The organism is Psychrobacter sp. bablab_jr014 (assembly GCF_016464015.1).
Lineage (GTDB): Bacteria > Pseudomonadota > Gammaproteobacteria > Pseudomonadales > Moraxellaceae > Psychrobacter.
In genome coordinates this window covers 1-190,407 of the sequence record NZ_JACDXT010000009.1, presented here as the reverse complement: position 1 = coordinate 190,407, position 190,407 = coordinate 1, and the positions used below count along the sequence as shown (strand labels likewise).

Annotated in this window: 152 protein-coding genes, 2 tRNA genes and 2 pseudogenes; 96 read left to right on the top strand and 60 right to left on the bottom strand. The window is 46.2% G+C overall.

From position 1 onward, the window contains the following. Positions 1-475 precede the first annotated feature (475 nt). A complete protein-coding gene (locus tag JIE71_RS02805) occupies positions 476-1,120 on the top strand; it encodes a MarC family protein (RefSeq protein WP_199507200.1) in 645 nt (214 codons plus the stop codon). A 48-nt stretch (positions 1,121-1,168) separates the two neighbouring features. Here the strand turns inward: JIE71_RS02805 and JIE71_RS02800 are convergent, their stop codons facing one another. After that, positions 1,169-1,774, bottom strand: a complete 606-nt coding sequence (locus tag JIE71_RS02800) for a LysE/ArgO family amino acid transporter (RefSeq protein WP_199507199.1) — start codon at positions 1,772-1,774, stop codon at positions 1,169-1,171. A 198-nt stretch (positions 1,775-1,972) separates the two neighbouring features. Between JIE71_RS02800 and JIE71_RS02795 the strand changes: the two genes are divergently transcribed. From JIE71_RS02795 to JIE71_RS02785, 3 genes are all read left to right on the top strand, one after another. Beyond that, the gene (locus tag JIE71_RS02795; protein ID WP_228284502.1) at positions 1,973-2,707 is read left to right on the top strand and encodes a hypothetical protein; all 735 of its coding nucleotides are present in this window, start codon (positions 1,973-1,975) and stop codon (positions 2,705-2,707) included. Between the two features lie 129 nt (positions 2,708-2,836). Next, the gene (locus JIE71_RS02790) at positions 2,837-3,379 is read left to right on the top strand and encodes a hypothetical protein (RefSeq protein WP_199507198.1); all 543 of its coding nucleotides are present in this window, start codon (positions 2,837-2,839) and stop codon (positions 3,377-3,379) included. Positions 3,380-3,478: 99 nt separating this feature from the next. Next, the gene (locus tag JIE71_RS02785; RefSeq protein WP_199507197.1) at positions 3,479-4,033 is read left to right on the top strand and encodes a hypothetical protein; all 555 of its coding nucleotides are present in this window, start codon (positions 3,479-3,481) and stop codon (positions 4,031-4,033) included. Positions 4,034-4,124: 91 nt separating this feature from the next. On the opposite strand, the gene rluB is transcribed toward JIE71_RS02785, so the two are convergent. Next, on the bottom strand, positions 4,125-5,042 hold the full coding sequence (rluB, locus tag JIE71_RS02780) for a 23S rRNA pseudouridine(2605) synthase RluB (protein ID WP_199507196.1): 918 nt from the start codon (positions 5,040-5,042) through the stop codon (positions 4,125-4,127). 377 nt (positions 5,043-5,419) lie between these two features. Between rluB and JIE71_RS02775 the strand changes: the two genes are divergently transcribed. The 18 genes from JIE71_RS02775 (at position 5,420) to JIE71_RS02690 (ending at position 26,814) form a co-directional block, all read left to right on the top strand. Next, positions 5,420-6,523, top strand: coding sequence for a polysaccharide biosynthesis/export family protein (locus JIE71_RS02775; RefSeq protein ID WP_199507195.1), 1,104 nt, complete (start codon positions 5,420-5,422; stop codon positions 6,521-6,523). A gap of 21 nt (positions 6,524-6,544) precedes the next feature. After that, positions 6,545-6,976 carry a low molecular weight protein-tyrosine-phosphatase gene (locus JIE71_RS02770; protein WP_199507194.1) on the top strand — a complete coding sequence of 144 codons (432 nt, stop codon included), beginning with the start codon at positions 6,545-6,547 and terminating at the stop codon, positions 6,974-6,976. Positions 6,977-6,989: 13 nt separating this feature from the next. Beyond that, a complete protein-coding gene (locus JIE71_RS02765; protein ID WP_199507193.1) occupies positions 6,990-9,209 on the top strand; it encodes a polysaccharide biosynthesis tyrosine autokinase in 2,220 nt (739 codons plus the stop codon). Between the two features lie 97 nt (positions 9,210-9,306). Beyond that, a complete protein-coding gene (locus JIE71_RS02760; RefSeq protein ID WP_199507192.1) occupies positions 9,307-11,199 on the top strand; it encodes a polysaccharide biosynthesis protein in 1,893 nt (630 codons plus the stop codon). Between the two features lie 57 nt (positions 11,200-11,256). Beyond that, on the top strand, positions 11,257-12,534 hold the full coding sequence (gene tviB / locus JIE71_RS02755; RefSeq protein ID WP_199507191.1) for a Vi polysaccharide biosynthesis UDP-N-acetylglucosamine C-6 dehydrogenase TviB: 1,278 nt from the start codon (positions 11,257-11,259) through the stop codon (positions 12,532-12,534). A 30-nt stretch (positions 12,535-12,564) separates the two neighbouring features. Next, on the top strand, positions 12,565-13,587 hold the full coding sequence (locus tag JIE71_RS02750; protein ID WP_199507190.1) for an NAD-dependent epimerase/dehydratase family protein: 1,023 nt from the start codon (positions 12,565-12,567) through the stop codon (positions 13,585-13,587). A 42-nt stretch (positions 13,588-13,629) separates the two neighbouring features. Next, positions 13,630-15,063 carry a lipopolysaccharide biosynthesis protein gene (locus JIE71_RS02745; protein ID WP_199507189.1) on the top strand — a complete coding sequence of 478 codons (1,434 nt, stop codon included), beginning with the start codon at positions 13,630-13,632 and terminating at the stop codon, positions 15,061-15,063. Between the two features lie 90 nt (positions 15,064-15,153). Next, complete coding sequence (locus JIE71_RS02740; RefSeq protein WP_199507188.1) at positions 15,154-15,906, top strand: IS5 family transposase; 753 nt, start codon at positions 15,154-15,156, stop codon at positions 15,904-15,906. A gap of 51 nt (positions 15,907-15,957) precedes the next feature. Beyond that, positions 15,958-17,088 carry a polysaccharide pyruvyl transferase family protein gene (locus tag JIE71_RS02735; RefSeq protein ID WP_199507187.1) on the top strand — a complete coding sequence of 377 codons (1,131 nt, stop codon included), beginning with the start codon at positions 15,958-15,960 and terminating at the stop codon, positions 17,086-17,088. Position 17,089: 1 nt separating this feature from the next. Beyond that, positions 17,090-17,971: a glycosyltransferase family 2 protein gene (locus tag JIE71_RS02730; protein ID WP_199507186.1), complete on the top strand. Its 882-nt coding sequence runs from the start codon at positions 17,090-17,092 to the stop codon at positions 17,969-17,971. A gap of 113 nt (positions 17,972-18,084) precedes the next feature. After that, positions 18,085-19,224, top strand: coding sequence for a glycosyltransferase (locus JIE71_RS02725; RefSeq protein WP_199507185.1), 1,140 nt, complete (start codon positions 18,085-18,087; stop codon positions 19,222-19,224). After that, a complete protein-coding gene (locus tag JIE71_RS02720; RefSeq protein WP_199507184.1) occupies positions 19,221-20,402 on the top strand; it encodes an O-antigen ligase family protein in 1,182 nt (393 codons plus the stop codon). Before JIE71_RS02725 ends, JIE71_RS02720 begins: the two co-directional genes overlap by 4 nt. A 29-nt stretch (positions 20,403-20,431) precedes the next feature. Further along, the gene (locus JIE71_RS02715; RefSeq protein WP_199507183.1) at positions 20,432-21,625 is read left to right on the top strand and encodes a glycosyltransferase family 4 protein; all 1,194 of its coding nucleotides are present in this window, start codon (positions 20,432-20,434) and stop codon (positions 21,623-21,625) included. Then, the gene (locus JIE71_RS02710; RefSeq protein ID WP_199507182.1) at positions 21,622-22,767 is read left to right on the top strand and encodes a glycosyltransferase family 4 protein; all 1,146 of its coding nucleotides are present in this window, start codon (positions 21,622-21,624) and stop codon (positions 22,765-22,767) included. The genes JIE71_RS02715 and JIE71_RS02710 overlap by 4 nt, the downstream gene beginning before the upstream one ends. Continuing rightward, on the top strand, positions 22,764-23,378 hold the full coding sequence (locus tag JIE71_RS02705) for a sugar transferase (protein ID WP_199507181.1): 615 nt from the start codon (positions 22,764-22,766) through the stop codon (positions 23,376-23,378). The genes JIE71_RS02710 and JIE71_RS02705 overlap by 4 nt, the downstream gene beginning before the upstream one ends. Further along, positions 23,371-24,021 carry a NeuD/PglB/VioB family sugar acetyltransferase gene (locus JIE71_RS02700; RefSeq protein ID WP_199507180.1) on the top strand — a complete coding sequence of 217 codons (651 nt, stop codon included), beginning with the start codon at positions 23,371-23,373 and terminating at the stop codon, positions 24,019-24,021. The genes JIE71_RS02705 and JIE71_RS02700 overlap by 8 nt, the downstream gene beginning before the upstream one ends. Before the next feature lie 40 nt (positions 24,022-24,061). After that, positions 24,062-25,264, top strand: coding sequence for a DegT/DnrJ/EryC1/StrS family aminotransferase (locus tag JIE71_RS02695; protein ID WP_199507179.1), 1,203 nt, complete (start codon positions 24,062-24,064; stop codon positions 25,262-25,264). A 92-nt stretch (positions 25,265-25,356) separates the two neighbouring features. Further along, on the top strand, positions 25,357-26,814 hold the full coding sequence (locus JIE71_RS02690) for a capsule assembly Wzi family protein (protein ID WP_199507178.1): 1,458 nt from the start codon (positions 25,357-25,359) through the stop codon (positions 26,812-26,814). Positions 26,815-26,891: 77 nt separating this feature from the next. Here the strand turns inward: JIE71_RS02690 and scpB are convergent, their stop codons facing one another. From scpB to mrdA, 8 genes are all read right to left on the bottom strand, one after another. Beyond that, complete coding sequence (scpB, locus tag JIE71_RS02685; protein ID WP_199507177.1) at positions 26,892-27,473, bottom strand: SMC-Scp complex subunit ScpB; 582 nt, start codon at positions 27,471-27,473, stop codon at positions 26,892-26,894. A 42-nt stretch (positions 27,474-27,515) separates the two neighbouring features. After that, positions 27,516-28,391: a segregation and condensation protein A gene (locus tag JIE71_RS02680; protein WP_199507214.1), complete on the bottom strand. Its 876-nt coding sequence runs from the start codon at positions 28,389-28,391 to the stop codon at positions 27,516-27,518. Positions 28,392-28,419: 28 nt separating this feature from the next. After that, positions 28,420-29,472 carry a tryptophan--tRNA ligase gene (locus JIE71_RS02675; RefSeq protein ID WP_199507176.1) on the bottom strand — a complete coding sequence of 351 codons (1,053 nt, stop codon included), beginning with the start codon at positions 29,470-29,472 and terminating at the stop codon, positions 28,420-28,422. A gap of 105 nt (positions 29,473-29,577) precedes the next feature. Beyond that, on the bottom strand, positions 29,578-30,651 hold the full coding sequence (locus JIE71_RS02670) for a lipid A biosynthesis acyltransferase (RefSeq protein ID WP_199507175.1): 1,074 nt from the start codon (positions 30,649-30,651) through the stop codon (positions 29,578-29,580). A gap of 218 nt (positions 30,652-30,869) precedes the next feature. Next, positions 30,870-31,256, bottom strand: a complete 387-nt coding sequence (gene rpsI / locus JIE71_RS02665) for a 30S ribosomal protein S9 (protein WP_199507174.1) — start codon at positions 31,254-31,256, stop codon at positions 30,870-30,872. Between the two features lie 10 nt (positions 31,257-31,266). Continuing rightward, positions 31,267-31,695 carry a 50S ribosomal protein L13 gene (gene rplM, locus JIE71_RS02660; RefSeq protein ID WP_199507173.1) on the bottom strand — a complete coding sequence of 143 codons (429 nt, stop codon included), beginning with the start codon at positions 31,693-31,695 and terminating at the stop codon, positions 31,267-31,269. A gap of 168 nt (positions 31,696-31,863) precedes the next feature. Beyond that, positions 31,864-32,532 carry a 16S rRNA (guanine(966)-N(2))-methyltransferase RsmD gene (gene rsmD, locus JIE71_RS02655; RefSeq protein WP_199507172.1) on the bottom strand — a complete coding sequence of 223 codons (669 nt, stop codon included), beginning with the start codon at positions 32,530-32,532 and terminating at the stop codon, positions 31,864-31,866. Positions 32,533-32,551: 19 nt separating this feature from the next. Then, entirely contained in the window at positions 32,552-34,441 is a 1,890-nt protein-coding gene (gene mrdA, locus JIE71_RS02650) for a penicillin-binding protein 2 (protein ID WP_199507171.1), read from the bottom strand. A 380-nt stretch (positions 34,442-34,821) separates the two neighbouring features. Between mrdA and JIE71_RS02645 the strand changes: the two genes are divergently transcribed. The 6 genes from JIE71_RS02645 (at position 34,822) to adk (ending at position 41,779) form a co-directional block, all read left to right on the top strand. Continuing rightward, the gene (locus JIE71_RS02645; RefSeq protein ID WP_199507170.1) at positions 34,822-36,159 is read left to right on the top strand and encodes a hypothetical protein; all 1,338 of its coding nucleotides are present in this window, start codon (positions 34,822-34,824) and stop codon (positions 36,157-36,159) included. Between the two features lie 250 nt (positions 36,160-36,409). Continuing rightward, on the top strand, positions 36,410-38,389 hold the full coding sequence (locus JIE71_RS02640) for a heme lyase CcmF/NrfE family subunit (protein WP_199507169.1): 1,980 nt from the start codon (positions 36,410-36,412) through the stop codon (positions 38,387-38,389). A 53-nt stretch (positions 38,390-38,442) separates the two neighbouring features. Beyond that, a complete protein-coding gene (locus JIE71_RS02635) occupies positions 38,443-39,036 on the top strand; it encodes a DsbE family thiol:disulfide interchange protein (protein WP_199507168.1) in 594 nt (197 codons plus the stop codon). 68 nt (positions 39,037-39,104) lie between these two features. Beyond that, positions 39,105-39,596, top strand: coding sequence for a cytochrome c-type biogenesis protein (locus JIE71_RS02630; protein WP_228284506.1), 492 nt, complete (start codon positions 39,105-39,107; stop codon positions 39,594-39,596). Continuing rightward, entirely contained in the window at positions 39,593-40,873 is a 1,281-nt protein-coding gene (ccmI, locus tag JIE71_RS02625; protein WP_199507166.1) for a c-type cytochrome biogenesis protein CcmI, read from the top strand. Before JIE71_RS02630 ends, ccmI begins: the two co-directional genes overlap by 4 nt. Positions 40,874-41,122: 249 nt before the next feature. Continuing rightward, positions 41,123-41,779, top strand: a complete 657-nt coding sequence (gene adk, locus JIE71_RS02620; protein WP_199507213.1) for an adenylate kinase — start codon at positions 41,123-41,125, stop codon at positions 41,777-41,779. 350 nt (positions 41,780-42,129) lie between these two features. Here adk and secB read toward each other — a convergent pair whose 3' ends face one another. From secB to rsgA, 4 genes are all read right to left on the bottom strand, one after another. Beyond that, the gene (gene secB / locus JIE71_RS02615; RefSeq protein WP_199507212.1) at positions 42,130-42,579 is read right to left on the bottom strand and encodes a protein-export chaperone SecB; all 450 of its coding nucleotides are present in this window, start codon (positions 42,577-42,579) and stop codon (positions 42,130-42,132) included. Positions 42,580-42,662: 83 nt separating this feature from the next. Then, on the bottom strand, positions 42,663-42,926 hold the full coding sequence (gene grxC / locus JIE71_RS02610; protein WP_199507165.1) for a glutaredoxin 3: 264 nt from the start codon (positions 42,924-42,926) through the stop codon (positions 42,663-42,665). A 314-nt stretch (positions 42,927-43,240) separates the two neighbouring features. Continuing rightward, complete coding sequence (locus JIE71_RS02605) at positions 43,241-43,666, bottom strand: rhodanese-like domain-containing protein (RefSeq protein WP_199507211.1); 426 nt, start codon at positions 43,664-43,666, stop codon at positions 43,241-43,243. Positions 43,667-43,859: 193 nt separating this feature from the next. Then, positions 43,860-44,963, bottom strand: coding sequence for a ribosome small subunit-dependent GTPase A (rsgA, locus tag JIE71_RS02600; protein WP_199507164.1), 1,104 nt, complete (start codon positions 44,961-44,963; stop codon positions 43,860-43,862). A 139-nt stretch (positions 44,964-45,102) separates the two neighbouring features. Between rsgA and orn the strand changes: the two genes are divergently transcribed. After that, positions 45,103-45,690, top strand: a complete 588-nt coding sequence (gene orn / locus JIE71_RS02595) for an oligoribonuclease (RefSeq protein WP_199507163.1) — start codon at positions 45,103-45,105, stop codon at positions 45,688-45,690. An 82-nt stretch (positions 45,691-45,772) separates the two neighbouring features. On the opposite strand, the gene JIE71_RS02590 is transcribed toward orn, so the two are convergent. Together JIE71_RS02590 and JIE71_RS02585 are read right to left on the bottom strand one after the other, a co-directional pair. After that, positions 45,773-46,636: a UDP-2,3-diacylglucosamine diphosphatase gene (locus JIE71_RS02590; protein ID WP_199507162.1), complete on the bottom strand. Its 864-nt coding sequence runs from the start codon at positions 46,634-46,636 to the stop codon at positions 45,773-45,775. 19 nt (positions 46,637-46,655) lie between these two features. Beyond that, positions 46,656-47,168, bottom strand: coding sequence for a peptidylprolyl isomerase (locus JIE71_RS02585; protein ID WP_199507161.1), 513 nt, complete (start codon positions 47,166-47,168; stop codon positions 46,656-46,658). A gap of 247 nt (positions 47,169-47,415) precedes the next feature. Between JIE71_RS02585 and JIE71_RS02580 the strand changes: the two genes are divergently transcribed. The 3 genes from JIE71_RS02580 (at position 47,416) to JIE71_RS02570 (ending at position 51,032) form a co-directional block, all read left to right on the top strand. Next, a complete protein-coding gene (locus JIE71_RS02580) occupies positions 47,416-49,140 on the top strand; it encodes a glutamine--tRNA ligase/YqeY domain fusion protein (RefSeq protein WP_199507160.1) in 1,725 nt (574 codons plus the stop codon). A gap of 318 nt (positions 49,141-49,458) precedes the next feature. Beyond that, positions 49,459-50,097, top strand: coding sequence for a peroxiredoxin (locus JIE71_RS02575; RefSeq protein ID WP_199507159.1), 639 nt, complete (start codon positions 49,459-49,461; stop codon positions 50,095-50,097). A 257-nt stretch (positions 50,098-50,354) separates the two neighbouring features. Further along, positions 50,355-51,032 (top strand): glutathione S-transferase family protein, encoded by a 678-nt coding sequence (locus JIE71_RS02570; protein WP_199507158.1) that lies wholly within the window; start codon positions 50,355-50,357, stop codon positions 51,030-51,032. A gap of 78 nt (positions 51,033-51,110) precedes the next feature. Here the strand turns inward: JIE71_RS02570 and ruvC are convergent, their stop codons facing one another. Continuing rightward, on the bottom strand, positions 51,111-51,695 hold the full coding sequence (gene ruvC / locus JIE71_RS02565; protein WP_199507157.1) for a crossover junction endodeoxyribonuclease RuvC: 585 nt from the start codon (positions 51,693-51,695) through the stop codon (positions 51,111-51,113). Positions 51,696-51,856: 161 nt separating this feature from the next. Between ruvC and JIE71_RS02560 the strand changes: the two genes are divergently transcribed. The 6 genes from JIE71_RS02560 (at position 51,857) to JIE71_RS02535 (ending at position 59,413) form a co-directional block, all read left to right on the top strand. After that, positions 51,857-52,468 (top strand): FxsA family protein, encoded by a 612-nt coding sequence (locus JIE71_RS02560; RefSeq protein WP_199507156.1) that lies wholly within the window; start codon positions 51,857-51,859, stop codon positions 52,466-52,468. A gap of 184 nt (positions 52,469-52,652) precedes the next feature. Further along, on the top strand, positions 52,653-54,140 hold the full coding sequence (locus JIE71_RS02555) for a 3-deoxy-D-manno-octulosonic acid transferase (protein WP_199507155.1): 1,488 nt from the start codon (positions 52,653-52,655) through the stop codon (positions 54,138-54,140). Further along, positions 54,137-54,892 carry a 16S rRNA (uracil(1498)-N(3))-methyltransferase gene (locus JIE71_RS02550; RefSeq protein WP_199507154.1) on the top strand — a complete coding sequence of 252 codons (756 nt, stop codon included), beginning with the start codon at positions 54,137-54,139 and terminating at the stop codon, positions 54,890-54,892. Before JIE71_RS02555 ends, JIE71_RS02550 begins: the two co-directional genes overlap by 4 nt. A 261-nt stretch (positions 54,893-55,153) precedes the next feature. Beyond that, positions 55,154-56,299, top strand: a complete 1,146-nt coding sequence (locus JIE71_RS02545; RefSeq protein ID WP_199507153.1) for a Fe(3+) ABC transporter substrate-binding protein — start codon at positions 55,154-55,156, stop codon at positions 56,297-56,299. Between the two features lie 75 nt (positions 56,300-56,374). Further along, positions 56,375-58,042, top strand: a complete 1,668-nt coding sequence (locus tag JIE71_RS02540) for an ABC transporter permease (protein ID WP_199507152.1) — start codon at positions 56,375-56,377, stop codon at positions 58,040-58,042. A 78-nt stretch (positions 58,043-58,120) separates the two neighbouring features. Then, positions 58,121-59,413, top strand: coding sequence for an ABC transporter ATP-binding protein (locus tag JIE71_RS02535; RefSeq protein WP_416232001.1), 1,293 nt, complete (start codon positions 58,121-58,123; stop codon positions 59,411-59,413). On the opposite strand, the gene JIE71_RS02530 is transcribed toward JIE71_RS02535, so the two are convergent. Together JIE71_RS02530 and JIE71_RS02525 are read right to left on the bottom strand one after the other, a co-directional pair. Continuing rightward, positions 59,393-60,247 carry a methyltransferase domain-containing protein gene (locus JIE71_RS02530; RefSeq protein WP_199507151.1) on the bottom strand — a complete coding sequence of 285 codons (855 nt, stop codon included), beginning with the start codon at positions 60,245-60,247 and terminating at the stop codon, positions 59,393-59,395. The two genes, JIE71_RS02535 and JIE71_RS02530, sit on opposite strands and share 21 nt — an antisense overlap. 70 nt (positions 60,248-60,317) lie before the next feature. Continuing rightward, entirely contained in the window at positions 60,318-60,599 is a 282-nt protein-coding gene (locus JIE71_RS02525; RefSeq protein ID WP_199507150.1) for a hypothetical protein, read from the bottom strand. 485 nt (positions 60,600-61,084) lie between these two features. Here JIE71_RS02525 and JIE71_RS02520 point away from each other — a divergent pair, with 485 nt between their 5' ends. From JIE71_RS02520 to JIE71_RS02500, 5 genes are all read left to right on the top strand, one after another. Then, positions 61,085-62,674 (top strand): alpha/beta hydrolase family protein, encoded by a 1,590-nt coding sequence (locus tag JIE71_RS02520; RefSeq protein WP_199507149.1) that lies wholly within the window; start codon positions 61,085-61,087, stop codon positions 62,672-62,674. A gap of 595 nt (positions 62,675-63,269) precedes the next feature. Then, positions 63,270-65,972, top strand: a complete 2,703-nt coding sequence (gene gyrA, locus JIE71_RS02515) for a DNA gyrase subunit A (RefSeq protein WP_199507148.1) — start codon at positions 63,270-63,272, stop codon at positions 65,970-65,972. 438 nt (positions 65,973-66,410) lie between these two features. After that, positions 66,411-67,079, top strand: a complete 669-nt coding sequence (locus JIE71_RS02510) for a glutathione S-transferase (RefSeq protein ID WP_199507147.1) — start codon at positions 66,411-66,413, stop codon at positions 67,077-67,079. Positions 67,080-67,195: 116 nt separating this feature from the next. Further along, complete coding sequence (locus JIE71_RS02505) at positions 67,196-67,432, top strand: hypothetical protein (RefSeq protein WP_199507146.1); 237 nt, start codon at positions 67,196-67,198, stop codon at positions 67,430-67,432. Positions 67,433-67,476: 44 nt separating this feature from the next. Then, on the top strand, positions 67,477-68,595 hold the full coding sequence (locus tag JIE71_RS02500; protein WP_199507145.1) for an MBL fold metallo-hydrolase: 1,119 nt from the start codon (positions 67,477-67,479) through the stop codon (positions 68,593-68,595). 48 nt (positions 68,596-68,643) lie between these two features. Here the strand turns inward: JIE71_RS02500 and JIE71_RS02495 are convergent, their stop codons facing one another. Continuing rightward, positions 68,644-69,582 (bottom strand): ATP-binding protein, encoded by a 939-nt coding sequence (locus JIE71_RS02495; protein ID WP_199507144.1) that lies wholly within the window; start codon positions 69,580-69,582, stop codon positions 68,644-68,646. Between the two features lie 46 nt (positions 69,583-69,628). Here JIE71_RS02495 and JIE71_RS02490 point away from each other — a divergent pair, with 46 nt between their 5' ends. Next, the gene (locus JIE71_RS02490) at positions 69,629-70,525 is read left to right on the top strand and encodes a protein kinase domain-containing protein (RefSeq protein WP_199507143.1); all 897 of its coding nucleotides are present in this window, start codon (positions 69,629-69,631) and stop codon (positions 70,523-70,525) included. Positions 70,526-70,729: 204 nt separating this feature from the next. On the opposite strand, the gene JIE71_RS02485 is transcribed toward JIE71_RS02490, so the two are convergent. From JIE71_RS02485 to JIE71_RS02470, 4 genes are all read right to left on the bottom strand, one after another. Next, positions 70,730-70,814, bottom strand: a tRNA-Leu gene (locus tag JIE71_RS02485). 114 nt (positions 70,815-70,928) lie between these two features. After that, positions 70,929-71,013: transfer RNA gene (locus JIE71_RS02480), tRNA-Leu, on the bottom strand. 203 nt (positions 71,014-71,216) lie between these two features. Next, positions 71,217-72,965, bottom strand: coding sequence for a sigma 54-interacting transcriptional regulator (locus tag JIE71_RS02475; protein ID WP_199507142.1), 1,749 nt, complete (start codon positions 72,963-72,965; stop codon positions 71,217-71,219). A gap of 97 nt (positions 72,966-73,062) precedes the next feature. Next, a complete protein-coding gene (locus JIE71_RS02470) occupies positions 73,063-74,304 on the bottom strand; it encodes a two-component system sensor histidine kinase NtrB (protein WP_199507141.1) in 1,242 nt (413 codons plus the stop codon). Positions 74,305-74,468: 164 nt separating this feature from the next. Between JIE71_RS02470 and rimO the strand changes: the two genes are divergently transcribed. From rimO to JIE71_RS02405, 13 genes are all read left to right on the top strand, one after another. Beyond that, a complete protein-coding gene (gene rimO / locus JIE71_RS02465) occupies positions 74,469-76,022 on the top strand; it encodes a 30S ribosomal protein S12 methylthiotransferase RimO (protein ID WP_206767380.1) in 1,554 nt (517 codons plus the stop codon). A 124-nt stretch (positions 76,023-76,146) separates the two neighbouring features. Beyond that, entirely contained in the window at positions 76,147-76,872 is a 726-nt protein-coding gene (gene pyrH, locus JIE71_RS02460; protein WP_199507140.1) for a UMP kinase, read from the top strand. 78 nt (positions 76,873-76,950) lie between these two features. Next, positions 76,951-77,505 carry a ribosome recycling factor gene (frr, locus tag JIE71_RS02455; RefSeq protein WP_199507139.1) on the top strand — a complete coding sequence of 185 codons (555 nt, stop codon included), beginning with the start codon at positions 76,951-76,953 and terminating at the stop codon, positions 77,503-77,505. A gap of 200 nt (positions 77,506-77,705) precedes the next feature. After that, positions 77,706-78,470, top strand: a complete 765-nt coding sequence (gene uppS / locus JIE71_RS02450) for a polyprenyl diphosphate synthase (RefSeq protein WP_199507138.1) — start codon at positions 77,706-77,708, stop codon at positions 78,468-78,470. An 84-nt stretch (positions 78,471-78,554) separates the two neighbouring features. Next, positions 78,555-79,367 carry a phosphatidate cytidylyltransferase gene (locus JIE71_RS02445; RefSeq protein WP_199507137.1) on the top strand — a complete coding sequence of 271 codons (813 nt, stop codon included), beginning with the start codon at positions 78,555-78,557 and terminating at the stop codon, positions 79,365-79,367. A gap of 110 nt (positions 79,368-79,477) precedes the next feature. Then, a complete protein-coding gene (ispC, locus tag JIE71_RS02440) occupies positions 79,478-80,695 on the top strand; it encodes a 1-deoxy-D-xylulose-5-phosphate reductoisomerase (RefSeq protein ID WP_199507136.1) in 1,218 nt (405 codons plus the stop codon). 9 nt (positions 80,696-80,704) lie between these two features. After that, positions 80,705-82,072, top strand: a complete 1,368-nt coding sequence (gene rseP / locus JIE71_RS02435) for an RIP metalloprotease RseP (protein ID WP_199507135.1) — start codon at positions 80,705-80,707, stop codon at positions 82,070-82,072. A gap of 249 nt (positions 82,073-82,321) precedes the next feature. Further along, positions 82,322-84,745, top strand: coding sequence for an outer membrane protein assembly factor BamA (gene bamA, locus JIE71_RS02430; protein WP_199507134.1), 2,424 nt, complete (start codon positions 82,322-82,324; stop codon positions 84,743-84,745). A 101-nt stretch (positions 84,746-84,846) separates the two neighbouring features. After that, positions 84,847-85,863, top strand: coding sequence for a UDP-3-O-(3-hydroxymyristoyl)glucosamine N-acyltransferase (gene lpxD / locus JIE71_RS02425; protein WP_199507133.1), 1,017 nt, complete (start codon positions 84,847-84,849; stop codon positions 85,861-85,863). A gap of 77 nt (positions 85,864-85,940) precedes the next feature. Then, on the top strand, positions 85,941-86,459 hold the full coding sequence (gene fabZ / locus JIE71_RS02420; protein WP_199507132.1) for a 3-hydroxyacyl-ACP dehydratase FabZ: 519 nt from the start codon (positions 85,941-85,943) through the stop codon (positions 86,457-86,459). 197 nt (positions 86,460-86,656) lie between these two features. Then, on the top strand, positions 86,657-87,436 hold the full coding sequence (gene lpxA, locus JIE71_RS02415; RefSeq protein WP_199507131.1) for an acyl-ACP--UDP-N-acetylglucosamine O-acyltransferase: 780 nt from the start codon (positions 86,657-86,659) through the stop codon (positions 87,434-87,436). A 281-nt stretch (positions 87,437-87,717) separates the two neighbouring features. Further along, entirely contained in the window at positions 87,718-89,235 is a 1,518-nt protein-coding gene (locus JIE71_RS02410) for a sodium-dependent transporter (RefSeq protein ID WP_199507130.1), read from the top strand. Between the two features lie 29 nt (positions 89,236-89,264). Continuing rightward, the gene (locus JIE71_RS02405; RefSeq protein WP_199507129.1) at positions 89,265-89,396 is read left to right on the top strand and encodes a methionine/alanine import family NSS transporter small subunit; all 132 of its coding nucleotides are present in this window, start codon (positions 89,265-89,267) and stop codon (positions 89,394-89,396) included. Between the two features lie 108 nt (positions 89,397-89,504). Here the strand turns inward: JIE71_RS02405 and tgt are convergent, their stop codons facing one another. Both tgt and asd read right to left on the bottom strand, forming a co-directional pair. Then, positions 89,505-90,656, bottom strand: coding sequence for a tRNA guanosine(34) transglycosylase Tgt (tgt, locus tag JIE71_RS02400; RefSeq protein ID WP_199507128.1), 1,152 nt, complete (start codon positions 90,654-90,656; stop codon positions 89,505-89,507). 287 nt (positions 90,657-90,943) lie between these two features. Next, positions 90,944-92,074 carry an aspartate-semialdehyde dehydrogenase gene (gene asd, locus JIE71_RS02395; RefSeq protein ID WP_199507127.1) on the bottom strand — a complete coding sequence of 377 codons (1,131 nt, stop codon included), beginning with the start codon at positions 92,072-92,074 and terminating at the stop codon, positions 90,944-90,946. A 390-nt stretch (positions 92,075-92,464) separates the two neighbouring features. Between asd and JIE71_RS02390 the strand changes: the two genes are divergently transcribed. Further along, positions 92,465-93,664: an endonuclease/exonuclease/phosphatase family protein gene (locus JIE71_RS02390; protein WP_199507126.1), complete on the top strand. Its 1,200-nt coding sequence runs from the start codon at positions 92,465-92,467 to the stop codon at positions 93,662-93,664. A 355-nt stretch (positions 93,665-94,019) separates the two neighbouring features. On the opposite strand, the gene JIE71_RS02385 is transcribed toward JIE71_RS02390, so the two are convergent. Then, entirely contained in the window at positions 94,020-95,405 is a 1,386-nt protein-coding gene (locus JIE71_RS02385; RefSeq protein ID WP_199507125.1) for a peptidylprolyl isomerase, read from the bottom strand. A 128-nt stretch (positions 95,406-95,533) separates the two neighbouring features. Continuing rightward, positions 95,534-98,605 (bottom strand): LPS-assembly protein LptD, encoded by a 3,072-nt coding sequence (locus JIE71_RS02380; RefSeq protein ID WP_228284501.1) that lies wholly within the window; start codon positions 98,603-98,605, stop codon positions 95,534-95,536. Positions 98,606-98,953: 348 nt separating this feature from the next. On the opposite strand from JIE71_RS02380, the gene JIE71_RS02375 reads away from it, so the two are divergent. Both JIE71_RS02375 and murU read left to right on the top strand, forming a co-directional pair. Beyond that, entirely contained in the window at positions 98,954-100,045 is a 1,092-nt protein-coding gene (locus tag JIE71_RS02375; protein WP_199507123.1) for an aminoglycoside phosphotransferase family protein, read from the top strand. 96 nt (positions 100,046-100,141) lie between these two features. Further along, positions 100,142-100,867, top strand: coding sequence for an N-acetylmuramate alpha-1-phosphate uridylyltransferase MurU (murU, locus tag JIE71_RS02370; RefSeq protein WP_199507122.1), 726 nt, complete (start codon positions 100,142-100,144; stop codon positions 100,865-100,867). Positions 100,868-100,953: 86 nt separating this feature from the next. Here the strand turns inward: murU and JIE71_RS02365 are convergent, their stop codons facing one another. The 7 genes from JIE71_RS02365 to JIE71_RS02335 all read right to left on the bottom strand — a co-directional run bounded on the left by JIE71_RS02365 (position 100,954) and on the right by JIE71_RS02335 (position 110,519). Beyond that, positions 100,954-101,070 (bottom strand): DUF2474 domain-containing protein, encoded by a 117-nt coding sequence (locus JIE71_RS02365; RefSeq protein WP_199507121.1) that lies wholly within the window; start codon positions 101,068-101,070, stop codon positions 100,954-100,956. 95 nt (positions 101,071-101,165) lie between these two features. Then, positions 101,166-102,182, bottom strand: a complete 1,017-nt coding sequence (gene cydB / locus JIE71_RS02360) for a cytochrome d ubiquinol oxidase subunit II (RefSeq protein WP_199507120.1) — start codon at positions 102,180-102,182, stop codon at positions 101,166-101,168. Beyond that, positions 102,182-103,675, bottom strand: coding sequence for a cytochrome ubiquinol oxidase subunit I (locus JIE71_RS02355; RefSeq protein WP_416232000.1), 1,494 nt, complete (start codon positions 103,673-103,675; stop codon positions 102,182-102,184). Before JIE71_RS02355 ends, cydB begins: the two co-directional genes overlap by 1 nt. A 486-nt stretch (positions 103,676-104,161) precedes the next feature. Then, positions 104,162-106,648: an esterase/lipase family protein gene (locus tag JIE71_RS02350; protein ID WP_228284500.1), complete on the bottom strand. Its 2,487-nt coding sequence runs from the start codon at positions 106,646-106,648 to the stop codon at positions 104,162-104,164. Positions 106,649-106,978: 330 nt separating this feature from the next. Further along, positions 106,979-108,073: a tetratricopeptide repeat protein gene (locus JIE71_RS02345; protein WP_199507119.1), complete on the bottom strand. Its 1,095-nt coding sequence runs from the start codon at positions 108,071-108,073 to the stop codon at positions 106,979-106,981. A 258-nt stretch (positions 108,074-108,331) separates the two neighbouring features. After that, complete coding sequence (coq7, locus tag JIE71_RS02340; protein WP_416232002.1) at positions 108,332-108,970, bottom strand: 2-polyprenyl-3-methyl-6-methoxy-1,4-benzoquinone monooxygenase; 639 nt, start codon at positions 108,968-108,970, stop codon at positions 108,332-108,334. Between the two features lie 214 nt (positions 108,971-109,184). Continuing rightward, positions 109,185-110,519 carry an MFS transporter gene (locus JIE71_RS02335; RefSeq protein WP_199507117.1) on the bottom strand — a complete coding sequence of 445 codons (1,335 nt, stop codon included), beginning with the start codon at positions 110,517-110,519 and terminating at the stop codon, positions 109,185-109,187. A 348-nt stretch (positions 110,520-110,867) separates the two neighbouring features. Here JIE71_RS02335 and JIE71_RS02330 point away from each other — a divergent pair, with 348 nt between their 5' ends. Together JIE71_RS02330 and JIE71_RS02325 are read left to right on the top strand one after the other, a co-directional pair. Continuing rightward, positions 110,868-113,990, top strand: a complete 3,123-nt coding sequence (locus JIE71_RS02330) for an autotransporter assembly complex protein TamA (RefSeq protein WP_199507116.1) — start codon at positions 110,868-110,870, stop codon at positions 113,988-113,990. Positions 113,991-114,171: 181 nt separating this feature from the next. Then, positions 114,172-119,160 (top strand): translocation/assembly module TamB domain-containing protein, encoded by a 4,989-nt coding sequence (locus JIE71_RS02325; protein WP_199507115.1) that lies wholly within the window; start codon positions 114,172-114,174, stop codon positions 119,158-119,160. 122 nt (positions 119,161-119,282) lie between these two features. Here the strand turns inward: JIE71_RS02325 and hemP are convergent, their stop codons facing one another. Further along, positions 119,283-119,441, bottom strand: coding sequence for a hemin uptake protein HemP (hemP, locus tag JIE71_RS02320; protein WP_228284504.1), 159 nt, complete (start codon positions 119,439-119,441; stop codon positions 119,283-119,285). A 518-nt stretch (positions 119,442-119,959) separates the two neighbouring features. Here hemP and JIE71_RS02315 point away from each other — a divergent pair. From JIE71_RS02315 to JIE71_RS02225, 19 genes and pseudogenes are all read left to right on the top strand, one after another. Then, complete coding sequence (locus JIE71_RS02315) at positions 119,960-121,000, top strand: NUDIX domain-containing protein (RefSeq protein WP_228284499.1); 1,041 nt, start codon at positions 119,960-119,962, stop codon at positions 120,998-121,000. A 714-nt stretch (positions 121,001-121,714) separates the two neighbouring features. Further along, entirely contained in the window at positions 121,715-122,782 is a 1,068-nt protein-coding gene (locus tag JIE71_RS02310) for a lipocalin family protein (protein ID WP_228284498.1), read from the top strand. A 338-nt stretch (positions 122,783-123,120) separates the two neighbouring features. Then, a complete protein-coding gene (locus JIE71_RS02305) occupies positions 123,121-124,551 on the top strand; it encodes a glyceraldehyde-3-phosphate dehydrogenase (protein ID WP_199507111.1) in 1,431 nt (476 codons plus the stop codon). Positions 124,552-124,700: 149 nt separating this feature from the next. Then, positions 124,701-125,909 (top strand): Obg family GTPase CgtA, encoded by a 1,209-nt coding sequence (gene cgtA, locus JIE71_RS02300; RefSeq protein WP_199507110.1) that lies wholly within the window; start codon positions 124,701-124,703, stop codon positions 125,907-125,909. Positions 125,910-126,135: 226 nt separating this feature from the next. Continuing rightward, positions 126,136-127,320 carry a glutamate 5-kinase gene (gene proB / locus JIE71_RS02295; RefSeq protein WP_199507109.1) on the top strand — a complete coding sequence of 395 codons (1,185 nt, stop codon included), beginning with the start codon at positions 126,136-126,138 and terminating at the stop codon, positions 127,318-127,320. Between the two features lie 89 nt (positions 127,321-127,409). Beyond that, positions 127,410-128,546: a uroporphyrinogen decarboxylase gene (gene hemE, locus JIE71_RS02290; protein WP_199507108.1), complete on the top strand. Its 1,137-nt coding sequence runs from the start codon at positions 127,410-127,412 to the stop codon at positions 128,544-128,546. A gap of 53 nt (positions 128,547-128,599) precedes the next feature. Continuing rightward, the gene (gene argC, locus JIE71_RS02285; RefSeq protein ID WP_199507107.1) at positions 128,600-129,667 is read left to right on the top strand and encodes an N-acetyl-gamma-glutamyl-phosphate reductase; all 1,068 of its coding nucleotides are present in this window, start codon (positions 128,600-128,602) and stop codon (positions 129,665-129,667) included. 150 nt (positions 129,668-129,817) lie between these two features. Beyond that, the gene (locus JIE71_RS02280; protein ID WP_199507106.1) at positions 129,818-130,684 is read left to right on the top strand and encodes a hypothetical protein; all 867 of its coding nucleotides are present in this window, start codon (positions 129,818-129,820) and stop codon (positions 130,682-130,684) included. A 105-nt stretch (positions 130,685-130,789) separates the two neighbouring features. Further along, positions 130,790-131,197 (top strand): ATP-dependent Clp protease adaptor ClpS, encoded by a 408-nt coding sequence (locus tag JIE71_RS02275; protein WP_199507105.1) that lies wholly within the window; start codon positions 130,790-130,792, stop codon positions 131,195-131,197. A gap of 396 nt (positions 131,198-131,593) precedes the next feature. Beyond that, a complete protein-coding gene (gene clpA / locus JIE71_RS02270; protein ID WP_199507104.1) occupies positions 131,594-134,071 on the top strand; it encodes an ATP-dependent Clp protease ATP-binding subunit ClpA in 2,478 nt (825 codons plus the stop codon). 225 nt (positions 134,072-134,296) lie between these two features. After that, complete coding sequence (ung, locus tag JIE71_RS02265) at positions 134,297-135,037, top strand: uracil-DNA glycosylase (protein WP_199507103.1); 741 nt, start codon at positions 134,297-134,299, stop codon at positions 135,035-135,037. A 9-nt stretch (positions 135,038-135,046) separates the two neighbouring features. Further along, positions 135,047-135,631, top strand: coding sequence for a tRNA adenosine(34) deaminase TadA (tadA, locus tag JIE71_RS02260; protein WP_416231999.1), 585 nt, complete (start codon positions 135,047-135,049; stop codon positions 135,629-135,631). A 192-nt stretch (positions 135,632-135,823) separates the two neighbouring features. After that, on the top strand, positions 135,824-136,534 hold the full coding sequence (gene cmk / locus JIE71_RS02255; RefSeq protein WP_199507205.1) for a (d)CMP kinase: 711 nt from the start codon (positions 135,824-135,826) through the stop codon (positions 136,532-136,534). A gap of 180 nt (positions 136,535-136,714) precedes the next feature. Beyond that, on the top strand, positions 136,715-138,397 hold the full coding sequence (rpsA, locus tag JIE71_RS02250; RefSeq protein ID WP_199507204.1) for a 30S ribosomal protein S1: 1,683 nt from the start codon (positions 136,715-136,717) through the stop codon (positions 138,395-138,397). A gap of 371 nt (positions 138,398-138,768) precedes the next feature. Beyond that, positions 138,769-139,077, top strand: a complete 309-nt coding sequence (locus tag JIE71_RS02245) for an integration host factor subunit beta (protein WP_199507102.1) — start codon at positions 138,769-138,771, stop codon at positions 139,075-139,077. A 56-nt stretch (positions 139,078-139,133) separates the two neighbouring features. After that, positions 139,134-139,505, top strand: a complete 372-nt coding sequence (locus JIE71_RS02240) for a lipopolysaccharide assembly protein LapA domain-containing protein (RefSeq protein ID WP_199507101.1) — start codon at positions 139,134-139,136, stop codon at positions 139,503-139,505. Positions 139,506-139,565: 60 nt separating this feature from the next. Then, positions 139,566-140,273: an orotidine-5'-phosphate decarboxylase gene (gene pyrF / locus JIE71_RS02235; protein ID WP_199507100.1), complete on the top strand. Its 708-nt coding sequence runs from the start codon at positions 139,566-139,568 to the stop codon at positions 140,271-140,273. 190 nt (positions 140,274-140,463) lie between these two features. Then, positions 140,464-141,258: a metallophosphoesterase gene (locus JIE71_RS02230; protein ID WP_199507099.1), complete on the top strand. Its 795-nt coding sequence runs from the start codon at positions 140,464-140,466 to the stop codon at positions 141,256-141,258. Between the two features lie 166 nt (positions 141,259-141,424). Beyond that, a pseudogene (locus tag JIE71_RS02225) lies at positions 141,425-142,204 on the top strand (histidine phosphatase family protein); the annotation flags it as partial. Between the two features lie 209 nt (positions 142,205-142,413). Here the strand turns inward: JIE71_RS02225 and rpsT are convergent. Beyond that, positions 142,414-142,680: a 30S ribosomal protein S20 gene (gene rpsT, locus JIE71_RS02220; protein ID WP_199507097.1), complete on the bottom strand. Its 267-nt coding sequence runs from the start codon at positions 142,678-142,680 to the stop codon at positions 142,414-142,416. Positions 142,681-143,080: 400 nt separating this feature from the next. Here rpsT and JIE71_RS02215 point away from each other — a divergent pair, with 400 nt between their 5' ends. The 5 genes from JIE71_RS02215 (at position 143,081) to JIE71_RS02195 (ending at position 150,402) form a co-directional block, all read left to right on the top strand. Continuing rightward, positions 143,081-143,782: an NAD-dependent epimerase/dehydratase family protein gene (locus JIE71_RS02215; protein ID WP_199507096.1), complete on the top strand. Its 702-nt coding sequence runs from the start codon at positions 143,081-143,083 to the stop codon at positions 143,780-143,782. A gap of 92 nt (positions 143,783-143,874) precedes the next feature. Beyond that, positions 143,875-144,408, top strand: a complete 534-nt coding sequence (rraA, locus tag JIE71_RS02210; RefSeq protein ID WP_199507095.1) for a ribonuclease E activity regulator RraA — start codon at positions 143,875-143,877, stop codon at positions 144,406-144,408. 171 nt (positions 144,409-144,579) lie between these two features. Next, complete coding sequence (mfd, locus tag JIE71_RS02205; protein WP_199507094.1) at positions 144,580-148,227, top strand: transcription-repair coupling factor; 3,648 nt, start codon at positions 144,580-144,582, stop codon at positions 148,225-148,227. A 132-nt stretch (positions 148,228-148,359) separates the two neighbouring features. After that, positions 148,360-148,791, top strand: a complete 432-nt coding sequence (locus tag JIE71_RS02200; protein WP_199507203.1) for an HIT domain-containing protein — start codon at positions 148,360-148,362, stop codon at positions 148,789-148,791. Positions 148,792-149,004: 213 nt separating this feature from the next. Further along, a complete protein-coding gene (locus JIE71_RS02195; RefSeq protein ID WP_199507093.1) occupies positions 149,005-150,402 on the top strand; it encodes an adenylate/guanylate cyclase domain-containing protein in 1,398 nt (465 codons plus the stop codon). Between the two features lie 150 nt (positions 150,403-150,552). Here JIE71_RS02195 and fdx read toward each other — a convergent pair whose 3' ends face one another. From fdx to JIE71_RS02155, 8 genes are all read right to left on the bottom strand, one after another. Further along, positions 150,553-150,891 carry an ISC system 2Fe-2S type ferredoxin gene (gene fdx / locus JIE71_RS02190; RefSeq protein ID WP_199507092.1) on the bottom strand — a complete coding sequence of 113 codons (339 nt, stop codon included), beginning with the start codon at positions 150,889-150,891 and terminating at the stop codon, positions 150,553-150,555. Positions 150,892-150,949: 58 nt separating this feature from the next. Further along, positions 150,950-152,824 (bottom strand): Fe-S protein assembly chaperone HscA, encoded by a 1,875-nt coding sequence (hscA, locus tag JIE71_RS02185; protein WP_199507091.1) that lies wholly within the window; start codon positions 152,822-152,824, stop codon positions 150,950-150,952. Positions 152,825-152,966: 142 nt separating this feature from the next. Continuing rightward, positions 152,967-153,536, bottom strand: coding sequence for a Fe-S protein assembly co-chaperone HscB (gene hscB / locus JIE71_RS02180; RefSeq protein ID WP_199507090.1), 570 nt, complete (start codon positions 153,534-153,536; stop codon positions 152,967-152,969). Between the two features lie 113 nt (positions 153,537-153,649). After that, entirely contained in the window at positions 153,650-153,970 is a 321-nt protein-coding gene (gene iscA / locus JIE71_RS02175; RefSeq protein WP_199507089.1) for an iron-sulfur cluster assembly protein IscA, read from the bottom strand. Between the two features lie 262 nt (positions 153,971-154,232). After that, entirely contained in the window at positions 154,233-154,628 is a 396-nt protein-coding gene (gene iscU / locus JIE71_RS02170) for a Fe-S cluster assembly scaffold IscU (RefSeq protein WP_199507088.1), read from the bottom strand. Between the two features lie 127 nt (positions 154,629-154,755). Further along, positions 154,756-155,982, bottom strand: a complete 1,227-nt coding sequence (locus JIE71_RS02165) for an IscS subfamily cysteine desulfurase (RefSeq protein WP_199507087.1) — start codon at positions 155,980-155,982, stop codon at positions 154,756-154,758. After that, the gene (locus JIE71_RS02160) at positions 155,979-156,476 is read right to left on the bottom strand and encodes an Rrf2 family transcriptional regulator (protein WP_199507086.1); all 498 of its coding nucleotides are present in this window, start codon (positions 156,474-156,476) and stop codon (positions 155,979-155,981) included. Before JIE71_RS02160 ends, JIE71_RS02165 begins: the two co-directional genes overlap by 4 nt. A gap of 409 nt (positions 156,477-156,885) precedes the next feature. Continuing rightward, on the bottom strand, positions 156,886-157,530 hold the full coding sequence (locus tag JIE71_RS02155) for a hypothetical protein (RefSeq protein WP_199507085.1): 645 nt from the start codon (positions 157,528-157,530) through the stop codon (positions 156,886-156,888). A gap of 560 nt (positions 157,531-158,090) precedes the next feature. Here JIE71_RS02155 and JIE71_RS02150 point away from each other — a divergent pair. Then, on the top strand, positions 158,091-158,363 hold the full coding sequence (locus JIE71_RS02150; RefSeq protein ID WP_199507084.1) for an HU family DNA-binding protein: 273 nt from the start codon (positions 158,091-158,093) through the stop codon (positions 158,361-158,363). Positions 158,364-158,758: 395 nt separating this feature from the next. After that, positions 158,759-160,633 (top strand): SurA N-terminal domain-containing protein, encoded by a 1,875-nt coding sequence (locus tag JIE71_RS02145; protein ID WP_199507083.1) that lies wholly within the window; start codon positions 158,759-158,761, stop codon positions 160,631-160,633. A 137-nt stretch (positions 160,634-160,770) separates the two neighbouring features. Here JIE71_RS02145 and purH read toward each other — a convergent pair whose 3' ends face one another. From purH to mrcB, 7 genes and pseudogenes are all read right to left on the bottom strand, one after another. Beyond that, entirely contained in the window at positions 160,771-162,351 is a 1,581-nt protein-coding gene (gene purH / locus JIE71_RS02140) for a bifunctional phosphoribosylaminoimidazolecarboxamide formyltransferase/IMP cyclohydrolase (protein ID WP_199507082.1), read from the bottom strand. A gap of 178 nt (positions 162,352-162,529) precedes the next feature. Next, positions 162,530-162,856: a DNA-binding transcriptional regulator Fis gene (fis, locus tag JIE71_RS02135; RefSeq protein ID WP_199507202.1), complete on the bottom strand. Its 327-nt coding sequence runs from the start codon at positions 162,854-162,856 to the stop codon at positions 162,530-162,532. A gap of 395 nt (positions 162,857-163,251) precedes the next feature. Beyond that, positions 163,252-164,217, bottom strand: coding sequence for a DUF3426 domain-containing protein (locus tag JIE71_RS12525; protein ID WP_323126906.1), 966 nt, complete (start codon positions 164,215-164,217; stop codon positions 163,252-163,254). A gap of 153 nt (positions 164,218-164,370) precedes the next feature. Then, a pseudogene (locus tag JIE71_RS12550) lies at positions 164,371-164,472 on the bottom strand (zinc-ribbon domain-containing protein); the annotation flags it as partial. Between the two features lie 427 nt (positions 164,473-164,899). Next, positions 164,900-165,820: a 50S ribosomal protein L11 methyltransferase gene (gene prmA / locus JIE71_RS02125; protein ID WP_199507080.1), complete on the bottom strand. Its 921-nt coding sequence runs from the start codon at positions 165,818-165,820 to the stop codon at positions 164,900-164,902. An 81-nt stretch (positions 165,821-165,901) separates the two neighbouring features. After that, the gene (locus JIE71_RS02120) at positions 165,902-166,723 is read right to left on the bottom strand and encodes a tetratricopeptide repeat protein (protein ID WP_199507079.1); all 822 of its coding nucleotides are present in this window, start codon (positions 166,721-166,723) and stop codon (positions 165,902-165,904) included. A 48-nt stretch (positions 166,724-166,771) separates the two neighbouring features. Further along, complete coding sequence (mrcB, locus tag JIE71_RS02115; protein ID WP_199507078.1) at positions 166,772-169,222, bottom strand: penicillin-binding protein 1B; 2,451 nt, start codon at positions 169,220-169,222, stop codon at positions 166,772-166,774. Positions 169,223-169,415: 193 nt separating this feature from the next. On the opposite strand from mrcB, the gene JIE71_RS02110 reads away from it, so the two are divergent. Next, positions 169,416-172,112: a heavy metal translocating P-type ATPase gene (locus JIE71_RS02110; RefSeq protein ID WP_199507077.1), complete on the top strand. Its 2,697-nt coding sequence runs from the start codon at positions 169,416-169,418 to the stop codon at positions 172,110-172,112. Positions 172,113-172,252: 140 nt separating this feature from the next. On the opposite strand, the gene JIE71_RS02105 is transcribed toward JIE71_RS02110, so the two are convergent. Further along, complete coding sequence (locus JIE71_RS02105; protein WP_199507076.1) at positions 172,253-172,972, bottom strand: Bax inhibitor-1/YccA family membrane protein; 720 nt, start codon at positions 172,970-172,972, stop codon at positions 172,253-172,255. A 329-nt stretch (positions 172,973-173,301) separates the two neighbouring features. Here JIE71_RS02105 and JIE71_RS02100 point away from each other — a divergent pair, with 329 nt between their 5' ends. Continuing rightward, a complete protein-coding gene (locus JIE71_RS02100; RefSeq protein WP_199507075.1) occupies positions 173,302-174,291 on the top strand; it encodes an NAD(+) kinase in 990 nt (329 codons plus the stop codon). Positions 174,292-174,362: 71 nt separating this feature from the next. Next, entirely contained in the window at positions 174,363-174,674 is a 312-nt protein-coding gene (locus tag JIE71_RS02095) for a YeaC family protein (protein WP_199507074.1), read from the top strand. A gap of 196 nt (positions 174,675-174,870) precedes the next feature. On the opposite strand, the gene putP is transcribed toward JIE71_RS02095, so the two are convergent. Both putP and JIE71_RS02085 read right to left on the bottom strand, forming a co-directional pair. Next, positions 174,871-176,373 (bottom strand): sodium/proline symporter PutP, encoded by a 1,503-nt coding sequence (gene putP, locus JIE71_RS02090; RefSeq protein ID WP_199507073.1) that lies wholly within the window; start codon positions 176,371-176,373, stop codon positions 174,871-174,873. A 556-nt stretch (positions 176,374-176,929) separates the two neighbouring features. Next, the gene (locus JIE71_RS02085) at positions 176,930-177,823 is read right to left on the bottom strand and encodes a LysR family transcriptional regulator (RefSeq protein WP_199507072.1); all 894 of its coding nucleotides are present in this window, start codon (positions 177,821-177,823) and stop codon (positions 176,930-176,932) included. Between the two features lie 503 nt (positions 177,824-178,326). Here JIE71_RS02085 and leuC point away from each other — a divergent pair. The 5 genes from leuC (at position 178,327) to JIE71_RS02060 (ending at position 184,211) form a co-directional block, all read left to right on the top strand. After that, positions 178,327-179,745 (top strand): 3-isopropylmalate dehydratase large subunit, encoded by a 1,419-nt coding sequence (gene leuC / locus JIE71_RS02080; protein WP_199507071.1) that lies wholly within the window; start codon positions 178,327-178,329, stop codon positions 179,743-179,745. An 83-nt stretch (positions 179,746-179,828) separates the two neighbouring features. Continuing rightward, positions 179,829-180,479 (top strand): 3-isopropylmalate dehydratase small subunit, encoded by a 651-nt coding sequence (gene leuD, locus JIE71_RS02075; RefSeq protein ID WP_199507070.1) that lies wholly within the window; start codon positions 179,829-179,831, stop codon positions 180,477-180,479. Positions 180,480-180,782: 303 nt separating this feature from the next. After that, positions 180,783-181,439: a hypothetical protein gene (locus tag JIE71_RS02070; RefSeq protein ID WP_199507069.1), complete on the top strand. Its 657-nt coding sequence runs from the start codon at positions 180,783-180,785 to the stop codon at positions 181,437-181,439. A 93-nt stretch (positions 181,440-181,532) separates the two neighbouring features. Next, complete coding sequence (gene leuB, locus JIE71_RS02065; protein WP_199507068.1) at positions 181,533-182,633, top strand: 3-isopropylmalate dehydrogenase; 1,101 nt, start codon at positions 181,533-181,535, stop codon at positions 182,631-182,633. Between the two features lie 288 nt (positions 182,634-182,921). Continuing rightward, positions 182,922-184,211, top strand: coding sequence for a L,D-transpeptidase family protein (locus JIE71_RS02060; RefSeq protein WP_199507067.1), 1,290 nt, complete (start codon positions 182,922-182,924; stop codon positions 184,209-184,211). A gap of 204 nt (positions 184,212-184,415) precedes the next feature. Here the strand turns inward: JIE71_RS02060 and infA are convergent, their stop codons facing one another. The 5 genes from infA to JIE71_RS02035 form a co-directional block, all read right to left on the bottom strand. Continuing rightward, positions 184,416-184,640 carry a translation initiation factor IF-1 gene (gene infA, locus JIE71_RS02055; RefSeq protein WP_169391838.1) on the bottom strand — a complete coding sequence of 75 codons (225 nt, stop codon included), beginning with the start codon at positions 184,638-184,640 and terminating at the stop codon, positions 184,416-184,418. A 106-nt stretch (positions 184,641-184,746) separates the two neighbouring features. Next, positions 184,747-185,583 carry a tRNA pseudouridine(38-40) synthase TruA gene (gene truA, locus JIE71_RS02050; protein ID WP_206767377.1) on the bottom strand — a complete coding sequence of 279 codons (837 nt, stop codon included), beginning with the start codon at positions 185,581-185,583 and terminating at the stop codon, positions 184,747-184,749. 37 nt (positions 185,584-185,620) lie between these two features. Then, positions 185,621-186,700, bottom strand: coding sequence for an asparaginase domain-containing protein (locus tag JIE71_RS02045; RefSeq protein WP_199507066.1), 1,080 nt, complete (start codon positions 186,698-186,700; stop codon positions 185,621-185,623). Between the two features lie 120 nt (positions 186,701-186,820). Beyond that, positions 186,821-188,551: a FimV/HubP family polar landmark protein gene (locus JIE71_RS02040; protein ID WP_199507065.1), complete on the bottom strand. Its 1,731-nt coding sequence runs from the start codon at positions 188,549-188,551 to the stop codon at positions 186,821-186,823. A 58-nt stretch (positions 188,552-188,609) separates the two neighbouring features. Then, the gene (locus tag JIE71_RS02035) at positions 188,610-190,046 is read right to left on the bottom strand and encodes a FimV family protein (protein ID WP_199507064.1); all 1,437 of its coding nucleotides are present in this window, start codon (positions 190,044-190,046) and stop codon (positions 188,610-188,612) included. Positions 190,047-190,407: the final 361 nt, after the last annotated feature.

The following is a 190,407-nucleotide window of genomic DNA, read 5'->3' as shown; positions in this document are numbered from 1 at the left end:
GTCCCTGCGGGCTGATGCTAAAATTGCCCCATACTGCGTTACAAATCTCGCTAAGGCATCTGCATTATCGTCGCTTTGTGCCTTGTCTGGAACAATTTTAGCGATCAGCAGTGCCTATTTGCGAATGTTCAACACGCCCTATAGTAGAACCTAAATAAAACTGATATAACATCAAAAACATGCTCGATTAAAGGCTATTTTTCTTGCTTGCTGTGACTTCGTCTCCAGAGGCTACGAAAAATAGCCTTTAATCTTGCTATACCATTTTTAAATTAATTTGATTATACAAACTGACATAGTATCTTGATACACTGAATGTTATCACCATGCGCTGTATGATTATGCAGCGCTTTTTTTGTGTGTTAAAGTGCATATAGTGTTCTTATAGCCCTTGCGCTGTCATGTTTGCCTACGACATGATGGTCACTGTCATCGGCTATAAATTTGATTTTATTGACTCAAAAGAGAGCCGTCAGTGAATACGGAAATCATCAAAATTATCTTAGCCTTTATAGTGTTGATTAACCCATTTAGTGCATTGACGCTGTTTATCGACTTAACGCGCGGCTATTCTATGCCGCATCGGCGTAAGATTGCCCAAGTTGCCAGTTTGACCATTTTCGTGACCATCAGTTTTTTTACCATTGCTGGTGAGAGTTTGCTGCGTATTTTAGGTATTTCTATCGGCTCGTTTCAGCTTGCAGGCGGGATTTTGGTTTTCTTGATTTCTATCAACATGATGAATGGTGATGGTAACCCTGTAAAACCTGACCAAGAAAACTTTGAAGTGGATCATACTGTCGGGGTGACGCCAAGTGTGGCCTCGGCGGTCGTGCCACTGGCCATTCCAATGATGATTGGGCCAGGTGGTATCTCGACGGTCATCATTTATTCAGCGCAGATTACAGGTATTGCTCGCGTTTCGGCGGTTTTGATTGCAGGCTTATTTATCAGTGTATTTTGTTATTTGGCATTGATGGCCGCAGGGCGCATCAGTCGCTTTTTGGGCGATGCGGGTTTGAACATTATGAGTCGTATCATGGGTATGCTGCTTGCCGCAGTTGCGGTAGAGATTATCGTTAATGGTCTGCGCACCTTGTTTCCCGATTTGGTAGGCTAAGCCATGCTTTACATGATAGGCGCGCTTATGGTGCAAAATGGATCTCCCTTAACTGCCAAAATATAAGTGCCCTGCTAAATACAGCATCAATACACCCACTAATGCATCCAGCACGTTCCAAGCCTTTGGTGCGGCAAACAGCGGTCTGAGTAAGCGCGCGCCATAGCCGAGCGCAAAAAAGAACAAAAACGATGCCGAGACCGCGCCGCTGGCAAACACCAGCTTGCTGCTCGCACCAGTCGAGACCATACCGACCAGCACCAGCGTGTCTAGATACACGTGCGGATTGAGCCACGTAAAGCCAAAACATAACAATAATGCCTTTTTTAGACTGCCGACCGCTTGACCCTCTGTGCTCATCGCATGCGACTTGCGCCAACTGGCATACAAGCTTTGTAAGCCGTAGACCAATAAGAACAGCGCCCCTGCAATTTTTGCAATTTCTACCACGTGCGGATAACGTGCAGTCACCGCACCAAAACCTGCCACCCCCGCCGATATGAGTATCGCGTCACTAAGTGCACAAAACAGACAGATAAAAAACACATGCTCGCGCTTTAGACCTTGCTTGAGAACGAAAGCATTTTGTGAGCCAATCGCCAAAATCAGCGACAGCCCAAGCAATAAGCCTGACAGATAATCGGTATTTATCATAAAAAAATCATTATTAAAGGAGCTGAATGTAAACAATAGACACTTAGCAAAGCCTGCAAAAATAAAAAACAGCAATAGCAACAAACGCGCACAGTAAACAATGACGTTTGCTTACTGGCAGAAACGACAAAAGCTGGTAGTATAGCTTATTGGCACAGCGCGTGCGATATTACCCATAGACTAGGAACATAGACTACCATGGTCGTCAGTCTGGCAAGAATGCTCAAATCTTTTTCTCAATCGCAAGATGATGCACCCACACAAGTGGCAACCGCCTTGCGTGAAGCGGCGCAGAATGGACAAATAGATACCGTACAGGAAGACACTCATCCACAGACGATTACGCCACTACATGAGCCAGCGCGCACCGAGCGCATCTGTAGCGCCCTTGACCAAGTACAAGACAGTCGTGCGCCCACGCCATTGACCGACAGATACTTGCAAAATCGCGCAAATATGCGCCCGAAGAACCGCCCACCATTTGACCCAAATACCTTATGGTCGCTTAGATATGGACGTTGCCCCATTATGACCGAACTGATCGACGTCGTGAACGAAGACACCCTAAATGCCATGCCAATTGAAGCGGTAGCTATCCTTGATCGCATTAATAATAAATTAAAGCGCTATCGCGACTGGAGTAGTGAACTCGATGCCAAACCGACGCAAAACGAAAAGCAATTTGTGATTGATAAACTGGTTAATGAGAGTATTCCTGAAGCGCTGTATCACTATGAACAGCTGCTACGCTTTAGCCCGCACCGCACCAAAAACAGTACCACGCACGATAAGATGAGCGCACGCGATATCTTGATTGATTTATTTTTAGAAATAGATTATGAGCTGGACGAGCTGCTGGATGAATTACATCAGACCGTGCTCAATCGACTTGCCTCCACCCATCGCTATGTCAAAAGCCGTACCAAAAACTGAAGGGTAATAAAAAAGCAGTAACATACTTAGTTAGCGAGCCGCTTTGTGTAACAATAGCCAACTGTTCATTTCCCTATCGCTTTAGGTATCATAAATCTCTGAATTTTTGATTGATGCAAGGATACTGTTGTGACCCAAGCGACTGCGATGTTCGTGATGTTTATTTTATATGGCGTATTGCCTGTTGCAGGCTTATATTTTGGCTATCGCACTGTAAAAAAAATCACTGCGCCCAAAATGCTCAGTTATAAGGCTATTCCAAGGCTTGGCTATGTGCCCGAAAAAAGTCTGCCTGCGGACATCAAGATGTTGTTAGACGACATCAACCAAAAAGGGGAAAAGCTGCGTTTGCTGTATGGCGATACCAACAATGATGGCAAGATTGATGACCAAGATATGGTTACCGAAACGTATATTATGATACAAAACCTAATGGATGAACATATTCCGCAAGCGATTGCAGATTATCGCCGTCTGCATGACATGAGTGGCAAGCGTACTAAGTACACCAAAATCAATAATTCTAATGTCACAGGTCAAGAGGCACTAATCGAAGTGTTGACCACCATTAACCATCAGTTTGATAACTTACTGGACGCCGCTTATCATCAAGATGGGCAAAAGCTGCTGGTTGCCAACCGTTATTTAAGTAAGCGCTTTGAGGACATGTGATCTTAAGTAAGGCACAATATAGCCTGCTTGCATCTAACAGACAAGACCACCATCTATAAGTCACAGCAGGCAGCGATATCAACACTAAGGTGAATGGTTATGAGCATAGTGGTAGGAGCAGGCGTGGTCATTGTCGTAGCGACGTGGTATGTCGGTAAAAAAAGCTGGCATGCGCTGCATCGCATGGTGGGAATTACGCCAGGCACCATGGTGTACAGCAATCCAAATGCCTTATTGATGCTAAAAGACGTGCGCTTACAGCAGCTCAATATCCCCAAAGCCCATTTGCAAAGTCTATCAAAAACGCACCTGACGCAGCTACAACGTATCGACGATAAGATAAACCTATATCAGCAGTATCATAACAGTAATGCAGACATTGCCGCGCACACCGTTAGCGAGCAGCACATCGTTTTACATAAGCTGATTGAGACACGGCTACCAGAGATGCTGCGCAGTTATCATTTGCAGCATACGTTAACGCAGAAAAATGAGCCACACACCATGCAGGACGATACCGCAGTACAGCTATTAACGAATAGTTTACAAGGTGTTGAAGCGCAGTTAGATACAGTATTACAAACGTTGCAGCAAAAACATCTAAATGACTTACATATTATGAACCGCTACATTGACCAACACAAACGTTTATAAGCCCTAGTAGAAAATTAATAAAGGCAAAAAAAAGCCGCTAACAATAGAATGTTAGCGGCTTTTCGTGTTTTACATCAGACGCATAGCGCCATTATTGCGGTTTACGATTGCGTGCTTGATTGGGCTTGCGGTTGTTTGGCTTACTGTCTGAGCTACGATTGTCATCACGGTCACGCCCCGATTGACGGCTACGGCGCGCTTTTAGTGGCTTGTCTTTGATACGTTCTTGCTTACGTTTGGCTGCACCATGCAAGCCTGTACCATGACGTGGACGCAGATTTACCAAATCGGTTAAGGTATGAATCTCTTTTTTGTCCAGTTCCAAAAAACGACCTGTACGCAGCTCTTTTGGTAGAGCAATCGAACCATAGCGCGTTCTTAGTAGACGGCTGACCTTAAGACCTTGTGATTCAAACAGACGGCGTACTTCGCGATTGCGGCCTTCTTTGAGCTTCACGTGATACCATTTATTGATTCCTTCACCGCCGCCTTCTTTGATGTCGTCAAACTGCGCCAAACCATCTTCGAGCATCACACCAGAGGTCAAGGTACGCGCAATCTCAGGCGTCACTTCGCCCAGTACGCGTACTGCATATTCACGTACGATTTCATTTGATGGGTGCATCAAACGGTGCGCCATCTCACCATCATTGGTAAACAGTAGCAGACCTGTTGAGTTGATGTCCAAACGACCAACCATTACCCAGCGGTCATGGGTCAGTTTTGGCAAACGGTCAAACACCGTAGGGCGACCTTCAGGGTCTTGCGCTGAGCAAATCTCGCCTTCAGGCTTGTAGTATGCCAGCACGCGGCGGCGCTTTTCATTCTCAGCCGTATATTTAATCAAACGGCCATCGACGCGTATTTCATCACCTTGGCTGACGCGGTCGCCAATGGTAGCAGGCGTGCTATTGATAGAGATACGTCCTGCTTTGATGACTTCTTCCATTTGGCGGCGCGAACCAAGACCCATACGGGCAAGTGCTTTTTGCAATTTTTCGTCTTTCATTTCAATATCCTTGATTCGGTAGATTGACATTTCGCAATGTAGAGTAGGTAAATATGATGTCGAATATACCCCTATTATTTTTGGTAACTATCTGTCAATAATGAGGTATAAACGATGGCTATTATGCCATAATCTGTCATTATGTTCTTACTTTGATAGGTATTTTTGTATAGAGATACATTTTTAAGGACAAACGGTAATAAAATATATTTTTATGTTAATTAAAAGTGGTTATTATTTAATCATGAATGACTTATGTTATGATGCTGCCTACTTATGTTAAGAGCGTAAAAAAGTCAATAACGATGCTAAAACCTATCTTATTGACACGCTGAGATTTTTCGACAGTTACGTACAATGATTAAGGGTGATGTTCTATGCACCAGACAACAAAGTTGCTGTGTACAGCATGTATTTTAGTGAGCAGCACGCTTTATGGTTGTGCCACAACAACGATTAATCCTGGACTAAATACAGGAAAACTACCACCTACGGGTACATTTGTCGCTGAAAATGGCCTACAGTTTAATGTACGCCCACTTAGTCTTGCTACCCTACCGCCTAAAAAGGTTGCTCGTATTGACAATAGCGTGGCGCAGCTACTAAAGACCTCAAACCCAGTTAATTACAGTATTGCAGAAGGTGATATCCTAAGTATTATATTGACCAGCTATCCAGACATAGCGCCTATCAACAACGCCAATAATACCAATCCCTATGCTTCAGGCTTTCCTGTTGATCAACAAGGCTATATCCAGTTTCCATTGATTGGACGTATTAAAGCCAGCGGCCTAAGCGTACCTCAATTTACAGCCAACTTACGCAGTCGACTACAGCGCTATCTTAAGTATCCTGATCCACAAGTTAAGGTGGTTAACTATCGTGGGAATAAGTTCTTTATTGATGGTGAGGTGAAACAACCTGGTGAATTTGTGATTGCAGATACACCTGTATCACTCTATGGTGCTATCTCTATGGCAGGAGGTGCCACAGACATAGGAGACTCTAATAGCATCGTTCTTAACCGTAATGGACGTAGCTATAATATCGGATTGCAGGATTTACGCGAAGCAGGTGTTTCTGCTAATCAACTCTATGTTCAAGATGGCGATGCTATCCATATCAATAGTCAAAGTCGCAATCAAGTATATGTTTTGGGCGAATTGGGTCAAGTAGAACCCGTACCTATTTTGGAGCAAGGACTTAGCTTGGCACAAGTGCTAGGACAGTCAAAAGGGTTGGACGCCAGTACCGCAGATGCTACTAAAGTTTATGTAGTCCGTGATAATCCAAGTACGCATTTGACAGACATTTATTATGTAGACATGCAAACGATTACCAATTTTTCTTTAGCCAATCGTTTTCAAATGCAATCCAACGATATTGTTTATGTTGATCCGACAGGTCTTGCGCGTTGGAACCGTGTCATCAGTGCACTGTTACCCTCTACTTCGGCTATTAGAAGTATTTCTGGATTATAAGTTTATAGATAGGCACGTACTATGAGTTTTAATAATATTTTAGTTGTTTGTGTGGGTAATATTTGTCGCAGTCCGATAGGTGAGGCGCTGCTCAAACAGCATTACCCAAGCAAACACATTGATTCAGCAGGTCTGTCCGCGGTCGTCGGTAGCGGCGCTGATGCAAAAGCGCTAGCCGTCATGGCTGAAGATGGCGTAGATATGAGCAACCACATTGCTAAGCAGATTAACGAAGACTTAGTCAAGCGAGCGGATCTGATTTTGACCATGTCGATCAGCCAAACCAAATGGATTGAAGATCAGTGGCCGCACTGTCGTGGTAAGACATTTCGTATTGGGCATTGGATTGATAAAGATGTGGCCGACCCGTATGGACATGATGAATTTGCTTTTGATACTGCCAAGCAAGACATTATTAGTAGCCTAAATCAATGGTTTAACAAAATCAGTTGAGTAGTGAAGAGTTATGATTACAAAGTCACAAAATTTACCAAAGTCAAGCAGCCAAGAGTCTGATCAGGACGATATCGATCTCATGGCGTTGGCCATGGTGTTATTACGTGGTTGGAAGGTTATTATTGCTTGTGCATTATTGGGTCTAGTCTTGGCCTTATTATATAGTCGTTATGTCAATCCAACTTTTAAGTCCGACGCTCTCATTCAGATTGATGACAAGTCTCAAGGTATTGCTGCATTAGGTCAAAACATCTCAGACCTTGTCTCTCCCGATGTGAGCCCAGCCCAAACAGAAGCTGAGCTAATCAAGTCGCGTATGGTGTTAGAGCCTGTCGTAAACTTGCTACATCTAGATATCGTATTATCAGACCCTGCAGTCGGCGTATTAAATAAAATAAAACAAAACCGTACAGCTACCCAAATCAATATTCCTGAAGGCGTCAGTCTTAATACTGATGATGGACAGGCACGTATCAGCCAGTTTAAAGTGGCTACAGCCTATTTAAACCAAAAATTTCAACTGACTAAAACAGATACTGGGTTTGTACTCAGTAATGGTTTTGATGAGTTTAAAGGGCAGTTAAATCAGTCTTATCGTTTTCGTGGCACGGATGGTGACATTCTCATTACAGTCAATGATTTGCCTGATAGTGCCCATACCATTAATATTACTAAACAGTCATTACAAGTTACGACAGATGGTATTAACGGTCGATTATCGGTGGTTGAAAAGGGCAAACAAACGGGTATTATTCAGATGTCTCTGACAGGCAATGATCAAAAGCAGGTCAGTCGCATACTAGAGCAAATTGTATTGTCTTATGTCGACCAAAACCAGTCTAGAGGCTCTGAAGAGACTACCAAAACAATCAGTTTCATGGAAACGCAGATTCCGACGCTCAAGCAAAAGCTAGAAGATGCAGAATCTAAGTTCAATCAGTTCCGTACTAAATATGGCACGATAGATGTTAGTAAAGAGGCAGAGCTGCTATTAACAGAAAACTCTCAGATTGACAGTCAGCTGAATGAGCTGCGTCTAAAAAAAGCAGATCTGACGACCTACTATACTGAAGAGCATCCTATGGTTGTACAGATTAACGAACAACTTGCAGTGCTGAACGATAGAAAGCAAGAGATTGACAATACTGTTGCTGGATTGCCTGAAATTCAACGCGAATTTCTGCAGTTATCAGAAGATGTGGCTATTAACCGCGAAATCTATCTGACCATGCTCAAAAACTATGAGCAATTAAAAATTGTACGAGCAGGGCAGATTGGTTATGCACGTATTGTTGATTTGCCTATCAGTACTTTTAAAGCCATTGCGCCAAAGAAGCTACAGATTATTGTCTTAGGCTTGTTGCTAGGTGCTATTTTGGGCACTATTTTTGTCTTAGTTAAAAGCCTATTGCGTAAAGTCGTCAAAGATCCTGAGCACGTGGAAGAGACGACAGGCGTACCTGTTATTGCGACGATTCCACGTTCGTCCTCGTTATCGCGCTTGGCAAAGAAGAAGAACGCCTCCAATCGATTGCTGGCTTATGTCGATAACAATAGTTTGAGCTATGAAGCCATTAAGAGCCTACGTACCTATTTAATGTTTGGTATGCCTGAAGTGGGCAAGCTTGGTCATCGTGCCAAAGTCATTCTGATTTCTGGCGAGAGTCCTGGTGTTGGTAAGTCATTTATCGCTGCTAACTTAGCTGAAGTCTTCGGTCAATTAAATAAGAAAGTTTTGGTTATTGATGCAGATATGCGTTTGGGTGAGATGCATCGCTTATTTAATATGGAGCCTGACAATGGTTTGGCTGAGCTATTGAGTGCAGAGCATATCGCAGAAGACAGTACTGTTAATGCCATTCATCCGACGGCTATGGATCACATTGACTTTATGCCACGTGGTAAGCAGCCGCACAATCCAGTATCTTTATTAACAGGTGAGCGTTTTGATGATGTGATGCAGCAGTTGAGTACACATTATGATTACATCATTATTGATTCGCCCCCTGTATTGGCGGCTTCGGATCCAATGATTTTGTCACAATATGCTGATAAAGTACTGATGGTAACACGCTATGACAAATCTATTGAAGGTCAGTTAAACTACGCTATCAAACAAATGAATAAAGCCAATATTCAAATTGACGGCATTGTACTCAATGATGTACAGCAGACTAAGATGAGCAAATACAGTTATCATTACAACTATGCTTATGGTAATAACAAATAATCACCAGTATCGCTGCTGAGTATTATCTGTATAAACACGGCTCTAACATCTTTGTTGGGGTCGAATCAATAAAAACTTTATAGGCCGAACACAGCATATGGTTAATAAGCTTTTAGGGCTGCCTCGTTTTGTCAAAAAAAGTATCTTAGCGACTGCCGATTTCTTTATGGCCGTGTTGTGCCTATTTTTTGCCTTGTCGCTACGCTTTGGTTATATGGACACTCATGTGCCTTTTTGGGCGTTGTGTTTTTACGCATTAATACCGCTGATTGGTCTACACCTCATCAAATTTTATAAAGGCGTGGCGCGCGGTTTTTTTGATGCATTAATGGGGCGCGTTTTACAGCTATTTCTTGTCTTGATTGTATTGTACGAAGCGATTTTGTATCTTGACATACTACCGACGATGCCTCGTTCAGTACCCATTATATTTTTGTTTTTGTTTTTTATTTGGTTATGGAACAGTCGGCTCACGATAAAAGAGCTACTAACCCGTTTGCGTAGCGGTCCTCAGTCTTACCAAAACGCCTTAGAGCTTGATAATGTAGTTATCTATGGCGCAGGCCTTGCAGGACAAAAGCTATTAGAAAGTCTGAAATATTCACATAAATATAATGTCGTTGGCTTCGTCGACGATGATCCACAACTGACCGATGCTTACATTCTAGGTAAGCAAATTTATGCGGCACAAGATTTAATGACGTTAGTGGATAAATTAAATATTGCGCAAGTTTTCTTGGCAGTGCCATCTATCAGTCGGGCGCGCAAACGTCAGATCATTAACAAGCTGGCTGATATTTCTATAAAAATCAAAGAACTACCAAGTCTAGAAGAGATTGCGGATGAAAAGGTAACCGTCAGCCATATGCGTCGTATTGACATTCTCGACGTACTTGACAGACAAACTGTAGAGCCTGATGAAAAGCTGCTTGCCAGAAATATCACAGGTAAGAACGTCTTGGTAACGGGTGCAGGCGGCTCTATCGGTAGCGAGCTGTGCCGACAAATCATTAAAAATAAGCCGAAGTGCTTGATATTATACGAATTGTCTGAATTTGCGCTCTATAGTATCCATCAAGAGCTGCTCGCTAAACAACGAAATACACCTGATTACCAAGAGATTCAAATTATCGCACTTATTGGTAATGTTACTAATGAAGATAAGCTGTACCGCGTGTGCGGTGAGCATGGCATACAAACTGTCTATCACGCTGCCGCTTACAAGCATGTACCCATCGTAGAGTTCAACCCTTTCGAAGGCTTAATTAATAATACCAAAGGTACTTATCACTGTGCGCGGGCAGCCATTCGTGCAGAGGTTGAGACTTTTGTCCTTATTTCAACCGATAAGGCAGTGCGCCCCACCAATGTCATGGGGGCGACCAAGCGCTTAGCAGAGCTGACCTGCCAAGGACTTAGCCAAGACAATACCAAGACCTGTATCAGCATGGTGCGCTTTGGTAATGTGCTTGGGTCTTCTGGCTCTGTGGTTCCTGTTTTTACCAAACAAATCGAGCAAGGTTTGCCGATTACGGTCACTCATCCTGATGTCACACGCTACTTTATGACCATTCCTGAAGCAGCCAACTTGGTGATTCAAGCGGGCGCAATGGCAAAAGGTGGCGAAGTCTTTGTACTTGATATGGGTGATCCTGTCAAAATCGTCGATTTAGCGCGGCGTATGATTCACTTAAGTGGCTGTGAGGTCAAAGATGAGCGTCACCCTAATGGCGATATTGAAATTATCTTTACAGGATTGCGCCCTGGCGAAAAGCTATACGAAGAGCTGATCATTGGTGATGACAATATTGAAGCAACTGAGCACCCACTGATTATGCAGGCCATGGAGCACAGCTTTCCGCTACAAGATATTGAGCAGGTTTTAGCGCAAACGCCTGACAAGGCGCGATCACATGATGTGACTTGGTTAAAATCACAACTAACCACTTTTGTTGAAGGATACCGTCAAGACGACTCTCAGACAACGTAACAGTTTATTGATAATACAGTTTTGAATAATGAGTAATAACCACTTTGAGGAACCACTATGTTAACGGTTAATGATATTAAAATCGCAGTCATTGGTTTAGGCTATGTCGGACTACCATTGGCGGCTGAATTTGGCAAGCATCGCCCTGTGATTGGTTTTGATATCAATCAACAACGCATTAATGAGCTGGCAGCAGGTGTCGATCACACCCTAGAGGTTAGCGAAGAAGAGCTGGCAGAGGCGACTCAGCTGAGCTATAGCGCTGATATGAATGAATTAACAGACTGCAACTTCTTTATCGTTACTGTGCCAACACCAATTGATGACTACAAACAGCCAGATCTGAAACCGCTTATCAAAGCTTCAGAGGCCATCGGCGGCGTGTTAAAGCAAGGGGATATCGTCGTCTATGAGTCGACCGTCTATCCTGGCGCAACTGAGGAAGTATGTATCCCTGTGCTAGAGAAAGTGTCAGGCTTGAGCTTTAACCAAGACTTTTATGCAGGCTACAGCCCAGAGCGTATTAACCCAGGTGATAAAGAGCACCGTGTAACCAATATTTTAAAGGTTACTGCTGGCTCAACGCCAGAAGTGGCAGACTTGGTAGACGAGGTCTATAACCTTGTGATCACTGCGGGTACACATAAAGCGGCGTCTATTAAAGTGGCTGAAGCAGCAAAGGTGATTGAAAATACCCAGCGCGATGTGAATATTGCCCTTATCAATGAGCTTGCCGTTATCTTTAATAAAATGGGTATCGATACGCAGGCAGTACTAGAAGCTGCAGGCACCAAATGGAACTTTTTGCCATTCCGTCCAGGTCTGGTCGGTGGTCACTGTATCGGTGTCGACCCATACTACCTTACGCATAAGGCGCAAGCGATTGGCTACAATCCTGAGGTTATCTTGGCAGGTCGTCGCCTCAATGATGGTATGGGCGAATACGTGACTACGCAACTGGTTAAGAACATGATTAAAAAGCGCATTCAGGTAGAGGGTGCTAAGGTACTGATTTTGGGATTGAGCTTTAAAGAGAACTGCCCAGACGTGCGTAATACCAAAGTCATCGATATCGTACACGAGCTGCAAGAATATAATATCGATGTCGATGTGTACGACCCATGGGTAGATGCCAGCGAGGCTGAGCATGAATATGGCATCGCGCCTATCTCTGAACCGAGTAAGGGTAAGTACGATGGTATTATTCTAGCCGTTGCGCACAAAGAGTTTGCGCAAATGGGTGTATCTGCTATCCGAGATCTGGGTCGTGACAATCACGTATTATATGACTTAAAATACTTGTTCACCAAAGATGATACTGATATCCGTCTATAAACCATCAATAGCTTAAAAATGGAAAGCACTATGTCAAAGTATGAGCAAGTCAAACAAGAATTGCTAAACAATAAAAAAACGTGGCTGATTACAGGTGTTGCGGGATTTATCGGTTCAAATTTACTTGAGACGTTACTTAAACTTAATCAGACTGTAGTGGGACTGGACAATTTTGCCACAGGCTTTCAGCACAACTTAGACGAAGTACAGTCGCAAGTCAGTGATGAGCAGTGGCAAAACTTTCGTTTTATTGAAGGGGATATCCGTAGCTTTGAAGACTGCCAGACGGCTTGTGCAGGTGTCGACCATGTACTGCATCAAGCGGCTTTAGGCTCTGTACCGCGCTCTATTAAAGACCCGATTACAACCAATAGCGCTAATATCACTGGTTTTTTAAACATGTTGACTGCGGCGCGTGATGCAGAGGTATCCAGCTTTACTTATGCTGCGAGCAGCTCAACTTATGGTGATCATCCAGCACTCCCTAAAGTAGAAGACAATATCGGTAAGCCGCTATCGCCCTACGCGGTGACTAAGTATGTTAATGAGTTGTATGCAGAAGTGTTTGCGCGTACTTATGGGTTTAAGACGATTGGTCTGCGTTACTTCAATATCTTTGGTAAGCGTCAAACGCCAGATGGTGCGTATGCGGCAGTCATTCCTAAATGGACCGCGGCAATGATTAAGGGTGAAGAAGTATTTATCAACGGCGATGGTGAGACCAGTCGCGACTTTAATTTTATCGAAAATGCAGTACAGGCCAATATACTGGCTGCGACCGCAGATGATGACGCTAAAGATCAGGTATATAACGTAGCGGTAGGTGGTCGTACGACATTGAATACGTTATTTACAGCACTACAAGATAGTTTAATGCTCCATGGCGTAAACTATACTCAAAACGCCATCTATAGAGACTTCCGCGAAGGTGATGTGCGCCATAGCCAAGCTGATATTACTAAAATACAGAATGCGTTAGGCTATGATCCACAATTCGATATTATTCAAGGCATTGAGAAAGTAATGCCCTGGTATGTTGAGTTTTTAGGATAATTATAATTTAGATCTGATATTTTAAATAAATAGTGAATTATAATGAGTCTTAAAAAGCAAGCTATATCTGGAGTTAAATGGAACTTTGTACAACAATTTAGTGTGCAAATTATCAACTTCGTAGTTCAAATAATATTAGCAAGACTGTTGATGCCTGAAATGTTTGGGCTTATAGCGATGGTTGTTATATTCATATCTATAGGCCAAACCCTTATGGATGGAGGGATGACAAGTTCATTAATCCGTACTAAAAATCCTGATCAAACAGATTACTCTACAGTATTCGTAACTAATATTATAGTAAGTTTTTTAATATACGGGGTAGTGTATGTTTCTGCACCTTATATTGCTTATTTTTACGATCAGAATATACTTACAGATATAGTACGTCTCTTCGCTTTAACATTTGTAATTCAAGCTTTAGTAGCAGTTCATGCTGCCAAACTTACTAAAGAAATGAACTTTAAGCTGCAAATGAAGTTGGAAATTCCTGCTACTATAATCTCAGCTGTAGTAGGGGTGACAATGGCATATAAAGGTTATGGTGTATGGAGTCTAGTTTGGTTAAATTTAATACGAGCTATTGCATTTACAGTTCAATATTGGTTATTCGTTGATTGGCGCCCTTCTTTGATATTTGACAAAAATCGTTTTAAGTACCATTTTGACTTTGGTTATAAGCTTACTATATCAGGTCTAATTAATACGATTTATAACGATGCTTACAGAATAGTTATAGGTAAATTTTTCTCTCCTGCAGCGGTTGGTTTTTTTAATCAGGCAGAAACAATGCGTCTCTTCCCTGTAAATCAAATTACTTCTGTAGTTGGAAAAGTAACTTACCCATTGTTTTCAAAAATTAATGATGACTTAAGATTAAAATCAGTTTATCGTATAACAATGAAGCTCTTACTTCTTTGCGTTGTACCAGTAATGCTTTCATTAATCTTAGTTGCAGAAGAAGGTTTTAGATTTGTATTTGGCGATAAATGGCTACCAGCCGTACCATATTTTCAAATATTAGCACTAGCATCTATAGTAAGACCAGTTAGTGTCTATAATTTGAATATACTAAAAGTTAAGGGGCGTAGCGATTTATTTTTAAAATCCGAGATTATAAAGAAAATCTTAGGTGTAATTATACTTTTAATAGGGTTGCAGTTCCAAGTTACTGGTTTAGCTATATCACTTACTGTGTTTTCATACTTTTCATTTATGATTAATATGCATTATAGCGGAGTTCTTATTTCATATTCAATGCTTGAACAAATGAAAGATACTATTCATTTATATGGAATAGGTATAGTTATATATTTAATTCTCTATGTAGTTAAAATATATTCTCAACCCTATTTTCATAATGATTTTATTACTATTATTTTTTTTGGGGTTGTGTTTATTTTATTATACTTATTTACTGCTCTTTTTTTTGACAAAAATTTATTAAGTATTATAAAAGCTATTAAGAAAGAGTAGGGCATGTTGAACATTGGATATAAATTAATGGCAAAAAAAATAGCGAACGGTTAATCTTTAAGTTCTCACACAAAAAAGATATCGTTCGCTATGCCTCGCACCATGCTCAAAGATGAACACTGGACAAGACTGAAACCTATATTACTAGAACTTAATATCTATGACAAAGGAAATCTTAGACAAACGGTTGAAGGCGTGCTTTATCGCATGCGTGTTGGCTGTCCTTGGCGCGACTTACCCGAGTATTTTGGCAAGCCTAATACCATCTATAAAGATTACCAGCGCTGGTTTCGCAGTAATAAGCTGATGGCATTATTTACGTTACTGATCAAAGACGCAGACCTTGAGTGGGTCTTCATTGATGGTACTCATATTAAAGCGCATCAGTACAGCAATGGAGGCAACGAGAATCTACAATCCATTAGTAAAAGTGTGGCAGGCCGCGCGACCAAGATTCATTTGGCAGTTGATGCTCATGGCAATCCGATTACCTTTATTTTATCAGATGGCACAACCCACGATGTTAAAGTCGCACCTGATTTAATAGACAAGGTTGACTTGAGCGATACAGAGGTTTTATGTGCCGATAAAGGCTATGATTCTGATGCACTACGAGCGCATATTGAACAATCAGGGACGCATGATAACATCCCTCGAAAACGAAACACCAAGTCTTCTAACGACCATATGGACTGGGACTTATATAAAGCCAGGCATCTAGTGGAAAACGCTTTCGCCAAGTTAAAGCAGTATAGGGCGGTTGCCACCAGATTTGATAAGCTCAAGCAGAGTTATGAAAATACGGTCGCTCTTGCTTGTGCTTATATCTGGCTCAAATTATGAATGTTCAACACGCACTAATATATTTTAATCGGTTTCATTAAGGTTTTAATTATGACATATAAAAAAATCTTTAGCTCTGAAATATTGTTTACAGGATATTATGGGCATTGTAATACCGGAGATGACGCTTTTTTAGAAGTAACTTCTTGGGGAGCTGAAAAGTACTGGCATAAAAGTAATAATATATTTTTAGCTAAAAAATCCAACCTTCCGATTGTAGGTAAAGAAATAAAAGGTTATCCTTTTGATATTCCTAGGTCTTATAGTTTACAGAACAAATTTTTACTTTCAGCAACTGACTATTTAATATCAGCGGGTGGATCAACTATACATAGTCAACTAAAAGCTAGCAATATTAAGCAGCTTGCTATCAAAAGTAAGAAAAAAGGATCGAAAATTAAGATTGGAGGTATTGGAGTTTCAATAGGTCCATTCAAAACAATAGAAGATGAGAAAGCAACAATTAACTATCTGAAAAATATAGATTTTCTATCTGTTAGAGATCAGAGGTCTTTTGATTACTTAGCAGCTTTTAACTTACCATATGAGCCTGTAAATGCATTTGATTTAGCTGCCCTGCTTCCAGAAATTTATGAAGTTCCGAAAAATGATTTTTTATTTAATGATAAAAAAGTAATAGGCATTAGTGTTTGTCCTGTAGAAAGTATCAATGATATTAATAACATAAAAAATGAATACAACAGAAATGCTAAGCTCGTTGAGCTGATAAAGAATTTAGATAAAGAAGAGAATGTTCATTTTAAGTTTTTTATTATAAATGGAAATCCAATGACAGGTGATCTACAGTTAACAAAAGAAACTATAAGCAAAGCTTTACCTAGAAGTTATGAGATCGTAGGTTACAATAAACAAACACGTATAATGTGGAACGAAATAGCGTCTTGCGATTTTGTTATATCCACACGTTTGCATGCAGCAATTTTTGCTTGTTTCTCAAATACACCATTTATGTTAAATGAATATCATAGGAAGTGCGAAGATTTCCTTAATAGTGTTTCTTATAATAGAGAACAGAGATTATGGAATAGTAATTATGATCCATTAAAGAAAGCTCATAAAGTGATTAATATTTTAAATAATAAAGATACATATATTTACCCAATCAAAGTAGAACAAATGAAAAAACAGGCTGCGCTTAACTTTACGGGGATAAATATCTAAAATGTTTACTGTAGTGATACCTTTATTTAATAAAGAGCTTAGTATAAAAGATACGATAGATTCTGTACTTAAACAGACATATCAAAAATTTGAAATAATTGTTATAAATGATGGTTCTACCGATAGTAGTACTAAAATTGTTGAAAGTATAGATGATGATAGAGTTAGAGTAATACATCAAAAAAACCAAGGAGTTTCCGCAGCTAGAAATAGAGGTATTAAAGAAGCTAGTTATGAGTGGATTGCTTTTTTAGATGGTGATGATTTATGGGAGATAAATCACCTTAAGGAAATTTATAAAATGATGGTTACATTTCCAAATGAAAAGGTTTATGTAACTTCCTTTAAGTTTTCCAATAACAAGAAGCTATTTAAACATCCACGATTAGCAAACATCTTTAAAATTGAAAATTACTTCAAAGAGGCGATAAAGGAGCATTTGATATGGACGAGTGTTGTTGTAGTTCATAGAAGCTGTTTTGATAAAATAGGTGGTTTTGATATCTCCTTAACAAATGGAGAGGATTTAGCATTATGGGCAAAGCTAGCTAGTAGCTTTATAATTGTCAAGAGTTGTAAAATTACTGCTATTTATAGAGTTGAAGCGGAAAATAGAACTAACTTGAATAGACAAGTTGAAAAAACTCATGTTTTTCATTTTAAGTTAAACACAGTTTTAAATGACGATGAAAGAAAATATTATGAGTATTTAATACTAAGTAGGTTATATAGTTATAGTCGGGTTATGGATTTAAAAAACGTTTTCAAATTAAAAAATAGACATCCAGAGATTAGTTGGAGTGATTTTTTGTTATTTTCGATAAAAACTATGGAAAAAAGTTTTAGAAGAAGGTTTCATAATATTAAAGTGAAATTATCTTAAGTACATCGTTCTGATAATTTTCTTTTAAAAATAATTTGAAAATATATTAATAACTATAGTTTGATAGTTAATTCTTAGTGTTTACTGGCTATTTAATAATGAGGGTTTTATTTATGACTACTTTATATTATTTCGATTTTGTAGGTACTTATGGAGGAGCTCAACAATCAACAGTTGCACTACTAAATAAAATTCATAAAGAACATAGCCATGTGTTGAATGTAAATGTTTTAGCAGTTGAAGGAACTGACAAGAATTTTATTAAAAATATTGAAGCTCCCATTCATACTGTAAAAATAAAAAATAATTTAAATGTGTTTAAGGTTGGTAAAAAGTATCTATCTGCTAGTATGTATTTTGTTGATTGTTTTTACAAAATAAATAAGATGATAAAGATAAATTCAAAAAATAATGATAATATTATTCTATGTAATTCTCCTAAAGCTTTATATGTCCTTTCATTATTGAAGATATTTAATTTAAATTATAGAATATATTTCTACAGTAGGGGCAATGGAAGTGCTAATAGTTTTAACGTTATTACCAAGTTTTTCTTAAATTTTTTTGTTACGGATATCTTTTGCGTATCTAGCCAGACTAAAAAAAATATGACTAAATTCATTATTAAGAAAAGAAAACTACATGTTACTCATACTTCTGTAGATTTTGAAAAACTTAAGGATTTTCACTCTCAGAAAATTATTGATTTTAATAATGTTAAGATTTTATTCGCTGGAGCGTTGATTCCAATGAAAGGTTTGAAGTTGTTACTTGAAGGAATAAGTCATTTACCGAGTAACTATCAGGAAAAGATAGAAATATTTATTGCGGGCGGCCTTGAACCCTCTGAGGTTCAGGACTATATACGCGAGTGCAAGTTAATATGTACTAATATCAAAAGTAATATTCATTGGTTGGGCTGGGTAGATAACATTCCTCAACTGTTATCTGAAGTAGATATAGTGTGTTTGCCATCTTATAGTGAAGGTCTACCAAGGATAGTACAAGAAGGTATGTATATGGAAAAGTTAATTATAGCTACGCCTGTAGGAGGAGTACCAAGTTTAATTAAAGATGAATATAATGGTTACTTGATAGATATAGGGTCTAGTGAAAGTATAAAAAAATGTTTAATTTCCATTTTTAATAATCCAAAAATAGAGTCTATGAAAAAGAATGCACATTTATATGTAAAAGAAAAATTCAATATGAATGATCAAACTAATTTAATAGTGAGCTTAATTACAGAATGAAAATAAAAAAGAAGGGCGTACTTGCTTTTTTGGTTAGTTTGAATGCATTCTTATTAACTTCAACATTATATTCTAATATCGATTTTATAGTATATATTACTTTTGCTATTTTGTTCTTTACCTTAATTCTTTTAGGTAGATTTAGAAGTATTAATAAAGCTCAATTGATTTTTCTGTCATTATTAGTTAGTTTTGTCTTATCTTTATTAGCTTCAATCGATATTAGTTCCAGTATTATACCCACTATTTTCTTCATATTTCTAATTTTTTATTCAATATCTCTTAGTAGGTCTATTGAGACCTTAGATGATATTGAAAGATTTATGTTCTATGCTTTAATGGGGTTTATACTGTTTAATATACGAAATCTTACTGCGCCATCTTCAACTTTGAGGTTTGTAGGTGTAGTTGGTCAGCCTAATGCTCTTGGTTTAGTAAGTGCTACAAGTTTAGTATTAGGTATATCATACTTGTATTTGTTTTCAAATTATAGAAACATCTCAAAATTTGTTGCTTTATCTGTCATATTGTCCTCTTCAATACTAGTTGTCCTTGCTGGATCACGAGGAGCTATTGTTGCAGTATTGACAGCATTTTCTTATTTAATTCTTAAAAATATTAAATATAATATAAAAATAACTTTGGGCTTAATTATAAGTTTTATACTTTTAATTAATATTTTTCAACAACAGATAGTTGAATCACCATTGTATTCGAGAGTTTTGGCTATACCAGCAGCGATTGGGTTAGAAGCACCCAATACTGATATTGATATTAAGTATAGAAGTGCTTCAGATGATATACGTATTGATATAGCAAATACTGCTATTAAAGGCTTCTTGGATAAGCCTATACTAGGGAATGGCTTGAATACATTTCAGTACTATTCTGATTTTGTTTATACGCACAGTACTGTTCTTGAAGTTTTGTTTACCTTAGGTTTATTTGGTGGTTTTATATTTCTTTTTATTATATTCCTATCTTTAAAAGTAAAATCAAAAGGGGAAGATGTCTTACTAGATAGATTTTTTGTAATAAAGAACTTTATATTGATTTATTATATTGTAACTGCACTATCTATTCCTAATTTTCAAAATAAATCACAAATAATTATATATGTTTTTATCATTTATGTAGTTGAGATTCTTTATAAAAATAAATCATTAAATAAATTTTAATATATTTATTAATTAGGTGGTTGTTTCTTATGGAAAAATTCATTTTTAAATGCTTATATGTACATGATCATAAATTTAAAGTTAACGATAATATGTTCTACTCAGAAGGAAAGATGACAGATGAAGTCTTATCACGCTATATTGCTTTCCAAGATTCTCTTTCAGTAATCAGTCGTATAGAAGAAATTGACGACCCTAAAGGTCTTTCAAAAATACAAGGGATTAATGTTAGTTTTTTCCCAGTAAAAGGTTTAAGTTTTTCTAAGATATTTTCTTACTATTTTTTAGCGAATACCAAATTAATATTTTCTAATATAATATATAATGATTTTGTTGTTATACGGTTACCAAGTTTTCTGGGGGTTTATACACTGCTTTTGAATATGCTTATAAGAAAAAAATTTTTTATTGAGATGGTGGGCGATCCAAAAGAAGCCCTCATAACTTCTAGAGAAAATATAAACTTACCTTTCAAATTATTTGCTTGTATATTCTCAGGCTTAAATAGTTTTTTTATAAAAAGAGCTGATGGTGTAATTTATGTAACTCAGTTTGCTCTTCAAAAAGCTTACCCGACTAACGGTTTAGCAGACTACGCTTCAAATGTTGAGGTGTTAATACAAGAAAGATTTATTGATATTAAAGATTATGAAGTCAATGAAAAAAATTTCAAAATCGGACTAATTGGTTCCTTTAATAATCATTATAAAGGCATAGCCGAAGCGATTAAAGCTATTGGTTTCCTAAAAAATAGTATGGAAAATGTTGAGCTACATATATTAGGATCTGGTTCTTTAGAAAGCCATTACAGATCTGTAGCGAAAGAACTAGGTATAAATGACTTGGTTTTCTTTGATGGTATCCTCAAAGGTGGAGATGAAGTTGCTAAGTGGTTGAGTTCATTAGACTTATATATTCAGCCAAGCTATACCGAAGGTTTGCCCAGAGCATTGATTGAAGCAATGAGTGTTGGCTTACCTGCTGTAGCTTCTAATGTAGGTGGCATTCCTGAGCTACTATCTAAGGATACTTTGATAAAACCTTACGATTCAGAAGCTCTGGCAAAAAAGATAAAAGATTTCGTCGATTCTCAGCAATTAAGATTTGAGCAAGGTAAATTAAATTATCAAAAAGCTAAAGAATACGATCAAAATGTTTTAAAAAAACGTCGTTCAGAGTTTTGGCAATCAGCTAGAGATATTGTAAAAAGGAGTCTGGTTTGAACAAGTTCCTAATAATAGCTAGCTATCCTGTTTCACTCCTAAAATTTCGTGGTGCTTTAATTAAAGCGTTACAGGATAAAGGCTTTGAGATTCACGTTGCTGCCCCTGAATTTGAGGTTTATCCAGAAGAGTGTGATAGTTTGATAGCATTAGGTTATACAGTGCATGACATACCTATGCAGCGTACAGGGACCAATCCGTTAAAAGACGCTAAAACCTTGTCTGCTTTATACTTATTAATGAAGAAAATTAAGCCTGATTATGTGCTTGGCTATACCATCAAGCCAGTTATTTATGGTTCGCTCGCTGCTAAGCTTGCCCGTGTACCGCATATTTTTGCGCTGATAACAGGTCTCGGCTATGCCTTTAGTGGGGCAGAAGAGGTAGGGTATAAAAAGTCCAATCTGCAAAAGGTCATGCATCAGTTGTATGCCGCAGCATTACTGACCACAGATAAGGTGTTTTTTCAAAATCCTGATGATCAAGCCCTATTTAAAAAAATGGGTATTTTAAAACCATCGACGCCAAGTACCGTGGTTAATGGCTCAGGCGTTAATGTATCAGAATATAGCGTTGCGCCATTGCCGACAGAAAATGGTGAGTCTGTGCCGCGCTTTTTGCTCATTGCGCGTTTGCTTGGCGCAAAAGGGGTACGTGAGTATGCTCAGGCAGCAGCTATCATTAAATCTCGTCATCCTAATGTGCGGTTTGACCTAGTAGGCTGGGTCGATGACAACCCTGATGCGATTGAGCAGCGTGAGCTGGATACGTGGATTGAGGATGGACTGGTTAATTTCTTAGGTAAGCTCAACGATGTAAAGCCTGCCATTGCAGACAGCTCTGTCTATGTGTTGCCCTCTTATCGTGAGGGGACGCCGCGTACAGTGCTTGAGGCTATGGCCATGGGTCGCGCAGTCATCACAACCGATGCGCCAGGTTGCCGTGAGACAGTCGTAGACGGTCATAATGGTTATCTGGTACCCATCAAGGATGCGGACGCCTTGGCTGAAGCCATGCAAAAATTCATCGATGAGCCTGAGTTAATTGCTAAGATGGGTCGTGCAGCACGTCAGGTGGCTATGGATAAATTTGATGTCAATACAGTTAATCAAATGATGCTAACGGAGATGGGAATACAATGATAAAACGACTGTTTGATATTGCAGCGGCGTCCAGCGCGCTCGTGGTGTTAGCCCCTGTCTATGCGGTGACTGCGTATAAAGTAAAGAAAAACTTAGGCTCGCCTGTGTTGTTTCGTCAAGTACGTCCAGGTTTGGATGGTAAGCCGTTTGAGATGCTTAAGTTTCGCTCTATGAAAGATGCTGTTGATGCTGAGGGCAATGTGCTGCCTGACAGTGAGCGCCTAACAGATTTTGGCAAGCGTCTGCGTGACAGTAGCTTGGATGAGCTGCCAGAGCTGTGGAACGTGATTAAAGGCGATATGAGCTTGGTTGGCCCGCGTCCCTTACTGATGGAGTATCTGCCGCTATATAATGAGGAGCAAAAACGCCGCCATCAAATGCGTCCAGGCATTACAGGCTACGCACAGGTCAATGGGCGCAATGCGATTGGTTGGGATGAAAAGTTTGCGCTTGATACTTGGTATGTAGACAATCAATCGCTGTGGCTGGATATCAAAATCTTGGTTAAAACGGTCAAAAAAGTCGTTATCAAGGACGGTATCAGCGCTGAAGGTGCAGCCACGATGCCGAAATTTACTGGCAGCAGTATAGTCGAGCCGAGCCATGCATAAGGTATATGCGGTCTATGGCGCATCGGGATGTGGTCGTAGCTTAATGCCTATTGCCAAAATGACGGTGATGCGTACCGATAGTACCGCAGATTTGGTATTTATTGATGATGGTTTGGATCAGCCTGCCACGGTTAATGGCTATCTGGCGATGAACTATCAAGACTTTATCGCGTTAAGTGGCGAAAAAGCGGTTTTAATCGCTATCGCCAACAGTAAAGTGCGTGAGACAGTCACCAATAAGCTGACGGCTGATGGTATAGCGCTTTGGTCTGTACAGGCGGACACGACACTGATTATGGACGCCGTGACAGTGGGTAATGGGGCGGCGCTCAGTCCTTTTGTGACGATTGGCGCCAATGTACAGGTTGGTAAGTGCTTTCATGCCAATTTATACAGCTATGTCGAGCACGATTGCGTCATCGGCGACTATGTCACTTTTGCCCCGCGTGTCAGCTGCAATGGCAATATTCATATTCACGACCATGCTTATATCGGCGCAGGCGCTGTTATTAAACAAGGCACCCCTGACCAGCCTTTGGTTATCGGTAAGGGCGCTGTCGTTGGGATGGGGGCTGTGGTTACCAAAAGCGTGCCCGCAGGTGCAGTGGTGGTGGGCAATCCTGCCAGACCAATGATGCGTTAACCCTAATCATTATTAAAATTATCTCTTCATCGAGGATGCTATGCTAAATTCATTTTTTTCACCGTGGCCGAGCTTTACGCAAGAAGAAGCTGATAAAGTCAGTGCTGTTTTGTTATCCAACAAAGTAAACTACTGGACAGGTCAAGAAGGGCGCGAATTTGAAAAAGAGTTTGCGGCATGGGCTGACAGTAAATATGCGGTCGCAGTCGGGAATGGGACGCTCGCCTTAGATGTGGCATTAAAGGCGCTAGACATTGGTGCTGGTGATGAAGTGATTGTCACACCGCGCACCTTTATCGCCAGTATCTCTTGTGTGGTGAATGCAGGGGCGACCCCTGTGTTTGCCGATGTCGAGGCGGACACGGGCAATATCTCACCTGAGACCATTAAAGCGGTATTGACCGATAAGACCAAAGCTATTATTTGCGTACATTTGGCTGGCTGGCCGTGCGATATGGACGGCATCATGGCCTTAGCAGACGCGCATAATTTATACGTCATCGAAGATTGCGCGCAGGCACATGGCGCAACCTACAAAGGACGCAGTGTCGGCAGCCTCGGTCACGTAGGCGCATGGAGTTTTTGCCAAGATAAAATCATAACCACAGGCGGCGAAGGCGGCATGGTCACCACCAATGACGAGCAGCTATGGCGCACCATGTGGGCGTACAAAGACCACGGCAAGAGCTACGCCGCTGTCTATGAAAAAGAGCACCCACCAGGTTACCGCTGGCTGCATGAAAGCTTTGGTACCAACTGGCGCATGCCTGAGATGCAATCGGCAATCGGACGTATTCAGCTAGCGCGCATGAGTGATTGGACTGAGAAACGTACACAAAATGCCCAAGCGATCTTGGATGCCTGTACGCGCTGGGAAGATAAAGGCTATATGTCTGTGCCGCGTCTAGAAAACAGCGCCGATTTTGCAGATGCCAAACACGCTTACTATAAGCTGTATGTGTACGTGAAGCCTGATAATCTCCCTGAAGGCTGGACCCGTGATCGCATCATTGCTGCTATTAATGAGCAAGGCGTACCTTGTTTTTCAGGTTCAGCGTCTGAAGTGTATTTAGAAAAAGCCTTTGATGATACTGACTTGCGTCCAAAAGTGCGCTTACCTGTCGCAAAAGAGCTGGGCGAGACCAGCCTGATGTTTTTGGTGCATCCAACATTGACGCCAGCAGAAATTGACAAAACCGTACAGGCACTCGATACGGTACTTGCACAGATAGCGCAAGCATAACGCCTTATTATAGTGCATATTGATATATGCTTTGGTCAAAAGCGGCTAGGGCTATATCTCTTGTCTCTCAATCTCATTTAGGTAGAAATTTTATGAACACATCGCGCCAATATAAACGCCTTAGTCTCCTTGTCGGACTGGGCGTGATATCTGCTGTTGCCTCAGCACAAAACCTGCATATGAATGATGCTGAACTAAAATCTCAGCTCGATTGGCTAAATACGCAAGGCGTGATTGATATCAGTACCAGCACGTGGCCTTTAACCACCAATGAGATTAACCGTGCCTTAAGTTCGGCACAAGTCGCTACGTCCACACAAGCGCAAATGCTGCAAAAAGTGCAAAACGTTTTAGATAAAGAGCGAGATGGATTGGTAAAAGCCAATGTGAACGCTTATGTGCAAACTGACCGTCAGCAGTTGCCACAAACCTTTGGCGATGACCACTTGGCAGGGCAGCAGCTGTCTGGTGGTATTGGTTTGAGTGAGCAAGATTGGGAGTTTAACCTGCAAGCCAATATCAAAAATGATGATTTGGCTGAGGACAACAGTGACGTTAGTTTTGAAGGCTCGTATATCGCGGGCAAAGCGGCCAACCAGTGGTTGATCGCAGGTAAAATCCCTGCATGGTGGGGAACTGGACACGCTGGCAGCTTAATCCGTGGTGACGCAAGCTTACCCGTCACTGGCGTGACCATGCAGCGTGATACGCAAGAAGCACCCGAAACAAAATACTTATCATGGGTCGGCCCTTGGCAGTACCAGCTGTTTGCGGGACAGCTTGATGATTATGATGCGGTTCCGAATGCCAAACTGTTTGGTATGCGTCTGACTGCCAGTCCGCAGCCTTGGCTAGAGCTTGGTGCATCACGTACCTTTATGTGGGGTGGCGATGGTCGTCCAGAGAGCGCCAGCTCATTTTTTGACGCACTGACAGGTACTCGCGATAATGGCGATACAGGCAAAGAAGATCCCGCTAACCAGCTGGGCGGCTTTGATGCGCGTGTCGATCTTGCGCCTTTGGTAAATGTCCCAGCAGGTGTCTATGCGCAATATATCGGTGAAGATGAAGCAGGTGGCCTGCCTGCCAAAAACATGTACTTAGCAGGTGTTGATTACGCCAGCGAAGTATATGGCAAGCCATATCAGGTCTATGCAGAATATACCGATACTCGAACCAGTGGTGAGGCGCGCGGCGTTTCTTATGACCATGCTACTTATGAAGACGGCTACTACCAGCAGGGTCTGCCATTGGGTTACGCGCTAGGTGGCGATGCCCAAAGTGTCACATTGGGTAGTCGAGTATGGTTAGATAGTAATAACTCCGTACGTGCCAAACTGCAGCATGCTAAGGTTAATCAGTCACCTAGAGCGGATAAAGGTATAAATAACCTATTCCCTGAAGAAGACAAGCTGACCGTGCTGGATGTTGAATGGACACATCAACTACAACCAAAGACCCAGCTATCTACGCGCGTATGGGCAGTTGATTCTGACATCGACTCAACCGATATCGGTGCAGGTGTTGGCTTAGAATGGCAGAGCTACTAAAAGCTGCTAAACAAGCAAAAAGTAATAAAAAGGGCGCTAAACATGAAGTTTAGCGCCCTTTTTGTGTCGCTGTATTTCTAAGTTAACCCTGCCATATCAGGCATTGGCGGTAGCTCATCCAAACTACTTAAGCCAAACGCATCCAAAAACTGCGGTGTGGTATGTAATAGCGCAGGCTGTCCAAGTGTGTCTTTATAACCCTCTTCCTTAATCCAGCCTTTATCAAACAACTGGCGCAAGATATTGCTTGAGAGCGTCACCCCGCGCACTTGCTCAATATCGCTACGAGTGACGGGCTGCTTATAGGCAATGATGCTGATTGTTTCTAATAAGGCTTGGCTTAAGCGTTCTTGACGCTGAGGAAAGACGTGCTGAATGAGCGGGCTGTAAGTATCGCGAATCTGCAAGCGGTAACCGCTGGCAGTGACTTTTAGCTCTAATACGCCTTCGCTTAGGCGGGCTTGTAGTAATACCAGGGCCGCATTCAGCTGTTTTTGCGAAATGTCCAAGGATTTTTTTAGACTGGCAGCCGTGAGCGGCGCTTCGGTTGCGTGTAATAAGACCTCAATATGACGGCTTATGGTCAATAGTTGCGGCGCGTCATCATTATTGATTGACGATAAGGCATGGGTATCGTCATTAGGCAGGGTAGAAGGCATGACGTGGGTACTCGTACGAATGGGGTAAAAAATAAATCAAAGCTACGCCAGCCATGCCAGCGTTAAGGTTTGCGCGTCTAGCGTTTCGGGCGCAGAAATATCGTCATCGGCAGACATGCTCTCAGGTACGATACCGACCAATTGCCGTTTCATCAGCTCCAGCACCGCAACAAAACTAACGACTACACCCATTTTACCTTGCGACTTATCAAGTAACGTATAAAAGCGCTGCGTACCTTCAGTGCTCAGTTGACGACTGATACTAGCGATACGGTCAGCAAGTGGCACGCTGTCTTTATTAATCGTATGCATGTGATGCTGCGGGTTCATCTGCATTTTAAACAAGCTTTCAATCAGTAGGTTGGGCGAGTAGTTGGGCAATTCTGCCGCCATGGCTTCAGCGGAAGGCATACTGACCCATGCCAAAAACACATCGCGCTCAAGGCGCAATAGATTATCCAAGCGTGCGCTGGCTTCTTTGATTTGCGCATATGTCTCTAGACGTGCAATCAGCTCGGCTTTTGGGTCGCGCTCATCGTGCGGCGTTTCAGGCTTGGGCAGTAGCAGTTCGGTTTTAATAGCGATTAAGGTCGATGCCATCAGCAGATAATCACCCGCCAATTCAAAATGCTCGGTATCGAGACCATTAATATAGGTCAAATACTGCTCGGTAATGGGAAAAATAGGCATTTGCGTCAAATCGACATTGTTCTTTTTGACCAAATACAGTAAAAAGTCCAACGGCCCTGCAAACTGCTCCAGCCAAATGGCAAATGCTTGTGGCGGGACGTACAAATCATCAGGCAGCTGAGTGACAGGCGTTTGATAGATATGCACAAACGATGCCACAGACGTATCTGCGGCATCGGTACGGTCATCATCAATAGGTGACAATGCTAGCGCATCAGGTGAGGACATCACATCAAAACTGCCTATTGCTTGCTACTTATTTCAGCTTCGCTAGCGGACGAATGCCAATGGCACGGCGTGCTTTATCAAGTTGCTTACGGCTATGACGACGGGCTTTATCCGCGCCCATTTGCAGGATTTCTTCCAGCTCTTTTGGGTTTGCCATCAGCTCTTGATAACGGGCGCGGAAAGGGGCGATCTCGTTATTAATCTGCTGGAACAGCTTTTCTTTAGCGTCGCCCCAGCCGATACCCGCCGCATACTGCGCGCGCAATTCGCTGATTTCTTCGGGCGTGGCAAAGGCTTTATAAATCTCAAAAATCGCTGAGGTGTCAGGGTCTTTGGGTTCTTCAGGCAGCTGTGAATTGGTGACGATTTTCATGATGGCTTTACGCATCATTTTTTCAGGGTCGGCTTGGCTATTAAACTCTCCAAAGAGTGGAATCACATTGTTATAGCTTTTGCTCATTTTACGCCCGTCAAGCCCTGTCAACAGTGGCGTATTGTCATCAACGACCGCTTCAGGCTCAGTAAAGAGAGGCTTATAACGATGGTTAAAGGTGCCCGCGATATCACGCGCCATCTCGATATGCTGGATTTGGTCACGACCGACGGGCACGTGAGTCGCGTTAAACATCAAAATATCTGCCGCCATCAGCACAGGGTAGCCAAACAAACCCATGTTAATGCCTTGATCAGCATCAACGTCTTCTTTTTCCATATTGGCATCGACCGCCGCCTTATAGGCGTGCGCACGGTTCATAAGCCCCTTGGCACATGAGCAGCTCAAAATCCACGACAGCTCTGGAATCTCAGGCACGTCCGACTGACGATAAAAGGTCACACGCTCAGGGTCAAGACCACAGGCAATCCAAGTTGCGGCGATGGCTTTGGTCGATTCGTGAATAATCGCAGGATCGTGACAGCCAATGATACCATGATAATCGGCAAGAAAGAAAAAGGCATCGTCATCGCTGTTTTGAATCGACTGAATGGCAGGGCGAATCGCGCCGACATAGTTGCCAAGATGAGGAATGCCCGTTGGTTTGATACCCGTAAGAATGCGTTTGGTCGTAGAGTTATCGCTCATGAAAAGTCCGTCGTATTTTATTTTTAAGCAAAAAAAGTAAAGTAAAAATCAGCAGTGGGCAGTATAACAAATTTCTAATATCGCTTATACGCTTTTGGCATGCGCTTATTTATAGATGTCACTGCGCCCTTCGGGGGTATTCTTATAGCGGCGGTGAAACCACATCCACTGCGTTGGGTCGATACGAATTAAGGACTCTAATATTTCATTCACCCGCGCCGCGTCATGCACTTCGTCATTGCTCGGATAATCGGTCATCGTCTCAGTGATGGTGATATGATAATGCGGACGTTTGCCCTTGGGTATATTGTCTGGTGTTTGACGATATGTGTGTAGCGCCATGACCGCAGGCGGGTTGGTTTTACTACCCAATTTTGCCAAACGTCGTGAAGCGGTGATGGTCGCCGCAGGCACGCCAAAGAAGGGCGCCATGACCCCTTGTTTTAGCCCATAATCTTGGTCAGGCGAGTACCAAATCACATGCCCTGCCTTAATCGCGCCAACAAGGCTACGCATATCACGGCTGGATATCTGTTGCCCAAACACATTAGTGCGCCCGTTATATACAAACCACTCGAGTAGCGGATTGTTTTGCGGGCGATACATACAGTCAGCAGGGAAAAACTGGGTACACAGACGCCCGCCCAAATCGAGTAGCGTATAATGCGCACCCAATAAAATCACCGCGCGCCCTTCTTTTTGTGCAGTAATCAGATGTTGTAAGCCTGAGATAGAAAACGTGCGCTTAAACACATTGGGGCGAAACCAAGCGCAAAGCGTTTCAAACACACCGATGCCTTGATTGACAAAGACTTGCTTTGCCATCAGCTCGCGCTCGGCGGCGGGCTTTTCAGGGAAGGCGAGTCCAAGATTAATCAGCGTATCGCGGCGGCGAGATTTCGCCACGCGGTAAATCAATATGCCAAGCTTGCGACCCAGCCAAAACTGCACACGCAGCGGCAAATACATTAGCGGCAAAATCAGCGCGAACGTCAGCCAAATGCCCCAGTATTTAGGCAGCAAAAACTGCCACTCAAACGGCTTTTTTTCGGCACTTGAGGTTTGCTTGTGCGTTTCGGTCAAGGACGGACTGTCACTGACAGGAATGGACGCATTTGCATTGCTCGGCGTTTTGGGCGTGCTGTCGCGTTTTGGGTCGAATTGTTCTGGCACTGTCATAATAAAATGCTGGTCAAAAAGATAAACTAAGATGATGGGGCAGTTTTATGCGCTTTGCAAGTCGTGAGCATGCGCTTCTGTGACTGCAACGCTTATATCACAGTATCAGATAACACAAGCGCATAAAAAAACCCCAAACACTGCAAGCAGTATATGGGGCTTTTGATGCTCTGGCAAAACAGGCGGAGAAATAAACCACCTGTAAAGCCGCGTGCAAATTAACGCTTTGAGAATTGAGGACGTTTACGTGCTTTACGTAGACCCAATTTCTTACGTTCAACTTGACGAGAGTCACGAGTAACGAAGCCAGCTGCTTTTAGGGCAGGCTTTAGGCTTTCGTCTGACTCGATCAATGCGCGAGTGATACCGTGACGGATAGCACCTGCTTGACCATTGATACCACCACCAGCAACGGTGATGTATAGGTCATAAGCGGTCGCTGAGTCTAGTAGCTCTAGTGGCTGACGAACAACCATGCGTGAAGTTTCACGGCTGAAGTATTCGTCTAGTGGCTTGCCGTTTACGACGATGTTACCAGTACCTTTTGACAAAAAGACACGAGCAGTAGACGTCTTGCGGCGACCAGTTCCGTAATTGCGTTCCATAAGTGACTCCTTAGATGTCTAGTTCTTTAGGTTGCTGAGCGGCGTGTGGATGCTCTGTGCCAGCATACAGCTTCAGCTTCTTGATCATCGCATAGCCAAGAGGACCTTTTGGAAGCATACCCTTAACAGCTTTGTGTAGAACATCTTCAGGCTTATGTGCAATCAGCTTGGTGAAGTTGGTTTCTTTGATACCGCCTGGGTAGCCGCTGTGACGATAGTATTTCTTGTCTTGCGCTTTTTTACCCGTTACTGCAATTTTGTCAGCATTGATGACGACAATGAAGTCACCAGTGTCAACGTGGGGGGTAAAAGATGCCTTATGCTTACCGCGTAGGCGATGAGCGATTTGGCTCGCTAGGCGACCAAGGGTTTTGCCGTCAGCATCAACGACATACCAGTCATGGGTCACTTCAGCTGGTTTTGCACTAAGTGTTTTCATGATAAAACCTTAAATTAAAATTCGTTGAGAGTTTGGGAACGGGGCTCTCAAAAAACAGACTGCACATTATAAGCAGTAGTGTATACGGTTGCAAGCGGCATCGCGCTTTTATTTCGCCCGCTGAATATATTTACTGTGATTTGGCAGTGATGTGTCGGAAAAGAGATATTATGACGAGCCAAGCTGATAAAGTCCAGCCATAACTTGACCGACTTTCGTCTGTTTTAGACAAATGGGCGTTTGCATCTGCTTTTTGCTCAACGTATCGGCGTTTTTGGCGCACCACTCATTCATAATCACCTCAATATCACGGTCGGCTTCGACATACAGGAGCGTATGCGGGGCTAGGCGATGGGTTGCAAGGAGCGCATCTAATATCGGCTGCCATAAGTTGGCGGCATACGGTGGATCAAGAAAAACCACATCGAAGACCGAGTCACTGTCCGCTAGGGCTTGATTGGCTAAATACTGCTCGGCGGGCGCGTGGGCAATGTGATACGCTGCGCTGTCCAAATGCAGGCTTTGTGCGTTTTTTTGTAGCATGGTGTATTGTGCGGTATTGGCTTCGATAAAGGTGCAGTGCGCCGCGCCGCGTGATAAGGCTTCAAAACCGAGCACCCCACTACCTGCGCAAGCGTCCAACACGCGCGCGTCATACAAGTCGCCCATCAGCCAATTAAACAGCGTTTCGCGCAAGCGATCAGGGGTCGGGCGCAGACCATCAGCGGCGATAAAGGAGACGTTACGCCGTTTGAGCTGTCCGCCGATGATGCGTACTTCGCTGGCAGCTTTGGGCTCAGTCGATTTTGGGCGGCGAGTTTTGGCAGATTTTTTCATAAGCGCTTATCTTGTCGGGTTATTCTGTGTCAGGTTGGCTGATTGTGCTTGTATTGGGCTGCGGTTTTTTTGGCGGCGTTAGCGGTGCTTCGGGGCGCTGCAACAGCCAATAATCAAAAAGCGCACGTCCAATAGGGGCGGCGACACTACTGCCACCACCGCCATTTTCGACCAGTACGGCAAGGGCAATTTGTGGATTATCAACGGGGGCAAAGCCATTAAACCACGCGTGATCCCAGTAGCGCTCATCAATCTTGGACTTATCATAGCTTGCGCCTTGGGCGATGGATTTTACCTGCGCTGTGCCTGTTTTGCCAGCGATGCGGTATAGCGGGGTGTAGATGCGCCGTGCCGTGCCGTTTTTGACCGTATCTTCCATCGCGTCTTGCATTTTTTGCCAGTCTTCCTCCTCGCCATTATATTCAATGCGCGGGGCTTGCGACACCAATGCTTGCGCGGCGGCGTCATCGACTTTGATGACATGCGGGGTGATGCGTTTGCCTTTATTCGCCATGATGGCAGTCGCATTGGCAATCTGTAAGGGCGTGGCTAAGAAATACCCTTGTCCAATACTGACTGAAATGGTCTCACCTGGTAGCCAGCGCTGATTGTAGGTTTGCGCTTTCCATAACGGGCTTGGCATGATGCCTACCTTTTCATTAGGTAAATCAATGCCTGTCTTACTGCCAAAGCCAAAACGCACCATCCAATCATGCAAGCGCTCAATCCCCATTTCATAAGACAACTTATAATAGTAGGTGTCCACCGACATCATAATAGATTTTTTGAGATTGACCGTGCCATGACCGCCGCGTTTCCAATCCCGAAAGCGATGCGAGTCGCCAGGTAAGCTGAAATAACCTGGGTCAAAAATGGTCGTTTTCCATGTACGCAGGCCGTAATGAATCCCGCCCAAGCCTTCAAAGGGCTTGATGGTCGAGCCAGGCGGGTACATGCCTTGCAAAGCGCGGTTATACAGCGGCTGGTCTTCGTCATCGCGCAGCGCGCCATAATCGTCAAAAGAAATGCCTGAAATAAAGGGATTGGGGTCGTAGCTTGGGTTGCTCACAAACGCCAGCACCCCGCCATCACGCGGGTCAATTGCCACAATCGCGCCGCGTCGTCCTGCCAGCTGCTGGGCGGCGACTTTTTGTAAGCCATAATCAAGGCTCACGTGCAAATCTTTGCCAGCGGTTGCGGGTAGAGTATTTAGCTCGCGCAAAATGTCGCCATGCGCGTTGGTTTCTACTTCTTGGTAGCCTGGCTGCCCAAGGAGCTGGTCTTCGTACTCACGCTCGATACCAATCTTACCAATCAAGTCCGTGCCTGCGTAACGCGCCTTATCAATCTGCTGGCTGTCTTTATCATTAATACGCCCGACATAGCCGAGCACATGGGCAAACAGCTCATTGTACGGATAAGTGCGTATCAAGGTGTTTTGAATGCGCACGCCTGAAAAGAACGGCTGGCGCTCACTAAAACGCGCCATCTCTGCGCTACTGATATCGACTTTTAGGGTAATGGGGTCGTGCGGGTCGTCTTGCAGGCGCTTTAATAGCTCCCCAACCGCCTCAGGGGATAAATCAAAAATCGGCGCAAGCTGTGCGAGCATTTGCGCTGGCTTGGGCGTCTCATCAGGATACAGCACCGCAGTAAATACAGGATGGTTGCCCGCGATAATAATGCCATTACGGTCATAAATATCCCCACGCGTGGGCGGCAAGGGCAGCTGCTTGGTGCGGTTGTCTTCAGCGCGTTTGACATACGTTTCGTGCGCGACCGTTTGTAAATAGCCATAGCGCAATAAAAGCACAGCAAACCCAAGCAGCATCAGTGCAGCAAAGACCCACAAGCGGCGCATAAACTGCTGCTGTACACGCTGTTTTTGAGATGAAAACAAAGAAGACATGATAAAGCGCGGACTCAAATAAAGGCAAAAAAGGTGCAACAAGCAGGCGAAACGCGGCGCAAACGGCGGCTGTATTTTAGTATAACAAAAGATAGCTTACCGTTTTGCAGATAAGTATCTTGATGTGTGTTGGGTGTGCTTATAAAGGCTAAGTATGTTAAAATCATGCGATTTTATTTGTCGTGGGTTGTCGTGGGTTGTCGTGGACACGTGCGCTACAAATAAAATCCATGCAACATCGAGCGTCTGTTTGGTCACGGTTGGCTGGTGGCTTTGATATGGGCTTGGTGTTTTGTTTGCATGACCGCAGCTGGGGTCGTCTGCATCGCTCGGGCGACAGATTACATTCGGTGATAATGGGTTCATAGAGGCACACCGTCATGGTCATCTCATCTATATGGCAAGCGCTGGTCGAGCACCCTGAGTTTGTCGCCATGCTGACCATCCCGCCTGTGACGGCATTCGTCACATGGGCGCATGTCTGGATGGCACTTAAGATGCTGTTTTATCCCATTAAGTTTTGGGGCATTCGTGTCGCACATTTTCCTTTTTTTGGTCTGCCAGGGATTGGCTGGCAAGGCATCGTTCCGCGTAAGGCGGGCAAGATATCAGGCGTCATTGTCGATCAGACGCTCTCAAAGCTCGGCTCATTGGATGAATTTTTTAAGGCGATGGAGCCTGAGCAAATGGCGGCATTCATCACCGATACTGTCGATGAAAACCTTGAGTCGCTGATTGATGAGATTATGCTTGAGCGCTCCGAGTCTTTGTGGCGCAACATTCCTTTCGCTGTAAAGCGGCGCATTTATAATCAAGCGCATGAAGCGCTGCCCAATATTATGCAGTCTTTAGTCATGGACTTGACGCACAATGTCGAAGATTTGGTCGATATGCGTCAGATGATTGTCAATAAAATGGAAGGCGACCGCCGCTTGATGGTCAATATGTTCCTAAAAGTGGGACAAAAAGAGATTGATTTTATCTGGCACATCAGTGCGCTGATTGGCTTGGTGTTTGGCATTATCCAGATGTTTATTTTCTTGGTGGTGCCGCAGCATTGGACGGTGCCGTTTTTTGCTGCCGTGTGGGGTCTTTTGACCAATTGGATTGCCATTTGGATGGTATTTAATCCTGTTCAGCCGCGCTTTATTCCTTATATTAAGTGGTTTTCGCTGACTAAGCGTGCGCCATTTATTCGCTTGCACGTGCCGCATGTGGCGAGATATCGCTGGCAGGGCGGCTTTATGAAGCGCCAAGAAGAAGTGTCTGAAGTGTTTGCCGATATTGTGGTGCGTGAGCTGGTGACGCTTGAGAACATCATGAACGAGATGATGTATGGCGAGCGCGCCGCGCAGACCCGCGAGCTGATGAAGTCGCACTTATATGATGTGTTAGATACGCCTGTGATACGTACCACACTACGGGTGAGCCTCGGTCGTCGCGAGTTTGGGCATTTAAAGAACACTATTATTGATAAGTCCATCACCGCGACCATGACCCCGCTGCGCGACCCTGAACTAAACGAGAGTCGCGCCAGTAAGATTTTTGGACTGTTTCGTGACCGCATCCGCGCTTTGTCACCCGATGAGTTTCAAAATCTGCTGCGTCCTGCCTTTCGTGAAGATGAGATGACGCTGATTATTTTGGGCGGACTCACAGGCTTCTTAGCAGGCTGGCTGCATTTGGTATTGGTGTTTTTTCCTGCGATGGGCTCATAACAGCGCATGGCAGTCCGTTTTTTGCAATACCACTTTAGAGGCGCGCTCCGAAGTGGCTGGGCGAGATGCTAAGTAGGCGAGATGTTGTTCCCTTTGGGTTTGTCGGTTATCCGCGATGATGGCGTGCTGTCGTCAGCAATAACAAAGCAGACGTGAATGAACAATATGGGCCAGCTATACTCAGCATTGATAATACGCGTCATCATTGCGCTTTGTGTTGATGGTCGTTCGGTAAATAAGGTTTGATGGTATGTTAATCACAGAACTGGGCTATTTTGCCTTGCTGTCCGCTTTTTTCTTGGCGATTTTGCAAGTGGTGTTACCGACGGTAGGCATCATGCGCGAGCAGGTGGCGTGGCAGCGCTTGGCGCCGAGCCTTGCATGGGCGCAACTGGCGGCAATGCTGGTATCGTTTGGCGCGCTGATGGCGGGCTTTTATTACAATGACTTTAGCTTGATCTATGTGGTACAGCACTCTAATACGCTGCTGCCTTGGTATTACAAGCTGTCGGCAACATGGGGTGGGCACGAAGGCTCGCTGCTTTTGTGGATGACCATCATGGCCATTTGGTGCGCGCTGGTATCGTACTTTAGCCGTGGTTTGCCGCTAGCGATGCGCGCCCGCGTATTGGTAATTTTGGCAGGCGTGCAGATGATGATGCTGGCGATGCTGATTTTTACCTCCTCTCCTTTTGACCGCACCTTACCCAACCTGCCTGTTGATGGCGCAGACTTAAACCCTGTACTCCAAGACCCTGGTCTGATTATTCACCCGCCGATGCTGTATATGGGCTATGTGGGTATGGTTGTGCCGTTTGCTTTTTGTATGGCGGCATTGTGGGCAGGGCGCTTGGATGCGGTGTGGACACGCTGGTCACGCCCATGGACGCAGGCGGCTTGGGGTTTTTTAACGCTCGGTATTGCGCTTGGATCATGGTGGGCGTATTACGAGCTTGGTTGGGGCGGATGGTGGTTCTGGGATCCTGTCGAAAACGCCTCACTCTTGCCTTGGCTGGCGGGAACCGCGCTATTGCATTCGTTAGCAGTGACCGAAAAACGCGGAGTGTTTAAGGCATGGACGATTATGCTGGCGATTTTCTCGTTTGCCTTGAGTCTGCTCGGCACCTTCTTGGTACGTTCAGGCGTGATTACCTCGGTGCATTCGTTCGCCGCTGACCCGACACGCGGGATGGTGATTTTGGCGATTTTGGGTGTGGTCGTTGGTGGCGGCTTATTGATGTTTGCCATTCGTGGCTGGCGCTTGACGGTTGAGAGTCATTATAAGCTCATCTCGCGCGAGTCCTTTTTGGTCATCAACAATGTGGTGATTTTGATTGCTACCTTGGTTGTATTACTAGGCACACTGTATCCGATTATCGCCGATGCCTTTAACCTTGGTCAGGTGTCTGTCGGCCCTCCTTACTTTAACGCGCTGTTCGTTCCTTTAACGTGGCTATTGCTACTGGCGCTGGGCATGGGCGCAAATATTCGCTGGAAAAAAGACAAGCGTCCGTTGCTCGGTGTGGCGATGACCATTGCGGTCAGCTCGGCGGTCTTGGGTGCGCTTGTCGCTTACTTTACCCATCCGACCGCGATGCTAAACATTGCAGTGACCGTTGCGCTCAGCGCGTGGGTACTGATGTGGATGGTTGTCGATATCAAAGACAAAAGCAAAAACGCCAGCGGTCTATGGGCGGGCATGCGTCAGCTGCGTCAGAGCTACTGGGGTATGCAGGTCGCGCACGTGGGCGTATTGGTTGCGGCGATTGGTGTTGCCGTGACCACCAGCCTCAGCATTGAGCGTGATGTGGCGCTCGGTATCGGCGATACGATCCAAGTCCAAGGCTATGACTTTGATGTTAAGGATTTCCATGATGTCAAAGGCAGTAACTTTGATGGTATCCAAGCGGAAGTGTTGGTCAGTAAAGACGGACGGGAAGTGACCACCTTATATCCAGAAAAGCGCACTTACGTGGTCAGCATGATGCCGATGAATGAGGCGGCGATTGACGCAAGCCTACTGCGCGATGTGTACGTGGCGCTCGGTGAGCCGATTGCTGAGGGCAGTAACCAGTGGGCGGTGCGTATTTATGTCAAGCCGTTGGTGCGCTGGATTTGGCTCGGCGCAATTATCATGGCATTGGGCGCGGCGCTCAGTATGCTTGATAAACGCTATCGTCTTAAAAAGGTCGATACCAAAGCGTCGCTGGCGATGATGCAGGACAAGTGATATGAACCGCAAAAGAGTTGTACAACAGCAATTGAGTAAAGGGCGTATAAACAATGCGTAAAAAACAGATGAAAATATGGTTTTTGATACCGCTTGTGGTCTTTGCGGGGCTGTGCATCATGCTGTATATGCGCCTTGGCAAGCCGACAGAGATTGTCACCAACACCGCGCTTGAGCGTCCTGTGCCTGCTTTCAAGCTGCCATTATTGTCCGACACCTCGCGTATGGTGACCAATGACAATTTGCCCAAGCAGCCCTATCTGATGAACATTTGGGGCTCATGGTGCCCGACCTGTATCGTTGAGCATCCGTTTTTGCTTGAGCTGGAAGAGCGCGGCGTGAACATCGTGGGTGTCAATTATAAAGACGAGATTGGCAATGCGCTCAGCTATCTTAACGAGCGCGGCGACCCATTCTCCATGTCTATCCAAGACAGCAAAGGGCAGTTCGCGCTTGATTTGGGTTTGACGGGCGCGCCTGAGACGTTCGTGGTCGATGCAGAGGGCGTGATACGTCAGCACATCATTGGCGAGTTGAACGAACAAAACTGGCAAGAGCGCGTTGCGCCGTGTTTGATGGTATTAAGCAGTGCCAGCACTAAGGGTGCAGCGCCGAGTGAGAGTGAGCTTGCGGAGGTGTGCCAATGATAACGGGGTCTTCATTACGTGCGCTGATCGTCCGTTTGCGTTTGCTGGGTGCCAGTTTACTAGCGGCGATGGTGCTTAGTGTTGCTGCTCATGCCGCGATTGATGTCTATGAGTTTGATTCGCCGCAGCAAGAAGCACAGTACCGCGGGCTGATTGAGGAGCTGCGTTGCCCAAAATGCCAAAACCAAAATTTGGCAGGCTCAGATGCACCCATTGCCCAAGATTTGAAACAAAAAACCTATGATTTGGTTCAAGAAGGGCGCAGCGATACTGAGATTCGCAGCTATATGCAGGATCGTTATGGCGACTTTATCAGTTACCGTCCGCCTGTACGTCCTTCAACGTGGATACTGTGGTTTTTCCCGCCACTTTTGCTGATCTTATTGTTGACTGGTTGGTTTTGGCGTACTAAGCGTCGTCAGCTTGAAACCAGTGGTGCTCGTAAAATCGAGCAAGATGACGCGCCTCAGCCATTGAGTGCAAGTGAACAAGCTGAGCTGGACAAGTTATTAGCACGCAGCCAGCCAGACGCCACCCGTAGCCAAAAGGATTCCTTATGACCGTATTTCCGACCCTTGGCCTATTCTTTTCGCTCAGTCTATTGGTAGCACTGCTGTTAGCAGTTATCGTCCTTGTGCCTTGGCTACGTGCTTCGCGTCAAAAAAATGTGGCGGTAGACAACCAACTGCTTGATCTAAACGTTGCCGTGTTTCGTGAGCGCCTAGCAGAATTGGCCACGGACAAAGACAATGGTACGATTGATACGGCGCATTATGAGCAGCAAAAATTAGAGCTGGAGCGTCAGCTGTTAGATGCGCAAAAACAAGTTGCGCCTATGGTCGCCCCCAGCGTCAAAAGCCGCTTAATCATCATCGTTTGGGTGCCTGTACTAGCATTTATGGCGTACTTTTTAATCAGCGACCGCACGCCTGTGTTTGAGCTGTGGCAAGCTGAAGACAAAGTCGGTCAAGTGGCAGATGACCTATTGACAGGTAAGATTGATCAGCCGCCAGCATGGGCGATTGAGAATGGACAACAACTGATTAGCGCCATGCAGACCAATGTCTATCGTCATGCTGATGATCCTGATCGCTGGATGCGCCTCTCCGAGCTGTTCTTATCACTTGAAGCGACCGATTCTGCCATTGAGTCCTTGTCACGTGCATATCGTTTGTCGCCTGACAATGAAGAGATTGCGACCACGTACGCGCAGATCAGCTTTTTTGCCAATCAAGGACAAATCGATGCCAACAGTCGTCGCGTATTAGAAGGCGTACTGGCGAAAAATCCGCAACATGAAGGCGCACAGATGCTCATGGCAATGGGTGAAGCGCGTGCCAACAACTTCGCGCAAGCGCGTGGCTGGATTGCGCGTTTACGTGAAAGTATCGCTGCCAAGCCAGGTGACCACAGTCAAGCGCTGGACAGTCTCGACACACTCAGCGCCAATATTGACACCCAAGAGCAGCAAGCCTCACAAGGCATTGATGTTACGGTGCATATTAATAGTAGCTTGTTACCTTTGGTCAAGGCAGACGACGTACTGTTCGTCGCGATTCGTGACGTGGCAGGTGGCCCACCATACGCCGCCAAGCGCTTACCAATCAGCAGCATCAAACAAGGCAAAGCCGAAGTACGGCTAAGTGACCTTGACGCCATGATGCCAGGACGTACCATTCATAGGGCGCGTGCGGACAAGGTACAGCTCGCCGTCGTTGCCCGCATCAGCCATAGTGGTAATGCCGTTGCCGAATCTGGCGACTTGTCAGGCAATCCTGTGGTTATCGGCGCTGATGTGAATGCAGTTAATGTTGAGATTAATCAGCAAGTGCCTTGATTTGGAGTAACTTACTTTTAAGTCAATGTGACAATAAATATGCCATTATTTTTGTTAATGATGGCAAGCATAAATGGTTGCCATAAATACCGATAAATCAGCGATAAACGGTGATTTATCGGTTGCTTTTTTCAACGTCTTGGCAATAACGATGAAAAAAACTTGAGCTTTATACCTGCACAGGGTAAGGTAGCCAAGACAATTTAAAACACCCGAAAATCTTGCCTATTAAAGGAGTCACGTATCATGATGCGTATTATTTTGCTTGGACCACCAGGCGCTGGCAAAGGCACACAAGCACAGTTCATCTCTCAAGAATTTGATATCCCGCAAATCTCAACAGGCGATATGCTACGTGCGGCAATCAAAGAGGGCAGCGAACTGGGTCGCCAAGCCGAAAGCATCATGAATGCAGGTGGCTTGGTTTCTGATGATTTAATCATCAACTTGGTAAAAGAGCGTATTGCCAAGCCTGATTGTGCCAATGGCTGCATCTTCGATGGCTTCCCGCGCACCATCCCACAAGCGCAAGCATTGGCGGATGCGGACGTCGCTATCAATCACGTGGTCGAAATCAGCGTGCCTGATGACGAAATCGTGAGCCGTCTGTCAGGTCGCCGTCAGCACCCAGGTTCAGGCCGTGTGTACCACATCGCGCACAACCCACCAAAAGAAGAGGGCATTGACGACGTCACTGGCGAGCCATTGATTCAGCGTGATGATGACAAAGAAGACACCATCCGTGAGCGTCTGTCTACATATCATCAGCAAACCGCTGCTTTGGTTGGTTTTTATCAAGAAAAAGCGCAAGAAGGTGCAGACGCGCCAGCATATACCAAGTTTGACGGCACACAAGCCATCGATGAGGTAAAAGAGCAAGTACTCAGCACGCTAAAAGGCGAATAATCGCTTATGGTAGGTCAACGACTAAACGGTTGACCTAGACCTATCAGCGTAAAACCCCAATGCCGCTTATGGCCTTGGGGTTTTTTAACCTACCCTTTAAAATAGCCTAAGTAAATTATACTGCTCAACGATGTCAATTTCTATAAAGTTGTATGGCTGTCTTAGCCTTGACCCAAACACGCCTTGTAGTAGTAACAATAAAAACTTAAATGGCTAGTGCTGAAACTAAACGCCTTAATACCTAAAATCAAAGCCAGTAACCATAAAAAAACCGTCTGCAAATACAGACGGTTTTTTATACCACACTGAATCATACTGACAAACGGTGCCAGTGAGACAAGGCAGGTAAATTAAGCATTACCTTGAGCTGCCGCTTGTTGCTGGCTTTGCGCGTAGGCTTGGTCAAAATTAACAGGCGCAAGCAATAGCTGTGGGAAGCTACCACGAGTTACGATGTCGCTAATGACTTCGCGCGCATATGGGAATAAGACGTTCGGGCAGTATGCACCTAGAATCTGACCAATTTGCTCATCTGGGATGCTCTTTAGCAAAAAGATACCTGCTTGATGCACTTCAGCGATAAAGGCAGGCGCGTCCGCATTTTTTGCATTTACAGTTACGGTCAATACCACTTGATAGTGGTCGTCGTCGAGCTTTTCAGCGTTGCTTGATAGATTGATGTCCAGCTCAGGGTTCCACTCTTTGGTGAATACTTCTGCGCCTGGGACTTCTAGTGACATGTCTTTAACGTAAATGCGTTCTAGTGCCAATTGTGGTTGTGCTTGTTCTTCAGCCATGATACTTCCTCAAATCCTAAATGTTAACTTATTATCGTATATAAAAACGCGCCGCAAAATTGTGGCGCGCTGTGGTGATACATCGCTTAGCCAGCGAGCAGCTCGTCAAGCTTACCTTGTTGGTTCATCTGATTCAACTCACTAAAGCCACCAACAAAAGTTTCGCCCACAAAAATCTGCGGTACGGTGCGGTAGTTATTGGTTTTTTTCATCAGCTCCATACGGTCTTCGCGGCTCATGTCGTGCATGCTGATTTCTTCGTAGTCCACACCTTTTGATTGTAGTAGCTGTTTGGCGTTGGTGCAGTAAGGGCAAATCGGTGTGGTGTATACTTTTACAGGGACGCTCATGGTCATTCCTTATTATCAGTGTTTCTAAAAAATAAAAAAGCAGCACAAAGCCGTGCGCTTCGTATGTATATCAATGTTGGGGATGGCACAAATGAATTCAAGCACGCTGTATCGCAGTTTTGTAAGTGCCGAAAAAAATATAAACATATCAATTTATTAGCGCGTCATACTTACAGCATCAATGATGCTTATGGGCTGTGACGCCTTATTTTAGACCATAAAAAACACCGCATGGGGCGGTGTCTTTCACAGTATTTATGAGCAAAGTAGTAAAGGGGAACGATACCAGCTCATCGCCAGCCGTTTTATCGCCCTTATTTTTTGCGCATATTGGGCTTGCCTTTGGCTTGCTCTTTATTCAAGCCAACAAGTGGCATACCGCTAGATTTCCAGCCATTGACGCCGCCTTCTAGCCGATAGACATTGTCTTTACCAATCATCTGCACTGCTGCACCTGCTTGCGCCCCGATGTCACAAATAATGATGACAGGCTGCTCAATCGCACGGATTTCTTCCATGCGGTCTTTTAGCTCAGTAAAAGGAATGTTGCGGCTGCCTTGGATGTAGCCTGTGGTAAATTTTTTCTTGGGGCGAATGTCAATCATCTGAGCATTTTGCGAGTTGACCATCATGCCAAGGGTGTTGGCGGAGATTTTTTTGCCGCTGCGTTTGTTTTCGATGGTAAAAAACAAAATCATCAAAACGACTAAGATGCCAAATAAAAATGGGTGATTGCCCATAAACTCAAGCGCACGTTCAAAGTTCAAACCAAACCTCCGAAAAATAAGCGTTCTATCACGCCTATAGGCAGCGCAATACCGACGAACAAGGCGTCATTATACCGATAAGGGCATCGTGAGTAAACGCATGATGCCGCCCGTATGCCCAAAGGCACATAGGGCGGATAAGTTTGTTAAAAAGAAAGAGGTATTATCAATAGGGTTTGGTGTCTGCTTCCTCTTGCAACGTCACCAAGTTCTCAACGCGGCGCTGCAATACTTGTCCGTCCTCGACCGCTTGCCAAAGGGCGCAGCCTTTGCTGTTGTGCGTGTGTTTGCAATCGCGAAAGCGGCAATCGCCCGATAAGGGCGCAAGCTCGATAAAGCCTGAAATGATGTCGTCAGGCGTCAAATGCCAGATGCCGTACTCGCGGATACCAGGGGTGTCTACGATGCCGCCTTGGGTCAGGTCATGGTTGTTAAAAGGCAGTAGGCGGCTGGTGGTGGTGGTGTGCTGTCCAAGCTGCGAGTTTTCAGAGATGACGTTGACGCTTTGCGCAGAGTCGGGCAGCAGCGCGTTAGTCAGGCTGCTTTTGCCCACACCCGATTGTCCCGCAAAGATGACCAGCTTGTTATCAATCGCTGTCTTTAAATCGTCTAAGCCTTGCTGTTCTTGACTCGTGGCGATATTTTCAGGGCAGTCCACTGAGGTTAATACGGTCTCGTAACCCAAGTCGCGGTAGTCATCAAGCAGGGTTTGCGTGGCGGCGTGTTCGCTTTGGCTTAGCAAATCGGCTTTGTTTAATACCAAGAGCGGCGTGACGCCTGCATGATGACAAACCACCAAATAACGGTCAATCAAAGACGGCGCAGCGGCGGGCAGGGGTGCAAACACAATCGCCAAAATATCCACGTTTGCCGCCACAGGCTTTAGCTTATGATAGCGGTCGGGACGCGAGACTAGGGACGTGCGCGGCTGTACCGACTCAATACGTCCAAGCCCTGTATTGGGATCAGCAGTCCAGCGCACATAGTCGCCCGTCGCGAGCATCGGCAAATTGGTACGCGCGTGACAGCGCCAAATGTCATCCATCTCGATCGCTTGCCAAAACGGCTCAGGGTCATCAGGGGCGACTTCGGGCTGGATGGGCAACACCGCAGGCAGGCTGGTCACTTGCACCTCGAGCTGCTTGCCATAATGTGCCATGACCACGCCATCCATCAAGCTGTCATCGAGACTGTCTTGATTGGATTTTTGCTGTTGATTGATGCGACGAATCTGCTGTTTGCTCAGTTTGCGTTGCCGAATAAGTGCCATAAGTGCCGACCTGTCAAAAAAATATCTCTAAGTGTAGCGTGAAAATTTGCTAACATACAGCCTAAAGCGTGGGCGTATCTTAGGGTTTTGTAATCCTATCGCCCATGCGTCGTCACCCGATTGAGTAATAGGAACGCGTATGAGCAGCACCGAACACCCGAATAAAATCAAAATCAAGCACCAAGGCAAAAAAGGGCTGGTTTGGATTGACCTAGAGATGACGGGGCTGAACACCTTGAGTGATGAGATTATCGAGATCGCCACCATCGTGACCGACGATGATTTAAACGTCTTAGCCGAAGGGCCTGTGTTTGCCATCAAGGTCTCTGATCGTGTATTAAACGGTATGGATGACTGGAACACCAAGCAGCACGGTCAATCGGGGCTTATTGACCGCGTACGCCGTAGTACGGTGACTTTGGCAGAAGCGGAAGCCGAAACCATCAAGTTTTTAAGCAAATGGGTTGATAGCGGCAAGTCGCCAATGTGCGGTAATTCTATTTGCCAAGACCGCCGCTTTTTGGCGCGCCAGATGCCTGAGCTTGAGCGCTTTTTTCATTATCGCAACCTCGATGTGTCCTCTATCAAAGAGCTGTGTTTCCGTTGGCGTCCTGACGTGCTAAGTAGCTTTGAAAAAAATGGCAGCCATTTGGCACTGGATGACATCCGTGACTCAATCCGTGAGCTAAAGCACTACCGCCAGCACTTTTTTAAATTGCTTGTGTAAGTTTAAAGGTAATAAAAAAGCGCTTCGAACTGAATCCAAGCGCTTTTTTTATCTGTACAAGCTTTTAGTTTTAATCAATTCTTTAACGCACCCGATGGCAAAATTGATACAAGTCCAGCGCCGTGCTGTCCGCGCTTTCTGTCACTGCCGCAATCACCGCTTGCACTTGGGCACGTTTGCTGCCTGAGTCTATTATGCGCCAATCGCCCAGTACATAGCGCCATTTGTGCTCGCTTAGCACAGGCTCAGCGCTCGCGGTTGTCTTCACCTCATGCTTGGCAGGGCGGTGCGTGTGTCCGTGCAGCAGTATCGCCGCGTTTTGTAGTGCTTGCTGTACTGCATCGTTGTTGACATTCATAATGGCGGCAGATTTTTGCGCGTTTTGCTGTTTGCTTTTGGCGCGCATTTTATCCGCGATGCCGTGGCGCTTGGCGATGGGTTTTTTTAAAAAATACCATTGCACTAAGGGCTTACGCGTCACTTTACGAAACCATTGATACTTAACATCGTCGGTACACAGCGCATCGCCATGCTCAAGGCGCACGGTTATGCCGCCAATATCGGTATAAAACGGCTCGGCAATCAAGCGTGCGCCAAATAAATGACAAAACGGACGCCCAAGTAAGAAGTCGCGATTGCCGTGCATCACTAAAATGTCACAGCCTGCCACGCGCAGCGCTTTTAGCCGCTTAACAATCGGCGTTAACCAATGCGCGGCTTTGGCATCATCATCCAGCTCGGTATACATGTCATCGCCGAGCCACACCTCAAACCAGTCGCCGAGGATATACAACTGCGAGAGGGCGGGCAGGGCAAGACAGTCATCGAGCAGCGCCAAAAAAGCCTGCACTAAGGCAGGCTCATCGGCAGATAAATGCAAATCGCTAATCAAAATCTGCTGGACACTGTTTGGGCGTGTGGTCAGCAGGTGATTAAAATCAAGCATAACCAACCTATAGCATCACTTACTGAGACACGATGGTCGCAGAGTTGATGACGACCGCTTCTTTTGGTACATCAGCGTGCATGCCGTAACGACCTGTTGCCACGCCTTTGATTTTTTCGACCACGTCCATACCTTGGGTCACTTTACCGAACACGGTGTAGCCCCAGCCTTGTAGGCTCTTGTTTGAGTGGTTCAAAAAGTCGTTGTCTTTAACGTTGATAAAGAACTGACCAGTCGCTGAATGTGGGTCTTGGGTACGCGCCATGGCGATAGTGCCTGCGTCATTTTTTAGACCGTTGTCCGCTTCGTTTTCGATAGGACGGTTGGTGGCTTTTTCGTTCATGTCAGCGTCCATACCGCCGCCTTGAATCATAAAGCCGTCAATCACACGGTGAAAAATCGTGCCGTCATAATGACCTGATTTAACATAGTTCAAAAAGTTTTCGACAGTTTTAGGCGCTTTTTCTTCGTTAAGTTCGATAACGATAGCACCCATATTGGTGTCTAGTTCAACTACTGGCATATCTACCATGTGTATATCCTCGTATTGGGTAGGTGTTACGTCCTTTGTAGCGGGCAGGCGTTCACTATGCCGCCTTTTACAAAAGCTGGGGGTAGTCTAACGGCTTTTTTGCCGTCTGTCATGTATCAGGCTGTTAATGCCTTTGATAAACCTGATAGAATATCGCGATATTGATTTTTTAGACCGTTTGTTTTTGCCACGCCCAAGGTTTTTATCCAGCGTCAGGCATTCCCCTTTTGTGTTAGGAGCAGTATCCATGAGCGTAGACTCAAGCAATAACGAAAAGAATGATTTTATTCGCCATATCGTGCGTGATGATATCAAAGCGCAAAAATACCCAAAAATCGTCACCCGTTTTCCCCCTGAGCCAAACGGCTATCTGCATTTGGGACACGTGAAGTCGATTTGTTTAAACTTTGGCATCGCTGAAGAATTCGGTGGTGATTGTCACTTGCGCTATGATGACACCAACCCTGTCGCCGAAAAACAAGACTACATCGACAGCATCAAAAAAGATGTGCAGTGGCTAGGCTTTGAGTGGACAGGCGATGCGCTACATGCGTCGCATTATTTTGACCAACTGTATGCGTGGGCGGTGCAACTGATTGAGCAAGGGGATGCTTATGTTGATTTGCAAACGCCTGAAGAGATTAAACTTAATCGCGGCTCATTTAACGAAGCAGGCACGCCATCACCACAGCGTGATAACAGCGTGGAAGTCAACTTGCAGCACTTCAATGATATGAAAGACGGCAAGTACGCAGATGGCAAAGCCGTATTGCGTGCCAAGATTGACATGGCTGACCCTAACATGAACATGCGCGACCCTGTCATCTATCGCGTGATGCATCAATCACACCACCAGACGGGCGACAAATGGTGCATCTATCCGATGTATGATTTTGCGCATCCGCTATCAGACGCGCTAGAGGGTATCACCCATTCGCTATGTACGCTAGAGTTTGAAGACCATCGTCCATTGTACGACTGGCTGATTGAAAAAGTGGGCTTTGAGCTGCCACCGCATCAGTATGAGTTTTCACGCCTGAATGTTGACCACACCTTGACCAGTAAGCGTAAGCTGAAACAATTGGTCGATGAAAACATCGTGGCTGGCTGGGACGACCCACGTATGCCGACCATCGCAGGCATGCGCCGCCGTGGCTATACGCCTGAAGGTTTGCGCGACTTTTGTGACCGTGTGGGCGTGACCAAGGCAGACGGCGTGGTAGACATGCGCTTGCTTGAATTTAGTATCCGCCAGTCATTAGAAAACACCACCGCACGCGGTATGGCCGTACTAAAACCGCTAAAAGTCACCATCACCAACTTTAAAGAGGCGGTGAGTGAGTGGGAAAGTCTCAAGGCGGACAGCGTCGAGGCGCGCTGGGAAGAAGACGCACAAACGCTATGGCTGAGCCAACCAAAGCACCCGAATGTCGATATGGGCGTACGTGAGATTCCCTTTACCGAAACGCTATACATCGACCAAGGCGACTACGAAATCACCCCACCAGCGGGCTACAAGCGCCTATCGCCAGAAAAGCCAGAGATTCGTTTGCGCAATACCTATGTATTGGCAGTGACCGAGCATGTTACCGATGAGGCGGGTAATGTGGTTGAGCTAAAAGCAACCATCGACCCAAGCACGCTGGGCAACAACCCTGAAGGGCGCAAGGTCAAAGGCGTGATTCATTGGGTATCGGCAAGCCGCGGCGTACCTGCAACTGTGCGCCTGTATGAGCAACTGTTTAGCGATGCTGACCCAAGCAGCGTGAGCGATGTACACCAAGCGCTCAATCCAAACTCATTGACCGAGCTTAACGCTGTGGTTGAGCCGTCACTGGCGGAAGCGCCTGCGGGCACGCGTTTCCAGTTTGAGCGTGAAGGCTACTTTATCAGTGACAGCGAGCTGCACAGTACGGACAAGCCTGTGTTTAACCAAATCGTTAGCCTACGTGACAGCTACAAGCCTGCTTAAAGGTTAATGATAAACAATAGTTGTTGATACTGCTTTATAACCCGCCCCGTTTCTAGTACGCTAGAGGTGGGGTTTTTTGTGCCTGTTTATAATATCGCTGATATTGTTCACAACAAATATTTTCACATTTTTCTTCATCCAAAAATGGAATAACGGCATTACAATCGCTCACAAGACATTCATAACCAGTTTGTTAAGATAAAACGGCATTTTAAGAATAACGCGGCGAATGTTGGTTTGCATAACCTGCAAGGCAAACAAGCCGCGCTTTGATAGATCAATAAAACCAACACAACAGCAGATAATAAGGAATGGATTATGGCACATCTACGTTTGGGTGACAGCGCACCGAATTTTGACGCAAGTACCACACAAGGTGATATTAACTTTTATGATTGGGCAGGCGACAGCTGGGTCGTGCTGTTTTCGCACCCTGCCGACTACACGCCTGTGTGCACCACAGAGCTTGGACGTACCGCAGCCCTTGGCGGCGAGTTTCAAAAGCGCAACGTCAAGCCTATCGCGCTATCGGTAGACGGTATTGATGACCATCACAGCTGGTCAAAAGACATCGAAGAAACCCAAGGGACAGCCGTTAATTTCCCTATCATCGCTGATGAAAACCGCACTGTCGCTGACCTATACGACATGATTCACCCGAACGCCGACAATACCGCCACCGTGCGTAGTGTGTTTATCATCGACCCAAACAAAAAGGTGCGCCTCACGCTAACTTATCCTGCGAGCTGTGGTCGTAACTTTAATGAAATCATTCGTGTGATTGACGCTTTGCAATTGTCGGATGAGTACAACATCGCGACTCCAGTCAACTGGGAAGATGGTGACGATGTGATTATCCCGCCAAGTGTCAAAAACGAAGACATCGCGGCGAACTATCCAAAAGGCCATACCGAAATCAAGCCCTATTTGCGTACTACGCCAGCGCCAAACAAATAAGCTGCCGATGACAGCGTATATGAATCGCTTGTATTAAATGAGAAAAAAGTCGCCTAGTTATGCTGGGCGGCTTTTTTGTACTAAGCATAACTAAATGCACTATGCGGTGCTCTTGTTATGAAAGACAAGTAATGCTTGAGTCGGTCATATAAAGCGGTTATAACTAAAATGACGTACTAAAAAAACGACTAAGCGTCATGATTTTAAAAGTAATTATTAAACAATGTATGATTTAAACCATTTCAAAGGAGTTGTTTATGAAAACCCTATACTTAACACGACCTGCCCCAAATCCTAGAAAGGCCATTTTATTATTGGCTGCCAAAGGCATCGACATTGATGATATCGATGATTTAAACGTGGTCGATATTGACCTGAGTAAAAAAGAGCATTACACCGAAGAATTTAACGCCATCAACCCAATGAACACTGTGCCGACCATGACGTTGAGTGATGGTACGGCGCTGAATGATTCGCAGGCGATTTGTGAATATCTTGATCGCGTCTACGGTGAACGCTCCGTGATGGGTAACGATGTGGTACAGCGTGCCAAAGTCTGCGCCATGCGCCGTATCGCCGAGTTTGAAGTGTTGTATAACTTTATGCTGGCGTTTCAGCACAGCAGCCCAAGTAAAGCCGAGCGCATTGATCAAGTGCCTGAATTTGCCGAAAAGTCTATTGAACGGGCAATTAAGGCGTTGCCTTACTTTGAGTCGGCGCTTGAGGGGCATGAGTATTTGGTCAATGACCAATTAAGCTTTGCAGATATTGTGCTGTATATCGGTTTGGACTTTGGTAGAATCGTAAAATTTAAACCCACCGAGCATGGCGATAACTTAGCACGGTTTTATAAGGCGATGGATGCCAAATTTGGTGAGGAAGGTATTAAAAGCACCATCAAAAAAGCCAAAGCAGAAAATAACAGTGATGACTAACAGCGCATCTGTCTAAAATATCCCATAAAAAAAAGACAGCCAAACAGCGCTGTCTTTTTTTGTACCAAATGGTTAAAACTAACGCAAGCCGTTGATGTCTTCTTCGGTCAAGCGCCAGCGCCCTTTTTTCTTTGATGCGCCGCGACCGCGTACGGCGCTATTGAGCAGGATTTTATTCATTGAATGGCTGGAGTGGGCGTGACAGATGGCGCAGGCAAGTCCGTCGGCAGCATCGGCTTGCGGAGTGATATCGAGCTTTAAAATGCGGCAGACCATTTCTTGTACTTGTTCTTTTTCTGCTGCGCCGTAGCCGCACACCGACTGCTTAATCTGGCGCGCGGTGTATTCTGACACTTCCAAATCAAGTGCTACCATCGCCGCAATCGCTGCGCCACGTGCTTGTCCGAGCTTTAGCGCTGAGTCGGGGTTTTCTGCCATAAATACTTGCTCAATCGCGGTGTGTATCGGCTCGTTGGCGTATTTTAAATGGTGTGTGGTGATGCGCGTCAAGCCATTAAAGATACGCTTTAATCGTTCAGGCATCTCTTTGGTATCGGTGCGAATCGTGCCCGCGTCTAAAAAAGTCAGCTTATCGCCTACTTGCTGGATGATGCCGTAACCCGTCATGCGCGAGCCAGGGTCTATCCCAATAATAATTGCCATAGTATTCCGTATTGCTTAAAAATGAGCCCTAAATTTGATAGTATAGCAAGCCGTCCCCATATACTGGCTATGTTAATTATTTTATTCACTTTTTAAGACGTTTTAATCGTTACTTTGCCTGATTTTTTATTTTTCGTTTTTATTATATAGGATGACATGTTATGGGTCAGATCGTCGGTATTGCCATTGTTTGGTTTATCATTGAGATGCTGCTTTGGTATTTACTTGCCCAATTTATGAGCGGTTGGTTGGTGTTCTTTTGGTTTATCGTGGCGGCCGTAATCGGTGTGTCACTGATCCGTAAAGGCATGGCAACCCTAAGCCCAATGGCGCAGCAGATGAAAGCAGGCGGCATGATGAACCCTGGCGCGCGTCCGCCTGAGACCACGATGATGAAGAGCATCGCCATAGCAGTCGCAGGCTTGTTGTTATTGATTCCGGGCGTGTTGAGTGACATCTTGGCATTGCTGGTTATTTTGCCACCTGTGCAAAAGAAGCTCAAAGAAATGGCCAACAACTACGTCATGAACAACCAGCAAAAAATGATGGAAATGATGGCAAAACAAATGGGTGGTCAAAGCCCGTTTGGCGGTATGGGCGGCGGTGCAGGTCAAAACCCATTTGGTGGCGCGGGCGGCAATCCGTTTGGCGGTCAAAATCCATTCGGTGGTCAGCAAAACAATCCGTTTAAGCAGCACACCACCGTAGATGGTACGGCAAAGTCTGTCCCTAAAGATGTGAAAAAAATCAGTAAGCCTGCTAATGATGAATAAGACAAAGTGACTATGTAGTTATAAAGTAACTATGAAGTAACTATAAACTAAGTATGCGGCGCGTCATCTGCGCGCCCTAGGATGTGATAAGCCTGTCGTGTGGATACAGCGACAGTGCTAAAAAATTACCTCGCCATGTCTGGTTATTGACCCGCATGGCGTTTTGTTTATGTGCTGAGGGTCTATGCCGTCTTCAAAAACACCGCGTTTGTGGTCTCCAATCGCCAATGCTGTTGCGCCGCCATGGTATTATCGTGCCGCTATCGGCACCTTAAAACCGCTGTACCGCTTGCAGGTACATAAGCGCTCCTCGCAGCGGGACAACTATCGGGACGAGGTTGCCGAGCGTTTTGGCAGTGCATACCGTCAGCCGTCTGCATCGGTAGCAAACGAAGCGGAACAGGCTGATACGCAAAAGTCTTTTGCCAATGCGCCGATACTTTGGTGTCATGCCGTGTCGTTGGGGGAGACCAATACCGTCGCGCCTGTGTTGGACGCGTTGCTACAAGCAGGCTATCGCATTTGGCTCACCAATACCACGCAGACAGGGCATGCACGCACGCAAAAGCGCTTTGCTGAGGCGCTGGCATCAGGGCAGATGCAGCACAGCTACGTGCCTGTGGACGCGCCTGCGGTGATTAAACGCTTTTTGAAATATGTCAAACCTGCCGCCGCGCTGTTTGTGGAAACGGAGCTGTGGGCAAATACCTTGTATCTGTTAAATAAACAGCAAATTCCCAGCATTTTGGTTAATGGGCGTTTGTCCGAAGCGTCCTTTACCCGCTATCAAAAAATTGCCAAAGTCAGTGCCAGTATGATGCACAACTTGACCTGCATCATTGCTCAAGATGAGTCCTCTGCCGCGCGCTTTATTGATTTAGGAGCAGATAAAGACAAAGTGACGATTGGTCGCTCGCTAAAATGGGTAATTAACGGTCATACCAAGCCAAGCCTGCCTGAGTCGATTCAGACACAGTTTGCCACTATTGACCGTCCGATATGGGTCGCTGCCAGCACGCATGAGGGCGAGGAGCAAATCGCCCTCGATTGGCATCAGCAGCTGTTACAGCAAGCCGAGTCCGCCGATGCCTTGCTGATTTTGGTGCCGCGTCATCCTGAGCGTTTTGATGCCGCCGCGCAGATGGTACAGGCATCAGGCTTGAGCGTGGCGCGCCGCAGTTTGCAGGAGCCTATCCAGCCCAGTACGCAGGTGTATTTAGCTGACACGATGGGCGAGCTGATGGCGTGGTATCAGCTTGCCGATGTGGCATTGGTCGGTGGCTCGCTGGTCAATATTGGCGGACACAATCCTGTCGAGCCTGCCAGCGTAGGCACGCCTATTTTGATGGGCAGCTATACCTATTCGTGCCAAGAAGTGGTCGATGAGCTTGCCGATGTAGGTGCATTGCAGCAAGCCGACGCCGCAACCCATGCACGCGCCGACTATGCCACCGCCGCCGAGCAGCTGTATCCGCAACTATTCACATGGCTCACCATTCCAGAACAAGCCAAAGCAGCGGGCGCAGCGGGTACTACGTTGACTGATAAACGCCAATCGGTATTGACCGACCAGCTCGCGGTGATTGATTCGGTATTGGCAACGCACAGTGCCATCACGCCGCTTAATATTCCTGCATTATTGGCAATCCAAAATGAGCAGGGCGCGTTATGAATTGTCTCTTATTGCCCGCATCAGCGATTGAGGGTAGCCGCGCCCATATGAGCGATAGCGCCCAAATCAGCCACATCCGTCAGGTGCTTAAAGCCAATATAGGCGACACTCTAAAAATCGGTATGCTGGGTGGTAAGTTGGGCACTGGGGTGATTGAGACGATGAGTGAACGCGCTGTACAGTTATCAGACGTGATGCTAACCCATGCGCCACCGCCAAAGCTGGATGTCACTGTCGTGCTGGCGCTGCCGCGTCCCAAGGTGCTGCGTCGTCTTATCATGGATATGAGCGCGCTTGGCGTGCGCGATATTGTGTTGGTCAACAGCTACCGCACCGAAAAAAGCTATTGGCAAAGCCCGCAGCTGGCACGTATTGACGAGTTTGTGCTAGAAGGGCTGCAACAAGGCGTGGATACGATTCTGCCGCGTATTCAGATGCACAAGCGCTTTAAGCCGTTTGTCGAAGATGTGCTGCCCACGCTGTTAAAGCGTCAAGGCATCGTCGCGCATCCTAAGACTGAGGCGAGCTTTGCAAGCTTTATGCAGGAGGCAGCGGGTAGCGCACAGGCATTGCCCGATGTGTTGTGTATCGGCGCAGAAGGCGGCTGGATTGATTATGAGATAGATTTGTTTGCTGCGCATCAGTGTCAGGCACTGCATTTGGGCGCACGTATTTTGCGTACTGAGGCGGCGGTCAATGCGCTGCTTGGTCAATGGCTGCTGCATCCGCAAGCGAGCGAAAAATGCTTTTGATATTGCGCTTATCGTCTTCTGCTTACCCTCTTCTTATTCATAACATAAATCGAGTGTAAACCTTTAACCGCACTAGGATAGCGCGGTTTATAATTGAGCGCGACTATCCTTTAAAATGTATTGATAACCACTCTCAGTTGTATTAGCATGATAGTTTTGATGTTTCTATATTGTATCTAAAATAGCTGAACTTTGGTTGTCCCAATACGATACTGATTTTGATTTTATCTGTTGATACTGCACTATCTTATGGAGAAGAACATGTCATCACTTACCCTCAATACTCTGTTTGCCCGTCCTGCATTGAAGACAGGTTTGTCTGTTGCTGTCTTTGGCGCGATGCTCGGCTTGGCAGGCTGTAACAATGCCAGTAATACCAGCGAAGAGGCGGCAGCCGAGAGTGAGACCACAGAAACCGCGATGACTGAAAGTACGGATGCTGCGGCAACCGCTACTCCTGCCGCAAGTGGTGAGCAAACTGTGACCATTTATTCTTCACGCAATGAGCAGTTAATTCAGCCGTTGTTGGATAAATACATGGAACAAACAGGCGTCAAGGTTGAGCTGATGACCGATAAAGAAGGCCCGCTGATGGCGCGTCTAAAAGCGGAAGGAAAAAACACGCCAGCAGATATGCTATTGACCGTGGATGCAGGCAACCTATGGCAAGCGTCACAAGAAGGTCTGCTCCAGCCTTTCGCTTCGACTGTATTAGAAAGCAACGTGCCTGCCAAATACCGTGACCCCAAAGGCATGTGGACAGGTCTGTCACTACGCGCGCGTACCATCTTTTATGACCCAAGCAAAGTTGAAGCAAGCGACCTATCCACGTACGCTGACTTAGCCGATCCAAAGTGGAAAGGCAAACTGTGCTTGCGTACCTCGAAAAAGGTCTATAATCAGTCACTGGTTGCCAGCATGATGGAGCATTTGGGCGCTGAGAAAACTGAAGAAATCATCCGTGGTTGGGTCGCGAACCTAGCGACTGACGTGTTCAGCGATGACATCAGCATGCTAGAAGCCATCGCTTCAGGTCAGTGTGAGGTCGGTATCGCCAACAGCTACTACTACGGTCGTATCTTGGATGAAAAACCAGATTTCCCAGTCAAAATCTTTTGGGCAAACCAAGACACCACAGGCACGCACGTCAACGTCTCTGGCGCGGGTGTGGTTGCCAATGCGGACAACGCAGATGGCGCGGTGAAACTGATGGAATGGCTATCATCGGATGAAGCGCAAGGCATCTATGCCAGCTCGGATAAAGAATACCCTGTAAAAGAGGGCGTTGATGAGTCAGAAATGCTCAAATCTTGGGGTACGTTCAAGCAAGACGACATCAATGTACAAAAATTCGGCGAGCTACAGACCCAAGCCATCCAATTGATGGACAAAGCGGGCTATAAGTAAATACAATACACCGCGCAAGGTTTGATTGACGTTGCGCGGTTTTTTGGTTTACATGTCGGATAGGATGGTTGAGTTATGGCTTTATGGTCTAAGGCGTCAATAGATAAAGACACTGTATTTACTGAACATGACCCACATACGGTCAGCCGTGACCATACCGCACGTACGCGTTTACTTTCAAAATCAGTCCTCGGACTGATTTCGTTGTTTATGCTGATACCGATTGTGATTGTGCTGCTCTCATGGACGCAGCCTGTCGCCGACATCTGGGCGCACATGCGTGAATACGTGCTGCCGCAAGTATTAAAAAACACCGCCATTTTACTGCTGATGGTCATGACCATTGCTGGCAGTATCGGCACAGCGCTGGCGTGGGTCACGAGTATGTATCGTTTCCCAGGTCAGCGTTTTTTTTCGTGGGCGCTGATGCTGCCGCTTGCCATGCCTGCGTATGTGCTTGCCTTTGTGACTGTGGGCATTGTTGATTATAGTGGTCCATTACAGACCACGCTGCGGGCAATGGGCATGACCTCGGGCATTCCGTCGTTGCGTAACGTGTGGGGCGCGGGCGCGATACTGTCCTTGGCGTTTTATCCTTATGTCTACTTGCTTGCGCGCCAAGCGTTTTTGTCGCAAGGACGGCGCGCCATTGAAGCGGGGCAAATGCTTGGGCTGGGGCGCGGCAAGGTGTTCTTTCGCTTGGCATTTCCGCAGGCGCTGCCGTGGATATTGGGCGGGCTGCTGCTGGCGAGCATGGAGACACTTGCTGACTTTGGCGCGGTATCGGTGTTTAATGTCGATACCTTTACCACCGCGATTTATAAGGCGTGGTTTGGCTTTTTTAGCTTGACCACAGCCGCGCAGCTTGCCGCGTTGCTTATTGGTGTGGTGTTTGTCGTGGTGATGCTCGAGCAATACTGGCAGGCGCGCCGCGGTGTGGCGACCACCCAAGGGGACAATCGCCGCTTTGAAGTCAGTCTTCCTGCCAAGATTGGGCTGATGCTGTTTTGTGGCGCGGTGTTTTTTATTGCCTTTTTGGTGCCGTTTTTACAGCTGATATATTGGACAGCCATTCATTTTCGCGAAGACTTGGACGCCCGCTACGTTGATTTTGTCATCAACAGTATTTTAATCGCCAGTATGACCACGCTGTTTATTGCGGTGTTAGCGATTGTCATTGCGTGGATTAAGCGCCAGTATCCTGACAAATCCACCAAGATTTTATCGGCGCTGGCGAACCTGGGCTACGTCGTTCCTGGTACGGTGCTGGCGGTAGGGGTGTTTATTCCGATTGCGTGGCTGGACAATCAGCTGATTGCACTCGGTATCAGCGAGCATCAACTCTTATCGGGCAGTGTGGTCATTATGCTGCTTGCGCTTGCCACGCGTTTTATGACCGTCAGTTTTCAGCCGATTGACCGCCAATTACAGCGCTTGACTATCAACCAAGAGTCGGCGGCGCGCTTGTTATCAAACAGCGCGTGGCAGCGCTGGCTGCAAGTGGTATTGCCTGTTTTAAGTCCTGGGGTACTGACTGCACTGCTTATGGGCTTTGTTGAGGTCATGAAAGAGATGCCCATCACCCTGATGACGCGGCGTCAAGGCTGGGATACACTGGCGGTACGCGTGTTTGAGATGACCAGCGAAGGCATGTGGGGACGTGCGGCGCTGCCCAGCTTGCTGATTGTCTTGGTGGGCTTGATTCCTGTGTGGGTGCTGCTGCGTCAAAGCGACAAGACTTAAAGAAGTAAAAGCATTCCGCTACACAAGCGTGCCGATTGCGGTAAAATAAATTTTTAGGTGAATAAGTGGGTATCGTCTATGTACACTGAGCGTTTTGATGACATCACCAAGCAAAAAAGTGTCAGCAATCAGCCTGCCGCGACGTCAAAGGCGCAGGCAGAAAAAGAGGCGCGTCTCAGCATGCCCTCCGAGCGTGCAGACTCGGCTACGGCAAGTGATGCGGCGTACTTTAGTGTACAAGATTTGGTGGTCGGCTATGATGATACCATCGTGGTGGATGGCTTGAGCCTCAGCTTGCAGCAAGGAGAAATCGGCTGCTTTTTGGGCTATAGTGGCTGCGGAAAGACCACGGCATTACGGGCGATTGCGGGTCTTGAGCCGACGCGCCAAGGCGTGATTACGCTACGCAATACATGCCTGACCGAGCAAAAAGGCAAGCGTAATTTTAGCCTTGCCCCTGCCAAGCGCGGTATGGGTATGGTGTTTCAGGATTACGCGCTGTTTGGACATTTAAGCGTCGCCAAAAACATCGCCTTTGGGCTTGGGCGCTGGTCAGCAGCGGACAAAAAAGCACGGGTAAAAGAAATGCTCGAGCTGGTTGAGCTGACCGAGCACGCGGACAAACGCCCCGCCGAGCTGTCAGGCGGACAGCAGCAGCGGGTGGCACTCGCGCGCGCCCTTGCACCCAAACCGAAGTTGCTATTGCTTGATGAGCCATTTTCCAACCTTGATGTGGTGCTGCGTGAGTCGCTCGCCATGAGTGTACGCGATATTCTAAAGCGTACGGAGACCACGGCAATTTTGGTCACGCACGACCAAAACGAAGCCTTTGCCATTGCTGATAAAGTGGGCGTGATGCACGAGGGCAAATTGGTGCAGTGGGCGAGTCCCAGCACCTTGTATCATGAGCCTGTCAGTGCTTTTGTCGCTGAGTTTGTGGGCGAGGGCGCGTTGATTGATGGCGTGATTCATGAGGGACGCGTGGCGACGGCGCTCGGCGATATTTATCGGCGTATGGAGGTGCTGGATGACGACAACCAGCCGCAATACTGTCGTTATGATTACCCAAATGGAACGCGCATCAAGGTCTTGGTGCGTCCTGACGACATCATTCACGATGACGACAGTACTCAGACGGCACTGGTGGTTGGGCGCGTGTTTCGCGGCGCAAACTATCTGTACCGCTTACAGCTCGATGATGGTCAGATTGTGTTTGCGCTGGTTGCCAGTCATCACAATCATCCAATTGGCTCGCGCATCGGTATTGTTCCGATGCTTGAGCACGTGGTGGTGTTTGACGAAGCCAATATCAATGCCACAACATGGTCAGAGCAGGAAAAGTCCTCAGCCCTAGCCGCGCAAGAGCAATAGGTGCAAATAGCGCCCCATCCATTTATAAGGTTCTTGTTCTGAGTAGCGCAGCTCCATACGGATGACTTCCTTAGGATGCTCGTTGCCGCCGCGTTTTTGGGTCACATAGTCAGAAAACACGCGCAAGCCGCTGCTTTTCTTCACCTGATAATGATGCTTGGCTATCCATGTTTGCACTTCGCTGTAGGCAACAGGATGATTGGGTGTCAGACTTTTCTTATTGTCCGCGGCGAAGTTTTTATTATCGAGCACATTAAAATTGCCCATCATCAGATTACGATAATCAAAGCTGGCAGGATTATAAAAACACAAGGACAGCGCGCCATCTGCTCTAAGCTGGCGGTCAAAAAAATCCATCACCGCTTGCGGCTCAGCAAGCCACTCCAGCAGCGCGTGACACAATATCAAATCAAACGTCCCCGCCACTGCGCCCAGCTTTTCAGTCAATGCTTGATACGGGCACACGTGCCAAGTGATGTTATCCGGCGCATTGGGTATGGCGGCAGCATTGTTCTGTGCCTTTGCCAGCATATTGGCGGAGATGTCATTGACCACCACGCGATGCCCTTTTGCCGCCAATTCAATAGCGATCTGCGCTAAGCCTGCGCCCACATCGAGGATGCGTAGCGGGCGCCCGAGCGTGTTTTGCTGGGCATCAACATAATCAAAAATATCACGGCGCAAGACGGCAAGGCGGATAGCGCCCTTTAAGCCGCCATAGACTTTGTTTTCGAAGTGGTCGGCAATGGCGTCAAAGTTGCGGTCAGCGCGTTCATTGTCTGAGTGGGCGGTATGCGCCGCGCGCGTCTGGTGGTCTTGGGAATGAATTGGCATAAAAGAGCATCTGTTATTAAGTTAAGACGTTCAGTCAAAAATAAGAGGGCATCAGCGTATGTGACGTGCCCTAAGCTTTTAAACGTCGGTTAATGACCCATTTAAAAATAAGCTTTGATAAGGCAATAATCACAAAGACGACGATGACAAACACCCACAAGCCATTGCCTTGCAAGTTTTCCTGATAAGCTTGAGCCAAGTAGGCAGACAGCGCCATCGCAACCAGCAATGAGCCCCAACGAACATAAGGTACCGCTCGATTATTGTGGTTGGGGAAACTGCCAACATAATCACTAGAAAAGCTGTACAGCACCATTGCCAAAATCCAAACAATCGCAAGAATAATATCCATACTAAAAGTCGCCTGTAGAGTGGTGGTTTAAGAATTGGCAAAGACAGTGTAGCGGCTAGAATTTTTTTGTCTAGCGTAGGTAAAGAAATGGTCTTATTAAGGTGAGTCTGTCTGCGTCAATCCGTGTCTAATAACGTATTTTAGAGGGGTTTGTGGTTTTTATTTTCACAGCGCAAGCTAACAATTAAGGGCTTTGACAGCGATAAAGGTAGAATATGGCTAGAAAAGTGATAACTGAGGTTTGTACATTTTACAGTAGCTTTTGCTAACACTTTACTATATAAAAATAAGGTAACAGAAACTATTTTGTCTTTAACCAATCTGTAATCGAATGATTACTAAGGCATATTATTCCACTTTGCTTAGGGCGTGTTGAACATTTGCAAATAGCTGCTGTCAGTGCCATGGTCGAATAGTCAACACGCCCTATATCTATCATCGTCTCTGACGTACAGTGAACATTATTATTGCTAAGGAAAGCACTTATGAAACCGATTATCTCTACCAGTCGTTGTTTGTTGTCCGTCTCCATTGCCAGTGCGCTTGCGCTGACAGGGTGCGGCGATGATGACACGCAAATCGTCCGCGATGCCTTTACCAAAAATGAAGCGATTACCAGCCTAACAACAACTGAAATAAATAGTTTTAGTCTAGCGACATCTGCGGCAAAATGCGGCGTGGCGGTTGAGAAGATTGACTATCCCACACGCGGAGCAGCCAATGAGCGTACCAACGCGACTGCCGCTGTGATGCTACCTATAGGTAATAGCGCAGATTGTACAGGCGACCGTCCAATATTGCTCTACGCGCACGGCACTACTACTGATAAAGATTATGACTTGACACAAGTCAGTGCAAACAATGCTGCTACGCTCGAAGGTAGAGCGATTGCGGCAAACTTTGCGGCGCAAGGCTATATCGTCATTGCACCGAATTATGCTGGCTACGATGATTCCAAGCTCAGTTACCATCCGTATTTGGTCGCCGAGCAACAGTCCAAAGACATGACGGATGCGCTTGATAATGCCCGCGTAGTCATTGCGCGTCAAAAGCTCGTCAATGACAACAATTATCGTAATGTTGATGTTGGTGACCAGCTGTTCGTCAGTGGCTACTCACAAGGTGGTCATGTGGCAATGGCGACCGCGCGTCGTTTGGAAAGCAACGATGAAACGGTGACCGCGCTTGCGCCATCTTCAGGCCCTTACGCATTGGCAGCGTTTGCCGATGTTATCTTTGCAGGCAATGTCAATATCGGCGCGACTCGCTTTGCGCCACTATTGGCGTATGGTATGCAGCCAAAATATAATATTTATAATCAAAAAAGCGATATTTTCTTAGACAAATATGCATCCACTGAGATGCCCAATATGCTGACATTCTCACAGCTAGTTACTGCTGGTAAACTGCCTGAGAATGCTTTATTTCAAGCTGCGCCTACAGGCAATGCAGTCATTGATAATTTGCCAAAAAGTACACTGCCTTTTGCGCCGATTGGCTTTGATGACAGCAATTATTTGGTTAAAACCGATTATCGCGCCGCGTATGTGGCAGATGCCGTGCAAAACCCTGATGGCCTTTTGACTGGTACGGGTATTAGCCCTGCTGCTGATCCTAAACATCCGCTACGCATGGCGCTAAAAGACAATGATTTGCGCGGCTATATTCCTAAAATGCCGACCATGCTGTGTGGTGGTAATCAAGATCCCACTGTGTTTTATGATTTAAATACAGGCAGCATGGCGCAAATTCTAGCCAGCGCCAGTATCAGCAATCCTGCGCTAAACGTCACCGTACTTGATGTAGATACCACCAATGCTGAAGAGCGTACCACACCACCTCTTAGCCTAATTGGTCAAGCCTCAATGAACCCTTGGAACGTGAATGCGGTAGCCACCCAGGCACAAACGCAGTTTAGTACCAGCTATGAGTTTACTATCAATAATGCCATACAAAATGGCGTCTCACCTGACGCGGCGATTTTGGCGAACTATCATGGTGCATTGGTCAGCAGTGCTTGTATGAACGCTACGCGTCAATTCTTTGACCAAAACTTTGTGAATTCACCACTATAGTCAAGTCAATTTAAAAATGATACAGCGAGATTAAAGGCTATTTTTCGCAGCCTCTGGAGACGAAGTCACAGCAAGCAAGGAAAATAGCCTTTAATCGAGTGTGTTTTTAACGCTATATCATTTTTATTTTAGTTTTACTATACAGCCTTATTTTTATATCAGGCGGTGATACTTAGGGCGTGTCACCGATTAGAACATGAAGTCATTTAGCGGTCTTAAACTGACTAAATCTTGCCAAACAGCGTCAAAAATCTTGTGAATATACCCATATTCTCTGCAATTTTTTCCTTGTTTGACTGTGATTTATCTCATTTTAAGCCTCGCCATCTACATGATGACACGCCCCAGAAAATAAACGTATTAACCGCCTGATTTGCTTTGGTTTAACCCCCGCTAAATGCCCCTAAATCCACAAATTTGTGTTAAAATAACCTCTTTTATTTACTACTAAAAATGATTGCCATCTGCCCAGCCGAGCGCCAATATTGTGGGGCTTTTTTGTGTGATGGCACACCAAAATGGCTGCATGTATTGTTGCGGTCAGGTGTGTCTGTTTGCATGAGAGCATGGGTACGATGTCAGTAAAGGAGTGTATATGAGCGATTCGGTCAGTCCTATTGCCATCGTCGATGAATTAAAGCAATCCTACTTGGATTATGCGATGAGCGTGATCGTCTCGCGCGCGCTACCTGATGTCCGTGATGGACTGAAACCTGTGCATCGCCGCGTGATGTATGCCATGCATGTGTTGTCAAACGACTACAACAAACCTTATAAAAAGTCAGCGCGTGTGGTCGGCGATGTGATTGGTAAATATCACCCGCATGGCGATACTGCTGTCTATGATGCTATCGTGCGTATGGCGCAGGATTTTAGCTTGCGTTATCCGATGGTCGATGGTCAAGGTAACTTTGGCTCGATTGATGATGATCCACCTGCAGCAATGCGTTATACCGAAGTACGTATGACCAAGCTGACGCATCAGATGCTGGCCGATATCGACAAAGACACCGTCGATTGGGAAGACAACTATGACGGCTCGGAGCGTATGCCGAGTGTCTTGCCTGCCCGTATTCCCAATCTATTGGTCAATGGCGCGACAGGTATTGCGGTGGGTATGGCGACCAATATGGCGCCGCACAACTTGACCGAAGTCATCAATGCGTGTTTGGCTTATGCCGAAAACCCTTATATCTCTGCTGAAGAGTTGATGACCCACATCTCAGGGCCAGATTTTCCTACAGGCGGTATCATTCATGGTCGCTCGGGTATTGTAGATGCGTATCGTACAGGTAAAGGTCGTCTGCATATCCGTGGTCGCTATCATATTGAGCCGATGAGTGACACAGGCGTCAACCGTGAGCGCGAGCGTATTGTCTTTACCGAGATTCCTTATCAGTCAAACAAAGCGAAACTAATTGAGCGTATCGCCGAGCTGGTACGCGATAAAAAGATTGAGGGCATCAGCGAGATACGTGATGAGTCGGACAAAGACGGCATGCGTATCGCTATCGATTTGCGCCGTGGCGAGACGGCTGAAGTTATCGTCAATAACTTATTTTTGCAAACGCCGCTTGAGTCGAGCTTTAGCATCAATATGGTGGCGCTGGACAATGGTCAGCCAAAGCTACTGACCTTGCGCGAGCTGATTGCTGCTTTTGTCCGCCACCGTCAAGAAGTGGTGACTCGCCGTACGATTTTTGAACTGAACAAAGCCCGCGTTCGTGGTCATTTGCTCGAAGGTCTGACCGTAGCACTTGCCAATATTGATGAGATGATTGAGACCATCAAGACCTCTGCCAACCGTGGTATGGCACGTGAAGCGCTGCTCGGTCAAACGTGGCGTGCAGGTGAAGTACAAGCCATGCTAACCGCAGCGGGGAGCCAAGCGGTACGCCCTGATTATATCGAAGGCGAAGACCCGAACGCGCCATTTGGCTTACTCACAGATGGCGACAATCGTTATCGTCTGTCACTTGATCAGGTCAATGCCATCCTTGAGATGCAGCTGCACCGCTTAACAGGTCTTGAGCAAGACAAGCTGACAGAAGAGTATCAAGACTTGCTGCGCGAGATTGCCCATCTTGAGTCTATCCTTGGCGATTTTGATAAGCTGATGGGCATCATCAGTGATGAGCTGATTGACATCCGTGACAACTTTGGTGACGAGCGCCGCACCGATATTGTCGATGCACGCAGTGACTTTAGCCGTGAAGACTTGATTCCTGAACAGACCGTAGTGATGACCGTATCACGCACAGGCTACGCCAAAACGCAGCCGATTGATGATTACGTGGCACAAAAACGCGGCGGTAAGGGCAAGTCTGCTACCAGTATGAAAGAAGATGACGTCATTGATCATTTGGTGGTCACCTCAACGCATTCTACCGTATTGTGCTTTACCGATACAGGTCGCGTATTTAGCTTACGTGGTTTTGAAGTACCGATTGCCAGCCGTGGTGCGCGTGGTCGTCCATTGGTGAACCTGATTGGCCTTGATGCAGATGAGCAAGTCACCACCATCTTGCCGATTCCGCAGATGTCTGAAGATGTCAGTGGGCACTATGTGTTCTTCGCGACAGCAAATGGTACGGTAAAACGTGTTGAGCTGGAGCAGTTTGCCAATATTCGCTCAAATGGCTTGATTGCTATCGGTCTAGAAGACGACGACAAATTGATTAGCGCGCGCATTACCAATGGCAGCCAAGATGTAATGCTGTTTGCCTCAAGTGGTAAAGCGATTCGCTTTGATGAAAACGATGCCCGTGCCATGGGTCGTACCGCCAAAGGTGTACGCGGTATGCGTATCGATGCTGACGACACGGTTAAATCATTGGTCGTGATTGAGGAAGATACTTCAGAAATCCTGATTGCTTGCGAAAATGGCTTTGGTAAGCGCACCTTGGTTGAAGAGTTCAATGCACAAAAACGTGGCGGCGGTGGCGTGATTGCCATTAAGATCAGCGCCCGTAACGGTGCGCTAGTACGCGCCACCAAAGTTGAAGATACCGACGATATCATCTTGATTTCTGATAAAGGTACACTAGTGCGTACCCCTGTTGCGCATATTGCCAGCGCAGGCCGCAACGCCCAAGGGGTCACCTTGATTCGTTTGCCGAAAGACGAAAAGCTGGTGGCGATGGCACGCGTTGAAAACGATGGCGATGAAGAGCTGGTCGATGCCTTAAAAGAAGACGGCGTGTTTGATGCCGAAACGTCTTTAGAAGTCGATGATGCCAATGACGCCGTCGAAGCAGTGACAGATGCAGAAACGAGCGATACAGATGACACTTTATAATTAGCAGTATGTTTTAGAATCAAAAGGTCTCCACCCCGTGTGCGAGACCTTTTTTTATAGATGACGTTAAAACTCGTATTAGGAACTATAGTCAAGTCTAAATAAAAACAATACAGGACAATAAATTCATTTGATTCAACGCTATTTTTCTTGCTTGCTGTGACTGCGTCTTTTGATGCTGCGAAAAATAACGTTGAATCTTATTGTATCGATTTTATAGTAATCTAACTATATGGACAAACCACGTATATTATTGAATGAACTGACCGAGCAGATACGTTGTTGACGCGTCCGCTACAATCTGGCGGTGGGCAAGTCGCCTGAATTACGCTATCATCAAAACCCTGTATCCCTTGATATGCCAAGTGCAGCCCACCTATAGGCTAAATATAAACGATGGTGTGTCTTGGACATTTTTATTAAAAATGGGAAGGTTTTATGCTAACGCTTCATCATTTAAACAACTCACGCTCTTTTCGTATTCTATGGCTATTAGAAGAGCTGGATTTAGATTATAAGCTCGTTACGTATGAGCGTACCAAGGCTTATTTGGCCCCAGAACAACTTAAAAAAATCCATCCGCTCGGGCACACCCCCGTACTCGAAGTCGACGGACGCGCCTTGGCTGAATCAGGTTTTATCATTGAGTACTTACTCAGACATTACGACACCGAGCAGCAATTTAAGCCGACTGACGATAATGAAGCGGGCTGGGAGATGTACACCTTTTGGCTGCATTTTGCCGAAGCGACCGCCATGCCGTTTTTGGTGATGCGTCTTGTGTTTAGTAAAGTGGTTCAGCGCTCTCCTATCTTCATTAAGCCGATTAGTAAAGGTATTCGTAAGCAAGTTGAAAACGGATTGATTAATAAAAATATTGTCAATAACCTAAACTTAATGGAACGTCATTTACAGGACAATCATTGGTTTGCAGGCGAAGCCTTTAGCGCCGCCGATGTGCAGATGTACATTGTGGTCGCCGCTTCTAAAGCACGGGCAGGCCTCGACGACGTGCGCTACGCCAATCTACTCAACTGGATGAAGCGTTGTGAAGCGCGTCCAGCATTTCAGCGTGCTAGCGACAAAGGCGGTATGCCGCAGTTTTAAGCGCTTACGTTCAGGCATAACAATAAGGGCAAAGCAACAGTGCGGCGTCCTTATTTTTCTATGCCTACCGCTACGTGACGCCGCTATTTATTTTCACCATTTATAACAGGCAGACAATGACCCAATCTGACAAACCCAGCCAGCAAACACCGCACAACCATTTACCCCCAATCGAAGAACCGACGCCGATTGATGTCAAAGGCTGGTCACAAAAAGCACTGGTGTTAATTTTGTGCGCCATCAGCTTTTATGCAGGCGGGCGCGCGTATGAGTCGCGCATGGTCAATAACTGTGTGGCCAGTGGTGGCGAGATGGTCGAGCGCGGTGATATGCTGATGTGTCAAAGCCGTTAATGGCTAAGCGACAATGAGTGGTCATGAACAATAAGGGATAGCGTATGCTACAACTGACCTTTTTGGGGACATCTGCTGGCGTACCGACCAAGCAGCGCAACGTTACCGCGCTGGCTATCGAGTGCCTCAATCCGTTTTTAAACGCAGACAAAGCACAAAGCCGAAAAAACCGCCCGTGGGTGTTAATCGATTGCGGAGAAGGCACGCAACATCAACTACTGCACACCAAATTGTCCTTGTCGCAATTGCAGCTGATTTGCATCACGCATGTACATGGCGATCACTGTTATGGTTTGCCAGGGCTGCTTGCCAGCGCGGCAATGTCGGGGCGCACGCAGCCGTTGACACTCATTGCACCAAAGGCAATTGCTAAGATGCTCGACACCTTGAGTATCACCACCGAGCTGTATTTTCCTTTTGTGGTCAATTTTGTGGCTATTGAAGATTTACAACAAGCAGACGGCAGCTATAAGGTGCAAATTTTGCAGCTTGGCAGTGCGCACCAGATTGATATTGATATCACCGCGCTATCGCACCGTGTACCCTCTTATGGTTTTGGCATTACTCAAAATATCGGTCGGCGTGTGCTCGATACTGAGCGCCTAAAAAAAGACGGTATCGCCGCAGGGCAGGCGTGGGGACAGCTTCAACAAGGTAAAGACGTTACTCTTAAGACAGACGAGATATTGCGCGCTGCTGACTATACTCAGCTGCACAATCAGCGCACCAAAGTCGTGGTTGCAGGGGATAATGATGCGCCCGAACGTTTGCAAGAGACATTAAAAGACGCCGCCTTACTGGTACATGAAGCCACCTATGTCCAAGCGCAACTAGAAAAAGTAAAAGGCAATAACAAAGGCTACGACCCCATGCACAGCAGCGCCGCGCAAGTGGCAAAGGCGGCAAGTGCCATGGGGATTCAGCAGTTGATACTGACGCATTTTAGCGCCCGTTATCAGTCCTTTGAAGATGCGAGCAGCGACATGCCAAATATGGCACACATTCGCGCCGATGCCGAAGCGTATTATTCAGGTGCGCTGTGGCTGGCAGCGGACTTTGCGCAATATATGGTCGCACACGATAAACAAACGGGCGAAGTGATGGTCAATTATTTAGGCAACCTAAAACACCGCGCCCCGTCCCACGATACAATCGCTGAATAATTAAAGCGCCTGATAGTGCTAATCTGCTAGGTGCTTCTGTGTTTATTATTAAGTATTGTCTTCGTCCGCCGCAAGTTGTAATTGCCCAATCCATTGACGGCTAAACTGATATGCCGAGCGTCCTGAGCGCCCACGCTGCGAGGCAAAACGCAAGGCATGTGTCTTAGCATCGTTAGGCAGCTCGGTATCGTTAGCTTGTGGTAATTGTGCGGCAATGTTTTTAGGCAAGTGCGCTGTCGCTTGCTGCAAATAATGCTGCACAATCTGCAAATACGTCTGCTGATTCATCGGCTGAAATGATAGCCACAGCCCAAAGCGGTCGGATAGTGACACCGTCTCATCAATCGTCTCGTACGGGTTGACCTCATCGGTCTGGCCATTATAAATATCTACATTGTCTTTCATCATTTGCGGCAGTAGATGGCGGCGGTTGCTGGTTGCGTAGACGAGCAGCTTGTCTTGCTCGGAGTCTAGCGCGCCATCGAGCACACTTTTTAGGGTGCGGTAGTTTTCGTCATGCCCATTAAAGGCCAAGTCATCACAGTAAACTACATAGCGGCATGCGCAGTCTTTGGACAAGGTGTTGATGGCAGCGCGTATCTTATCGAGTACCACAAGATCATCACGGGCAATTTCAATTACTCGCAGCCCCTCGGCGTGATATTCGCGCAGTAGCGCACGGATGAGCGACGATTTACCCGCGCCGCGTGTGCCTGTCATTAAAACGTGGTTGGCAGGATAGCCCTTTAAAAACTGGCGCGTGTTTTGTACCAGCTTGGCTTTTTGCGTATCAATGCCTTGTAAATCGTCCAAGCCAATATGCAGATTGACCGCCAATGGCTCAAGATGCCCTTGTGCGCCGCCGACCCAGCGATAGGCCAGCTGTTCAGGGTCGATGGTTACAGGCGGGGTGGTGTGCTCAGTAAAGTAGCGGGTTAATAAATCAATCAGCGGCTCGGGTAGGGCGTAGGGGCGTGGCTCAGACATACAGGCTATCCTTGATAAAACAATAAATCATACAGCTAGGTAGAGTATGCCAATGCCGATAAGAGCGCAAGTCGATGCGTATCAAACCCAAATAATCTTTGCCTTACAAGCGCGTGGTTATCAGCAAATCACGCCGATGCGTATCAGCTATCAGCCGTCTGATGAGGCAGGTTTGTCACAGGTACAAGGTCTCTTGCGTGCCCAACATCCAGAGCAAGGGCGCGTCATTGTCAAATGGCAAGTCAATATCGACGGTGTCTCTACTGGCTTTGGCAACTTAATTCACGAAATCCATGTCTTAAATAGCTTGCTGGCAGTGTCGTCTTTACCTTTGCCACCTGTTATTACACATTATTCAGCACTGCCCTTAGCCAATCATCAAACCGCTACAGTCTTAATCACAAAAAATTGCGGTAGTGACCTACGTGTGATTTTGCGCCAACAGTCTCCTATAAATAAGCCCAAAATAATACAACGCATTGCTGCCGCTTTATATGAACTGCACCACGCAGGCTGGCTACACAATGATATAAAGCCCAGCAATATTTTATGCAATGAGGATAATTTTATTACGCTGTGTGATTTTGCGCTGAGTTGTCCTATTCATAATGATGCTGCAGCGCCAATGGGCACGCCTGCTTACCTTGCCCCCGAGCGCTGGCATGGACAGCCCGCTACGGTGCAGACCGATATTTATGCCTTTGGCGTGTTGATGTATGACATACTGGTGGGTCAGCGTCCGTATCAGATGGATACCGCGCAGGCAGAAAAAAGCACAACGCACGCATGGGCAGTACAGCATTGCCAAGCGCCAATACCCAAGTTGCCTGCAGAATACACGCATTGGCAACATCTGATAGAAGGCTGTCTTGCAAAGCACAAAAATAACCGTTGCCGCGATATGTTGGCGGTGATGGCAGCGATAGATAAAGTCAATAAATAGTCAGATACTATTGAGGTCTTGCAGGATACAATTATAAAAACCGCAAAAAGCAGGTTTATTGTATAAGCAATTGAAATAAAGTGTGAAGCAGAACAAAAAGATAGGCTGTAGCGAATAACAAAACCAGCAGGCACAAAAAAACCTGCTAACAAGCAGGCTTATTTAGTTGCATACCCTGTGTTTGATAATCAAATCGCTAAATAATGGTGGGGCTGGAGAGACTCGAACTCTCACACCTCGCGGCGCCAGAACCTAAATCTGGTGCGTCTACCAATTCCGCCACAGCCCCGATATTACGCCACACTTAGTATGTGATGACATCAGCGATGTTTGATTAAAAAAACCTGCTTAAGTGAGCAGGCTTAGTATGCAGTATGAGACAGTTAAATCACTATCCGAAAATTGGTGGGGCTGGAGAGACTCGAACTCTCACACCTCGCGGCGCCAGAACCTAAATCTGGTGCGTCTACCAATTCCGCCACAGCCCCAATTTTCGCTACTCTATCATTAAATATATTTGAATGCAAATATCTTAATGAAGAACAACTGATTCGGTAGTGCGTCTCAGTGGTTGGCTATTATATAGAGTTTGCTTTGTTTGGCAAGCCTTTTTTGCACTTTTTTTCCATCTTTTTATAGGGATTATAAAAGTAGTTGATTTTAATGGCTTATTTTTTGACCATTTTATACTTTAATCCTCGCTTTGTGGCATGTCATCGGCTTCGAACTGCTGTAGTTTGCGTGTTAGGGTGTTGCGTCCCCAGCCAAGCAGCTTGGCGGCAGCGATTTTTTTGCCATCGCTGTGTTCAAGCGCCGCAGTGAGCAGGACGTGTTCAAATTCAGGCGTGGCGGCTTGCAAAATATCGGTCTGTCCAGCGGCAAGGGCAGCGGTCGCCCAAGCACGTAATGGCTGCTGCCAGTTGGTCGAATTATGCGGCAACGTGCTAGAGATACTTTGGGGGGATACGGGTGCGCTGTTAGCTGGGATAAAGGGTTCAGGGCGCTGATGAATATCGCTCGCAATGGTTGCAGGCTCGTCGTGTGACGTTGCTTGATTATTAACAGCCGCTTGTAACTCAGGCGGCAAATCCTCTGCCAAAATCGTATCGCCTGTCGCCATGACCGTCAGCCATAGGCAGACGTTTTCGAGCTGGCGCACATTGCCGCGCCAATCAAAGGCTTGCATAATGGCGAGCGCGTCGTGATGTAGGGCTTTGACCTTAGTGTTCATCTGCTTGCCTGCCTGCTGTAAAAAATAGTGACTCAGTGCAGGAATATCTTCAGGGCGCGCGCGCAGCGGTGGCAGGGGTAGACGGATGACGTTCAGGCGATAAAATAAGTCTTCGCGAAACGTGCCTTTTTTGACCAGTTGCTCTAGGTTTTGATGGGTAGCGGCGATGATGCGCACATCAACTTTGACAGGCAGCCTGCCGCCAACACGGTAAAACTCGCCATTGGCAAGTACCCGCAACAAGCGTGTTTGCGTACTAAATGGCATATCGCCGATTTCATCCAAAAACAACGTACCGCCATTGGCTTGCTCAAAGCGCCCTTGCCGCTGGGTGGTCGCGCCTGTAAATGCGCCTTTTTCATGTCCAAACAGCTCAGACTCAATCAAATCATGCGGAATGGCTGCCATATTCAGTGCAATAAATGGCGCATCATGACGGGGGGAGTGCTCATGTAGCGCACTGGCGACCAGCTCTTTACCTGTGCCTGACTCACCCGTAATCAAAACGGTAATGGGTGAGTACGCTAAGCGACCAATAGCGCGAAACACCGTTTGCATCGCTTGCGATTGCCCGATGATGCCTGTCGGTGACTGAGTCTCGCCATCAGTATCACTCGCCGTGTCGACTGCGGCGTCATCTATTGGTTTGGATGGTTTTGGCGTACTGACAGGTTTAGGCGGTGTTTTTGGCGTTTGCTCTTTTTGATTATCATCGATTGCGGTGGACGCAGTATCGGGCGCTTCGTTTGTCAAAAGGTTTGTGCTTGGCTGTGTGCGCATCCCTTGGGCAATCGCTTTATCCACCAGCGCTACTGCGTCATCTAAGTCAAACGGCTTTGGCAGATAATCAAACGCGCCTGTCTGATAGCTGTTAATGGCCGAAGACAAATCTGAATGCGCGGTCATAATAATGACGGGCAGCTCAGGAAAATGCTCATGCACCCAATCACTGAACGACAGGCCATCCATCAGCGGCATACGAATATCGGTCAAAATCACATCGGGCAACGTCTCTTTGGATGCCTGTCCTGCCAAAATATCATTCAGACGTAACCACGCCGCCTGCGCTTGAGTAAAACGAATGACCTCTAATCCTGCATCCATAAACGTATCTGCCAATATCAAACGCAGTGCAGCATCATCATCAATGAGCCACAGCCTTGATGGCGTATGACGTGTGGTATCGGCAGTGGCAAGATTGTCAGTCATACAAAACCCTCTTAAACGCAAAGTTAACGCAAATAAACAACAAATATAAGGCAAAAAAAGTAACGTAAAAAATCAGCGCGGTATTTATCCAAACGCTTTAGTGTGCTGCGGACGCTTCGGTATAGCGATGTGGCTGGCAAAACGGCAAATACAGCGTGAAGCACGTGCGCCCAGCCGTGGAGTCAACCTCAATCATACCATGATGCCCGCTGATAATATCTTGCACAATGGACAATCCCAAGCCTGTACCTTGGGCACGACTCGTGACCATCGGAAAAAAGATTTGTCCGAGCATCTCAGGCGCAATGCCTGCGCCATTATCGACAATACTCACTTGTAAAACTTGTCGATGCTGCTGATTGCCAATCGTGTGCTGAAACGCCACCCGCGTTTGGATGTATAGATGCATCTTATAGTCGTGGTCATCACCCAAGCTGGCTTGATACTCGCTCATCGACTCACAGGCATTATTAATAAGATTTAAAAATACTTGTATCAGCTGGTCTTTATCAGCAATCATTTCAGGCAGTGATAAGTCATAATCACGATGCACGCTGACGCTTGGGTACTGTCCTGCGCTTAAGGTTAAAACATGCTCAAGTGGCTCATGGATATTTAAAGGCTGCCAGTCAGGAAGCCGTGACGAGCCAAGCATTTGCCCAATCAGTTGCGTTAAACGGTCAGTCTCAGAGATGATGATATCGGTATAACCCAGCAGTTTTTGTGAGGTTTGCGCGAGTGGGCTGACGCTATCATCGGCCGTTTGAGACAGCTTTTGATATTGCCGTGCGAGCAGCTGCGCCGCACCGCGAATGCCTGCCAAAGGATTTTTTACCTCGTGCGCGACGCTGCGTAACATATGCCGTGCAACCGCATACTGTTGTTGTTTTTCTTGCGCGCCTGCAATACGGCTTTGACGGTCTTTGCCCCACATTTCAATTAAAAAGCAGTCTTGGTCTTGATAGCGGGTGGGTGTCACGCTGTAATCGACCGAAACCATCGCTGTGCTGTTGATCTCAATCACATGGTCGTGGTCAATAAATGGCTGCTGATACTGCGTGGCTTGGGCAAAGCGCTCAGCCAGTAAATGCGCGCTGTCATTTTCAGGGGGGATGGGCGCGCTCTTGTCATACGGCAGGCGGGCGGTCAGCAAGGTTAAAATAGATTGATGCAGTAAACGTCCGCGACTGATGGCAAGCAGCTGCTCCGCTTGCGTATTGATCCATTTAATGGTCAAGTCACTATCGACCCATAAAATCGCGGTAAATAAATGCTGGTTGATAAAAGCAAAGTCAGGTGCATCCGTGTCTGTATGGCTATCGGTGGCGGCTTGGCGCATCGTTTTGTCCTATTTTTTGTTATCCTCATGCGTTTTTGGGCGTGCAATAACACGCTCAAAATGATATTTAACCACAAATCAAGGCATTAGCACCGCAAAACTGGTGATTAAGGCAAAAAAAACGTACAATGCGACCAGCCCATTTATCGTAAGCAAGGTCAGCCATGACAAAGATTTTAAGTCAGTCTGTCACTCAGACAACCGCCAGCCAAAACCCGCCAGCTACCGATGCGGTACAACAATACACACCCAACAGCGCCACCCCAAGTGCTGAGCCCTATCACCACAAAGCCAATCATAACCAAAACCGCAGCATCAGCGACAGTCATGACAGCAGTCAAAATGCCGCCGCACCTGTCAGAAGCGCAGGTGCCAAGATTGGTTTTGTATCCCTTGGTTGCCCAAAGGCATTGGTTGATAGCGAGCGTATCATCACTGAGCTAAGCCGTGATGGTTATCAAGTCGCCAGCGACTATGACGGCGCAGATTTGGTTGTCGTCAATACCTGCGGCTTTATTGAGTCAGCGGTACAAGAGTCGCTCGACGCCATTGGCGAAGCCATTAACAAAAATGGCAAAGTTATCGTTACAGGCTGCCTTGGTAAAGATGCGGACAAAATCCGTGACATGCACCCATCCGTCCTTGCGGTGACAGGCGCGCACGCGTATGACGAAGTGATTACCGCCGTCTCGCACCATGTGCCAAAGCCCGTACAAGACAATAAAAGCTATGACCCAAAAATCGACCTGATTAATGATGCGGGCATTAAATTAACGCCCAATCATTATGCCTATCTTAAAATCTCTGAAGGCTGTAACCACCGCTGCACCTTTTGTATTATCCCAAGCTTGCGCGGCGACCTCGTCTCACGTCCGATTGATGAGGTGATGACTGAAGCTGCGGCGCTAAAAAAAGCGGGTGTCAAAGAGCTGCTGATTATCTCGCAAGACACCTCCGCCTATGGTCTGGACTTAAAATATAAGACCAGCTTTTGGAACGGCATGCCGATTAAATCCAAATTTTATGACCTGTGCAAAGCATTAAACCAGCTTGGTATCTGGGTGCGTCTGCATTACGTCTATCCGTACCCGCACGTCGACAAAGTGGTCGAGCTGATGAGTGAGCAAAAGCTGCTACCGTACTTGGATATTCCATTCCAGCATGCCAGCAAAAGCGTGCTTAAAGCCATGAAACGCCCCGCGCACAGCGAAAACACCTTAGAGCGTATCAACGCATGGCGCGCCATTTGCCCAGACATTGCGATTCGCTCTACCTTTGTCGTTGGCTTCCCAGGCGAGACCGAAGAAGACTTTGAAATCCTACTCGACTGGCTCAAAAAAGCGCGCCTTGACCGCGTGGGTTGCTTTACATATTCAGAAGTCGAAGGCGCGGTGGCAAACGACTTGCCAAATCATGTGCCCGAAGACGTCAAGCAAGACCGTTACGAGCGCCTCATGGCCGTGCAGCAAGAAATCAGCGCGCAAAAGCTGCAAGAAAAAATCGGCAAAACCATGACTGTATTGGTCGATGAGATTGACGCAGAAGAAAACATCGCCATTTGCCGCAGCTACGCCGACGCGCCTGAGATTGATGGTCATGTCTATGTCGATGAGATTACCCCAGCGGTCAAGGTCGGTCAGTTCTTAACCGTCACCATTGATGACGCCAGCGAGTATGATTTATTCGCCAGTTATCAGCCCGCTGTGGCTGGTAAGTAAGCGGGAAAATTGCCCAAAAGCAAATGGTTTTTGCTACAATTAGCGCAATTTAGCCCATCGAACGGTGGGCTGTGCCGCTAAACGGTTTGAAGTTTCATGATAGCTTAACAACAAAGGTGCCCTTATGTCGGACAAAAATCCTCGTTACTCGCGTATTTTGCTCAAGCTCTCAGGCGAAGCCCTTGCAGGCAGCCGAGACATGGGTATTGACAGTGACGTACTTGATAAAATGAGTCTATCTATCGCCCACTTGCGCGGCCTTGGCGTTCAAGTCGGTATCGTGGTCGGCGGCGGCAACCTATACCGCGGCGCACAGCTACAAAAAGAAGGTCTGGTCGGACGCGTCACAGGCGACCAAATGGGCATGCTTGCAACCGTCATGAACGGTCTTGCCATGCGTGACGCGCTAGAGCGCCGCAACATCAAAACGCGCCTGATGTCAGCGCTGCCTATCGGTGAAGTGACTGAAAGCTACAGCAGCCGTAATGCTATCCGCTATCTAAAAAATAACGAAGTGTGCATCTTTGTGGCAGGTACAGGCAACCCATTCTTTACCACTGACACTGCCGCATGCCTACGTGGTATCGAAATCGAAGCGGGCATCATCCTAAAAGCCACTAAAGTCGATGGCGTTTATGACAAAGACCCAAGCCTACATGACGATGCCAAAAAGTACGACGGCCTGACCTTTGATGAAGTATTAGAGCAAAAGCTTGGCGTGATGGATTTGACCGCCATTGCTTTATGCCGCGAGCACAACGTGCCATTACAAGTGTTTGACATGACCAAACCCAATGCGCTATTAAATGTCGTGATGGGTGATAATGAAGGCACACACGTTTATCATTAAGTATCGATACGCCTTTTCTTCATCCCAATAAGTCGCAATAATAGCCTGTGGCTTTATCAAAAAAATAAGGACAAGATTATGATTAAAGAGATTAAGCAAGACGGCGAAGCCCGTATGCAAAAAACCCTAGAAGCACTGGACAATACGTTTAGCAAAGTACGTACAGGCCGCGCGCACCCTGGTATGCTATCAAGCGTCACCGTCAGCTACTATGGTGCAGACACGCCGCTTAACCAAGTTGCCAGCGTCAACGTCGAAGACTCGCGCACGCTATTGGTACAGCCGTTTGACCGCAGCATGGTGCAAGCTGTAGACAAAGCGATTCGTGAAGCTGATTTGGGTCTAAACCCGATGACTGCCGATGTGATTCGTGTGCCGATGCCAGCATTGACTGAAGAGACGCGCCGCGATATGCAAAAACTGGCGCGCGCGGAAGCTGAAAACAGTCGCGTGTCTGTGCGTAACGTCCGCCGCGATATGATGAATGACATCAAAGACTTGGCAAAAGAAAAAGAGATTTCTGAGGATGACGAGCGCCGCGCAAGTGATGATATTCAGAAAATCACGGACAAGTTTATCGATGCTATCGACAAGAAACTTGAAAGTAAAGAAACCGAACTGATGGCGGTATAAACGTTCATCCAGCAGTCTGCTGCATTTTAATATAATGCAGCGGCTGCTTTTTTAGCGTTCATTGTGTCAAAGGCCGTACGGATGCGCTGATAGCGGCCATAGATAAGAGTATTGGCAAAAATAGCTATTTGCGTTATTGCATTATTATTCTAAAACCGTACGTCGACCATTTCTCTTTTTTATTATAAGCAGTGTGTTTTATGTCTACGTCTATTGCAACCAGCAGCCGTGTGTTGCCACAACATATCGCCGTCATTATGGATGGCAATAACCGCTATGGCAAAGCCCAAGGTCTTGGCAAAGGCGAGGGGCATATTGAAGGCAAGCGTGCATTAGACCCGATTGTAGAGCATTGCTTGGCATCAGGGGTCAAAGTGCTGACCGTTTTTGCCTTTTCTAGCGAGAACTGGCAGCGCCCTGAGCACGAAGTTAATTTGTTGATGCAGCTGTTGTCATTGACCATTGATGAGCAAATGCCACGTATGCATAAGCACCGTATCCGTTTGCGCTTTATCGGTGAGCGCACTCAATTGGATGACGCACTACAAGCAAAAATGGCCGATGCAGAGAGAGAGACGGCAGATTTTGAAGCGATGACGTTGGTTATTGCAATCAGCTACGGCGGTCAGTGGGATATTGCCAATGCGGCAAGGATACTGGCTGAGCAGGTGCAGGCAGGCAACCTCGACACGGCTGATATTACTGCTGAGCGTTTGGGTGCACAGGTGCAGTTGGCGGATGTGCCAGCGGTAGACATGCTGATTCGTACAGGTGGTGAATACCGCATTTCTAATTTTTTACTGTGGCAATCAGCGTATGCGGAGCTGTTCTTTACCGATACGCTATGGCCTGAATTTACCCCCACTGAGCTTGAGCGTATGTTCGATGACTTCTCTAAACGTCAGCGCCGCTTTGGCAAAACCAGTGAACAAGTCGACGCGCAGCAAACACCGCCTGTTGTATAACAAACACGACTAAGGGCAAGGAAAGCCTTTTACAACAATGTCTTTTTATAATAATAGAACATGAAATAATAAGGTTAACTCACTATGTGGCAACGGATTAAGACAGCAATCGTCCTTATTATTATCGTTGGTATTGCGCTGTTTGCCAGTCAATCCGCCGTATTGTTTGCCCCACTTCTGTTTATAGGGGCTGTCATTGGCGCGTATGAGTGGACAAAGCTAATGCCCAAATGGCGGATGACCATACGCTTTGTTCTGCTAGAGGCCGTGATTGTTATTGTTGCTTTATGGGCAGATATGTTGTGGGTCGGCTGGTGGGTTGCTTCGCTAGCTATTTGGCTGATGGCCATGTTTTGGGTCGGCAGCTTTCCTGAGCGTACCGAACGCTGGTACGGCAAACATTTGGCTGCAATCGGGGTGATTGTATTGACTGCAGCCATTACGGCGATGTTCTATCTTTGGCAGCAGTCGCCTTGGTGGCTAATGTATGTGTTCTTGCTGGTATGGTGTGCCGATAGTGGCGCCTATTTTGTGGGGCGCAAATTGGGTCGCCGAAAGATGGCGCCCAGCGTATCGCCCAACAAGAGCGTTGAGGGTTTGCTGGGCGGGCTGGTCACAGGGTTGTTGGTCGTCGGCTATATCAGCATTTATAAGCTTGAGCTGACAGGCAGCGCCCTTGCAGCATTTGTCGCGCTATCGGCGGTGACCATTTTGGTATCGGTACTCGGCGATTTGTTCGAATCCATGCTAAAACGCCGTGCTGGTATTAAAGACTCAGGCACGATACTGCCAGGTCACGGCGGTATTTTAGACCGTATTGACTCCTTATTGTCTGCCACGCCCGTTTTTGCCTTTGGCTTTTGGGGGTTATTACATATGGGCTGGATGGTCTCTTAAGCTAAGATTTTCATGGCATCGTTTATCCTGATGTCAATGCATCGTACGCATATTTTATTTTTATAGGACACGTAGATGTGCTGCGTTCCTCCCACACATAGGCAAACATAATGACAAGGCAACGTATTGCCGTACTCGGCGCGACGGGCTCAATCGGTGACAGTACTTTAGCTATCTTAGCCATGGCGGAGCACAACTTTGAGGTTTATGCGCTCTCTGGGCATCAGCGTTTAGACAAATTATTCGCGCTATGCGAGCGCTTTCGTCCGACTCGCGTTGCCGTACCAAGCGCGTCTGTAGACGGGTTTGCCATACGTTTGCAAGCGGCTGGGTTGTCCATTGATGTGGTTGGTGGTGATGAAGGGTTAAATGACATTGCTACGGACAGTGAAGTTGATACTGTCGTTGCCGCGATTGTCGGTGCGGCAGGCTTGCCCTCAACGTTAGCTGCGGCGCGTGCAGGCAAGCGCATTTTGCTCGCTAATAAAGAAGCTTTGGTCATGGCAGGTCAGGTCATGATGGACGCCGTAGCGAACAGTGGTGCCACCTTATTACCGATTGATTCTGAGCACAATGCTATCTTTCAATGCTTACCGTTAGATGTGCAACAATCGCGTACGCACATTCATGACAGTAAACATGGCATCCGTAATCTGTGGCTGACTGCATCGGGCGGCCCTTTTTTACATAAATCTTTTGAGCAAATGCAGCAGGCAGGTGTGGCCGAGGCGGTTAAGCACCCCAACTGGTCTATGGGACAAAAGATTTCTGTCGATTCGGCGACCATGATGAATAAGGGGCTTGAGCTGATTGAGGCGTGCCACTTGTTTAATTTGCCAGAAGATAAAATTTCGGTCGTTATCCATCCGCAGAGTATTATTCACTCAATGGTGGCGTATAATGATGGTAGTGTTCTAGCGCAAATGGGCATGCCTGATATGAAGACGCCCATTGCGCATGCGCTCAGCTACCCTGAGCGGATAGAGAGTGGGGTGGTGCCGCTTGATTTGTACGAGATGAGCGATTTGTCTTTTATCAAGCCTGATTTGCAAAAGTTCGCCTGTCTGCGCCTAGCGCGTCAAGCCATGCAAGCGGGCATGCCTGCGACCATTACCTTAAACGCGGCTAATGAAATTGCCGTTGAGGCCTTTTTGGCAGAGCAGATTCGCTTGACAGATATCGCTGATATCAACGAGCAAGCGTTAAGCTATGGCACAGCAGAATTTGGTACACGCATAGAGGCAAGCCTTGAGGACATCTTGGCAATGGACGCGCGCGTGCGCATGCATACTCAACACCTGATAGCGCAGCTTACGCGCCGCGCGTAGGATAAAGCAATGACTTTTTTATTGACGTTACTGGCCGCTATTTTGGTGCTTGGGCCATTGGTCGCTTTGCACGAGTGGGGACACTTTATTGTTGCACGGCTGTGTGGCGTTAAGGTACTGACGTATTCTATTGGTTTTGGGCCCAAGCTTGCAGGCTGGCGCAGCAAAAAAAGCGGTATCGACTATCGTATCTCGGCGCTGCCTTTGGGTGGTTATGTCAAAATGCTCGATGAGCGTGAAGGCGAGGTGGCAGCCGACGAGCTGCATTTGGCCTTTAATCGTCAGCATCCGCTCAAGAAAATTGCCATCGTCGCCGCAGGGCCAATCATGAATTTTGTGATTGCGATTTTTTTATTTTGGGTGCTGTTTATGACCCCATCAGAGCAGCTGTCCACCAATATTGGTGAAGTGCTACCTGATACTCCTGCGGCGATCGCTCAGCTGCCTGTGGGGGATAAAGTCGTCGCGATTGATGGACATGACGTGCAGACGTGGGAGGCGATTAATTACCGTCTGGCAGGACGTATGGGCGAGACAGGCAACATTAATGTGACCGTCATGGGGCAAAGCGGCAGTGACACGCAAACCTTTCAGGCGCCGATTAGCGATTTTATGCAGCACAATAATGGCAAAGATGCGCTCAGCAGCTTTGGCGTTTTGCCATGGCAGCCGACGATAGAACCTATTATTGGTGGGTTAAGCGAAGGCGGCGCTGCTGAACGTCAAGGCCTAAAGGTTGGCGACCGTATTACGAGCATTAATGGCAACAAGATTGACGATTGGATTAGCGCGACGCGTATCATCCGTGACAATCCTGAAGCCTTGCTTACTTTTGATGTCATGCGCGATGGCAAGCCTGTCCGCCTTGAAGTTATGCCGCAAGGTAAAAAAGACACGATGGGCAATGCGTACGGGCAAATCGGTGCTATGGTCGAAGCTTCAGAGATTGTCGTCCCTGATGCGTACAAGACCACGGTCGTTTATGATCCAGCCGCAGCCTTAGTGCAGTCATTTAAAAAGACCGAGCAGCTGGCGGTAATGACGGTCGATTCGATGGGCAAGATGATTTCAGGTATGATTGGTCTAGAGAATTTATCAGGACCGATTACTATTGCCAAAGTCGCTAAGCAAAGCTTTGAGATCAGCTGGCAAACAGTACTCTCAACCGCAGCTTTAATCAGTTTGAGCTTAGCGGTGCTTAATTTATTGCCGATTCCTGTCTTAGACGGTGGGCACATGGTGTACTATCTGATTGAGCTGATACGCGGACGCCCTGTGTCTGAAAACGCACAGATGGTCGGCTTAAACATCGGCTTACTCTTACTGGCAGGTTTCATGGTGTTAGCGATTGGTAATGATATCAGTCGCCTGTTTTAATTATAGATTCAACGCAATCGATACAAAGTAGCTAAAATCAATGCCTAAGCGCTTTATCTATGCTTCCTTAGTCCAGAAATGGATAAAATAGGCGCACTATACTATTGATGATTTTTAGTTTATTTTATGATGCGTTTTATATAGAGTGTGTGTTATCTGTCAACATATCCTTGAATCCTAGGTTTGGGATGACAGAAACCAAAGCCAACCTTATTTTTATTTAAGCAATTTTATTGACGGATAGTGTTTATGCGTACGCCTTTATTTATGAGTGCAGCGGGACTGCCAGTCATGGTAGCGATGATGAGCATGTCTGCCCACGCAGCAGATTTTGTGGTGACAGATATTGGATTTAATGGTTTACAGCGTGTTACCCCCGATAGCCTGTATCCCGTTCTTCCTATCAGTGTTGGCGACACCGTGACGGATGCAAGCCTCGCTGCCAGTATCAAAGCACTATACGCCACGGACAATTTTGCCAATATCCAAAGCCGTATTGAAGGCAATCAGTTGCGCTTTGATGTGGTTGAGCGCCCGATTATTGCTGAAGTCAATTTTGAAGGTAATAAACTGATTCCAAAAGAAGGTCTTGAGGCGGGTCTACAAAATGCAGGTCTGTCAGCTGGACAGGTGCTCAAGCAAGCGACCTTGAAAGGCGTGGCGAATGAGCTACAGCAGCAATACATCAGCCAAGGCTACTACAACAGTAATATCGAAGTTGATCAAACGCTACTCGATGGTAACCGTGTCAAACTTGACGTGCGCTTTATTGAAGGCAAGCCTGCCAAAGTCGTTGATATCAATGTCATTGGCAACGAGCACTTTAGTGATGAGGATATTAAAGACGTCTTTGCAGTAAAAGAAGCGTCATGGACGCGCTTGTTATCAAAGTCTGATCGCTACGCGCAAGAAAAGCTGGCGGCAAGCTTAGAAAACCTAAAAGCATTGTACCAAAATGATGGCTATGTGCGTTTTAATGTTGACAATGCCGTGCTTAACATTAGTGAAGACAAGCGCAGTGTGTTTATCGAAGTCAGCTTGACCGAAGGCGAGCAGTACAAGTTTGGTGAGGTCAACTTTTTAGGTCGTCCAATTAAAGACACCGCTGAGCTACAAAAGCTTGTCACCTTTGCGCCAAACAAAACCTACTCACAAGCAGAGCTGGATGCCACGACAGCGGCATTAAAAAACAGCTACGGCAATGAAGGCTATTATTTAGCGCAAGTACGCCCTGTACCGCGTATTAACGATGAGACCAAAGTCGTCGATGTCGATTATTATATCGATCCTGCGCGTCCTATTTATGTGCGTCGTATTAATTTTAGTGGCAATATCCGCACCAAGGATGAAGTGCTACGCCGCGAGATGCGTCAGCTTGAGGGATCGCTCTCGTCTAATGAAAAAATTCAGCTCTCGCGTGCGCGTTTGATGCGTACAGGTTTTTTCAAAAGTGTTAAAGTCGATGTCAAACCTGTCCCCAACCAACCCGATCAAGTGGATGTCAACTATACCGTTGAAGAGCAGCCATCTGGTAGCTCAACGGTAGCGGCAGGTTACTCGCAAAGTGGCGGGGTTACCTTTCAAGTTGATCTGACACAAAACAACTTTATGGGTACAGGCAATCGCGTGAATGCAGCACTATCGCGCTCAGAAACGCGTGATTCTTATAGCCTTGGCTATACTGATCCGTACTTTACCGAAAATGGTGTTGCTCAAGGTGTTAGCGCGTATTATCGTAAGACCAAATACGATGACAGAAACGTGAGTAACTATGTTACCGATTCTTATGGTGGTACGCTGAAATACAGCTATCCTGTAGATGAAACCAAGCGCGTAAGTGCGGGTATCAATATCGACAATACTGAAATCCGTGGTGGCCGTCGTTTAGGCATCTCAAACGTACAGCAAATTATTGATGATGGCGGCACCGCAGAAAAGTACCGTGATGATGAGGGCAACGAGATTGAGCGTTTTGGCTTTAAAAACGACTACACGACCTATAATCTATTACTTGGTTGGGACTACAGCACCCTTGACCGTCCTACCTTCCCAACCAAGGGTATGAGCCACCAAGTGGACGCAACCATAGGCTTTGGTGATACTAATTATCAAAAGCTGACCTATCGTGGTAATGCCTACTATCCAATCTATAAAGACTTTATTGCTCGCGGTTATGCTAAACTTGGTTACGGTAATGACTTGCCGTTTTATGAAAACTTCTATGCAGGCGGCTACGGCTCGGTGCGTGGCTACGAAGCCTCAACTCTAGGACCTAAGTCAAAAAGCTATTACGATGCTATTGATGACGATACCATCGCTACAGAAGAAGAAGTTGGCGGTAATGCACTGGCCAGTTTTGGTGCTGAGCTGATTTTACCCATGCCGTTTAAAGGCGACTGGGCAGATCAAGTACGTCCTGTATTATTCGCCGAAGGCGGCCAAGTCTTTGATACCACTGATAAAGAAGACCGTACCTTTACAGATCCTATCAGTGGCGAAGCTACAGACATTCCGTTACTGACCCAAGATAATGAGTTCCGATTCAGTGCGGGCGCTGGTGTGACATGGTACACGCCGATTGGTCCGATTTCATTGAGTTATGCAGTACCTATTAATGATAAAGAAGGCGATGAGACTGAAAAAGTTCAGTTCCAGATTGGTAGCACATTCTAAAGACTATCATCTGACATCATCGTTCCAATCCTCTCGCATCGCCAAGTTGGTATACTCACTTGGCGATTGCTGTATTCATAGCCCTGATAAAAATGTGACTTATGACCACGATAACGCAGCTGATAACCCAAATTGAGACCCGACAAACGGTACTAAACAAAGACGAAATAACCGAGCCTGCGTGCAGGACAGCGATTGATGGTGTCGGCAGTTTGGGTGCTGCAACGAGGCGGCAGTTGAGTTTTTTGGCTGATCCGCGTTATGCAAATAGGTTAGAGGACACCAAAGCCGCCTGTGTATTGGTTACCGCGCGCTATCAGGATCAGGTGCCAAAAGACAGCATTGCACTGGTGGTGCCCAATCCTTATTTGGCATACGCCAGTGCCAGTCAGTTGTTTTCTAAAAGTCATAAAAGCGCCAGCATCCATCCGACAGCGGTAATTGATGAAACGGCAGTGATTGGTGAGTCGATCAGTATCGGTGCTTATTGTGTAATCGGTGCAGGTGCCGTGATTGGCGCACGCAGTCAGCTTGCTGCCCATGTATGTATTGAAGATGACGTACAGATTGGTGAGGGGACAGTACTGGGTGCTCATGTGACCATCGCGCATGACTGCATACTCGGTGCTCATGTGCGCATTCACGCAGGCGCGAGTATTGGTGCTGAGGGCTTTGGTTTTGCGCCAAGTGCTGACCCAAGTACCCAAGGTTGGGAGCGCATTGCTCAGCTTGGCCGCGTGATTATCGGTGACTATGTGCGTATTGGCAGCCAAACCTGTATAGATCGTGGGGCAATTGATGACACCGTCATTGGTAATCATGTGATTGTTGATAATTTAGTACAAATCGCCCACAATGTGCGCATTGGCGATGGTACGGCGATTGCTGCAAAGACAGGTATTGCAGGCAGTACGACGATTGGTAAGCGCTGTATCATTGGTGGTGCAGTGGGCATCAACGGGCACATCACTATCACCGATGACGTCACCATCTCAGGCATGAGTATGGTCACCAAGTCATTGACAGAATCTGGTTCTTATTCTTCAGGTACCGTTGCGATGCCGTCAAAAGAATGGCGCCGCGCTGCTGTACAGTTTCGTAAGCTTGGACGCGCTTAGCGTGTTTACAAAAAACGTGTCTATCTTATTAATTAATAATAGACAAAATAGTCCCTATATAGCAAGGAAGTTCAACCATGAGCATGATCGATTTTGAGACCTTAACTGATGCAGATATCCAAAGTTTATCTGACCAAGGTCTGACTTTACCGCTCACTTATCATACGCTCAAGCATTATTTGCCACATCGTTATCCGTTTATGTTGGTGGATAAAATTACTGCTTGTAAACCTGGCGAGAGTATTACAGGCATCAAAAACGTCACCATTAATGAAGAATTTTTTAATGGGCATTTTCCTGATGAGCCTATTATGCCAGGGGTATTAATGGTCGAAGCGATGGCACAGGTGTCTGGTGTGCTGGGCTTTATCAGTGCAGGTGTGACCTCAGAAGATGGTTATCTGTACTTGTTTGCTGGCGTAGACAAAGTACGCTTTAAGCGCCGTGTGATTCCAGGCGATCAGTTGACTGTCCGTGCTAAGACATTGATGCAAAAACGTGGTATCTATAAATTTAGCTGTACGGTTCATGTAGGCGATGAAATGGCAGCGAGTGCTGAGGTAATGATTGCCCGCCAAGACAAGTCGGCAGCATAACGATAATAGATTGTGCGCCTATGTTATTATAGCGGGTCTAAAAAACTCGTCGTGTTTTATGTCTAAACAGGCAGGTATCGTCCTTTATTGATGTACGTTTCTGTCATGGTTTTAACTTGCTTTATATCGCCAGTATGTCTATGGAAGTACTGGCGCGATTTATCCTTTATTTGTATTAATGACCAAAGGTTTGCATTATGAGTCAGATTCATCCTACCGCACTCATTTCACCCTCTGCCACGATTGATGAGACTGCCGTTATTGGCCCTTATTGTATTGTTGGCGACGACGTGACAATCGGTGCTCACACTATTTTGCATCGGCATGTGGTGGTGGCGAAAATGACCCGCATCGGCAAGCACAATCAGATTTATCAATTTGCGAGCATCGGTGAAGATTCACAAGATTTAAAATACAATGACGAGCCAACGTGGCTTGAGATTGGTGATTATAATGACATTCGCGAGTCATGCAGCTTACACCGAGGTACGGCACAAGACAAAGGTCTGACCAAGATTGGTAGTCATAATTTGTTGATGGTGAATACCCATATTGCACATGACTGTGTCATTGGTAATCACAATGTTATTGCCAATAATGTCGGCGTGGCAGGCCATGTCACGATTGGCGACCACATCATTATTGGCGGCAACTCAGGCATTCATCAATTTTGTCGTATCGATGATTACAGCTTGGTTGGTGGCGCAAGCCTCATTTTAAAAGACGTTGCGGCCTTTACGATGGTATCGGGCAATCCCGCGCATGTACACGGTTTGAATATTGAGGGTATGCGCCGTAAGGGTTGGTCAAAAGAGACCATCGACAGTTTGCGTCAAGCGTATAACACCATCTTTCGTGCTGGCATGACCACCAAAGAAGCGCTGGTTGTCCTTGAAAATGAGATGCTGCCCAAAGAGCCAAAAATTCAGTTATTGATTGATTCATTGCAGCAAAGCAAACGTGGGGTTGTGCGCTAATATAACAACTTTCGTCGATTAATACGGGGTAATTTTTATAAATAAATAGAACAAGCGTTCATTGTTTTTCTAAGCCATAACGAACCGTTATGGCTTTTTTGCATTTATGGTCACTTGACTTTTAATAACACTTAGCAGAAACTTCCTAGTTATATATCGTTATACTCTAGTAACTTAGTTTAACTTATCGCTAATACGCATTTTCTTTAAGCCGTTGTCTTCGTCATGGAATGAATTTGACCCCTTAAAGAAAATTATTATTGAAATTTTAGGAGCGTTGCATGGCAGAGCAAAGAGAGAACTGGTCCAGTCGAACTGGATTTATCGTCGCCGCGATCGGCTCAGCCGTAGGTTTGGGGAACATTTGGCGTTTCCCTTATGTGGCTTATGACAATGGTGGTGGGGCATTTATGGTGCCGTACCTGATTGCCATATTTACCGCAGGTATTCCATTATTGTTTTTAGATTACATCATTGGCCATAAGTACCGTTCAGCGCCGCCACGTGCGTACAAACAAGTCGTTAAGTCAGGACAGTTTATTGGCTGGTGGCAGACATTGGTATCCTTTGTTATTGCTATTTATTATGCCGCCGTTATCGTCTGGGCAGGCAGCTATATGCTGTTTTCTTTCGGGCAAAAATGGGGCGAGGATACGACCAACTTTTTTGTCACCGACTTTATTCATCATACAGGCGACTTGACCTCTGTGTTTGTACCGCAGATGTTTATCGGTCTGGTCATTGTTTGGGCAGTTGCGATGCTGATTATGTTCGGCGGCATTCGTAAAGGTGTCGAGCTTGCCAATAAAATCTGTATCCCATTGTTAATCGTTTTGTTTGGCATGATGGTCTTTAAAGCAGTCACTTTGCCAGGTGCAAGCATCGGCTTAAATGCCTTTTTTGAACCCAACTGGGAAAAAATGGCCGATCCGAACGTCTGGCTAGCGGCTTATGGCCATGTGTTTTTCTCATTATCGGTTGGTTTCGGTATCATGGTGACCTATGCCTCATACCTTAAAAAGAACACCAACTTAACAGGCGCAGGCTTGGTTGTCGGTTTCGCCAACTCGTCATTTGAATTAATCGCGGGTATCGGTATCTTCGCTGCGCTTGGCTTTATGGCAATGTCAACAGGCCAAGACGTGTCAGAAGTGGCCAGCGGCGGTGTTGGCTTGGCTTTCTTCGTATTTCCAAAAATCATCTCAACCATGGGCGCAAGTGGCGACTTTGTCGGCTTCTTATTCTTCGGCTCATTGGTGGTTGCAGGTATCAGTTCGCTAGTCAGTATCCTAGAGGTGCCCATCTCTTCGGTGCAAGACAAGTTTGCATGGTCACGTAAAAAAGCAGTGGCGGTTATCGGTGGCGTATGCGCGGTTATTTCAATCGCTGCATTCTCTACAGGCAGCTCGCTGGTGTTGGTCGATGTTATCGATCACTTTGCCAACAATATCGGTATCGTCGCTGGTGGCCTGATGTCTATTGCGGCCATTATGTGGTTTAACCGTCAGCAAATTCCAGGTTTGTTGGCGCATGTTAACCGTATCTCAAGTGTGAAACTTGGCGGCGCATGGGTGTTTATGCTTACTGTCATTACCCCGACCGTATTGACGGTGGCGTTGGTATTAAAGCTTATCGACTTGGTGCAAGAACCATATGAAGGGTATTCAACCTTGATCTTATTATTATTCGGTTGGGGCGTTGTGGTATTCTTTGGCTTGGGCGCATTTATCTTGACCCGTATGCATGGTCGCTACGATGACAAAGTTAGCGAAACCACACAAATCGAAGACCGTCATTAATCAGAGTAAAAGATGACTAAGGATTTATTATGAGTACTTCAGCAATTATTTTTATGATTATCTCAATGCTGCTGATTTGGGGCGGTCTGATTGCAGCGATTTTGCATCTTAGAAAGCACCCTGACATTCCCATGAGTGAATTGTCCGATGACCATCACTAAGCGGTCATGACGCAGTAATAAAAAAAGCCAGTGGGTGCATGCTCACTGGCTTTTTTGTCTTTACTATTCACGTTTAACAACTGGCGCTGTACAACTGCACCCGAGATGTTAATGCAAGTTAAGTTCAGGCACGTCTTGACCACGTTTTTGATAAAACTCAGTCACGAACGCATCAAAGCGGTCTTCTTCAATAGCTTCACGGATACCCGCCATCAAGCGCTGGTAGTAACGCAGATTATGAATGGTCGCAAGCTGCGCGCCCAGCATTTCTTTACACTTATTTAAGTGATATAGGTACGCGCGGCTAAAGTTTTGGCAGGTATAGCAGTCACACTCTGGGTCAAGCGGGCGCTCGTCCGTGCGGTATTGACTGTTACGAATGCGCACCACGCCTTTATTGTCGGTGTCGCCTGTGACGAAGTAATGACCGTTACGCGCATTACGCGTTGGCATGACGCAGTCGAACATATCCACGCCGCGGCGTACTGCTTCAACGATATCTTCAGGTTTACCTACACCCATTAGGTAGCGTGGTTTGTCTGCTGGCATGGCCGCAGGCAAGTAGTCGAGCACGTCCATCATTTCTTCTTTTGGCTCACCGACCGACAGACCACCGATAGCGTAGCCATCAAAGCCAATCTCCAGCAGTCCCTCTAGCGACTGATGACGCAGTTCAGGGTACATGCTGCCTTGTACGATACCAAATAATGCGTTGGTGTTACCCAATTTATTGTGTTCATCGACGCAGCGCTGTCCCCAACGCAGTGACAACTCTAGTGAGGTTTTGGCTTCGCTATAGGTGGCAGGATAGGGCGTACATTCGTCAAACTGCATGACGATGTCGGAATTGAGACTGTACTGAATTTGCATCGACTTCTCGGGGGACAAAAACACCTTTGCGCCATCAATCGGTGATTTAAAATGCACGCCGTCTTCGGTGATTTTGCGCATCGCGCCAAGGCTAAAGACCTGAAAGCCGCCCGAATCGGTCAAAATCGGCTTATCCCAGTTGATAAACTCATGCAGTCCGCCAAACTGGTCGATGACCTCAGTGCCTGGACGTAACCACAAGTGAAACGTATTGCCCAAAATGATGTCTGCGCCAATTGATTCGATGTCGCGTGGCAGCATTCCTTTGACCGTACCATAAGTGCCAACAGGCATAAACGCAGGGGTCTGAACATCACCATGATTGAGGTGAACCGTGCCGCGACGCGCGCGGGTCGTGCCGCTGGCGTTTTTGTGAAGCGTAAACTGCATAAAAAAGTCACTATTTTAACAATGAAAATACGCCCAATTATACCATTGCTCTACCTTGATGCGTGGCAGATATTGTGATTTGTTGCGTTTATATAAGACCTGAGCATCATGGTATTAACAAAGGTCGCGGTCGGGCTTGACCGTCTAGCAGTAGGAATCCCCTCACTTTAGGGACGGGAGGAAGTCAAATAAAACTCATGCTATTACGATGATGGACAATAAGCCCAGTCACCTGCCACAAAAAAAGACAGCCAAAGCTGTCTTTTTTTATTTATCTATTGGGCGTCTTATTTTTGTTCACGGATGATATTGAGCATACGGCGTAGCGGCTCTGCTGCACCCCATAGTAGCTGATCGCCTACAGTGAATGCGCCAAGATATTCGCCGCCCATGTTCAGTTTACGCAAGCGTCCTAGTGCGACAGTCAGTGTGCCAGTGACTGCAACAGGCGTTAAGCGTTCAACGGTCGTCTCTTTGGTATCTTCAACGACATCTAGCCACTCATTACCGCTGCCTTTTAGCGCCGCTTCGATCTCTTCGAGTGGGATGTCTTGCTTTAGCTTGATGGTCAAGCCTTGCGCGTGACAACGCATCGCACCAACGCGAACACACATACCGTCGATAGCGATGGTGTCTTCGCCGCTGTTGCCAAGGATTTTATTGGTTTCTACGCCGCCTTTCCATTCTTCACGTGACTGATGGTTTTCTAGTTGGCTATCGATATAAGGAATCAAGCTGCCTGCCAGTGGTACACCGAAGTACTGAGTCGGGAAATCGCTTGAGCGCTGTGTTTCGGCGATTTTTTTGTCAATATCTAAAATGGCGCTGGCAGGATCAGCAAGTTCATCAGCAACCGCATCACGCAGTACGCCCATACCATTAATCAGCTCGCGCATGTTGTTTGCGCCTGAGCCACTGGCAGCTTGATAGGTCATAGCGCTGACCCACTCAACCCAGCCGCGGTTAAACAGCTCGCCGATAGCCATGAGCATCAGTGACACAGTGCAGTTACCACCGATAAAGTCTTTTTTACCTGCGGCTAGAGCATCGTCAATGACGTTGCGGTTGACAGGGTCTAGAATAATGATGCTGTCGTTTTCCATGCGTAGGGTACTGGCTGCGTCTACCCAGTAGCCGTTCCAGCCGCTATCGCGTAATGGCTGATGTACCTTTTTGGTGTAGTCGCCGCCTTGACAGGTGATAATCACATCACACGCTGCCAATGCAGCAATATCATGAGCATCTTTTAGTTCGCCGGTTTTAATACCATCAAAGCTTGGTGCTGCGCCGCCTGCATTACTGGTCGAAAAAAATACGGGGGTAATGCCCGTAAAATCATTTTCTTCCTGCATACGTTGCATTAATACCGAGCCGACCATACCGCGCCAGCCTACCAAACCTACCGTTAAATCACTCATGATATACAGTCCTTACCTACAGTTAGTTTTGCCATATTAATACACAACAATGCCGTTAATGCGCCTAAAATGCAAGGCGTTTTGACTGATAACGGGTGAATATTATTCAAATGTTTTTATGGTTTAGATAATTTTTAGTTATAGCCAGTTTTTTGCATAAGCTTATGCAACACAAGACTTGTCCCACCTTGATGACACGCCCTATTAAGTACAGCTCACGTGCACTAAATGTAGTAATTTGATGATAAGCGTACAAGAATGGGTAAGAGATGGTAGGCGGGTTTTTATCTAGGTGTTAAAGTAAGACGGACAGTAACCCCCCCCATTTAACTTTTGGCTTCTTTTTTGGCTTCTTTTTGATAATGATAAATATAAGGGCTGACACACATCATGGATCTCTCGTTATTATATTACAGCGCATTGATTATGGCGGGATTAACGAGCTTTGTGACCGTATGGGGCTGTCTACCACTTGATAACTGGTGGGTACGCGGTGTGGAGTTTCCACGCATTCAGATTTTGGTATTGGGACTACTGTCTTGGGCGGGTATGCTGTGCTTTTTTTCTGAGTGGGGCATGTGGCAATGGTTTATATTTATCGTCTTGACGCTATCAATGCTGTTTCAGCTGTATATGGTGCTGCCCTATACCTTGCTATGGAAATCAGAGGTGCAATCTGCAAAAGATTTGCCAGGTGCTTTACAAATCAAAATTATGGTATCCAATGTACTCACGCCCAATCCGCATAAGCAAAAATTGATTGACTTGGTAAATGAGCACGAGCCAGATATTTTAATCACATTAGAGAGTGACAAAAAGTGGGAAGAGGCGCTGGAGGTTATTGAACCTGATTATCCGTATACCGTTAAAATCCCACTCGATAATTTATATGGCATGCATTTATACAGTAAAATTGAGCTGATTGATCCGACCATTCATTATCTAATGATAGATGACATCCCTTCGATTCATACTCAGTTGCAATTGACCGATACGCGCCGCATCTGGCTCTATTGTATGCATCCGATGCCACCCAGCCCCACTGAAGCTGAAAAATCGACCACACGTGATGCCGAGCTACTGATGGTCGGTCGCCACATTCAAGAAAACAAACAAACCGCCATCTTGGCAGGTGACTTAAATGATGTGGCTTGGTCTAGAACCACGCGCCGTTTTCACCGTGTCTCAGGACTGCTTGACCCTCGCATCGGTCGTCATTTTATCAATACCTTTCATGTCAAATATCCATTTTTACGTTGGGCACTGGATCATATTTTTCACAGCACCTGCTTTACCTTAGTCGATATCAAACGCTTGCCTTCTATTGGTTCAGATCATTTCCCTGTACTAACGATATTGCAATATGAGCCTGCAGAAAGCGCCCGTCAGCAGCAAAACGCACCACAGGCCGAAGAGACGGATATTGAGGAGACCAAAGATAAAATAAAAGAGGGTAAAGAAGAGGGCAGTAAAGTGTCTAAAGAGCATGCTAAAACGCAGACTGAGGAAGACAAAGCGCAAATAGAAAAAGACAATGCGCAAACTGCATCCAAAGGGGCAAGCAGTAGTCAGCAATCTGTCAGGTCGTAGCGTGTAAGCAAAAGCGTACAACAAATAGCGCTTTTTGCGGCTATGCGCTTCCTAGATATATGCATACAATGAACCCATCAACACAAGGAAGCCAAGGATGCTGTGTTGAGCTATCAGTACAGAAGTTACAGTCAGCCCGCTGTTTGTTTTTTACTGATAGATACGACTTAGGATAAGTCATCAAGGAAGTATAATAATAATAACATTGTGATAAAGCCAAAACCCGAACCAATCGCCCTAGGTTCGGGTTTTTTATTGTCTATAAATACTGACAGTATGTTGTACACGTTTTACGTTTAAATCGACCAAATAAAAAGCACCCCATCTGGAGTGCTTTTTGCCTTATAACAACGATTTATTGCATGACCTGAATATAGGCGCCTGCTCGCAGCTCTTGTAACCAGTCTTCTTTCGCTTGTGGCGCAAGGCGTTGATATAGCGCTTGCTGAGCAAGATTGCGACGGTAATCGTCACTCACGTCTTGCTGGCGTGTGTCTTCTACCTCTAGAATATGCCAGCCAAAATTGGTCTGGAAGGGCGCTGAATAGTCACCGACGGCTGTGTTTTTCATGGTGGCTTCAAATGGCGCAACCATATCGCCTTCGCTGACCCACTCTAAGTCGCCACCACGGCCTGCTGAACCTGGATCGTCTGAATACGTCGCCGCTAAATTAGCGAAGTCTGCACCTTGACGCAGCTGTTCGTACAAGTCATTAATTTTTTGCTGCGCCATGGCGGAGTTTTGTAGCGCATCCACTTTGACTAAGATATGACGCACATGCCACTGTGGCACGACCATACTGTCGGCTTCTTTTTTATCGGCAAGCTTAATAATATCAATGCCTTCAGGCGTGACCATCGGCTCAGTGACCCCACCGATAGGTAGCTCAGTAATTTGATCCGCCAGCGCTGTCGGCAAGTTGGCTGCTTTATGGTAGCCCATGTTGCCACCTTGAATGGGCAGCTGGTAACGTGACTGCGCTTGGGCAAGGATGGCTTCTACATTAGCATTTGGCGCCTGTAGTTCGCTGCGTAATGACTTTGCGACTTCTAGGGCTTGCGCGCGCTGACTGTCCGATAGGCGGTTGTAGTCATCAATATAAGGCACGCGTACGTGAATGGTTTGGTATTCGCTTTGATTGAGGCGCTTGGCTTCGGGCGATGATAAGAAAGCATCGATGTCTTGTTCGGTGATGCGTACGCGGCGGCTGACTTGGCGCTGCTGTAGCGTTTGAATAGCGGCATCTTCCATCAATTTTGCACGCAGACCTGCATAGCTGCCAGGTTGGGTACGATCCATGCTTTGTTGTAATGCTTGAATACTGCCTAAGCCTTCAGCTTGAGCGATTTGCGCAAGGCGCTGATTAACCGCGTCTTCGTCTGGTTTTAGACCCATACGATTAATCATCGACAACTGTAGCTCACGCATGATAAGCGCATCTAACACTTCTGACTGTAGCTGAGCATTATTAATTGGCTCACCTGCGGCTTCAGCACGTGCGCGGGTTTGATTAATGGCGTTAACCAGCTCACTTTTTAAGATGGTGTTGTCATTGACGACAGCGATGATGCCATCTGAGCTGCCTGTAGCGCTGGCACGTGCATTGGTATTGGTATTAGCACTTGTCTGCACGGCATTATCCGTGGCTGCTTGTGCCTGCAGGTTTAGCATCAAGCCACCGCTTACACCCATGAACAGTAATACAGCGCGGCTGCTTTGACGTAAAGAAAAAAATCTCATGATGCTCCTCATCAATATCATCGCATCGGATGGCAATAGGCCTTATCGCTTCTTTTATACAGCGACATTCCAGACCTGTCAAAAAAGGGGGTAATAAAGGCCGCCTAATGACGGCCAATGGTATTTTTTTAGTCTTTCCAAGCCGTCTGTACAGGCTCGAAACCTTGGATTTTATCTGACAATAGACGGGTTAGGCGACTGCTGTTACTACCAATACCATTTAAACGAATCTCTGCCATGATGGCTTGGGTTGGATCGTCTTTTAGGTTCAAGTCGTTATAATAACGGCGTCCATAAACAGCAAACCCAAAGCAGCAATCTTCATAGTCAATACCGACTAGCGCATCGAGCATTTTGTCACTACGGAAGTCGTATTGTCCCTGCGCCAACACGCGCCATTTGTCATTGACTGGAAAAATCGCCGAGCTGGTAATGGCAGATAAAGGCAGCTGATTGGTATTCTCGTCGCGCTGGCGTTTTGTATAACCGATATTAAACAAACTGTCTGCAGAAGGTTGGTAACGTAGCGCTGTGGTCACATAGTTTAAATCATAGCTGTTATCAACTGCGCCATTCACATCGACCCAAAAGTTATTATAAGGCTGCGTGCTGGCATCCCACACCAGCCCTGATGACGTACTGTTAAACACAGGCTGTTCATCATCTAATGTTACACGGCCATCATCCAGATAAAACTGTTCTGCAATGCTACCATCAAAACGTGTCACGCCCGTTGCGTCGATGTAACGATAGTTAACGCCAGGCGTTAGCGCGTGCAAATCTTGCAAGCGGTCATGGCCTAAGAACCAACTGTCAGAATACAGCTGCGCATAGTTGATAGAAGCAATGCGGGTATTAAAGTTTGGAATACCGTTTTGTTCTTCATAAGGCGAATAGGTGTATTTCACCCGCGGGCTGAGCACTTGATAGCCGCCCAAGCTGTCGTCAAACGCACCAAATGGCGAACCTGGTTTATAAAAATTCAATCCTGCGTCAATACTCGCTTGTGGCACAAATACCGAGCGGCTGCCATCTTTATCATCAAGGTTGTTGTCCTCCAAGCTGTCTTGATCGTAGGAGGTGTACAGATGCTGTAGGCTGACTTTTGGTTTGACATAACCCCATGCGCGCTCAAAAGGATAGCTGGCGCTGATTTTGTCATAAATACGAATACCACTTTTCTCAGCTTCTGAACCGTCATCAATGGATTTTTTAAAGTACGCAGAGTCGTGTACCCCATTGATATCAATATTTTCAAACCACGGCAAACGATAATCGATCTGAAGCTGCGGCAAACGGGAATACGGCTTGTCCTTGTCTTGTAGTACCGTATTGCTGTCAGTAAAGGCTTGTAGGGTTTGGAACGTTTCGACCTTAAGCTCGCCGTTTACATAATCATTGTAGTAATTAAGTTGCGCGCGGCGAGGTAGGTTTAAGGTGTTGTCAGATAAACCCAAAGTGTCGAAGTCGTTTAAATAATCAGGATCTGATACATAGCTGTATTTGGCATCACCACTCAAGCGAGGAATGTCTTTAGATTCCCAGTGGTGATCATAAAAAAAGCTGCTGCGGTCTTCGCCATCGTATTTTTTATCATTGGGTAGGTAAGAGGCATTAAAAATACCTGAACCATAATCATCCGTTAGATAGCGAAACTCACCTGAAAGCATCGGGTTACGGTTGGTATAAACATGCGTGTTTAAGGTCGCATCATAGTTGGGTGCAAGATTAAAGTAATAGGGTACATCCAGCTCAAAGCCATTTTCACTGCCAATACTCGCACTTGGTAACAAAAAGCCGCTGCTGCGCCGACTGTCTACAGGAAAGTTAAAATAGGGCAGATAAAAGACAGGCACATCTGCAATACGAAAGGTGGTGTCACGTGCGACGCCGCGCCCTGTATCAGTATCAATGTCAATGCTTTTGGCATCAAACTGCCACTTACGATTGGTCGGTGGACAGGTGCTGAACATGACCTCGTCCAGCTCATAATTGGTTTCGTTCGGACGGTTTAGACGTTTGGCATAGCCGTGCGCTTGCATGGGCACACTGGCAAACGCCACACCATAGGCAGTACTTTGTCCGTTTTCTGTGCTGTAGGCGAGGCTGTCTGCCACACCAATCAGACCACCATCTTCGGTAGTGCGCCTGTCATTATCGGCTGTCTCAGCATCTAGTGCGCTGTCAGTAAACATGACGTTGCCTTGTGCACCCGCCACGCCGCTCGTTAAATCTAAGACAATATTTTCTGCTTTGATTTGCTGTGTGCCCTGATTAATCACGACATTGCCTGACAATTCGGCATAATCAACATTGTCATAGTAGCCGTAATCAGATTCACTATATAGCGGCGCTTGATTGTTTGGCAAACCACTTTGTAAATCGTAGCCTTGTGCTGCGGCACTTTTTTGATAATTGGGGTTTGCCGAAGGGTACACCCATTGTCCTTCGCAGCGTTGAGCGCTGTCGGCAGTATTGATATCCGTATCGCTATCGGCGCGTGAAAATAACCGCAAGTCATGACCAATAGGTATGATTTCGGTCGCCTCAGCGGCCTGCGCATCCGTATCAATAGTGGGTTGTTTTGGTGTGTTTGGCTTTAATTCATAAAATTCAGCCAAGCGTGATAGGCTCTCTTGGATACTCTCCTCACTTACATCCAGCTGACTGTTGTCAAGTGCTGGGTCTGTTGCGATACTGCGCTCAGCGCGTGAGCCTTCAAGCTTAGGCACGACCCGCGAGCCAGATTTGGTTTGCGCTGAGCTGGACGAGGCATCTTCATTAATATCTGCTGCTTGAGAAGCGCGTACTGAATCATTTTTAGTAGAGGTGTCTGCGGTGGCAGCATCTGTGTCTGCTGTTGGCTCAGCGTCACCTTGCAAGATAGGCGCAGCGGGACGCTGAATAGCAGGATTGCCACTGAGCAGCTGCGCTGTATTGACAGGCGTGTCATAAGCGGTCGCCCAGTCGGCAGTACGAAACGTATTAGTCTGGGCAGTCGCGTCACCTTGAGCGTCTATTGCGGCAGTATCAGTAGAGGCGCGCGTCGCTGCTTTTCTACTCTTAGTAATGACGGTATTTTCATCAATACTAAGGGTGTCGCCTGCTGTCGTTACCGCTGCACCAGCGGTACTGACGGTCAAACCTAAAGCACCAAATAAGATCAGACGAATGCTTTGATAAAGCGGAGAATATAACAAAAGCGCACCTATGATTGCCAAGCCTAAAGAGTGGTCATGAATGTGGTGTGACCACGATTCTATACCGTATGCGATAAACACTGTGTCACAGCGATACATTTAGGCAACCCGCCTGTCGTATCAATGAACAGCAAAACTGCTCAATACTATAGCATTAATGCACGATAACTGGCATCAGATATCGTATGTGACCTATCGCCTGTCTGCCAGCGGTAGATTGTCTTTCGCAAGCAGACGACTTATCATAGTCAAAAAAAAGCAAATCAGCTACACTATTCACCAAAATTTATGGCGTGTTGATGCTATAAATGGCCTCTTTTTTATGTGTTTATGACAGCGATTTAATCTATGACTACACCTCACGCACCGAACCAAAACCATGCTGCCGATGCCCGTTTGCAGCAGTTGACCCTATGGCTTGAACATGTATTTGCCGCGCAGCCCTTCACGCTCGACAGCTTGGCAGGTGATGCCAGCGCGCGCCGCTATCACCGTTTGCAGCTACATGCTTTGGGCAGCGCAAACGACGGCTATTATATGGTTATGGATTCTGCCGATGAGCAAGAGGCGATGCAGCAGTTTTTGGCAGTGGCGGCGGTGATGCGTCCTGTGGTCAATGTGCCTGATATTTTTGCCCAAGATATTGATAAGGGCTTTTTGGTGCTGCAAGACTTTGGGGGCGTAGAGTTTGCGCATTTATTGACCGACGCCGATGCGGCGCAAGTGGACGCTTATTATTTGTCTGCCATGCAGAGCCTCGCTGCGTTACAAACGCTACCAACCGCGGTGGATGGCATGCCTGTCTTGCCGCTTTATGACGCTGAAAAATTAACCCAAGAAATGCAGCTGTTCCGTGATTGGTTTATACCGCATATTGATGCCACGCTCGATGACGCGCTGTGGGATGCGATGTTGACGGCACTTGTCACGCAAGTTGGTACGCAGCCGCAAGTTATCGTGCATCGCGACTATCACAGCCGTAACCTGATGCAAGACCGCGCTGACAGTGAGCGTTTGGGCATTATTGATTTTCAAGATGCGGTGATTGGCGCGTATACCTATGATTTTGTGTCGCTGGTACGCGATGCGTATGTGGATTGGTCAGAGGCGCAAATTGCCGCTTGGACAGAAACGTTTTGGCGATTGCAGCAGCAGCAGGGCGTAGCGACCGCTGATACGCTGGCGCAATTTACTCAAGATGTGATGGTCATGGGCTTGCAGCGTCATTTAAAAGTATTGGGCATTTTTGTGCGTCTATTTAAACGTGATGGCAAAGCACGTTACTTAAACGACATTCCAAAGGTCATGCGTGATTTATTGGTTGAGCTTGAGTGGCTCTGTGAGCACGGTGATGCCAAGATACAGCGCGCAGTTGCGCCATTTTATGCTTATTTGCAGGCGCATATTTATCCTGCGTATGTGACCAAATTTTTAGCCTAAAACATTGCGCTGGTAATCAGCCATCGGGCTGGTAAGAATGATATTACCAGTCATGGATAACCGAACATAAAGCATTAAAAACAATAAGGAATCTGTATGCCCATCACTCAAGCGATGATTTTAGCCGCAGGCAAAGGCACGCGCCTGCGCCCGCTGACACTAACCACGCCAAAGCCTTTGGTCGAAGTCGGTGGTCAGCCGCTGATTGTCTGGCATATCAAGGCACTAAAAGCGGTCGGCATTACAGATATCACGATTAACGCCTCGTGGCTTGCCGATACCTTGATGGAAGCGCTTGGTGATGGCGCAGATTATGGCGTACGTTTGCATTGGTCGGTTGAAGGGGACGAGCCGCTTGAGACGGCTGGCGGGATTTTTCAAGCATTGCAAACAGGCAAGCTCAAAGACGCGCCCTTTATCTTAGTGAATTCAGACGTATGGACGACGTTTGATTTTGCTGAGCTGGTCAATTACGAGCTTGGTGCTGATCAATGCGCGCACCTATTATTAATGGACAATCCTGAGCACAATCCTAAAGGCGATTTTGCCTTAACCAATGGTTTGGTCAGTTGTGAGGAGATAGACGGGCAAGATACCTATACTTTTGCAGGCATTAGCGTGCTGTCGCCACGCTTGGTCGCTGATGTGGTATCGGGTGAGCCTGCCAAGCTTGCGCCACTACTTAAACAAGCGGCAGTTAAGTTTCAAGTGACAGGTAAGCATTTAGACGATACATGGATTGATGTGGGCACGCCTGAGCGTTTGGATGCGGTTAATGCGTATATTGCGGAGCATGGCGCACAGGCGCATCGCGGAAAATAAAGGATTGGATATAGGCAGTTCTTTACAGAATGGGTATGACAAGACTAAACGGCTTTTTACGATAATAAAAACAACAATGGGCGTATCTATACGCCCATTGCCAGTTTAATCAACTGTGCAATCACCGTAATGGTGACAAACCCAGCCAAATATAAACCGATAAACCATGCCCATTGGCGCTGTTTTTTACTTAATTTCTTCATTGCTTTCTCCTGATGGCACCCTTTTTACCACTGATAGTCTTGATACAACATGAGCAATAAAAAGGGCAGTACAGTCTCTTGCAAATTACATGCTTTTAGTACATGTGCTCATGACCCGATTTGCCTTTAAAGACATAATAGGCATAGGCGGTGTAACTCAAAATAATCGGCAACATAATCACCGCACCAATCAACATAAACGACAATGAAGTATCAGTCGCTGCCGCCTCGTAAACCGTCATCTGATACGGCACAATGTATGGGAATATGGCGATACACACACCAATATAACCCAATAAAAAGAGCAATACCGTCAATAAGAACGGACGATATTCACGTTCAGTGGTCAAGTCTTTACGCATAATAAAGAACACAATCAGCGCAATAATTGGCATCGGTGCGAGATAAGGCAAGCGTCCGAGTGTAAACCAATCTTCTAGCGCATCGATGTCTGAAAAATACATAAAGATGGTCACGACAATCATCGCAGCAACCAACGCCATCAACAGCCAGCCTGAAACCTTACGCGCCCACACTTGCAAATCGTGCTCGGTCTTTAAAATGAGCCACGTTGAGCCAAGCAGTGAGTAGCCGATAATCAAAGCTACGCCGCTGACCATAGAAAATGGGGTCAACCAATCAAATGGGCCGCCAGTATACAAGCGATTGCTCGCCTCAAGACCATGTACTAAAGAGCCGAGCATCACGCCTTGGAAGAAAGCGGCCAGCAATGAGCCAAAGAAAAAGAAGCCGTCCCAAATGTAGCGATGGGTGCTCGATTTAAAGCGAAACTCAAAGGCAATACCGCGTAAAATCAAGCCCGCCAGCATTAAGAATACAGGTAGATATAGCCCTGTCATAATGATGCCATAGGCCACAGGGAAGGCAGCAAATAAGCCGCCGCCGCCCAGTACCAGCCATGTCTCATTACCATCCCAAAAAGGCGCGATAGAGTTCATAATACGACTGCGGTTTTTGTCTGAGCCTGCAAAAGGGAACAGCATGCCACAGCCCAAATCAAAACCGTCCAGCAAGACATAAATGAATACGGCCAAGACAATCAAGCCACCCCAAATCAGAGGCAAATCCAGTACATCACCAAAGTTAAACATTAGCGTAGGCCTCCGTCATCAACGTCATCTGCGGGTTCATCGGCATCTGTGACATGTCCTTCAGGATCGCTATCGCCACTCAGCGTGCGTCCTTGACCTTCGGTTACCGAGTGCTCATAGAAGTTATCATCACTAGGATCGGTGTACGGTTTCGGCCCTTGTCCAATCAAACGCAAGATATAGAAGCTACCTGCACCAAAGACAAAGGTATAGACCACAATAAAGCCAATCAAGGTGGTGGCAACTTGCTGCGCTGCCAGTGGTGACATACTCTCAGCAGTACGGATAACACCATAAACTGTCCACGGTTGGCGCCCTGTTTCAGTCACAAACCAGCCTGCCAATAGCGCGATAAAGCCAAGCGGTGTCATCATCATCCAAGCACGGTGAAACCAGATGCTCTCAGGGTCAAACTGCTGTTTTTTGAAGTATTTATAGACACTAAATAGACCCACAAGCACCATTAACATACCAATGGCAACCATAATACGGAAGGCCCAAAATACAATAATAACGTGTGGTTGGTCTTCTGGTGCCCAGTTTTTGAGACCCTTCACTTCACCATCTAAAGAGTGAGTGAGAATCAAACCTGTGACATAAGGGATCTTGACCTCATATTTATTGGACTGCGTTTCTTGATCAGGAATCGCAAAGAGACGTAATGCTGCCCCGCGCTCATCTTCCCAAATGCCTTCCATCGCAGCAACTTTAGCAGGTTGATGCTCAAGGGTATTTAGCCCGTGCTCATCACCGATTAATACCTGCGCTGGCGCCACAAAAATCGCCATCAGCATGGCCATACCCAGCATCACGCGGCCATGTTTTCTGTGTTCGATGTGTTTTTTGGATTGCAAGTAATACGCGCCAATCCCGCCGACGACAAAGGCCGTGGTCAAGAATGCGGCGGTCATCATGTGCGCGTAGCGGTAAGGGAATGAGGGATTAAAAATAATTTCAAGCCAGTTGGTAGGATATAGCAGACCATCAGCACCGACGATAAAGCCTTGCGGCGTCTGCATAAAGCTGTTAGCCGATAAAATCCAAAAACCTGAAATCATCGTACCAATAGCCACAATCGCTGTCGCAATAAAATGCATGCGTTTGCTGACGCGGCCCCAACCAAAGAGCATAATGCCCAAAAAAGAGGCTTCTAAGAAAAAGGCCGTCAACACTTCATAGGCAAGCAGTGGCCCTAAAACGTTACCTGCCTTGTCAGAAAAGACCGCCCAGTTGGTACCGAACTGATAGGACATGACCACGCCTGAGACCACACCCATACCAAACACCACGGCAAAGATTTTTACCCAATGTTTGTACACTTCAGCAAAGATAGGATTGCCTGTTTTGAGCCAACGAAACTCAAGTACCGCAAGCCAGCTGGCAAGACCAATAGAAAAAGCGGGAAATACAATATGAAAAGAGACAACGAAAGCAAACTGAATACGCGCAAGTGTGAGCGCGTCCAGCTGACTTATCATAAACGTAGCAAACATAAACGGTTACCCTTGTGTGTCAGCCTACTTGTGCTAACGTCCATGATATGCTCAAGCAATTGCCCATGAATAGGGATAAAAATAATTAAAGTAGCTAAACGTACATTAGCTGCCAATGATGCTGCTTGTCGTAAGGTAAAGACGACCTTACTTGCGCCTATCATTTATCTCCTTATAAACAAACCAAGCCATTTTCGCCGTTGTCAAATAGCCAAAAAGGGGCGCTACTACATTATGCGCTTACCACAACATACACGCAAGCTGTGCGTGACCCTACTGACAAACACAAGAAAATCGTAATAATCGTGTAATATTTTTATGTTGCATTGATAAACTTACTATCATTATGATTTTAAATATATTATTTATTCCTTAAGTGTGTGATTAGAAGGTATATTTGTTTCATGTTTGACTATCAACTTTACTAAAAATATACAAATCATTTAAGACCGCTAAATGGGTTAATGTGTTCATTGATGATACGCCCTAACGTTGTAATTGTTGATGCAAAATGCGGCGCAGGGTCAATACAGTTTGGGGATTTTCTTGGATACTGTGCCCACCTGAAATGATGGTTTCAGATGCCGCGCCGTCTAAATGCGCGCTCTTATACGGCACAATACCATCAGACAAGCGCTGTGTCAGAGCTTGACTAGGACGGGTGTCAACCATCACTGATGCGATACGGGTCGGCGGCGCTAGTTTCTCAGCAGACGAGCGACTAATATCAGTATCGGTCGCTTCGGCACTGGCTTCAGACAAATCTATTTTGGCATCAGTGGGCTGCATTTGTGCAAGTCCTTGCGTGATGTCTTCATCGTTACTGGCGATGATGGAATGATAGGTCACGCGATTATTAATCTGTAAGTCCTTGGTTAGTTGAATAAAAGAGGATTTATCACTTAATTGACTGGCGCCGTTTTGTAGATAGAGCGCACCGAGCGGGTTTTCTGCCAGTTCGCCTTGGGTCGCGATGGTTGCCAAATTGTCCGTGACGGTTTTGACGATATTGAGCGGCAAATGAATGATGCGACGAATGGCACGAGTAAACCAACGATCGGCATAGTCTGTCCCTTGAAACGGTGCGGACAAAAATACCGCGGTATCTACTTGTGATAAATGATGCAGTTGAAAACGTTCAGCAAGATTGGGGTCGTTAAACGCTTGGCGCAGCATGACGTCTATCTCACGCTCATTGCTATTTAGCAGCGTATGCTGTCCATTAAGCGCATCTAGATTATCGAGTAGATTGTCATCTGCCAGCATCATACGCGCAATGACCGCACCCATACTGTGGCTGATAATCACGCTATCATGGCTGGCGCGATGACTGCCTGTTGGGTCGGTCTGTTGATAAGTAGTCTCAATAAGCTTTTGAATTTGGTAGCGGTTTTCTAAAATTGGTAAGTTGGTTGGATAAAAAATCTGCCACACCTGATAGTTTTCGCGTAGCGTGTCGTCATTAAAAATATCGTTGGTCAAGTTCACCCATGTGGCAGGGCTAGAGGCAAGCCCATGAATCATAATAATAACGCGCTTGTTCGGGTCGTATGGCTCAAGCATAAATAGCTTGGGTAGCGCGGCTTGTTTTTGATGCGTGAGCAGATTGAGATAGCCAACCCCGTTGAGCTGGTTTTCTGCCAGCCACAGTCCGTACCCTGCCGAAAAGTTGGCGGCTAAGGGATAAGTGTTACCTAATAGCTTGACCGTCTCGCTACGATACGGGTTGTACAAATGGATATTTAGTTGCTCACTGCCCAAGACATCAAGGACGCTGTCGCCTTCAGGTTGTATTAGCCCTGTCATCAGTAGATGGCCTGTGGGGTAAATGCGACTGGCAGGGTCGCTATGGTCATCATTATCGGTATCGTTTTGCGACAGTCTGCCTGCCAGTGAGGCGGCAAGTAAGTCGCGTATCGTGGTGGTATAGCGATCATCAAGTGAGGCCACAAAACTCACGCCAAGGCCAGGTCGTTTACTAATAGAGTTCAGTCCAGATAGACGCAGCTCATACGTTGAGATTAAGTCGGCAAGCGCGCTGGTTTGCTCACTGGCATTTTGTAAGTAGCTATTTTCATTAGGTAAATAAGTGTCTAAGTAGTAATTGCCAATTTGGGTCTGCATGACGTGTACTTGTGCTGTGGCGGGCGCTTGCGCGGCTGTTTTATTGGCGATGACTTCGTTACTGGTCTGAGGAGCAGCGCTATTAGCGGTAGGTAGATAGGTTGTTTTACTGTCTGCCATGGATTTGAGACGTTCATTGCTATAAGCGTCATACAACTGCGAGATAATATCGCTGGTTGCCGCATTGTAGACGTCTTGAGTTTGGATATCTCTATCGGTCGGGATACGCGTAGTGATCTTGGCGGGTGTGTCCGTAGCGCCATCATAATCGTGCTGCAAGCGATCAAAGAACAGATAGGTGTAGCTGTATTTTAGCGCATCAAACAGGCGATGCTGATAATTCATCAAGCAAGTATGCGTTGCGTCTTGCTGCTTGCGTGCCTCATCAGGACTTGGCTCGGCATTGGCGTAATACGGATCCAGCGGCGGGCGGGCGAGTGCTGCACGGCAAGCGGATGACGCAGCAAGGCTACGCGCTTTGGCATAGTGCAGCTCGGCAAAAATTGCCAGCTCTGGGCGGGCAGGCTGGTTGAGCAGACTGTCTGTCAACTGAGACACACACAAATCAAACCGCTGTAAACACGCCGTCTCATTCAATCCCGCTGAGAGGAGGGCAGAGGCGGTATCGGTGCTCAGTGCATCTTCTGACACAATATTGCCACGCTGTGCGGCAATGGTCTTGGCAGACGATTGGCTTTTGACGGATACGGTACTACAGGCCGACAGCGCACTGATGATGCTCAGTCCCAAAAATAAAGGGCGTCCTACATGAAAAAGGCGAACGTACCAAGAGCGGGGTGCCGCTTGTGTTAACGATGTCGTTATAGAGGGCAGCTGATCAGTACGCATAAAAATCCTTTCATTCTTTATTATGGGTGGTAACGGCTTGGTATGGATGGGCAGCTGACTGCTTATCTTATAGTCTAACCACTATTAAAGTGTTACAGCGTTAGACTCGTTTAGCCTACTACTGTAGTACTTGCACTCGTCTGCCTTGTACCACTTTTAATATTGATTGACTATAGCTTGAGTGTAGCGCAGCTTATGCGGACTGACTATGCCCTTGATAGCAGAATATAGCATTTAAGCGGCAATGAAGGGTTTTAAGACAGATTGACACAAAAAAAGACCACTTAAAAATCAAGCGGCCTCTTTTTTGTGTCTAAAGTAGCTGACGGATTAAATGGTCGGCTTGAGGTTGATGTTTGGTGCGGGGATGTCCCAAATATAGTATTTGCCATCTTCAATGATTTGAATTTGTTTACGAATCATAGCATTGTTCGGGTTTTGCTCTGCCAAACGGCGCAGACGGTTTAGCGCATCATCACGGCGGTCGCTTAACAAGTCAGATTGCGCAAGGCTTTGCTCTGCTTCGACATAACCAAGCGACACTGCACGGTCAAGGTACTTTTTGCCTTCTTTAAATCCGCCGCCCTCAGCCAGCATCATACCGTACAAGAAGTTGGCTTCAGCGCTGTCTGGTTTTAGCTTAATAGCGCGATCCACATAGTTACCGCCACGAACGGCGTACTCTGAACCCAAATCAAGGTTACGTCCCATAGCATTTAGCTTAGCAGCACGTAGTAGCACATCATACGATGCGTTTGGCGCGCTGGCATAAGGCTCAATCCAAGTCGACAGCGCTTTGATTTTTTCACGTGCATAATGGCGCTGTGAGCGGTTTGGGAAGTTTGGCGGATAGTGGCGTGCGTTCGGTGATACCTTAGCAATAAAGTCATCGAGTAAGCTCACATCCAGCTTGTCCGTACCCAACCCTTGTTTTTGTGCAACCATCACTGTTGGAATAAAACTCACATCAGAGACAGACACTTGTGGTGTTGGGGCGTTAGCAAGCTGCACACTTGGCGTGTTGGCACGAGGCGTACTTGGTTTAGGTGCGTCCATATACACGCGGCCTGGTACGGGGTTTGGCTCGGCAACAATACCCCAAGGTGCTGTACCGTTACTGGCAGCTTGTAGTACCGTAGGAGGCTGATTGCGCATCGTGTCCGCTGGTGCGCTGGCGGTATCTGTAGCGGCTGGCGTTTGCGCCTGTGCATTGCTGCTTAATCGCACCACGCGGCGGCTTGAGTCGACAGCACTCGGAACCGCCATATCTTGCGCTTGTGCGTTTTGGCTTGTGGTGTCCGCAGGCGCAGCGAGTGCAGGAGCAGACAATAAGACTGAGCAAGCAGCAGCCAGCGCAGTTAACGTGGCGCGCTTATGTGCGCGGGCTTTGGTTGATTGAGTATGTGAAGGGGTCATGGCATTCATAAAACAAGGTACCTTAATTATCAATTATCTGTCTTCAATGACATATAAATGTGAAAGCAGCAAAAGCTTGATAATAAAATATACGAATATTCCGCTTGGCGCTATAAGGTGTGCCTAAAAACTGTACAAATAGTTTACACCTGAGCAAACAAAACCCCAGTTATCTGCATTTTAATGGTCAAAAAACGCGCTTACGGCATTTTATTCGCGCTTATTATCGTTTTACTGTTTTGATTGTCGATTTATCTTATTGAAGCGTTATAGATAATAAGCGGTGTCTTTCATACGATTGGCTAACCAGCGCATCGTGCGGCGCACTGTAGGTGATAGCGCTGCGCCGCCATTTTCCAGTGCCAACTCACGATGATGCAACTCTTCAATATCCATCTGTGCAAGGATTTCTTTTGAGCGGATGTCTTGCTTAGGCAGGCGAGCAATATGCTCTTGCAAATGCTCACTGACCTGCGCTTCGGTTTCAGCGACAAAGCCCAAGCTAAACTCGTTAGAAATCGCACCCGCGACCGCGCCTAGACCAAACGACATTACATACCACAGTGGCGTAAAGATACTGGGATGACTGCCCAGCTCATCAAGGCGCGTCTCACACCATACGAGGTGATCCACCTCTTCATCCGCTGACGCCTGCATCGCCTGTTTGACAGAATCATTTTTTGCGGTAAACGCTTGCCCGTGATACAGCCCTTGCGCGCAAACTTCGCCTGTATGATTGATACGCATGAGTCCCGCCACATGGCGTGCCTCGCTGTTACTCAGTTTGGGCAGCTCATCACTACTGACAGGCAAGGGGCGCGTACTTGGGTTCGAGTGCGGCACAATCGCTCGTAGCGCCTTGTCCACGCTTACCAATAATTGATCTGTTTTTGATAATAACCGCAGCTGCATAGCCCTGCTCCTATTTACGCATGAGTCGCTTATGATGTATAAACCTATTAAAAATAGCCGCGCGTATTTTTGTTGTTGCTCGCCCATACGCGCTGCCATTGTATCTGGCATTATCTGCCAAACCCAAATCAGATGCAATCTGGGTCATGTCATCATTTAGCCATTCTAAGACCGCTAAATGACTTCATGTGCTAAGTGATGACACGTTTTAGGCCATCGGCGCGGCGTCATTCTTATTTTGGATGGTCGCCTGCTTAATATGTTTGTTTAATTTAAGGTACAAAAACAGCCCGAATACCACGTTTAAAATCCCCGTCACTAAAAACAGCTGCGGCAAAGACAAGCCCAACGCATTTAATAAGACAATCGCGAAAATCGCCGAGCCGACCATAAAGATGGCATTAAAAATATTGTTCGCGCCCACAATACGCGCGCGGTGGCTGGTTGGTGCGTATGCCTGCATTGCCGCATACAGCGGTACAATATATAGACCGCCACTAAAGCCCAAAAAGAACAAATCAACAAACACGCGCCAGCTGCCCGAGACTGCCCATAGCTCGCCAATACCCAGTAGTGCGCCTGTTTGGCTCAGGTCTATTTGTGACAGTGACCAGTATAAATCCATGGCAAACAAACTGAGTCCTGCGATACCAAATGGCAACAAACGCAAGCTCACTTGGTTTTTGGTAAATGATTTGCACAGTAGCGAACCGATAGATACCCCGACTGAAAATAGCGTCAATAAGAAAATCACCACCGACTCATTGCCGTGCAAAATCACTTTGCTAAATTCAGGCGTCTGCGTCAAAAACGTCGCGCCATAAAACCAAAACCAGCTGTTGCCCAAAATCACAAAGAACAAAAACGGCAATGAATACAAATAGCGTATCGTCGCCATACTGGTAGTAAAGATGTTCCAGTTGACCTTTAGCTCAGGCTGCATCGCAGGGGTAACGGGAATAAAGCGCGCCGCAAAATAACCCAGCGCCGCAACCAGTAGCACCATGGCACTGACCCAATACAGCGCATTGGTCAGCTGGGTCAAAATACCCGCGACAATCATCCCAAGCAAAATCGCAAGCGACGTGCCCATCTGAAACAGACCGTTTGCGCCGACCAGCTCATCATCACGCATCGCTTGTGGCAGATAAGCATATTTAATAGGCCCAAAAAAGGTCGAATGCGTGCCCATCAAAAACAGCGCCACAAACAAAAGCACATACCACTCAAACACAAAGCCCACTGCTGCAAGGGTCATAATGACGATTTCTAATACCTTGATTAAGCGCGTGAGCTTAGATTTTTCGTATTTATCCGCCAGCTGGCCTGCGAGCGCTGAGAATAAAAAATACGGCAAAATAAACAGCATCGCCGCCAGGTTGTTTAAAATGCTGACTTCTGCATTGAGCTTTTGTGCTGCGGTATAGGTCAATACCAGTATCAGTGCCTGTTTAAACACATTGTCATTAAATGCGCCTAAAAACTGAGTAAAAAACATGGCACTAAAGCGCCGCCGCTTAAAAAGTTGAAATTGACTTGCCATGAATGCTCCTACCCAAAAAACTGCCAAATGCCCAGCGGCTTATCATTGATAATAATAAAGCTTTGTGACCTTTTTATAAAAAGATAAATATAAGGTTATTATGCGTTTGCGCGTATCTATGTGCGGTATCATAGCAAGACACGCGCACAAATACAGGTGGCAGATACTATGATTTAACAATCAACTAAGTTATGCTTTGTCAGTAAATGACTTCCATTTTCAAATATAGCGTCATTTGTGACTCAGGATACGCCCGTTTTATCCTTCCTTATACCCCCTAAGAACCGTAAAGCGCGCTACAGCAATGCTGCTTGGCGCTACCGCAACAAATGATAGGAATCTATTATCATGAGCTGTCAGTTACCACGCCACCATGCTGCTCGCAGCGCTCTTTTTACTGCATTGACGGGCTGCATCGTCGGCTTTGGCGCATCGGCAGCAGTAGCCGCAGAGTCTAGTATCGATTTGGTGGATAATAAGAGCAGTGCAGATGCCCAACTGAATGCAGCATTGAGCGCATTGGAGCCCAAAATGCCTGTGGTCAATAGCGATGCAATAGGCAATCGTCAGCTTCAAACCAGTCAAAACAGCACTCCAAACAATCGCCTACCGCGCAATACGAGCGGCTATCAAGCGTTATCACCCAGCCAGATTGAAGCGACACTGGCGGAGGCGCGTCAAGCACAGCCGCGTAGCAGCGCACCTGTCGCCACCTTAAACAACAACCGTGCGCCGATAGGCTTTGATGAAAGTCTTGATGCGGCAAACTTACCTGCGCCGACAAATTTAGAAACGCTTGGAGTGAGCGAGGACAATGTCGGCGCTGTGCCAACCACAATAGATAGTAGTGTGACTGACCGTCCGATCACGGTCAGTGACAGTGTGAATAGCCGCGGCACGTCCACCAGTCGCGATCAGTCCATCGCCGAGATAAGGGACAATCTAGACAACACAGTGCCGACAGGCGAGCGCAGTGACACGATTGATCCAGACGATTATTTGCCTGACTATCAGGCCGATAATGGACAGGCGAATGACAAACAGCCAAACAACGGACAAGCGGACAACAGCGCTGCCGATACCATTAGTGAGAGTATCGAGGACAGCACGGAGAGCAGCAAGCGTGGTGGCAACATTTTTAAGCGTACTTACAACCGCTTATTCAATGGTGGGGCAATGGCGCTACCGCATGTCGAGAGTACCGTCTATTTGCAGCAGACCGATACTGATGGCAGCACGCGATTGGTTAAAGCGGACAAAGACAGCCAGCCGATTAATAATATCAAAGCCGCCCTTGATGACATTACGGTACAGTCGGTCGTAGACTTTACCGCTGCTCTGCCTCGTCTACGCCAAACCGCACTTGATGCCGCGCGCGCAGTGGGTTATTACGATGTGGCGCTGCGTTTGCGTCAGCCGAGCGATGACCGTATTGATGTCATTATTGAGTCGCTTGGTGAGCCTGTGCGTGTGGACAGTGAACTGATTGACATTCGCGGTGAGGGCAGTGAGCAACAAGAGTTCCAAGCCATTGAAGATAACCTACCGCCAAAAGAAGGGGAGGTGTTTAATCATCGCGTCTATAAAAACAGCAAGGCAGCGCTTGAGTCTTTAAGTCGTACGTATGGTTATTTTGATGAGCGCTGGCTGAACAAATCGGTCGATATTATTCTGCCTGACAATACCGCTGATGTATCGCTCATCTATGACACTGGCGTGCGCTACGATTTTGACGATGTGGTGTTTTTTACCTATGACAGTGACACAGGGCAGCTCACAACTGATCCTGATAAACTGCCCGTTGAACCTAAACTGCTCAGGCAACTGCTCGGCTTTAATGCAGGCGACCCATTTTATCAGCCCAACATTACCAAGCTCAGCAATGACTTGGCAGCGACCCGCTATTTTAACCTTATAAACGTTGAGACGGTACTGCCACCTGATGACTTGAGCGAAAGCAGCACACTGGCTTTTGACAATATCAGCAGTCCCAATACCAATGCCAATGACGATAATGCAGACAGTCCTATTATGGCGGCAGATATTGGTGAAGGCAGTGTCATGGCAGCGCATCAATCAAATGCAGCGACGCAGACAGAAGCCAGCACCTTAAGTTTTGATAACGAAAGTAGCGATAGCAATAGCGAGCGCGTCAACGCACAAGATATTGCACCCATTAACTTTGAAGTGGATGAAGAAACTGCCGAAAAGCTACAGGCAGTAAAAAGTAAAGCCGAGCGCCTAAGCCGCTTACCTGATGATCGTGTACTTGATGAAAAGCCGCTAGAGGCGACCAATTTACTGGGAAAAATTAGCACAACCATCAGTAATGTCGCGCAAAAAGTTTTCCCTGATGATATGGTAATGGTTGATGAAGACTTTGAGCCACCGATTTTGGCAGGACGCAAAACCCCACAAGAGGTATATCAACAGAAAAAAGTACCACTTTACGTCTTTGTTTCGGCTGACAAGCCGCGTGATGCGCAAGTCGGTATCGGTTATGGTACGGATACAGGCACACGAGCGACCGCCAAAATCGACTATAACTTGCTGAACCGCAAAGGCTACCAAGCAGGTGCCGAAGTGGCATTATCGCGTATCAGTAAAAACGCCACGGTATACGCCAGCCGTCCGTGGAAGCACCCACTCAATGACAAGCTTGATGGACGTCTTACCTATGAAGAGGAAATCATTGATCAAGGCGAAGGTAACTTTGACTTATCGACCAACACTTTAAGAGCCAGATTGGCGCGTAATATCCGCAGCGAAGATGGCTGGAATAAGAGCTACTTTGTGCGTTATCGCTCAGATGAGCTAGAAACGGGCGTCGATCAAGCCAATTTACGTGATTTGCCTGTGCGCTTCACGTCATCAAATCCTACTCAGCAGGCCTTGCTGCTTGGTTATGGTATCAGCAAAACCACCGCCGACAGCGTCACCAATCCCACGCGCGGCTATCGTCAGTACTATAGTATCGAAGCGGGCTCTGAGAGTGCTCTGAGTGATACGGATATAGCGATTGTGAACGCAGGGCTCAGCGGTGTCTATAGCTTCGGTGAGGACAATAAGCATCAGGTCGTGGGTCAGTTGACGGGCGGTTATATTTGGGCGGATGATTTTTATGATGTGCCGTATAAACTCCGTTTTTTTGCAGGGGGCGACCAAAGTATCCGTGGTTATGACTACAACAGCTTATCACCCATTGAAAAAGGCTACTTAACTGGCGGACAGATTCTGGCTGTAGGTAGCGGAGAGTACAACTATGAGTTTAAGCCAGGATTACGCGGCGCGGTATTTACTGATGTAGGTAATGCCTATGACAAAGACTTCAAGGCAGATACCAAAGTCGGTGTGGGTGTTGGCGTGCGCTGGGCGTCACCTGTAGGTATGGTGCGTGTTGATGTGGCAGCGGGCGTGACGGAAGAAGAAATTCCAGTACGTTTGCACTTCTTTATTGGCTCGCCGTTATAAAGGTGTGCTATGTTAGCTGAGCCTGCTTTGCTTTAATGAGCATAAATCGTAAGGCGCGTAGGCTCTGATACAATGCTTTGACTTAAATATTAACAAAGCATTTATAGTGTTTTCTTGTACAGATAAGGTATATTGCCCGCGTGTGCATAAGCACAAAATTTTACTATCGTAGTTGAGCGTCATGTCGAGTCAGAATCCCCCACCAGAGCCCGTACAAGAAGACCCTGCCCAAAGTGATGCCAAGGTAATGCGCCGTTGGTATCCTTTATCGTTTGTGGTCAAGCTGCTCATCTTGATGATTGTAGTACTGGCGCTGATGTTTGCCATTTTCTTTTATATGGCAGGCACAAAATCGGGTACGGCATTTATTTTAAATAAAGTGGCGATACAGACAGGCGCACAGTTTAAGTACGGTGAGGGCAATCTGCGCGACGGCGTGATGCTGACCGATATTGACATCGACGCGACCAAAGACATCGAAGTCATTATTGACAAAGCCTATGTCAAAATTGGTTGGCGCGCGGTGTTTGCTAAAGAAGTCCATTTACGCGAGGCGGATATTGGGCGCATTGATATTATTAACACAAAGCCCCCAACAGGCGAGCCGTTTGACTACAAAACATTAAAGCTGCCTGTTAACCTGCGTTTTGATGATGCTAGTGTTAAGACCATTGTTTATAAACAAGCGACCAAAGAGCCACTTGTACTAAAAGATATTGACGGTCGTGATTTAACGTGGGTTGGCACAAAAGTCACAGTAGGCGCAGGTCGCCTAGAATATGGCGATATTGTCAAAATCCGTAGCTTACAAGGCAATATTGATTTCCAAGGCGATTATCCACTAGACGCAAGTGCTATTGCTGAGGTCGGCGCGCTCGAAAAAGCTTATATTGACCCACTCAATATCCGCGCTACAGGTAGCCTAAAGCGTACTGTTGGCACGGTTGAGAGCCGTTATAATGATAGCGATGTGTCAGGGAATTTTGTCATTCAAGGGCTGGATGAAAACGCACCCTTCGATGCCAAGCTGGCATGGGACAAAGTACGCTTACCTTATTTAGAAGACCAAAACATTGAATTAACAGATGGTGTGGCAACGGCATCAGGCGTACTGTCAGACATTCGCTTGCGTATCAATGCTGATCTGTCTGCTAAAGACATTCCGTCAGGGCGTTATAAAGGGCGCGCGCTCATCGCTGACAGTCGCCTAAATATTGAGCGCCTAGAAGCCGACACACCAGAAGGTGATTTGCTGCTCACAGGCGCGGTAGACTGGAAAAACGACGTTGATGTCAATGTCTCGGCCAGTAGCCGTAATTTTGATTTGCGCACTGTCGTGCCAGCAGAATACCGCGACTATCAAGCCTACGTGCCCCAGACCTTAAATGGTACGTTGGGCGTGCACTATCAAGGCAAAAACGCGACAGGCAAAATGCAAATTAACGCTGACCTCGATCAGCGCGATGGCGAGCGTATTAATGCTAAAATCATTCGTGGCAGTACGCCCGTTAAGTCTAACCAAAGCGCACCCTTATATATCGATGCCACATGGCGCAATTATATCCGCCGTGATGTGCCTACTATTGGCAATATCAATAGCCCTGCGGGTAGCGCCAAAGTCACGCTGCAAGGCTCGCGCCTGTCTGCCGATGTCAATGCTACTGTGAATGAGCTGAATGCTGCGCCACAAGGCGACTACGACGTGCGTATTCAAAAGGTAGGTGATCGCATCGACATCAACCGTTTGCGTTATAACGGTGGGTTGGGTGATTTGACAGGCAAAGGTCAGATTGTCCTCGCCACCAATCGTCGCCCATTGACATGGCAAATTAACGCACAAACCACAGGTTTGAGACCCAAGCAGTATCGTAGCGACTTGCCTGTTGAACAGCTCGTTGGTACTGTACAGGCGTCAGGCACGATGCTCGATATTCAAAAAAGTGGCATCAAAGGTCAGCGCCATAATTTTGTAATTAATAGTGCCAATCTAAAAGCTAACTTGGACGATAGCCAAGACAGTCGCCAGATTGCTGTGTTGGGTCGCGGTGATGGTTCAGTCGATATTGTTGGTGGTGAGCTGTCGGTCTTTGATGTGCGCTTTGATGGTGATATTGACACCCAGGATGTGCCCAAAGGCCGCTTTACGGTTGACGCGGCTGGTACGCCACAGGTCATCAGTTTCCGCAAACTTGCCTATGCAGGTGAGGCAGGGGCGCTCGATGTCAAAGGTGCGCTTGATTTGCGTAACGACATTGACTGGAATGTCGAGGGGCAGTTCAACGAATTTAACTTGGGCTATTTTTTACCAAGCACCCCTGCCATTATCAGTGGTGCGCTCAAGACCAGTGGTGCATGGCAACTGGCACCAAAAGGCGCGCCTGCCAGTCGTGGCGTACTCAAAAAGTTCGCGGTTGATTTTGATGGTGTGCTCGATACCGAAGCGCTACCAGCAGGTAATCTGCGCATCAACGCCAGTGGTAATGATAAGCAAATAGAGATTGAGCGTTTGCAGCATACAGGTGCGGCAGGCAATATTGATGCCAGTGGCTCGGTCAGCATCCAACAAGGCGTGACGTGGGATATCAGCGCGCAGATGCAGCGCTTTAATCTTGGCTATTTTGTCAAAGACCTACCAAGTAATATTACAGGTAGCGTGCAAAGTAATGGTCGCTGGACAGATGGCGAGCAGGTGATTAACCTTGAGCAAATCGACTTGCAAGGTACCTTAAAAGGTAAGCCCATCAGTGCGGCAGGCAGCCTTGAGAGCACCTTACATTTACCCAAAGACTTGGCTGGCTATTTGAATACTTTAAAAGCCAAAGACGCGGCAAGCCAATACGAACAAGCCAGCAGCCTCATCGAACGCTTAAATGCCAATAATCTAACTGTCAGCTGGGGTGAGAACTTTATTCGCGCCAATGGTAATTCCCAGCAGCTCGAGACCGAAATCAGCATTACCAGCCTTGACCAGCTATCAGACAAGCTCGCTGGTCGTGTGGTCGGCGGAGCAACCTTGGTACAGCCCGCCAATCAGCCTCTACCCACCTTATATATCGACCTTATCGGTGAGCGTATCGCCGTACCAGGGTTAATACTGCGTGAAGGACACATCACAGGCAAGCTTGTCAATCTTGCGCAAAGTGACAGTCAACTGCTGATTGATGCTAAAGGCTTGAGCGCGGCAGGTTATGAGTTTAAAAATATTCACGCTGACTTTATGGGTACGCAGCGCGAGCACAGCCTTAGCGTAGAGGCCGCCAATGATCAAATTGAAGCGCGTGCGCAATTAAACGGCAGCTTTGATAATACCGCGATGACATGGTCAGGCACGCTTGGGCAAGGTCAGCTAAAATCAAGATATGCCACTTTAAACCAAATGCAGCCTGCTCAGCTCAATGTTAAATTACCGCAGCAAAATGCGGCCAATAGCGGCTATCAAGTACAGCTCGCCGCGCATTGCTGGGCAGCGGCAGATCAAAGCGGCAAACTGTGCCTACGTGAAGACCTTATTGCCTCGGATAATGGCGGACAGGTCAATGTGGCGGTACAAAACCTCGATACCTCTTTATTTGCTATTGTGCTGCCCAGCGATATTGATTGGCAGGGCACCATTAATGGCCGCGCCATTGTCGATTGGCAACGCGGTCAAAAGCCCAATATCAATGCGACCTTGTATTCTGACAATGGTAAAATTGGCCTCATGCAAGATGGCGACAGTGCGCCTGTCAGTCTGCCGTACCAGCGTGTTTCACTCATAGCACTGTCTGTAGAAAACGGACTAAAACTACGTACAGACATCAATACAGGCACAGGGGCACGCGGTTATGCCGAGGTCATTGTTGACCCTTATACCGAAAACAAACCCATTTCAGGTGCATTGGTGCTCAATGAGCTTAATCTTGCAGTATTCAAACCGTTCTTCCCAGGTATGCGCGTGCTTGAAGGCGATGTGACCTTGGCGGGTGGCTTGGGCGGCACATTAATGCAGCCGCAGTTCTATGGTGATGCCAAGCTCACAGATGGGCGCATCGCTATGCTTGACTTACCGATTAACCTAAGTAAAGTCAACGCTACTGCCAAGATACGAGGAACAGAGGCCATCATTGACGGGCAGTTTAATAGCGGACCTGGTACTGGACGTATCAGCGGCAATATCAACTGGCAGCAAAAACTGCAAGCCAAGCTCAGTATTGATGGTGAACGTCTGGTCGTGACTCAGCCACCACTACTCATTGCTGAGGTTACTCCTGACGTGGATATTATCATTCGTCCGACGGATCGCTACATCAATATCGAAGGGGCCGTCAGTGTGCCGCGTGCGACCATTCGTCCCCCTGAAGCCAGTGAAGACATTATTACTCAGACCGAAGATGCGGTCGTTATTGATCGCCGTTTAGTGGGCAACATTGACGAAGTCTTGGCTGTCTCAAAACCGTGGTCTATCAATGCTGATATTGGCGTTGACTTGGGTGATGATATTAATTTTCGTGGTTTTGGTGCTGTTATTCCGCTGGCGGGTGCACTGAATATCACCCAGCAGGGTCAAGGCATTATGCGGGCGCGTGGTGTGGTTCAGGTCTCTCGTCGTACCAATATCAATGCCTTTGGTCAAAGTCTTGAGCTGAACTACGGTCAAGTACGCTTTAATGGTGATGTGATGAAGCCTGATTTGAGCATTGAAGCCATCAAAAATATTGATGGGCGTACGGTAGGTGTGCGCGTTAAAGGCGATACTGAGAATCCAAATATTGTGGTCTTCAACGATGCAGGGCTGACTCAGCAGCAGGCGATGAATGCCTTGGTCACAGGACGCATTAACAATGCCAGTGCCACCCAAATTAGTGAGCAAGGTTTTAAATCAGAAGTGACGAATAACTTGGCAGCGGCAGGTTTAAGTTTTGGCCTAAGTGGTACCCGCAGTTTAACCAACCAGATTGGTCAAGCTTTTGGTTTACAAAGCCTAACGGTGGATGCTTCAGGTACGAGCGAAGACACCAATGTCAATGTTACAGGCTATGTCACTCCTGATCTCTATATTCGTTATGGGGTAGGGGTATTTAATGCTCAAAACAGCCTATCTGTACGTTATCAACTAACTCGCCGTATCTATGTCGAAGCCGCATCAGCAGCCGAGAATACTGTGGATGTGGTATATAGCTGGCAATTTTAAGACAAACCACACTGCTATATTTATGATTCACGGTAAAAAATAAAATGCCAAAAACAAAAACGCCTTGTCACAACAAGGCGTTTTTTATCAGTAGAAATAAAACAGACTCTATCAAGCGATAGCTATTTGGTCAAAATCAAACGGTTGTTGCGCGTGAGACGTAAGCGATATTCTTCACCTTCGTGTTCAATACGCACTTCTTTAGTTAATGCAAATAAGTGTTGTGATTGTAGGGTCGGTAAACGGTTTTCACGGAAGTTTAAGTGACGAGAGATAACCATGCTCATAATAAGAATCCTTTTGTTAAATGGCTGGGTGCGACAGCGCCAAGCTGACTATTGCTGTTGTTGTTAACGATAATGATTATCATTTAAAATACTGATTTTTGCAACAACTAATTTTAATAAATCGCCATTTGTTCTGTAACTTTGTGTAACTACGATCAAATTGATTCAAAAACAGGACTCAATCGAGTTTGTCTTTGATCCTGTAACAGCTTGGTTTAGGTTCTCTTATATTGTTAAGTCTAAATAAAAAGGTACACCATAATAAATCTGTGCGATTAAAGGATATTTCTTGCTTGCTGCACCCTTGCTTTACCTTCATTTCCAGAGGCTAAGAAAAATACGCTTTAATCTTGTTGTATCGATTTTATATTGAACGAGCTGTATGCTGCTTTCGCGGTTCATACTGTTTGAAGCTGCTTAGCCAGTTTAAGACCGCTAAATTCTTTAAATGGGCTGATTGATGACACGCCCTAATATCTTCGATTGTTTTTATTGCTTTGATGGGTTGTTTTATGTTTACATCTTCTGTTGCTCAGCCACTTGCCGTTCATGTTGCTGTAGCAGTGATTCGTTATCAAGATCACTATTTGCTGGGTTATCGCCATCAGCATCAACACCAAGGCGGGCGCTATGAGTTTGTTGGCGGCAAAATAGAAGCTGATGAGCGGGCGGTAGCGGCGTTGTGTCGTGAAGTAGAAGAAGAAACAGGCATCTGTATTCATACCTGCCACAAGCTTAAGCTCGGACGACTGCACCATGATTACGGGGATAAGTGTGTTTGTTTGCACGTCTATGAAGTGTGTTTGAGTTCAGCACAATACGCCAAGCATCAGTACCAAGACCAAGGATTAGAAGGTCAAACGTTAACGTGGGTGGGTAAAGAAGCGCTACTGGCAGGTCACTATCCATTACCCGCCGCAAACGCTACTATTTTGGCATGGTTACGTCTGCCGAGAGTCGTGGGTATCAGTTATCCTCTCAGTGCTTTTAATGAAGCTGACCGTCCAAATCAGGCTTGGCTTGAATATCATCTTCAACTGCCTCAGTATTCAGCGCTCTATACCCGTCCCAAAGCGAATGCACTGACCGAGCATGCGATTATTGACTCATTACTCACGCAGCGCCCTGACCTGTACGTGATGGCGCCCTATACGGCATCTGCCCACTTGGGACAAGTACACCATATTAACCAGCGCACATTGTTGTCGTGGTACGATGCCCCCGACTCATTCTCATTTGCCACGCCGTTGCCGTTATTTATCAGTTGCCATGATAGGGCAAGTATTGAGGCTGCAAACTGCTTAGCACAGCAGCGGTTAGCAGCAGATTTATCGCCTGTGGTCGGTATATTCTTATCTCCTGTGCACGCGACGGCCACGCATCCTGACGCAGCTCCCCTTGGCTGGGAGGCATTTTCAGAACTTGCCGACATAGCGGATGTCCCTGTTGTTGCGCTTGGCGGTATACGTCCTGATATGGCGCAAGTGGCAGCACAGTACGGCGCGTATGCAGTAGCAGGCATTCGGGCATTTATGCCCAGTATGACGACTTGAGCAATTTTTCATAGAACTAGGGACACGCCCTAATATACCCATACGTTTTGTATAAGTAACGAAAGCAAGCGTTCTATGCATCCTATTGTGCCATTTTTGTACAGACATATTTTTTATAGACTAACGTGGAAGCCTTTAGGTACAGTTGTCTATATGTTTGTTTTTTAAAGTAAATTTAGTAAGTTTATTTTTAGAAAAAATTACACAGTATTCATAATAGGTAAGATGTTTTAAAGGGCAGCGTGTTTATTTACAAAGCGTTGCTTTTTCATACATTGATACACTGTTCGAGGCTCACCAGCCACCGTATGATGGGCTTAATTAAACAAGGTAACTGCTTCACCGTAATCATAACTGTCATTAGATAATTGCTCGCCTATCTACAATCACCAAATGTTCACAAAGACTTATAGATTAAGTTAAACTTATTAATATTAAATATTTTCTAAATTCAGATGATAGCGTGCCACGTAAATAAGATTTTTTATAGCTTATATATTTATTAATGATAACGATATAGCATCTTTTCAGATTTAATAGATCTCTTGCATAAGTCATTGCTAGCCATTGATATTCCGTTAACGAAGGTCAATAAAACGGTACTTTTGCAAGAGGTCTAATTTTTGCTAATAAAAAAGCGAGAAAAGCAACAGTCATTGGTGACGTTACTTTGTTGATTATTAAGACACAACATAATCAAGAAATGGTATGACTATGAAAAATACGACACTCTCCCAGCAAGATGAGGCTGATTTACAGCACAGCTTTTCCGATAGCCTTGTCACTACAAGCCACGCAGCTGCCAGTAACGACCGTGCCTACTATATGCGCAGATATACAGATGAGCTGGCAACATGTAGCTCGTCAGAATTCTCCGAGTATCAAGGGTACAAAAAGCCTAAGCGTGCCCATCAAGCAGCGCATAATCCTAATGCGCGTGCCGAACAAAAATCAGAGTTAAACACCTCTACCATACGTCCTAAAGCCACCGCACATACACTAAAAAACGACACACGTATGCAGCCACAATTGGCACGTACCACGCAATCAGCTGCTCATAAGCAGCCTGTAAATATTGACATCCCAGAGCGTACGTTTATGAATGGTTTAATCAAGCATACCGTCATTGCTCTAGCGATTATTATTCCTTTAGCGGCATTTTCTGCCTATGCAGCGACACCAGAAGCTTATCCAAATATGCAGGCGGGATTTGCCCCTGCAAGTCAGTATAGTAGTGAGGCCACGCAAGCCGTTCGTCCTAATGACATTATGTATAATCAAAGCACTACGCCAACAGCCGTAGACAGTGTTGATTTAGAAAAATATGCAGGGACATGGTACGAAATCGCTCGCTTGCCCATGTATTTTCAGCGCAAATGCGCAGGGGACGTGACTGCAACCTATACTTTAAACAGTGCTGATAATAATGTTGGCGTACTCAATAAGTGTAAAGGCGATGATGGTGAATTAATCAGTGCCGATGGTATCGCACGAGTAGCTGATGATTCAGGCAGCAAATTAAAAGTAACCTTCTTACCTTCATGGCTGCGCTGGTTGCCTGTTGGTCGCGCAGATTATTGGGTATTGGCACGCGATGCTGATTACAATACAGCTTTGGTAGGCACGCCTGATAGTAAATATTTGTGGTTACTCGCTCGTACGCCTGATATTAGTGCGGATACTTACGCTAAATACCGCCAAATTGCCACAAACCAAGGTTATGATTTAAGCGAATTTACATTAACAAAGCAAAGCGGGCAAACCGTGGATTTGAATAAATAAAAGACAGGCGGCTGATGTGAAGGCCGCTTTATTTTTAGAGCATTTTTTGGCAAACGTTTAAATCAGATACAAGTTCTAAGCTGATAGCAAAGTTGCTTTTAGGAAGCTTTGCTTTGTTATTTCCACAGCTTTAAAAGCTACGCATTATCATATGGATATTACCGTACAAATTGCGTTATGACTGGCAAAATACTCTGTTTTAAGCTAGAATCTAACACGATTTTGCCGCGCATTACCGTAAGTAATCTCTAATTCGGTAGGCGCATCACGCTATTAAGCGCGTACTTGCTTTAATTGCGTTATCGACCCTCATTTTATTGACCATAAGGACGTTTCTCGTGAGCCAAGCTGATACCTTACGCAAACTACATCAAGATCACCTCACTGATTATAACCGTCAACAGCAACAAGCAATCGAGCTTATCGCGCTATTGAATACACTATATAATGAAAAAGATGTACAAGTAACTTTGTTTGGCGAAACTCTCGACACCACGTCAGTAGACAGCGTATTGGCACTGCATCAAAAATCAGCAGAGCGCGCAGCGGATGCAAAAGCAGTCAGCATCGCAGACACTTTGGCGATTGCTCAAGTATTGGCTGACGCCGATGTATCTACTTTGCGTGTAGATGCAGGTCAGTTGACAGTCAATGACAAAGACATCAATACTGAATTACAAGGCGTAGACAGCAATACTGCTCAAAATGAAGCGACGGATGTTGTGCTATATGGCTTTGGTCGTATCGGTCGTATCTTGACGCGTCTGCTCTTGTCAGAAGCTTCGAGCAGCAAAGGTTTACAGCTAAAGGCCATCGTCGTGCGTCCAGCAGCAGCAGGCGATCTTGCTAAGCGTGCATCATTACTTGAGCGTGACTCGATCCATGGCAGCTTTAGCGGCGGTATTCGCGTTGATGAAGAAAACAATGGCATCATTATCAATGGTCGTTTTGTCCAAGTGATTTACGCCAATGACCCAAGCGAAGTAGATTACACCGCTTATGGCATCGATAATGCTGTTGTGATTGACAACACTGGCAAGTGGAAAGACGAAGCAGGTCTGGGCAAGCACTTACAATCAAAAGGCGTACAAAAAGTATTGCTAACCGCGCCAGCTGGCGGCGAGATTAAAAACGTTGTGTACGGCGTGAACAATGACACCATCGGCGATGACACTATCGTTAGTGCTGCAAGCTGTACGACCAACGCCATTACGCCAACGCTAAAAGTATTGAATGACAAGTTCGGTATTGAAAGTGGTCACGTTGAGACCATTCACTCATTTACCAATGACCAAAACCTGATTGATAACTATCACAAGGCTGATCGCCGTGGTCGTAGTGCGGTATTGAACATGGTTATCACCAGCACAGGTGCGGCTAAAGCCGTAGGTAAAGCATTGCCTGAACTTGGCGGCAAATTGACAGGTAACGCGATTCGCGTACCAACGCCAAACGTTAGCCTTGCGATTTTGAACCTAAATCTAAACACCGCACCAGAGAGCGCAGACGCACTAAACGCGTTCTTGCGTGAGATGGCAAATAGCAGCGCATGGCAATCACAAATCGCCTATACAGACTCAACTGAAGCGGTATCAACTGATTTTGTGGGCACCAAGCACGTGGGCATCGTTGACGCCCAAGCAACCATCGTGACTGATAACCATGCCACCGTCTACATCTGGTATGATAACGAAGTTGGCTACAGCACACAGGTATTGCGCGTTGTGACACAAATGGCGGGTATTCGTCATGCGCACGTACCTGCCTAAGCTGGTATAATGCGCTAGCCGCAACCATATATCGTAAGATGCTAGCAATAGCATGAATATGGCATACAGCACCCGATAGTCCGAGTGGTTATCGGGTGCTGTTGTCGTGATAGGATTCGTAATTTAAAGAGTAACCCGAGGAACGTAGTATGCGATTTATTGATGAAGCCGTCGTAACGGTAAAGGCAGGTGACGGGGGTAATGGTATCGTCAGTTTTCGCCGAGAAAAATACGTCCCACGTGGCGGGCCTGATGGTGGCGATGGCGGCAGTGGTGGCGATGTGTATGTCATCGCTGATGATAACACCAACACCCTAGTCGATTACCGCTATACCCGCCGCTATGATGCCAAACGTGGTGAGAATGGACAAAGTAAAAACTGTTCAGGTAAAGGCGCTGCCGACATCTTTTTGCCTGTACCCATCGGTACAACCATTATTGACACGGAGACCGATGAAGTTATCGGTGACATGACAGAGATTGGTCAAAAGCTGCTGGTTGCCAAAGGTGGTGATGGTGGTTTGGGCAATACTCATTTTAAAAGCTCAACCAACCAAGCACCAAGAAAGGCAACATCAGGCTTTGAAGGTGAGCTAAAAGTACTAAAGCTTGAACTAAAAGTCGTGGCGGATGTGGGCTTGATTGGTTTACCAAATGCAGGCAAATCGACCTTTATTCGTCAGGTCTCTGCCGCCAAGCCAAAGGTCGCTGATTATCCCTTTACCACCATTGTACCTAATCTTGGTGTGGTCGATATCGGTCGTCACCGCTCATTTGTGATGGCAGATATTCCAGGCTTGATTGAAGGCGCATCAGAAGGCGCAGGTCTTGGTATTCGTTTCTTAAAGCATGTGGCACGTACCCGTCGTTTGCTGCATGTGATTGATGTCCAGCCTGTTGATGGCAGTGACCCCGTTGCCAATGGCCGCGTCATTTTAAACGAGCTATCACGCTTTTCACCTGAACTTGCTAACCTGCCACAAATTTTGGTCTTGAACAAAATTGACCAGTTGCTTGATGAAGAAGTTGATGACGTGTGCGAGCGTATCATCGCCGAGCTTGGATGGACAGGCGAAGTATTCCGCACGTCAACCTTGACAGGGGACGGCATTGACGCGGTTAAATATTATCTCATGAACGAGATTGAGCTTGAGCGCGAGCGTGAAGAAGAGGATCCTGATTTTGCGGCCGCTCAAAAAGCGCGCTTTGAACGTTTAGAAGCCGAAGTGCGTCACAACACAGAAGCCCAAAAAGAAGCCTATCGCGCTGCTCGTCGCGCACAGCGTGAAGGTAGCCAAGGGGACGATTTTGATGACGATGACGACAACGATGTCGAAGTGGTCTATGCCCCTTATTAGAATAGAATGTGTCTGACATGAGGGAATAAAATGTCAGACATTGTCTACTGATACAGTAACGCAAGCCATACAACAGTCATCATGGTCTGTAAGCAATGCCTGTTATAGTGTGAGCAATATTGATAGCACAGATTGCCTACAGATCAAGGGCTATTGTCGATGCGTTATATTGATTGATATTTGTTTTGTTTTTTAATGGGATGCGACATAATATACAGGAGTTTTTATGACAAACAATCAAGAACAAAATCTCAATGATGCGGCGAGTGATGATCGTTTTATTGAAAAAAAGCGTAACTTTAATATTAAGCGCGTCATCGTTAAGATTGGCTCGTCTTTATTAACCAATAACGGTCGTGGTCTTGACCGTACCGCCATTTATGAGTGGGCAAAGCAAATTGCTAAGCTGCACAATCAAGGTATGGAAGTTCTTTTGGTGTCATCGGGTGCTGTCGCTGAAGGCGTTGTACGTATGAATCTTGAAGAGAGACCAAAAAAATTACAAGCACTACAAGCCTGTGCTTCTATCGGACAGATGGGTCTGATTGAGACATGGTGGTCAGCTTTGATTCAGCATGGCGTACACAGCGCACAGTTACTGCTTACTCATGACGATTTGGCCAATCGCCGCCGTTATTTAAATACCACAGGCGCCTTGACGCAATTATTGGACTGGCGTGTGTTACCTGTCATTAACGAAAATGACACTATTACTATTGATGAAATTAAGTTTGGTGATAATGATACGTTAGGGGCGATGGCAGCAGCCATGGTTCATGCAGATTTGTACATTATTTTGACCGACCAAGAAGGGGTGTTTACCGACAACCCACGTGACAATCCTGATGCCAAAATGATCCGTCAAGAGCGTGCGATGGCAGACTATCTGTTCGATATCGCTGGCGATGGCGGTAAATTAGGCCGTGGCGGTATGTTAACAAAAATACGCGCTGGTCGACTCGCGGCTATGGGTGGTTGTCCAACAGTAATCGTAAGTGGCGCGATCGATAATGTTATTACCCGCGTTGTAGCAGGTGAGGCCGTTGGCACATTATTAACGACCAATGATGAAGACAAAATCATCGCACGTAAGCAATGGCTGGCGGCTCATTTACGCATGGCAGGTACATTGATCGTTGATGCAGGGGCAGCGCGCGCACTGATTGATCACAATAAGAGTTTGTTGCCTGTTGGGGTAGCCGAGGTACGTGGTGACTTTGATGAAGGGGACGTGGTCGAAATCGTCCATCAAGACACAGGTGAGCGTCTGGCCGTGGGTCAAGTTAACTTTTCATCAAGCGAAGCTCGCCGTGTGGCACGCGAACGTACCGAACAGTTTGACCGTATCCTAGGCAGCAACGAAGAGCGCGTTGTCATGGTACACCGTGATAATCTGGCTGTATCTGTATAGTTTGGTTTTTTCTGGTGGCGTAGTGCATGCGTTGATAATGATTAAAATAGTGCGCCACCTTTATTTTTATTTTATTTGGAGATTTGAGCATGAGCGTCTCAAGTACCACTCAGGCCCCGCAACATAAGTTTGCCCCTCTAAAAAACGATCGGCTCTTACGTGCGCTACGCTTTGAACCCGTAGATACCACGCCTGTATGGATGATGCGTCAAGCGGGACGTTATTTACCTGAATACAAAGCAACGCGTGCCGAAGCAGGCGACTTTATGAGCTTGTGCAAAGACACAGCGCGCGCTACTGAAGTGACGCTACAGCCACTGCGTCGTTATGATTTGGACGCGGCAATTTTATTTAGCGATATCTTGACCATTCCTGATGCAATGGGGCTGGGCTTGTACTTTGAGACGGGCGAAGGTCCAAAGTTTAAATACACCGTACGCCGTCAGTCCGACCTTGAGCAACTACCAACGCTCGATGTGAATGATTCTTTAGATTATGTTATGCGTGCTGTAACCAGCATCCGTAAAGAGTTGAACGGACAAGTACCGCTTTTTGGCTTTTCAGGCAGTCCTTGGACGCTGGCGACCTACATGGTCGAAGGTGGCAGCTCAAAAGATTATCGTTATACCAAAGAAATGCTATATACCAAGCCTGAATTTTTGCATCAATTATTAGAAAAACTGACCATTGCTGTAACAGACTACTTAGATGCGCAAATTGTCGCAGGTGCACAAGTGGTGCAGATTTTTGACAGTTGGGGCGGGGCGCTTGGTCATCGTCAGTTCATCGAATTTTCTCACGCCTACAACAAACGTATCGTAAGCGAGCTAAAGCAGCGTCATCCTCAAGTACCTGTGGTATTATTTACCAAAGGTGGCGGCTTGTGGCTCGATGTACAAGCAGAGAGCGAGGCGGATGCGCTAGGTCTCGATTGGACCATGCCGCTTGATCGTGCGCGCAATATCTTGACTGAACGTCAACGCCAGTTGACCAAGCAGCACAAAAAAATTCAACGCAGTAAAGCCATTCAGGGCAATCTTGACCCAGCCACGCTATATGGCGCTCCTGAAACCATCCGCGCCGAAGTAAAAGCAATGCTGGACAGCGCTTATGCGTCAGGAGATAAGACAGGCTATGTGGCCAACCTCGGGCATGGCATCACGCAGTGGGTAAATCCTGAACACGCCAAAGTCTTTATTGATGCGGTACACGACTACGCGCTGTAATATCAGCGCATATATACGTTTTATATCACGATAATTTTTATAAAGGATACCTTATGATTTCAGTTGCTATTGTTGGCGGAACGGGTTACACCGGTGTTGAGCTTATTCGCCTATTATCGTCACATCCTAAGGTATCTGTTGATTTACTGACCTCACGCAGTCATGCAGGTACGCGAGCAGATCAGATTTTCCCAAGCTTGCGCGGCATATCTGACATCGTCTTTAGTGACCTTGGTGATGATACCCAAAGCGCGCTACAAAAGTGTGACGTGGTCTTTTTTGCCACGCCGCATGGTGTTGCGATGCAGCAGGCCGAAGCGCTCACTCAAGCGGGCGTCAAGGTCATTGACTTGGCGGCAGACTTTCGCTTGCAATCGCTAGAAGATTTCGAGGCATGGTATCAGCAGCAGCATGCTTGCCCTGAGCTACTAAAATCTGCGGTTTATGGCATTCCAGAGGTTAGCCGTGACAAGCTGCGTCAGGCCAACTTAGTGGGTAACCCTGGCTGCTATCCTACCACCGCCATTTTGGGCTTAAAGCCAATTATTGACACACAAAATGAGAAAGATGCACGTCTGATTGACGAGCGTATTATTATTGATGCCAAATCAGGGGTTTCAGGTGCGGGTCGTCAGGCAAAATTGGCACTGAATTATGCTGAAACGTCAGACAATTTTGAAGCTTATGGCGTGACAGGACACCGACACCTACCTGAGATCGAGCAGGGCATTAATGTACTTTTGGCCAGTCAATTCACCCAGCGCGTACGCTTTCTGCCGCATCTTGTACCGATGATTCGTGGTATGTACAGCTCGATTCATTTAGAGTTGACAGCGGCGGGCAAAGAGATTGATTGGCAACAAGTCTTTGAAGGCAGCTATGCTGATGAAGTGTTCGTTGATGTACTGCCGACAGGCATTTATCCTGATACGCGTAGTGTGCGTGCCAGCAACCGTTTGCGTATTGCGGTCTATCAGAACAACGACCGTGCAGAGCTGACAGTATTGGTGGTTCAAGACAATTTGGTCAAAGGGGCGGCGGGTCAAGCGGTGCAGAATATGAATGTCATGCTGGGCTTTGATGAGACCTTGGGTCTGAACTTTGCGCCTATCGTTCCCTAATTTCAACTAGAACATTGTCAATTCAATACAAGCGGTATGCCTATTACATAAGTGTTACCATATCTTGGTTTTGCTTACAGCGCGCCGCTATGTATTGTCCCTAATTTCCGTTATAATGCCTCGCCTTTTTTGTTATGAGATACTGCCTTCATGCGTGTTAAGACTGCCTCCAGTTTGCTTTTGCGGCCAGCACGATTGTCACGCTCGGCTGATCAGTCTGCGCGCGCTATCGATGTTCCCAATACCAATCAGCGCGGTGCCAGTACGGCGCTCTTGTTGCTGTTTATTACGGCTATTTTGGTGAGTGCCGTCGTTGCTGCATTTATTGGACACAAGATTGGCTATCAGCGTGGCTACTATGTACTGCAGTCTGAGGCCAATAAAGCTTTGCAAAGCAGTCAGGCGGCCAGTAGTGAATTAGAAAAACTGCGTAGCGACAACAAGGCCATGACAGCACAGACTGAGGCGGCAAAACAAGAGCTTGAAATCAGTTTAGATAGCATCAAATCATTACAGAAAAATCAGCAAGAAGTAGAAGTCGAGGCGCGCAAAGTGGCGCAGACAAACGCGGTCTATCAAGCATTTATTACTGAAGAAGGCGGTATGCCGCTGCGTATTGTTGGTGCAAAAATTACCCCATTGCCTGAAAATGCATTTGAATATGGCTTTGATGTGGCAATGCTGAGCGAAGATGGGCAAACCAAGCCGTTATCTGTGAGCCTAAGCTTGCAAAATCGCGATGATTTTATTGAGGTGCCGCTTGAGAGGTCACGCTTTACCATTGAAGGTATTGAGCGTATCCGTGGACGTTTTATGATGCCTAAGGGCTTTAAGCCATTACAAGTTAAGCTGGTACTTAAATCAGGGGATGAGACGATTACTCAACTGTATGATTGGCGATTGGGTGCGATGGTCGACGACATGCCGTTGTCCCTGATTGACTTACCTGAAGTCAGTGATGACCCAGTCAGTGACATACCAAACCAGTCAGCTTCAGAAAAATCAGCCAATCCTTAGTGTGCAGTTATGCTGCTTATTTAAACTTTGAAATACAGGGGCGCACTTATCGCGCCTTTCATGTCTATATACTTTCTTATAATTAATAGTGATTGATATTTTGTTATGACACAGCCGATACCGACCGCCGTAGTGCCGATCACCTGTGACTGGCATATTCCCCATCTCCCTGCGCATCGAGCGCAAGAAGATGACCATGATACACAAAGCACGCCACATACCGATGTTATGGTAGCTGAGCCTGAGCTTGCCAAGCCGCCGATGTATGCTGTGGTTATGTATAATGATAATTATACGCCCATGGAATTTGTGGTGTATGTGCTGCAGTCTGAATTTCGCCATGACATGGACACAGCAGTTAAAATCATGCTTAACATCCATAATTCTGGCAAAGGCATCGCGGGCATCTATCCTAAAGATATCGCCGAAACTAAAGCCAAGAAGGTAAATAGCCTAGCACACCGTGAAGGCTATCCACTATTGACCCAAATTGAGCCACATCAAGGCGAATAGGCGAAGCGCTTTGCTTTATTGTCATGTATGACGCTGCAATTTTAGCATCCACATTCCAAAGTCGGTTGTCCGCCCCAGTTCTTATATTCTATTCTAAAGTTCCATCAAGGGTGCCCTGCAAAAGGGCATCTCGTTGCTACAGATTTTATGCTTTCTTAGCTCTCTACTATAATTTCCTTGCAGTTCACTGCCCTTAGATACATTTTGGTACGTGTTGATAGATTGACTATCTTTAACGTTCGTGTTGATATGAAGGTATGAGCAATTTATTTATGTTGTTGGGTGATGTGATAAAGTATGTTTTGCTCTTGAACAATGCATGGATTGCCCTGATTTAGTGAATAATGATTTAAAAATTATCAGAATACAAAACAGGTCTAACCGTAGGAATTTGTTATGTTAAGTCGTCATCTTGAAGTCTCCTTGCGTTTGGCAATGACACTTGCGCGCCAAAAGTCACACGAGTATTTGACTGTCGAGCACCTGCTTTTAGCGCTGCTTGAAAACACGCATGCCGCAAATACTTTGACGGCTTGCAATGCCAATATTTCAAGCTTGCGTACTGAGCTTGAGGATTATATTACCAAGCATACCCCAACTGTCGATGAAGAGATGGAGCAGTCGCCACAGCCGACTCAGAGCTTTGATCGAATTTTGCAACGTGCCATTTTTCACGTACAGTCTATTGGTGGTGGCCGTTTGGTTGAAGGCTCAGACATTCTAGTGTCCATGTTTTCAGAACACGATACCTATGCGGTGTATTTGCTTAAAAAACAAGGTATTAGCCGTCTTGAGCTGACCCAGTACTTATCGCATGGTCAAGACAAAGCCGAGTCTGTTGAGCCGCGTGCGGCGGGTACAGGCGAGCGCCGTGCGGCTGGCTCAGAAAAGACAGGTAAAGACCCACTGGTCGAATATGCCACCAATCTAAATCAGCGCGCCGCAGAAGGTAAAACCGATCCGTTGATTGGCCGTGCGCCTGAGATTGAGCGTACTGCACAAGTACTCTGCCGTCGCCGCAAAAATAATCCGCTATTGGTCGGTGAACCGGGCGTTGGTAAAACGTCTATTGCTGAAGGTTTGGCATGGCTCATCATTAACAATAAAGCGCCAAAACCACTAAGCGGCTGCGTTATCTATAGTTTAGATATCGGCGCACTAATCGCAGGCACAAAATACCGTGGTGACTTTGAAAAACGTATGAAGTCACTTCTTGATGCGCTAAAAGACAAACCCAATGCTATTTTGTTTATTGATGAAATTCACATGATTATTGGTGCTGGATCATCAATGAGCAGTAGCATGGATGTGTCTAACTTAATCAAGCCCGCCCTTGCAAATGGTGAGCTGCGCTGTGTGGGCTCAACGACTTTTACTGAGTACCGTCAAGTGTTTGAAAAAGACCATGCATTGTCGCGTCGGTTCCAAAAAATTGACATCAAAGAACCGAGTGTCGAAGACAGCATTGATATTTTGCGTGGTTTAAAATCACGTTATGAGTCATTCCATAATGTGGAATACACCGATGAAGCATTAGTGAGTGCAGTTGAGTTGTCAGTGAAATATGTACACGAGCGCTTTTTACCTGATAAAGCCATCGATGTGATTGATGAAGCAGGTGCTTATAAGCGTTTGGGCGTTATTCCTGATGCGGATGATATTGAAGCTGAAACGCAGTTTATAGAAGAGCTAGAAGACAGTCTTAATGACATCGGCGATGATGCAGATGCTTTCGAGGACAACGCTATTCATCAACCCCCTATGCTTGAAAAAGGTGAAAAATCAAAAGGCGATGCTAAGCCTGTGAAAATTGATGTGGATGATATCGAAGCCATTGTCGCGAAGCTTGCTCGTATTCCGCCCAAATCAGTATCGACGGATGATAAGAGTATTCTTGAGTATCTAGACCGCGACTTAAAACGTTTGGTCTTTGGTCAAGATGAAGCTATTGACACATTGGCTGATGCTATTAAACTGTCACGTGCAGGGTTAAAAGCGCCTGATAAACCGATTGGCTCATTCATGTTTGCAGGGCCAACAGGGGTAGGTAAGACCGAGGTATCGCGTCAGCTAGCAAAGCTCTTGGGCGTTGAGCTGATTCGTTTCGATATGTCTGAGTATATGGAAGCGCATACCGCATCACGTTTGATTGGTGCGCCTCCAGGTTATGTTGGTTTTGATCAAGGCGGTCTGTTAACCGAAAAAATCAATCAGCATCCGCACTGCGTGTTGCTGCTTGACGAGATTGAAAAAGCGCATCCTGATGTCTTTAACTTGTTATTACAGGTTATGGATCACGGTACGTTGACGGATAACAATGGACGCGTTGCCAACTTTAAGCAGGTCATTTTAATCATGACTACCAATGTGGGTGCAGAGAACATCAGCCGCTCGTCGATGGGCTTTACGCAGCAAGACCACAGTCGTGACAATACGGACGCACTCAAGCGCGTATTTACACCAGAGTTCCGTAACCGTTTGGATGCGACCATTCACTTTAATCCGCTCGATACTAAAGTGGTGGTTTCTGTGGTTGATAAGTTCCTCGTTGAGTTACAAGCACAGCTTGATGACAAACAAGTCACCCTTGAGATTGACGATGCGGTGCGTGATTACTTAGCAGACAAAGGCTATGATCGCTTGATGGGCGCACGTCCAATGCAGCGTCTGATCCAAAACGAAATCAAAAAGCCACTTGCAAACATGATTTTGTTCGGCGAGCTGGTTAATGGTGGTGTGGTACACGTGGCCTTAGCAGAAGATGCCGATACTGAAGAGACCACAAATATGAGAGAAGATGCACCAAGCAAAATCATCTTAACTGTGGTGGAAATGCACGAGCCACGTTCTGACTCAGAGTCATTAGCAAGCTAAATGCTGTCTTTATAGCCGTAACAAAAAAACGATCACTACGGTGGTCGTTTTTTTATGTTTGTATCTTAGTGAAATAATGGCGCGGTGTAGGAATTTTTAGAATGGCGCGCCTTTATCCACGTTTATTTGGTATGATTTCTCCTTTAGTATGACAGTCGTTTTGTTTATCGATAAGCAGCCCTGTCGCTACAGCAAATTTATAACAATGAATAATAAGGTAAGAATATGAACCTATTTGATACCGATGATAGCCCGCAAAAGACTGATGCGGAAAAACAAGCGATTTTGGACAATGTGCGTCTGCCAGAAGACTGGAAACAAGCGCTTTCCGATGAGCTGACCTCAGAAAATATGGACAATTTGCGCGATTTCTTAAAACAAGCCTACAAAGCAGACGCCCCTGTATTTCCGCCAGCCAATCTGATGTTTAATGCGTTTAATTTGACGCCATTATCTAAAGTTAAAGTTGTGATTTTAGGTCAAGACCCGTACCACGGTGCAGGACAGGCAATGGGCTTATCGTTTTCTGTACCCAAAGCCATTCCAAAGCCGCCTTCTTTAAACAATATTCTAAAAGAAATGGCAGACGATATAGGCACACAATACCCCAAACACGGCGACTTAACGCATTGGGCAGAGCAGGGCGTGTTGTTATTAAACAGCTCATTGACTGTGCAAGAAGGCATGCCCAACAGTCATCAGAACAAAGGCTGGGAAGTTTTTACCGATGCGGTTATTGATGTGGTCAATGAGCAAACCGAGCATACTGTGTTTATTCTATGGGGCAGTAAAGCACAGAAAAAAGGCAAGTATATCGATACAGACAAGCATTTGATTTTAACGGCGGTACACCCGTCACCACTTGCTGCCAATCGCGGTGGCTTTTTTGGCACAAAGCCCTTTTCCAAGGCCAATGATTATTTGCAGCAACATGGTAAAGCACCGATTGACTGGCAGTTGGTGTGATTGCTGGTGATGATATGTTCTTCTTTATATCCGCCGTACCCTTTGAATGATATTGACTGGGCAGCATTGCAGTTTTGGTCACTAATAGATGCCTGCTGGATGCAGCAAGCATTACAGCTGGCAAGTGAAGGAGCTGCAGCTGGCGAAGTGCCTGTGGGCGCAGTATTGGTGCATGATGGCGCAGTGATTGGGCAAGGATTCAATGCGCCAATTAGTCTGTCTGATGCTACCGCACACGCTGAAATTGTCGCGCTGCGCCAAGCCTGTCAGTATTTAAACAACTATCGTATGCCGCCGAATACCACGCTATATGTGACCTTAGAGCCATGCACCATGTGTATGGGCGCGCTGATTCATGCGCGTGTCGGACGTGTGGTGTTTGCCACGTATGAGCCACGTGCGGGCATGCTTGGCAGTCAAATGAATCTTGCACAGCAGTCGTTTTATAATCACCGTATTGCTGTACAAAGCGGTCTGTATCAGACCAAAAGTGCCACGCTATTACAATCCTTTTTTAGAGCGCGCCGTCAAGCAAATAAAAAACATAAGACAGTTAATAACAGTCAGTGCGCTTGTCCAAACATAAATGCTTAGCCAAAAATCTAATAGCTAAAAGTAGCGATACAGTAAATAAAAATAGTCTGCACAAAACTGGTGAACGAGGCATTCATTTGCTATAATATCGCCCTATTTGGCTGCGTATACATATTTATAATAGTACGTATGTTGATAAGTGCTTATAAATGATTGATAATAATAGGATATATTGTGTCCGCATCTGATTCTATGCTGCCAAATACTGCGACTTACCCCGTGATTTGTATTGATGGGCCGAGTGGTGCAGGTAAAGGCACTGTAGCGTGGCGATTGGCACAGGATTTGGGTTATCAGTTGTTAGATTCAGGGGCGCTTTATCGTATTGTTGGCTTAAAGGCACATCAACTAGGGTTGCTTGAACAGTCAGACAATCTTGATGAAGATGCGTTAGAAGCGTTGACGAAAAGTTTAGATATTCACTTTTCGCCAAGTGAATCTTTGGGCCGCGTTGATATTATTGTCAACGATGAGCTGATTGGCAATGAAGTGCGCAATGAGACGGTCGGTGGTTATGCGTCACAAGTTGCTGTATTTCCAAAAGTACGCCAAGCGTTGTTAGCCTTGCAACAAGATATGGCACTGCGCTCAGGTTTAGTGGCTGATGGTCGTGATATGGGAACGGTTGTGTTTCCTAATGCCAATGTTAAAGTATTTTTAACCGCCAGCGCCGAGGCGCGCGCTGATCGCCGTGTATTGCAGTTACAAAATTCAGGACAGCACGCGGATAAAGCAGAGATTTTGGCCAATATTCAAGCGCGTGATGTGCGCGATGAGAAGCGCAGTACTGCACCGTCAAAGGCCGCAAATGATGCCCTAATGATTGACAGCTCGGCGCTATCAGCAGAGGCGGTCTATACTGAGATTAAGCGCTACTGCCAAGACAAAGGCATTTGTTTTTAAGCGTTAAAAATAGGAATAAGTAAGGCAAGACGCCTGCTATGAATGAGCATGCAAGTGCGCTGATTGATAGCAAACGTTTTTTTAAATGGGCTGACAGATACAAAACCAGTATTACATCTGTCATCACCATGAATCTGATCCGTACTGTGCTGGACAGGCTACGGCTATACAAAGGTAGACATAATGGAATCATTTGCTGAACTATTTGAAGCGAGCATTGAAGAACAGGGTTTGGATATCGAGCGTGGCTCGGTAATCACAGGTGCTGTTGTAGCCATCGATAGCGATTGGATTACAGTAGACACTGGTCTAAAATCTGAAGGCATCGTCGCTCGTGAAGAGTTTTTAAGCGACGAAGGTGAGCTTGAAGTAGCAGTTGGCGATAGTGTTGACGTTGTGGTTGAAGCGGTTGATAACGGTATGGGTCAGACCCTACTGTCACGCGAAAAAGCCAAGCGCGTTGAGACGTGGAATGTTCTTGAAAACATCTACGAAAACGACGAAATCGTTAAAGGTGTTATCTCAAGCAAAGTTAAAGGCGGCTTCACCGTAGACGTGGGTTCAGTACGCGCGTTCCTACCAGGTTCATTGGTTGATGTTCGTCCTATCCGCGACACTACGCACCTTGAAGGCAAAGAGCTAGAATTCAAAGTTATCAAGCTTGACCAAAAACGCAACAACGTTGTGGTTAGCCGCCGCGCCGTTATGGAAGCTGAAAACTCAGCTGAGCGTGAAGAGCTATTGAACAAGCTTGAAGAAGGCATCGAGATCGAAGGTATCGTTAAGAACCTGACCGATTACGGCGCATTCGTTGACCTAGGTGGCATTGACGGCTTGCTACATATCACTGATATGGCATGGCGCCGCATCAAGCACCCATCAGAAGTTGTTGAAGTGGGTCAAGACCTTAAAGTTAAAGTACTTAAGTTTGACCGTGAGCGCAATCGCGTAAGCCTAGGTCTAAAACAACTGGGTACTGATCCTTGGGACAATGTTGGCGCAACTTACCCAGTTGGCAGCATCGTTAAAGCACGCGTAACCAACCTAACCGATTACGGCTGCTTTGCAGAAATCTCTGAAGGTATCGAAGGTCTAGTACACGTATCAGAGATGGATCACACCAACAAAAACATCCACCCATCAAAAGTGGTACAAGTGGGCGATGATGTTGACGTGATGATTCTTGATATCGACGAAGAGCGTCGTCGTATCAGCCTAGGTATCAAACAAACCCTAGCAAACCCATGGGATGAGTTTGACAAGAAGCATGAGCGTGGCGACAAGATCACTGGTACTATCAAGTCAATCACTGACTTTGGTATCTTTATCGGTCTAGACGGCGGCATTGACGGCCTAGTGCATCTGTCAGACATCTCTTGGAATGAGTCTGGTGAAGATGCTATTCGCAACTACAACAAAGGTGACACCGTAGAAGCTATGGTATTGTCTGTAGACGCAGAAGCCAACCGCATCAGCCTAGGCATCAAGCAACTAAGCTCTGATCCTTTCAACGAATACCTAGTCAGCAACGACCGCGGTGCGGTAGTGACTGGTAAAGTGAAAGAAGTAGATGCTAAAGGCGCTGTTATCGAGCTTGCTGACGACGTAGAAGGCTACCTACGCGCTTCTGAAATCCAACGTGACCGCGTTGAAGATGCTACCAAGCATCTATCAGTAGGTGATGACGTTGAAGCGAAAATTATCAGTGTTGATCGCAAATCACGCAACCTAAGCTTGTCTATCAAAGCAAAAGACGAAGCTGAAGAGCGTCAAGCAATCAAAGAATTGAGCAACGGTGCGCCACAGGCTGCTGAAGCACAACCAAAAACGATTGGTGATCTTATCAAAGAGCAAATGCAGTAATTTTTGCTAAGATAAGACAAACAAAAAAAGCGACTTCGGTCGCTTTTTTTGTTGGCGTTTTATAGTGATTAAAAAATCAAAAAAGGTATCGAAAACTACTTTCAAAGATTATTGATTCTAATTTTTTACTATAATTAATACTTTTTGGAACGTAAGATACTGTATAGGTTATAAAAATCCCATTTCTATTTTTCTCAATTTAAGCTATCATTTGTGGTATTGAGTAACGAAATGTAATGTTATGCTAAGTGATTGAAGACTTATATAATTTTTGCAGTTTTCATTAATTATATTGAATAATAATCTTTAATTATTAAGCTTTCGTAAACATTATCTTGTGGTAACCATCATTTAATAAGGCTAGCGTAATAATGCAACAAGCGATTAACAAATCTGATTTTATCAGCAATTTGAGTGCCAATTGCGAAACTATTAATGACACCGTGGTTGATGATGCGGTACGCGAAATCATTAACCTGATGATTGATACTCTTGCTAGTGATGGCCGAGTCGAAGTACGTGGTTTTGGTAGCTTTTGTTTACATCATCGTCGTGCGCGCATCGGTCGCAATCCGAAAACAGGTGAGAGCGTACCTGTACCTGCCAAAGCCATTCCTCATTTTAAACCTGGTAAAGCCTTACGCGAAGCGGTCAACGCCCAAGCTGATTTACAATCATAAGTGGATTATCTTCAAGATTGGTTTATTATTTTTATAAACTATGGAGGATAATAATTATGCGTGTTTTATTGTTTATATTTCTGTTTTTGTGCTTTGCGTACGCGCTTGGCTTAGTGCTGACCAACAATACTGAAATTGGTGTTAACTTGTTATTTTATCAAGCACCAACCATGAATCTTGGGTTGCTGCTGATTTTGTGTTTGATTTTAGGTATTGTGATTGGGATGCTACTGGCGCTTTTAATGTTCCGCGTTTTGCAAAACAAGTGGGAAATCAGCCGTTTGCAAAAGCTGAATACGAGCTTGCAAACTCAGCTTGAGCAGGCGCACGAGACACTTGATCGTCAAGCACAAGCGGCGCATTTGGCGCAAGATGGTCATGCAGACATCACTGCTGAACCTGTACTAACGAAAGAAAAACGTCTTTAAATCAGGGTAGTCGCTTAATTAGAAGACGTATTACTTAGACAGTACTTTTATGAGGACATTATGAGTACCACTGCTGTAGCATCACCTATTATCGTTGCGCTAGACAACACCAATTATAATGACGCGTTTAAACTTGCCGATATACTAGACCCAACTTTGTGCCGTTTAAAAGTGGGCAAAGAGATGTTTACGCGTTGTGGGCCGCAAATCGTCAAAGAGCTGCACAGTCGCGGTTTTGAGGTATTTTTAGATTTAAAATTTCATGATATTCCTAATACCACCGCTCAAGCTGTACTTGCAGCGGCCGAGCTGGGGGTTTGGATGGTCAATGTCCATGCTACGGCGGGCGAGCAAGCCATGTCGCTCGCCAAGCAAAGTCTTGTCGATGGTGGCTATGATACGCTACTCATCGCAGTGACGGTATTGACCTCAATGAGCGAAGATACTTTGCCGAGTATTGGTGTGCAGGGTACACTTGATGAGCATGTACAGCGTTTGGCATTACTTACCAAGCACGCTGGACTAGATGGTGTAGTGTGCTCCGCCCAAGAAGCCAAAGCACTTAAATCACTGTGTGGTTCAGACTTTAAACTGGTTACACCTGGCATTCGCTTACCTGAAGACAGCAGTGATGACCAAAAACGTATTTGTACGCCAGCTGATGCAATGCGCGATGGCTCAGATTACTTGGTTATTGGTCGCTCTATCACCACAGCTGCTGATCCAGCGGCAAAACTGCAAACCATTTTAGCAACGCTAAACAGCTAAAGAACGACAATAAAGCTCAATCAAAGCTGTAAAAGCTGTATCAGTGACAGAGCAAATGCATGATAAAAAAGACAACCGCTGTGTTGTCTTTTTTGTTATCTGGCTTATGCAAAATTAAATAGATGCTACACTAATCACTATCAAGAATAAAAGTAAAATTAATAGCGAACCCATAATAAGACGACAGGTTATGAAACTACATATATTGAGTGACTTACATATTGACAGCTATGCCCGACAATCTCGTCCATTAGGCAAAATACCTAAGACCGATGCAGACGTGATATTAGTCGCAGGTGATACTGCCAATGGCGATACAGGCATGCCATGGCTACAAAAGCAGGCGGCGCTATTGGACAAGCCAATCCTCACTATTGCAGGCAATCACGAGTATTTTGGCGAGGATATTTGTCGTTTTGATGGCGTGCTTGGGCAGTGGGACAACTATCAAGCAGACACGCAGCAGGGCGTACGTGTATTGCAATGCCAATATATGGATATTGATAACGTGCGTATTTTAGGCTGTACATTATGGACAGATTACGAGTACCACGCTACCGAAGACACCATGACGGATGCACGCCGATTCATGCGTGATTATCAGCAAATTTATGCAGGCGATGCGTTATTCTCGCCAGAGTATTCTATTGAGTTGCACCATCAGCAGCGTGCTTGGTTAAAGGGCGCATTGATTGAGGCGCACGCTTTGGGCAAAACGGTTGTGGTCATGAGTCATCATAGTGTTAGTCCGTTATCTGTCTCTGAAAAATATGCTGATTTGCCGAGTAATGCTGCTTTTGTCAGTGATTTTTCTGCATGGATGGCAGCGCCTTGGGCACCGAAACTGTGGGTACACGGGCATACCCATGAAGCGTTTGACTATCAGCTACACAATACCCGCGTTGTGGTCAATCCACGTGCTTACCCTAGTGAGGTTAGCAGCACGGCACTTACGTTCGCTTGGGATAAGGTGGTTACGATATAGCGCTATTTTTAGCTGTTACATGCATGACTTCATGGTAGTAAAGTCTTTGTTGATTGAAAATACAGAACGGTATCGACGACAATCGAGTATGCACGATGCCCAAAAAATCTGTTAGTCTACTAAAACACCGTTTTTTCCATTTCGCTTACTCACTCTTGAGAAGATAATGACTGAGATATTTACCACGCCTGCGCCTGCCCATTTACCTGATAGCATGATGGCCTCAGTCAAACTGCTGCCAAAAAATCAGCGCTTGATACTATTCACCAGACATTCCCTACGCGAGCGTTCAGACGGTCAAGGCTTTGCCAGTGACCAATTAGCACTGACGCCGCGTGGCCGCGTTTTGGCAAAGTCTTGGGGGCGCTGGCTGGCGTCTCATTTGTCTTACTCGCTCGATGTTGACAGTATTTCAAGTCCGATTAAGCGCTGTATCGATACCGCGCAGCTGATGCAAGAAGGGGCTGGGCTTCGCCGCGCTGTGATTCATCAGTCATTGTTGGTTGAACCTGGTAGCCTTGTTACTGAACCGAAAATTGCTGGTAAAGTATTTAAAGAGGTGGGCGTTTTAAATTTTATCAACCGTTTTTTGCAAGGCAGCCTAGAAGGTACCAAAAATGCCTACCAAGGGGGGGTGGACATGCTGTCGTTGTTTTATCAGCATCAACCACAGCATGGGCATTTAATGTTGGCAGTTAGCCATGACACTTTGTTATCGGCTTTTTTGGCGGTGATGTTTGAGGTTGAAGAAATTGATTGGAATGATTGGCCAAAAATGATGGAAGGGGTGTTTTTATGGTTCGATGATAAACCCTTTGACCAAGCAAGGGCGCATTTTGTATGGCGCGGTGAGCTGTATGTGCGTCCCGTCAGTGTGCTATTGCAGCATTATACGGCTGCAGGGTTATCTTTTGATGAATTGCTCTTACCGCCTAATATGACTTGGGATGATGAGGATACTCAGCTGACATGCACTTTAAATACAGAGGATACTTTGGAGTGTACCTCGATAGATACCGATACTAAGTCATAGAGCGATTTATAAAGAGATTGTTAATGGGCAAAACAGTAGACATAAAAAAACCTTGCACGCTGGCAAGGTTTCTTACGCTAAATCATCATATGTAGACGATGACTCAGCAGAGCAGCAGTCAATTAACCTTGTAGGTTTTTGATTGCTTTGTTTAGGCGGCTCTTACGACGAGCAGCTTTGTTTTTATGGATGATGCCTTTGTCAGCCATACGGTCAATGACAGGTACAGCTTTGTTGTATGCTTCAGTTGCTGCAGCATAGTCTTTTGATGCGATAGCAGCATCTACGCGCTTTAGGTAAGTACGAACCATTGAGCGCTGTGAAGCAGTTTGCTGACGACGTTTGGTGTTTTGACGGGCGCGTTTACGAGCTTGTGCAGAGTTAGCCACGCGTATCTCCTTTATAAAAGACAGATAAAAATATGAATATTGATTGCAATTACATGACTTACAATCACCGGTGACGAGCAGCCGTCTCGTCTAACATTATGCCGATGGAGGTCATCGTAAGCGCCGTGATGGCTTGGAATATATGAAACCACCGCGACTTATAAAGCTGGCTATCTTAGCAAATTATTAGCATAAGGACAATATATTTACCCATACTTCGCGAAAGAAGTGCGCGATTGACACTGTTTTGTAGGAAAACGGGGGCTATGCACAACGTTTGATAAACTCTTTTACAATAAATGATGGCGGATGATGAGGGTTATGGGGTAACTTAAAGCACATATTACGTTATGATACCTGCGCAAAGACACCCTCAACAACGATAAAAAATGGATAAGGTATGCAGCAAAAAGCGATTGTGATTGGCGCAACTGGATTGGTCGGACAGCATCTGATTAAACAAATCAGTGAGCTTTACGATACGTTGATTGTAATTGCCAGACGTCCGCCACGTTATATGAATACACGTATGCGTTTTTATCAGCTGCAAGATTTTGACAATTTATCAGAGATATTTAGTAGTGTGGGCGTGGATAAAAACACCGATGCATTCAGCTGTTTGGGCACCACCAAGAAGCAAGCAGGCAGTGATGAAGCCTTTCGCAAAGTTGATCACGATTATAATGTACATTTTGCCAAGCTGTGCCGTGAGCGCGGCGTACGTCACTTCTTTTTGCTCTCCGCCGCCAATGCAAATAGTGACAGTCGCTTTTTTTATAACCGTGTAAAAGCACAGACCGAAGACGCTATTGCGGCGCTTAAATTTCCGCAACTCGTCATTTTTCGTCCCTCGCTTTTATTGGGAAAACACAAAGGTCGCCCAATGGAAAGCATCAGTCAAAAGGCGTTTCAACTGATATCGCCGTTACTTTCTGAGTCTATGCCATTGCATCCTATTTCAGCCAAGCGCGTCGCCATCGCCATGGCAATGAGCGCGCACGAGCTATACGCCCGCAATAAATACCGCGAACCAAGTGAGCACAGCACTGTGCAGATGATTGAAAACAAGCAAATGCTCACCATGACACGGGTCAAGCCTTAATGCCATAATGAGCATTGCAATTAGCGGAGATTGGTGCAAAATAAGTCTGCATTGAAAATAAAAGATATTCAACCCACAAGGAGCGTGCTGTTATGTCAGATAATAATGAGAATAAAAAAGCCTTTGTCACCTGTGATTTGCTTGATGCCCATCCTAATGCGCAAGTATGTCTGCCCAATATTGAGGGCAAGTCGTTTCAGAATTTTGGTGGTAAAGATCGTTTCTACGGCGAGATCGTGACCGTTAAATGCTTTGAAGACAACAGCCAAGTCAAAGCGCTACTAAACAGCAATGGCAAAGACAAGCAGGGTCAAGGCAAAGTGCTGGTGGTTGATGGTGGCGGCTCAATGCGCTGTGCGCTGCTGGGCGATATGATTGCGCAATCGGCGATAGATAATGACTGGGCAGGGGTGGTGATTTATGGCTGTGTCCGTGATGTTGACGATTTAGCCAAGATGGATATTGGCATTAAAGCGCTTGGCTGTATTCCGCGCAAATCAACCCGCCGTGATGAGGGTCAGGTGAACATTAAAATTTGCTTTGGTGATTTGACCTTAAACTCTGGCATGTTTTTATACGCGGATAATAACGGCATCATTGCCAGTCATACACCTCTGTTAGGTTAGGGCGTGTTGACCATTCGACCATGGCACTGACAGCGACTATTTTTTATTATCTACCTATGCGATGCATAACGCCTATAGCTTGAGTGACAAACCGTTACGGCATTGGCTTTGGTCAATACTCGAAATATTCGTATAATAGGGCTCCGACCCACAACCTTGACCTTATACCCTATGTCCATCACTGCTTTGACTGACGCATTTGAGCCAATTAATCAGCAACTGTTTCCTATTAAAGACAATCAGCGCCGCATCCTTGCACCCACACATGGGGCAGTGGGTAGCCTGTGGCTGGCAAGCTTGGTCGAGACAGTGATTGACGATGCGGCATCACGATTAAAAGTGGTGGTCACGCGTGACCAAAGCCAGCTTAATCAGATTGAGACAGAGCTGGCATTTTGCGGGGTAGATGCGTATGTGTTTCCTGATTGGGAGACCTTGACCTATGATGAGCTATCGCCGCATCAAGACATCGTCAGTGAGCGCATCAATTTACTAACACAAATGCCAACTTCAGGCGTGCTCTTGATTTCAGTACAGGCATTGATGCATCGTGTTGCGCCGCCCAGTTGGCTGATTGGTCAGCACTTTGATTTGAGTGTGGGCGATACCTTTGACATTGCTTTGCAGCGAGAGCAGTTGGCGACGGCAGGCTATCGCGCGGTAGACAATGTGTTTGAGCCAGGGGAATTTGCGGTACGTGGCAGCATCGTGGATATCTTTGCGATGGGTCAACCGTTCCCACTGCGCCTTGATTTGTTTGATGATGAGATTGAGAGTATTCGCTTTTTTCATCCGCAAACGCAGCGCACGCTCAGCCCTGAAGATTTGGCGAAGATGATCTCAGGACAAGACAACAGCATCGGTCAAGAGTCGCTGTCACTATTGCACAAGCTGCCTGACATCTCAAAGCCTATCAAAAAATTTCAAATCCTCCCTGCCAAAGAATTCCCTTTAGAAGAAGGGCGCGAGACGTTCCGTACCAATTTTGCGGCGATGTTCCCTGCCACCAGCGCACGCAAGTTTGAGCTGCATAAAGACGTCATGGCGGGGATTGCCAGCAATGGTTTGGAGTATTATCAGCCGCTATTTTTTGACCCTGAGGTTTGGGCGAATCAAAGCACTTTGTTTGATTATTTGCCCAGCGATGCGCTGTTTGTACTAGACGAGCACTATACTGAAAAGCAGGCGGACTACTGGGCACAGATTCAGCGCCGCTACGAAGAACGCCGTCATGATATTGATAAACCCATTGTCGCGCCTGATTTACTGTATTTGCCCGCCAATCGTTTAAATGAGCAACTAAAACAGTACCCGCGTGTGCTGCTTAGCGCCGATATCAACGTTGCCGAGAGCGCGGATGAACGCGCTGAGGTCGTACGTTTGCGCTGCGATGTGCCGCCCGATTTATTTATTCATCATCAGCAAGCAGAGCCATTAGGCGCGCTGTTGAGCTTTTTGCAAGAACAACAGCAAAACAATACGCCTGTGCTTATCGTCGCCGAGACAGCAGGACGGCGAGAGATATTAATGGAGCTGTTTAAAGGCAAAGTCGATACCAAAAGCTATGCCAACTTTGCTGCGTTTTTACACCGTGATGAGTCGCTAGTGGCGACGGGCAAGCCTTGTGTGGGCGTGACAGTTGCGCCGATTGAGCGCGGGGTGTATGTGCCTGAGCGCTTGGCAGTGATTAGTGAAACGCAGCTCTTTGGTAGGCAGGTGCTACAAACGCGCCGCCGCCGTCAAAGCGGCGTGTCTGAGGAGTTTTTGGTCAAGAGTGTGACCGAGATGACCGAGGGCAGCCCTGTGGTACATCTTGAGCACGGTATCGGCCGTTATCAGGGTCTAATCACGCTGGATGTGGGCGATGGTGAGCAAGAGTTTATTCACTTAAAATACGCCGATGACGCCAGTATCTATGTGCCCGTCGCAAGTTTGCAAATGATCAGCCGCTATAGTGGTGGTGACCCTGCGCTCGCGCCATTGCATAAAATTGGCACAGGCAAATGGGACAAAGCCAAGCAAAAGGCACTGCAACAAATCCATGATGTGGCGGCAGAGCTTTTGAACATGCAGGCAAGGCGTGAGGCCAAAGTAGGCATTCACTTTAAGATAGACATGCCGCAATATGAGCTGTTCGCCAGTCAGTTTGCTTTTGAAGAAACACCTGATCAAGCCAATGCCATCCATGCAGTGCTGCACGATATGAAGCAAAACCAGCCGATGGACAGATTGATTTGTGGCGATGTGGGTTTTGGTAAGACCGAAGTCGCGATGCGTGCGGCATTTGTCGCGGTCAATGCTGGCTATCAGGTGGCGGTACTTGTGCCGACCACGCTGCTGGCAGGACAACATGAAGACAATTTCTTAGACCGTTTTGCCGATTGGCCGATTCGCATTGAGTCACTGTCGCGCTTTGGTGGCAAAAAACATCAAGAAAAAGTGCTTGCCGACCTTGCAGCGGGCAAAGTTGATATCGTCATTGGCACGCATAAGCTGCTACAGCCTGACGTGAAGTTTGCCAACTTGGGGCTGATGATTGTCGATGAGGAGCACCGCTTTGGGGTACGCCACAAAGAGCGTATTAAAGCCATTCAGACCAATGTAGACAGTCTGTCTATGACAGCAACGCCCATTCCGCGTACGCTAAATATGGCGCTATCAGGCATGCGTGATATGTCGATTATCGCAACACCTCCAGCGCGCCGTCTTGCCATCAAGACCTTTGTTATGGCAAAAACTGAAGCGTTAATGAAAGAGGCGATATTGCGTGAGCTGCTGCGTGGCGGGCAAGTGTACTTACTGCATAATGATGTGGCGAGCATTGAGCGCACGGCGGAGATTATCCGCGAGCTGGTGCCCGAAGCGCGGGTAGGCGTGGCGCATGGACAGATGCAAGAGCGCCAGCTTGAGCAAATCATGCAGCAGTTTTATCATAAAAAATTCAACGTATTGGTATGTACCACCATCATTGAAACAGGCATTGACGTGCCCAATGCCAATACCATCATTATTGAGCGCGCTGACAAGTTTGGTCTCGCGCAGTTGCATCAGCTGCGTGGACGCGTGGGGCGCAGTCACCATCAGGCGTATTGCTATTTGCTTGTGCCGTCAATTAAAGGCTTAAAAGGGGATGCCAAACGCCGCTTGCATGCTATTGAGCATGCTAATACGCTGGGCGCAGGTTTTATGCTGGCTAGCGAGGACTTAGAGATTCGCGGCGCAGGCGAGATATTGGGTAAGCAGCAAAGCGGCAATATGCAGGCGATTGGTTTTAGCCTATATATGGACATGCTTGAGCGCGCGACCAAAGCCATTAAAGCGGGCAGGGAGCCTGATTTAAACACGCCACTGTCTTTGACCAGTGATATTAATCTACACAGCTCTGCCTTGATACCCGAAGACTACTTGCACGATGTACATCAGCGCCTACTCTTTTATAAACGTATTAGCAATGCCGATGATAAGGCCGCGTTGACCGATATCCGCACTGAGATGATTGATCGTTTTGGTAGCTTGCCTGAGCAAACACAGCAGCTGTTTGCCATTCATGCGCTACGTCTATTGGCAGAGCCATTAATGGTTAATAAAATCGACGCGAACAGCAGCAGTGTCAGCATCGAATTTGCACCCGATACGCCTGTAGAGGCGCTAGCGATTATTAAACTGATCCAGTCTGATGGACAGCATTATCGTATGAATGGCGCATCTGGCATTCGTTACAGCCACCCTGATAAGCTAGAGAAGCCTGAAAATCGTGTAGCAGTGGTGCAAGAGCTGCTCAGTTATTTTACTGAACACATGGTTACTACACCAGATTAAGCGGTGCATATTGGCATTGATAATACAATCTGACCAGATGTGGCTAGGTAATCTGCTCGATACCTGATAAAATGCACAGATTGCTCGCGTCTATGACCTTATTGATATCTGATAACAAGAGAAACGTTGATTATGTTCCAACTGCATCCCAAACTTGCCGCTGACAGTTTTTTGGTAGGCGATTTTCCACTATCGACGTGTCGTTTGATTAATGATTGCCAGTTTCCTTGGTTGATTTTGGTGCCGCGCATAGCAGGTATTAAAGAGTTGTATGAATTGTCTGAATCAGATCAAGCGCAGTTTTTGCGTGAGTCAAGCTGGCTTTCTAGTCAACTTGCCAAAACCTTTCAGGCCGACAAAATGAATGTTGCTGCCCTTGGCAATCAAGTGCCGCAGTTGCATTTCCATCATATCGTACGCTATCAAAATGATAGCCAATGGCCAAATCCTGTATGGGGCAAGCCAGCTGTGCCTTATACCCAAGAAGTATTAACACAGATGCAGCAGCCGCTTATGATGGCACTACGTGGACACCATCAGATGCCATTTGACTGGAAAATGTAGGTCAAATCGTTAACAGCCAATCATTGTAAACAAAAAGCATCATTAATCTAGATTAATGGTGCTTTTTGTATCTTTAATGGTGTAGGCATATACGAAAGTTGATTGTATAATTCTTGTTACATCGCTTGGTAGTAAATTGTTCCTTTTTCACAAAAATATATTGTATATGAATGGCTTATTGAATCATTAAATTTTTTGCAATGGATGTCTGGCATGGCTTTTATTCAACGTTGGATGATGTCTGCTGCTTTTAAAGACCATGGCAGGCGAGGGTTTGATTACCCAGAAATATTTGTCCTACTGCTTACAGTATTACTTATAGCTATCCATTTTCACTTTAGCGCGGCAGCATTATCATTTTTGATTTTTATTGGCGTGCCTAGTGTCACCTCACTGATATACAGTTACCCACGTAAAAGTAGTTTTGGAACGTCAAGTTTGGCCGTTGTATTGCTGTCAGCGGTCATTGGGGTGATGCAGTTTTGCCCATCACTATCGCTTAGTTTGCTGCTATTGATTGGCTACCGTATCATTATCAGCCCCTCAAGTAGTCGACTAAGCTTATGCATCAGATCGCTAGTTACAGCCATTGTCTTTTATGCTATTAGTCGCATCATGATGCCTGACCTTCCTAGTATTACAGGAACCATCATTCCGCCATTGGTCTTGCTACCAAGTATTGCTATCGTACTTTGGAAATTTGGTTATGTTTATCATCGTTATATCGATGGTATTGAGTCATCACAGAACGCTAAAAACCGTCTAAATACCATGGTTGCTATCATCAATAAGCTGACGCGTTTCATGCCGCCCCAAACATGGCAGCCTATCGTAAAAGACAACTGCTCTGTTGATGTTACTAATAAACGGGCGCGTTTGACCATTTTGTTTTCAGATATCGTAGGCTTTACTGAGCTCTCAGACAGCCTGAGCGCTGATAATTTAGCAGAAATTTTGAACACGTACATGCATCACATGACGATCATTGCTAATAAGCATGGCGCTGTATTGGATAAATTTATCGGCGATGGTATGGTGTGTTTTTTTGGTGAGCCAGACAGCCGAGGTGCGCGTGAAGATGCACTTGATTGTATTGCCATGGCTATTGATATGCGTCGCGAGATGCGTACTTTGCGTCAAAATTGGCGGCTCATGGGTTTTGAAGGGCTGTACGTACGTATCGGTATTAATACAGGCTACTGTCATGTGGGCAACTTTGGCAGTAAAAGTCGCTTGAGCTATACGCTTATTGGTAAAGAGGCAAACCTTGCATCGCGCTTGGAGACTGTGGCAGGGAAAGGCGAGATTTTCATCAGCGAAACGACGTATGATTATATTTGCCACGATTACGCATGTGAATTTGCAGGTAGTTTTGCGCTCAAGGGTTTTGATAAACCCATTAAAGCATGGCAAGTATTAGATCCAGATGCAGAGAAAATTGAGGTTTCAAAATGGGTTGACCATACATTGCCAGGTTTTAATCTGCATCTCAATTTTAAAGATATGAAAAACTACGATTATCAAGAAATCAAGCAAAGCCTTAATTTTGCGTTAGAACGCTTGGAAAAAGAAGAACGGGTCATGATGATTGGTGAGGATGATAACGTCTGAGCGCCTCGATACATCGATACTATGGCTTTCATTACCTAACGCCCACATGCGAAAAACTCACCTTATGAACTGACCCTCATAAGTTGTGATTAACTTTTGGGGTCAGTGCACTTGGTGGGTCTTTTTAATAACGGCAATAGAAGTGATGTTTTAATGGTTTTCTTTTGCATGGTTAAGCGTATATTTTGGAATCTCAATTGTTAAGTCGTCATCTTCTAACATCACCTGACATGATAAGCGCGAATCTGGCTCCAGTCCCCAAGCACGGTCAAGTAAATCCGCTTCGATATCATCCATCTCATCCAAGCTATTAAAGCCTTTACGCACCACGACATGGCAAGTGGTGCAGGCTTTTGACATCTCACAAGCATGCTCGATTTTAATGCCTTTTTCTAACAGTGCCTGACACAAGTTACGACCTGACTCTAGCTCGACTTCAGCACCTTCAGGGCAGATTTCATGATGGGGGAGTACAGTAATTTTTGGCATAATAAATTCGCTATAATGGCTGTGTTTGAGTAAAAATAATCGCTACAAATATGATTGGTTATGACCAGTCATTGGCATTGGTACCTGCCATACTTTGCTTCACGCTTTGGTTCATGATTTTGGCAGCAAACGCATCGCTATGCGGTTTTAGCTTGGTTTGCAAATCTTCAATGATCGTCAATTCATTATTATTAATCGCACCTTGTAACACATTCATGTGTGCAATCAATGACTGTTGTTCGGTGTCGTCTAATAGGGCACCAAAATCGGCTAATGCAGACTGTAGCGCCAACAGCTCACGCTCAGCTTCGACTTTAGTTTCAATCAGTGAACGAGCGGTTTTGTCTTCTTCAGCATGCTGAAAGCCTGAAACCAGCAGCTGCTCTTTTTGTTCATCAGACAAGCCATAAGATGGAATGATGTCAATCTCGCTCATGGTCTTAGTGGTGGTCTCTTGCGCGCTGACGGTAAGCTGACCATTGGCATCGATAGCAAAGGTCACCTCAATACGGGCAAAGCCCGCTTTCATTGGGGGGATGCCGTACAGCTCAAAACGACCCAGTGAACGGCAATGCTCAACCGTATCTCGCTCGCCTTGTACCACATGCACGACCATACCTGTTTGACCGTCTTGATAAGTAGTAAAGACTTGGCGTTTTTTGACAGGAATAGGGGTATTTCTAGGAATCAATACTTCTACCAAGCCGCCCATGGTCTCAAGACCCAATGACAATGGCGTGACATCAAGTAAAAGTAGAGCATCATCGCGCTTATGCACGAGCTGGTCAGCAGTTTGCGCTGCGCCTAGCGCCACCACTTCATCAGGATTGATACTGCATAGCGGCGAGGTATTAAAAAAGGTTGCTACGGTTTGCTGAATCGCTGGCATGCGCGTTGAACCACCGACCAAGACCACTTCATCTAAATTATCAATAGACAAATCAGCGTCGCGTAAAACCTGCTCACAGACGCTAAGCGTACGGCGCGTCACTGGCGCAATAATGGTTAATAGTTCATCACGGCTTAATGTGCCTGTAAAGTGTGCACCTTGCAAAGTAACATCAATCGTCACTTGCTCTTGCTCAGTTAACGCCTGCTTATATGCTTTGGCTGTTTGTGCCAAGATAGACTTGTCATGCAGACTGACATCAGCAGCATCGAGTCCAAGCTGACCAATCAGCCAGTTGCTAAGTAAACGGTCAATATCGTCGCCGCCAAGCGCACTGTTACCCCCTGTCGCCAGCACTTCAAACACACCGTCAGTGAGCTTTAAGATAGAGACGTCAAACGTACCACCGCCCAAATCATAAATTAAATAATAACGCTCAGTTGAATCACCTGCTTTGTCCAAACCATAAGCCACCGCCGCCGCAGTAGGCTCATTTAATAAACGCAAGACATCAATACCCGCAGCAACCGCAGCATCTTTGGTGGCTTGACGCTGCGCTTCATCAAAATAAGCAGGTACGGTAATCACTGCGCCTTCGATACTGTCTTCAGGCAACCCTTGAGCAGCACGTGCTTTTAAGGTACTCAAAATGCGCGCTGAGACTTCAACTGGAGATACTTGCCCTTGCGCTGTGACAAAAGCTGGCATAGTATCGCTAGCACCGCTTAGGGTATATGGGTGTGAAAATTTGATGTCTGCTTGACTGCGACCCATAAAGCGCTTGGCTGAAATGATGGTATTTTGCGAATCATCCGCTTGATGATTCAGCGCCGCTTGCCCGACTAAAGGCGTGCCCTCACTCGGATAATACACCACAGAAGGCAACAATGTGTCTGCTGGGTCGTCCGCCTCAATGACCTTTGCCTTACCAGAACGTACCACAGCGACCAACGAGCGCGTTGTGCCAAGGTCGATACCCAGTCCAAAGCGGTGGGCGTGTGGTTGGGTACTTTGATTGGGTTCGGCAATTTGCAATAAAGACATAAGACCACTCAAATAATCAATAATTAAAATAAAAAAAAGGGCAGTACGCGTATATACCCAAAGGTATGTTGGTATTGCCGCTGGGTAAGACAAAATCTGTTATAGCGTGCAGATATAGTATATGACAATGCCTCGCTGAATGTTACATATACAAATCATCATCGCCATCGTCATGTACAGATTGCATGACATCATCAAGTCCTGCACGCACATCGGCATCCAGCTTGACTAAGAACTTTAGCTTCTGGGTCGCATCGACCGCATCAGACCATGACTGCGCGGCGTACGCTTTGGTAAAACGCGCTGATTGCGTCTCTAAGCGTTCAGCAATTTTTGGATATAGGGCGCGTAGGGTAGCTTGGTCTTTTTGCATGAGCGCATCGTCTAAATCCATGCGTATATCCATCGCGTCATCCAAAAAATCCAAATCAGCAATGGACTGCTCAAGACCCTCACTATGGTCTGCCATTTCTAATAAATAGCTGGCACGAGTGTCAGGATGGCTGAGCGTTTGATATGCCTGATTGATAATTGCTGAGGTTTGCTCTGCTTCACGTTTGGCAGTAGCATCATGCGTATTATCAGGATGATAGCGTTTTTGTAAGACACGCAGCTGCGTATCAAGCTTGCGTTGATCCAGTTCAAACTGCACAGGCTGCTCAAATAAAGCAAAAAAATTACTATTGGCAGGCGTGTTGTCTGTATTATTCATATCATGCGCCTTATGTCATTACTAATTATAGCGTATCATTCATTGATTAAAGCAGGGTTGGAACGTTTACAGCTGATGTATTTTACAAGTAAATATAAAGTGCTTACTTAAGCTTATACTGTGAAAGATTCACCACAGCCGCATTCGCCTTTTTGATTGGGGTTGGTAAATTTAAACCCTTCATTCAGACCTTCTGCCACGTAATCCATCAATAAACCATCAAGATAGACTAAGCTTTTTGGATCAACAAAGATAGCCACATCGTGACTTTCAAAACGTGTGTCATTGTCATCAGGCGTGTCTACAAATTCTAAGACATACGCCAAACCTGAACAACCTGCTGTGCGGATACCTACTCGAATGCCTTCGCCTTTACCACGATTTTGTAAAAAATCGCGGACATGCTGAGCGGCGCGTTCTGTCATTTCTATCATGCCAACCCCTTGAACCTTGTTGTTCGATGTCTTTGATATGCCACTATTCATAGATTAAAGTGAGTAATGACATGGTGTGAAACACATACACTAAGTCTGTTTTATATAATTATCTGTTTTATATAATTAAAAACACACTCGCTATAAAAATATTAGGTAGCGAGTGCATCGCTACCTAATCAGCGGCTGTCTTAGCCACATCAATGCGAGCTATATTGATAGGTCGCATGAGTTTAAAATATCGTATTATCAATCAAAGATATTATTCGGCAGCTTCTACACTGTGCTTGCCTTTATAGTCGCTGATAGCAGCTTTAATGGCGTCTTCTGCCAATACTGAGCAGTGCACTTTTACAGGCGGCAATGCCAGTTCTTGAGCGATATCTTTGTTTTTGATTTCGCTGGCTTGGTCAAGGCTTTTGCCCTTTAGCCATTCGGTCACAAGCGAGCTTGAGGCAATCGCTGAGCCGCAGCCATAAGTCTTAAAGCGTGCGTCTTGGATGATGCCATCATCACCGACTTGGATTTGCAAACGCATTACATCGCCACAAGCAGGTGCACCTACCATGCCTGTACCAACGTTTTTAGCGTCTTTGTCTAGATTACCAACGTTGCGTGGATTTTCATAATGGTCGATTACTTGGTCACTATAGGCCATGGGTTTTCTCCTAGTATAGTGATGCGTGCTATACACGCATCGATAATTGGGGTCAAACGCTGTTGTATCTTATGCATCGTTTGTATTAAAAATAAACAATCAGCGCCTCAGACAATAAAGTTACGGCTTAGTGTTCTGCCCACTCAACTGAATTTAGATCGATACCGTCTTGATACATGTCCCAAAGTGGTGACAGAGCGCGTAGTTTATCGACCGCTTCGTGAATCTGACGAAGTACCGTGTCAATATCTTCTTCAGTCGTGTAACGGCCAAGACTAAAGCGGATAGAGCTGTGTGCAAGCTCATCAGAACGGCCAAGCGCACGCAATACGTATGAGGGCTCAAGTGTCGCTGATGTACAGGCTGAACCTGAAGATACTGCCAAGTCTTTTAGCGACATCATCAGTGATTCACCTTCAACAAAGTTAAAACTAATGTTCACAATGTTGGGTACGCTGTGCTCAAGACTGCCGTTTAAATAAATCTCTTCGATGTCTTGTAAACCGTCCCACAGTTTTTGACGCAAAGCGTGAACGTGTTTATGATCTTCTTCAAAACGCTCGTTAGCCAAGCTAAACGCTGCGCCCATACCGACGATTTGATGCGTTGGTAGTGTCCCTGAACGCATACCACGCTCATGACCACCACCATGCTGCTCTGCTTTTAGGCGAACACGTGGCTTACGGCGAACAAACAAAGCACCGATACCTTTAGGGCCATAGGCTTTATGACCTGAGAAGCTCATCAAGTCAATTTTAGTATTTTCTAAATCAACACGAATTTTACCAACCGCTTGCGCACCGTCCACATGGAAAATCACGCCAGCTTCACGGGTAATCTCACCGATAGCAGCCACGTCAGTAACCGTGCCCAGCTCATTGTTCACCATCATCAGTGATACCAAAATGGTATCTTCGCGCAGCGCGTCTTTAACTTGTTCTGGCAAAATAAGACCCGTACCTGGCTGTGGGTCAAGATAAGTAATCTCAAAACCTTCTTGCTCAAGCTCACGGCAAGTATCGAGTACGGCTTTGTGCTCGATTTTGCTGGTAATGATGTGCTTGCCACGACCTTGGTAAAAATGCGCCGCACCTTTGATCGCAAGGTTGTCTGACTCAGTCGCTCCTGAGGTAAAGACGATTTCGCGTGGGTCGGCATTAACCACTTCAGCGATTTGCTGACGCGCTGTTTCTACCGCCTCTTCTGCCTGCCAGCCATAGCCATGTGAGCGTGATGCTGGGTTACCAAAGACGCCGTCGACAGTCAGATACTGAGTCATTTTTGCCGCTACCGATTCGGCAACTGGCGTTGTGGCGGCATAATCTAGGTATATAAGGTGGTTATTTTGGCTCATGCTGGGGATGCCTCGCTGGTCGATAGAGTAATGGTAGAGATGTCTTTTGCGACAGTTAGATGTTGACGATTTGAAATCGACTTCACATTTTGCATCTCTAATAATTGTGCTAGCGTAATATTTTTCAAGTACAGTTCAATATGATTTGATAGAGCGCACCATAAATCATGGGTCAAACACATCGTGCCGCCTTGGCAGTCGCCGCGTCCTTCGCACTGCATGGCATTTACAGACTCATCAACGGCTGAGATGATACTCATGACGTCGATTTCGTCCAAAGGTTTGGCTAAATAGTAGCCACCTGAAGCGCCACGAATACTGGTTACCAAACCACGTTTACGCAGTTTAGAAAACAGCTGCTCTAAATAGGAGATAGAAATAGATTGCCTTTTGGCGATATCAGATAATGACACGGCACTGTCTTGTTGATTGGTTTGTAATGCCAAATCAAGTAGTGCAGTCACTGCATATCGACCTCGGGTAGTTAAGCGCATAACATATCTCCAAACTGATCAGTAGTAAGCTAACTTTGCCAAAGGCTTGACATCTCCTTGTCCCTGCCTTCAAACGGGCAAAATGCCTAAGTCTAGTATCATCGCTAAAAAACAGCAGTCTATAAAAGCCTGATGTATGACGAGATGACTCATTATACTGAATCCTGAGTAATTTAGTCAAGATTGGAGTGCCATTCAATCATTAATTCAATCAATGGTTATGATAGGTGTTATCAATACATAGATTTTCGTAAAATAAGGACAGTGGGTTAAGTGGGGTCTTCACTATTTATCGTCAGTCATTATACGCTGATGGTAAATAAAAATCGCACCCATAGTGCTTATAGGTGCGATTAAAGGCAGTTGTGGTGTTTAAAATTTATATGGCCTAACAGGTTGAATATAACAATTACATAGCGACAGCGGTAATAACAGCAATGATAGCAATAACTGTCATGACTGCTGCAATAATCATAAAGGTTTTCTGTTTGCTGTTTAATTCTTTGACGGTGGTTTCAAGCTCACGGTTTTTGGTAGTTAAGGTATTGATTTGGGTTTGTTGTTCAGCGATACGGCGTTTATAGTTGTTTTGTTTTTCTTGCATTTCAGCCTGATCAGGTCGAACAGCATTGTCGTCGTTTTTGAGTTTTTTAATAAGCCCTTGAATTAAACTTGCGACGCCAAGACGAGTGATGAACTGTTTGACCAGCTGAACTTGCACTGACTCCCCGCGCATCTGTAGCTTTTCTGTGTTGTCACTGTCATGCGTAGCAATGGCGCTTAGTACCTGTAAGCTATAGGCATTAATAATCACATCAGGTTCGCTGCGCCCTAGCGGCAAATCTGCATCCAGCAGTACGCCTTTATAACTAAAAGTGGCATACACTTGCACATGTGGTAGGTATAAGCGTAAACAGACGACCGTCTCTTGTTTTGCTAAAGGATAAGCCGCTTTACGCAGCTCGCCATCCAAACGCAGCAGCAGCGTGAGTGCCGACTCAATGAAAACCAAAACGATATTAAGAAAAGAATGAGACAACGTGGCACGCTTCATGTGAATAATCCATTTTTTATGTAATAAAAATTTCTAGTAAACAAACCTATCAAGAAAGTGACTTGGACGCAAAACTGCTTTTGTTCAAAGTCATCAAAAAAGTCCGATAGCCTCTAAATGTTATAACAATCTTTATCCTCATTAAGATTGCCTTTATCGGACTTATAGCATTGCTACGTATTGGAGCGCAAGGTATGCCTAATGCGCTATGATAACGCCTTCATCATAAAAAGTAACGCCTGCTTGTGTCAGTTAGCAATTTGTTGTTGTATTGACCAGTCATGTCGATATCGTCGGTTGTACTTGCGATAGGTACAAATGACGTGCTAAAAAGGCAGTTAATGGGGTTTTACGTAACTATCTATGTCAGATAAGTAGTCTTAGACTCGAAAATATGTAAAATCACTTGCGCGACCGCTGTACCCTTGATATAAAGGCGGTTGATGACGCGTCGTCTGTATGGACACAGCGAACATTGTATATGTTGCTTAAAGCTAGGGACATGGATACAATGTTTAGCCTCAGCGTTTACTTTAGTCCTAAAACTTGAAGGAATTTTTATGAATAAGTCAGAATTAATTGATAGCATCGCAGAAAAAAGTGGCTTGAATAAGACCCAAGCGGGCGACGCTCTAAATGCAGTAATGGACAGCATCGGCGACGCTCTAGAAGCTGGCGATAGCATTTCTTTGGTTGGCTTTGGTACGTTTAGCGTAAAAGACCGCAAAGCACGCACTGGTCGTAACCCTAAGACTGGCGAAGAGCTAAACATTCCAGCAAGTAAAGTACCAAGCTTCAAAGCAGGTAAAAACCTAAAAGAACGCTTGAACTGATTTGCCATGCTGATATGCCCATCATGAGCTTATTCAGCAAAAAGCACCTGTAAGGGTGCTTTTTTTATGGTAACTACTTTTGTCCTAGCTATTTTTTATTATTCACTGAACATTGCTATCAAATCATTTACTGTCAATGCGCACGGTATGGCATAAAAGGCAGGTTTTGTTTTGTGAATATTTTGAGTCTGGGCAAAATTTCACGTATCATAAGGCGCGTCTTTTTATAAGTACATGGTCTATAAGTGCCTTGTCTACAAGCCCATCACTGTTCATGCATTCAGTGACAGTTAAGACAGCGACAGGCAATGATATGGCAAAAGACTACCGTTTTGGTTTTGTCAGTGCAATACGTATTGACGTTCATTTATCAGGTTAATAGAGCAGAAACAACTATGGATAACTTGCGCGATTTCTTAAAAAGTTGGCCAGGTCGCATTTTATTGATTTTATGCTTATCACCACTTGCGCTACTGGGTATCGAAAGTTACTTTCATAGTGGTGTGGACCCCAACCAAGTTGCCAAAGTTGGCGACGACAGCGTGAGCTTATCTCAATATCAAAATGCCCTAAATAGCCGCCGCTCTGAGCTGTTAGAGACTATCGACGACCCAAGCTTAATCAATGAAGACGTGTTGCATCAGCAAGTGCTACGAGGCTTGGTGGATCGTGCATTGTTGCAGCAGCAGGCAGGTAAGCTCGGTATGACTGTGTCTGATGAGACCATTAATCGTCTGTTGCAGCAAGAAGCGGGCTTTCAAGATGCTGACGGCAACTTTTCAAATGACAAGTTTGCTTTGTTTTTGCGTCAACGCGGTATGAATAAGAATCAGCTGTTTGCTGAATTTCGCAATCAGTTGAGTTTAGAGCAGCTCAATGCCAGCATCGTCGGCACCGCCATTTATCCAATGAAGTCTATCAACCAGCTGATTGATTTGCAGTTAGAAGCGCGCACATTGTGGCTACATCGCTTTAACTGGCAGGATTATGCCGATAAGGTGAATGTCAGTCAGCAGCAGATTCAAAGCTATTATGACAGTAACAAAGCGGACCTAAAAAGTGCGGCAATGCTTGACTTGGCCTATATTTCGTTGCGCCCTCAAGACATCAGTATCGAGCCTGTCACCGAAGATGAAATCAAGCAGCAATATGCGGCGTATAAGCAGTCATTAGCCATTGATGATCAGCGCCAAATCAGTCAAATTCTATTATCGGGCGATAATGCCAAAGCGCGCGCGCAAGCAGTAAAAGCGCGTCTTGATAAGGGCGAATCGTTCAGTAAATTGGCAAAAACAGAATCTGATGATCCATCAGGAGAAACAGGCGGCGCGATTGGTACTTTCAATGCCTCAGTATTTGGCAGTGACGCTGACAAAGTTGCCGAAGCGCTTGAAGGGCTGCAAGTAGGCGACACTACTGCACCGATTCAGACCAGCTTTGGTTATCAAATCTTTACGGTAACTGAAGACAATAGCGAGCAAGTGCCCAGCATGGACAGCATGCGTGAGCGCTTGAGTGCCCAAGCAGCAGACTACAAACGCCAAGCCGCGTACGCTGATAAAGTAACAGCCATTAATGATTTGGCAGCAGATGGTCTTGGTATCAATGATATCGCGCAGCAAGAAAATGTGGCGCTAAAAACCATCAAAGACTATCGTAAAGAAAACAACACCTCCGTGCTGTCCCAGCCTGTCGTGGTGAAGCAAGCCTTTGATGACTTTAGTATTCAAGACCAGTCGGTGAGTGCGGGTATTGATGTATCCGATGCGACAGTATGGGTTCAGTCAAGCAATTATCGTCCAACCAAAACGCTGTCATTGCAAGAGGCGACGCCACTGATTACGCAAACGTTGCGTAAACAAGCCGCCAGTGAGTTAGCATTAAAAGAGGCTAAGCAAGTAGCGGCAGGGATTAAGACAGTCGCTGATATTCAAAAAGCAGGTGTACCAATGCAGTCCTTGGGTGAGGTGAGCCGTCAGACGACACTATTGACCGAAAAAGAGCGCAGCCTTGCCTTTAGTCAGCAAGCGCCTGAGAATGGTGTAGTGGCCTTTGCTACAGCAACCGAAATGGGCGCAAGCGTAATGGTTGGCGATCGTATCAAGATTGAGCAGCAAGCACAGCTGTCAGATGCGCAAAAAGCAGAAACTGCCCGTATCGTACGTGACAATCTGGGTCAAAACCATCTGCAAGACTATCTAGAATATCTGCGTATGGTGCATGACGTCGAAATCAATGAAGCCAGCATTGCCACTACCAAAGGTCGCTAATCAGTCACCTTGCTGTATTGAGTAAGCGAACATAAAAAAGCCCCGATATCATATCGGGGCTTTTTTTGTTGAGTACCATTTTTTTGAAAACAATAAAAAAGACACGCATAACATACGCATTATGCGTGCTTAATAGATTAGTGACGGAAGTGGCGCATGCCTGTAAACACCATAGCGATGCCATGCTCATTGGCTGCAGCGATGGTCTCGTCATCACGCATAGAGCCACCTGGCTGAATAATGGCTGAGATACCAACGGCCGCCGCGTTGTCGATGCCGTCACGGAATGGGAAGAACGCGTCTGATGCCATAACCGCGCCTTCAGTAACCAAACCTGCGTGCTCGGCTTTAATAGCTGCGATACGCGCAGAGTTGACACGGCTCATCTGACCTGCGCCAATACCGATGGTGCGCTGGTTTTTGCCATAAACAATGGCGTTTGATTTAACGTATTTGGCAACATTCCAAGTAAACAGCAAATCAGCGATTTGTGCTTCGGTGGGCTGCACGTCAGTGACGATTTTTAGGTCGCTTGCGTGAACTAGGCCAAGGTCTTGCTCTTGTACCAATAGGCCGCCGTTAACACGCTTATAGTCCATTTGCGGTGCGCGTGATTCAGGGGCTGGCAAGTCGCCACACACAAGGACACGGACGTTTTTCTTGCTGCCAGTAATCTCAAGAACGCCGTCTTCTAAACTTGGTGCAATAATTACTTCAACAAATTGATTGTCAATGATGGCTTTGGCAGTCACTTTGGTCAATGGGCGGTTAAAGGCAATGATGCCACCGAACGAAGACTCAGGATCTGTGCTAAAGGCAGTGTGATACGCTGCGGTCTGATCGCTATCTACTGCGACGCCACAAGGGTTGGCGTGTTTGACGATGACACAAGCAGGCGCGCCAAATGCTTTGACGCACTCCAGTGCTGCATCGGTGTCGGCGATGTTATTGTAAGATAGGGCTTTACCTTGTAGCTGCTGCGCGGTCGCGATAGAGGCTTGCACGTCTGCACCACCTTGCGGCTCAACATAAAAGGCAGCGTTCTGATGAGGGTTTTCACCGTAGCGTAGGTCTTCTGCTTTAGCAAATTGTAAGTTTAGTGTACGCGCAAAGGTTTCTGGCTGCTTGGTTTCATTAACACGGCTGCCTAAGAAATTAGCAATCATACCATCGTACTGAGCTGTGTGTTCAAAGGCTTTTACCGCCAAATCATAACGTAAGCTTTCGCTAAGCGCTGTGCCATTACCAAGCGCTTCTAAAACGCGAGCATAGTCCGCAGGATCAGTCACGATACCGACGTGAGCATGGTTTTTTGCTGCTGAGCGTACCATGGTTGGGCCACCGATATCGATGTTTTCAATCGCATCATTCATGGTTACATCAGCGCGGGCGATGGTTTGTGCAAATGGATAAAGATTGACCACGACCAAGTCGATACGCTCGATAGCGTGCTCACTCATGACCGCATCGTCAACACCACGGCGACCTAAGATGCCACCATGAATTTTTGGATGCAAAGTTTTGACGCGACCATCCATCATCTCAGGAAAGCCCGTATAGTCTGATACTTCGGTCACTGCGACATTGTGCTCTTGGAGCAAGCGATAGGTGCCGCCTGTAGAGAGTAGGCCGAATCCTGACTGAATCAAACCTTGAGCAAACTCGACAATGCCTGATTTATCAGAAACAGACAGCAGTGCAAGAGGTTGTGTACCCATAAAGAAAATCCCATAAAAAAAGCCTGACAGAATGTCTGGCAAGTCGTAAAGACAGATGTCTTCATCACAAGACGCGATACATGATTACTGATTTTATCAGTAGCAGACCCACGCATCACACAGTAGGCGGTATCATAAAACATCTGGGCGCGTTATACAAAAAAATGACGCCTTAGCGTCATTCCATTAAGCCATAAGTTTTGAGTTTTTTGCGCAGTGTGCCACGGTTTAGCCCCAAAACTTGCGCGCATTTGGTCTGATTGCCGCGTGTTTGTTCAAGAACGACTTGTAATAGCGGCGCTTCGACCTCTTGTAATATAAGCGCGTATAGGTCCGTCGGCATCTCATCACCGAGCGCAGCGAAATAAGCGCGTACCACCTGTTCAACATGACTGCGTAGGGGCGCTTGGCTATGATAAGCAGGTGGTACTTCGACTTCTTGTGGCTGTGGCGACTGAGCAGTACTATGCGGATCTAATTGCGCTAGTGTGTCCTCAAGTGCCATGAGCGATGCGTCAACATCGCTATGGTCTTCGAAAAATGAACTGTCGGTAGTGTGTTCATGGGCATAAATAGGTGGCGCGTCCATGCGCTTTGAATCGTCGGTCATTGAATAATGTCCTTGAAGGTTAGCGGCGATAAGCGTGTATCAGTGACAATAGCAATTATCAAAACCGTCATCTATCATTGATTGTTGCATTATTTTGATAATGATTGGATTAGGGCGTGTCCCTAATTCAAGCGTTTATGACTAAATGGGCTAAAAATGGCTAAATCTTTGGCAAACGGTGTCAAATAGCTGGCCAATGTCTTGATATTACCTACGCTATTTTTCTTGTTTGCCTGCGATTTATCTCATTTTTATCACCATTTTTAAAATAGGGACACGCCCTAGAGCATTTAATATAAAGGCTGAATTGCAACTTGTGTAATCTGCTGGTCTTCGATAGGTATGGTAAAAAGTACAGGTAACGTACTGCTCGCTGCTATCTGTGTCTGTGGGCTTAATAAATAACCTTCAGGCTCAGCAAGAAAGTCACCCAGCAAGACATTATTATCCCCATAAACCTTGATGAGTAAGCTTGGCAATAACTGGCTATTATCGCTTTGATTGATAATATCAGCACCGATATCGCTAAAAAACTCTGCATCTTTAACTTGACTTGGCCTATGCATTGAATCGGCCATCGTTAATTGTTGCAAGTCAGCCGCAGGTAGGCTACAAGAGGCAATGGCACAAATAGAGTGCAGCGTAGAAGCTTTTTCTGGGTTTTTGATAATATTGTCGGCATTAAAAATAAGATACTGTGCGAACAAAAGCATGACTAGAATCACACAGCCTATTGCCCATAAGGTGCTTGCAATTGGTAATGGTTGGCGGAATGTATCGGCTTGTGCGGCAGGTCTATGAGGTTTAGGAGCTGAATGATCTGCTTCCATACCCATTTTTGCTAATAACTCAGACAAGTCAGTATTATCAGTAAGCGCGGTATCTTGGGACGCTATAGGGTCTTTTTCTTGCAGTAGCCCTTCAAGCCAAGTACCGTCATCTGTATTCTGACGTTGGTCTATGCTGGCTTGCATACTGGTGTCATTGATTTTATTTGAACTGACGCCTTTTTTAACATTGACAGGTGTGTCGTAAGTCGCACTTTGTTTGGGTTTTGTGCGGTTATCCTCGTTGTTGTCTCTATCGTTGAATAGGGCATCGATATCGAGCTCAGATAGCGCACTGGTCGCATTTTTGCTGGTATTGATGTCCATATCATCGTAAATCAGCGCGTCCCCAATATCGCCTATATCATCATCCTCTTCAATGGCCATATCATCATAAATCAAATCGGCATCTGCTTTAATCGTAGACACTTTGACTTTAGAGGTTGATGACGGCTTAGTTGTTGGTGACTGATGATCTACAGCTCGGTCATCAAGATGTGATTGAGGAGTGGGGCTTATGGCCGTAGTTTTAGAGGCTGGGATGTGCTTATTAACAATATGGTTATTAATAAAAAATGTCTTATGGCACTGACTACAGCGACCCTTTGCTGTACTGTCCTCAAATTGCACTGCTGGAATATCAAACTTGGTGTGGCAGTGGGGGCATTTGGTGGTGATAAGCATAGCCATAAACTCTAATCCAAAAAGATGCAGCATCACTGCTGCGCGCTACCACTAAAATCATAAAGCTACTGAATCCTAGCGATACTAGGACGTGTCATCAATGAACACATGACATCATTTAACGGTCTTAAACGGGCTAAATCTTACCAAACAGCGTCACAAATCTTGTGAATATGCCTATATTCTCTGCAACTTTTCCCTTGTTTGACTACGATTTATCTCACTTAAAACCTCGCTATCTAAATGATGACACGCCTATCAGTAGTACTTATATCTTGTCAGCATGTTTGTGTGTATCAGCCTGCTTAAGTATCGCTGACAGCTATTCGCGAACCCGATACCCACGTTCAGTGCATCTACTATAAGTATAGTTACCGATAAAATCACAAACTAATGTTGCTATCCTAACAGATGTAATTAAATGTTGCTAGCCTGTAAATGTACCTGACAGACGCTGCCAATGATGGTCTTCTTGAGTGGTAAAGGCATGCGTATTATCTAAAGCAAAATAAGGCTGATAGGCTGCTTTCACCGATTCAGTTTGAGGTTCTATTAGACCTGCCAGCACAATGCGACCTTGTGATTTTAACAAACTTGCTAAATACGGTGCGAGTTCAATAAGCGGCTTCGCCAAAATATTAGCAACCATAACATCAACGGGGATGATGTCATTGTCCTTACAATAGCTTTGGAACTCATCAGGCAAAAACGTTTGCAAACGGTCGCCAACATGATTACGCTCGGCGTTTTGTTTGGTTGCTAATACCGCTTGTGGATCAATATCCACCGCATAAACTTGACGCGCACCAAGCAGTAGCGCTGCTACGCCAAGAATGCCTGAGCCGCAACCATAATCAATGACGACCTTGTCTTTTAGGTTTTCTTCTGTCAACCAGTCCAAACACAGACGCGTGGTCGCATGATAACCTGTACCGAACGCCAAACCTGGGTCCATAATGATATTAATCGCGTCAGGCTTAGGCGGGGTTAGCCAGTTGGGTACAATCCATAAGTCATTGGCGCACTCAATTGGGTGGTAGTGACTCATCCACTCGCGCTCCCAGTCTTTGTCGTCAACTGCCGTTAACCATAAGCGGCTGGCGTGTACTTCTGCCGCGATATCGTGGCTCAGCTGTTCAACCGCTTGACGACTCTCAGTATCATTATCAAAAAGACCCGTGATAATAACCTCATCCCACAGTGGCGACTGTCCTGGAAGTGGCTCAAAAAGAGGCTGGTCGCCTGCATCGTCAAGAGATATTGACAGGGCGCCTGCCTCAAGTAGTAAGGCCTCTGCCAAATCAACGTTTGCTTTTTCACACTGTAAATGTAGCTGTTGCCATGCCATAAATGGTCACCTGTTGTTAAAATATGCTTAGAAAATTTTATAATGAGAAAAAGTGGTTCATTTTTTAAATGAAGACACGCCCTAGCGTAAAGCTTGCTCGGCTTCTTGTACCACACGAGCGTTATTTTGCATTTGTCCTGCTTTATGTACCAACTGCCATAAGGCGCGTCTGCGAGTAGCATCTTCAGAGACACTCAGACCACGCCGTGCTAACGCTTCAGCTTTGTGAGGCTGATTCTTCTTGATAGCAATTTGTGATAGATAAAAGTACACCGCTGATGAGCGCGGGGCAAGACGCTGTGCGCGAGTAAAGCTGTTTTCGGCGACGGTCAGCTCGCCACGACTGAGCTGTGCCACACCGACTTGCATGAGGCTCCGAAAGGCGGGTAGATTATCGCTGTTGCTTGCACTCGATGTATTAGGGCGCGCCGAATGTTGCCGCGCTTGCTCTAAAAGCTCTTGATGTGACGGTGGCTGTGGTGGCGGCACAATAATAGGCGGCTTAGGTAACGGAATAATGATTACTTCAGGCTCAGGTTCAGGCTTAATGATAATCTTAGGCGGCGTATCAAACGTAGGCTCAGTATCATGAGTGTCGTAAGACTTGTCCTCACTTAAAATCCTGCTTTGACGCTCTTGTGCTGCTGCCTGTTGTTGCTCTTCTATCGTTGGAATATAGGGCTTTGGCTGAAAGCGCGTATCATCGGTAGCTGTGCTGGTGCGGGCGGTTGACTGCGTGGATACAGAAGCAGTGGGTGCTGGTTTGGTAGTGGGTGTGGATGCGGTATTCGGCACACTTTGGCACGCGCTTAACCACAAGCTACCCAGCACAGCGCCCAGCACCCATCGGAATCTGGGCGCTGTATGCGAGACAAATGACCATGAGAGCTTGGCTGTATTCATGCAGATTCTCTTAACAAATGATGATTGTCATAAATCATAACGCTGTATTTAGAACCATTCAAGAGCACGCTCATACCACGTATCCGCTTGGCGCTCTGAACCATTATTTTCGTCTATGACTGCACTGTTTGGAATCTCTAAGCCTTCTTGTTGGCGTTGACGATTAATACGGTTTTGCTCTTGCTGCCATGCCATTTGCTCACGTGCGCGGTCTTGTTGATAAATGTCTAAGGCACAGCTACTTGCCTCACGTGGCAAGTAATTTGCCAGCACAGGTAAGTAGCGGGCATTCGGACAGCGCTCATTTGACAGTTTGCCAGAGTTGTTTTCGAGCCACAGCCATTCAATACCTTCAGGTGCGGGCATAGATACGGGCGTCAGTTTCAGACGGCGCATGTAGTCTTCCCACACAGGCAATGCGCCTGAGCCGCCACTTAAGCCGATAGATTTATTGTCATCACGGCCGACCCAAACCACGCTGACATAGTTGCCGCTATAGCCTGCAAACCATGCATCGCGGTAATCATTGGTCGTGCCTGTTTTACCCGCAAGGTTTAAGTTGCTGCCAAGCGATTGAATACGTTTCGCCGTCCCATCCTTAACCACCCCTTGGAGGGCATAGTTTACTAAAAAGTTGGTTTCAGGAGGGATACTGCGTTTGGTGTTTAGTCCTGTACGCTGCAAAATACGACCCTGATTATCAATAACCGTGCGAATACTATGAATTGGCGTGCGGAAACCACCCGTTGCAAACACCTGATAGACGCCCAGCATGTCCATCGGGCTGAGATTGACAGAACCAAGCAGCACAGAGGGGTAGCTTGGGATTTCTTCTTTTACCCCAAGGCGGCGCAGTTGTCTAACAAAAGTATCGACACCAAACTCCATACCCATGCGCACAGCGGCTTGGTTGTATGATTTGGCAAGTGCGGTACTGAGTGGCACAAAGCCGTGGTCGCGCTGGTCATAGTTTTTTGGCGTCCATGTCTTGCCATCGCTGAGCTCAACGGTAATGGGTGAGTCATCGACAGAGCTGGCAAGATTGTAGCGACCGCTCTCAAGTGCGGTCATATAAATGACGGGCTTTAATAGTGAACCGACTTGACGCTTGGCATCAACAGCGCGGTTAAAGCCTGTAAACTCACTACCACTACCAACCACGGCGACCAGCTCGCCTGTCTCAGGATTGGCACTGACAAGAGCAGCTTGTAAATCTTTGGTTTTGCTACCACGGCGGCGTAGCTCACCGAGCTTTTTCTCCACCGCATTATCAGCAGCCAGTTGGGTGACTGGGTTTAGGGTGCTGATAATGGTCAAACCTTCATTTTTTAAATCATCAGCGTAGTACACATTGTTCAGCTCACGCTTTACCATATCCAAAAAGTCAGGGAATAAGTTTTTGCCCTCTTTGGCCTTATCCACCACGCCTAGCGGTTTTTTAATCGCCGCATCATAGTCTTCCTGCGAGATTTTGCCCAGTACCAGCATATTATTTAGTACAGTATTACGGCGGTCTTTAGCCGCTTCAGGATGGCGGCGCGGATTGTAGACACTTGGGCCTTTTGCCATGCCGACCAAAAGGGCTTGCTGGTCGACACGCAGCTCGTTTAAGGGTTTATTGAAATAAAACTGCGAAGCCAAGCCAAAGCCATTGATAGAGCGTTTGCCATTTTGACCCAAGTAAATCTCGTTTAGGTACGCCTGCAATATCTCATCTTTGCTATAATGCAGCTCAAGCAATACTGCCATTAAGGCTTCGTTGGCTTTACGCTTAAGCGTACGGTCGGAGTTTAGATAAAAGTTTTTAATCAGCTGCTGCGTGATGGTCGAGCCACCTTGTCTTGAGCCACCTGTAAAGTTATTAACGACAGCACGGCCAATACCACGGATAGACACGCCTTTATGCTCATAAAAGCCGCGGTCTTCGGTAGAGATAAGCGCATCAATCAAGGGCTGCGGCACGTCATCAAGCGACACCACCATACGGTCTTCGTTGTTATCAGGATAGATGCCACCGATGCTGACAGGCTCTAAACGGATAATGCCTGTTTTGCTTTGCTGTGTGCTCTGAATCGACTTGATCTCGCCACCTGAGATGCTCAGCTTGATGACTTGTTCAGGGTCGATGTCATTGGCGCTATAAGTAAAGCCGCGGGTATGAATATAGTAGGTACTGCCTGACTTATGAAAGCTACCTGTACGCTCATAGCTTTTATTGCTTTGATAGTTAAGCAGCTCTAACCACTTTTTGATGGTGTCATTATCCACGTTTGCGCCTTGATAAAGCTCAAGCGGCTGGGAATACACTTTGGCTGGAATATCCCAGCGCTTGCCCTCAAATTTGTGAGTAATGGTGCGATCGAGCTTGACCAAATAAAGCGCGAGGAGCACCATACCGACGATGACAATGAGCAATAAAATCGTACTAAAAACCAGTCCGCGCTGCGTGTTTGCAGGCGTGCTGGTGATAGGATGACGAGAGGGTGTGAACTTTTGCACTGATGCGGCACCGTTTTACGATAAAAAAACTGCCTCATGATGACGCAAAACGATAAAATTTTCAATCTATCATGTACAGTAGGCGACTATCGGTAGCGATGACGCGCTATAGTGCGTCTGATAGATATGCTTTGTTATCATGCGTTTAGCTCATTGCTTGCCCCGTTTACTAGCTAAGGAATACCGCGCTGTCATGTCTGATACCTCATCCCATGCCGCTACCCTGTACGAAGACTCCATCACACAAGGGTTAATATTGCCGCCAGCGGGTCACTGCTTCCACTGTGGTGATGCCGTACCGAGTCCGCCTTTTATGGCGACAGTGCTCGGCGCGCCGCGTGAGATGTGCTGCTTGGGCTGTCAGCTGGCGGCAGAGAGTATCGTGGAGGCGGGGCTGGAGCAATACTATCTTGACCGCTCAGAGATTAACCGCACGGCAAGTCTGCCTGCCGAAATGACGCGCCTGAGTGCCTATGACCATGAAGACATTAAATCGCAATTTGTCTATCATCAAGACGCGCTGTCGGTTGCTGAGCTGTCGGTCAATAATCTGCGCTGTGCGGCGTGTACGTGGTTGATTGAATCGCGCCTGCTCAGTCTCGATGGAATCGATGCGTGCCGCGTGAACTTGACCAATCAACGTATGCAAGTGACGTGGGATGAGGACAAATTACCCATCAGTCAGATTCTTGCGACTATTGGCGATATCGGCTATGAGGCAAAGCCGTATCGCCAAGACACGCACGAAGCCATGCTTGCTAAACATAATAATAAAATGATATTGCGCCTCGGTATCGCGGCGCTCGGCGCGATGCAGTCTATGATGTATGCCGTGGCGATTTATTTTGGCGAATACAGCGGCATGATGGTGTTGCAGCGTGATTTTTTGCGCTGGGTGTCGCTGTTTGTCAGCGTGCCTGTGTTTTTTTATGCTGCCATTCCGTTTTTTATTTCCGCGTATACCGCGATACGCGCGCGTCAAGTCAATATGGACGTACCTGTCAGTGTCGCGCTGATTGTCACCTTTTTTGCCAGTCTGTATGCCACGCTAACAGGCAGCGGACACACGTATTATGATTCGGTCAGTATGTTTGTGTTTTTCTTACTGGCAGGTCGCTATATCGAGCACAATGCCCGCTTGAAAGCGGCGACGATGGCAAACGATTTGGTGGTGGTCGAGCCTGTATTGGTGCAAAAAGTTGGCACAGATACCGAAGCCGCTGCGCACATTCAGCAGTTGCTGACAGCAGATACTTCTGACACTGACCAAGACAATCAACAAAATAGCCTAAGCAATAAAAATATAAACGCTATCAATCCACAAGTACGCTTAAAAATAGCCCAAGATGCCTTGACACATTGGCAAAACAATCAACAAAAAAACATTGACCAAGATAATCTCGTAACCAGTAAAAGTCTGCGCGTTGGTGACATTATTAAAGTCGAAGCAGGCTCAGAGATTATCAGCGATGGCATTTTGCTTAGCACCACCGCGACCGTCTCGCAAAGTCTACTGACAGGCGAGGGTGATTTAATCGTTAAGCAGCAAGGCGACCACATCATCGGTGGCGCACAAAACGACAGCCAGCCCTTTATCATGCTAGTGACAGCGGAAACTGAAGACAGTCAGATTGGTTTGATTGACCGTTTGATGAACCGCGCGATGAGCGAAAAGCCCAAGCTCGCCCAGCAAGCGGATAGGCTGGCACGCTGGTTTGTGGCGCGTATTTTAATCTTGTCAGTATTGGTGTTTATTGGCTGGTATTTTATTGACCCAAGCCAAGCCATTTGGGCAACGGTTGCCGTTTTGGTTGCTACCTGTCCATGCGCATTATCGCTTGCCACGCCGATTGCCTTGACCGTCGCCACCAACCGCTTGGCAAGTTATGGCTTTTTGACCACACGCGGGCACACGTTGCAGACGCTCGCACACATTACCCATGTGGCGTTTGATAAGACGGGCACGCTCACGTATGGCAAGCCCAACTTGCTGCATATTGACTTGATGGACGCGGAACTTAATACCTCGTCTGACGATATGGCGTATAAAAATCAGCTGCTCGCTATCGCTGCCGCGCTCGAGGTCGGCAGCCGTCATCCTGTCGCACACGCGCTATTAACCGCTGCCTATCAGCTGCATCTGCCTGCCACAGACGATTTGACCCATTATCCAGCGGGTGGGGTGCAAGCGGTAATTGGTGGCATGACCTATCGTATTGGGCACCCTGCCTTTGCGTTAGAGGACAATAGTGCCGCTGACAGCATTCGTGCCGAGACGCATCAGGCCAGCCTCGTGGTGGTATTGTCAAAATGGCAGGCAGACACGCAGTCATGGCATGCCAAAGCCAGCTTTTATTTTAATGACAAAGTCCGTGATACGGTGCCAGCGCTATTAGAGACGCTAAACGCGTATGACTTGCAGCCTGTCATGTTGACAGGTGACCCTAGCGCAGAGGCAATGAAAGTGGCCGCGTCACTTGGCATCACTGACGCGCACAATGCGCTATCCCCAGCGGACAAGGTAGCACGTATCAAAGACTTGCAGCAGCAAAGGGCAGTGGTGCTGATGGTCGGCGATGGCATCAATGATGCGCCTGTACTGGCAGCGGCAGACGTTTCAACCTCGATTGCGGGCGCGGCAGATTTGGCGCAAGTATCCAGTGACAGTATTATTTTAAATGGCAAAATCGAGGCCATCGGTAAGGCAAAACACATCGCCAATAAAACTGAGCGCATCATTAAACAAAATTTCCGCTGGGCGCTCGGCTACAATGGCGTTGTGCTGTTGCCTGCGGTGCTCGGCTATGTGCCGCCTTGGCTTGCAGCTATTGGCATGTCATTAAGCTCACTGGTCGTGGTGCTTAATGCCTTACGTTTAAAACGCGCTTAATTATTGACGTTGACGACTCATGTTATGGTTTTACCTAGGTTTCGTCTTATAAAAACCATCAGCCACAAAAAAACCGCCATCAAAATCTTAAGGCGGTTTTTCTTTTTCTAACAACAGTTTTTGTTAAAACGCTTGATTGATTAGTCTTGCAAGTAGCTCAGTAGACGTAGGAATTCAACGTACATCCAGACTAGCGTTGCCATGATGCCCACACTAAAAATCCACTCGTAGTCATCAGAGACGCCCATTGCTACGCCGCGCTCGATGTTATCAAAATCAAGCAACAAGCTAAACGACGCAATCACGACGACAAACAAACTAAAGCCAATAGCAATCATACCACCATCAAATAAGAAAGGTAGGCTTGAGCCAAAGATAGCAAAGCCCCACTGTACGATGTATAGCAGCATGATGGCAAAAATCGCTGACATCATGATAGAGCGAAATTTGTCCGTCACTTTAATCACGCCTGAACGATATAAGCCCAGCATGACGGCAGCGGTGACAAAGGTCGCACATAATGCGGTCAATGGTACACTTGGGTACATCGCCGCGAAAATCATCGAAATGCCGCCTAGAAACAAGCCTTCAAGCAGTGCGTATGGCACAGCAAGCGTTTTGGCGAGATGCGGCTTAAACACCATCAAAAATGACAGACCCACGCCAGCAAACATGCTGACAATAGCGGTCATATAAATAAAATTGCTTGATAAGCCAGCGGCTAGGGCATAAAAAAAGAATCCTAAACCAGATACGGCAGACAAACCAAGCAACATGCTGGTCTTGCGCACCACCCCTTTTACGGTCATCGGTTTCCCACCGACCGCAAGCTCTGTGCGACTGACGATAGGATTGGCCATACATATGTCCTTAATAATATAAATAAAATGATATAGATACTCGTTACTCTAGCAAACCCGCTACTATTGTCAACTATATTTACGTGAACGCTATTTGTATTTTTTGGTTGCCATACACAGCATGTTGCTAGGTTATGCTTGAACAAAATACCTAGTGTCCAAGCTCAAGTATTATATGGTGTCGATGTAACGCAGATACAAGCAGAAGTGTATGCTCAGATGGTTGGCTCTTAATACAACATACAAGTCAGTTGATAAAAAAAGAGGCTAGTTTAGCTAATGGTTTACCGTTATTATGGTGTTGTTTTACGCTTATATCGAGTCGCTTTATGGAAAACTCAGCGCAGTCTGAACGTCTGCCACATTTACACGAATCTAAGCTGTTTTGTGATATTAAAAATCCTGCTTTTCAGCGCATCGGATTGATGGGTCGGGCAGGCAAGCGTAGTGTCATCACAAGCTTATTACAAATCGCGCATACCATCAACGAAATGGGCTTGACCCTCGTCATGGATGTAGAAACTGCAGAACTGCCGAATTTGGACTTGAGCAATATTGAGCGTGTCAAAATCGTTAAGCGTGGCTTGATTGGTGAAATTTGCGATTTGGTCATCGTGGTCGGCGGTGATGGCTCCATTCTGCATGCTGCCGAAGCCTTGGCGCGCTACCGTGTTCCTGTGCTGGGTATCAACCGTGGGCGGCTTGGGTTTTTGGCGGACGTACGCCCCTCTGAAGCGGCCTTTAAGATAAGACAGGTCTTAATGGGTAACTATCAATTAGATCATCGTTTTTTATTGACCATGGAAATCCGTGATGGGCGTAATATTTTATATGAAGATATGGCATTAAACGATGTGGTATTGCATGCAGGCAAGTCGGTACATATGATTGATTTTCAGATGAAAATCGACGGCCACGATGTCTATCGCCAGCATAGTGATGGCTTAATCGTCGCTACACCAACAGGCTCGACAGCGTACGCCCTGTCAGGTGGTGGGCCGATTGTTCATCCCAGTATGGATGCCATTTGTCTTGTGCCCATGCATCCACACACTTTGTCCAGCCGCCCGATTGTGGTTAGTGGAAATAGCGAGATTTGCATTCGCATTCATGAGGACAATCGCACGCAGCCTATGGTCAGCGCTGATGGTAAACAAAGTATGCCACTAGAAAAAGACCATCGTCTCTATATCCGTAAGCATCCTGATAAGCTCACCTTGTTGCACCCACCAGGGTTTGATTTTTACGAAGCTTGCCGTACCAAGCTACATTGGAATGTGCATGCTGATGAATTCAGTTTAGAGAGCGATGACGACTGAGTTACTGGCAACATGCTATAGGCATGGTAAAATAGGCCTAATATTTAATATATAGAAATGACGAGGGTGATATGGACAAACAAACGGTACTTGCAAGCTTAACGCCTGAGCTGGTGGACAAGTTTCGCACCGCTATTGAGCTTGGCAAGTGGCCTGATGGTCGCCGCCTAAGCGCTGAGCAGCGTGAGACCTGCATGCAAGCGGTGATGATATGGGAACATGAGCACTTAGCCGCAAGCGAGCGTACAGGTTTTATCCATAAGCCTGTAAAAAATGATGGCACGGTCGTTGGCGAAGAATGTGACGTCGAGCATGAGCATCATTATCCCAACATGCCCAATCCAAAAGGCGACATTCAGCCCATTAAATTTCGTAATAAGTAATTTTGTAATGAACAAGCGTGCAAAATAGGTTTTATTACCTGATAGCGCGTAAGTATAAAGAGGCTGTATCTGATGGACTGACCCCTTAAAGCTGAACACACAATGATGACACACCATAGATCGTAACGCATAAAAATACCCCATAAGTTGCATCCAACTTATGGGGTTCTTAATATAAACGGTTAATCTGTTTTGCTTACTGCTTTAATAAGGTTTCCATTTCTGCGTACTGCTGCTCAACTTCTGCACGCGGACCACCAGTCATGATGCTCACAGCGAAGATAGCAATCGTGCTTAGAACGAAACCAGGAACGATAGCAAACAACCAGCTGTTGAGTGCAGTGCCATCAGCAAGGGTAAAGCCGCCATAGATCCAAACGATAACGGTTAGAGCACCGACAACCATACCTGCAACCGCACCATTACGGTTCATGCGTCTCCAAGTCAAGCTAAAGATAACGAGTGGGCCAAATGCAGCACCGAAGCCTGCCCAAGCGTTTGATACAAGATCAAGTACTGAGCTGTTTGGATCAGAAGCCAGCATGATAGATACGATAGCAACGACGATAACTGAGATACGACCAACCAAGACTTGACGAGACTCTGGTGCTTCTCTATCAAAGAATAGCTGATAAACGTCTTTTGTTAACGAGCTTGAAACCACAAGTAGCTGTGATGAAATGGTACTCATAATTGCAGCTAAAATAGCAGCAAGTAGGAAGCCAGATACCAGTGGGTGGAACAAGAACTGAGTAAATACAAGGAAGATGGTCTCAGGATCATCTAGGGTCATTGCAGTTTTTTGTACATAGGCACGACCAGCAAAACCTGTCATCAACGCACCGATAAGGCTGACAATCATCCAGCTCATACCAATGTTACGTGCCGTTGGTACATCTTTTGGTGAACGAATCGCCATGAAACGTACGATAATGTGTGGCTGACCAAAGTAACCCAAACCCCAAGCCATCAATGAAATGATACCGATGATACTCATACCTTCAGTAATGTTCAATAATGTTGGGTCGATGTTACTGACTGCTGTTGTGGTCGCTGATACGCCGCCAAGGTCTGTAAAGGCTACGATAGGTACGATGACCATCGCAAACAACATGATAACGCCCTGTACGAAATCGGTCATTGATACCGCTAGGAAGCCACCGAACAAGGTATAACATACCACCACACCTGCAGTTACCCATAGGCCTGTTGAGTATGACATGTTTAGTGAGCTTTCAAATAGCTTACCACCGCCAACCAAGCTTGCTGCGGTGTATACGGTAAAGAATAAGATGATTACGATCGCTGAGATAACGCGTAGTAGGTGCGATTTGTCTTCAAAGCGGTTTGCAAAGTAATCAGGGAGGGTGATTGAGTTGTTCGCAACTTCGGTATAGACACGAAGACGCGGTGCAACGATGATGTAGTTTAAGAATGCGCCGATAGTCAGACCAAGTGCAATCCAGATACTGACCACACCATCACTATACATATAGCCTGGTAGACCAAGAAGTAGCCAGCCTGACATGTCTGAAGCGCCTGCTGATAAGGCAGTCACTGCTGGACCAAGGTTACGTCCACCAAGCATATAGCCTTCAGAGTCGTTGGCCTGTTGGAAATAGGCGTAAACACCAATACCAATCATTACTAAAAAATAGGCGGCTAACGATATTAGCACACCACTTGAAATTCCATTCATAAAACCTGTCCTTAACCAAATTACTGGTTATTGTAAAAGTATCAATAACGCCTCAACCAATAACGCTAAAAACTTCTTGACGCTAAGAAAAAGACACTACTGAGAAGGAAATCAAGGGCACCTATTCGCGGTGTGACCGCAAACAAGCTGTTGTGTTTAGTTTTAGATGATTAATACTAGATAGAGACCACCGCAAAGCGGAACACCACAAATAAAATCAATCATGTAAAACTGTTAAGCGTGCTTTTGTATCTAAAATAAGCTACAAAGCACCGATCAAACACAATTAACCATTGACTCTTAATAATATTAACAAACGTCATACTGTCACGCACAATATATATGACAACAACGTAATATGGCAAGGGCGAGTTGTGCGAATTAAATTCATGACAAGAAAAACTTGAATCAAAAACTGCCTAACCGACTCATATTACCCAATTGATGCTAGATATATTGGTTAATATTTCTCTAGTAACAACATGTTATAGATACAAAGTAAACGGCATTATAACGTATCGATAATTCGATTGCGAACCAAGCTACAAGAGAGTTACTAAGCAGTAGTTTCAGAGGCATAGGTGATAGGCGAAAGCATTTTTAACAACGCCGCCACGCTGCTAGAAGGCGTCAGTTTTGGATTGATAACCACACCGAGATAACGTTGCAGCTCAATATTATCTGCCATGTCAATACGCTCTAAATCTTGGCTAATAAGTGTCTGTGGCAGCACCGACCAACCAAGACCGATAGAGACCAGCATACGGATAGACTCTAGTGGGTTGGTACTCATGGTGGCGTAGGGTTTTAGGTTGTGTTTGGCAAATTCAGATAAGGTAATTTGGCTGGTAAAGGTATTGGCAGAAGGTAGGATAGCAGGGTAGTGCGCTAACTGCTCCAAGGTCACGTTGGTCTTTTTGGCTAAAGGCGACAATGCGCCTGTCATAAAATAAAGCGGGTCTGACCATAGCGTGTGATACGTTAAACGCTTGTCATAAATTGGCGGCAAGGTTAAAAAGGCCAAAGACAAATTACCATCAAGTACCGCTTTATGCGCCTCTTCTGAATCGACAAAATGAACTTCAAGCTGCACGGCAGGATGCTGCTGTATAAAGTGTTTGAGGACGGGTGCAAGGTGGTGCAGACCAATATGATGACTGGTGCCGATGACTAATTTGCCTGAGACGGTTTGCCGATTGTTTTGTAGATTGATTTTAAAGTTTTTATAATCTTCTAGCCAGCGCTTGGCGTGGGGCAGCATTTCATTGGCGGCTTGAGTCGGAACAATTCCGCGACCAACGGTATCAAACAGTGTGATATTAAATTCATCTTCTAAGTTTTTAATGCGCTTACTGACTGCTGGCTGAGTAATAAACAGCTTTTCTGCCGCGCCTGAGATGCTGCCAGTCTGCATTACCGTCACAAACGTCGTTAAATTGGTTGTATTCACACCGATATCCTTAGCCGATTACTCAGCGATTGCCCTAAAACATAAAATCACGACAATATATGGTCAATAAGAAAATATTGATTTCATCTATCTAAAACAGAAAAAAAAGTTTGTTAACAGATAAAAATCATCAATTATTATTATAGGATTAGGCTGTTATAATCACAAGACATCCACTTAACTTTTCAACGCCTAATTATTTTAATGCCGAGTGACTTCAAGGTGTGGTCATTATGGCTTGATTATTGAGTACAGAGCGATATCTATAAGATAGGTGTCTGCTAATATAGAAGCATAAGCGCTTTATGACGTATAACGATAGGTCTATACAGTGTGTTTTTAACGCTATATCATTTTTATTTTGGCTTTACTATATAACTATTATCTATTATATAGATGCGTACTGATATCTATCATGCATGTGCTTCCTATACATCGCCACCACGTGTTGTGCTTAGATGAGCCGCCTACACGTCAATAGCAACCAAAACAAGGACAAGATTATGGCTGGTCAGACTTTATACGACAAACTTTGGAACGCCCACGAAGTCAGCAAACGTGATGATGGTTCAAGCCTTATTTATATCGATCGTCATCTGCTGCATGAAGTGACCAGTCCGCAAGCATTTGAAGGTCTAGAGCTTGCCAATCGTGAGCCGTGGCGCTTGTCTGCAAATATCGCCAGCCCTGATCATAACGTACCAACCGTGACGGCTGAGCGTTCTGAAGGTGTATCTGGTATTAAAGATGAAGTATCGCGTTTGCAGGTCGTTACCTTAGATGAAAACTGCGCAAAATTTAACATTGCTGAATTTACCATCAATGACGCTCGCCAAGGCATTTTGCACGTGGTCGGCCCTGAGCAAGGCTTGGTATTGCCTGGTATGACAGTAGTTTGCGGGGATTCACATACCGCGACACACGGTGCACTTGGCTGCTTGGCTCATGGTATCGGTACCTCTGAAGTTGAGCATGTATTGGCGACGCAGTGCTTGATCCAAAAGAAAATGAAAAACATGCAAATCCGTGTTGAAGGTAAACTCGGCGCTGGCGTGACGGCAAAAGACGTGGTACTGGCCATTATCGCTCGTATCGGTACGGCAGGCGGCACAGGTCATGCGATTGAATTTGCAGGTCAAGTGTTTGAAGAGATGAGCATGGAAGGGCGCATGACCGTCTGTAATATGGCGATTGAAGCGGGCGCCCGCGTCGGTATGGTCGCTGTCGATGACATCACCATTGATTACGTTAAAGGTCGCAAATATGCACCGACGCCTGAGCAATGGGACGCCGCAGAAGCCTATTGGCGTACCCTATATTCAGATGCGGACGCTGTGTTTGATACCGTTATCGAAATGGACGGCAGCGCGATTGCACCGCAAGTCTCTTGGGGTACCTCACCTGAGATGGTCGTCGATGTCACAGAGTCTGTGCCAACGCCAGAACAGGCTGCTGATGACACCCAAAAAGAAGGCTGGATACGCGCCTACACCTATATGGGTCTAGAAGCAGGACAAAAGATTACTGATATTCAGCTTGATAGAGTGTTTATTGGTTCATGCACCAACTCACGTATCGAAGATTTGCGTGACGCGGCCGCAGTCATTAAAGGCCGTAGCGTGGCTGAGAGTGTAAAAGAAGCCATCGTGGTTGCAGGCTCAGGGCAAGTCAAATTGCAAGCTGAGTCTGAAGGATTGGATAAAGTCTTTACCGAAGCGGGCTTTGAATGGCGTGAGCCAGGTTGTTCAATGTGCCTTGCGATGAATGCAGACAAACTACTGCCACAAGAGCACTGCGCCTCAACCTCAAACCGTAACTTTGAGGGACGTCAAGGCAATGGCGGCCGCACGCACTTGGTTAGTCCAGCAATGGCGGCAGCAGCGGCTATCGCAGGTCACTTTGTGGATGTGCGCACGTTTTAATCGGTAGCGCATAAGGCGTGCATAGCGCGCTTTATGCCGACGCGGCTGATTTTTATCTTTTCTTATTAACGATAGGATGTCTTATGCAAGCTTATAACATTCAAACTGGTATCGTGTGTCCCCTTGATCGTTCAAACGTGGACACCGACCAAATTATTCCAAAACAGTTCTTAAAATCTATCAAGCGTACAGGCTTTGGCGTCAACTTATTTGATGAGTGGCGCTATTTGGATGAGGGTTTTCCAGGTCAAGACGCCAGCAAGCGTCCAGTGAATCCTGATTTTGTTCTGAATCAACCGCGTTATAAAGACGCGATCATTTTATTGACTCGTAAAAACTTTGGTTGTGGCTCAAGCCGTGAGCATGCGCCTTGGGCATTGTCAGAATATGGCTTTCGTACCGTGATTGCGCCAAGCTTCGCCGATATTTTTTATAACAACTGCTTTAAAAATGGCATGCTGCCCATCGTACTTGATGAAGCCATCGTCGATAAACTGATGAAAGCGGTCATTGCAGAAGAAGGCTACACCTTGACTGCTGACTTAGAAGCACAAGTCGTCATCACGCCAACAGGTGAACGCTATCCGTTTGAAATCGATGCGTTTCGTAAGCATTGCTTGCTAAATGGCTTGGACGATATTGGCTTAACGCTGCAACAAAGCGATGCCATCAAGGCCTATGAAGCAACCATGCAACAAAAGACACCATGGATTTTTAATCCTGTACACGCTTAAAGTTACCATTGTCTTCAGCTCATACTCAAATAGCGGCCTTTGGTCGTATTTGGGTAGGGCGTAAGCGTTGAGTTATGACGGTGAAGTGGATAGAATAACTGTCATTCTAATAATCAAAACATTTATCTGCCTATGAGAGCTATAAACAACCTCATAGGGTTCTAAAATGCTTATTGTATAAATAGGTTTTAAACAGCTCGGTATGCTTTTTAGTAAATGGACAGATATTGTATTTGCTGGATTAGAGGTTATTTATAACCGTTTATTCTCTCATCGCTTTTTTACTTTATAGTAGTCATCGTCATGATAAAGATACCACGTGGTTGGGTTGTTGCAGGTGTTATTAGCAGTGCCGTTATCGGCATATCAGGTTGTCAGGTTTTGTCAGGGTCGCAAACGACGGGTCAAGCGTCAAATCAGACTTGGGCAAATGATATTACCTTAAAACCGATAGCTGGCGAAGTAACCTTGGCGTGCTTAGGGACGTACCATTGCGAATTTACGCAAGTCGATAAAACGTTGATTATTAATGCCGATACCCATACACCGATGCGTAATATGGAAACGCCTGTATCTAATAATGCTGCGCCAAGCCCATTGAATAATAAGCAAATGGTAAAAACTACGTTGGCAGGCGTGTCAGGCATGCTGATGTTAAATAACTATTATGTACGTATGTTGCCTAAAAAACGAGAAGTACATGTAAATTTTTATCCAGAGCCCAACACAGACTATACCGAACGCTTTGCAATGATTCATGAGTTTACTGATTCGGGCATATATCAGCTAAAAGCCTACCGTAAGCGCTCATCAGGCAGCGGTAGCTTATTGGATACGGCGTCACCTGATCCATTGTGCGTGGACTTGCTGCATAATCAGCAAGTGCTGCGTCATTTTTGTAAGGCGATGAACCCTGAGCATCAAGGCGAGTTTATCGAAACGCGCGTGCCTTTAGCATAACAATGACCGCAGATACCGTGCATTCACTGCTGATTTATTTTTTATCTTAATCTTTTTACTTTTAACTGTTTATAAAGAACAACAAGGATTTTTATGGCAACCGTATTAACATTGGCAGGCGATGGCATTGGCCCTGAAATTATGGCCCAAGCCGTACAAGTACTAAAACGCGTCAACGAAACCTTTGATTTGGGCTTAACTTTAGAAGAAGGGCTAATCGGCGGCGTCGCGATTGATGCCACAGGTGAGCCGCTTCCAGATGAGACGCTAGAGCGCGCCCGCGCTGCCGATGCGGTACTTTTGGGTGCAGTCGGTGGCCCAAAATGGGATACGATTGAGCGCAGCAAGCGTCCAGAGCGTGGTCTATTAAAAATCCGTAGTGCGCTAAATTTATTTGCCAATTTACGTGTGGCGAAGCTCTACCCACAGCTGGCCAATGCATCGAGCATCAAGCCTGAGATTATTAAAGGTTTAGATTTGCTGATTGTGCGCGAATTGACGGGCGGCATTTATTTTGGTCAGCCGCGCGGTATCCGTACGCTAGAAAACGGCGAAGAGCAAGGCTATAACACGATGGTGTATAGCACGAGCGAAATTGAGCGCATTGGTAAAGTCGCCTTTGAACTGGCGCAAACTCGCGCCGCGGCTTCAGGCAACCCAGCGCGCGTTTGCTCTGTAGACAAAGCCAACGTACTAGAAGTGACTGAATTGTGGAAGCAAACCATCACTAAGATGCAGCAAGCCGACTATAATGATGTGGCGCTGTCACATATGTATGCAGACAATGCTTGCATGCAGTTGATTCGTGACCCTAAACAGTTTGACGTTATGGTCACAGGCAATATGTTTGGCGATATTTTATCTGATGAAGCGGCGATGCTGACAGGCTCTATCGGTATGCTGCCATCAGCAAGTCTTGATGAACAAGGTAAAGGCATGTACGAGCCATGCCACGGTTCAGCACCTGATATCGCAGGTCAAGATAAAGCCAATCCACTGGCAACCATTTTGTCAGTTGCTATGATGCTGCGCTATACCTTTAAACAAGAAGCCGCTGCGCAAGCGATTGAGCAGGCGGTCAGTGAGGTGTTGGATGACGGTCTGCGCACGTCCGATATTTTGGATAGCACTGAAGCAGGCTTGACCCAAGTTGGCTGTAAACAAATGGGTGAAGCGGTATTGGCAAAGCTATAAGCCAATAAAGCACGCATTCCTCGACGATATGCAAAGCCCCATCTGTTGAATTGGCAGATGGGGTTTTTTTATGGTTATGCCACAGTTATGTAAACAAACACGAACTTGGCTACCAATCTTTAACAAACTCATGGCAACTGCCTATGCTTGGTAACACAAAGCCGTCAACGCACTTCCTACCGCTATGGCATCATATTGACATAACTAAAAGCTCAGTGCGCTGCATTAATACACAAAATACAATAGCTACGCAGCACAATTGAGCCATTACAGATTTGAGGAGATATCATGTACAAATTGAATAAATTAAGCCAAGTGATGCTGGCAATGGGTACGAGCGCAATTTTATTGGTAGGATGTAATGGCGGTAGTGATGATGCCAATGCGCAGCCATCTGCAAATGACACTACAGCGCAAACGACTACGGATACTCAAGCAGCTGCTAATCAAAACGATATGAATAATGGCAGTGATATGTCGCAAGACAATGCCGCAATGAACGCTGAGCAAGACATGAATACCGATAGTGAAATGCCTGCTGATATTGATAAAACGCTCATCGAAAATGGTGACGACATCAGCCCTGTAACGCGTGGTATTAACCAGCAAGGCGTCAGTCAGCAATTAGAGGGCAACAGCAAAACCGAAAATGAGCTGAATAAATTGTTACCCTCTCTCGAATACAATACCGACAACCTTTCTGAGCGCGCCACCAAAGCCAACGAGTCTACATGGACAGAAAGCGCCAAAATTGACCAAAACCTAGGTACAAAAATCCAAGCGCTATTAAACTGGAATCATCATGGCGTAGGCGCGGTCGATGGTCGCTGGGGTAAAAATACCATCAAGGCGATGAAAGCCTTTCAAGAAGCCAACAATCTGCCTGTAACCGACAGTATGAATACGGAGACGTGGAAAGCATTAACCCAAGACAGCGCATTGATCGATCAGCCTGTATTGGTGAATTATCAATTGACTGATAATGATGTGAATATCAAAACCACCAAAATTCCAAGTGGGGCAGAAGAAAAGGCTAAGCTAGAGGGCATGTACTATGAAAGCGTGCTTGAAGCGTTGGGCGAAAAGTTTCATATGGACACCGATTATCTAAAAGCCTTGAATCCCGACAGCAACTTTGCAGCAGGCGAGACTATCATTGTTTATAATCCTGGCAATCCAGATACCACGCCTGTCAGTCGCGTCGTCGCCGACAAAGCCGCGCAAACCCTGTACGCATATGATGCTAATGATAATATGGTTGCCAGCTACCCAACCACAGTAGGCAGCACCGCAACGCCATCACCTACAGGCACACATAAAGTTAAAGTAAAAATCCATAAGCCCAACTATACATATACCAGTGACGCGGGCAAAAAATCAATCCTTTCCCCAGGACCGAATAACCCCGTTGGTATCGTATGGATTGGTCTAACGAAGCCTTCTTATGGCATCCACGGCTCACCTGACCCCGAACGTATCAGTCGTCAAGCTTCGGCAGGCTGTGTGCGTCTGACTAACTGGGATGCGCTCGCGCTATTGGGCACGATAGAGGATGGCGCTACCGTTGAGTTTAAATAGTAGGGCACTTCTTTAGTCAGTAAGTCATAGACAAAAAAATACCGCCCAGTAGTAGGCGGTATTTTACTATAAAGGGATTGGTAGTCTTATCAAAAACGCCCATCATGAACACTGCGTTTTTGGCAATACATGTCAAAATGGATTGTCAGTATTGTTATGCGTATTGATAAAAACCAATGACCAACCTACTGACCAAGATAAAAATTAGTTTTTACCGCGGTAAGTGATACGACCCTTTGATAAATCATAAGGTGTCATTTCGACTTTTACCTTATCGCCTGTCAAAATACGGATGTAATGCTTACGCATCTTGCCCGAGATGTGCGCGATGATTTCGTGACCGTTTTCTAGACGGACTTTAAATAGCGTGTTGGGTAAAGTATCGATAACTTCACCTTCAAATTCGATAATATCGTCTTTTTTTGCCATAATCTCTTTCAATCAGTAGAAAAATAAGCCGATATTATACGCAAGTTCTGCCAATTATGCAACAAAAACCTGATTTTTACTTGACAGCGTGTAATGGTTATGTATATCAATCAGGTAGGTTCAACCAAACAGGCGTTAAAGGAGCGTTGGGTAATAAGCGTTGATATTCTTCGGGATAATAGGCGTTGATAAAATATAAGCCATCTCCTGACGCGGTCGGCGGCGCAATGGTGCGGTCTTTTTTGGCTAAAATCTCTAAAAAGTCTTCAGGCTTTAATTCATGGCGACCAATAGCATACAAGGTGCCCATCAGGTTACGCACCATATGGTGTAAAAAGCCATCCGCTTGAATGTCAAAGACAATAAAGGCGCCGTGCCGAAAAAGACGCGCATGGCTGACCGTACGTACCGGCTGGTTGGACTGACAGGCGGCAGCGCGATAGCTGCTAAAATCATGCGTGCCTGTAATATACGCTGCTGCCTGTTGCATCGCGGGCAAGTCAAGCGGCTCATGAATGTGCGTGACTTGGTGATTTAAAATCGCAGGGCGCTGTGGCTGATTGAGCGTGATATAACGATAGCGGCGGGCAATGGCCTTAAAGCGCGCATGAAAATCCTCAGGCATCGGCTGAATCCAGCGCAGCGCAATATCATCGGGCAGTAAGCTATTAACCCCGCGTAGCCAATTGTGGGTCGGGCGATAGGCTCGCGTCACAAAGTGAGCAATCATATTGCTGGCGTGCACGCTGGCATCGGTACGCCCAGCAGCAACCACTTCTACCGTCTCATTGGCGACCTTGCCAATGGCGTCTTCTAATACTGCTTGGACGCCCGTCACTTCTTTTTGGCGCTGCCAGCCGCGATAGTTCGTCCCCAAAAACTCAACCGCGATTGCCAAAGTATATGTTGGTATTGGCTCAGGGGCTGCCGTAGACGTTGACATAGTCAGTCACCTGTAAAAACAATGGATAAAAAAGGACTTAGCGCTTTTCGTTTGAGCCCTGAGTGACCGTATAGCGCCAGCGTTGACGGCGGCGCGCAGGCGTATCAAAATGGATATGTAGCCACAACAGACGAGCATAAATAGCAGGAATAGTGAGGCGCTCACCTGCGATGACATGATGTGCATACTGCCAACTGCCCGCAGCATAACTGGCACTCACGCCACCAAAGGCGCACTGGCTAGCGCACACGACCATGTGTCCTTGTGCATAAGCCTGCTCTAAAGCGGCTGCCAGCGCCTCGGACTTGGGAATATTGCCCGCACCAAAACCTAAAATAATAATGCCACAAGGCGGCTTATCAGCCAAATGATCCAACTGCTGACGCAAAACGTCGGCATCGTTAGGCAAGCAATAAATAGCCTGTACACGAGCATTTGCTGCACGTGTAGTCATATCTACAAGTGCAGCTAAACGGTCATCTAACCAGTGCTGACGACGTGCAGTAGGCAAGTCTTTAACATAGCTGCTGGCAGGGTAGGCTGCACGCGTGTGACCTGTAAAAGCCATCAAGTCATGGCTATGAATTTTTTGTACCGTTTGTGCAGGCCACGCCTCACCGCCAAAGCAGATTTGTACGCCGCTCTCGGCATACGCTGCCAAACGCAATGCGGCGGTAAAGTTGTCCCACGCGTCGCTGTCATCATCCTTTTGATAGTCATGAATAATGGTGCTGTCTAGCAGCGTGCGCATACTGGCTGTTAAGACAATACAGATATCGCTGCCAGCAAAAGCTTCTGCCAAAAAAGCGCCCAAATAGCTGAGCGTGTCTGTGCCGGTAATCAACACAAATTGGCGCTGACCTGTAGCATACGCATTTAAAATTAACGTATAAAAATGGGTAAAGTCTAAAGCGTGCAGCTGACTACTGTCTTTAATTAAAGGATTATCAAGCCAAGAAAAGCGCGGCAAATCATCGGTTAAAAGTGACTGTAATACAGGTAAAAAAATGTCAGTGTCTAACGGTGCTAAAGGCTGTCCGTAACTGCCAAAAGTACCGCCTGCATAGATAAGTCGAACGTCGGTAGGTGAGGTTAAATCAGTAGAATGTCGCTTCATAAAATGACCGTAATAAAAACACAAACGCCTTATAAGCAATTCTGCTTACAAGACGTCTGACAAATCAAAAGAAAAAACAGTACAAACATTGAGCCAATCGTACATTACATATTAATGATATTAAGCAGTACGTGCCAATAGCGTATGTGCCTGCTGCTGCTGCTCGCTATTGCCTTGTGCCAACACTTCATTGAGTAAGTGCTTAGCGCCATCATATTCACCAATGCTGAGATATTGCTCTGCAAGCTCTAGCGTTACTTGATTGCTGTCTAGATTTTTGACAAAGTCAAATTCATCATCGGTTGGTGGTAACAGACTGGTGTCTGTAGGAGCCGTTTCGGTTATGGGTGTGGTTTCAACAGGCGTGGTATCATCTGCGACAGGCATACCTAGTGTGGCTGACTCAAAGGCATCAAAATCAAAGTCGTCATCAAACAGCATCGGCGCATCATCTGTTTTAGATACAGGTGTTTTGTCAACGACAGGCGCTTCGTTTTCAACCACGGGTGCTTCAGTGATGCCAAAATCAATCGTTTCGTCTGCGTCAGTCTCTGCACCATCTATATCAAGGCTTAAAGCACCGTCATCATCAAAGGCAAGATCGTTATTGCTAGCGTTTGCTGTCTCAGGCGCTGATGTATCTTCAAAGAAGTTAAAGTCCGCAAACTCATCGCTGGTACTGTCTTTTGTTGTACTGGCGGCTACAGGTGTTTGCGTTTGTGGCTTAGCTGTTTCTTGTGGAGCTTGATTTGCTTCGTCGTTTGTCACCGTTTCAACAGTATGATTTGGGACGACATCTTCTGATGTAGACTCATTATCATCTTTGTCTTGTAATAATGATTCGAAGTCTAGTGTGAAGTCATCATCGACAGTACCCTTTTGATCATCGGGATTTTCGCTGCTAAGCGGCGTATCAGCGGCTGGCAGGTCTGATGTGGGGCTAGTGGGCGAATGCACATTGCTATCAAAGTCAAAGTCCAAATCTTCCTTGGCAGCAGTAGTCGATACAGATGCGGTATCTACTGGCGCTTCTTGTTTGACTTCTTCAACAGGTTGTGCAGGCTCATTAGTCGTTTCAGGCGTTAATGATGCTTCTAAGCCATCTAATGTAAAGCCAAAATCGTCCTCAGGCTCAGATTGAGGTTCAGGCGCAGCAGAAGTTTGCTCTGGTTGTGGCTCTGACGTTGTCGCGCTGCTCGTTGCGGTACTGTTTAAATCGTCTAGAAATAGATCAAACGAGGCGTCATCATTTTGATGAGCGCCAGGCGCAGGTTCAGGCGTCGCTAGAGTGCTAGGCGCTGGCTCCGTACGAGCCACAGGCGTAGCGGGTGCATCTTCTTCAACTTCAAAATTAAAATCACCAAATCTAGGCGTATCTTCCACAGCCGCTGCGTTTGGATTGGCTGTGGTCGGTACGGTGTCCATGGGCGCGTGTTCACGGTCAACCTCGGCTTTGAGCTGCTGCGCTTGTACCATGGTGACAGGGTCTGCATGTCTTTCTAATTTGGCATAGGTTTGATAAAAGGCATCTGTTTGCTCAGTTGCAATATATACATGTAATAGCTTTAGTAACAAGGTACTGTCTGCTGGATTGGCTGCCAAACCACGATCAATAGTTTCAATGGCTTTATCATAACGCTGTTGGTCGATAAAACGTTGCGCCACAGTTTCATTATCAAATTTTGTGACAGGTTCGGATGCAACAGGCGGTGTACGCTGATTCGTAGTACTGCTTGGCTGATGAGTGGCGGGCGTTTGTGATTGTGCTGATTTATTCTTACCGCGCATGACCACAAAAGCAATGCCAACGATAACGACCAATCCTACAACGAGGTATAACATAGTATCCATAAAAACTCCCGCGCCTGCGTATCTTAGAGAGGACCGCTTGATTCCCTGATAGCGGCTATTAATTTCTTAATTCTTGTAAATGAGCGTTAAGCTCGATAGCTTTTTGGTTTTTGATTAAGGGTGCTGTATGACTTTGCGTAGAGTTTGACCATGTGCTGGGGGTTTGCAAGCGTGCTACCGTTTGGCTAACGTCTGCTAAGTCAGTCAACACAGCATCATCTAGCATATCATGGGTACTGGTGCGCGCGATACTATTATCGGCGGTATCCAAAAATACAGGTGGTTTAGGCAGGCTGGTACGTGTAATACGGCGTGTGGTTTCGATATTCACCACAGGCGAAGCTGTGTGAGTCGCTGCTTGTAGATTCGGTGTTGATGTTGTCTCTTTTATCACTTTTGGCGCTATACGGCGTTTGGTTTGTACTTTGATGCTTTCGGTCGCTGCTGGTAATTTATGCGCATGCTCGCTAATAGGTGTAGCAGCTGTTGCTTTGAGATTTTGCGGTGGGTTTGTCGTCGATTTGGCAAAAAGGAGCGTGTTATCTAAACTTGTCTTACTGTTTGGTAGTGCGGGTAGGGCAGTCACTCTTTGTACCTGTAGGGGCTGAGGCACGACAGACGCTTGCGCTGTTTTTACGCTCGTATTTGCTGTGGTGGTCAATATTTTATCTAACGCACTGTCTAGACGGACAGGCTGCTGCATCGTAATCGGTTGAATATTTTGTGGCGCTTGTTGCTGCGCTAATAGGGTCGATGCATTAGCCAAAGGGTACGCTGGATTAGAGATAACCTTGCTTGGCATCGGCGGCATAGCAGAGGTTTTGGTTACTATAAGTGGCGTCTGCGTCGAAGTTTGCTGTGCCAATAAAGGTGCTTTGTCAATATTAGTACTGGCCGCATTTGGCATGGGCGGCATGACATCGCTCACAATCACGCTTAGCGGTTTTACGGTATTGGACTGCTGCGCCAATAAGGGGGCTGTTGTTTGTTGTATTATTGGTCGTCCAATCGTCGGCGTAGCATTCAGTGCTGGCGGCGCGCTGTTTTGCACCATGAGCGGGGTGTGCATCAATGCAGGACGCTGTAATGGCATCAACAACGTCTTTGGTAGGATGTCACGGTCACCATTGTTATTGAGCGTCAAAACAATATCTGCAAAGGGCATCGCAATCGGCTGCGTGCTGCTAATGACAATGCGACCCTGTGTTAAAGAGTCAGCGACAAAACGGGCATTAATTGTCGGATTGGGCGTTAACCCCATTTCTTGGTAGAGTCCATGACCTGCCAAATACGCAGAAAAATGAGCAACATCGACATCGCTAACGGCTATGCTGGCAGACAAAGGCTCGTTTTGAGCAGAATGTACTTGTACTGTGCCTAGCGTGGCTGCCTGTGCAGTTGATGGTAGGGCTGTTCCACATGCGCAAAATAAAGCAACAGTAACCGCGTGCGACACAGTGTTTAGACGATAAGAGCGCGCTACAGACCAAGACATGTGTTGTCCTTTATAACAGCTGATAGAGTATCGATGATGTACAAAATCCATTTATTTACTACTGAATAAGTATGACATGTTTCGTGTTTTTGGGATAAATACACCCAACATCACAAAACATGTACAAATGCGTTATTCATTGACACTTTTATAACAAAATATACTGCAATTTGCCAGCAGATTTGCAACCAAATTTTGTCGACTGATACTTGGGCGTGTAGAACATTCGACCATGGCACTGACAGCGACTATTTTTTAGGCGATTCGATGTTAAAAATAATAAGTTTAGTCATTCTAAGCGTTTATTTTTAACGATGAAGCGGCAAAAAAGAGTCCTGTCCCTGCGGGCTGATGCTAAAAT

What these genes read in the sequence shown, in the direction of transcription:
- JIE71_RS02800 (WP_199507199.1), bottom strand. Translation starts at nt 1,774, where the DNA reads ATGATAAATACCGATTATCTGTCAGGCTTATTGCTTGGGCTGTCGCTG.
- JIE71_RS02795 (WP_228284502.1), top strand. Translation starts at nt 1,973, where the DNA reads ATGGTCGTCAGTCTGGCAAGAATGCTCAAATCTTTTTCTCAATCGCAA.
- JIE71_RS02785 (WP_199507197.1), top strand. Translation starts at nt 3,479, where the DNA reads ATGAGCATAGTGGTAGGAGCAGGCGTGGTCATTGTCGTAGCGACGTGG.
- rluB (WP_199507196.1), bottom strand. Translation starts at nt 5,042, where the DNA reads ATGAAAGACGAAAAATTGCAAAAAGCACTTGCCCGTATGGGTCTTGGT.
- JIE71_RS02775 (WP_199507195.1), top strand. Translation starts at nt 5,420, where the DNA reads ATGCACCAGACAACAAAGTTGCTGTGTACAGCATGTATTTTAGTGAGC.
- JIE71_RS02770 (WP_199507194.1), top strand. Translation starts at nt 6,545, where the DNA reads ATGAGTTTTAATAATATTTTAGTTGTTTGTGTGGGTAATATTTGTCGC.
- JIE71_RS02765 (WP_199507193.1), top strand. Translation starts at nt 6,990, where the DNA reads ATGATTACAAAGTCACAAAATTTACCAAAGTCAAGCAGCCAAGAGTCT.
- JIE71_RS02760 (WP_199507192.1), top strand. Translation starts at nt 9,307, where the DNA reads ATGGTTAATAAGCTTTTAGGGCTGCCTCGTTTTGTCAAAAAAAGTATC.
- tviB (WP_199507191.1), top strand. Translation starts at nt 11,257, where the DNA reads ATGTTAACGGTTAATGATATTAAAATCGCAGTCATTGGTTTAGGCTAT.
- JIE71_RS02750 (WP_199507190.1), top strand. Translation starts at nt 12,565, where the DNA reads ATGTCAAAGTATGAGCAAGTCAAACAAGAATTGCTAAACAATAAAAAA.
- JIE71_RS02745 (WP_199507189.1), top strand. Translation starts at nt 13,630, where the DNA reads ATGAGTCTTAAAAAGCAAGCTATATCTGGAGTTAAATGGAACTTTGTA.
- JIE71_RS02740 (WP_199507188.1), top strand. Translation starts at nt 15,154, where the DNA reads ATGCCTCGCACCATGCTCAAAGATGAACACTGGACAAGACTGAAACCT.
- JIE71_RS02735 (WP_199507187.1), top strand. Translation starts at nt 15,958, where the DNA reads ATGACATATAAAAAAATCTTTAGCTCTGAAATATTGTTTACAGGATAT.
- JIE71_RS02730 (WP_199507186.1), top strand. Translation starts at nt 17,090, where the DNA reads ATGTTTACTGTAGTGATACCTTTATTTAATAAAGAGCTTAGTATAAAA.
- JIE71_RS02725 (WP_199507185.1), top strand. Translation starts at nt 18,085, where the DNA reads ATGACTACTTTATATTATTTCGATTTTGTAGGTACTTATGGAGGAGCT.
- JIE71_RS02720 (WP_199507184.1), top strand. Translation starts at nt 19,221, where the DNA reads ATGAAAATAAAAAAGAAGGGCGTACTTGCTTTTTTGGTTAGTTTGAAT.
- JIE71_RS02715 (WP_199507183.1), top strand. Translation starts at nt 20,432, where the DNA reads ATGGAAAAATTCATTTTTAAATGCTTATATGTACATGATCATAAATTT.
- JIE71_RS02705 (WP_199507181.1), top strand. Translation starts at nt 22,764, where the DNA reads ATGATAAAACGACTGTTTGATATTGCAGCGGCGTCCAGCGCGCTCGTG.
- JIE71_RS02700 (WP_199507180.1), top strand. Translation starts at nt 23,371, where the DNA reads ATGCATAAGGTATATGCGGTCTATGGCGCATCGGGATGTGGTCGTAGC.
- JIE71_RS02695 (WP_199507179.1), top strand. Translation starts at nt 24,062, where the DNA reads ATGCTAAATTCATTTTTTTCACCGTGGCCGAGCTTTACGCAAGAAGAA.
- JIE71_RS02690 (WP_199507178.1), top strand. Translation starts at nt 25,357, where the DNA reads ATGAACACATCGCGCCAATATAAACGCCTTAGTCTCCTTGTCGGACTG.
- scpB (WP_199507177.1), bottom strand. Translation starts at nt 27,473, where the DNA reads ATGCCTTCTACCCTGCCTAATGACGATACCCATGCCTTATCGTCAATC.
- JIE71_RS02680 (WP_199507214.1), bottom strand. Translation starts at nt 28,391, where the DNA reads ATGTCCTCACCTGATGCGCTAGCATTGTCACCTATTGATGATGACCGT.
- JIE71_RS02675 (WP_199507176.1), bottom strand. Translation starts at nt 29,472, where the DNA reads ATGAGCGATAACTCTACGACCAAACGCATTCTTACGGGTATCAAACCA.
- JIE71_RS02670 (WP_199507175.1), bottom strand. Translation starts at nt 30,651, where the DNA reads ATGACAGTGCCAGAACAATTCGACCCAAAACGCGACAGCACGCCCAAA.
- rpsI (WP_199507174.1), bottom strand. Translation starts at nt 31,256, where the DNA reads ATGGAACGCAATTACGGAACTGGTCGCCGCAAGACGTCTACTGCTCGT.
- rplM (WP_199507173.1), bottom strand. Translation starts at nt 31,695, where the DNA reads ATGAAAACACTTAGTGCAAAACCAGCTGAAGTGACCCATGACTGGTAT.
- rsmD (WP_199507172.1), bottom strand. Translation starts at nt 32,532, where the DNA reads ATGAAAAAATCTGCCAAAACTCGCCGCCCAAAATCGACTGAGCCCAAA.
- mrdA (WP_199507171.1), bottom strand. Translation starts at nt 34,441, where the DNA reads ATGTCTTCTTTGTTTTCATCTCAAAAACAGCGTGTACAGCAGCAGTTT.
- JIE71_RS02645 (WP_199507170.1), top strand. Translation starts at nt 34,822, where the DNA reads ATGGTCATCTCATCTATATGGCAAGCGCTGGTCGAGCACCCTGAGTTT.
- JIE71_RS02640 (WP_199507169.1), top strand. Translation starts at nt 36,410, where the DNA reads ATGTTAATCACAGAACTGGGCTATTTTGCCTTGCTGTCCGCTTTTTTC.
- JIE71_RS02635 (WP_199507168.1), top strand. Translation starts at nt 38,443, where the DNA reads ATGCGTAAAAAACAGATGAAAATATGGTTTTTGATACCGCTTGTGGTC.
- JIE71_RS02630 (WP_228284506.1), top strand. Translation starts at nt 39,105, where the DNA reads ATGGTGCTTAGTGTTGCTGCTCATGCCGCGATTGATGTCTATGAGTTT.
- ccmI (WP_199507166.1), top strand. Translation starts at nt 39,593, where the DNA reads ATGACCGTATTTCCGACCCTTGGCCTATTCTTTTCGCTCAGTCTATTG.
- adk (WP_199507213.1), top strand. Translation starts at nt 41,123, where the DNA reads ATGCGTATTATTTTGCTTGGACCACCAGGCGCTGGCAAAGGCACACAA.
- grxC (WP_199507165.1), bottom strand. Translation starts at nt 42,926, where the DNA reads ATGAGCGTCCCTGTAAAAGTATACACCACACCGATTTGCCCTTACTGC.
- JIE71_RS02605 (WP_199507211.1), bottom strand. Translation starts at nt 43,666, where the DNA reads ATGGGCAATCACCCATTTTTATTTGGCATCTTAGTCGTTTTGATGATT.
- rsgA (WP_199507164.1), bottom strand. Translation starts at nt 44,963, where the DNA reads ATGGCACTTATTCGGCAACGCAAACTGAGCAAACAGCAGATTCGTCGC.
- orn (WP_199507163.1), top strand. Translation starts at nt 45,103, where the DNA reads ATGAGCAGCACCGAACACCCGAATAAAATCAAAATCAAGCACCAAGGC.
- JIE71_RS02590 (WP_199507162.1), bottom strand. Translation starts at nt 46,636, where the DNA reads ATGCTTGATTTTAATCACCTGCTGACCACACGCCCAAACAGTGTCCAG.
- JIE71_RS02585 (WP_199507161.1), bottom strand. Translation starts at nt 47,168, where the DNA reads ATGGTAGATATGCCAGTAGTTGAACTAGACACCAATATGGGTGCTATC.
- JIE71_RS02580 (WP_199507160.1), top strand. Translation starts at nt 47,416, where the DNA reads ATGAGCGTAGACTCAAGCAATAACGAAAAGAATGATTTTATTCGCCAT.
- JIE71_RS02575 (WP_199507159.1), top strand. Translation starts at nt 49,459, where the DNA reads ATGGCACATCTACGTTTGGGTGACAGCGCACCGAATTTTGACGCAAGT.
- JIE71_RS02570 (WP_199507158.1), top strand. Translation starts at nt 50,355, where the DNA reads ATGAAAACCCTATACTTAACACGACCTGCCCCAAATCCTAGAAAGGCC.
- ruvC (WP_199507157.1), bottom strand. Translation starts at nt 51,695, where the DNA reads ATGGCAATTATTATTGGGATAGACCCTGGCTCGCGCATGACGGGTTAC.
- JIE71_RS02560 (WP_199507156.1), top strand. Translation starts at nt 51,857, where the DNA reads ATGGGTCAGATCGTCGGTATTGCCATTGTTTGGTTTATCATTGAGATG.
- JIE71_RS02555 (WP_199507155.1), top strand. Translation starts at nt 52,653, where the DNA reads ATGCCGTCTTCAAAAACACCGCGTTTGTGGTCTCCAATCGCCAATGCT.
- JIE71_RS02550 (WP_199507154.1), top strand. Translation starts at nt 54,137, where the DNA reads ATGAATTGTCTCTTATTGCCCGCATCAGCGATTGAGGGTAGCCGCGCC.
- JIE71_RS02545 (WP_199507153.1), top strand. Translation starts at nt 55,154, where the DNA reads ATGTCATCACTTACCCTCAATACTCTGTTTGCCCGTCCTGCATTGAAG.
- JIE71_RS02540 (WP_199507152.1), top strand. Translation starts at nt 56,375, where the DNA reads ATGGCTTTATGGTCTAAGGCGTCAATAGATAAAGACACTGTATTTACT.
- JIE71_RS02535 (WP_416232001.1), top strand. Translation starts at nt 58,121, where the DNA reads ATGTACACTGAGCGTTTTGATGACATCACCAAGCAAAAAAGTGTCAGC.
- JIE71_RS02530 (WP_199507151.1), bottom strand. Translation starts at nt 60,247, where the DNA reads ATGCCAATTCATTCCCAAGACCACCAGACGCGCGCGGCGCATACCGCC.
- JIE71_RS02525 (WP_199507150.1), bottom strand. Translation starts at nt 60,599, where the DNA reads ATGGATATTATTCTTGCGATTGTTTGGATTTTGGCAATGGTGCTGTAC.
- JIE71_RS02520 (WP_199507149.1), top strand. Translation starts at nt 61,085, where the DNA reads ATGAAACCGATTATCTCTACCAGTCGTTGTTTGTTGTCCGTCTCCATT.
- gyrA (WP_199507148.1), top strand. Translation starts at nt 63,270, where the DNA reads ATGAGCGATTCGGTCAGTCCTATTGCCATCGTCGATGAATTAAAGCAA.
- JIE71_RS02510 (WP_199507147.1), top strand. Translation starts at nt 66,411, where the DNA reads ATGCTAACGCTTCATCATTTAAACAACTCACGCTCTTTTCGTATTCTA.
- JIE71_RS02505 (WP_199507146.1), top strand. Translation starts at nt 67,196, where the DNA reads ATGACCCAATCTGACAAACCCAGCCAGCAAACACCGCACAACCATTTA.
- JIE71_RS02500 (WP_199507145.1), top strand. Translation starts at nt 67,477, where the DNA reads ATGCTACAACTGACCTTTTTGGGGACATCTGCTGGCGTACCGACCAAG.
- JIE71_RS02495 (WP_199507144.1), bottom strand. Translation starts at nt 69,582, where the DNA reads ATGTCTGAGCCACGCCCCTACGCCCTACCCGAGCCGCTGATTGATTTA.
- JIE71_RS02490 (WP_199507143.1), top strand. Translation starts at nt 69,629, where the DNA reads ATGCCAATGCCGATAAGAGCGCAAGTCGATGCGTATCAAACCCAAATA.
- JIE71_RS02475 (WP_199507142.1), bottom strand. Translation starts at nt 72,965, where the DNA reads ATGACTGACAATCTTGCCACTGCCGATACCACACGTCATACGCCATCA.
- JIE71_RS02470 (WP_199507141.1), bottom strand. Translation starts at nt 74,304, where the DNA reads ATGCGCCAAGCCGCCACCGATAGCCATACAGACACGGATGCACCTGAC.
- rimO (WP_206767380.1), top strand. Translation starts at nt 74,469, where the DNA reads ATGACAAAGATTTTAAGTCAGTCTGTCACTCAGACAACCGCCAGCCAA.
- pyrH (WP_199507140.1), top strand. Translation starts at nt 76,147, where the DNA reads ATGTCGGACAAAAATCCTCGTTACTCGCGTATTTTGCTCAAGCTCTCA.
- frr (WP_199507139.1), top strand. Translation starts at nt 76,951, where the DNA reads ATGATTAAAGAGATTAAGCAAGACGGCGAAGCCCGTATGCAAAAAACC.
- uppS (WP_199507138.1), top strand. Translation starts at nt 77,706, where the DNA reads ATGTCTACGTCTATTGCAACCAGCAGCCGTGTGTTGCCACAACATATC.
- JIE71_RS02445 (WP_199507137.1), top strand. Translation starts at nt 78,555, where the DNA reads ATGTGGCAACGGATTAAGACAGCAATCGTCCTTATTATTATCGTTGGT.
- ispC (WP_199507136.1), top strand. Translation starts at nt 79,478, where the DNA reads ATGACAAGGCAACGTATTGCCGTACTCGGCGCGACGGGCTCAATCGGT.
- rseP (WP_199507135.1), top strand. Translation starts at nt 80,705, where the DNA reads ATGACTTTTTTATTGACGTTACTGGCCGCTATTTTGGTGCTTGGGCCA.
- bamA (WP_199507134.1), top strand. Translation starts at nt 82,322, where the DNA reads ATGCGTACGCCTTTATTTATGAGTGCAGCGGGACTGCCAGTCATGGTA.
- lpxD (WP_199507133.1), top strand. Translation starts at nt 84,847, where the DNA reads ATGACCACGATAACGCAGCTGATAACCCAAATTGAGACCCGACAAACG.
- fabZ (WP_199507132.1), top strand. Translation starts at nt 85,941, where the DNA reads ATGAGCATGATCGATTTTGAGACCTTAACTGATGCAGATATCCAAAGT.
- lpxA (WP_199507131.1), top strand. Translation starts at nt 86,657, where the DNA reads ATGAGTCAGATTCATCCTACCGCACTCATTTCACCCTCTGCCACGATT.
- JIE71_RS02410 (WP_199507130.1), top strand. Translation starts at nt 87,718, where the DNA reads ATGGCAGAGCAAAGAGAGAACTGGTCCAGTCGAACTGGATTTATCGTC.
- JIE71_RS02405 (WP_199507129.1), top strand. Translation starts at nt 89,265, where the DNA reads ATGAGTACTTCAGCAATTATTTTTATGATTATCTCAATGCTGCTGATT.
- tgt (WP_199507128.1), bottom strand. Translation starts at nt 90,656, where the DNA reads ATGCAGTTTACGCTTCACAAAAACGCCAGCGGCACGACCCGCGCGCGT.
- asd (WP_199507127.1), bottom strand. Translation starts at nt 92,074, where the DNA reads ATGAGTGATTTAACGGTAGGTTTGGTAGGCTGGCGCGGTATGGTCGGC.
- JIE71_RS02390 (WP_199507126.1), top strand. Translation starts at nt 92,465, where the DNA reads ATGGATCTCTCGTTATTATATTACAGCGCATTGATTATGGCGGGATTA.
- JIE71_RS02385 (WP_199507125.1), bottom strand. Translation starts at nt 95,405, where the DNA reads ATGAGATTTTTTTCTTTACGTCAAAGCAGCCGCGCTGTATTACTGTTC.
- JIE71_RS02375 (WP_199507123.1), top strand. Translation starts at nt 98,954, where the DNA reads ATGACTACACCTCACGCACCGAACCAAAACCATGCTGCCGATGCCCGT.
- murU (WP_199507122.1), top strand. Translation starts at nt 100,142, where the DNA reads ATGCCCATCACTCAAGCGATGATTTTAGCCGCAGGCAAAGGCACGCGC.
- JIE71_RS02365 (WP_199507121.1), bottom strand. Translation starts at nt 101,070, where the DNA reads ATGAAGAAATTAAGTAAAAAACAGCGCCAATGGGCATGGTTTATCGGT.
- cydB (WP_199507120.1), bottom strand. Translation starts at nt 102,182, where the DNA reads ATGTTTAACTTTGGTGATGTACTGGATTTGCCTCTGATTTGGGGTGGC.
- JIE71_RS02355 (WP_416232000.1), bottom strand. Translation starts at nt 103,675, where the DNA reads ATGTTTGCTACGTTTATGATAAGTCAGCTGGACGCGCTCACACTTGCG.
- JIE71_RS02350 (WP_228284500.1), bottom strand. Translation starts at nt 106,648, where the DNA reads ATGCGTACTGATCAGCTGCCCTCTATAACGACATCGTTAACACAAGCG.
- JIE71_RS02345 (WP_199507119.1), bottom strand. Translation starts at nt 108,073, where the DNA reads ATGAATGCCATGACCCCTTCACATACTCAATCAACCAAAGCCCGCGCA.
- JIE71_RS02335 (WP_199507117.1), bottom strand. Translation starts at nt 110,519, where the DNA reads ATGGCAAGTCAATTTCAACTTTTTAAGCGGCGGCGCTTTAGTGCCATG.
- JIE71_RS02330 (WP_199507116.1), top strand. Translation starts at nt 110,868, where the DNA reads ATGAGCTGTCAGTTACCACGCCACCATGCTGCTCGCAGCGCTCTTTTT.
- JIE71_RS02325 (WP_199507115.1), top strand. Translation starts at nt 114,172, where the DNA reads ATGTCGAGTCAGAATCCCCCACCAGAGCCCGTACAAGAAGACCCTGCC.
- hemP (WP_228284504.1), bottom strand. Translation starts at nt 119,441, where the DNA reads ATGGTTATCTCTCGTCACTTAAACTTCCGTGAAAACCGTTTACCGACC.
- JIE71_RS02315 (WP_228284499.1), top strand. Translation starts at nt 119,960, where the DNA reads ATGTTTACATCTTCTGTTGCTCAGCCACTTGCCGTTCATGTTGCTGTA.
- JIE71_RS02310 (WP_228284498.1), top strand. Translation starts at nt 121,715, where the DNA reads ATGAAAAATACGACACTCTCCCAGCAAGATGAGGCTGATTTACAGCAC.
- cgtA (WP_199507110.1), top strand. Translation starts at nt 124,701, where the DNA reads ATGCGATTTATTGATGAAGCCGTCGTAACGGTAAAGGCAGGTGACGGG.
- proB (WP_199507109.1), top strand. Translation starts at nt 126,136, where the DNA reads ATGACAAACAATCAAGAACAAAATCTCAATGATGCGGCGAGTGATGAT.
- hemE (WP_199507108.1), top strand. Translation starts at nt 127,410, where the DNA reads ATGAGCGTCTCAAGTACCACTCAGGCCCCGCAACATAAGTTTGCCCCT.
- argC (WP_199507107.1), top strand. Translation starts at nt 128,600, where the DNA reads ATGATTTCAGTTGCTATTGTTGGCGGAACGGGTTACACCGGTGTTGAG.
- JIE71_RS02280 (WP_199507106.1), top strand. Translation starts at nt 129,818, where the DNA reads ATGCGTGTTAAGACTGCCTCCAGTTTGCTTTTGCGGCCAGCACGATTG.
- JIE71_RS02275 (WP_199507105.1), top strand. Translation starts at nt 130,790, where the DNA reads ATGACACAGCCGATACCGACCGCCGTAGTGCCGATCACCTGTGACTGG.
- clpA (WP_199507104.1), top strand. Translation starts at nt 131,594, where the DNA reads ATGTTAAGTCGTCATCTTGAAGTCTCCTTGCGTTTGGCAATGACACTT.
- ung (WP_199507103.1), top strand. Translation starts at nt 134,297, where the DNA reads ATGAACCTATTTGATACCGATGATAGCCCGCAAAAGACTGATGCGGAA.
- tadA (WP_416231999.1), top strand. Translation starts at nt 135,047, where the DNA reads ATGATATGTTCTTCTTTATATCCGCCGTACCCTTTGAATGATATTGAC.
- cmk (WP_199507205.1), top strand. Translation starts at nt 135,824, where the DNA reads ATGCTGCCAAATACTGCGACTTACCCCGTGATTTGTATTGATGGGCCG.
- JIE71_RS02245 (WP_199507102.1), top strand. Translation starts at nt 138,769, where the DNA reads ATGCAACAAGCGATTAACAAATCTGATTTTATCAGCAATTTGAGTGCC.
- JIE71_RS02240 (WP_199507101.1), top strand. Translation starts at nt 139,134, where the DNA reads ATGCGTGTTTTATTGTTTATATTTCTGTTTTTGTGCTTTGCGTACGCG.
- pyrF (WP_199507100.1), top strand. Translation starts at nt 139,566, where the DNA reads ATGAGTACCACTGCTGTAGCATCACCTATTATCGTTGCGCTAGACAAC.
- JIE71_RS02230 (WP_199507099.1), top strand. Translation starts at nt 140,464, where the DNA reads ATGAAACTACATATATTGAGTGACTTACATATTGACAGCTATGCCCGA.
- JIE71_RS02215 (WP_199507096.1), top strand. Translation starts at nt 143,081, where the DNA reads ATGCAGCAAAAAGCGATTGTGATTGGCGCAACTGGATTGGTCGGACAG.
- rraA (WP_199507095.1), top strand. Translation starts at nt 143,875, where the DNA reads ATGTCAGATAATAATGAGAATAAAAAAGCCTTTGTCACCTGTGATTTG.
- mfd (WP_199507094.1), top strand. Translation starts at nt 144,580, where the DNA reads ATGTCCATCACTGCTTTGACTGACGCATTTGAGCCAATTAATCAGCAA.
- JIE71_RS02200 (WP_199507203.1), top strand. Translation starts at nt 148,360, where the DNA reads ATGTTCCAACTGCATCCCAAACTTGCCGCTGACAGTTTTTTGGTAGGC.
- JIE71_RS02195 (WP_199507093.1), top strand. Translation starts at nt 149,005, where the DNA reads ATGGCTTTTATTCAACGTTGGATGATGTCTGCTGCTTTTAAAGACCAT.
- fdx (WP_199507092.1), bottom strand. Translation starts at nt 150,891, where the DNA reads ATGCCAAAAATTACTGTACTCCCCCATCATGAAATCTGCCCTGAAGGT.
- hscA (WP_199507091.1), bottom strand. Translation starts at nt 152,824, where the DNA reads ATGTCTTTATTGCAAATTGCCGAACCCAATCAAAGTACCCAACCACAC.
- hscB (WP_199507090.1), bottom strand. Translation starts at nt 153,536, where the DNA reads ATGAATAATACAGACAACACGCCTGCCAATAGTAATTTTTTTGCTTTA.
- iscA (WP_199507089.1), bottom strand. Translation starts at nt 153,970, where the DNA reads ATGATAGAAATGACAGAACGCGCCGCTCAGCATGTCCGCGATTTTTTA.
- iscU (WP_199507088.1), bottom strand. Translation starts at nt 154,628, where the DNA reads ATGGCCTATAGTGACCAAGTAATCGACCATTATGAAAATCCACGCAAC.
- JIE71_RS02165 (WP_199507087.1), bottom strand. Translation starts at nt 155,982, where the DNA reads ATGAGCCAAAATAACCACCTTATATACCTAGATTATGCCGCCACAACG.
- JIE71_RS02160 (WP_199507086.1), bottom strand. Translation starts at nt 156,476, where the DNA reads ATGCGCTTAACTACCCGAGGTCGATATGCAGTGACTGCACTACTTGAT.
- JIE71_RS02155 (WP_199507085.1), bottom strand. Translation starts at nt 157,530, where the DNA reads ATGAAGCGTGCCACGTTGTCTCATTCTTTTCTTAATATCGTTTTGGTT.
- JIE71_RS02150 (WP_199507084.1), top strand. Translation starts at nt 158,091, where the DNA reads ATGAATAAGTCAGAATTAATTGATAGCATCGCAGAAAAAAGTGGCTTG.
- JIE71_RS02145 (WP_199507083.1), top strand. Translation starts at nt 158,759, where the DNA reads ATGGATAACTTGCGCGATTTCTTAAAAAGTTGGCCAGGTCGCATTTTA.
- purH (WP_199507082.1), bottom strand. Translation starts at nt 162,351, where the DNA reads ATGGGTACACAACCTCTTGCACTGCTGTCTGTTTCTGATAAATCAGGC.
- fis (WP_199507202.1), bottom strand. Translation starts at nt 162,856, where the DNA reads ATGGCACTTGAGGACACACTAGCGCAATTAGATCCGCATAGTACTGCT.
- prmA (WP_199507080.1), bottom strand. Translation starts at nt 165,820, where the DNA reads ATGGCATGGCAACAGCTACATTTACAGTGTGAAAAAGCAAACGTTGAT.
- JIE71_RS02120 (WP_199507079.1), bottom strand. Translation starts at nt 166,723, where the DNA reads ATGAATACAGCCAAGCTCTCATGGTCATTTGTCTCGCATACAGCGCCC.
- JIE71_RS02110 (WP_199507077.1), top strand. Translation starts at nt 169,416, where the DNA reads ATGTCTGATACCTCATCCCATGCCGCTACCCTGTACGAAGACTCCATC.
- JIE71_RS02105 (WP_199507076.1), bottom strand. Translation starts at nt 172,972, where the DNA reads ATGGCCAATCCTATCGTCAGTCGCACAGAGCTTGCGGTCGGTGGGAAA.
- JIE71_RS02100 (WP_199507075.1), top strand. Translation starts at nt 173,302, where the DNA reads ATGGAAAACTCAGCGCAGTCTGAACGTCTGCCACATTTACACGAATCT.
- JIE71_RS02095 (WP_199507074.1), top strand. Translation starts at nt 174,363, where the DNA reads ATGGACAAACAAACGGTACTTGCAAGCTTAACGCCTGAGCTGGTGGAC.
- putP (WP_199507073.1), bottom strand. Translation starts at nt 176,373, where the DNA reads ATGAATGGAATTTCAAGTGGTGTGCTAATATCGTTAGCCGCCTATTTT.
- leuC (WP_199507071.1), top strand. Translation starts at nt 178,327, where the DNA reads ATGGCTGGTCAGACTTTATACGACAAACTTTGGAACGCCCACGAAGTC.
- leuD (WP_199507070.1), top strand. Translation starts at nt 179,829, where the DNA reads ATGCAAGCTTATAACATTCAAACTGGTATCGTGTGTCCCCTTGATCGT.
- JIE71_RS02070 (WP_199507069.1), top strand. Translation starts at nt 180,783, where the DNA reads ATGATAAAGATACCACGTGGTTGGGTTGTTGCAGGTGTTATTAGCAGT.
- leuB (WP_199507068.1), top strand. Translation starts at nt 181,533, where the DNA reads ATGGCAACCGTATTAACATTGGCAGGCGATGGCATTGGCCCTGAAATT.
- JIE71_RS02060 (WP_199507067.1), top strand. Translation starts at nt 182,922, where the DNA reads ATGTACAAATTGAATAAATTAAGCCAAGTGATGCTGGCAATGGGTACG.
- infA (WP_169391838.1), bottom strand. Translation starts at nt 184,640, where the DNA reads ATGGCAAAAAAAGACGATATTATCGAATTTGAAGGTGAAGTTATCGAT.
- truA (WP_206767377.1), bottom strand. Translation starts at nt 185,583, where the DNA reads ATGTCAACGTCTACGGCAGCCCCTGAGCCAATACCAACATATACTTTG.
- JIE71_RS02045 (WP_199507066.1), bottom strand. Translation starts at nt 186,700, where the DNA reads ATGAAGCGACATTCTACTGATTTAACCTCACCTACCGACGTTCGACTT.
- JIE71_RS02040 (WP_199507065.1), bottom strand. Translation starts at nt 188,551, where the DNA reads ATGGATACTATGTTATACCTCGTTGTAGGATTGGTCGTTATCGTTGGC.
- JIE71_RS02035 (WP_199507064.1), bottom strand. Translation starts at nt 190,046, where the DNA reads ATGTCTTGGTCTGTAGCGCGCTCTTATCGTCTAAACACTGTGTCGCAC.